Source organism: Microbacterium invictum (assembly GCF_034421375.1).
GTDB classification, from domain to species: domain Bacteria; phylum Actinomycetota; class Actinomycetes; order Actinomycetales; family Microbacteriaceae; genus Microbacterium; species Microbacterium invictum_A.
The window spans coordinates 2835891-3063610 of record NZ_CP139779.1; the positions used below are offsets into that span (position 1 = coordinate 2835891).

A 227720-nucleotide genomic window follows, 5' to 3' on the forward strand; every position below is an offset into this window, starting at 1 on the left:
CCCGAGGCCACGACGGCCTCCTGGCCGAAGAACTGGTTGACGTCGCCACCGGCGTTGATGGCCTGGTTCGCCGACTGGTCGACGACCGTGGTGCGGTTGTCGATGGCGAAGGTGCCACCGGCAGCAGCGGCCGCGGCGCCACCGGCACCGGCGCCGTGGAAGGCGTAGTCGTTGCCGACGTTGGTGTTGTACTGGCGCACACCGACCGTGATCGACTCGTCCGTCAGGGTGTAGTCGTTGTAAGAGTCGGTGTTGCCCGAGTCTTCCCAGCTGTTGTTGGAGTCGTTGACCGAGTTGTCGGAGTTGTCCGAGTTGTCCGAGTTGTCCGAGTTGTCGGAGTTGTCGGAGTTGTCCGAGTTGTCGGAAGCGTCGATGTCGACGTCAACGTCGACGTCCGTCTCGTTGAACGAGTCGCTCGCGGTGTTGCCCGAGTCGTCGATGTCGACGGCGGTGTTGCCCGAGTCGTTCGTGGAGTTGTCGGAGTTGTCGGAGTTGTCCGAGTTGTCCTCGTTGCCGGAGCCGATGGCGACGTTGTTGTCCGAAAGGACCTCGTTGCCGACGGTGCCGATGTTGTTGTCGTCGTTTCCGAACACGTTGTCGTCATCTGCGATGACGTTGTCCTCGATGTTAGGCATGTGCCCATCCCTTTCGCTGGAAGCCTTGTGGCGTTGCTCCATCAGTGTCAGCCTCAGGTGCCATCCCCGGCATCCGGGATGACCCCGGAGCCTTTCGGGTTTCCCCTAGGGGTCCGGTGGGGGGTTTCGGGGTTCGGGGTCGATGAGGGGTCCGGGGTGCCGCGTACCTCCCCGCCTAGGCTTGCCGGGTGGATACCGCCGAACTCGCCGCGCTCCTGACCCCCGCGGGACTGCGGCTCCTCGACGAGCTGCCCCCCGTGAAGACCGCGGCCGATGTCGCCGCCACCGTGTCGCGGCTCCGAAAAGCCGGCCACTCCCCCGACCTGGTGTCGGCGGTCGTGGGCCAGGCGCGCCTGCGCGACCGCGCGACGGCGAAGTTCGACGACTTCGCGCGGGGCATGCTCTTCACCCGCGCGGGACTCGAGCAGGCCACACGCCTGTCGGTCGCCGCGCACCACGCGCACCGATTCCGCGTGGCCGGCATGACCTCTGTCGCCGACCTCGGCTGTGGGATCGGCGGCGATGCGATGGGGTTCGCCGCTCTGGGCCTCCGGGTCACCGCGGTCGACGCCGACGAGGTCACCGCCGCCATCGCCGCCTACAACCTCGCCACCTTCGGCGACCTGGTGAGGGTGCGTCATGCGACCGCGGAGGACGCGGCATCCGATCTCCCTGCCCTGGGAAGCCCGGATGCCTTCTGGCTCGACCCCGCACGCCGCACCGCCGGACACGGAGACACGACGCGCACGTCCGCCGGAGAGTGGTCGCCCCCGCTCGACTGGGTCTTCGCGCTCGCCTCCCGCCACCCCGCCGGCGTGAAGCTCGGGCCGGGGATGGATCGCGACCTCATCCCCGACGACGTCGAAGCGCAGTGGGTGAGCGCCGACGGGTCGACGATCGAGCTCGTGCTCTGGTCGGGCGCGCTCGCGCGAGAGGGGGTGCGGCGGGCGGCGCTTGTGCTCCGCGGCACCTCGGCGGTCGAGCTCACGGCGCCCGCCGATGCCCCCGACGAGCCGGTGCGGCCCCTCGGCGCGTTCATCCACGAGCCCGACGGCGCCGTCATCCGTGCCCGTCTCATCGGCGAGGTGGCGCGCGCGCTCGGCGCCGGCATGCTCGCCGACCGCGTCGCCTACCTCACGTCCGACGCGGGGCTGACCAGTCCGTTCGCCCAGACGTTCCGCGTGCGCGAGACGCTCCCCACCGACATCCGCAAGCTCGGCGCCGCCCTGCGCGAGCGCGGGATCGGGCGCCTCGAGATCAAGAAGAGGGGGGTGGATGTCGATCCCGCGACGCTCCGCACGAAGCTGAAGCTTCGAGGGGACGGCGAGGCGACCCTCATCCTCACTCGCGCTGCCGGCGCCCGCGTCGCGATCCTCGCCGATCGGGTGCCTGCGGGCTGACCCCGGGCCGCTGAGTCAGGCGAAGATCTCGGCCTGGGTCGCCGCGAACCACAGCCATCCCGCGCTGTAGACGAGCGAGAGGATGCCGAGCGCGATCGCCCACCCGGCCATGCGGCGGCTCTCGAGAGGGCGGAAGAGGGCCACGATCCCCGTCACCACGCCGACGAGCCCGAGCAGGAATCCCCACCCGACGAAGAGTGAGACGACGAGTCCGACGATCGAGAAGAACAGCGCCCACGCGGCGAGCGCCGCGCGCGGCGGCGGGTCTTCGCGGGGCGCCCACATCACGAGCGGCTCGGGATCGGGGCTCGGACCCGTCGCCGTCACCGCGACGTCGACCGGGGCGGTCGGCGGGCGGTGGAATCCGCCCCGGTGATGGCCGGGGAGCACCGACTCCTCCCCCACGGGCGCGACATCATCCGTGGGGGGCTCGATGCGCGGCCCGCCGCCCTCGGGTGTCGTCATGACCGCACCTGGATCTCGGTGACCGGCAACGTCGAATCGGCTCCGAACGCCAGCGTCGAGGGATCCGCGCCCGAGGCGATCAGCTCGGCGGCGAGCGCGGCGATCATCGCCCCGTTGTCGGTGCAGAGCGAGAACGGCGGGATGCGCACGGCGACACCGGCCGCGGCGGCGCGTTCGAGCGCGACCTCGCGGAGGCGCCGGTTCGCGATCACCCCACCGCCGAGCAGCAGGCGTGGCACGCCGTGATCCCGGCAGGCGTTCAGGGCCTTCGTCACGAGCACGTCGACCACGGCCTCGCGGAACGACGCGGCGATGTCGGCGCGTCCGGCGTCATCCGCCCGCATCTCGGGATTTGCCTCGACGAAGCGGGCCACCGCGGTCTTCAGGCCCGAGAACGAGAAGTCGTAGCGGTGCTCCGCCATGTCGGACGCCCGCGACAGCCCGCGGGGGAACGCGACGGCGCCGGGGTCTCCTGATGCCGCGGCCCGATCGATCTCGGGGCCGCCGGGGTAGGGCAGTCCCAGCACCCGGGCGACCTTGTCGAAGGCCTCGCCCGCGGCGTCGTCGACGGTCTCACCCAGCAGCTCGACGTCGTGGGTGAGGTCGCGCACGAGGAGGAGGGAGGTGTGGCCGCCGCTCACGAGCAGCGCGACGGTCGGGTACTCGAGGGGGCCGGCGTCCTGATCGAGGATGTCCGCGGCGATGTGCCCGACGAGGTGGTTGACCGCGTAAAGGGGCTTTCCGAGCGAGACGGCCAGCCCCTTGGCTGCCCCGATCCCGACCATGAGCGCTCCGGCGAGCCCCGGGCCCGAGGTCACCGCGACCGCGTCGAGGTCGTCGAGGGTCACCTGCGCTTCGGCGAGCGCCGCCTCGATGGCGGGCTGCAGCGCCTCGAGGTGCGCGCGGGCGGCGACCTCGGGCACGACGCCGCCGTACCGGGCGTGCTCGTCCATGCTGCTGGCGATGGTGTTCGACAGCAGGGTGCGGCCCCGGACGATCCCGATCCCGGTCTCGTCGCAGCTCGTCTCGATGCCGAGCACCAGGGGCTCGTGCCGGTTCACGCCGTGCCCCCTTCGTGGGCGTCGAGCCGCCGACGCATCACGATGGCGTCGACCCCCTCGCCCGGGTAGTAGTTGGGCCGGCGGCCGATCGCCTCGAACCCCTCCGAGGCGTACAGGCGCTGCGCGGGGGTGTTGTCGGCGCGTACGTCGAGAAAGACCTCGCTCACCCCACGGCGGCGGGCCTCGTCGAGAAGGGCCCGGAAGATCTCGCGCCCGAGCCCGCGCCCGCGCACCGTCTCGTCGAGTGCGATCGTCTGCACGTCGGCATCCCTCGATCCCGCCGGGGCGCGGAGCCCCGCGTAGCCGACCAGGCGCCCATCCTCCTCGGTGACGACGTACCAGGTGTGGGGGGAGGCGAGCTCGGCGCGCATGACGTCGTCCGACCAGGCGTCGCCGCCAAAGGCGGCGCGCTCGAGCACCATGATCGCGCCGAGGTCGTCGACGCCTGCGGGGCGGAGGGTCATGCGGTCACCCGCTTCGGCGCGCCGGGCAGGGTCACGTCGGGCGAGCGCAGGTAGAGGGGCTCGGATGTCGCCAGGGTGCGCCCCGCCGCCAGAGCCCGGGATGCCGCGAGCGCGACCATCGCTGCGGGAACGGCGGCCACGTCGCGACGCGTCGCGCCGAGCGCGGTGAGGCGGCCGTCGAGCTCGTCGCGGGGGGCCAGCGAGGGTCCGGCGGCGCGGATCGGCAGGCCGTCGTCATCCGTCCCCTCGAAGACCGAGTAGGCGAACTCCCGGCGACGGGCGTCGGTGACCACGGCGAACGGTCCGGTCTCGTCCGGCCCGGCGACCGCATCGGCCAGCATCAGCCCGAGGGCGGCGGCGTCGTGGCTCGGCACCGGGACCAGCGGGATGCCGCGACCGAGCGCGAACGCGCGGGCGGCGGCGACGCCGACGCGCAGCCCCGTGAAGGGCCCCGGGCCCATGCCGACGGCGACGTGCGTGATCGGCTCTCCTCCGGCGAGCACCTGCTCGAGCAGGCCGCCGATCGCCTCGGCGTGCCCGAGCGGATTCGGGCTGTCGGCGACGGCGACCACGACGCCATCGGATTCGATCACCGCGACCGCGGTTCCGAGGGACGTGTCGATGCCGAGGATCACCCTTCCAGGGTAGTCGCGCAGACGATGGCGCCCGCGGGGGCGGCGCGCTACGGTGTGGGCAGCACCGGTTCATCGAACTGCGCGATCTGCGAAGGAGGCCGCCATGGCCGCGTCTCGTCCCGTCGGCGTCACGATCGTTGCGGTCCTGGCATGGATCTCGGGGTTCTTCAACATCCTCGGCGGCGCGCTGATCCTCATCGGCGGGGCGCTGGGTCAGGGGCCGCTGCTGCACCTCGTGCTGATCGCGATCCTGACGATCCTGCTGGGGGTCATCGTCATCGCGGTGAGCCTCGGCCTCCTGCGGGGGAGCCCCGGAGCGCGCCTCGTCGTGACGATCGTGTTCGTGCTGAACATCGTCAGCGCCGTGCTGCTCATCGTCGGCGGCGCCGAGACGTTCTGGACCGGATTCTTCTCCGCCCTCCCGGCGATCATCGGCCTCATCCTGCTCTACACCCGCCGCGCGAACGCGTTCTTCGGCAGCTGAGGCGCACGGGCGCGGCGGGGCGGCCCGGCCTTCGCGCCAACCTCGGCGATCTCCCCTGACACGGTCCCGTGCGCGGCATCCCCCCGAGGATGCGAAGATCTCCGCGGCACCGAGGACGGATGCGACCGCGCAGCGTCGGACGCGCGCGGCCGCCGCGGGTCACACCCGCGCGGCCTCGGCCTCGCTCCAACCTCGGCGATCTCCCCTGACACGGTCCCGTGCGCGGCATCCCCCCGAGGATGCGAAGATCTCCGCGGCACGGTGGACGGATGCGACCGCGGCGCCGCCCGAACGCGATCGGCCGCCGCGCAGGGGTCACGCGGCGGGGCCCGGCCTTCCCGCCAACCTCGGCAATCTCCCCCCGCACGGTCGCATGCGCGGCATCCCCCCGAGATTGGGAAGATCTCCGCGGCACGGAGGACGGATGCGACCGCGGCGCCGGAACGCAAGCGGCCGCCGCCCCGCGCACCGCGCCCGCAGGGCCACGCCCGCGCGGCCACGCGCGCGCCAGGCCACCCCCCGCGGGGTCACGCCCGCGCGGTCAGGGCCGCCGCGTGATCGTGACGACGCGGGGGGCTTCGGCGTCGAGCTCTTCCTGCACCCTCGACGGACCGCCGCACATCGTGTCGGCGCCGCGACCGCCGAGCTCGCGATCGAGCTCGACCTCCCACCACGCGTCGCGCAGGCCGTCGACCATGTCCCGGCCCCACTCCACGACGATCACCGAGCGCTCGACGTCCAGATCGAGATCGTCCAGCTCCAGCGCCGAGCCGAGCCGGTAGGCGTCGACGTGCACGAGCGGGGCGCCGCCCACGAGCGAGGGATGCGTCCGCGCCAGGACGAACGTCGGGCTCTGCACCGGCCCGCGCACGCCGAGACCTCGGCCGATCCCCCGGGTGAGCGTGGTCTTCCCGGCTCCGAGCTCACCGGTGAGCACGACGAGGTCGCCGGGGCGCAGCATCCGCCCCATCTCTTCGCCGAGCGCCTCCATCTCGGCCGACGAGGCGACCTCACGCCGGCCGACGAGGGGGTCGAGTCCTGTCATCCGTCCACCTGCCGGCGCGGTACGCGCGCACCGATGCGCGTGACGATCTCGTAGTTGATGGTGCCGGCGGCAGCGGCCCACTCGTCGGCGGCGGGTGCGCCGAGGGTCGGGTCGCCGAAGAGCACGACCTCGTCCCCGATCGCGACGGGGGCGTCGCCGACGTCGACGACGAACTGGTCCATCGCGATGCGTCCCGCCACCGCGAACCGGCGGCCGCCGATCGTCACGGGCCCGACCCCCGACGCCTGTCGCGGCACGCCGTCGGCGTACCCGAGGGGCACGAGGGCGAGGGTCGCCTCGCGGGGAGTGCGGTAGTCGTAGCCGTACGACACGCCGGTGTCGGCGGGCACGCGGCGGACATTGGCGACCGTGGCCCGGAGGGTCATGGCGGGGCGGAGGCCCAGCTCGGCCGATCCGCGGTCGGCGAAGGGCGACAGCCCGTAGATGCCGATGCCGATGCGCACGCAGTTCATGCGTGTCTCGGGGAGCGCGATGGCCGCGTGGGTGGCCGCCAGATGACGAAGCGGCGGGGCAAGACCCACGGATGCCGCGGCACCGAGCGCCTCGTCGAATCGCCCGAGCGCGGCGCGGTCGTCGTCGGACGAGGCATTGGACAGGTGGCTGAAGATGCCGATGACCCGCAGCTTGCCGATGCGCTCGAGGCGCGCGGCCTCGGCGAAGGCGATGCGGGCGTCACTTGGGGTGAGGCCGTTGCGCGACAGCCCCGTGTCGACCTTCAGGTGCACCGCGACCGAGCGCTCGCCCGACGCGGCGGCGGCCGCGGCCTGGAGCTGGTCGAGGGTGGAGATGCCGAGCTCGATGCCGTGCGCCGCCGCTTCGGCGAACGAGGCGCCGGGCGCGTGGAGCCACGCCAGGATCGGGGCGCGGATGCCTGCGCGGCGGAGGGCGAGGGCCTCGGTCAAGTCGGCGACGCCGAGCCGGGTCGCACCGCCGTCGAGCGCCGCGGTGGCGGCGCGGACCGCGCCGTGCCCGTACCCGTCCGCCTTGACCACGGCGATGACCTCCGAGCCGGTGAGGCGGCGGAAGTGGCGGACGTTGTCGGCGATCGCGCCGACGTCGATGACGGCCTCGCGCATGGCGCCGGCGGGGAGCCTGGTCATCCCGGATTCCCTTCGTTCTGCTCGAGGATGACGTACGCGACGGCGAAGCCGGCGTCGTGCGACATGGACAGGTGCACGGCGGTGATCCCGCGGGCGACGATGACGTCGGCGGTGCTGCCCGACAGGGTGAACTGGGGGCGACCCGAGGACTCGTTCCACACCTCGATGTCGGTCCAGTACACCCCGTCCGACCCGCCGAGCGCCTTGATCAGCGCCTCCTTGGCGGCGTAGCGGGCGGCGAGCGATCGGGGCTTCAGCGCCCGCTCGGCCGGCGAGAAGAGGCGCTCGAGCAGGCGCGGCGTGCGGTCGAGGGTGGATTCGAAGCGGGAGATGTCGACCAGGTCGACGCCGATGCCGGCGATCATCCGCTCTCCTCTCCCGCGGCTGTCACCCTATCGCGGGTGCCACGGGGTGGTCGCGCGGGAGGTTGCGCCCGACGCGCGTGTCCCCAACTCCTGCAAATCAGCGCGCTACGGGCGCGGGGGCCCGGAATCGGGCCCGCCGGTGGCGGTTCTGCAGGAGTTGGGGACGGACGACAGCCGGCGCAACGGGGTCGAGGGGCCGGCGGTGTTCGAGGCGGCGCCGCATCCGATAGAAAAGATGGGCCGTGTCGTCCGAGCGGCGCCCCCTCACCTCGTGGAGTCCTCGTGCGCGCACTCACCACCCGCCCCGCCCTCGTCGGCGCCGTCCTTCTCGTCGGGCTCGGGCTGACCGGGTGCTCGGCCCTCGGCAACATCCTCGGCGGCGAGACCGTCACCCGCGACGAGTCGTCGCAGGAGGTGACCGAGGGCGGTACCGCCGACGTCTTCTCGCTGCGGGTCGGCGACTGCTTCGACGACGAGGACACCACCAGCGAGGAGGTCTCGCAGGTGCCGGCCGTGCCGTGCTCCGACCCGCACGACAACGAGATCTACCACGAGTTCGAGCTGTCGGGGGATGAGTGGCCGGGCCAGGACGCGATCGATGCCGAGGCCGAGGCCGAGTGCCTGCCGGCGTTCGACCAGTTCGTCGGGATGGCCTACGCCGACTCGATGTACGAGTGGTTCCCGCTGACCCCCACCGAGGCCGGGTGGGACCAGCTCGGCGACCGGGTCGTGCAGTGCGTGATCTACGACCCCTCGCTGGCGAAGATCGAGGGAAGCCTCGAGGGCGTCGCGAGCTGAACCCTCGCGGATCGCGTCACGAGCCGGCGAACCCCTCACCCGGGAACCCGCCGGCGTACGCCAGGATCCGCGAGAGGACGAAGGCCCCCGAGTACTGCGCGATCGCCTGGAACTTGTCGGCGACGTCGCCCTCACGGGCGACCCCCGCCTGTTCGTACGCCCCCGCGATGAGCACCGGCGGCGTCCCCTCAGCGGTGAGGATGCCGGCGCCCCGGGCGGTCTGCGTGCGACCGAGGTCGAGGGCCGAGGTCAGGATCGTCTCGGACGACACCCCCACCACCTGCAGGTTCTCGTCGAGGATGCCGTTGTTGTAGTACTTCTCGATGAGCACCGCGTTGCGGGCGTAGTTGACGTAGCCGTAGCCCATCGCGGCGTACGGCGCGTTGCTCCCCTCGCCGAGGTACTGCTCGATCGAGGCGACCGACTGCTGCGCCGTGTACGACAGTGCGACGTCGGTGTCGACGGCCGCCAGGGCCGTGCGGAAGACGTCGTTCGACTGTCCGCGCGACTCGGCGATGGGTTGGATGACCCCCGATTCGAAGGCTGCCCAGTCGGCGTCGGCGGCGCGACGGAAGAACGACGCGATCGCCTCGAGGTCGGCGTCCTCGGCGATCGGCGCACCGCCGTTGTCGCGGCCGATGTCGAACACGGCCTGGGCGAACGCGAGGTTGCCACGGGCGAGGTCGTAGTAGATGAGGGGCGTCAGGACGTCGGTGAGCAGCTGCTCGATGCTCGTATAACCCGCTGCGGCGATCGTGTCGGCGATCCGCTGCAGACTCGCCGTGGCGTACTGCAGCAGGGTGTACGAATCGAAGGCGTTGCCGTAGGCGGTGACGAGCGCCTCGGCGTCGGCGAGCGTCTCGGGCTGGTACGTGCTGAGCTGATCGAGGAAGGCGGTGAACTCGCCCTCGGCGCTGGCCGCGCCGTCGAGCCGCGCCCCGATCGCGTTGCCGCCCGAGGTGAGGAGGTCCTGCACCGTGCGGAACGTCGAGGCCGTCGCCTGCATGACCGCGGCGGCCTGCGACGCCTCGAAGAATGCCCCGCCCTGAAGCGCCTGCACCTGAAGCTGACGGGCACGATCGGCGTACGCCGCCGCTTCGGCGGGGATCGTCCCCGCCGCCTGCTGCACGACCGGGTCGAGGGCGGAGAACTCGGCCAGGGCCCGGTCGTACGTCGCAAGCATCGCGTCGCCCGCGCTTTGGAACTTCGTGTACGCCGCATCCGAGATGGCCGGCGCCGCGTCATCCGCGGGCCTCGGCAGCTCCTCGCCGGTCAGCAGCGGATAGGCGTCGTACACGTCGGCGACCTCGACGACCTCCACGCCGCCGCTTCGGCCGAGCGAGACGACGTCGACGAGGTTCCCGGCCGCGTCGGGGACGTTGCGCTGACCGGCCGGGATGAGCACGGTCGTGATCTCGCCCGCGTCGATGACGCCCTGGACCTTCTCGGGGATCCCCCCGACGGTGCCGACCGTTCCCATCGGGTTGATGGTGCCGGTCATCGTCACGTCGTTGGCGATGGCGTCGCCGTAGTAGAGCGAGAGGATGCCGACGGTCGTCAGCGCCCCCGCGCTCGGCCCGTCGATCCGGCCGTCGAACGCGAAGCGGTACGAGACGTCCAGGGGCGCCCCGGTGAGGAGGGTCGCGACCGACACGGCGTTCCACGACGCCGCCTGGGTCATGTCGCCGACCCCCGACACCTCGTCCTCGGAGATGTCGATGCTGAGCTCGCCGTCATCCGACGGCGCGACCGAGATGCGCTGGGTCGCCACCCCGCCGGTGTCGCCGGCTGCGTAGAGCACCTGCAGCTCGGTCTCGGATGACGCGAAGCCACCCGCTCCCCCACCGCCGCCGGTCGCGCTGTCGACGATGGCGTCGGAGATGAAGGTGCAACCGGATGCCGCGAGCACGGCGGTCAGCACGACGGTGGCCAGGATGCCGCGCGCCAGGCGCGGCCGGGAGCGGTCGATCACCCGGTCGAGCGTACCTATATACCGGTTTAGGCCCGAGGGGCTCGAGATTAATGTTCCGTGAAAGTTCGGCGCGCACGGATGGCCGGGTGTTGTCGCCGGGCGTCCCCAACTCCTGCAGGACTGCACCTCGCGCGACGCCGAGCCCCGGAGTCAGACCCGCCCGGCCGATTCTGCAGGAGTTACGGACAGCGGCAGGACACGAGCCTCCCGCGCGTGGCGACCCGCTACTCGACCGTGACCGACTTGGCGAGGTTGCGCGGCTGGTCGACGTCGAGGCCCTTCGCCGTGGCGAGGCCCATCGCGAAGATGTGCAGCGGCACGACGGCGAGAAGCGGCTCGAAGAGCGGCCCCGCGAGCGGAATGCGCAGCACCTCGTCGGCGGAGGGCAGCACCGCGACATCCCCCTCTTCGGCGATCGCGATCACGCGGGCTCCGCGCGCCTTGATCTCCTCGATGTTCGAGACGACCTTGGGGTGCAGCACCGCCGACCCGCGGGGCGACGGCACGATGACGAACACCGGCTGACCGGGCTCGATGAGCGCGATGGGGCCGTGCTTGAGCTCGCCGGCGGCGAAGCCCTCGGCGTGGATGTACGAGATCTCCTTGAGCTTGAGCGCCCCCTCGAGGGCGATGGGGTAGCCCACGTGCCGGCCGAGGAAGAGCACCGAACGGGTGTCGCCCATCCAGTGCGCGAGCTGCTCGATGCGCTCCTGCTCGGTGGCGAGGATGTGCGCGATCTTCTCCGGCACCGCCTCGAGCTCGTGAGCCTGCACCGCGATCTCGTCCGCGCTGAGCGTGCCGCGCAGCCCCGCGATGTGGAGCGCCAGCAGGTAGAGCGCGGTGATCTGCGCGACGAACGCCTTCGTCGAGGCGACAGCGACCTCGGGGCCGGCGTGGGTGTAGACGATCGCGTCGGATTCGCGCGGGATCGTCGCCCCCTGCGTGTTGCAGATCGACACGGTCTTCGCGCCCTGCTCGCGGGCGTACTTCACCGCCATCAGGGTGTCCATGGTCTCGCCCGACTGGCTGATCGAGACCACGAGGGTGTCGGGGGTGAGCACCGGGTCGCGGTAGCGGAACTCGTGCGCGAGCTCGACGTCGACGGGCACCCGGGCCCACTGCTCGAGGGCGTACTTCCCGGTCATTCCGGCGTAGGCGGCGGTGCCGCACGCGATGACGATGATGCGCGAGATGCCGGTGAAGAGGTCGTCGAGTCCGTCAAGTTCGGGGATGGTGACCGCGCCGTCACGGATGCGACCGCGCAGCGTGTTCGCGACGGCCTCGGGCTCTTCCGAGACCTCCTTGGCCATGAACGACGACCAGCCGCCCTTGTCAGCGGCCGAGGCGTCCCAGGTCACTTCGAAGCGCTCGACCTCGACCGGGTTGCCGTCGAAGTCGGTGACCTCGACGCCCTCGGGCGTGATGGCCACGATCTCGTCCTGCCCGATCGCGAGGGCATCGCGGGTGTGCTCGACGAAGGCGGCGACATCGGAGGCGAGGAAGTTCTCGCCCTCGCCGAGCCCGATGACGAGCGGCGAGTTGCGGCGGGCGCCGACGACGAGACCCGGCTGGTCGCGGTGCATCGCCAGGAGGGTGAAGGCTCCCTCGAGGCGCGCGGCGACGTCGCGGAACGCCGCGACGAGGTCGCCGCCGCGCGCGCGGTACGCGCGACCGAGGAGCACGGCCGCGACCTCGGTGTCGGTCTCGCTCTGGAACGTGAACCCCTCGGCGAGCAGCTCGGCCTTCAGATCGGCGTAGTTCTCGATGATGCCGTTGTGGATGACCGCGAGCCTGTCGTCGTCGGCGAGGTGCGGGTGGGCGTTGGTATCGGTGGGTCCGCCGTGCGTGGCCCAGCGGGTGTGGCCGATCCCGGTCGTGCCGTCGGCGAGGGGGTGGGTCTTCAGGTCGTCGCGGAGGATGCCGAGCTTGCCGGCGCGCTTGCGCATGCCGAGCGAGCCGCCGCCGTCGATGACGGCGATGCCGGCGGAGTCGTAACCGCGGTACTCCAGGCGCGAGAGCCCGGCGAGGAGGATGCCCTGGCTCTGACGGGGGCCCACGTATCCGACGATTCCGCACATGGATTCCATCGTAGGCGGGCGAGGCTGGACGCCCGCCCCGCGCCGGGCGCCCGGGATGACGGGCGGGTGAGCGCGGGTGAGCCGAGGGTGAAAACGAGGGTGAAAAGGGCGGATGCGAGGGCTTTTCCCTTGAGCCTGCGGTCGCGGCCTGCATACGCTTCACCCGACTGCGCGGAACCCGAAACCGCGTGATCGACGGGCTACGCGCCGAGGCGCGTGGGAATTGGCGACTGGGGAGTCAGCACCCGTACTGCGTGGCGACGACGGAGTGATGCGGAACCCGAATCCGTGTTGCTCTCGAGCCGACCCTGCTCGCTGCACCGTGTCCGACAGCAGAACGGAAGAGAGCGATCTCGTGCAGCCCGAGCGCACCATCACCGTGGTGATACCGACCCTCAACGAAGCCCGCAACATCGAGCACGTCCTGGGACGTCTCCCCGACTCGATCACCGAGGTGATCCTCGTCGACGGCGGCTCCACCGACGCCACCGTCGACCTGGCGACCCTCGCCTGGCCGGGCGTCCGCATCCTGACCCAGGCCCGTACGGGGAAGGGCAACGCCCTCGTCACCGGCATCCACGCCGCCACCGGCGACGTCATCGTCACGATCGACGCCGACGGGTCGATGGACCCCGCCGAGATCGACCGGTTCGTCGGGCCGCTGTACGCCGGCGCCGACTACGTGCGCGGCAGCCGCAACGTCTCGGGCGGTGGGAGCGCCGACATCACCTGGTTCCGGGGGCTCGGCAACCGGATGCTGAACGCCCTCGCCAACGGGCTGTTCGGCACCGCCCACACCGACCTCTGCTACGGGTACAACGCCATGACGGCCCGCGCCGCCCGCGCTCTCGCCCTTCCCGAGCCGACCGACGCCACGGCCGGCGCGCAGTGGGGCGACGGGTTCGAGATCGAGACGCTCATGCACGTGCGGGCGGTGAAGGCCGACCTCGTCACCGTCGAGGTGCCGAGCTTCGAGGCCCCGCGCCGCTTCGGCGAGAGCAACCTCAGCGCGATCCGCGACGGCTTCCGGTGCCTGCGGACGCTGCTGTACGAGCGGTTCTCCCCCGCCGTCCTCCGGGCGACCAGCCTGCCGCGCACCCGGCGACTCGTCGACGTCGCCGACGCCGAATGACCGGGGAGGCCCGCCGCGACCTCACGATCACCGTCGTCATCTGCTGCTTCACGCTCGATCGGTGGGACGACCTGGTGACGGCCCGGATGTCGCTGGCGAGCCAGACGCGCGCCCCCGACCGTGTGGTGGTGGTGGTGGATCACGACGCGGCGCTCCTCGCCGCGGCGCGCTCGCGCTTCGCCGACACCGTGGTGGTCGCCAACACCGGCACCCGCGGACTGTCGGACGCGCGGAACACCGGCGTCAACGCCGCCGGCGACGCCGACGTCGTGCTCTTCCTCGATGACGACGCCGCCGCCGAGCCGGAGTGGGTGGAACGGATGACCGCACCGTTCGCCGATCCGGCGGTGGCAGGCGTGAGCGGATTCGCCGTTCCCCGATGGGATGCCCCGGGGCGACCGTCGTGGTTCCCCGAGGAGTTCCTCTGGGTCATCGGCTGCAGCCACCGCGGGCTCCCTGCCGACGGCGGACTGCTGCGCAACCCGATCGGCAGTGCGATGGCCTTCCGCCGGACGGCGCTCCGGGATGCCGGCGGATTCGCCGTCTCGCTCGGGCGCGTGGGGCGGTCGGCGGGAGGATGCGAGGAGACCGAGCTGTCGCTGCGCGTCCTCGAGGCCGACCCGTCGGCCACGATCCGCCTGGCCGCGGGCGCCCGGGTGCATCACCGCGTCCGCGCCGACCGCCAGACGATCCGCTACTTCGTGCGCCGGTGCGTCGGCGAGGGCATCAGCAAGGCCGGCGTGGAACGCCGCCACCGCGGCGGAGACGTCCTGCGGACCGAGCGCGCCTTCGCGCGCACCACGCTTCTCACCGCCTGGTGGCGTGCGCTGCGTCGCGGCGTCGTGCGCCTGGACCGCGCGTCGCTGGCGCGCGCCGCGGTGATCGCGATGGGGCTCGCCGCCACGGGCGCGGGTTTCGTGCTCGGGCGGTTCCGTGCCGAGGACGACGTCGCGCCGCCGTCCGTCCCGCTCGCGTCCGCGGGGGTGCCGTCATGACGCTCCTCGACCGTCGCGCGCAGCTGAGCCGGGAGTGGACGGATCCGACGCTCCGGGTGAACCACCTGATGGCCCTGAACACCGCCGGCGCGGCGGGTCTCGGTTTCGTCTTCTGGGTCGTCGTCGCCCGGCTCCTCCCCGTCGACGCGGTCGGTGCGGCGACGGCGACGATCGCCGCGGTGATCACGGTGGCGAACATCGGCCAGCTGAACCTCTACCAGTCGGCGGGGGTGCTCCTCGCGCGCACGCCGCAGCACCGCCGCCGCCGCGCCCTCGGGCTCTGGGGGCTCGCCGTCCTCGCCACCGGGGTGGTCGCGGCCGCCGCCGCGCTCCTCGGCGCGGCCACCGGATGGGCGAGCTCTCTCGCCATCCCGCTGTGGTTCGCCCCGCTCTGCGCCGTGGTCTGGTCGGCCTTCGCGGTGAAGGACGCGCTGCTCCTGGCCCTCGGCCGCGACATCGCGGTGCCGCTGGTCACCCTCGGGTACGGCCTGGCGAAGATCGGCGTGCTGCTGCTCCTCGCCGCGCAGGGTGCGACGAGCGCTCCGACGATGGTGGTCGCGACCTTCCTGCCCGCCCTCGCCCTCCTTCCGGTCGCCGCGCTGCTGCTCTTCCTCCGCCCCGCGCGGACCGCTCCCGGCGTGGCCCTCGCGCCGGAGTCGTCACCGCGGCCCGTCGGCCGCCGCGCGGACGCCCGCTTCGTCGCCGCCGACCACGCCGGCTCGATCGCCCTGCAGGCGTGCACCACGCTCCTCCCCTTCGTCGTCTTCCTGGCGGGGGGAGCCCAGGCGGCGGCCGTGTTCGCCGCCGCCTGGACGATCGTCGTCACCCTCGACACCCTCGCCCACAACGCCGGGGTACCCCTGGCCGCCGAGATCGCGCGCTCGCCCGAGCGGGCGGGCGATCTCGCACCCCGACTCGTGCGGCGCACGATGATCCTCGTCGTGGGCGGCGCCGTCGCGATCGCTCTCCTGGCGCACCCGCTGCTGACCCTGTTCGGCCCCGTCTACGCCGACGCCGGCACCCCCGTGCTGTGGGTGCTGGCCGCGGCATCCGTCATCCGGGCCCTGCTGATCCTGCGCCTGGCGCTCCTGCGCGCCGCCCGGCGCGCAGCCCTGGTGCTCGCCGGCGAAGCGCTCCACGCCGCCGTCGTGCTCGGGCTCGCCGCCCTCCTCGTCCCGATGTGGGGCGCGATGGGGATGGCGCTGGCGTGGCTCGCCGCGCAGATCGTGACGCTCGCGGTGGTCCACCTGCTCACGCGCAGAAAGGGGGCGTCGCATGGTGCTTGAACGCGTCGACCGGCCCCGCACCGCCGGGCGTCCCGCCTTCCACCGCCCGCCCGCCCGGGTGCTCGCCGTCATCGCGGGCGCCCTCGCCGTGACCGCGGCGCACTTCGCACTCGCCCCCTGGTGGACCGGCCTCACCATCGTCGCGGCGGGCTGCCTCGCGATCGCGTTCGCCCTCGTGCTGCGGCTGCCGCAGCAGCATCCGATTCTCCTCGGCAGCCTCGTCGCCGTGTTCGCCGTCGTCCTGCACGCCACCGTGATCGTCAACGAGGGCTACGCGCGCTTTCCCACCGCGTGGCTGCACTCGGGATACACCGCCCACGTCATGGCGCACCACGACGTGCTGCCGAGCCTCGGCGCACGCTTCAGCTGGCCGGCGTTCTTCGTCGTCACCGCCGCCGCGCTCTCGCCCATGGGGGTGGGGGTGCCCGAGGAGGTGCTGCGGTGGGCTCCGGTGTTCTTCGTGCTCGCCTGCCTGCCCCCCGTGCTCGTGATCGCGCGGCGGTGCCTGGGCGGTGTCGATCTCTCCCCCCACCCGCGGCGACGGCGCCGCGTCCCGCGGCCGGGAGCCTGGCGCACCCCGTGGCTCGCGGTGTGGCTCTTCCCCGCCGTCAACTGGCTCGGGCAGGACTACTTCGCGCCGCAGTCGCTGGCGTTCCTCCTGGGCCTCAGCATCCTCGCCCTCGTCCTGGTGCTCGCCGACCGGCCGCCGTCGTACTGGCGCCCGCGCGACGGTGTCGTCGGGCGCGGGAGCCTGCTGTGGCCGCGCCGCCCGCGCCTTCCCGAGCGAGAGATCGCGACGGGCCGCGCCGGCCAGGCGCTGATGCTCGTCGGGGTCTTCGTCGTGCTCTGCGCAGCCGTCGCGATGGGGCACCAGCTGACGCCCTTCGTCGTGGCGCTGCAGCTGGGCGTCCTCTGGTACGCCGGGCGCCTGCCGTGGATGCTCCCGGTCTGGATCGTCGGCGTCACCGCCCTCATCTGGGTGTCGTGGGGCGCGTCGGATTTCTGGATCCCGTTCCTGAACGACGTGTTCGGCGGGGTCGGGAACCCCGTCGGCAACGTCGCGGCGGGCATCTCGGCGCGGACGGGCGGCTCGCCCGACCACCAGCTCGTCGTGGCCGTCCGCATGGGCCTCGCCGCGGCGATCGTCGTCGCGGCCGCTGCCGGCATCGTCGTGGAGTTCGTCCGCGAACGTCGCGTCGAGCTGTCGCTGCCGCTCCTGGCCGCCGCTCCCGGCATCCTCGTGTTCGCCCAGAGCTACGGCGGCGAGGGCGTCCTCCGGGTGTTCCTCTACGCCTCGCCGTTCCTGGCGATGCTCATCGCGAAGCTGCTCCCGGTCGGCAGGCGGATGCCGCGGCGCGCAGTCTCTCTGATCGTCATCGCGACGCTCGCGATGGTGCCGCCGTTCCTCGTGGCCCGTTACGGCAATGCGCCCTTCGAACGGGTCACCCCCGACGAGGTGGCGCTGGCGTCCTGCATGTACGACACCGCACCCGAGGGCTCGACCCTGCTGTCGGTCAGCCCGCACCTGGCGTGGCAGTTCCGCGATCTCGCCGACCACCGCCACCTGTCGGCGAACGAGACCGCCTTCGACGCCGAGACCGTCGCCGACCTCGAGCGCCGGGTCGAAGACACACCCGAGCCGCGCTTCCTCATCGTCACCGAGCCGCAGCTGCAGTTCGTCGTCCGGTCGCTCGGCGCACCGGCGTCGTGGCCGAGCGACCTGCGCGCCGAGCTCGCGAGCGATCCCGATCTGACGCCGGTGTGCGAGAACCCGGCCGGTGTCGTCTACCGGATGGCAGGAGACCGATGACCGATCTGCCCGCACCCGCGACCCGCACCCGTCGTCGCACGCTCGGCCTCGTCGTGTTCGGCTGGGCCCTCGCCGCCGCGTTCCTGGCCGCAGTGGGCGCGAGCGGTCCGCTCGCCCTCGCCGTGGTCGGCCCGTTCTGCCTCTTCGGCGTCGGCGTCGCCGTCGCCGCCGACGGCCGACGCTCGTTCCGCGCCGCCGAGACGCTCGCCCTCGTGGTCGCGCTCGGCCTCGGGACGGCGACCGTGGTGTCGCAGACTCTCCTGCTCGCAGGGCTGTTCGACCCGGCGACCGTCATCGGCGCGCTCGCGCTGATCACCGGAGCGATCGTCGGCATCCGCGAAGCGGTGAGCCGATGACCGAGCTCCTGGCCTCTCCGATCCTGCTGTTCGTCAGTCTCGGCGCCCTCGGGCTCGCGATCGTCACGTGGGTGATCAGCGCGTTCGGCATCTCCTCCGTCGGGGCACGGCGTCGCCTGCGGGCGGTCACCGCCGTCGCGATCGCCGTCGCCCTGGCGATCATCGTCGCCCGCTTCGTCGTGCTGGGGGGCTGAATGCGCATCGCCCACCTCGACCTCACCGCGTCGGCCTCGCCGGTCGACGGGATCGGCGCCGTCATCGCGACGCTCGCGCGCGCGCAGCGCGCGGGCGGCGGGGAAGGCGCTCGGGCCGGCGGCACGGACGAGGTCGACGTCCTCGGTCCGCGGTGGCGGGCCGGCGCCTCCCTCCCCGCGACGGCCGTCCGCCTGGTCCGCGCGCTCGCGCGCGGACGCTACGACGTCGTGCACCTGCACTCGGTGTACCGGCCGCTCCACGCCCTCGCCGCCGCGGTGTGCGTCCTCTCCGGCACCCCTTACGCGGTCTCGCCGCACTCCGGCCTCTCGCCGATCGGGCGGCGCCGAGCACGCGTGCGGAAGGCCGTGTGGATCGCCGTCGTCGAACGCGCGGTCCTCCGCCGGGCGACCGCGGTGGTGTGCCTGTCGGCGCAGGAGCGGGGCGACGTCCGGGCCCTCGTCCCGTCGGCGCGGTGCGCGATCGTGCGGAACCCCCTCGAGCCGCGCGCCGCCGTCCCCCGCGACCCCGCGACCCCGCCTGTCGCGGTGACCCTCGCCCGGTTCGACGTGTACCAGAAGGGCCTCGACCGACTGGCGGCGCTCGCCGCGGCGGCCCCCGAGATCCGCTTCGACGTCCACGGTGACCTCGACGCCAACGACCCCGGCGCCGCGCGCCGCCTCATGGCGACAGCCCCCGAGAACCTCCGCTTCCTCCCGCCGGTGCGCGGCGCCGATAAGGACGCGGCGCTCGCGGCATCCGCTCTGTATCTGCAGCTCTCCCGCTGGGAGGGGCAGTCGATCGCCCTCCTCGAGGCGCTCGCCGCCGGGGTGCCGTGCGTGGTGAGCGCGGCCGTCGCCGAGAGCCTCGCACCCGACGGCGGGCACACCGTCGTCACGGTGCCCGATGACCCGGATGCCGCGGCGCGCCGCATCCGCGCCCTGCTGGCCGATCCCGCCGAGCGCGCCCGGCTGTCCCGCGAGGGCGCCGCCTGGGTGCGCGATACCACCGATCCCGCCCGGATCGCCGCCCAGCTGCGCGCGGTGTATCGCTCCGGGACCCCTTCACCTCTCCGCCGAGCCACCTTCCAGGAAGTGTCATGACCGAGAACCTCCGCCCCCGCACCCGCTCCCGTCAGCGCCCCGCCCGGCAGGGCCTTTTCCGGCAGGGCCCCGCCCGGCGTCGCCTGGCGATGATCGCGACCGCCGCCGTGGCCGCCGTGGTCGCCTCGACCCTGGCTCTGACCACCACGCCGGAGCCGGCGTCGGCGGCGCTGAGCGATCTGCCGCCGGGCTTCGTCGACGAGGCCGTCGTCTCGGGCCTGCCGTACGCCTCGGCGATCGCCTTCACCCCGCAGAGCGACATGTTCATCGCCCTGAAGGGCGGCGTGGTGCGCGCCGCCGACGACGAGGGTCTTCGTGACGAGCCGTTCATCGACATCTCGGAGCGGGTGCACGACAACGACGATCGCGGGCTCCTGGGGCTGGCGATCCATCCCGACTTCCCCGCCGAGCCGTACGTGTACCTGCTCTACACCTACGACCCGCCGGGAACGGTCGCCGATCAGGGCTCGCCGATTGCGGGGCGCGTCAGTCGCCTGGAGCGCTTCACCGCCGATCCCGCCGCGGACTACCTCCGCGCCCTCCCCGACTCGGGCGTGGTGCTGCTGGGCACCGAGAGCACGCGCGAGAACATCGGCGACGAGGAGGACGGGCGCAACATCGACCGCGTCTCGTGCATGACCGGCGGAACCCTCGAGGGCACCCCGATCCGCGACTGCCTCGGCTCGGACGAGAACTCCCACACGATCGGTACGGTCGCCTTCGCGCCCGACGGGTCGCTCTTCGTCACCAACGGCGACGGCGCCAACTACAACAGCCCCGATCCGCGGGCGCTGCTGGCCCAGAACCTCGATTCGCTGGCGGGCAAAGTGCTGCGGATCGACCCCGACACCGGCGCGGGCCTTCCCGACAACCCCTTCTTCGACACCGCCGATCCCGGCGCGAACCGCTCGAAGGTGTGGGCGTCGGGGCTCCGCAACCCCTTCCGCATGGCGATCCACCCGCAGACCGGCGCACCCTGGGTCGGCGACGTCGGCTGGGGCACGTGGGAGGAGATCAACCACGGCAAGGGCGCCAACTTCGGGTGGCCCTGCTACGAGGGCGGGCTCACCGAGGGTTCCGAGGGCTTCGCCACCGTGAGCCAGCAGCAGTCGACCTACGCGGTGAGCGCCCGCACCGCCGAGGGCTGCGCCGAGGTCTACGCGCAGGGTCTCGATGCGGTCACGGCGCCCGTCTACACCTACGACCACTCCGAGGGCGGCGCGTCCGCCAACGGCGGCGCCTTCTACGTCGGCGACCGCTACCCCGAGGAGTACCGCGGGGCGCTCTTCATCGCCGACTACAACCGGCGGTGGATCCGCGCGCTGCAGGTCGACGAGTCCGGCGCGGTGACCGGTGCCATCCCGTTCGGTGTCGACACCGGCGACGGCTCGGGTCCGGTGCAGGTGGTCTCGGGTCCCGACACGAACATCTACTGGGTCAAGTACGACAGCGCGGGCGGCGAGGTGCGCCGCATCCGGTACCTGGATGCCGCGGCACCGCCGGTTGCGATCGCGACCGCGACGCCGACGTCGGGTGTCGCCCCCCTCGAGGTGACGTTCTCGGCCCGCTCGTCGTACGACGCCGGCGGCGCGGCGCTGCGCTACGAATGGGACTTCGGCGACGGCTCGCCCGTCTCCACGGAGGCCGAGCCGACCCACGTCTTCACCGAGACCGGGCCTTACGACGTGCGGCTGACCGTCACCCAGGACGTCCCCGATGGGATGTCGTCGTTCACCGTGGTGAGGGTCACCGCGGGCACCGATCCGCCCTTCGCCGAGGTCGATCCGCTCGAGCCGTCGCCGTACGCGATCGGCGACCAGCTGGTCTTCCGGGGCCGCGCCTCCACGCCCGACGGCACGGTGCCCACGAGCGGTCACCGGTGGGAGATCCGCCAGTGGCACAACCAGCACAGCCACTTCGCCACGCCGACGTGGACGGTCGACCCGGACGATCCGGATGCCACGACCGGCGTCATCACCGTCGACGAGCACGGTGACGACACCTACTACGAGGCGTGCCTGACCGCGACCTCCCCGTCGGGGCTCACCGACGTCCAGTGCGCCGAGGCGCGGCCCGACCGCATCGACTACACCGTCGAGACCGAGCCGGCGGGGCTGTCGGTCAGCTACGAGGACGAGGGGCTCCGGGTCGAGGGACCCGCGGTCATCCGTCCCGTCCGCGGGTCGAGCCAGACCCTGACCGCCACTCCGATCCAGGCGCGGCGCACCTTCGTCGGCTGGTCGGACGGGGTCACCGACCTGTCGCGGACGTTCGTGGCGGGCGAGGGCCCGACGAGCTTCCGCGCGGTGTACGAGAACCGCGCGCCGGAGGTGTCGGTGTCGCTGGGCAGTCCCGCCGCCGGCGCCGCACCCCTCGGGGTGCGCGCGAGCGCGTCGGCGAGCGATCCCGAGAACGACACCCTCACCTACGCCTGGACCATCGACGGCGAGCCGGCGGGCGATACGCGCGACCTGACCGGATCGGTGTCGACCGTCGGCGACCACCTGGTGGCGGTGACGGTCACCGATTCGCTCGGGGCGACCGCGACGGCCGAGACCACGGTCACCGTGACCGAGGAGGCACCTCCGGGAGAGGATGTCTGGCTGTCGGATCTGCCGCTCCGCGACGTGTCGAACGGGTTCGGCCCGGTCGAGCTCGACACGACGAACGGCGAGGACGCCGCCGGCGACGGCGCGCCGATCACCCTCGACGGGGCCTCGTACGCCCGTGGGCTGGGCGTGCACGCCGCCTCATCGGTGACCGTCGACGTCCCCGACGACTGCGTGCGGTTCACCAGCGCGATCGGCGTCGACGACTCGGTGGGCCGCAACGGCTCGGTGGTGTTCTCGGTGACGGGATCGAGCGGCGAGCTGTTCGCCTCCGACGTGCGGCGCGGCGGCGACCCCGCCGAGGCCGTCGACCTCGACGTGAGCGGGGAGGAGTCGCTGACCCTCGCCGTCGGCGACGGCGGGGACGACAACTTCTGGGACCACGCGGTCTGGGCCGACGCCCGCTTCACCTGCGGTGTCGAACCGGAGCCCGAGCCGACCGACGTGTGGGTGTCGCAGCTGGCGCTCACCGACGTCTCCAACGGCTTCGGTCCCGTGGAGATCGACAGCGTCAACGGTGATGACGCTGCCGGCGACGGCGGGCCCATCGTGCTCGACGGCGCCACGTTCGAGCGCGGGCTCGGCGTGCACGCGGCCTCGTCGGTGACCGTCGCGGTGCCCGACGGCTGCACGCGGTTCGTCGGTCGCGTCGGCGTGGACGACACCGTCGGCCGGAACGGCTCGGTGGTGTTCGCCCTCGCCGTAGGCTCCGACGCGCTCTGGACGTCGGATGTGCTCACGGGTGGAGGCGGAGGCGCCGATGTCGACGTGGCCGTCGCCCCCGGGTCATCCCTCGTCCTGCGGGTGAGCGACGCCGGCGACAACCCGTGGTGGGACCACGCGGTCTGGGCGGGCGCGCGCTTCGTCTGCGGTGCCGAGGCACCCGAGCCCGAGCCCGAGCCCGAGCCGGAGCCGGTCTCGGGCGAGGTGGCGCTGTCGACGCTGCCGCTTCGCGAGGTGGCCAACGGCTGGGGACCGGTCGAGCTCGACCGGTCCAACGGCGAGGACGCCGCCGGCGACGGCGCACCGCTCTCCCTCGCGGGGACGCCGTACGACCGGGGCCTCGGTGTGCACGCGGCGTCGTCGATCACCGTCGACGTGCCGGAGGGGTGCGGGAGGTTCCTCGCGACCGTCGGCGTCGACGACAGCGTGGGCGCGAACGGCTCGGTGGTCTTCACCGTGCGCGAGGGAACCGATGCGCTGTTCGCGTCCGACGTGCTCGTGGGAGGCGGCGAGCCCGCCGAGGTTGACGTGCCGGTGACCGCGGGCGGGGCCATCACGCTCGAGGTGGCCGACGCCGGCGACAACAACTGGTGGGATCACGCCGACTGGGCCGGCGCCCGGTTCGTCTGCGGCGAGGATGCCGGGGGTGGGCCGGAGCCCGAGCCGACGCCGGAGCCCGAGCCGACGCCGGAGCCGGAGCCGACGCCGGCTGGTGACTGGGAGACGCTCGCCCCGGTCTCGACCGGATCGCGCACCCATTCGGTGAGCACGGCGGATGTGAACGCCGACGGCGCGCTCGACGTGCTCGCGGCCGTCGCCGGGGAGGACGCGATCGTGGTCGCCTTCGGCGCCGGAGACGGCACGTTCGGGCCGGCGACCTCGTACGACACGGGCGCGGGGAGCTTCCCCAAGCACGTCGAGGTGGCCGATCTGAACGGCGACGGCGTGCTCGACATGGTCAGCGCGAACCAGGACACCCCGATCGATGCGGACGTCAGCGTCTTCCTCGGCAACGGCGACGGCACGTTCAGCCCGGTCGGAGCGTTCGCCGCGTGCGAGCGGGCGCACGAGAGCGAGGCGGCCGACCTCACCGGCGACGGGATCGTCGACCTGGCGGTGGCGTGCTGGGGCGGCGACGATGTGGCGGTGCTCGCCGGCGACGGCACGGGCGCGTTCGCTCCGCCGGTGCTCTTCCCTGCCGGGAACGCCGGGCACTCGCTGTCGACGGGAGACGTCGACGGCGACGGCGACGCCGACCTGTCGGTCGCGGCATACGGCTCGAACCGGGTGACGGTGCTGGCCAACGACGGCGTCGGCGGGTTCTCGGCCCCGACGGAGTACTGGTCGGGGCTCGGACCGCACAACCTGCAGTGGGGCGATGTCACCGGCGACGGGGTGGCCGACCTCGTCGTCACGGCCGAGCTGTCCGACGCGGTCGGGGTGCTCCCCGGCCGGGGCGACGGCACGTTCGGCGACACGGTGTTCCATGCGGTCGGGCCGCGTCCGAAGGCCTCCGCGCTTGCGGACGTCGACGGCGACGGCGTGATCGACATCGTCACCGCGAACACGCACGGCAACTATCCGAACGGCTCGACGCCGACGAGCCTCACCGTGCTGTACGGCACAGGCGCCGGGGCGTTCGAGCCCGCGGTCTCGGTGCCGGTGTCTCTCACCCCCTTCGCGGTGGCGGTGGGCGATCTCGACGGCGACGGGATCCTCGAACTGCTGACGGCGAACTGGCATTCGGGCGACGTCGCCGTCCTGCGGCGGGTGCAGGGCGGGTGAGCGCGGCGCGGGTCAAGTGAGGGCGGCGCGGGTCGGGTGAGGGCGGCGCGGGCGCGATAGAGTGACGGCCGACGTCCGAGACGGGCGTCCCCACCCGACCGGGGGCCGGATGCGAGAACTCAAGCGTGCTCTGCGCCAGCTCGAACGTGCGCACCGCCGGTCGCTGACGTTCGCCGACCGGGTGCAGCGGCGCGACCCCGCCCTTGCCGAGCGCGCGCGGGCCGAGGCGGCCGATGTGGCCCGGGTGATCGGCGAGTACCGGGTGCTGCTCGCGCACGCCCGGGGGTCTCTCGGCGCCGAGACGCCGCTGCCGGCGTCATCCGTTCCCGCCTCCGAGAGCGGCGGACACGTTCCCGCTCCAAATGCCGGGCCGCTTCTGCCCCGCAGAGATGGTCCGTAGGCTCGGTCCGTGAGCCTCGGAGGAATGGCGCGACTGGCCCTGAGGGGGCTGTCGAACCTCGCCCTCGGGGCCTGGCTGCACCGCGACGCGCGGTGGCTGTCCGAGCGAATCGCCTTCGCGGTCGGCGCCGTCGGGATGGGTCTTCTGCTCGCGCGGACCTTCGGCCAGAACCCCCGGCTCGCCGCGCGGAGGCGCTGACGGCGGATGTCGGAGGGTGTCGTCAGACTCGCAGGATGAGCATCGAACTGTTCCAGCCCGCAGGGCTCGTCGTCAGTCCCGCGTTCAGTCACACCGCCGTCATCCCGCCGGATGCCACGACGATCCTCGTCGGCGGGCAGAACGGCGTCGACGAGTCCGGCGCCATCGTCTCCGACGATGTCGCCGCCCAGGCGCGGCGGGCCGTCGGCAACGTGGAGACCGCCCTCGCCGCCGCCGGCGCCGATCTCACCGACGTGGTGTCGTGGCTCGTGCTGATCGACGAGCACGCCGACCTGGCGTCCGCCTACGGCGCCATCGCCCCACTGCTCACCCGAGCCGCCGCGCCGCCCCTCGTCACCGCTGCGCGCGTCGCGGGTCTCGCCGTCCCCGGCGCGCTCATCGAGGTCAGCGTCACCGCGGCCGTTCTGCGCTGATACCCGGGGGTTCCGGCGCGGGCGCGAAGCATCCTCGTCCTCCTCGACCCGATCGCGTTGACGCGGGAACTGATCGGGATCGGGTCAGAGCTTCCGCAGCAGAACGCTCTCCACGGCGTGCGAGGCGGCTTTGCGCAGCACGAGCGTCGCGCGATGCCGGGTGGGCAGCACGTTCTCTTCGAGGTTCGGCAGGTTGATGTCGTTCCAATAGCCGAGGGCCTTTCTCACCGCCTCGTCGTCGCTCAGCTCGGCGAACACGCGGAAGAAAGAGTTCGGGTCGCTGAACGCCGCGTGCCGGAGGGCGAGGAAGCGGGCCACGAACCACGACTCGATGTCGGCGGAGTCCGCGTCGACGTAGATGGAGAAGTCGAACAGGTCGCTTACCGCGACGTCGTTCGGTGCCGGGGGCGGCTGCAGCACGTTCAATCCCTCGACGATCACGACGTCGGGGCGACGGACCGTCACGTGCGCGTCGGGCACGATGTCGTACTTCACGTGGGAGTAGAACGGCGCGCGCGCCTCGACCGCGCCGCTCTTGACGTCGGTGAGGAACTCCACCAGGGCGCGGCGGTCGTACGACTCGGGGAAGCCCTTGCGGGCCATGAGCCCGCGCCGCTCGAGCTCGGCGTTGGGGTGGAGGAATCCGTCGGTGGTGACGAGCTCCACCCGCGGCGTGCCCGGCCACCGGCTGACGAGCTCGCGCAGCAGGCGGGCGATCGTCGACTTGCCGACGGCGACCGACCCCGCGACGCCGATGACGAACGGGGTGGTGGTGTCGGCTTCGCCGAGGAACGCGCTCGTCTCGGCGCCGAGGCGCTTGGTGGCCTGGGCGTACAGCGACAGCAGCCGCGACAGCGGCAGGTACACCTCGGCGACCTCGGCGATGTCGAGGCGGTCGCCGAGCCCGCGCAGCTGCACGACCTCGGTCTCGGTGAGCGGCTGCGGGATCCCCGCAGCCATGCGCGCCCAGTCGTCGCGGGCGATCTCCCGGTACAGCGAGAGGGCCAGCGCGGTGGTCGCTTCATCCACGGACATGGCGCTCATCGTAACCACTCGGGCGCGGGCGCCCGGGCCGCCGCGGGCGCGGCGTCGACACAACTCCTCCGATCCGAGTGCCGAACCCGCCGATTCGGCCGATATCGGGCGGCACGCGCCCGTTTGTGAGGAGTTACGCCGCGCTCCTTGTCCCGAACTCCTGCAGAATCGGCCTCCCCCGCCCCGGAGGGCCGTTTTCGGCCCCGCCACCCCCGAAATGCAGGAGTTCGGCGCACCGACCCTCGCGAACCGCCCGACCTGGCGCCCGCTAGCCTGAACCCGTGCGCCTCGGAGTCCTCGACATCGGCTCGAACACCGTCCACCTGCTGGTCGCCGACGTCCAGCCCGGGGGCCGGCCGCTCGGCACGACCAGCCGGCGCACGGTGCTGCGCCTCATGCGCTACCTCGCCCCCGACGGCTCGATCACCGAGGAGGGCGTGACGGCGCTCGTCGACGCCGTGGCCGAGGCGCGTCGGGTCGCCGCCGACGAGAACGTCGAGGAGCTCCTGGCCACCGCGACCTCCGCCGTCCGCGAGGCGGCCAACGGCCCCGAGGTCATCGCCCGCCTCGAAGCCGCGCTCGGCGAACCCCTCCAGGTCCTCGGCGGCGAGGCCGAGGCCCGCTACACCTTCCTCGCCGTCCGCCGGTGGTTCGGATGGTCGGCCGGTCAGATCCTGCTGTTCGACATCGGCGGCGGTTCGCTCGAGATCGCGGCCGGGTCCGACGAGCTGCCCGAAGCCGCGGCATCCGTCCCCCTGGGCGCCGGACGGATGACGGTGAGGTTCCTGCCCGACGACCCGCCCGGCGAGGACGCGGTCGAACAGTTGCGCGCGCACGCGCGCGACACCCTCCATCCCGTCGTCGGCCGCTTCCGCGCGCTCGACAAGCCCGACCACGTCGTGGGGTCGTCCAAGGCGATCCGGTCGCTGGCGAAGCTGGCGGGCTACCCCGCTCCCGGCTGGACGGGGAGCGAACGAATGCTGCTCCCCCGCGCCGCGTTGGCGTCGTGGATCCCGCGGCTCGCCCGCATCCCCGCCGCGGCGCGGCAGGAGCTCCCCGGCATCACCGCCGATCGCACCTTCCAGATCGTCGCCGCGGCCGTGGTGCTCGACACCGCGATGTCGATGCTGAAGATCGACGAGCTCGAGATCTCGCCGTGGGCGCTCCGCGAGGGCGTGCTGCTGCGCTATATCGAGTCGCTGTCGTGGAGCGCCGCGCCCGCCGACCCCGGCGTCTGAGGCTCGCGTGGGGGCTCAGCCGCAGTTGGCCAGGTCGGTGTCGGCGAGCGGCTCACCCTCGGGGATCACATAGGTCACCCACAGCACGACCGGGATGTCGCCCTCGTTGACGCCCTGATGCACGTACTCGGCGCCCTCGATGATCGCTTCGCCGGCCTCGTAGACGCGCACGCCGTCGGGATGGGTCGGGGCGTAATGGGTCAGCGCGCCCTCCTTCACCACCGCGATCAGCTGCCCGGCGTGGCAGTGCTCTCCCGTGCCCGCGCCGGGCTGCAGGGTGATCTCGCGGAAGGTCACACCCACCCCGTCGGTGCCCGGGGCCACGGCGACCTCGACGGGTTCGTCGATCTCTCCGGCGGCGATGTCGACGGCCGAGACGGAGGGCACGACGGATGCCTCGGGCGAGGCCTGCACCGACAGGGTCGGCGCCTCGGCGGTGGTCGAGGTGGTGGTTGCAGCGGTCATGCCGTCGGGGGCGCAGCCGCTCAGGACGAGGGCGAGGGCGGCGAGGGTCGCGAACACGAGGGCGTTCGCTCCGCGCCGACGCGGGGTGTGTCGGGTCACTCCTCGACCGTAGCGCGCGCCCCGACAGCCCGCATCACCGCGTACAGCACGAGCCCGATCGCCAGCGCGATGGCACCGAAGAGCCACACCCGCGGGCTCTGCTGGGTGAGCAGCAGGATGCACGAGAGCACCCCCGCGACGGGGACCCACGTCCACACGCGGAAGTGCTGATGCTCCACACGGTCGCGCCGCAGCACCAGCACGGCGACGTTCGTCGAGATGAACACGATGAGCAGCAGCAGCACCACCGTCTCGGCGAGGGTGGCGAGGTCGCCGAGGAGGGTGAGCGCGGCGGCGACCGCTGCCGTGACGACGATCGCGACCCACGGGGTCTTCCGTCCGGGCAGCACGCGCGCGAGCGCGCGGGGAAGCAGGCCGTGATCGGCCATGCCGTACGCGAGTCGGCTCGACATGATCGAGGTCAGGAGTGCGCCGTTGGCAATCGCGATGAGCGCGATGATGCTGAAGATCACCGTCGGCAACGGCACGCCCGTCGCCTCGAACACCGCGAGGAGGGGACCGGATGACCCGGCCAGCTCGTCCGCGGGAAGCGCGGCGGCACTCGCCATCGCCACGAGCACATAGACGATGCCGGCGACGGCGAGCGAGCCGAGCAGGGCGATCGGGTACGACCGGGAGGGGTTCTTCAGCTCCTCGGCGACGTTGGCCGAGGTCTCGAATCCGACGAAGGAGTAGTAGGCGATGATGGCCGCAGCGAGGGTCGCGAGCGCCGGGTTCACGCCGGCGGGGAACTCTCCGATGCGCGATAGGTCGCCGCCCCCGCCGCCGAGCATGAGGCCGACGGCGACGACGATGAGCACGAGCCCCGACACCTCGATGATTGTCATCACGATGTTCCCGGTCATCGACTCGCGGATGCCCCACATGTTCAGTAGCGCGAGCACCGCGATGAGCCCGATCGCCGCGACCGGCGGCGCGATCGGCACGAACGCCGACAGGTAGTCGCCGGCGAAGGCGAGTGACAGGCCTGCGACGCTCACGACGCCGGCGGCCAGCATGCTGAAACCGACGAGGAATGACACCACGGGCTTCTTGTAGGCCTTCTCGGCGAAGTAGGCCGACCCACCCGCGCGCGGGTACTTGGTGACGAGCTCGGCGTACGAGCCCGCGGTGAGGAGGGCGAGTCCCAGCGCGACGGCCAGCGGAATCCACGTGGCGCCGCCCACCTCGGCGGCGAGCACGCCCATGAGCGCGTAGACTCCCGCGCCCAGCACATCGCCGAGCACGAAGAGGAACAGCATTGGGCCGGTGATGGCGCGGCGCAGCTTCGTGGCATCGGGTGCGGGCTCGGTCGTGGCGGTGGGCGAGGCGGGAACGTCGTGAGGCATCCGCACACCGTATGCAAGAGCGGATGCCGCGCGCCCGCCCCTTGACAAGTGCCCCATTCCTCCCCGGCCGCGCGCTCCCGCGGCGCGCAGCGCACGGATCGCGCGCAGGGCGAGCAGCGCGGAGCGACGGATCGCGCTGCGGAGAGCGACGGATTGCGCGCATACCGAAGGAGATCGACGCAGCGGAGGACTCTCCGCCGCATCCCCGCCTCCGGCGTGCGGATCTCGTACCTTGCGCCGGTCGCGCGTGCGCCGGTCGCGCGTGGGCCGGTCGCGCAAGGCGCGCGCGACGCGCTACAGCGCCAGGCGCTCCCGCACGACGTCGGCGAGCCGCTCGGCGGACCGGCGCGCCGTCGCCTCGTCGGCGGCCTCCACCATCACGCGCACGAGCTGCTCGGTGCCGCTCGGGCGGAGGAGCACCCTTCCCGAGTCGCCGAGTTCGGCGCTGGCCTCAGCGACAGCCGCCTGGACGGCCTCGTCGTCCGCCGCGCGCGAGCGGTCGACATCCTTCACGTTCACGAGCACCTGCGGGTACACGGTCATGATCGACGCGAGCTCGGCCAGCGTCTTGCCGGTGCGGGCCATCTCCGACACCAGCTGCAGGCCGGTGAGAAGGCCGTCGCCGGTGGTGGCGTACCGGCTCATGATGACGTGGCCCGACTGCTCGCCACCCAGCGAATAGCCGCCCTCGTTCATGGCCTCGAGCACGTAGCGGTCGCCGACCGCGGTCTGGAGCACCCGGATGCCGTGGTCGGCCATGGCGCGGTGCAGGCCGAGGTTGCTCATCACCGTGGCCACAAGGGTGTCGTGCGCGAGCGCGCCGCGCTGCTTCATCGCCACGGCGAGGATCGCCATGATCTGGTCGCCGTCGATGACGTTGCCGTCGGCGTCGACGGCGAGGCAGCGGTCGGCGTCGCCGTCGTGGGCGATGCCGAGGTCCGCCCCGGCGTCGCGGACGGCCGCGGCGAGCTGGGACAGATGGGTCGAGCCCACCCCGTCGTTGATGTTCAGTCCGTCAGGGTCGGCCCCGATGACGGTGACCCGCGCTCCGGCGTCGCGGAACGTCTCGGGCGAGACCCCCGATGCCGCGCCGTGCGCGCAGTCGAGGACGACGTGGATCCCGTCGAGCCGGTGCTCGAGCGCGCCGAGAAGATGCACGACGTAGCGGTCCTCGGCGTCGGCGAACCTGCGGATGCGGCCGACCCCGGCGCCGGTGGGCTGGAGCTTCTCCCACGCCATCGCCGACTCGATCCGCTGCTCGACGACGTCGGGCAGCTTCACGCCGCCGCGGGCGAAGATCTTGATGCCGTTGTCGGGCGCGGGGTTGTGCGACGCCGAGACCATCACGCCGAAGTCGGCGTCGATGTCGGCGATGAGGAACGCCGCGGCAGGGGTGGGCAGCACACCGGCATCGAAGACGTCGACCCCGGATGACGCGAGCCCCGCCTGTACGGCCGCAGAGAGGAATTCGCCCGAAACGCGCGGGTCGCGCGCGACGACAGCCGTGAGGCGCTTGCCGGCGGCGCGGCGCGCCTCGGCGGTACGGCCCTGGCCCAGGACGACCGCGGTCGCCTGGGCCAGGGTGAGTGCGAGATCGGCGGTGAGGGGGCCGTTGGCCAGCCCCCGCACCCCATCCGTGCCAAAAAGCGGCATCCGGGTGGAGCTTTCCGCGATCAGCGCTTGGAGTACTGAGGGGCCTTGCGAGCCTTCTTCAGACCCGCCTTCTTGCGCTCGATGACGCGGGCGTCGCGCGAGAGGAAGCCGGCCTTCTTCAGGGTCGGGCGGTTGTTCTCGGCGTCGATCTCGTTGAGGGCACGAGCGATGCCGAGGCGCAGCGCGCCGGCCTGACCCGAGGGGCCGCCGCCGGAGATGCGGACGATGACGTCGTACGCGCCGGTGAGGTTCAGCACGGTGAAGGGGTCGGTGATCAGCTGCTGGTGGAGCTTGTTCGGGAAGTAGTCCTCGAACGTGCGGCCGTTGACGGTGATGGTGCCCGAGCCGGGGATGAGGCGCACACGGGCGATGGCCTGCTTGCGGCGGCCCACGGCAGCGCCGGGAACCGAGAGCACGGGGCGCTCGACGGCCGCGGCAGCGGTGTCGACCGGGGTCTCGGTCGAGAAGGTCGAGTCGGTGTCGGTGTTGATGGGATCGATGGAGTCGGAGATCTTCGCCACGAGTCTGTCCTTAATGTGTGCGGCGCTTACTGGGCGACCTGGTCGAAGGTGTACGTCTTGGGCTGCTGCGCGGCGTGCGGGTGCTCGGCACCGGTGTACACCTTGAGCTTGGACAGCTGGGCACGGCCGAGGCTGTTCTTGGGGAGCATGCCGCGAACGGCCTTCTCCACGGCGCGAACCGGGTTCTTCTCGAGAAGCTCGGTGTAGGAGACGGCCTTCAGACCACCCGGGTAACCCGAGTGACGGTAGGCCATCTTCTGCTCGCGCTTGTTGCCGGTGAGGGCGACCTTGTCGGCGTTGACGATGATGACGAAGTCGCCGGAGTCGAGGTGGTTGGCGAAGCTCGCCTTGTGCTTGCCGCGAAGCAGTGCGGCAGCGTGCGAGGCCAGACGGCCGAGAACGACGTCGGTGGCGTCGATGACCAGCCAGTCGCGCTGGATCTCGCCAGCCTTGGGAGTGAAAGTACGCGTCACAGTAGTGCTGCTTTCTTGATCGAACGGAGTGGTTCGTGAATCCCGCTCCGGTGGTCGTTCACCCGGACGGATGCCAGGGGAACAGGCCGGTGGAGGGCTCACGTTCGCGGTGGTTGCCGGCAGGCGACGCACCAAAGGGTTAGCTTACGTCATCCGCCCGCCACACCCAAACCCGCGAGGGTGCACCCCCACGCGCGAGGGTGCACGCCCCCACGCGCAAGGGCGAGCACCCCCGCTCGGTCGGACCTTCAGCCCTCTCGCTCGACGGCGAGCCAGAGCTCGGCTCGGCCGGCGTCACCGTCGGCCGAGCGCTCGTGCACCGCGAGGATCTCGGGCGCCGCCACCGTTCGATACGGATGCGAGGGGAACCACTCGCCGTAGGCGTCGGCCCACACCTGCTGCAGGGCATCGAAGAACCCGGTATCGGCGGTGACCTCGAAGGCCACCCAGGTGTGGGCGGGCACCTCGATCACGTCGAAGGAATCCGGGATGCCGCCTGCCGGCCGCCGGGTCGCGACGCCGTAGACGTAGTGGAACTCGCTGCCGTCGGCGCGGTCGGGGGCGAAATCGGTGGATGCCGAGAACGGCCCGGCCGGCTCGGCCATATCGCTGAGCTTTGCCAGATCGTCGGCGGTGGACGCCGGGAGCGACCGGTGGAAGGCGATCATGTCGGGATTCGGCCCGCGGTACACGAGCGGGATACGGGTGCCCGGCCCGACGATGCGGAACGGTTCGAGGTCGTTGATGCGGTGGCGCATGGGGGCGCTCCCTTCAATGGTGAGGCGCAGCGTCAGGCGCGCCTGGGACGTGAGGATGGCACCGGGCCGGCGAGCGTCGTCGGGGGTGATGCCGTGCACCGCGACGAACGCCCGGCGGAAGGCGTCGGCGGAGCCGTAGCCGTACCGGACGGCGATGTCGATGAGGGGCTCGCCGGCCACGACGGCCGCGGCGGCCACGCTCATCCGGCGACGCCGGATGTATTCCGACAGCGGCATGCCGGCGAGCACCGAGAAGACGCGGCGGAAGTGGTACTCCGACGTCACCGCCGCGCGCGCGAGCGCGGCGACGTCGACCTCACCGTCGAGGTTCTCCTCGATGAGGTCGATCGCGGTGTTCCAGCGCTCGAGCATGCCGCCCGCCCTTCCCGTGTCATCCTGCCGACCGGATGGCCGACGTGTCGATGCTAGGAAGGGCAAACGGAGTTATGCCCGACAATCGGTGCCCGGCTCGGTTGGGAGCGAGCGGACCCTCGGCGGGAGCGAGCGGACCCGCGGCGGGAGGGGTGGGCCGGCGCCGCGGGGCGCGTACGATCGGTCGAGACGCGGACATTCCGCAGCGAAACGTACGCGTCTCGACCGAATCTTCGCGCGCCAGCGGCGCGGCCTCGCGCGCGGCGCGGGGGCGCGCGGCGGGCGCGGGTGCGGCGGGCGCGGCGGGCGCGGGCTCGGCGGGCGCTACGCGCGCGGCGCGCCGGCGACCAGCCGGTCGCCGGACCACGCCACCGGCAGCGGGTCGATCACACCCCCGACGAAGCGCCCCTCCTCGTCGACGTGGCGGAACGCGAACAGCAGCCACTGCCCGTCCTCGCGCCGTCGCAACAGCCGGCCGACGTACAGCCGCTCGTCGGTCACGGGGTACGCGGCATCGATGTCGAACGGCCCGAGAACGCTGTCGGCGTTGATCGCCCAAGTGCCTCCCCCGCCGGGCTCCCCCGCTCGCGACGGCATCGCGTGCTCGCTGCCGCACGAGAAGATCAGCACCGGGCGCCCGTCGACGACCTCGACCTGGGTCACCTCGAGCTGCCCGAATCCATGCTCGCTCGGCGCGCTCAGCGGCGGACGCATCTCCCACGAGCGCAGGTCCTGCGACCAGGCGTGACCGATCACCCCGCGTCCGAACGCCGGGCCCTCGGGCGCGCGCGCCGTGATGTACATGTGCCACCCGTCACCATTCGGGTCGGGGAACACCCACGGGTCGCGGAACGCCTCGTCGTGCCACTCCCCCGACTCGAGCGTCTCGTACCAGGGCGCCGAGGCCGACGCCACCGGCCCGGGCGCCTTGGTCCAGGTGAGCAGATCCGGCGAGGTCGCGTATCCGATCCGCTGCACGTTCTTGCCCCCGGCATCCAGCGACGCCCCCGTATAGAAGAGGTACCAGGTGCCATCCGGATGCCGCACCACCGAGCCCGTCCACGTCGCCAGGTCGTCGAACGCCGGCGCGTCGGAGCGCACGAGCGCGTCGGCGACCTGCGTCCACGACGTCAGGTCGGTCGAGACCGCGTGCCCGATCGACGCGCGGTAGTGCCGCGCGTCGGGGTCGTGCAGCGCCCGCGAGGCGTAGAGGAAGAACAGGTGGTACTGCTCGCCGTCGTCGGCGAACCAGTAGTCCCAGACCCAGGAGCCGGGCAGATCGAACACAGCAGACCTTTCAGGTACGTCGACGGCAACGTCGAGAGAAGAAGCGACGGCGACCCGCGTCATCCCTTCACCCCGCTCGCGGCGATCGACGAGACGAACGCGCGCTGGAAGACCAGGAACACGATGAGGACGGGCAGGGTGATGAGCGAGGTGTAGGCCATGACCTCACCCCAGGCGGTGTTGAGCTGGAAGAAGTACTGCATGCCGACCATCACCGGTCGCAGCTCCTCGCGCTGGACCACCATGAGTGGCCAGAGGTACTGGTTCCATGCCGGCAGGAACGTGAGGATCGCCACGGTGGCGAACGCCGGGCCCGAAAGGGGCACGATGATGCGCCGGTAGATCGTGAACCAGCCCGCCCCGTCGATGCGCGCCGCCTCGTCGAGCGACTTCGGGATCGTGGAGAAGTACTGCGTGAACAGGAAGATCGAGAAGGCGTTGGCGATGAACGGCACGATCTGCACCTCGTAGGTGTTGAGCCATCCGAAGTCGTACTTCAGCACCCCGCCCTCGATCACCAGCGTCGGCAGCTGCGCGACCCAGTAGACCATCGGCACCGCGATCGTCTCGAAGGGCACGATGAGGGTGGCGATGATGATCGCGAGCACGACGAACCGGCCCCGCCACGCCAGGCGCGACAGCGCGAAACCGGCCATCGAGTTGACGATCAGCCCCAGCCCCACCGTCAGGACGGTGACGAGCACCGAGTTGAAGAGGAACTGCGCCACCGGCACCCGGTCGAACACCCCGAAGTAGTTGTCGAGGCTGATGTCGCCGACGGGAAGGAAGGCCATCGGCGAGTCGATGTCCTGCAGGATCTGCGCGTCGGGCTTCAGGCTCGAGACGAACATGAAGATCAGCGGGAAGAGGAAGATCACCGCGAACACCGACATGGCGGCGTAGAGGAAGATCTTCCCGGTGCGCCGGCGTCGCTTCTCGCTGGCGTCGGTGGCGATGCGAGCGGATGCCGCGGCGCGGCCCTTCGCCCGGGTGTCCGGGCGGCTGCGGGTGTCGGTCATGTCAGTCCTTGTCCCTCGTCAGGCGCCGCTGGACGAGCGCGATGATGAGCACCGCGACGAAGAAGATCAGCGAGATGGCGGCGGCGTAGCCGATCTCCTGCTGCTCGTAGCCCTTCCGCACGGCGTAGAAGACGATCGTGGAGGTGCTGCCGGTCGGCCCGCCCTGGGTCATCACGTCGATTTGGACGAACAGCGCGAGGGCGGAGATCGTGATCGTCACCAGGACGAACACCATCGTCGGGCGAAGGCCCGGCCAGGTGACGCTGACGAACTGGCGCCAGGGGCCGGCGCCGTCCATCTTCGCCGCCTCGTAGAGCTCTTCGGGGATGGTCTGCAGCCCCGCGAGCCAGATGATCATGTGGAACCCCACCGCCTGCCAGATCGACAGCACGATGATCGCGCCGAGCGCGGTCTGCGGGTTGTTGAGCCAGTCCATGCCCGACCACGCCCCGAAGGTGATCGTGTCGATCATGGAGTTGATGAGGCCGTTGGGCTGGTAGAGGAAGCGCCACAGGATCGACACGACGACGATCGAGGTGACCACGGGGATGAAGAAGATCACCCGGAAGGCGGTGACACCTCGCATCCGTCTGTTGACGAGGACCGCCAGCAGGAGCCCGAGCCCCGCCTGCACTGGTACGACCACGAGGGCGAACAGGAAGGTGTTCCACGCCGACTGGAGGAAGACCGGGTCGTTGGTGAAGGCCCGGACGAAGTTGTCGAATCCGACGAAGCGCGGCGGGTTCGGCGAGATGAGACGGGCGTTGGTGAAGGAGAGCGTGAAGGCGAGGATGACGGGGATGATGAGGAACAGCACCAGCAGGATGCCGGCGGGTGCCATCATCGCCAGGCCCGCCCAGGTCTCGCGACCCTTGGTGGTGCGGAAGCGGCGGGTCGCGCGCTGAGGCGTCTCGGCCGCGACCGTCGGAGGCGTGACAGTCATGAGAAGTCTTTCCCGGATCGTGCGGGCGGGAAGCAGTGGCTCCCGCCCGCACGGTCAGTGATCAGAAGCCGTAGCCGTCGTTGGATTCGATGTTGGCGTCGATCTCGTCCACGGCCCGGTCGAGGGTCCGCTGCACGTCGGCGCCGTTCATGATGTCCTTCGCCGCGGTCTCGAACGTGGTGGAGATCACCGCGTACGCCGGGGTTTCGGGGCGGAGCACCGCGTACTCCTGCGACAGCTCGACGAAGGGCCGGAGCACCCCGTCGGGTCCGAAGTACTCGGAGGCCTCCGCGGCCCCCTCGGTCGCGGGGATGACGATCTGCTTGTCGGCGAACTCGGTGATGTACTCGTCCTGGAAGCTGAACTCCAGGTACTCACGGGCCCCCTCGACCTCTTCGCAGGTCGACGAGATGGCCCACTGCCACGAGCCGCCGCCGATCTTCGGACCAGTGCCGAGGTCCGGCGGCGGGAGGATCACGAGGTCGTCGCCGATCGCCTCGACCGACGCGAGGGCGTTCCAGACGCCGGTGTAGCTGAGCGCCACCTCGTCGTCGACGAACTCCTGGTTGCCGACGGTGCCGCTGGTGGAGGCCAGTCCGTCGGCGAAGAGGCCCTGGAACCACTCGCCCCAGGCGACCGCCTCGGGTCCGTTGAGCGCGCCGTCGGCGCTCAGCATCGTGTCGCGGTCGATGAGGTCGCCGCCGAAGCTCTGCAGGAACGGCGAGTAGGCGTAGGGCCACCACTCGCCGGTGTCTTCGGCGCCGATGTCGATGGGCGTCTCGTAGCCGGCATCCTTTAGGGTCTGGAGGGCGGTGGTGAACTCCTCGGCCGTCCATGGCTCCTCGATCGTCGGGATGCGGATGCCGTTCTCGGTGAGCACCGACTCCCGCGCGAAGATCGACAGCGCGGCATCCCAGTAGCCGGCGGAGTAGATCTCGTCGTTCCACACTCCCACCGCGGTCGGCAGCAGCGAGTCGGTGATCTCGGTGGAGATCCCGAGCGGCTGGATGTACTCGGCCCAGGCCCAGTTGGGCATGATCGGGCCGTCGAGATCGAGCAGGCAGGGAAGATCTCCGGATGCCGCGGCGGCGACGATCGCGTCGTTGTAGGCGCCCTGCGGGAAGGACTCCTCGACGACCTCGTACTGGTCCTGCGAGGCGTTGAAGTCGGAGATGATCCGCTCGTAGACCTCGAGTTCGGCGGGGTTTCCCGCGGAGTGGGTCCACATCGTGATCTGGGTGCGGCCGTCTTCGGAGGTGGTGCTCCCCTGACCGGCCTGTCCGCAACCGGTGAGGGCGAGCGCGCCAATGGCGCCGGCCGCAACAAAAGCCGGGACTGTTCTGCGCATCTGTGATTTCCTGTTCTGGTGACCGACCGCTACGTCGGTCACCGGTCGGGGACCGCTTCGGCGGTCGTTCGGTATCTCAAGTGGTCCGTCGTCGGCTCTGTTTGGCGACGTGCGCCGGCGGCGGGCCCACGGAGTCTCGTCGGATGACGGGACACTCCATGCGGTGCGTGGCGTCGCTGTCCCCATCCGCGCGGACGCCGAGCGCGACCTCCATCGCCCAGCGACCCATCTCGTAGTGGGGCAGGGCGACGGTGGTGAGGGGTGGGTCTTGTTCTGCGGCGACCAGCAGCTGGTCGTCGTATCCCACGACGGACAGATCGTCGGGGATGCGCAGCCCGCGGCGGTGTGCGGCGTTGTAGACGCCGACGGCCATGCGGTCGTTGAAGGCGAAGATGCCGGTCGGCCGCTGGGCCTCCGGCAGATCGAGGAGGCGTTCGGCGGCCTCACGGGCGCCCTGCGCCGTCGACTCGCCGCCGCGGATGTGCAGGGCCGGGTCGATCGGGATGCCGGCCTCGGTGAGCGCCTCGTGGTACCCCTCGAGGCGGAGGAACGAGGCGATCGGGCCGTCGGAGGTGTCGAGGTACGCGATGCGGCGGTGGCCAGCCTCGATGAGCACGCGGGTCGCGGCGTAGCCGCCCTCGCGGTCGGCGGGCACCACGCTCGGGAAGCCGCCGTGCTCGGGGCGGCAGTCGAGGAATACGGTGCCGGCCGGAAGCGACGCGGGCACCTCGACGACGCGGTGCCACATGCTGGCGTAGATCATCGCGTCGACCTGTTGGGCCCGCAGGGCCGCGATGGCGTCGCGTTCGACCTCGTCGTCGCCGCCGGTGTCCACGAAGATCACGAGGTGGTCGTTCTCGCGGGCGGCGTCCTGCGCCCCGGCGAGCATGCGCCCGGCGAAGGGCGTGGTGGCAATGCGGTCGGAGATGAGGCCGACGGTGCGGGTCTGGCGGGTGCGGAGACTGCGTGCGACAGAGCTCGGGGCGTAGCCGACGGCATCCGCGGCCTCGCGCACCCGGCGGCGCGTGCTCTCGGAGATGCGGGACTCGACGTCGTTCAGAACCAGGGACACCGTCGTCACCGACACGCCGGCGGCGGCGGCGACGTCGGAGATGCGGGGCCGGCTCATGTCACTCCATCGTGAGGTGATAAATCGATTTATCAGATTATGCACGGCGGTGCCGCCGGCGTCAACCCTCCGTCCCGCGCCCCGGAGCGACGGGCGCGGAGCGCGGCGCCCCTCCCGCGAGGGTGCACTCCTTGCGCACGAGGGTGCACTTTGTCCCTCGGAGGTGAACTCCCTGCACGCCCGCGGGGATCACGTGAGCCCTCCGCCGCGCGTACGATCAGCCGAAGCGCGTACAGTTCGGCGCGAAACGTACGCGTCTCGACCGAATCTCCGCGCGCCGGTATATCAGAATCCCGGATGACGCGAGCCGGCCGAACCCCTATGCCCGAAACGTCGAGCGCCCAAACCCGAAGGTTCCGACTCTTGCGCGACGGCCCGCCGTACAGTCATCCCAGGAGGTCCCCGCCTCTCGCGCGCGCCGTGCCCAGAAATGGTCGCGCCGCCGCCGCCCGTCCGCCCCGTCGGGCAACCCCGCCGATGATCCGAGAGGGATCCGTGTCGACGATCGCCACACCCACCACCCGGTGGATCGATGGTGTCGCGACACCCTCCGGCAGGCCCGGTCGTCGCAGCTTTCCCCCGCTGCCGACCGTATAAGCGCAGGCGCCGGGACTGCGACGCCCCCCGCCCTCGGTCCCGGCGCCTGCTCTTCCCTTCACCGTCCGCCACGTCGCGCCTCGCGCGGTCGCAGAACCGTACGAGCTTCGCAGAATTCGCGCAATTTGCTGCGACGCTCGGGATCTTCTGCGACCGCCGGCACCTGCTGTCGCCCTGGCGATCCTTTCAGGCGCCGCCCGCGCACTCCCCGTCCCTGATTGCCGCCCGCGCACTCCCCGTCCCTGATTGCCGCCCGCGCGCACATCCGTCACCAAGCGCCGCGCCCAGCCGCAGCACGCCCGCAGCCTTCTACACACCGGCCGCGGTCCGCGCCGAGCGGCGCCGCAGCGCTGCATAGACTCGAAGGATGACTCGGTCCATCGACCTTGTGACCGACCAGGTCGTCTCCGCGCTTCTCTGACGCGCGCGCGGCTCGCGGGCGGGCGCCGCGCTCTCTGGCATCCGCCCCGCGGGCGGGCGCCGCGGTCCCCAACCCGGTACCGCGGGAGGACCCCATCCCGCCTCGGTTCATGCTGCGGACGGATGTGGCGGCGCGACGTCGTCCGTAGCGTGAAGCGCATGATCAGAGCAGAAGGCCTCACGAAGAGATACGGCGCCAAGACCGCCGTCGACACGATAGATTTCACCGTCCACGCCGGCCAGGTCACGGGGTTCCTCGGTCCGAACGGCGCCGGCAAGTCCACCACGATGCGCATGATCGTCGGCCTCGATCGCCCGACCGCCGGATCGGTCACGGTCAACGGTCGCCCGTACGCGGGGCACCGCGCCCCGCTCCGCGAGGTCGGAGCCCTCCTCGACGCCAAGGCCGTGCACACCGGCCGCACCGCGGAGAACCACCTCCTCGCCATGGCCGCCACGCACCGGCTCGGCAAGAAGCGGGTCCGTGAGGTGATCGAGCTGACTGGGCTCGAATCCGTCGCCCGCCGCCGCGTCGGAGGTTTCTCCCTCGGCATGGGACAGCGCCTCGGCATCGCGGCGGCACTCCTCGGCGACCCCGCGACGATCATCCTCGATGAGCCGGTGAACGGCCTCGATCCCGAGGGCGTCCTCTGGGTGCGCCGGCTCGTGAAGCACCTCGCCGCCGAAGGGCGGACGGTGTTCCTCTCCTCCCACCTGATGAGCGAGATGGCGCTGACCGCCGACCACCTCATCGTGCTCGGCAAGGGCAAGATCATCGCCGACGCACCGGTCGCCGACATCATCGCCGGCGGCACCGGCCCGCGGGTGCGAGTCCGTTCGCCCCAGGCGAGCCGCCTCGCGGAGCTCGTGGCAGCTCCCGACGTCACAATCACCGGGGCCGAGGCCGGACTGCTCGAGATCACCGGAGTGGAAGCCCCCGCCCTGGGCGATCTGGCCGCTCAGCATGGCCTGGTCATCCACGAACTGACCCCCCTCAGCGCGTCGCTCGAGGAGGCATACATGGACCTCACCGCGGATGCGGTGGAATACCGAACGGAGGCGGTCCGATGACCACCACGACACTTCTCGACGCCCGAACCGACGACCTCGGCGACGCGCGCCTCACTTTCCCCGGCACTCTTCGCGCCGAATGGATCAAGCTGCGCAGCCTGCGCTCGACCATCTGGTCGTACGCACTTCTCATCGCGATCTCGGTGGGGCTCTCCGCCCTCGTCGCCATCGCCCTGCTCAACATCCCTGAGGGCGTGGCAGCCGAAGCGCCCGGGGCCGACCCGCTGCAGACCATCGTCGGGGCCTCCGTCGCGGGCGTCGCGTTCGGTCAGCTCATCGCAGGCATCCTCGGGGTCCTGGTGATCAGTGGCGAGTACACCACCGGCATGGTCCGATCGACGTTCTTGGCGGTGCCCGACCGGATCTCGGCGCTCGCGGCGAAGGGCATCGTGCTGTTCACCCTCACGTTCGTCGTGGGGCTCGTGGCGAACGTCGCCGGGTACCTCGTGGCATCGCTCCTCCTCTCGCAGGACGACATCGCCGCACCGATCACCGACCCGGGCATCTTCTGGCCGCTTCTCGGCGCCGCGCTCTACCTCGCGATGGTCTCGCTGTTCGCCCTCGCGGTCGGCACGCTCATCCGCAGCAGCGCCGGCGGGATCGCGGTCGTCGTGGGGGTTCTGCTGATCCTTCCCACGATCCTCGGCCTCGTGCCTGCGGACTGGGCGCGCGACGCCGTCCCGTACCTCCTCTCCTCCGCCGGCGCGGGGATCTACACCTCCGCCGCCCTCGCACCGGAGGGCGAGGCACTCGGGATGTGGCTGAACCTGCTGGTCACCGGCCTCTGGGTCGCGGTCCCCACCGCAGCGGCGGCCATCCTGCTGCGCACCCGCGACGCGTAACGTCGACACCATGGCGTCCGCTCCGCTCTCCCCCGACCGTCCGGTTACGGCGGCCGGGGGAGAGCTGCGTCTGCCCCGGCCACCGGGCGTCATCCGACGGTTCTGGGCGCGGCATCCGCGACTGGTCGACGCGCTCGTCGCCGTGGTCTACCTCATCCCAGTCCTCGGGTCGCTGGTGCTCGCCGCGCCCATCGGCCCGGTGCCGCTGTGGGTGACGGTCGCGCGGGTCCTTCTCGTCGCTGCGACCGCGGCCATCATGGTCGTCTGGCGGCGGAGCAAGCCTTGGGTGCTCGTCGCTGCGGCGTGGGTGACCACCCTGCTGGTCTACCCGCTGGAAGCGGTAAACGTCTTCGCGATCGCCATCGGCCTGTACGCACTCGCCGTCTACCGCTCGAGCCGCTCCGCCTGGATCGGGTTCGCCATCTCGGCCGTGGTCGGCGGGGCGGCCGCGTTCGTGGCATCCCTCCTCCAACCGAGTCCGCTCTTCGGTGAATCGGCGTTCTTCCCCTTCGCCATGGCCGAAGCCGTCGTCACCGCTCTCCTCGGCACCCTGATCGGCATCACCGTGGGCAACCGTCGCCGCTACCTCGAGGCGCTCATCGCCCGGGTGGGCGACCTCGCCCGCGAGCGCGACCGGCAGGCGCAATTGGCGACAGCCGTCGAACGCGCGCGGATCGCCCGCGAGATGCACGACGTCGTCTCGCACAGCCTCACGGTGATGGTCACCCTCGCCGAGGGGAGCGCGGCTACGGCCGGCCGCGATCCGGGTCGTGCCGCCGAAGGGATGCGACTGGTCGCCGACGCCGGACGCGACGCGCTCCTCGAGATGCGCCGCATGCTCGGTGTGCTCACCGAGCCGGGCACCGAAACCGTCGATGGGCGAGCACCGCAGCCGGGAACATCGGCGATGCCCGAGCTGCTCGAGGGGTTCCGCGCAGCGGGATTGCCAGTGACGCTCAGGACCGCGGGCGCGGCGATCGCCGACCCGAATCTCCAGCTGACCGTGTACCGGATCGTGCAGGAGGCCCTCACCAACGTCCTCCGCCATGCGCCGTCGGCGCGACACGTGGATGTCACGATCGAGCACGCCGACGGTGAGGTGAGGGTCGAGGTGGTCGACGACGGCGACGCCTCTCGCCCGGCGGACACCGCCTCCCGCCCGGCGGACACCGCCTCCCGCCCGGCCGACACCGCGACAGGGGCGAGCGACACCGGCGGTCGCGGCTTGATCGGCATGCGCGAGCGGGTCGCGGTGTACGGCGGCACCCTCGACGCGGGGCCCCGCGGTTTCAGCGGCTGGCGCGTCCGCGTCGCCCTCCCCTCGCCCGAGCGACCGAACGGAACCTGACGGTGAACGAGATGACCGGCACCACCCTGATCACCGCGGATCGCGAACCCATCCGGGTCGCGATCGCCGACGACCAGGCGCTCGTGCGTGCGGGGCTGCGCATGGTGCTCGAAGCCGAACCCGACATCGACGTGGTCGGCGAGGCATCCGATGGTCACGAGGCGATCGAGCTGGTGCGGGGGCGGAGAGTGGACGTCGTCCTCATGGATGTGCGGATGCCGCGGGTGGACGGCATCGCCGCAACCGCGTCGATCGTGTCGGGCCCCCAGGCCCCGCGCGTGCTGATCCTCACCACGTTCGATCTCGACGAGCACGCCTTCGCCGCGATCCGGGCAGGAGCGAGCGGTTTCATGCTGAAGGACGCCCGCCCCGCCGATCTCCTCGCGGCGATCCGCGCGGTCCACGCTGGGGATGCGGCGCTGGCCCCCCGCATCACGCGCCGAATGCTCGAGCTGTTCGGCCAGGAGGTTCCGGCGCGGGCGCCCGAGCCGTCGGAGGACGCACTGTCGCTGACCCCGCGGGAACGCGAGGTGCTGACCGCCATCGGCGAAGGACTGAGCAACGCCGAGATCGCCGCGCGGCAGTTCGTCGCGGAGTCGACGGTGAAGACCCACGTGGGCCGGCTGCTGACCAAGCTCGACGCCCGTGATCGGGTACATCTCGTGATCTACGCCTACGAGCACGGTCTGCTCGCTCGGAAGGGTCGCCCGGACGCCGACTGACGGGCGCGGGTGCGCGGGTGCGCGGGTGCGCGGGTCGCCGGGTTGCCGCCGCCGGACCGCATCCATCGGCGGATCGCGGACGAACCGCGCCCGAGGACGGGTCGGCCTGCGGGCCCTATCGTCCGAGCGTCGGCGACCCGTCACAAAACGTCGCTCACGCCGCCTTCGGACCGCATCCATTGACGGATCGCGCGGCGATCCTGGCCGACCGTAGCCGCGTCAGGCCTTCACGAGCCGCGCGATCGCGTCCGACGCCTCCTTGAGCTTCAGCGCCGCCTCGTCTCCCCCGCGGGTCGCCGCGTCGACGACGCAGTGCTTCAGGTGATCGTCGAGGAGGCCCAGCGCGACGTTCTCGAGCGCCGAGCTCAGCGCCGAGATCTGGGTGAGGATGTCGATGCAGTACTGCTCCTCCTCGACCATCCGCTGGATGCCCCGCACCTGCCCCTCGACCCGCCGCAGGCGGGTGAGGTAGCGATGCTTGTCGCTGATGTATCCGTGGGGGCCGGCGTGCGTGGCATCCGTCCCCTCCGTCCCGTGGTCGTGCAGCGCCGTCGTGTCCGTCATGATGTGATCCTCTCGGAACGATTCTCTTCAGAAACAGGGATGCCGCGAAGCAGCGCCTCCGCGCTCGCCTCCGGTCGAAGGTCGAGCCGGCGCAGCAGCTGAGCGTTGAGCGCAACGACGATCGTCGACAGCGACATCAGTATCGCCCCGACCGACATCGGCAGCACGAACCCGATCGGCGCGAGCACGCCCGCGGCGAGAGGCACCGAGATGAGGTTGTAGCCCGCGGCCCACCACAGGTTCTGCCTCATCTTGCGGTAGCTCGCGCGCGAGAGCTGGATCACCGAGAGCACCGAGCGCGGGTCGTCGGAGGCGAGGATGACGCCCGCCGACGCGATCGCGACATCCGTCCCGGCACCGATCGCGATGCCGACATCGGCCTGCGCGAGCGCGGGGGCGTCGTTCACGCCGTCGCCGACCATCGCGACCTTCCGGCCCTCGCGCTGCAGCTCCTGCACCTTGGCGCTCTTGTCCTCGGGGCGGACGCCCGCGAACACCCGGTCGATGCCGAGCTCGTCGGCGACCGAGCGGGCGACCGCTTCGGCGTCACCGGTGATCATGACGACCTGCACGTTCAGCCGGCGCAGCGCCTCGACGGTTTCGCGCGACTCGTGGCGTACGGCGTCGGCGAGTTTGAGCGCGCCGGCGACCTGGCCGTCGGCGAGGACGTGGAGGATGATCGCGCCGTCGGCACGCCACCGGTCGCCGACGTCGAGCTCGGCGGCATCCTCCTCCTTCAGCAGCGCCGGCCCGCCCACGCGCACACGCGTGCCGTCGACCGTGGCGGTGACGCCGACGGCGGGCGAGGAGTCGAAGTCGGATGCCGCGGGCACCTCGATTCCGCGATCGGCGGCGGCCTGCACGATGGCCTTCGCGAGCGGGTGTTCCGAGTCGGCCTCGGCCGCCGCGGCGAGCGCGAGGACGCGGGTCTCGTCGTAGCCGGCGGCCGGCTCGACCGCGGTGACCGCCGGGCGGCCCTCGGTGAGGGTGCCGGTCTTGTCGAAGAGCACGGTGTCGACCGTGCGCATCTGCTCGAGCGCGAGGCGGTCCTTCACCAGTACGCCGCCGCGCGCAGCACGCTCGGTCGCGATCGAGACGACCAGCGGGATCGCGAGGCCGAGGGCGTGGGGGCAGGCGATGACGAGCACGGTGATCGTGAGGATCACGCCCTCGTCGACGTTGCCGACGAGGGTCCAGACGAGCATCGTCAGCGCCGCCGCGCCGAGCGCGAACCAGAACAGCAGGGCGGCGGCGCGGTCGGCGATGCGCTGCGCGCGCGAGGAGGAGTTCTGCGCGTCGGTGACGAGGCGTTGGATGCCGGCGAGCGCGGTGTCGTCGCCGACGGCGGTGATCTCGACGCGGATGCCGGAGTCGGTCGCGACCGTGCCCGCGACGACCGCGTCGCCGACCTCGCGGCGCACGGGCTTCGACTCGCCGGTGATCATCGACTCGTCGATGCTCGCCGAGCCCGCGACGACGCGCCCGTCGGCGGGGACGCGTCCGCCGGGCCGCACGACGACGACATCGCCGACACGCAGATCGCTCGGCGCGACGGTGACGGTCTGGTCGCCCTCGACGCGCTCGGCCTCGTCGGGCAGCAGCGCCGCGAGCGAGTCGAGCGCCGAGGTGGTCTGCGCGAGCGAGCGCATCTCGATCCAGTGGCCGAGCAGCATGATCACGATGAGGAGCGCGAGCTCCCACCAGAAGTCGAGTTCGTGATCGAGGATGCCGAGACTCGAACCCCAGGATGCCGCGAACGCGACGGTGATCGCCAGGGCGATGAGGAGCATCATCCCGGGCTGGCGCGAGCGCAGTTCGCTCACCGCGCCGGTGAGGAAGGGGCGGCCGCCCAAGACGTACATGACCGTGCCGAGGATCGGCGAGACCCACGGGACCCACGGCTGGTCGGGCAGAGAGTATCCGAGGAGCATCGCGAACATGCCCGAGAAGACGATGACCGGGACGGCGAGGACGAGGTTCCACCAGAACAGGCGCCGGAACTGCCCGACGTGGTCGCCGTGCCCCCCGTGCCCCGCGTGGCCCGCGTGGGAGTTGTGACCCGCGTGGTCGCCGTGCTCGGCGTGCGAGTCGCGTCCGGTGTGCGACTCACGCCCGGCGTGCGAGTCGGGGTCGGCGTGCGCGTCGTGCGCCCCGTCATGCGTCGCAACGGCCTCTGGCGCGGCGTGTCCGCCATGCCGGCCGGAGCGGCGATCGGCTCCGTGATCCATGCTTCTCTCCTCTCGGGTACCCCTAGGGGGTATCAGGAAGAACTCCGCGACGCCGCCGCATATTCCGCCGATCTGCGGAACGCCGACCGGAATCCGCGCAGCCGAAGGCTGTTGCTCACGACGAAGACGCTCGAGAACGCCATCGCCGCACCGGCGAGCATCGGGTTCAGCAGCCCGAGCGCCGCGAGCGGGATCGCGGCGACGTTGTACGCGAACGCCCAGAAGAGACTGCCCTTGATGACCCCGAGGGTCCGCCGCGACAGGCGGATCGCATCCGCCGCCGTCCGCAGGTCCCCCGAGACGAGCGTGAGGTCGGAGGCCTCGATCGCGACATCCGTCCCCGTCCCCATCGCCAGGCCGAGGTCCGCCTTCGCGAGCGCAGCAGCGTCGTTCACACCGTCGCCGACCATCGCGACGACCCGCCCCTCGCTCTGCAGGCGCTTTACGACCTCGACCTTGCCGGCGGGCAGCACCTCGGCGATGACATCGTCGATGCCCACCTCGGCCGCCACACGCCGCGCCACCGTGTCGTTGTCACCTGTGAGCAGCACCGGCGTGAGCCCGAGCCGTCGGAAGGCCGCGACCGCCTCGGCGCTCGTCGGCTTCACCTGGTCCGAGACGGTGAGGATGCCGCGGGCAGCACCATCCCACCCGACGATCACCGCGGTCGCACCCTCGCCCTCCGACAGGAGCTTGGCCTGAGCCAGGTCGGCGGGCAGCTCGACGGCCCACTCGGCGAGAAGGGCATCGCGACCGACGAAGACGAGGCGTCCCTCGACGACCCCCTGGACGCCGCGTCCCTCGAGGTTCTGGAACGACTCGACGACGGGCAACTCACCGAACCGCTCGCGAACCGCAACCGAGATCGCCCGAGCGATCGGATGCTCCGACGCATCCTCGACCGCACCCGCGAGACGCAGCACATCGTCCTCCGAGACTCCCGCTGCGGCGACGACGCCGGTCAGCGTCATCCGTCCGCTCGTCACCGTGCCGGTCTTGTCGAGCACGATCGTGTCGACGCGGCGGGTCTGCTCGAGCACCTCGGGGCCTTTGATCAGGATCCCGAGCTGCGCGCCGCGTCCGGTTCCGACGAGCAACGCGGTGGGCGTGGCGAGCCCGAGCGCGCACGGGCAGGCGATGATCAGCACGGCGACGGCCGCGGTGAACGCCGCCTCGGCCCCGAAGCCCGCGCCGAGCCACGCGCCCAGCACGCCGACCGCGATCGCGATGACAACGGGCACGAAGACGCCCGAGATCCGATCGGCGAGGCGCTGCACCTCGGCCTTGCCCGACTGCGCCTCTTCGACGAGGCGCGCCATCTGAGCGAGCTGCGTGTCGGCGCCGATGCGGGTGGCGCGCACGATGAGTCGCCCACCGGCGTTGACGGTCGCGCCGACGACCCCGTCGCCGACCGACACCTCCACCGGAACGGATTCGCCGGTGAGCATCGAGGCGTCGACGGCGCTCCGACCCTCGACGATCACGCCGTCCGTGGCGATCTTCTCCCCCGGGCGCACGACGAACTCGTCGCCGACGCGCAGGTCGCCGATCGAGATCCTCACCTCGTCACCGGAGCGGCGCACCGCGACATCTTTCGCCCCCATGTCGAGGAGAGCGCGCATCGCGTCGCCCGCTCGGCGCTTCGCGCGCTTTTCGAAGTAGCGGCCCGCCAGCACGAACATCGTCACGCCCGCGGCGACCTCGAGGTAGATGTTCGCCGACCCGTCGCTCGGCGCGATGGCGAGGGTGAAGGGGTGGATCATGCCCGGCTCGCCGGCGGTGCCGAAGAACAGGGCCCAGAGCGACCACAGGAACGCGGCCGAGACGCCGACCGAGATGAGGGTGTCCATCGTCGCGGCGCCGTGGCGCAGGTTCAGCCCCGCCGCCCGGTGGAACGGCCACGCCGCCCACACCACGACGGGCGCGGCGAGCGCGAGCGCCGCCCACTGCCAGTACGTGAACTGCAGGGCGGGGATCATCGAGAGCAGGATGACGGGAACCCCGAGGATGACGCTGCCGATCAGCCGCTGCCGCAGCGACCGCAGTTCCGGATCGTCGCGGCCGTCGGACGACCCGGCCGCGGCGTCGGGCAGCTCGGGCGGCGCCGGAAGCGCCGCGGTGTAGCCGGTCTTCTCGACCTCGGCGATGAGGGCGGCGGGGTCGGTGCCCGCGGGCACCTCGACGTGAGCCTTCTCTGTGGCGTAGTTGACGCTCGCCGTCACTCCGTCGAGCTTGTTGAGCTTCCGCTCGATGCGGTTGGCGCACGACGCACACGTCATGCCGCCGATCTCGAGCTCGACGCGGTCTGTCGGGCCGGGCTGCACGGTGGTCACGATGCCTCCACTCGGAAGGTGGCGGTGTGCACCTCTCCGTCGATCTTGACGTCGAGGTAGAGCAGGTACGCGCCGGCGCTCGGCACCTCGGCGGCGAACGACACGGTGCCCGGCTCGTGGTCGTCGGCGTGCTCGGGGTGCACGTGCAGGTAGGCGAGATCGGCTTCGCGGAGCGCCACGAGGTGGCCGTCGGCGCCGAGATAGGGCTCGAGCTGGACGGGCCGGCCGTCGCGAGACACCGTGAATCCGAGGGTGGATTCGCCGCCCGCGTCGAGGTCGCCGGTTAGCGTCACCTCGAAGGGCCCCGCCGCCGACGCCGTTCCGAAGACCGGAGCGGATGCCTCGACGGCACCCTCCACCAGCACAGAACGGGTCAGAGTGAGGCCTTCGCCGAGCTCGCTCGGCACGATGTCGGCGTAGACGCGGTAGCCGCCCGCGGCGTCCCAGGTCCAGGGGATCGTCCACCGACCATCCGAGCCCAGCGTCGGGTGCTCGTGTCGGAACGCGGCGCCGTCGGTGCGGACGACGATGAGGTGGAGGTCCTTCTCGTGGGCGTCGTCGTACTCGGTGACGGCGTCACCGCCTGGCCCGGTGATCTCGAACGACAGGATGCCGGCTTCGCCGACCTCGCTGGGAGCATCGACCTCGGACAGGGTGTACCCCCGGTCGCTCGCGGTGACGCCGGTGACGGCACCCCCGCCGCTCCCCGTGAGGTCAGCGCTCCCAGACGCTTCGTGCGCCGACCCACCGTCATCGTGACCACCCACCGCGCCTGACGGGGCGGGTGGTGCCGAATGCGGTGTCTCGGCGTGCGCGCCCGCGCGCTCCACCTGTTCCGACGCGGCCGACGACGGCGCGTCGGGGGCGACGAGCGACGCCACGCCGAACGACGCGCCGAACATCAGCGCGAGCGCTCCCGCGTACAGGCCGAGCCGAACCGGTGCGTTCACGTCAGGCGCGGGCAGCCTTGTAGCCGGCCTCTTCGACGGCGGCGATGACGGCGGCGTCGTCGACGGGAGTGTCCGCCGACACGACGAGCGTGCCGGTCTGCGCCGAGACATCCACGACGGTCAGGCCCGCGATCTCGCTGACCTCTTCGCGGACCGACATCTCGCAGTGGCCGCACGTCATTCCGGTGACGGCGTATTCAGCAGTGGTGCTCATAGCTTCTCCTCGATACGTCTAGGGGGTATCCCTCACGTGAAGCATACCCCCTTGCCGTATCTCAGCGGGCCGCCCCATCGTCCGGCTTCGGGCGACCCTCCGGGTTCGCGACGAGCCACCGTTCATCGCAGGGTGGCTCGTCGAAAGACGGGCGGCTCGGGACGTGGACGTGCCAGGCTGAGCCTATGCGGGTGGTCATCGTCGGAGCAGGGCTCGGCGGTCTCGTGCTGGCCCACGCGCTGCGCGACCACGCCGACGTCGTCGTCCTCGACCGCGATGCCGAAGCGGCAGACACCGGCGGATACCGGATCGCCCTGACCCCCGAAGCGGTCGCCGTCGTCGAGCAGCACGTGCCTGCATCCGTGGTCGAGCGAATCCGCGAGGTGTCGGACGGCCCAGAGACCTTCGCTCAATTCACGATCGCCGACGCGCAGCTCCGCCCGATCGTCGTGGCGCCTGAGCCCGAAGGTCAAGACCGGATGCTCTGTCAGCGCCGCGCACTGCGCCTGATCCTCGCCGATGACCTCGGCGAGCGCATCCGGTTCGCATCCACGGTGGTCGCCGCCCGCTCGCGCGCCGACGGCGCGTCGGTCGCGCTGTCCGATGGCACCGAGATCGATGCCGACCTGGTCGTGGCCGCCGACGGCGCGCGTTCCTCCGTCGTCGAAGCGGTGACCGAGCGCCCGACGAGCGACGACGCGGGCCTCATCGGCATCGCCGGGTCGAGCCCCATGACCGCCGGCGCGACCTTTCCGCGATACCTCGCCCAAGGCCCCGCGCTCGCCCTCGACCATCGCGGCGTGGGGATGTTCCTGTCCCTCGCCTCTCGACGCACGGCCCGCCTCGACGCAGCGTGGGCCGGGCTCTCGCCCGAACTCCGCAGCGCGGTGGGGCCTCCTGCCCTGGTCTGGGGCCTCATCGCTCGCCGCGAGATGGTCGCCGACATCCTCGGCGCACCACCCGGCACCCTGATCGCTCGCGCCCACGAACTGGCCGCTGCGTGGCACCCCTGGATGACTGAGCAGATCGAAACGTCCGATCCGGCGCGCACCGCCGCATTCTCGTTCCGCGCCGCGCGCCCGCATCCACCCCGATTCCCGTGGTCGCCGTCACGCGTCACCGCGATCGGAGACGCGGTCCACGCCATGCCGCCGACCGGCGGGCGAGCCGGGTCGACGGCGATCCGGTCTGCGGGGGCCTTGGCCGAGGCACTGATTCGAGAATCCCGAATCGACGACGCCGTTCGTTCGTACCAGAGCCGTGTCGACGAATGGGCGGTGCCGGCGATACGCGAATCGCTCGGCCCGGTTCGCGTGATCCGCGCGCTGCGCGCACCCCTCGTTCAGGCGGTCGCTCGTCCGGCACTGGCGGTCGCGGGCGTTGTCGGCGCGGCGAGGTATCGCCGCAGCATCCACCCGTGAGCTACGCCGGAACCGATCTCGCTCTGATACCTGCCTCAACCACACCTCCGGACCGGACTGTGGTTTCCCAGCGGACACTGCGGGCTCCACCGACCCCCCTACGTCGGCCTCGTCGCGCGAGCCCCAGGAATGCCATGACGCTGCGCTTCACGTCGGCGAGCTGCTCCGCCGTCATGCGGCCCACGCGGGTAACGACGTTGGACCGCCGTACCGTTGTCGCTTTGTCCACCATCACGTCGCCGTCGCGGTCAAGACCCGACAGTCCGCCCGCTGAGATGCGAATGCGCAACAGCGGAGCATCCACCAACCGGCTCGTCAGTGGGAGTACCGTCACAGAATCCGTCGCCGCGTACGCGTCGTCTTGCACAATCAGTGCGGGCGTTGGCTTCGAGGCATACACACCACCAGCGACGGTCCAGATTTCACCGCGGATCACTCGTCATCCCAGGGCGCCGCGACTGCTTCGACAAACGCTTGGTCGTCGGATTCGCGATCGGCGTGAGCAACGAGGGACGCTTGCCGTGCCGCCTCCGCCGCAAGAGTGGGCGTGCGCACGTCGGGCACCCACACCTGAACCGGGCGGAATCCGCGCTCCCGCACACGTCGCCGGTATTCGCTCACCCGCTCTCTCACTGCCATACATCCAGCGTTACATGTAACGCGTGGGCAGACAACGGCAGATGCTGCGGCAGGCCGGGAACCGCAGCGGCCCCCTCGGCGCACAGCGCGCCGCCAAGAAGCCGGCTTCGCGCCGATACCGCAGCTTCGAGCATGGGGTCGCGCGCGATTGCCTTTTCTTGGCGACGGAGGCGACGACGGCAGCGGGGGCGACGGGGCGGCGCACCCCGGCCCACCTCCGTCGCTGACATATCCCGCGCCGCTTCGCAACCGCCTCCCCCGGCCGTGCACCCCCACGCAGAATGAGGCAATGGCTTCATCACTGGCCCCCGATCCCATGCGCGGCACCGACGCCGCGACATCCCCCTCCTACGGCGTGCTGTGGTCGCGCGTCGAAGACGGCTTCTACGTCGCCAATCGCGACGGCGTCTTCCTCGGCTACCTCGACCGCGAAGCCGACGGCACCTACCGCGTCTTCAACGGCCGCTCCCGCCAGGTCGGCGCGGCGCCCGATCGTCGGCAGGCGATGCGGACGCTCCTCGCCCACCACGACGAGGAGGCGACGGCATGAGCATCACCGCCGGCGACCAGCTCGTCTCCGTTGTCTATGTGAGCCGAGCGAAGGCGGATGTCGGCGACGACACCCTCCGCGACATCCTCACCGAGAGCCGCGAGAACAACGCCCAGTCGGGCGTGACCGGCGTGCTGCTGTACCGCGAGGGGCAGTTCGTGCAGGTGCTCGAGGGCCCGCGCGACACCGTCGAGTCGCTCGTGCGCACGATCACCGACGATCCGCGTCACACCGACATCCGCGTCGTGCTCGACGAGCCGATCGATGAGCGGCAGTTCGGCGAGTGGACGATGGAGTTCCGCCCCGTCGCGCCTCCGACGGCAGCCCTTCCCGAGGGCTTCCGTGACACGTTCGATGATCTGGATGCCGCGGAGAGCCCCGCCGGCGCCGCGCGCGCCATCCACGACATCGGCCTGTGGGTGAAGGCGCGGACGGCTCGCGGCTAGCCCCGTCGACCGTCGCGGAGTGGGGGCTTCCGCGACACTGAAACTGCGCATGACCGGGTCTTCTTCACCTCGACGTCCCACCCGCAAGCCGCGCAATCGACAGTAATCCTCCTTTCACCCCGGTGAAACCGCCTCGGTGTCTACTTCACAGTGGAAGGAGGCGCCATGATCGTCACCGTTGTCGCCGGAAACCCCAAGCCCGCGTCACGCACCCTGGATGCCGCGCACATCGTCGCCCGTGCGCTCACCGACCGGGACGCCGATCACGCCATTGACGTCATCGCACTCGGCCCGGGCCTTCTCGGGTGGGGCGACCCTGCCGTCGCCGACGCCGTCGCGATCGCGGCGGCGAGCGACCTGCTGATCGTGGCCTCTCCGACGTTCAAGGCTACCTACACCGGCATCCTGAAACTCTTCCTCGACCAGTTCGACACCGGTACGGGTCTGGCGGGCGTGACTGCCGTTCCGCTCATGCTCGGCGCCGGACCCGCCCACGCCCTGGCGCCCGACCTCCTCCTCAAGCCCGTGCTCGTCGAGCTCGGAGCGGTCTGCCCCGCGCAGGGCCTCTACCTGGGCGACAAGGTCTATGACCAGCCCGGCGTGCTCGATCCGTGGCTGGCCCGCTGGGCCTCGGCCGTCCTCTCCTCCGCCGACTCGACCTCCGCCGCCGACACCGCCACCACCGCCACCCCTGCCACCGGCGACCCTGCCCCCTTCGACAGGAGCGCCTCGTGACCGCCGCCACCCTCACCTCACCTGCTTCGCACGAAAGGACACTGATGCTCAATCCGTATTCCGCCGAGTCCGCCGACCCGGCACTGCTGCGCCAGGCCTTCTCGGGATTCCCGTGCGGCGTGGCGGCCCTGGCCGCCGTCGTCGACGATGAGCCGACCGTCCTCGTCGCCTCCTCGTTCTCGGTCGGTGTCTCGCAGGACCCGCCGCTGGTCATGTTCGCGGTGCAGAAGTCCTCGACCACCTGGCCGGTTCTCGCGACCGCCGACACCCTGGGCATCTCCATCCTCGGCGAGGCTCATGCCCCGGTCACACGCCAGCTCGCGTCGAAGGACAAGGCGCAGCGCTTCGCCGGCGTCGAGACGCACGTCTCCGAGCGCGGCTCCATCTTCCTCGACCAGGCGCCGATCTGGCTCGACTGCTCCGTCGAGCACGTCTACCCGGCTGGCGACCACGACATCATCGTGCTGCGCGTCCTCGGCCTCATGAGCGATTTCTCTCACACCCCGCTGGTGTGGCATCGCTCGCAGTTCACCACCCTCGCCGCCTGACGTCACCGCGACCACCACACCGGGGAAGAGTTCGTAGCTCTTCCCCGGCTTGGCGTTACACCGGCGAAACGCTACAGAGCGGTGCGGAAACGGAGTCTCGTTAGCCTCGCATCACCCACCCGAGGAGAGGTCGATGCCCGAAGCGATCGCTCACCCCCGCGCACACGGCGGCTCAGCCCGCGGCGCGCAGATCTCCGCTCGTCGCGTCCGAGACCTGCTTCTCGCCGCGATCCGCGCCGGCCGGATCACCCCCGGCTCCACTCTCAACGAAGAGAACCTCATGCAGACGTATTCCGCCAGCCGCGGAGCCGTGCGCAGCGCCCTGTCGCAGCTGACCAGCATCGGCATCCTCGAGCGACGCACCCGCGTCGGCACCCGACTGGTCAACGCGGGGGTGCGCATCGGGGTGACCGACTTCGCCTTCGGCGAGCGCGGGGGCGTGTCCATCGAAGTCCTCGAGCAGCGCCTGGTCCCGTCGACTCCGCTCCTGCGCGAACGCCTCCAGCTCGACGATGACGACGTGCGGATGGTGGAGAACTCCTTCACCCTCAAAGGCGAGACGATCGGCATCCGCACGGCCTACTTCTCGCAGGCCGTCACGAGCGACCCGACCGCTATCCGCCAACCGGCGACGATGTCGACGGTCATGCGCGACTTCTTCGGCAAAGAGCCGGGGCTCGTCTACGCGTGGATCGGCGCGGAGCTGTCGGATGCCAGGACGAGCCGCATCCTCGGAATCGACGAGGGCGCTCCTCTGCTCCGGCGGGAGTTGATGTACCTCGACGTCGACGACACCCCGATCCAGGTGGTGTTCGATGCCTTCCGTGCCGACCGCGTGAGCTTCGACCGGGGTCCGATCTCCTTCTCCTGAGAGCGACCCGCAGACGGATGACGCCCGCCGACCACGAAGGGCCGGCGGGCGTCATCCGGTGCCATCAGAACTCCCGCAGGTGATCCCGCAGCGTCGACCCGGCGTATCCGTCGCGGATGAGTCCGCGGCGGCGGAGCACCGGCGCGAGCCCGTCGGCCATGAGCGCGAAGTTCATCCGTGTGGTCGGCATGTAGATGAGGAAGCCGTCACCGCCGATCTCATCCATCAGCTCCTCCATCTTGCTCGCGACGGTCTCGGGCGAGCCGATGAGCCCCATGTCGCTGGTCTGGTGGGATGTCGCGACGACCTCGCGGAGCGTCTTGCCCTCGGAGTTCTCGAAGAGATTCGAGATCGACGTGTGCTCGCCGTTCTGCTTCGACAGATCGATCTCCGACACGGGCGTGTCGGGGTCGATGCCGCCGAAGTCGATGCGCCCGCCCGAGGTGTAGGACATGTTCCAGAGGTTGTACTCCACGCCCTTGTCGGTGGCCTTCCACCGGTTGTAGGCCTCGAATTGATCCTGCGCCTCGGAGTCGGTCGCCGCGATCCACGGGGTGGCGAGGAAGAGGAACTTCACATCGTCGGGGTTGCGTCCGTAGGACGCCACCCGCGCCCGCATGTCGTCGCGGTAGGCACGACCGGCCGCGCCGCTCTTGACCATCGAGATCATCGTGTCGTCGTAGCGTGCGGCGAGTTCGCGCCCGGCGGGTGAGCTTCCCGCCGAACAGATCGGGGGCGTCCGCTGCGGGCCGGGGATGGTGTTGAGCGGCCCGCGCGAGGAGAAGAAGCGGCCCTTGTGGTCGATGGGACGCACCTTCGTGTGGTCGGCGTAGATCCCCGCGACGGGATCGGCGACCACCGCGCCCTCCTCCCAGCTCTGCTGCAGCGCGAGCACCACGTCGACCCACTCCATCGCCATCGCATACCGCTCGTCATGGTCGAGATGCTGGTCGTAGCCGAAGTTCTGGGCGACCCGGTCGGTGACGCTCGTGACCACGTTCATCCCGACACGGCCCTCGGTGAGGTGGTCGAGGGTGGTGTAGAGACGCGCGGCGAGGTAGGGCGGGTACTGGATCGTCGAGACGGTCGGGATGATGCCGATGTGCTTGGTCGCCCGGGTGAGGAGCGGCACGAGCGGCATCGGATCGTTCTTCGGCGCCATGAAGCCGCGACGCAGGCTGGTGTCCGCCGTGCCGTTGTAGCTGTCTTCGACCATCGCGGTGTCTTCGAACAGGATGTAGTCGAATCCGGCGCGCTCGAGGCTCGTCGCCATGTCGATGTAGATCTGCGGATCCATCCAGTCGTTGACGTTGTTGCCGACCCAGGGGCCGTCGCCGTTGGTGGTGCTCCAGGGGTGAATGCCGAAGCCGTCGCCGAGGAACCATGCGAGGTGGAACATCTGTCTCCTATTCAGTGGTGCGGGCGTCAGGCGCCGGAGCGCGCCGACTCCATTTCTCGGTACGCGCCGACGAGGGCGCGGGTGTAGGGATCCGTGGGGCGACCGAGCACCTGGGTGGTACGGCCGGCTTCGGCGATCTCGCCGCGGTACATCACGATGAGCTCGTCGGTGATGAACGCCGTCGCAGGCAGGCCGTGCGAGACGAACAGCAGCGCGGCGTCGTGGTCGGTGCTGTACCGCTTCAGCAGGTTCAGCACCGCGCCTTGCACCGAGACGTCCAACGCGCTGACGGCCTCGTCGCAGACGAGGTAGCGCGGCCGCACGAGGAGCGCCCGCGCGATGGCCATGCGCTGCCGCTGCCCGCCGGACAGCTGGGCGGGGCGCCGCTCGAGCAGCGACACGTCGATCGACAGCTCCTCGGCGATCTCCTCGATCGCGGTGTCGCATTCGGCGCGCGTCCAGCCGCCCAGCCGCTGGCCGGGAACCCGCAGCGACTGCCGGATGGTGAAGCGCGGGTCGAAGGTGGACGTCGTGTCCTGGGCGATCAGCTGCACGCGGCGCCGGTACTCGCGGCGACCCCGCGCGGTCGAGAGGGCCGACCGGAGATCCTGACCGTCCACGTGCACCGTGCCGCGTGTGGGGCGGTCGAGCCCTGCGATGATGCGGGCCACCGTCGACTTTCCCGACCCGCTCTCGCCCACGATCCCGACCCGGCGACCGGGGGCCACGGCGAAGGTGACGGAGCGCACCGCCTGCACGCGGTGGAAGTCGCGTCCGAGATCGGTGACCCGGATGCCGGCGTCGTCGACGCTTCGCACGGTCATGCGGCGGCCGTCCGCTCGGCCGCGGCGATCGACTGCAGCGTGGGGAGCTCTGCGAGCGTCGCGGTCTCCAGCGTGGGCACGCAGGCGAGAAGCCCCCGGGTATAGGGGTCGCGGGCGTGATCGAGGCGATCGGAGGCGATCGTCTCGACCACCCGCCCCTGGTGCATGACCACCGTGGTGTCGGTGAAGCGGCGACAGAGCTCGATGTCGTGCGTGATCATCAGAAGCGCCGTCCCCTCCTGGTCGGCGAGGTCGAACATGAGCTGCATGGTCGACACCGCGAGGGTCGCATCCAGGGCACTGGTCGGCTCATCGGCGATGAGGAGGGCGGGATGCGACGCCATCGCGATCGCGATCATGACGCGCTGTCGCATGCCTCCCGAGAGCTCGGTCGGACGCGCCCGCATGACGCGACCGGGGTCGGCGATGCCGACGGCGGCGAGTCGCTTCACAGCTGCCGCGCGCGCAGCGCGTGCGGTCATCCGCTCCGCCCCCCGCAGCACCGCGACCAGCTGGCTCCCGATCGTCCACACCGGGTCGAGCGAGTGCATCGCGTCTTGGAAAACCATCGACATCCCGGGGGTCCGGACCGGGATGCGCGGCTGCCGGCGCGGATCGATGGACCGGTTCAGCGGCGCGTACCGGAAGTCGAGCCGGTCAGCGCGCACCGAGCCGACCAGGGGGTCGAGGAAGCCCGCGATCGCGTTCGCAAGACTGGTCTTCCCCGATCCCGATTCGCCGACCACCGCCATCTTCTCGCCCTCGCGGAGGGTGAGGTACGCGCCGGTGACAGCGGGGGCGTCGCCGTAGTGGATGCTGAGGTTCTGGACGTCCAGGACGATGTTGCGCGTGTCGGAGGTCATTCCGTCTCCCGGGTCAGCTGCGAGTAGTCGATGACGTTGTCGGTGCGGAAGACGTAGCCGCCGACGTCGTTGCCGAAGGCGTTCAGCGGCTGCACGTATCCGACGTAGATCGTGGGGAGGTCGGTCTGCAGGATCCGCTGCGCCTCGTTCCACCACGCGCCGGCCTCGGGGGTCAGCGGGTCGCCGACGGCGTTCCCCTCGGCGAGCGCGGCGCTGAATTCGGGGGTCTCGTAGTTGGGCCAGTTCAGCGGCGAGCCCGGCGTGTAGAACAGCGCCAGCACGTAGGGCGGTGACTGCACGATCGCGTAGTCCCGGCCCATCGAGGCCTGGAAGGTCTTGGCGGCGAGGCCCTCCTGGAAGACGGCGGAGTTGACCGAGTCGACGGTCACGTCGAATCCGGCGTCGGCGGCGGCCGACTGGATCAGCACCGCCGTCTCCTCGAGGTCGGGGACGGCGGAGTTGACCGTCAGCGTGAACTCGACCGGCTCGGTGTACCCGGCCGCCTCGAGGATTTCCTGCGCCTGGGCGGGGTCGTGTTCGGGGGCGGCGAGACCTTCGCCGTCGAATCCGGGGGCGTCCTCGGAGAGGATGGAGCCGACGGGATCGAGACGCCCGCGGTAGACGTCGTCGATGATGTCGTCGTACGGGATCGCCATCGAGAACGCGCGGCGCACCTCGGGGTCATCGAACGGCTCTGCGGTCGTCAGCAGCGGGATGTAGACGTAGGCGTTGGTGGGCACGGTGAAGATCTGCGCCGCCCCGCTGTCGGCGAGGTCCACCTGGTCCGCGGGACGCAGCTGCGTGGCGATCTGGGCGTCGCCGCTGCGGACGAGATTTGCCCGCTGACCGGCGTCGGGCACGACCCGCTGCACGATCGTGGTGATCTCGGGTTCGCCGAGCACGTAGCCGGGGTTGGCGGTGTAGACCATCTGCTCGCCGGGGGTGTAGTCGGTCAGCTCGTAGGCACCGAACCCGTAGGAGGCGTTGGTCTCGGACCACTCCACGGCGTACGGGTCGTCGTCGGTGGCGTGCTCGAGCAGAACCGTGGAGTCGTAGATGTTGTACGGCTGGTTGGCGAGCATCGACAGCAGCGTGAAGCCGTAGCCGGGGTCGCTGATCGTGATCGACACGGTCGACTCGTCGATCACCGTGACCTGGGTGTCGGGGTCGGTCAGTGCCGGCGCCGAGACGAAGGGCACCACGCTCGTGGGGGTTTCGAACTTGCGCTTGATGGAGAACAGCACGTCGTCGGCCGTGATGGTGTTGCCGGCGACGCTCTTGGCGTCGGGGTCGAGGTGGAAGGTATAGGTCAGGCGGTCTTCGCTGACCTCGTAGCTCTCGGCGAGGAGCGGCTCGAAGCCGAACAGATCCTGGGATGCCGACAGGTCGCCCTCTCCCTCGACGTACGGGTTGCGGATCAGCGTCGCGCCGGTGTTGGCCCAGAACTCACCGGCCTCGTACCCGGTGGCGCTGGTCTCGTAGCTGAAGCTGGGCGGCTGCGCGGCGGTCACGATGACGAAGGCCGAGGATTCCTCCGAGGATGCAGCAGAGCCGCAGCCGGCGAGGACGAGGGCGGTGGCGCTGAGGGCGACGCCGACGACGGCCAGTCGGCGAGGGGTTCGGGTGTTCATGGGTGGGGATCTCCTTGGGCGGGGGCGGGGCGGAGCGATGCGGCGGGATGGTGCGGAAGGAAACGCGGTGTGGGCGCCGGTGAGGGCGACGCTGTTCAGGAGCGGGATCGGGTGACTCCCGCGACGAAGACCGATGCCGCCCAGACGGAGAGGCCGAGGGCGACGGCGGGGAAGAGGAAGGGCCACCAGCGACCGACCACGGCGTCGGTGGCGCCGTTGGCGAGCATGCTTCCCCACTCGGGCGCGGGAACGGGCACTCCGACGCCGAGGAAGCCGAGGGCAGCGCAGAAGATGATGCCCATCGCGAAGATCGCCGAGGTGTTCTCGATGGTCGAACGCGACGAGTTCGGCAGGACGTGGCGGAAGACGATCTCGGCTTCGCTCTCGCCGGCGAGCCGTGCGGCATCGACGTAGGCGTCCGAGCGCGTCTTCAGCACTTCGGTGCGCATGAGGCGCGCTTGGAAGGGCACCAGCACCAGAGCGAGCGAGAGCACGATGACCACGGGGTTGCGGCCGAAGAACGACACCAGGACCAACCCGGCGATCATCACCGGGATCGCCTGAACGAGATCGACGGCGCGGGTGAGGATGCGGGCGACGAGGCCGATCGGGCCACCGCGCGACTCGTACATCCCCGCGATCAGGCCGATGATCATCCCCAGCCCCGTGGCGATGACGGTGATGGCGAGCGCCATCGGGATGTTCAGTGCGAAGGCCGCGACGACCCGCGAGAAGACGTCGAGGCCCATCGAGTCGGTGCCGAACCACCACTCCGCCGACGGCGGCTGCGAACTGGTCCCCACCACTCGCGTCGGGTCGAAGGGGGCGAGGAGCGGACCGATGAAGGTCAGGACGAGCACGATCCCGAGCGGTACGCAGTGCAGCACCAGCGACGCCCGAGGCGAGAGTCGGCGGGTGCGCCGCCTCGGGATGACGGTGTCGAGGTCGGCTCCGGCGATGGCGGCGGCCATCATGCCCCCTTTCCGGTCTCGACCCTGCGGCGCGGGTCGAGGGTCATGGTGAGGATGTCGACGATGAGATAGATCGCCAGGCACATCGCGGCGACCACGAGAAGAAAGGAGCGGAGCGCGAAGACGTCGGAGGCGTTGACGGCATCCACCGCGTACTGACCGAGCCCTCCGAGCGCGAAGAGCGATTCGAGCACGACCGCGCCACCCAGGAGCAGGCCGAACATCATCCCGAGCATGGCCACCACCGACGGAAGCGCGCGCCGGTAGATGCTCAGCAGGATGGTGCGCCGCGGCGCTCCCGAGGCGATGCGGAATCGCGTGGACGGCTCGTCGATGGCGTGGTCGAGGTTGATGATGAGGGTCTTCATCAGAAGCGGCGCGTGGGCGACCATCATCACGATGACCGGGAGGGCCAGTCGGGAGGCGTAGGAGGCTGCGGCGGCCGTGTCCCCGGCGATCACGGCGTCGAAGAGGGGAAACCCGGTGACCTGAGGCGGGGCCAGGAGCATCGGGTCGAGGCGACCCGATGGCGCCGGAGCCCACCCGAGCACGGCGAAGAACAGGTAGATGAAGGCGATCCCGATGACGTACTCCGGCAGCGCGCCTGCGGACCGGGCGTAGCTGAGCAGGACGCGCGAGACCCGATTGGCGCGGTGCGTGACCACGTAGTGCGAGAGCAGCAGAGCGACGATCGACGCGGCCAGCAGGCCGGTGAACACCAGCTCGAGTGTGGCCGGGATCCGCGTGGCGAGGTCTTCCGCGATGGGTCGGCCCGTCGCGATCGAGGTCCCGAGGTCGAGGCGGGCGAGCGACCCGAGGTAGCTGAGGAGCTGCTCCCCCACCGAACCGTCCAGCCCGTAGGAGGCGCGCGCCTCCTCGAGATCGGCTCCAGTCAGTCGTCCGCCGGTGGCGGTGACGACCGGGTCACCGGGGATGAGCTTGACGAGGAAGAACGAGACGAAGACGAAGACCAGGAGGTTGACGGCAGCCAGGAGGATGGTGCGCAGCAGCCACCAGTGACGGCGGATGGCGCCGAGCCCGGCCGATGCGGGCGCCTCGTCCGCATCCGTCGCGGCCGGGGGCGCAGTGTGTTCGACGACGCTCATGGATCACCTCCCGTGTCGGGCGCAGGGCCCAACGTCGGGACGGTCTCAGGACCGGTGGGAACCTGCGAATGATGCCACGATCGCAACACCGTGTTTCGCCGGCCCTCGCGGGAGGCAACAGTTTGATTGCGCGACCCCTCGCGTCATAGGTATCGGGATTTCCCCCGGTCAGGGGCCATTAGCGCGGGATTGCGCCGTTCTCCGCGCCCCGCTGAAGCCCGAAGATTCGCCCCACACTCACCCTCATTTCACCCTGAGATCACCCGGGGGGTCGCGCGTAAAGTAGCGTCAGCAGTGAAGACCCGGCGATGCCGTGCCTTCTCCTCTGAACCGCAGGTCACCCGAACACCTGCGACAGAAAACTCGTCAGGCTCGGCGGACACGCATTTCACCCTGGACGGCGTGAGCGCTGAGCCGACCCCCGAATCGCAGGTGCCGTGACCCGTCCCACAGCGGGTCACGGCACCTGTTCTGCCCCATGATGGAGGAACGGGCGGCGGGTCACTGTGCGCCACGCCCTGTCCCACGAGCGATCGCGGATGAAGACCAGGTCCAGCGCGATCATCGCCAGCGAGAACGGCCAGAGCCCGAGCAGCAGCCCGATCGACAGGTGCATGCCCATGAGGACAACCAGCGCGGCGTAGCGTGTGGGTCGCCAGAGCAGCAGTACGGGGAAGGCGATCTGCGCCACGACCGACACCCACGAGCCGACGACGACGAACGGCACGACCGCTCCGGCGAGGTCGCTCAGCGCCGGGAAGACCCGGAACACGTCGAGGTGGAACGCGTAGTACAGCGCGCTGCCCTCGCGCCACTCCGAACCCATCAGCTTGAGGATCCCCGAGTTCACGTAGACGAGGATCACCTGATAGGCGCACAGCACCACCACGGTGTTGTGCGCGACGGTCCCCAGCCACGGGGGCATCCGCGCCGGCGACCGCCGCGCCGCCACCGGCCCGCGCATCCGCCGCAGCCACGCGTCCACCGACCAGTGCTGCGAGAGGTCGGCGAAGACGCAGAAAAGCAGCACGAGCCGGATGACCACGTCTCCGCCGTTGGTCAGATAGACGCTGTTGGTCGACAGCGCCACCCAGAACACCAGCAGCAGCGGGGTGACGACGCGCGTCCCGATCCCGACGATGAAGAACGTCGTCAGCGCGACCAGGGTGGCGTAGCTGAGATCGAAGAGCGCGGCGTCATCCTTCGGGAAGAACACGCGCAGGATGTCGGGGTACCCGCGCCTGTCGACGGCGGGGTCGACCCACACCGATCCCGCGCCCCACAGGTAGTGGCGGTCGGCGGCGCTGGTGAGGAGGAGCCACAGGATCGCGATCCCGAACAGAATGCGCAGGGCCGACATGCTGCGCACCGCGTGCTTCGTCCCTGTCACCCACTGCACGGTGCGGTTCCAGACAGAGGTTAGGGAGAGGGATGCCGCGCGCGGCGCGGGCGCGGTGGTCACGACCCGTCGCCGTATCGCGCGATGACCTCTTCGAAGGCGGCGAGCGCCTCGGGACGCACGGCATCGTCGGCCTGCCGCCAGCCGAAGCGGAGCGTCGTGGGAGCGTGCTGCGCGACGGAGTCGAACTGCCGCTCGAAGTCATTCGGCCGCTCGCGATAGACCTCCCACCGCACCCGTTCGATCTGCTGCCCGAACGACGCGGTGGCGAAGTAGGTCAGGTATTCCTTGAGGGCGAAGTCGGCGCGAAGAAGGCCGATCGCGGCGCCGCGATCGTCGCCGAGCTCGCTCAGGCTGTCGACCAGTTCTTCCGGTGGGATGCCGCGGAACCCGGCGCCGCTTCGTTCGATGAACGTGTCTTGCACCATCAGCCGCTGCGCGGGGGCGAGGTCGTCGAAGCGGGACAGATAGGACGACAGGGCGTTCCACGACAGTTTCTGCACGCGCGAGGGAAGCGGGTGGCCCTCGACGGCGGCGAACTCGATCTCGGTGACGTTCACCCAGCGGCTCTTGACCAGCTCGCCTCTGGCATCGCGCCACTGCGCCTGGACGCGCAGCTGCGGGTTCGAGCGCGCGATATCAGGGGCAAAGACGTTCCACTCCTGCGCGAAGTAGGGGGTCGACGCAGACTTCACGGCCGAGAACGCGCCGGTCACCGGATTGGGTGGGTTGACGAAGAGCAGGGTCACCCCGACGTAAGCGGCCACGACGAACAGAGACACCGCCGTGGCGATGCCTCTGAATCGGGGAGCGGGTGCCATGGCGACAGCTCGGGAGTGTGGAATGCGCGGGCCCGCCTCGTGGACGGCGAACCCGCGCAGTCTGTGGGGCCTACCGGCCGAACCGATGACGACGTGCCGCGATCATGAGGGCGCCGGTGATCAGCAGCGCCGCGCCGACCGGCACGAGCCAGAGCCCGTCGAACCCGGTGGCCGGGAGCGCTCGCGTTCCCGTCGCTGTCGGCGTCACCCTCGGAGTGACGGTCGGTGTGGCGGTGGGCGTGATCGTGGGCATCGGGGTGACGATGACCGGGCCGGCGCCGTCGGTGTCGCCATCGGCTGCGCCGTCCGAACCGGTGGAGCCATCGACGTCGACCTCGCCATCGACGTCGACAGCCCCATCGGCGTCCCCAGCGCCGGCCGCATCGACCGCGCCATCCGTGTCGACAGCGCCGTCCGCGTCGACCGCGCCGCCCCCATCTACGGCGCCATCGGCGTCTACGGCACCGTCGACATCCACGGCACCGTCCGCGTCGACCGCTCCGTCGACATCCACGGCACCATCCGCATCGACCGCACCATCCGCGTCAACCGCTCCGTCGACATCCACGGCACCGTCCGCGTCAACCGCACCGTCGACATCCACGGCATCGTCCGCGTCGACCGCTCCGTCGACATCCACGGCACCATCCGCATCGACCGCACCATCCGCGTCCACCGCTCCGTCGACATCCACGGCACCATCCGCGTCCACCGCACCATCGACATCCACGGCACCATCTCCGTCGACCGCACCGTCAGCGTCCACGGCACCATCTCCGTCGACCGCACCGTCCACGGCACCATCTCCATCGACTCCGCCATCCGCGTCTACGGCACCATCGACATCGACCGCGCCGTCGGCATCCACCGCGCCATCCACGGCACCGTCGACATCCGCATCGACCGCGCCATCCGCATCGACCGCACCATCTGCATCGACGACGCCGTCGACATCGACCGCACCGTCCGCGTCGGTCGGCCCGGTCTCACAACCGGGGAGCACGAAGGTGTTGGTGTCGAGGGTGACCGCGCCTGTTCGGGCGAGGGCTCGTCCCTCGACCGTGGTTCCGTTGACGACGGTGACCGAGACCTGCGCGAGGATCGTGCCGACGAAGTCGGTGCTCGAACCGAGCGTCGCCGAGCTGCCGACCTGCCAGAAGACGTTGCACGCCTGCGCACCGTTGATCGGCACGACCGAGCTCGAGGTGCCCGTGATGAGCGTCTCGCCGATCTGGAAGATCCAGACCGCTCCCGGGTCGCCCTGCGCATCGAGCGTCACCGCACCGGTGACACCCGCCGCACCGGCCGTGGTGTACACGCCCGGGGTGAAGGTCTGCCCGCCGAGCTCTGTTCCCAGCGCCCCGTCCGAGGCCTGCCCGGCGGCGTTGTTGTACGCCACGGTAAGATCGCCCTGCGCCTGGAGGGCGACGGCATCGCCGGCGTGCAATTCACCACCTGTGACTACGGCGGGCGGAAACCCGGTGATCGCGGTTCCGGGTGCGACGCCGACGTCTCCGCCGAGTTCACTCGGACCGGTGTTGGTCACCGTCGAGGCGCCGAGCACCACGAACGATCCTGCCGTTCCGAGGCCGACGGCCGTCGCCGCGGTCGCGGGTGATCCGCCGATGGCGAAGCCCGCGAGGACCAGTCCGATCGCGCCGATCGCGGCCGCAGGAGCGCGGAAGCGACGGAGGGAATGTCGAGCGCGAGGCTCCGGAGACGCGTGACCGCTCATCAGGACCGCCAGATCTTCCCCGAATGCGGGGGCAGCATAGCCCTAGGTGAGCCTTCTCACCCTGACAGCGCACCGACCGTTCCACCAGGCCCTTATGCGCCGACGGTTCGGGGTCTACCGTTGGTCAGCTCCGCGACGCGACCGCATGCACCGGCTCGACTGCCGTCGCCGCCCGCTCCTCCACCCGAGACTTCAGTGCTCGGTTGAACGCGGCGTACCAGCCTTCGCCGTGGTTCTTCGCGAAGAACCCCTCGAAGGGCTTGGTCAGGGCCCCCGAGAAGGTCTCGGTGTTGTTCACAGTCGTGGTGCCGTCGTCGTTGCCGACGAGGGTGAACGTGTGCTCGCCGAGGAAGAGGCCGGTCGAGATGATCTTCGCCGACCACTGCAGCTCACGGCTCGGCGTGGCCGCGGTGACGGTCGAGGGGAACGACATCCCCGGCATCCGCATCTTCAGCTTGCTGCCCAGTTCTGGCGAACCGACGATCTCGGAGAAGTTGCTCCAGTCGCCGTACTCGGCGAAATCGGAGAGCACCTCCCAGACCTGGTGGCGTCCGCCAGCCGTCGCTGTACAAGCACATCCACTCCCTCGCGGGGCTGCACCGCGACATCGCCGTGAACGCCAAGCGCGACCTCGGCGACGTGCTCGCCCGTGCGTCGGTGGGCCGATCCGGTGCCGACGCGATCTCCGCGATGTCGCACGCCTACCGCGAATGGGCTCTGGCACACCCTGCCCGCTACGCGGCGTCGAACCTCATGCCCGCACCGGGCGACGTGGAAGACGAGGCGGTCTCTCTCGCCGCCATCCAGGTCATCGCCGATGTCCTCACCGCCTACCGCCTCGAGGGCGACGACGCGGTGGACGCGATCCGCGCCTTCCGGTCGACCCTGCACGGCTTCGTCTCCTACGAGACGGCGGGTGCGTTCCGCTGGAGCGCCGAGGTCGATCGCAGCTTCGGCCGTCTCGTCGCCGGATTCATCCTCGCTCTCGATCGCTGGGCCGACACCGTCGCGCCCGCCTCCGCCCCACCGACCGCCCGTCACAAACGAACGACATCGACATCGAACCAGGAGAAGAAGTCATGACCGAGCAGAACATCACGACCGCATCCGACAGAGACGCCGCCTCACAGCTCGTGAAGTCGTGGGTTGCCCTGTGGAACGGAGACCTCGATATCGCCGACGCGATCATCTCCGAATCGAATCGCGTCCACGCCGCGATGTTCGACGGCGGCGACGGGAGCGCCGTCGGCGGAGCCTCGGGCATGAAGGACTTCGTCGCACAGATGAGGTCTCTGATGTCCGACCTGGTCTTCTCGATCGATGTCGGCCCCCTCGTCGATGGCGACCACGTGGTCGTCCGCTGGGTCGCCACCGGCCACTACGGCGGCGGTCTTCCCGGTGCCGGCGCCCCCGTCGGCGCCGAGGTGACTTTCCACGGCACCGACATCCTTCGGCTCTCGGACGGCAAGGTCGTGGAGTACTGGCTCAACGCCGACACCCTCGACCTCATGACGCAGCTGCAGGTCGGGGCGGGATAGCGCAGAAGAACCGCCCCGCGCCGGTCACACCGTCTCGAGCAGCTCCTGCATCTCGGTGATCTCGGCGGTCTGGCTGGCGATGATCGACTCGGCAAGGGCGACCATCTCGGCGTCCTCGCCGTCGGCCACCTGATCCTCAGCCATCTCGATCGCACCCTCGTGGTGCTCGATCATCTGCTCGAGGAAGAGCCGAGATGCCTCGGCGCCCTCGGATGCTTCGAGGGCATCCATGTCTTCCTCGGACATCATGCCCGAGTGGTCCATGCCGCCCATGTCCATGTCATCCATGTCGCCCATCGAGATGCCCTGAGCGTCGAGCCACTCCCGCATCTGCTCGATCTCGGGGCCCTGGGCGGCCCTGATGCGCTCGGCGAGCGCCGCGACATCCTCATCGATCCCGTCCTTCTCGAGCAGCATGTCGCTCATCTCCACCGCCTGCTCGTGGTGGGGGATCATCATCATCGCGAACTGCGCGTCGGCGCTCATCATCTCGCCGGCCTCGGCACTCGCTGACCCGTGACCGCCGTGCTCGCCCATCTCGGTGCCCGGCGAGGTCGACCCGCACCCGACCAGGGCGATACTCAACGCCGCGGCCGCAGCCAGACCCGCCAGGGGTCGCATTCGTGAAGCGTTCATCGTGTCCTCCCTTTCTCCTCCTGAGGATACCCCACCCCGGTATCTTCCGGGTCGCCGGACGGCGCCGGGACCGCGCGAGACCCGAAGAGGATGGCTGCGCCCGCGAGACTGATCCCGAGCAGGACCAAGGTCGACATCCCCACGCTCCACACCCCCACCCATCCCGCCACGGGATAGGTGATCAGGTAGCAGGCGTGCGACAGCGCGAACTGGGCGGCGAAGACAAGCGACCGGCGCGAAGGATCGGATGCTGCGGCGAGAACTCGTCCGGTCGGTGTGGCGATGAGCGACGTACCCACTCCGATCGTCGCCCACGCAGCGAAGAGACCGCCCCACATCCCAAACGAACCGGCAGGCGCGAAGGCGGCCAGGGCCGCCACGGCCAATCCGCCCACAACGACGCCGGCACCGACCCGCATGACCGTGAACACCGACCACCGCCCCACCGCCCGGGGCACGATCAGGGCGGCGACGACCGACCCGGCGCCGAAGACGGCGAGCGCAACAGCAACCACAGCGTCATCCGCCCCGGCTCGATCCTTGACCAGCACCACCGTGTCGACGAGCACCAGGGCCACTCCGCACGCGACGACGACGTTGGCGACGAGGACGAACCGCAGGGACGGGGTTCTGGCGAACAGTCGCAGGCCGCCGGTGAGGCGATCCCCGAACGAGGACGACTCCCCTGCCGGCACCGGCGGCAGTGTCGCCGCGAAGACCAGCGCGGCGGAGGCGGCGAACCCGACCGCCGTGCCCGCGAAGAGGGCGGTGAACGGGATGACGGTGAGAAGCACCGCCGCGAGGACGGGACTGAGGATCGCCTCGAGGTCGTAGGCGATCCTCGAGAGCGACAGAGCGCGGGTGTACTCCTCGCGCCGGGGAAGGACGGCCGGGATCACTGACTGGAAGGTCGGGGTGAACGTCGCCGAGGCGGCCTGCAGCACGAAGATGAGGGCGTAGATCTGCCAGATCTCGCTCACGAACGGCAGCGACGCGGCCATGGCGAGGCGCACGAGGTCGGCCCCGACGAGCACGGATTTCGCGGGAAGCCGGTGCACGAGGGCCGCGACGACGGGCGCGACCCCGACGTAGGCGACCATCTTGATCGCCAGCGCCGTGCCGAGGACGGCTCCGGCGGCTGCACCCGCGAGCTCGAACGCGAGAAGACCGAGGGCGACGGTGAGAAGCCCGGTGCCGACGAGAGCGACCACCTGTGCGATGAAGAGCAGCCGGTAGGTCCGATTGCCGAGCACGCTCGCAATACCTTCACGCATGCGAAGATTCTAAGGCAATGGGATGCGAGACTGTGCCTGTGAGCCACGATGCCACGGCACCTCTCGACCCGCAGGACGCCTATGTCGACGTCGCCGCCGAGATCTTCCGAATGCTGTCCGACCCGACGCGCGTTCGCATCATCCTGGCACTGCAGGACGGCGAACGCTCGGTGAGCCAACTCGCCGAGGTGGTGGCGAAGTCACCCACGGTGGTGTCGCAGCACCTGTCGAAGATGCGCCTCGGCCGGCTCGTCCGGGCCCGCCGCGAGGGCACGACGATGCACTACAGCCTCATCGACGAGCATGTTCGGAGGCTGGTGACCGAGGCCGTCTTCCAGGCCGAGCACTCCGTCGACGACCAGCCGCCCCATCACCGCGGTTAGGTCGCCGCGCGACCAGCATCTCTAATTGAGGCATCGAGGGGATTCACCCTCCTTTCACCCGCATTCACCCCTGTCAAATCCGGGTGCGTCGCGTATCGTTTCCGAAAGTTCACGAGCGAGGGAACGCCCGAACCCCATCCGTTGACGAGTCACCCGAGGCTCGCGCGGAGACTGATCGGCTCTGCGCGCGCGAGTTCGCCTAAGGGGCGGTCCGCTCCGGCGCGGTAGCCCCCGAGACGCAGGTGCCGTGACCCGTCCCACAGCGGGTCACGGCACCTGCTTGCATCCTGGCGGGCGGAAAGCGTGACGCCGACGCGACACGCCCGGCGCTCTCACCACGACAGTTACCAGAGCAGCAGCGCCAACCCCGACGCGTTGTACAGCACGTGCGCCGCGATCGCCGCCCAGAGCCGGCCTGTCACCACGGTCAGCACCCCGCATCCGACACCGACCACGAGTGACCCGATGATGAGTCCGACCGGCACGAGCGCCCCCGCGGCCACGACGTGCAACAGCACGAACGCCGCCGTAGATGTCGCGACGGCGACGATCGATGCCCCGACGCGCCCGGCATCGGCGAGCGCGTCGCCCAGGGCCCGCACCATCAGTCCCCGAAAGTAGAGCTCTTCGACGATCGGTGAGACGATCACCGCGGCCGACGCCGCGATCACCAGGGCGATGGTGGCATCCCCCGAGAGCGCTCCACCCAGCGGCCCACCGAAGCCGCCGAGCGTCGGTGCGAAGAGCTCGACGACCGCGCGAGCGATGAGCCCGACGAAGAGTCCATATAAGAGGTCGGTCCAGACCCACTGACGGATGCCGGTGGCTCGGGCGAATCCGACGAGCGAGGTGAAGGCCGCGGCGGCCACGACAGCGATGATGAGGGGGGCGTTGGCGGCGAAGATCGATGCCGCGGCGGCAAGCCATCCCGGCATGCCCGCCCACATCGGCCCGGTCGCATCGACGACGAAGAGCAGAAGCGCCGCTGCCCCGAACCCTCCGGCGGCGACGAGAAGTGCTCGCCAAGGCTCGTGATACGAGCGGACGAAGAGATAGGGCCGCCCCGGGGTGACGCCCGGAGCCGAAGTCATGGAGAAAATGCTATCCGCAATGCTCGCCGGATCACGACCGAAACGACATCGACCCCGGGCAGGTGCCCGGGGTCGATGTCATGAATCTGTTGCTGCGGAGCCTTACTCGGCGTTGGCAGCAGCGCGGCGGCGAGCCACGGCGGCGGTGATGGCGATGCCACCGAGGCCGACCGCTCCGGCACCGAGCCAGATGGCTGCGGCCGGAACGGCGTCGCCACCGGTCGCGGGCAGCGAGCCGCCCGTACCACCGGCCGCACCGGTGCTGGCAGCAGCAACGGTGACGGTGACGCTCTGGCTGTCGCCGTCGGCGTCGGTGATGGCGATCGTGTAAGTACCGCCGGCGGTCGGCGCCGTGAAGGTCGCCTCGGCCGTGCGGTCGTCGCCCGCTTCCTTGACCGCCGTGTCAGCCGCGACCGCGGCGAACGAGATCGAGGTCAGCGTGTTCTCGGTGACACCGGGGCCGGAAGTCGCGAACGTCGTGGTGCCGTCGACGTTGGTCGCGGTGATGACGGTCGCCTGGCCGGGAACCAGCGTCGGGTCACCGACGGTGGTTTCGACGTCGGAGTTGTAGTCGGCGTTGGCCGCCGACGCTCCGGCGAGGACGATGAAGCCGGCAATGCCGACTGCGGTCAGAGTTTTCTTGATCATGCGCTGGTACCCCCCACAAGGTCCTAGGCGTGGATTCGGTATTTAGATGAGAGCGACATGAACGTTAGCTGAGTGCCAGCTGAGTCGCCGCTGATGTCATCGTAGCCACACGGCAATCGGATTCCATAACTCAGGAAGTTTCCAGAAAGTAACATTTCCGCTCGGCGTGTCCTCCCTTTGGGGGACAAATTGGGTCGCCACGTCCGGAATTCCGCGGCTCTGGGAACCGAAGAAGATTTTCCTGCCGTTCACCCCAGCGAAGCCCCGATGAGGCCGATCGCGACAGCGGCGGTGTTGAACACGGCGTGAAGCAGGATGGCGCCCCAGATTCGCCCGGTGAGCAACACGATCCCTGCGGCGATGAACCCGAGCATCGCCAAAGACGTGATGTCCGTCGGGTCGGTTCCCGCCGTGACGGCATGGAGCAGGATGAACAGCCCGGTCGACACCAGCGCCGCCACTGCACCCGCGGCCACGTACCCCACAGGTCGACGGAGGAGGGTGAACACCGACACGAGCAGGATGCCGCGGAAGAACAGCTCCTCGACGACGGGTGCGACGAAGATCCCACCGAAGGCGTCGACGATCCACCACTCCGCCGGCGGCAACCCGCCGAGGGTCGTGAATGAAGGGAACTCGCCCCCGGTGATGACGCCCCTCACGAGGCAGAGGGCGACACCAAGCCCCACCCCCCAGAGCAGATCCGTAGGACGAAACCGCAGCAGGCCCGCTGGTCGAGATCGGGTGAATCCCCACACGATCGGCGCCATCATCCCGCCGACGACGACCACGGTCGCGAAGACGGATGCCGCCGGACCCGGCCAGGCAGCGCTGACCGCGGCCCCGAGAAGGACACCGAGCCCCAACGCGACCAGCGAGACGGCGAGAAGCCACTCACGCCACGCCCGCACAGTGCGCCCTCCGAGGCGCCAGTCGGTGCGCGCGCGACGGCCCGACGAGCGGCGTGATTCGGTGATGTTCACGTCGCTAGAGTGATCGAGCACGCGCTCACGTTACTCCGAGGGAAAAGGTCGGCCGGTGTTCGAGATCCTCACGGTGTGCACGGGAAACATCTGCCGATCGCCGCTCGCCGCATCCCTGCTCACCACTCGGCTGGCCCCGCTCGACGTCGTCGTCGGGTCTGCCGGCACACGAGGCCTGAGCGACGCGCCGATGACACCCGAGACCGTGGAACTCGCTCACGCTCTGGGTGTCGCCCCGGACGAGACCGCACGTCACCGCGCGAGATTCCTGCGGGAAACGCATCTCGACTCCCCCGACGTCATCTTCGCGATGACGCGCGATCACCGCCGGGAGATTGTCGAGCTCGCCCCGTCGCGCATGAGGTCGACGTTCACCATTCGCGAGTTCGCGCGTCTTGCCGACTCGTTGACCGACGACCAGCTGCGGGCGTCTGCGGATGCTGGCGGCTCAAGCGCCTCTGCACGCGTGCGGGCGCTGTCCGCCGCGGTTGCATCGCAAAGAGGCCTCGTCCTCCCGCCGGCCGACCCGGCCGACGACGATGTCGTCGACCCCTACGGCCGTTCGTGGCAGACGTACCAGTTGTCGGCCTCGCAGCTCGAGCCCGCGGTGAATTCAACCGTCCGAGCCCTGAAGCTCGCGATTTCGGTGGTCGAGTAGCCGGCGAAGCCGCTCCCCCGGTGGTCGAGTAGGCGCCGCAGGCGCCGTAGCGAGACCCCCGACACCCCCACGAAACACCCCCATGGCAGTATGGTCCGCAAGTTCGGGACACGAGAGGCACCATGGAGCTCATCGACTACATCCGCATTCTGCGGAAAAACTGGCTGATCATCGTGGTCGCGACGCTTCTGGGCATCGGCGCAGCTGCGGTCTTCTCGTTGACGCGCACACCGCTCTACGAAACTCAGAGCACAGTCTTCGTGTCGAGCCAAACCGGCGGCACGATCCAGGAACTGCAGCAGGGATCGACCTTCACGCAGGCACGTGTGACGACCTACACGAACCTCGTCTCCACGCCGATCGTGATGAATCCCGTGATCGCTGAACTGGATCTCGGGATCACCGCGGCGCAGCTGGACGCCCAGGTCGAGGCATCGTCCGCCCTGAACACGACCCTGATCACCATCTCTGTCACCGATGCCGATGCAATCCAGGCAGCCGACATCGCGAACGCTCTGGCATCGAGCCTCACCTCCGCCGTCGAGACGATCGAGACTCCGAACGGGTCGGAGACCAGCCCTGTGCGGCTCACGCGGGTGAAAGACGCTCTGCCACCGCTCGCTCCCTCGAGCCCCAACGTCATGCTGAACCTCGCCCTGGGCGGGCTCGTCGGTCTGGCTCTCGGCATCGGCGCCGCAGTCCTGCGCACCATCCTCGACACGCGGGTGCGCTCGGCTCGCGACGTGGAGCAGGTGACAGACCGACCGTTGATCGGCGCCATTCCGTTCGACGGGCGGGTCAAGGAGCGTCCGCTCATCGTGCACGCCGACCCGCTCAGCCCACGCTCAGAGTCGTTTCGCGCCCTCCGCACGAACCTCCAGTTCCTCGACATGGATGGCCGCTCGAGCTTCGTCATCACCTCGAGCGTGCCGAGCGAAGGAAAGTCGACCACGACGATCAATCTCGCGATCGCGCTGGCTGACGCGGGTAAACGCGTTGCGCTCTTGGACACCGACCTCCGCAAGCCGAAAGTCGCGGAGTACCTCGGCATCGAAGGCGGCGCGGGCTTGACAGACGTTCTGATCAACCGGGTGCGGGTGGGCGATGTGATGCTGCCCTGGGGTGGCCGCAGCCTCTACGTGCTCCCTGCAGGCAAGGTTCCGCCTAACCCGAGTGAACTTCTCGGGTCGGCTCAGATGCACACACTCCTCGAGGTCTTGGAGCGCGACTTCGACGTCGTTCTCTGCGACGCGCCGCCTCTCCTCCCCGTGACGGATGCCGCCATCCTTGCGAAGGCGACGAGCGGCGCCATCCTCATCGTCGCCTCGGGACAGACCAACCGTCACCAACTGAGCGGAGCAGTTGAAGCTCTTCAGACCGTGGGGGCGAAGATCGCGGGTCTCGTGATGACCATGGTGCCCACGCGGGGCCCCGACGCGTACTACTCCTACGGCGCAGGCTACGGCTATGGATACGGCTACTTCCAGGAGCAGCCCACGAAGGGCCGACAGCGAGGCAAGACGACCGGAAAGCGTCGAAGCGGGACGCCAGTCGCCAGTGCCCCGGTACCTGCGAGCCCGATGCGGACCGGTGACCGTCCGGTACCGGCAGATCCCTCCATGAGGCGTCCGGCCGACGCAGGTCGTCCAGCCCAGCGCTGAGCTCGATGGCCCATCGACCTCCGAAGCTGTTCGCTGCGCGCTGGACGGCGGTCGCCCTCGTGGGTGTTCTCGCCGTCGGCGTAGCAATCGTTTCCGCTCTAGCGCTCGCGCAGTCGCGAGGACCGGCGACCGCCGAGTCCAACCCGATCCCGTCATTCTCGCTCGGTGTGCAGACGGCCACTCCGACGCCCAGCCCAGAACCCTCGTCCGAGCGCGCTGAACCCTTGCCCAGCGAAGAGCGCTTCCTCGCGGCCGGCAGCGGCGCCTGGTGGCGGGGAACGGCGGGCCGGTGCGGTGAAGCGGAGCCGCTCGTCGAGCGATCCGTGGATGGCGGGCAGACCTGGATCGACGTGACTCCGCGATATCTCGGGATGAGCGAGCTGATGTCGCTGGGCGCTTTCACCTCGACGGAAGCCGAGATGGTCGTCAAGGTGGGGCCAAGCTGCGAAGTGCAAGCCCTGAGGACCTTTACGCAGGGTCAGTTCTGGGAGCCCTATCCCGACGTTCTCGCAGCGTCGCGCTACGTCGACTCTGCCAACTCGGGTGTCGTCGATCTCGGCGACGATTCCATCGCAGCTCCCTGCGAGGAGGCGAGTGGGCTCCGCACCGCAGGCGAAACCATCGCACTTCTCTGCGACGACAGCGCATGGCAGCTTGCGTCATCCACGTGGATCGAGATCCCCAGCGCCGAGCGCGCGACGGCGCTGTGGGTCGAGGGCGAGACGGTGTGGATCGCAGGTGCCGGCTCGGCGTGCGACGGACTATCGGTTTCGCAAGTCGACACCGCCACGCAGGAAGAGACGGTTCTCGCCGCCTGTGTCGCGAGCGCTCTCGATTCGCCGGCTGCGATCACGGTCGTCGACGATCGCCCCGTGCTGTGGGTCGGCGACGACGTCAGCGTCGTCGGCTGACGCCCGACTCAAGTGCTGACACAGCCGTAACCAGCCGTTCACACGTGTCTTGCTATGGTCCTTTCGGGGATAACGCTTTTTCTGGGGAGAGAGGGATCAGTGACGTGCCGCGTCGTCGGGCACACGGCCGACCACGTCACTCCATATGAACGCGACGCACACACCCATCAGAAGTGTCGGTCTCTCCACGACCGAAGCCGGTTCGTCGGGTCGAACCGCACCCCCGCAGGCCTCGTGGCGAAAGCAGTATGCGCGACGCCTCTGGTTCAGCGACCTCTTCGTCCTGGTCTGGTCCGTCTACGGGACGCAATTGCTGTGGTTCGGTTTCAGCGGCGAAACCGTTGCCGCTCCCGATGACTTCCAAGCCGTTCAGATCTCCTATTGGACGGCCTCCGCTGTCCTCGTGGTCGTGTGGATGTGGGTGCTGTCCCTGATGGATTCTCGCGATCACCGCATCGTCGGCACCGGTAGTGGTGAGTACATTCGCATCATCGATGGCAGCCTGCGTCTTTTCGGCGGGGTGGCGATCGTGGCGTTCCTCCTTCGAGTCGACATCGCGCGCGGCTACCTGCTGATCGCCCTTCCTTTGGGAATCGCCATGCTCGTCGTAGAACGGGCCCTTTGGCGCCAGTGGCTCGTTGCGAATCGCTCGATGGGCCGATACTCCGCGCGTGTGCTTCTCGTCGGCTCAGAGCAATCGGTCTCGCACATCGCCCGCGAGCTCACGCGCGCACCAAGGGCGGGGTACTTCGTCGTCGGCGCTTGCGTTCCAACAGGCCTGGTGGGCGCGTCAATCCCAGGCACCGGAGTCCCGATTATGGGGAACGTCGATGCGGTGAAGAGAGCGATCGAGGTCACAGGCGCTGACACCGTCGCGATCACTAGCACGGACGAGCTCCCGCCGGACAAGGTCAAAGAGATCTCGTGGGGGCTCGAGGCGGGGCGTCAACACCTCATTCTCACGCCGAGCATCGTGGACATCGCAGGCCCGCGCATTCATATCCGCCCGGTGTCAGGCCTGCCCCTCATCCACGTCGAAACTCCCCGGTTCACGCGTGGTCAGCGATATGTGAAGCGAACCTTCGACCTGATTGTCGCCGGGGTTATCGTCGTCCTGCTGTCGCCCGTTCTCCTCGCAGTCGCAGTAGCAGTGGCAAGCACAAGTCCCGGCCCGCTCCTCTATCGCCAGCAGCGCATCGGGCTGAACGGAGAACCGTTCTGGATGCTCAAGTTCCGCTCGATGCGGGTGGGAGCCGACCAAGAGCTGAGAGCTCTCCTCGAGTCGCAGGGAACGAGCGAAAAGCCCTTGTTCAAAATTAAGGACGATCCCCGAATTACGCCGGTTGGTCGGTTCATCCGCAAATACTCTCTGGACGAGCTACCTCAGCTCTTCAACGTGCTCGGTGGGTCCATGAGTCTCGTTGGCCCCCGCCCCCAGATCGCCGCCGAGGTTGCGCTCTATAGCGATGCAGCCAAAAGGCGACTTCTCGCTCGACCGGGGCTAAGCGGGCTTTGGCAGGTGAGTGGGAGGTCAACTCTCGATTGGGAAGATGCCGTTCGGCTCGACCTCTACTACGTGGAAAACTGGAGCCTGATAGGAGATCTTACAATTCTTGTCAAGACCGTTCGGGCGGTAACTTCTCCCGGCCAGACGGCATCCTGAAACGGAAAAGTTATGCCACCCACTCCATTTACGTTGCTGACCGTCACGTACAACAGCGCCAAACCTCTTCGTCATCACTGGGCAGCGGGAGTTCCCCGGGGCCAGCGATGGATTGTGGTGGACAATGCTTCCAGCGACAACTCCGTCAGCGTCGCCAAGGATCTTGGGGCAGAAGTGATCCCCCTTGACCGCAACGTCGGCTTTGGACGCGCAAACAACATTGGCGCCCGACGCATCGATACAGAATTTGTAAGCATCGTAAATCCTGACGTCACAGTGGATTTCTCGACGATGCCGTATCTGGCTGATCAACTCAGAAACAATGAGCTTTTGCTGGCACCACAACTCGCATACCCCGACGGCACGCCTCAACCAAATGGTCGAGGACGCCCCTCGTTGACCAACAAGGTTCGACACAGAATTTCGCCGCGGCAATCTGAATCAGACGGCTACCGTATCGTGGCTGGGCCGGACGAACAGGTCGAGGTTGATTGGCTGATGGGAGCTGCGATAAGCATGCGCATGGAATCCTGGGAAAAGTTGGGTGGGTTTGATGAGAGATTCTTCGTGTACTACGAAGATATAGATCTTGGTTTACGCGCCGCCGAGCTGGGTATCCGACGGGTAGTTGATGGGGCGATTCGGTGGACGCATGGCTGGGCACGAGAGGCAAGTGGCTTCAACCTCAGAGGTTGGAAACTCGAGGCTGCGAGTGCTTCAAAGTTTTATCGAAAGTATCCGAGTCTTCTCGTTGGAACCAAGAATGTCTGACTCGGTTAGTGTTGTCATTACTGTTCTCAATGAGGGCGCCAGTGTTTCTGAATGGCTGGACTCACTCGCAAGGCAGACCCTCTTGCCAGATGAGCTAGTTGTTTGCGATGGCGGGTCAACAGACGCGACTCTGAACAAAATTCGAGGCCTTGCGGACTCCCTGCCGTTCTCGGTGACATTGATCGAAGAGCCAGGCGCGAATATCAGCCGCGGCAGAAACATTGCGATTGATCACGCATCATCTCAGTGGATCGCTGTCAGCGACGCCGGCACTCATCTTCAGCGAGACTGGCTCGAGAATCTGACTGCGCAACGATCCGGCGCTGACGTTGTCGCGGGGTTCTTCAAGCCGACGGGATCGACACCGTTTCGGCACATTTTGTCGGCGGCGATCACCCCGCTTCTCCGAGAGATCGATCCCGCCAAGTTCTTGCCTTCGTCGCGGTCCGTACTCTTCAGGAAGGACTGCTGGGCCTCCGTGGGGGGGTATCCGGAATGGCTAGACTACTGTGAGGATCTCGTCTTTGATGTTGCCCTGCTCAAGCACGAATTTGTGTTTAGATTTGCACCACACGCGATAGTGACATGGGACGGTCGCGACAATCTTCGCGCATTCTTCATGCAGTACTATCGGTATGCCAGAGGGGACGGCAAAGCTGGCCTATGGTTCGGGCGCCATCTTGCGCGTTATTCCTCGTACGCCCTCGGGATTCTGATGCTTGTGGCGAGCGCCCGACGACCACTCCTAGTCGCTCCGCTTATTGTGGGATCCGCCTTACACTTCAGTAAGCCTGCTAAGAGACTGATAAGCCACGCAGGATTGCCCCTTATGCGACGAATTCTAGGACTAGTGCTAGTCCCGGTGATTGTACTCACGGGAGACGTGGCGAAAATGATCGGATACCCCGTCGGCGTAGCCTGGCGGAGACGCCAATGACGAGCGGGCTGGATAGGACCGCGGCAATAGTTGTTCACCACAAGAATTTTCCTCAGGTGACCCTTACGGTTGACGACCTGTTGTCGACCGGAATACCGGCCAACAATGTCGTGGTAGTTGATAACTCCGAGGATGAAGGTACGGAAGATAAGTTGCGCCACTACCTTCACCCGCAAATCAAGCTTTTGACTGCGCCGAACTACGGATACGGGATGGCGGCTAACGCTGGATTGGACGAGATCTTCGGGCGCGATGCGCCCGTGGAAAGCATTCTCATCTCTTCCCACGAGACTCGCTTTCCGCCGAAAACCTTGGGTGTTCTAGTCGCTCAGCTCGACCGAGACTCCTCGATCGGCGCTGCGGGCCCAGTGCTATTCATGAAGGATGAGCCGGACCAGCTTTGGTCGGCTGGCGGTTCGCTGTCGAAGTACCTCAAGCGTCCCGTCCATCGGATGCAGATTCCGTCGGATCCCGTGTCTGCTACGTGGCTGGATGGTGCATTCGTTCTCTACCGCGCGGAAGCCATACGAAGCGCGCGATTTGATCCCGTCTATCGAATGTATTACGAAGAGACGGACTTGCATCTTCGGCTCGGAGCAGCGGGATGGAGAGTATCCGTTGTGCCACAGGCGATCGTGTACCAAGCCACCGCGGGAGCACCGCCCTTCTACGTGGGGCGCAACGGCTACCTCTTTGGCAAGAGGTACACCACGATCGTTCAACGATGGGCGGCTCTCGGCCGAGAGGCTTTGAGATTTGCCGTCCGCGGCCACGGGCGGACGAGTAGACGGGCGGCCGTCCGGGCATACGTCCAAGGAATGATCGATGGCATCAAGACCTGAGCCTCACGCCACGTTTTGGCGGCGACGTTTGATGTTCATCTTGGGTGGCGTCTTCTCGGCTTGCGCCTTCTTCCCCGCTGTAGTCTCATCGTTCGCGAATGTTCGCGTCACGATAGTCATTGTTGCGTTTCTTGTCGTCGCCATGACTGTTTACGGCCGTACCTCTTCAGCTACCTACGTGCTGATGTTGCTCACATTGTTTCTGGTGATCCTTATCGGAAGCCTTATATCGACTCAACTCGCAGACGCAACGGGGGACCCTCTCGTTGCCACCAACGCGCAGCGACTTTTTGTAGTAACTCCTCTACTTTTCGTTGCTGGAGTAGGCACCGGGCTTAGACTTGATTGGGCTCGCCCATTAGGCTTGGCATACCTATTCCTGGCTTTTGCCGCTAGTGGTCTCGCAATCGTGGAAGCGTCGGTCGGCCGATCGCTTCTTGGGCGCGATCTAGAGCTTGCAGAAATGTCGCGCGAAGGTGACATTCGTGCCATTGTCGCATCAGAGCACTCCCTTGTGCTCGGCACCCTGCTCGCACTCGCCATCCCAATTTGTTTGATTCTCCCAAAAGGTCTGAGACTTCCCGCTGCGACGCTTTTGGTTCTCGGCGTTGCGGCAACAGGTAGCCGCGGACCTTTGTTGGTGGGGTTAGTCTTTGCGATCGTCTCGCTTTTCCGCTCCGTCACGGCCAGCGTCGCTCGGCACAGCAGAATCCTGACTCTCACTGCGGTAGTTGGTCTTGGAGTCCTTGCGTATCTGTCTAGTTTTGTTTGGACCAACGTAGTCGAAGGCTCGACGGGAAGCGAATACAGCGCGAACTACAGGTGGGCAATTTACGCGACTGTCCCGGATCTCCTCATTTCGCAGCCGTTGGGATATGGTTTGGGCACTTTCCCTCAGGGCGTGTGGCTCGTCGAGTCTCGAGCGTTCGGCGTCAAAGATATCGTCTTGACCCTAGACTCCGAACTCGTGTATTCCGCATTCACTCTAGGTTGGATCGGCCTTGGCCTTGTCTCAGGCGCCCTAATCGTAAGCATTCTTGCTGTTCGACACAGCCCGATAGTTGGACTGACCGCAACGATGTGCTCGGTGCTCGGCCTATCTATCGCACTTCACGCATGGGACGGGCTGGGCGCGATGTGGGTCCTTCTTGTGGGCATGTCATCGGCAATCCTCCTGAAGGGGCGACAAATGAATGAACCACACATGCGTAGCGAAACCCTTGACGCGCTTAGGCCGTCGTCGTGACTCTTGCGAGGGTCCGCGTCTATCGCACTCTCCGCAGCGCACATCTCGAGCGGCTTGCTCAGTCGCCGTCCAGTCAATGCTTGTACCTCGAGGCAAGCTACGATCTTGATGGCGAACTGCTTGAAGCGACGGGGCGTTCGGCCACTCGCGTTTCATACTGGTCCTTAGTGCCCGCGCTGCGCGAGCGAAGGCCGAAGGTGCTCGAACTGAATGAGGCTTTCCAAGTGAACGCGTGGCCAATCATGGCCTTGGTCTCCATCTGGTTGGCGTTCACGCAGCGGCGGACGCGACCACGGATAGTCTTCTATGCAATTGAAAATCTCGATCCCATCGAGTCTTTGCGGTCGCGCCTCCGATCGACACAGCGGGTTGCGATTCTCATCCTTTCGCTGGCACTACGCTTCGTTGTGCCAACTCCGGACCGTGTCTGTTTTGGTTCACAAGCCGCGGAAGAGAATTACAGGCGACGCGCACCAAATCTAGTAGCTCGCGCAGAAACTCGCCTTATTGAAGCGCTCCCAGCGCCCACATCTTCGGTTCAGACCGCGCCCGAGATGGCAGCCATTTTCGTCGGCTCATTTGAAGACCGGAAATCCGTTCTCCAAACCAGCGAAGCATTCACTCTCTTGGCCCGCAAGCACCCGGACTGGTGTTTCACCGTCGCAGGGAAGGGCCCCTTGCAACGTGAAGTTCAGTCAATCTTAAATGGCGGAACCGTCGAGTTACGAATCGACCCACCCCGGGCTGTGGTAAGGGACCTCATTCGCCGATCCTCGGTTCTTGTGCTCGCCTCGCGACCAACCCCTCGGTGGAAAGAGCAGATTGGACTGCCAATTCTCGAAGCGTTGGCGGAGGGTCTCACTGTGGTCACCACGCCCGACACGGGGCTTGCGAGTTGGTTGTCCGCGAATGGGCACTACCTGACCCAGTCAAGCCCATCCGGGTCACAAATAGCCAAAGAAGTCGAGAAAGCGATCATCTCCCCACTTCCGCGTGCAGTTGTCGTCTCGACTTTACCCGCTGTTGATGCGCGCATAGCCGCCGACACATGGATGAATGGTTGGGATGATGCTTAAGGTCTGGCCCCGGCTTTTCCGGGACATCGCACTAGGTGCTATCCCGTTCTCCGCCCTATTTCCGCAACCTCTGCGGCCGTACTATCTTCGGCTGTTCGGGCTCGATATACACTCTTCTGCCAAACTCGCATCAAGGGTCCGCATTTCCGATCGGAGAGTGCAAATCGGACGGAACGTGTTTGTCAACACTGAGTGTTTCCTTGACGCGTCGGATTGGATCAGGATTGGTGATAACGTTGCATTCGGAATGCGCGTAGTTCTCCTGACGAGCACACACGGTATCGGGCCAGAAGAACGGCGCGCAGGGGAGGCGGACTCGAGCGGAATTGAGATTGGCGACGGTTGCTGGGTTGGGGCCAATGTCACAATTCTTCCGGGCGTTAAAGTGGGGTCTGGATGCATTCTCGCAGCCGGGAGCGTTGTCATACACGACTGTCTACCCAATCGGCTCTACGCGGGTGTTCCCGCTAGGGAAGTCCGACTGTTGAGTACGCTCAGTCCTGTGGGATGAAGAAGTACGTAACGGTCATCGCGACCAATCTGTTCTCGCAGGCCGCACTCGCGGGATTTCTGTTCTTGGTAGCCCTGCGGTTCGAACCCGCGGTTGCAGACCAATTTTCTCTTCTGCTTCAGACTGGTCTGATGGCTTTATCCGGCATCGTCATGGGCGTCGTCTACGGCCTGGCGCTTGGGCGGCCAGACTTTGACCTGTGGTCACAGTTCGCTATCTCTGCTGCCGTATTTAGCCTTTTGGTGGGTTTGGTCTCGTCCCTCGTCTGGGTCAGCCTTGGAAATCCCAATGGCCTGCTGTTCATAATCTCTGGCGCGGCTGGAGCACTTTATGCATGGGCAGGAACCCTGGCCGTGCGCCTCGCACTGCTTGGACGTCCCCTTTCCATACCGGCTGTGTCGGGGTCCTCCTCTGCATCACTCTTGGCTGGCCTCTTGCTGTCGTTGGTCTTGCCTTCGTCCATCGCGGTCTACTGCATCAGCGTCAGTTGGGTGCTTGGAGGCATGATCGCGGTTGGGCTAGTTCGTCGGGTCGCCAGAGACTCAATTGCGTCGACTGCAGGGCTGGCGAGTGGGCCTTCGGGGCGCGGGAGGATGCTTGAACACACGGCCGCTTTAGTAGCATCGGCTGCAACCGCGACGATATTGCCCGTGTTGGCGTCTACCGCACTGCTAGCTCTCCCGGCGGGCACACTTGCGCTCGCCTATTTCGTTGGAAGGTTCATCGGCGCGGGAGTCAATCTACTTGTCAACTCCGTGCTATCAGTGCGGTATCACTGGGCAAACTCCCCGATCCTGAACCGCGGCGTCATCCTTTTTGCGGTTCTTACGGCTCTCGTAGGCGCGGTCTGGATGCTTTGGCTGGCACTCCTAGGGAGCGATCAAACCGTGTGGGTGACCGTTTTGCCCTGGCTAATCATGGTCGCCACGTCGGCAATCCTGCTGCGAGAAGCTAACGCACAACTCAGGGTCAGGACGTTGTCGATCAAATCAACTATCGACCTACTTGGAGCATCAGTGGTCGTTGCTGCCCTCTTCGTCAATCCATCTGTCGTCGGCTATTTTTGTCTGTTCACCGTTTCCGGTTCTATCACTTGCTCAGTCACGCTCGCGTCGCAGCGCAGATGGTGGGAGATGTGTTTCGCAGCGGTCACCGGAGCGCTCGCAATGGCCGCGTCTTTTGCGGCTTGATCACAACCCGTGCTGTCTCGTCGCCAGAGACTCGTGTCGACGACGCTCGAAGAGTAGGCCATTGCGACGTCCTTGTATTCCAGCAGTCATCGCAACGAGGGGTGACTTCCGGAGGCTAGCAGGGTCGCGAAGAGGTCGGTTGGGGTTTGATCGCCGAGGGTGATTCGTGGTCGCCGGTTGAGCTCATTGTCGACACGGGCGAGGGCCGGTGCGCTGTGAACGGAGAGGTCCGTCGATTTCGGGAAGTACTGCCTGAAGAGTCCATTCGTGTTCTCGTTGGACCCTCGTTGCCAGGGGCTGACCGAGTCGCAGAAGTAGATCCTCGTTCCGGTCGCCTGGGTGATCTCGAGGTGTCGGGCCATCTCGGTGCCTTGGTCCCATGTCACCGTCCGTCGCAAGGGCCGGGGGGGTGGTCGTTCAGTGGCACGAGTGCGTGGAGCAGTTCCGTCGAGTTGTGCGAGGGCAGGTGAAGAAGCTTCACGAAACGAGTCTGGCGTTCGACGAGCGTGCCGATCGCGGACGGTTGTGCGGTCCGACGATGAGGTCCCCTTCCCAATGACCGGCGATCGATCTGTCAGTTGGGTCGAAGCCGCGGTCGTGGACGGAGAGCATCGGCTGCGCGAACCGACGCCTTGTGCGGACCTGACGGCTCTGCCCGCGCCGGTGATCGCGCCCGGTGCGTAGTGGAGAGAGTTCCGGCTTGCGGATGATCCCTGATCCAGGGCGGTAGATCTCCTGATAGATCGTCTCCGTCGTCACCCGGGCGCTCGGTCGTGCGGGTGGGCGAGTCTGAGCGCCCGTGAGATCTGCTGGGCACTCCATCGCTCCCGGAGCTTGCCGCTGCGAACGTACGCAGCTTCGCATCCGTGGACAGCTTCAGCGGGCGACTGCGGCGCCGCCGCGTTGCTGCGGCAGCGTGCGCGTGGAATGGTCGATACTGGCCGGATTCGTGCAGGTTGCGACGCAGTTCTCGGCTGATCGTCGACGGCGCCCGCCTGAGCGCCCGCCCGATGGCGGTCGGGCGATCGCCCCGGCTGGCGAGGTCGGCGATCTGAGTGCGCTCAGTCTCGGACAGGAACCGGGACGAGATCGTGCGGGCGGCGAGCGGATCGAGCGGTGGCGCGAACTTGACCGTGCCATCCTTTTGTCGCTTCGACCAACCGTTCTTCCAGAGATTACCTGACGACCGCGAAATCCCGAGCTTCTTGCATGCGCTGCGAACGGACTGGCCCTGCCCGAGCAACTCCAAGAACTGTCGGCGCTTGTCCGTCATCGGCCGGCGGCCCGGCCCCTTTCGAATACGACGAGACGACTTACGAGAACCCCTTTCGAATGGTCCTCGTTGCGATGGTCACTAGAAACCACCACGTCGCAATGGGCTACTCTTCGAGCGTCGTCGACATGATACCCGGGCGGTTCAAAATACGCCTACAACCTCTGTCTCTGGTTTCTAGTCAAACGGGGATTTTCGGACCATTGTTCCTGATCGTGGTCGTCGTCGACGCCGTGTTTTGGAAGGTCCGGTGTGCAACGCCCGCTCGTGTCGGCTCTGCATCGACGGCGATAGGACTGCGGGCGACTTCGTTCGTCGCGCCGCTTCCGATCGGACTGTCCGATTGCCTGCTCGGTGGCCTTCTGGGCGTCGCGATCGGTCACCGGCGGACGCCAAGGGGAGCGCGGGTCACGTCAGTGTTCGCGGACCTCGCTGCCGTCCCCTGAGGCCGGTGCCCGCCGCAGAGACTGATTCTTGTAACGGAGCACTGGCTTCTCGATTAAGAACCAGCTTGCGGCCGCGACGGGGACCGTGATGGCAAGTGCGAGTGATGCAAATCCCGGTACACCGAGAGTCCACACGCCTGCGAGGGCAAGGACTTGCTGGATTGGGAAGGCGTATATGTAGACGCCGTACGAGATGTCGTTCCGAAGCCGAAGGCGCGGTGTCTTGATGACGGCGCCGATCACGAGCATCAGGTAAGCCAGCGGGAGCGACGCCAGCAGCCGATAATCCGGCAACCAGAGCGAGCCGACAACTAGCAAGATTGAGAGCATCACAAAGTTTCGGTTACAGCGGATCCGGTCTTGAAGTTGCCAGATCAGAGCTCCAGCTAGGAACATGCTGCCGAATCGCGCCGCCGTCTCCACAAGCCAGATCTCGACCGGGGCGAGCGATGTGAATGCGATCCCCAGCACACAAATGATGAAAAGAACGGGGACGACTGGAGGATGTCGCAGCGCTCCCGTGACGCCGAGCGCAAGGATGAGCAGGTAACAGAGGAACTCCCACGCGAGGGTCCAGATGGACCCGTTCCACACGCCTGGGAAGGGAACTCCCGCGGGGGTGCCGTCGATGCCGTATTGGAACACCCACAGAACGGCATTCTTCACGACGTAGGTGAGGTTTCCCATGCCGAAAGTCATCGTTGCGAGCGGCGCGACGATGAATGCGGTTACGAGAAGGCAAACCCAGAACGCGGGAAGGATCCGCAGGATTCTGGCGCGCAGGTAACGCCCCGCGTGCGGGTCTCGCATCCACGATCCGAGGATGAGGAATCCGGATATGGCGAAGAAGCCGTCGACCCACACCTCGGCGAGGAGTTGGCGGAGCGGTAGAAGATCGATCTCGGCCCCCGTAAGCGGGAACGAGTGCCAGAGGATGACGCCCGCCGCGAGAAACAACCGCACGAAGTTGAGTCCGTTCGCACGCGGGTCAAAGACGCTGCTGAATGAGTCTGGGTTCCGCGGCATGGCCCCACAGTATTCAACCCCTGACGATTGGTCCGAATCAGAAACGTGACCGTCACATCGGACTGGATCACATCCTCTCCGCCGGCGCAACCGTGCCCACCATCCGCATCAACGGCGTAACCGTCGATCCATAGGAGTGCTAATGCCCGCAACCCGTAAAGTGACCCCGAAAGCGACACGGCTTCTGTCGTACCTAGAGAAGGTCAACGGCGACTCGGCGCGCGTTCATCCTCGTGGAGCGCTTCGCCAAGACCGTGACCTTCTTGTGGCTTTTTCATGCCTACGATTCGTCGCATGACGCGCTCCTTGGCGGTTACGCAGGCACCGGTGCCGCGCTAATCGACGCGCGACATGTTGTGGTGTGCCTTAACCCGGCCGGGTCGCTCTATTCGTCCACGAAGGCGCTGAAGCACCTCACCGTCGCGCACACCGCGCACGAGGTCGAGTTGCGGCGGATGGGGGAGACGATCGAGTAACGTCCTCTTCGGCGCGTTGCACGGTGTATGCCTCCCCACTTCCGCCACCGGCGAAGCTCTCCTGCCGATTATCCGCGGCCTGCACGTCGTCAACGGCGTTGACGACACGGAGGCGCTGACGTGAGCCTGATGGGGTTCGGGATGCGCCTGTCCGGTTTTTCGCGAACGGCGGCAACACGTCGTATATGCGGTCCACGAACCCGGCACGCATTCCCGCAACCGTGTTCAGCGTCCCGGTCCGGCTCGTCTACACCGGGCCCGACAACTCCGACACCCCCTCCCTGCGCGGCACACGAAATTGTTCGCACGCAACCTCAGGGGTGCGGGTTGGCCGTTTACGGTGCGGGAGCCGTCGACGCGCGCACAAGAGTTCGCGACGGGTCTTGCCCACCGCCGCGAACAGGACTGACCATTGCGGGGCGCGTACGCTCACCAGTCTGATCCTGGCCGGCCGTGGAAAGGGACACAGGCTGCGAGACGCACCTGACGGTGTCAGGGGCACCGCTTGCGCGAGAGTCCAAAGCTGTGTTGGCGGCGATATATCAGCGTGCTCTAGTCTCGAAACGCCAGCATCGCGACGCGCCACCGGAAGTCCTGGATGCCGGATGAACGGAGGCCAGGCCATGCGCGACACACCAAAATCACCCCCTCTCGTTACGCGACGCGTCCTGCTCGCCGGGTCGCTGTTGGGTGCGGCCGGTGCCCTCGCTTCCGCCGCAGGACCGTCAGCGGCTGCATCGTACGCAGCCATCCCGCGGTTGCCGGGTGAGACTGCGCGCACGGCCACCGTCACATCACGCACCGGGCGAAGCCGGTACGAGGTGATCGACGTCATGGTCAGCGGCGACCCGGTGCGGCTTTTCGTACCGCACACCGCAGTACCGTCTGCCACTGGCCGCCAGGGTGTGGTTTGGTTCTTCCATGCAAACGGGAGCAATCACACATCGCTCTCCACCGCTTTCGGCTACGTTGCCGACCAGCTGGCGGACGACGGGCTCGTAAGCATCTGCCCCAATTTCGGCGGCACGACCTGGACCGGTCCGCGCGCGCTCGAGCTGTTGAGGGCCGTCGTCGATTGGGCCAACGGGCTGTGGAACATCACCGCGAGCCTGCTGCGTGCCACCTCGGCCGGTGGCGCGCTCTTGACGTGGGCCTACGGCAACCGCCTCATTCCGGCAGTGATCGGCGGGTATACCGTGAACGGCGTCTACGACATGGAGGAGCGGGCACGGCGACTGCCGGACGACACGATCGACGACTACAACGGCGACTGGGGGCTCCTCGCGGCCTCAAACCCGGCACGGATGCCCCGCTCGGTGTGGCAGGGCACGCGGTTGCGCATCACGGGCACCCCTGCTGACACCGTTGTACCCTTCGCCTCTCACGGCCGCGCTCTGTACGCCGCCGCGTCGCCCTTCGCGGCGAATGCGTCCCTGTTCGAGACACCGGCGACCGGCACCGGCGGTCATGGGGTGCCGTCAGCGACCAACAAGGACATGCTCGACACGTTCCGCCAGTGGCTCGTCGATGCGAAGGATGACACCCCAGCCCCGCCCGCGCTGCCTGGGGCGGGCACATACGAGAACGGATCGGGCCAGATCGCCCTGACAGGCACGTGGGCGGTGCTCACCTCCTCGAAGGACAGCGGCGGTAGCATCGCCCACTCCAGCAGCTCCGGCGCATCGGTAACCCTCGCCTTCACCGGCACGGGTGTGAGCTGGATCAGCCGCACCTCGCCGGCATCCGGCATCAACGAGGTCGTGCTCGATGGGATCGTCGTCGCCACCGTCGATCGTTACAGTCCAGCCTCGCGGTACTCGCAGACCGTCTGGACGAGCCCCGCCCTCGCACGCGGCGAGCACACGATCACGATTCGCCGCACGGGACGCAAGAACCGGTCCTCGACCGGGTCGAACATCGTCCTCGACGCCCTCGTCGTCGTCGACTCCGGCACGACACCACCCGGTGGGGAGCAGGTCGCCCTCCCGTAGCCGGTTGCGACGGGCCTTCGATCAGACCGCCCCACCATTCGCCTCGGCGCCGGGTGGGCCCGGCAGCATCCGACAGCCCCCGAGTGGCGAGTGACGTTCGGCGTCGACGTCGCAAAGCAGAAGTGAGCTTTTCACGCCAGTATCTTGACTTCATGGACACGATTTTCAGCAAGATGCGCGAGGGGTCGGGGGGCGGCCGGCGGAGTCGAGACCGCGTGCAGGCGAAGCGAGTTTTCGGCTTCGTCGTGGCACCGGAAGACGAACACCTGGTGGCTCAGATGCAGGCCATCGCCGATCAACGGCATTCCGATGTCGAAGCCGAACTGCGGCTTGCGGTCAGCAATTACGTGGCGTTGAACCAGGACCAACTGAATCAGCCCTGAAAGCGAAGGAGTGATCGCACACCGGCTCGAGACCCCGGATGCATATCGATGTTGTCGACGACGCTCGAGGAGTAGACGACCGCGCCGTGTGACAACAAGGCCTGCGACACGCGGACAGTGTCCCCTGGCGACGCACGATCCCGCTATCGTTCGAAGTACCTCGCCAGATGCACCACCGGACTCGAAGGAGAGTCTCATGGTTACTTCCCTGATCGCCCTGTCGATTTGGTTCCTCCTCTCACTCGTCGCCGGACTCATCCTGGGCCGCACCATCTCCATCGCGGACGCCCGCAGGCGCGGAGAGGCGTCGCTGTTCTCCACACTGACCCGCTCTACCGGCAGCTAGACACTTCAGCGCGCTGCGAGGCGGGAGTTAACGGCAGAGAAACGTCCAAGTGGGAGGATGCCTCTCATGACGTCGTCCGGCCCGAACAGCGCGCGCCTGCTTCGCCTCGACTCGCTCACCGGCGTGCGCTTCTTCGCGGCCTTGCTCGTCTTCGGCTTCCACGCCCTCCACTACGTGAGCGGTCTCGAGGTCTTCTCCGCCGGCATGGTGGGCGTGTCGCTGTTCTACATCCTCAGCGGATTCGTCATGGCGTGGACCGCGCGCGAGGACGACAGGCCATCGTTGTTCTACCGACGACGGTTCGCGCGGATCTATCCCGCGTTCATCGCCGCCTGGCTGGTGTCGCTCGCCCTGCTTCTCGTCTCAGGCAATCTCATGGCGTGGGATGCTCTACCGCCGACGCTTCTTCAGGCCTGGATACCGATCGAGGATGCCTACTTCGCAGGAAGCGCCGTCTTCTGGAGCCTCTCGTGCGAGGCCTTCTTCTACCTGATGTTCCCGCTCATCCATCGGGCCATGCGTCGGCTGCAGACACGAGGCGTTGTCTTGGTGGCTGCCGGTGCGGCGTCGATCAGCCTCGGGGTTGCCCTTGCGGCCCTGAACGTGACAGAGTCGCCGTTCGCCCGCTGGTTCCTCATCATCTTCCCGCCGCTGAGGTTGATGGAGTTCATCATCGGTGTGGCGCTCGGAATGCTGTTCCGCCGCGGATTCCGTCTGCCCGTGCCGCTCTGGGCAGCGGTCGTCCTCTCCCTCGCCGCGGTGGCGCTGGCATCCATCGCGCCCTACTCGCTGTCGCGATACGCTGTGACCCTCATCCCCTTCGTGCTTCTCGTCGGAGCGATCGCCACGGCTGACCTCGGCGAGCGCCCGAGTCTGTTCCGGTGGAAGCCGCTGGTCGAGCTCGGTGTGTGGTCGTACTGCTTCTACCTCCTCCACGCCATGGTGCTCTCGGTGACCTTCCGAGCTCCGCGCGCCCTCGGCATCGACGCCCCGTACCTCTGGCTCGGCGTCGCGCTCATCCTCTCGATCGCCGCCGCATGGCTGCTCCACGTCGTCGTCGAGCGGCCCTTCGAGAAGCGGCTGCGCCCGGCGAAGACGCCTCGCCTCGACGACGACACGAGGGTCGCCCCCTCTCGCCGGTGAGACTCACCGGGCCTTGGTCTGGCTGTACTTTCGCGGCTCAGTAGGCCCCATCGGTCTTCAGCACAGCCCGAACGGTCTTGAAGAGAATCGCGAAGTCGCCGGTCAGGGTCCAGTTCTCCACGTAGAACAGATCCAGCCTGACCGTGTCTTCCCAGTTCAGGTCGCTGCGTCCGCTGACCTGCCAGAGGCCGGTGATACCGGGCTTGACCAGGAACCGCCGATGAACGGTGTCGGAATACAGCTCCACCTCGCGAACCAGCGGGGGACGGGGCCCGACGAGCGACATCGATCCGCGCAGCACATTGAGCAGCTGGGGCAGTTCGTCGAGGCTGTAGCGGCGCAGGAACCGCCCGACAGTGGTCACCCTCGGGTCATCCTTCATCTTGAACATCACGTCGTTTCCGCGATCGCCCGCGACGGCCTGGAGCTCCGCAAGCCGTTCTTCGGCGTCGATGAACATCGAGCGGAACTTGAGCATCGGAAATGTCTCGCCGCCGAGCCCGACGCGTTCCTGCCGGAAGAGGATGCCACCGGGCGTCGTCGCGCCGACCAACACGGCGACGATGACGAGCAGAGGCGAGAGGATCAGCAACAGCATCCCCGACGCGGCGATATCGAACGCCCGCTTGGCATAGAGCTTTCCCCCGCCGTACCTCGGCGTCTCGACATGCACCAACGGCAGGCCCGCGACCGGTCTCGTGTGAAGTCGAGGCCCCCCGATATCCGTGAGGCTGGGGGCGACGATGAGGTGGTGCCGACCGGGTTCGAGCTTCCAGCTGAGGCTCCGAACCGTGCCGGCATCGAGTTCGTTCGAGCTGCTGATGAGGACGGTGTCGGCGCCGACACGCTCCATCGTCTCGATGACGTTCGTGACAGACCCCGATACAGCGATGTTGGTGCCCGGGATGTAGTCGGCGATGCGACCACTCGGAGTGCACGCACCGACCACGTGGAGTCCCGCTGCCGGTGTGCGTGCGAGATCTGCGGCGGTCTTCGCGATCGATTGCTCCGACCCGACGATGAGCACCCGGTCCGACCACTCGCCTCTGCGGCGCCTTCTGACCAGCCACTTGCGGAAGAGCCAGCGCGACAGGACGAGAGCGCCTCCTGCCGAGAGCAATCCGAAGAACAGAACGAAGTGAATACCTGCGACGCTCGCGAGATACGCCACGAGCGCAACGCCTGCGAAGGACAGGAACACCGCATGCACGACGGCGCGATACTCCTCGGTCCCAGTCCCGACCACACGGCTGTTTCGGCTGCCGAGCATCGAGAGGAGCAGAAGGATGACCCCGGCGATCGTCGCTGCCACGAAGATCACCGACACCTCGGTCCGCCCGTGCAATGCGGGAAGCATGTACGGCTGCGAACCGAGGATGGTTGCGAGGGTCAGCGAGGTGAGAACGATGAGGGTGTCACTGAGGACGAGCCACCCCGCGTAGCGCTTGGCCCAACGGGATCCCCCGCCCCCCCGGCGCGGGGGCGCCAGGAGGGGAGTCGTCTGTACGACGACGTTCCAGCGTCATACGCCCGCTCGACATCTTCGGCTGAGCGCTTTCACTCGGCGCGAGAGTGACCATCGAACTCCCCAGTTCGGGCGGAAGCCGATGCCGCGTTCGACAAGAGGCGAGTCCCCGCTCGCCAGGCCCCCGACATCGGAATCAACCATTCTCACTATGACCGCTGTATGAGCGCCTGAGGTTACTCACGTGTTACAGGCACGTGAGTACTCGAGGAGACGAAGACGGGCCCCCTGTGATCCGCCGGCTCCGGCCAACGATTCAGAGTACGGAAACAGACCCGTCATGTACAGCCGTTACGGTGGGGACGGTGAAACACCGCGCGTCATTCATCCGTCGATCGGGGCGGCTCGTCGCCGACCCATCCGAAGACCAGGTGGGGCGGTCCCGACGGACGCGGCGGTGGGCTTTCATCGGATCGGGCATCATCCTCGCGCTGGCAACCGTCGGGGGCTTTCTGACGGTGACCGCAACCACTCCACGACCGATCCCCGCAGCGACCCTGTCGCCCGTCGCGGTACCGGAGTACACCCCTCCCCCGCCGCCGACTGAGCCTGCTGTCCCGGCGAACCTCGTCACGGACACGGTGTCGGGCCAGCGAGTCTTTCTGCGTCCCGCGACCTCCGGCACGATAGGGATCGCATATCTCCTCCCCGATGCCGGTGATGACGCCTCGACACTTCTCGTCGGCGCCTTGGCGGACGCGCTGAACGACGCGGGCCTCGCGATCGCGACCGGTGACCTGGGCGGAACATCGTGGGGATCCCCGACATCGACGACGAGCCTGTCGGAGTTGCGGGCTTGGGCGGAGCCCCAGGTGGGTGACGTTCCCGTCCTCTACTTCGGCGTGGGGATGGGAGCGACGACCGCAGTGACCGCCCTGAGTCGAGAGCCCGACGTGCCCGTCGCGTGCACGTATGCGGTCGCTCCGGTCACCGACCTCGCAACCCTCGCTACCGCCGATCCTCGGGTCCGCCAGCAGATCGCGACGGGATGGGGACGCATCCCCGATGCGGCAGAGAATCCCAGCCTCCTGATCCCGGGGCTGCCGACCGACACGGTCTATCGCGTCATCGTCCCCGCTGCACCCGAAGCACGCGTCACGGACGCCAACGCATTCGTGTCCGGTCTGCAGGAGTCGGGCCACACGGTGACCTCACTGACGGCGTCTGCGGACGCGAGCATCGCGTCGCTGTCGCGCGACATCCTGGTCTTCGGCCAGGAGTGCCTGTCGTGACCGGTCGCATCCGCGTCCTGCATTCTCTGGCACCGCCTGATGGCACGACGAAGTACGTCGACCAGATGACCGATGGTGCGCCCGATGACGTCGAGGTCACCTACTTCTCGTGGAAGCGAGCCCTCCGCGGCGACTACGACGTGCTGCATCTCCATTGGCCCGAGCTTCTCCTGCGTGCCCGTTCACGCCCGAAGAGGTTCGCGAAGCGACAGGCGATGAGGGCAACGCTCTTCCTCGCACGACGTCGGGGCACGCCGATCGTGCGGACGGTGCACAATCTGCAGCCGCACGAGAGCGGCGGCCGCGCCGAGCGGCGCATCCTCGCCGCCGTCGACCGGCAGACGGCACTCTTCATCCGCCTGAATCCCACCACCGATCTGCCGACGCGCTATTCGGCGGTGACGATTCTGCACGGTCACTACCGCGACCGCTTCGCAGACCACCGACGTTCTCTCAGAGAGAGCGGCCGTATCCTCTACTTCGGAATCATCCGGCCGTACAAGAACGTGGAGAAACTGATCGAGGTCTATACCGCCGAAGCACGACCGGGCACCCACCTGCGCATCGTCGGCTCACCGAGCCCCGAACTGCGTGGCCGCATCGAGCGCGCCGCTGCGTCACACCCCGACGTGACGACGCGCCTCGCCTTCGTCGAGGACTCCGAACTGGTATCCGAGATCACCGCAGCCACGCTCGTCGTGCTCCCCTATGCAGAGATGCACAATTCAGGAGCGGCCCTCGTCGCGCTGTCCCTCGACCGGCCCATCCTCGTTCCTCGCACGCCGTCGAACGAGGCGCTGGCGACAGAAGTCGGCGCCCCGTGGGTGCAGCTGTACGACGGCGACCTCGACGGTGAGGTCCTCGACGGCGCCCTCGCCGCCGCCGAGGTGCTCGGCGCGGACGAACGGCCCCGTCTCGAAGGCAGGGACTGGGATGAGGTGGGCCGGCGCCACCGGGACGTCTACCGATCAGTGCTCTCACGTGGAGGAGATGAATGAACAGGGTCACTCGCGCGACGGTCGCGATCGCTGCAGCGGTGCTGCTTCTGGCCGGGTGCGCGCCCAGCCCCGCCCCGTCACCGACAGCATCCGCAACCGCCGACATCGACGTGGGCAAGTCGATCCCGTTCGCGACGGTGGACGGCGAGGAGCTCGCGCTCGACGCGTGCATCCCCGGCGACCGCTCGGCCGGCCCCTTCCCGTCGGTCGTGCTGATTCATGGCGGCGCGTTCCAAGAGGGTGACCGTTCGAACATGCTGGATCTGTGCGAGCGCCTCGCCGGCCAGGGGTTCGCCGCGTTCCCGATCGACTACCGCCTGCTTCCGGCCACCTATCCCTCTCAGATCGATGACACCCTCAGCGCGGTCTCGTGGCTCCGACAGCCCGAGCAGGTCGACCGCTTCGACATCGATCCCGACCAGTTGTCACTGCTGGGAAGCTCGGCAGGCGGGATCATCGCGCTGAGCGCGGCGGACCGGCTGGGCTTGAACGGCACTCCTGCTGCATCGGTCGTAACGCTGTCTGCCGGCGGGGACCTGACGGCGGACGCGTTGCAACTCGGCGATCCCGATCCCAACCTCGAGACCGTCGTCCTCGGATACCTCGGCTGCACGGACATCACCGACTGCGCCGTGGCCGCGGAGGCATCCCCGGTCTTCAACGTGTCGGGTCTGCCGCCCACCCTGCTCGTGCATGGATCCGAGGAGCTGATTCCCGTCGATCAGGCTGAGCTCCTCGAGTCGGCGATCGGCGCCGCGGGCGTGCCCGTCGAACTCGAGATCGTCGACGGCGATCGCCACGGCCTCTCACTTCTCGACCCGGCGACGGCGGCGGACGTCCTGGGCTTCCTGTCCGCCAATGCGTCACGCTAACTTCATCTGACCCTCACGCACCGCAACACAGATGCAACAATCTTCCGATAGCGTTTCGACAGTTCACAGCTTGCGACGGGGGCGGCGTGTCCCCGTTTCGGGCTGGGCATCCCTGTTGCATCGCGAACACCGCGCAACAGACGAACGGATAACTCGATGAGCCCCACAACCCTTGTCCGTGCTCTAAAAAAGTGGTGGTGGGCCCTCGTGGCTCTCACCGTTCTCGGCGGGGCCGCCGGGGCTGGCGCCAGCCTCATCATGACCCCGCAGTACAGCGCCACGAGCCAGGTCTTTGTCGCCTTCGACTCGCCTGCCGGCGCGAACTCGTCCGAGCTCGTCCAGGCGAACAACTTCGCGATTCAGAAGGTCTACTCGTACATCGAAGTAGCGAACTCGCCGCGTGTTCTCAACGCCGTCATCGAAGAGCTCGGGTTGACCGACACCACGGACGAACTCGCCCTCCGCCTGAACATCACCGTTCCGCCGAGCAGTGCCGTGATGACGATCGAGGCGCTCGCGCCGAATCCCGACGATGCGGTCGCTCTCGCGAACGCGGTGACGGCCACCTTCACCGAAACGGTGCTCGAGCTCGAGACTCCTACGGCGGGTGGCACTCCCCCGTTGCGGATCGCCTCCCTGGCGGATCCGGTGCCGGACGACGAGCCAGCCACTCCCAACCTGCTGATCAACATCGCCATCGGCACCTTCGCCGGCTTCGCCGTCGGCATCATCTGGATCGCCATCGCCGCCATGACCGATCGCAAGGTGTACAACGCGGGCGACATCGCCTCGTACAGCCATGATCTGAAGACACTCGGAAGCATCCCGCACGCGCGCGGGGCTGACTCGTTCACCACGGTCGCCGACCGCCCGCTCAGCGAGGTGTCCGAGTCCTACCGCACGATCGCAGCGACTCTCGGTCACATGCCGGGAGCAAGCCTCGGGGTGATCGCCATCGCCGCGGCGACACCGCGGGATTCGTCGGCTGCCCTGACCAGCAACCTTGCCCTCACCTTCCGAGAGTTCGGTGCCAACGTCGCCGTCATCGATGCAAATCTCCGGTCGCGGTCGATCTCCACGGCTTTCAAGCTCGACGGCCCGGGTCTCGCGGAATGCCTGAACGGATCCTCGACCCCGGCTGAGGTCATCCAGTCGGTGAACGGGGTGGCGATCCTTCCCTCGGGGAACACCAACGAGAGCCCGGCAGAACTCATCGCGAGTTCGCGGTTCGACCAGGTCGTGAAGACACTGTCCAGCCTGTACGACGTCGTTCTGATCGACTCCGCGCCCGTTCTGCCGCTCAGCGACTCGCTCTTCGCGGCGACGAACGCCGCGACCACGGTTCTGGCGGTCTCGTCGGGATCGGTGAGCGCGGAGCAGTTGCGTGCGGCACGGACGTCTCTCGCCACCGTCAACGCGAAGGTTCTCGGCGTGGTGCTGATGGACGCGCCGCGCAGCGGAGCGGATGCAGACGTCGCTGCCGCGGCATACCGCGACCTCCGTCCCTCGCGAGCGTGACCGTGGCGCCGACCCCGATGAGGGTTTTGGTGGTCACGACGTCGTTCCGCGGCGGCGGCGCGGAGTTCGTCGCACTGACGTGGGCTGGGTGGCTCGCGAGTCAAGGGCACACCGTCGGTCTTGCGACCACGACGGTCCACGATGACGGCGTCGCTCCCGATCGTGTCACGCACATTCCCCTCGAAGGCGACTCCACCCTCGCGACGGTGCGTGCGCTGCGCGCCGCAGTGAAGGGCCGCTTCGACGTCATCCTGTCGCTGCAGTCCCTTCCGAACCTCGTGAGTCTCGCCGCAGCGCGCGGGCTGCGGCACGTGGCCGTTGTCATCTCGGAGCGCAACATCACGTCACGCGAGAACGAGCCCCTTCGGTTGCCGGAGCGCGTACGCCGGGCCGTGGCGCTGCGCTGGTATCGTCGCGCCGATATGGCCATCGCCGTCTCGCATGCCGTGGGCGCAGAGCTCGTGAGCGCGTACCGTGTTCCCGCGGACCGGGTCGTGGTGGTTCCGAACCCGGCGGGCCAACGCGCCGAGGCGCGCGGCACGCGTGAGACGTCGGCACAACCTGACGGTGTCCTGCGGCTGGCACTGCCGATGAGGCTCGTGCCACAGAAGCGGGTCAATCTAGCTGTCGACGCGGCCGCCGTCCTCCGCGCGCGAGGGATCGATGCCCGTCTGCTGTGCTTCACCACGGAGTCGGGCATGGCCGATCTCGCAGCGCACGCAGAGGCTTCGGGCGTGCCGGTCGAGTCGCCGGGGTGGGTCGATGATTGGGCAGCCGCCACCCCCGCGGGCTCCGTCGTCGTCCTGCCCTCTTACCGAGAAGGCTTCGGCAACATCCTCGTCGAGGCGGCACAGGCAGGGTTCCCGAGCGTGGCGGTGTCGAACTCCTTCGGCGTCGGAGACGCTCTCGTGCCCGGTCTGAGCGGACAGTTCGCCCTTGTCGGAACCGCTGATGCCCTGGCCGACGCGGTCGAGTCCGCCGCGCGCGTGGACATGACGCGTGCACGGGACTGGGGCAGAAGATTTTCTACGAATGAGAGCGGACGGCTTCTGACGGATGCCCTGAGCTCTGCCATCCATCGCATGGACGCCCCGCACTTCGGGCTGCGAGAGAGAGATTTCGCGTGAGGATTCTCGCATCGGCCGTGGGCCAGTACGACAACGTCGGCGACACCGTTCTGCGCCGAGGCTTCCTCGACCATCTCCGTACCCTGGCTCCCCTGCGAGTCTTCGTCGGCGACAAGTCGGATGGATACATCTCGGGTCTCGGGCTTCAGGCCGAGGACGAGATCGAGCGCGATCCCCAAGCCTGGCGGAGCGCCGTCGCGAGCAGCCTGCTCGGTCGAGGCGGCATCTACGCGTTCGACACCGGAGAGATCGAGGTGGAGCGGCGCTTCGCGCTCCGCTATCTCAAGCTCGCCCCGCTCCTCGCGGTCAATCGTCTTAGAGGCGGCGCCGCGGTGCAACTCGGTGTCGGCGTGCGGCGCCCTACACCGTGGCGACGCCCGATCGCCGGCGTCCTGCGTCTGTGCGATGCCGTCTCGTGGCGCGATGAGCAGAGCCGCCGGATGATGGGTCTGGGCTCCGTCACCCCTGACTGGGCGTTCGCGTTGGGCGCGCCAGCAGAGGTCATCCTCGATGATGAACTCGCTCGTCCCCGGTTGGCGATTGCCGTCCGACAGGGCTTGAGCCACATGGCCCGTGATCGGCCGACGGACGCGTGGGTGCACACGGTGTCCGCGATGGCGGAAAGACTCGATCTCGAGCCCGTCGTCGTGGCTCAGATCAAACGCGACGGACCCCTCGCCGAGGACTTGGCCGACCGTCTCGGCTGTGACGCCCTCACGTGGCTCGACGACGACCACGCCACTCAGGAGGCTCGACTGCGGGAGGTGTATCGGCAGAGCCGGCTCGTGCTCAGCGACCGGCTTCACGCACTCGTCATCGCCGCAACCGAGGGAGCGGTGCCTCTCGCGCTCAGCACCGGCAGCAGCGACAAGGTGACCCGGACCCTGGAGGGCGCGGGGATTCCGCGAACCAGCGTGACACGTGACCTCGAAGACGTCGCGGCCGTGGACCGAACGGTCAATGACGCGCTCACGCGTCGCGAACCCATCATGCGGGCCGTCGTCGACTCGCGCTCCCGACTCGGCGAGGTGACGGAGGCTCTCCGCACCCGGCTGATCCGCAAGGGGATCTTGACATGACCCCCGCGGTGTCGATCGTCGTGCCGGCGTTCCGGTCCGCGCGACACCTTCGCACCGCCATCCCCCGATTGCTCGAGCAGGAGCACGCCGACTTCGAGATCGTGATCGTCGATGACGGATCCGGCGACGACACCGGCTCGACGGCCGAAGCTCTGGCGGCGGACGACTCCCGGGTTCGCGCGCTCCTCCTCCCCCACAACGTGGGCGTCGCGCATGCTCGCCGCGAAGGCGTCCGAGCCAGCCGTGCAGAGTACATCTGGTTCGTCGATTCAGACGACGATTGGCCGGACGACGCCCTGATGATCCTCCTCGGCGCGGCGCGCAGCTCTGACGCCGATGTCGTCATCGCGCAAGCGGAGTTCGTCTACCGTGGTGGATCGCGGCGCACTCTCGCCATCCCGGCAGTCATCCCCGACGCCGACTCCGGCTTCCGGATGCTTCTCCGCGGCGAGATCACCGGTCACCTGTGGAACAAGCTGTTCCGCCGTTCGATCATCGATGCGGTGAGCTTCACCCCGGCTCGGGTCCAGTCGGACATGATCATGGTCGCAGAGGCCCTCGCTCGTTCTGCGCGGGTGTCTCTCGCGCCGCAGGTGGTCTACCGGTACCAGCTGCGCGACGACTCGATCATCACCTCCGTGTCTCAACGCGCCTCGTCCCTGAAGTTGATCGACGCCGTCGTCACCGATACGGCGAAGCACCTCAGCCTCAGTGGACACCCGGATCTGCGGTACTTCCGGGCCCGGTACGTGCAGCTCTCGGGGATCAAGGATGCGCTCCTGGCCGCGTACTCTCCGTCGGAGCGCCGGGCTCATCTGCGCGATCGGCGGCAGCAGCTTCGATGGTCTGACATCGCTCTGTTAGCGCGCCGTCGAGACGCTCGGCGTTTCGCGCTCGCGGTCACGGCGAAGACGTCGCTCAGGGCGCACCGTGCCCTGCTGAAGATTGCCGACAGGTGACATTTTCCTGAAAATCTGCAAACTGTGACTTCCCTGAAAGAGGCGTGTCGCTCTACGATGAGCCTCACACCAGTCACATCAGCAACTTTGGTGACGTTGCGTAACCGTAATTGAACAGCTTCATCCGAGCGGGGCTCAGCGAGCCTCGGTCATCCCCCGTCGGCGTTTGTGGGAACGCCGGCGAGTAGAGAGGACCACTGATGAAAATCTCCACGCCCCGCTCGGTACTGCTCCTTCTACTCGCGACCGCACTCGCCGTCGCGCTGACGCCTTTCGGTGTCGCGACCCCGGCTCTCGCCGCGGTCGGCAGTGGAACCTACGAGGAGCGCTCCTCGTCCATCGAGTACACCGGGAACTGGACCGCCTTGACGTCGATGGGCTCGAGCGGATGGGCGATTCGTTACGCGAGTGGGTCCGCTTCGGCCTCGCTGACGTTCAGCGGCGACACCGTCACCTGGCTGACATGGCGATCCCCCAGTGCAGGCAAGGTGAAGGTGCTCATCGACGGCGTCGAGAAGGCGATCGTGGACAACTACTCGTCCCGAACCGAGAATCAGGTCGTCGGCTACACCGAGTCGGGCCTTCAGGACGGCACGCACACGATCCAGATCGTCTCGACAGGGACGAAGAACCCGGCGTCCAGCGGCACACTCATCCATCTCGACGCCTTCGTCGTCTCCGGCAACACCGCGCAGCCGCAGCCGGCCGTCGAGGAACCGGCGCCCGTCGAGGAGCCCTCGGCCGAACCGACCGCAACCCCGACTCCGACTCCAGAGCCGGAGCCGGAGGCAGAACCGGAGCCCGAGCCTGCCGCCGAAGAGATCTCAGGCCCCCAAGCCGTCGGGGCAGGGACCTATGAAGAATCATCCGCCGCCATCGTCTACACGGGCAATTGGACGACGCTGTCGTCGCGGGGGTCCAGCGGCGGCGCCATCCGTTACGCCACGAGCACCGCCTCGGCGTCCTTCACCTTCGTCGGCGATGAGATCACATGGCACACGTGGAAGTCCCCCAATGCCGGCCGGGTGCAGATCACGGTCGACGGCGTAGACAAGGGCGTCATCGACAACTATTCACCCACGACCACGACCGGGGTGGTCTATACGGCGTCCGGTCTCGGCGACGGCGTCCACACGATAAAGATCGCCTCGACCACGACAGCAAACCCCGCGTCGAGCGGCCGGATCGTCCATCTGGATGCATTCGTCGTCCGGGGAGACACGACAACGGCGCCGCCGCCGGCGTCGGAGCCTGAACCCGAGCCGGAGCCGGAGCCGGAGCCTGAGCCTGAGCCGGAGCTCGGGGTTGCCGCCGGCACCTATGAGGAGTCATCCAGCGCGATCACGTTCACCGGTTCGTGGACGCGGCTGACGTCCGCGGGCTCCAGCGGTGGGGCGATCCGCTACGCGACGGGCTCTGCATCGGCCTCGCTGACGTTCTCCGGCCCGACGATCACCTGGTACACCTGGAAGTCGCCGAACGCGGGAAAGATCCAGGTCTATCTGGACGGGGTCCTGAAGGCCACAGTAGACAACTACTCGGCGTCGAGCACGACGAAGGTGCGCGGTTTCACCGCTCGCAACCTGCCCGACGGGCCGCACACCATCATGATCAAGTCGAGCGGGACGGCGAACAGTGCGTCGGGCGGGAAGATGACCCACTTCGACTCATTCGTGGTCGGTGAGCCCGTGGTCGAAGCGGCGATCGTCCCGCCCGTGCTCGCCAGCAATTGTCCCGCCGCGACGGTAACGGTCTCCAACTCGTTGGAGCTCACGGCAGCGTTGGCCGGCGCAGGGCCGGGGACCTCGATCCACCTCGCACCGGGCACCTATACGCGTGGATTCCTCCTGGCGGCATCCGGCACGGCAGACGCCCCAATCTGGATCTGCGGGCCGCGGTCTGCCGTCGTCCAAGGAATCTCGACGACATCCGGAACCGCCCTCCGCATCGAGAACTCCCAACACGTCCGACTCGCGGGCTTCACAGTCAACAAGGCGCTTCAGGGCGTGATGGTGAAGTACAGCTCTCACATCTCCATCGCCGAACTGAACGTGAAGGATGTCGGTTACGAGGCGATCCACCTCTATGCCTTCACCACGGACAGCACGGTGATCGGCAACCTGGTCGAACGCCCTGGCGCCGCCGACATCGCCTACGGCGAAGGGATCTACATCGGCACGTCGCAGCGGCGTTGGGCTGAAGTGACAGGCGGCCAGCCTGACAGGTCGGACAGGAACGTCATCGCGGGCAACACCATCCTCCAGGCAGGCGCCGAGCCGATCGAAGCGAAGGAGGGAACCAGCGGGGGGATCATCCGAGACAACGTCATCAAGAGCCACCGCTCCGGTTCGCGCGCGTCTGCGTGGATCCTTGTGACGGGAAACGATTATCTCGTCACGCGCAACACCGGAACGGATGCGGTGGAACACGGCTACTCATCGATGGTGTGGGGGAGCTGGGGCCTGCGGAATGTCTTCCGTGGCAACGCCGGCTCTGTCGACGCGAATGCGTTCGGAGTGTGGATCCAAGATGCCGGCTCGGGCAGTCGCGCCGCATGCGACAACTGGGTGACCGGTGCGACGAAGGGCCAGACGAACGTCTTCTGCTCCCCCTGACCTGGCTCGTTTCCCGGCGGTAACAATCGCATGATGTCTCGGGGAACCCACCGTTTGACGACGGTGGGTTCCCCTAGGCTCGTCCGGGGAGGTCTGGTGCTCGCAGTAACGAAGAAGCGCGTCGCCGTCGTCATCGCTCGGGCGCACGGCCGCGGAACAGGCGACGTCGGCGTGGGATGGATGAACTGGTTGTCCCGCGCGGGGTACGAGGTCGACGCGGTATCCCTGATCGCGATCGCTCGACCGAAGGACCTCGATCCGACGGTGCGTTTCCTGAGCCCGACGTCACCCCGCGGTCTTCGCTCACAGATCGCAGCGGTCCGCCGGCTCATTTCGGATCGACGCATCGAGACGATCCTCGCGTCGGGAACACGCGCGAATCTGGTCGCGATCGCCGCAGCGCGAAGCTTCTCCGGCGCTGAAAGGCCCCTCGTGGCGATCTCAGAGAACGCAGTGCTATCCATTCCAGGGCGACGCCTCACGCTCCGGGAGCGTGGACTTCTCGCCCTTGCCCGGCAGTGGTACCGGCACGCGGACGTGGCGCTTTCGGCCACTCACCCCGGGGCCGCGGAGCTGACCGCAGCGTTCGGCGTACCTGCCAGTCGGAGTCTCGTCGTGCCGCGCGCAGTGACAGATCCCTCGACCGTTGACGTGAGCCGCCCCTACCTCCCCGCGTCGGACGGAGCCGTGAGCCTGGTGGTCCCAGAGCCGGTCGGTGATGCGCGAGACTCACATCTGGCCGTTCTCGCTGCCGAGGTGCTTACTCGACGGGGGACGCCGACGAGCGTGCTGGCTCCCGCCGACGGAGACGGACTCCCCCAGCTTCACGCGCTCGCCGATCTTCGCGGAGTCTCTCTCGAGACGTACGACTCTGCAGGTGGCTGGCGACGTCACATCACGAAGAGGACGGTTGTCTTCCTTCCCTCCGATCGAGAGGGTTTCGGCCGTCCGCTCATCGAAGCCGCGTCGCTGCACGTGCCATCCGTCGCCATCTCCAGCACGCTCGGAGTCGCTGATGCGATCGTCCCGGGAGTGACGGGGGAGCTTGCGCTCGACACGCAGCCGAACTCCATCGCGGACGCCGTGGAGCGGGCAGCGCGGCTCGACGTCGACGGCGTCGATGCCTGGCTGGATCGATTCTCCGCCGACACGAGCGGCCACCTGCTCGAGCACGCCCTGCGCTACGCGGAATCTCGACGTGCGGCCTGAGCGAAGGCGGTCCATCGGTCGGTTCCTGATCGTCGCCGGGATCATTGCTGCGATGACGGTCGGTTGCACCGACCCGCGAGCCCCACGCGCAACGAGCACGGACCCTTCGAGCGGGAATGAGCCGATGGCGCCCCCTCCGGTTTCGGAGAAATCGTTCGGCGACGGGTCATACCTCAACGGCGCTGAGTATCTCCGTGGCGTGAACATCTACAGCCTCATCTTCCCCGGGTTCCAAGAAGACCTGAGCGTCGTGGGCGAGCCCGAGTCCAGTTACGCCTTCCTCGCCAGCCGCGGCATCGACATCGTGCGTCTTGCCGTTCCTTGGCAACGCCTGCAAGAGATCCCGCCGGGCGGCGATGCCGCGGACGGTCTTGCGCAACCCATCGACATGGCCTATCTCGACAAGGTGTCAGAAGAGGTCGCGGAGGCGGGGAGGCATGGGATCCGGACGGTCATAGACCTCCACAACGGCTGCACCTATCCGTGGGGAGGTGGCGACTATGTGGAGGGCAGCCTCCGCTGCGGCGACGGCATCACCGAGGAGCACGTCACCGTGCTCTGGCGCACCATCGCCGAGCGCTTCACAGGCGATCAACGCGTGGCGGCGCTGAACATCTTCAACGAACCGCGGTGGTCGGTGGGTGTGGACAACTACAAGCGCTTCGCCCAGGTGGCGGTCGACGCCATCCGCTCGACCGGGAACGATCACACCATCTGGGTCGAGGGAATGCTGAGCGATACCCGCGGCCGGCTGTCGACCATCGCGCCTGACGGCCCGTGGATCGTCGACCCCCTCGATCGGGTGATGTACTCCGAGCATTTCTACGTGGAGAACAGCCGGGCGAACTACGACCCCGACGCCGACTACGGCCGCGTGCTGGAGCAGTTGACCACATTCGCGGAGTGGTGCCGGATCTGGGCCGTGCGATGCTCCGTCGGCGAAGTGGGCTGGCCTTCGGGGGGTGACGGTGGCTTCCAATCCGCCGCATCCGCGGAGGGTTGGAACGCGGTCTTCGAGGAGTTCTACAACATCGCCGACCAGTACAAGCTCGATGTCACCTATTTCGCGGCGAGCTCGACCACTCGAGAGGGCCCGCTGCTGGCTTACGTGGCGAGTTCACCGGGTCTGCCGTCGAGCTCGGGGATCGATACCGCCCTCTCACAGAGCGCCGTGATCGAGCGACACCTGTCCCGACGCGCAGACAGCCTCAGTTCTTCACAGTCACCCGAATAGGCGCACTGACACCGACGTTCCCTGCGGCGTCCGTCGCACGAGCGGTCACCGTATAGATGCCGTTGGGGGTCTTCGAGGATTTCGTATAGATCCTCGCTCCCCACGTGGTCGAGTTCTGCTTCGTGAGGGTGGCCATGCGCGTCGAACCGATGAAGACACCCACGTCCACCACACCGACGTTGTCAGACGCCGTTGCCGTGACGTTCACGTAGCCGGCAACTGTTGCTCCGTCGGCCGGCGAGGTGAGTGCGACCGTGGGCTTGACGGTGTCGGCCGTGGAGCGACTGCCCCACCGCTCAGCAGTGGCGACGAAGTCAGAGAGGGCGAAGCCGGGGGTCGAGTGGCCGTTGCCGTGTGTACGAACGGTGGCTTCCGCTGCCGTGGGCTGTGCACGCGAGATGAGGGCGAGTCCGTTCGTGTCGGGCGGCACGATCTGGTCCGTCTCGCTGGGAGCAGCCACGACGATCCTCATCTTCGTGCCCGCCCACGCGCTCGCAGGGTGCCGCGCTGGATTTGCGGCGTCGATCGCGGCGGGATCATCGCCGAATGCCGCGACGATGGTGTTGCGACGATCTCCGCCCGCGTTGTACGCGTCACGGATGTCGTACGTTCCGTTCACCACGTACATGCCGACGATAGACGGGATGAGGCGCGTCGCGTACGTTTCGATCGCCAGTGCTCCGCCGCCCGACGTAGCCCGCAGAACGTTCCCCGATACCTTGAAAAGACCCGCGATATAGGACCATCCCGCCGCCTGGAGTCCCACCGCTGTCGGATGCGAGTAGAGCGTTCCACCGGCTGTCTGGCAGATGGCGATGGCCCCACGATCGACCATGGCCGCCGCGTGCGACTTGAATCCACCATCGAGGGCGTTGTGGTCGCTTCCGGAGCCGTGATAAAACCAGACGACCGGGACCGGGACGCCGGAGTTCGGCTTCACCGTCTGAGGAACATGAAGTCGCATCGTGTCACCGTTGATACGGACGCAGATGTTATCGAACACCGTGCCGCCCGCGGTGACCTGATTGGCCTTTCGGAAGTACTCTCCCGGCAGCTTCGGCGTCGGAGTCGTCGCTGCAAGCGCCGACTGACCCGTCGCCGAGACCAGCAGCGCTCCCCCGACCCCTCCCATGACCGCCATGAAGCCGCGACGGCTGAGGGCGGGGGCGAGCGGACCGCTACGTGGGGCGCTGTCGTTCATGCGCAAACCTTTCAGGGGTGGTCACGCCCCGGATCGAGGTCGCGAAGACGATTATGCCTGGTAATCGCTCTCCACGTGTGAACGCGGGATGACGACTCGTTACGAGCGGATTAAGGCATCAGGGTCAGCCTGCGAGACGTACCGGCGACACCCGTAGAATAAGGCATATCCGGTCCAGCCGATGACGTGTCGCGACCACCATGAGCGGGGAGAGGTCGCAACCCGCGGACGCACAAGGAGTTACACGTGTCTGCCCCACCGCTGTGCGCTCCCGGATCCAAGGCTCTTCTCGTCGCGTCGACGGGTGGTCACCTCGCCGAGTTGATACGACTCGAAGAGCGCACGGGCCTGGCCCCCGACAGTCTCTGGGTGACCTTCGATACGCCGCAGAGCCGCGAGTCCCTCAGCGGTCGGCGTGTGGTGACCCTCCCCTATATCGGCCCTCGAGACCTCAAGGGCACCGTCGCGGCACTGCCCACCCTGCGATCGCTCCTCGCGAAGGAGAAATTCGACGTCGCGATCAGCACGGGGGCGGCGGTAGCAACGGCCGCGCTCCCCCTGGCCGTGCTGCACGGGATCCGCTCCCTCTATGTCGAGAGCGTCTGCCGGCTGGATGGTCCGTCCACGACCGGGCGACTCCTCCGATTCGTGCCCAAGGTGGAGCTACACACCCCGGCCCCAGGCTGGGCAGGGGGGCGATGGAAACGTACCGACAGCATCCTCGACGACTTCCGCAGCGTTCCCCGCGAAAACTCGCAGCGGCCGAGGAAGGTCTTCGTGACGCTCGGAACCATTCGCGGCTACCGCTTCGATTCGGTCGTGGACGCCATGCTGGCGAGCGGGTACGCCAACGATGAGACGGTGTGGCAACTCGGAGACACCCGAAGGACCGATGATCTTCCCGGCACGGTCGTGGACTATCTCGGTCCCCAGGAGTTTCGCCGCGCGGCGGCTGACGCGGACGTGGTGGTGACGCACGCCGGCGTGGGGACGATGATGGAGCTCCTCACGATGGGCATCTACCCCGTGCAGGCCATCCGCCGAGCGTCACGCGGAGAACATGTCGATGACCATCAGACAGAGATCGCCGACCTGGTGAACCGGCAAGACCTCGGGCGCGCCGTTGAAGGGCCAGGCCTGACGGGCGAGGTCATCGAATGGGCGGCAACACGGCGCATCGTGGACGACCTGCACACGTCGACGACGAATGAACCCTCTGAGAAAGCGGACAATGCCAACTCCTGACATCTTCGCCGTCGGACGCGGCCAGTACGAGAACATCGGCGACATCATCCTGAGACGCCCTCTTCTGCGGTGGGCTCGCGAGTGCGGCACCCTGCACGTGTACGTCGGCAACTCTCCCGACGGGTATGACGAAGGTCTCGGAATCACAGGCGCCGACCGTGTGTATCGCTCCTTCGGGCGGTGGTACGCAGCGCTCGTCCGGTCTGCGGCGAAGGGGACGGCTCACTCCCTGTACAAACCGGGCGAGATCCAGCTGACTCTTGTGGGGATGAAGGAGCACGTCGCGATGCTCCCCGCGGCGACCTTGGTCCGGGTCCGCGGCGGAGCCGTTGGCCGCGTCGGCGTCGGTGCGCGCAATTTCGCGGCTGTGCCGCGGGCGATCATGAAACCGTCAAACGCGCTGAGCAGCTACACCCGCTGGCGAGACGACAAGACTGCGGCGTATCTCGGGGTGGGTGCGGCGATGCCCGACCTCGGATTCGCCGAGGGCTCGCCCGTGGAGGCCCTCCGAGACGCCGCAACAGGCGAGAAGCGAGACCTTCTCGTGGTGTCGCTTCGCGACGACACGGAAGTTGCGCCCCGTCCTTACCCGGATCGTGCATGGCTGGATGGCATTCGTCTCGCCGCCGACGACCTCGGGCTCCGCATCGCCGTCGTGACCCAGGTGTCGGTCGACGATGCCAGAACCAACCTGCTGGCTCGGGACGTGGGTGCCGAGATCATCGTCGCGTGGCCCGAAGCGTCAGATCATCTGGCACAGGAACAGCGCCTGCGAGCGGTGTACCGGAGGACGGCGGTGGCAGCGAGCGATCGTCTGCATGTCATCGTGGCGGCCATGACCGAGGGAGCCGCCCCGGTGGGCTTGCAGCTGGACGATGCCGACAAGATCTCGCGACACTTCGACACGATCGGGCTGAAGGGCGTCGCTGTGAACAGCCGGGGCCTGTCCGCGCGAGAGCTGGCGGACGAGATCATCGCACGCGCGCAGCGCAGAGATGAAGCCCTCGACGCTCTCGCCGGGGCACGTGAGCGCCTCGAGAACGTCCGCGCAGAGCTTCATGAACTCCTCGCCCCGCGATCGGTGCAAACGGTATCAGCGTGACCCGCCGTCCCGAGATCGTGCACGTGGGCAGGGCCGGTGACATCCCGGGCGGAATGACACAGGTCATCAACGCCTACGTCCGGTGGCCGTTCCGCAGAACGAGGGTGTCCGTCCTGGAGTCTCGAGGTGATCCCGGAGACCATCTGACAGCACTCCGTCTGTGGGTTGGGGCGCTCTGGCGTGTGAGCCGGCTTCCACGACGAGACCTCGCCCTCGTCGTCCATCTTTCCGAGAGGGGTTCCTTCATCCGAGAGGGGTCGCTGGCGCGGCTTGCTGCCGCCCGCGGCATCCCTGTGATCGCGCACCTGCACGGAAGCGAGTTCGTCGAGTTCGCGACCGCGCACCCGCGACTCGTGGGCGGCGTGTTGCGCGCGTCCACGAAGGTGATCACGCTCTCTGAGGAAACCAGCTCGGTGTGCGAACGGTTCATCGACGCCTCCCGGATCGAGCTGGTACCGAATGCGATCCCCGCCGGATCCGGAGAAGACAAGGCTTCGACCATCGTGTTCGGGGGTGTCGTGTCAGAGCGGAAAGGGATAGACGTCCTGCAGGAGGCGTGGCGCCCCATCGCCGCCGCTCACCCCGATTGGAGCCTCACCATCGCCGGCCCGATTCGCGACCATCACCTCGTGGATCGCGACATCCCCGGCGTCACCTTCATGGGGAGCGTGCCGCACGCAAAGCTGATGGGTCTACTCGAGTCGGCCGCCATAGCCGTCCTTCCCTCTCGCGATGAGGCCATGCCGATGTTCCTCTTGGAGGCGATGGCGCGCCGCTGCTGTTGCGTGTCGACGACGGTGGGTGGCATCCCCCCTCTCCTCTCGGACGGATCGGGCATGCTCGTGCCGCCTGGTGATGCAGACGCGCTGCGCCGAGCGCTCGAAGAACTCATGGACGATGACGCAGCTCGCGGCCGCATCGCCGAGGCCGGTCATCGGCGATTCATGTCGGGGTACTCCGCCGAGGCGATCTATCCCCGGGTCGAGCAGATCTGGTTGGATGCCGTCAACGGAACCGCCGCGCCGTCTTCGCAACCGTAACCGACGCCTCGAGGCGCCGCTGCAGACCCCGCGGCAGGGTGAAGACACCACTGCGATCGCCTACCGCGCGTCGAATGAGGAGCGGAATCAGAACGCCGACCGCGGTGAATCCGACGGCGGCCGCGGCCGGCGGGACGACGTCGGGGGGAACCAGCGGCACCAGCGCCGCCAGAAGCATGGCATGGGTGACGTAGATGGCAATCGTTCGTTCACCAACGTACCGAAGCGGCGTGGCAATCCATCGCCAACGGGAAACGAGGGAGGCCACGGCCAGGGCAGCGGCGACGCAGACCACCGACAACACGACACGACCCACCCCTTCCAGAGCATCGGGGAGAACACTGAACACGAGGATGCAACCGGGCACGACGACCAGTGCGAGTGCAGCGACCGCGGGATTGCTCCGGTCAGCGAGGGTGGACCAAACCTTCGGCAGACGCGCGCCGAGGAGGAAGAAGAACAGGTAGAGGGCGATCGACGTCCACACCGAGTTGCCCCCGGTGGGGATCACATCGTAGGCCGCAGCCAGCGAAATCGCGCAGCCGCCGGCGAGGGGTATCCACGCGCGCAAGGCAGCGGTCAGTTTGGCGAGCACGATGTAGACGATGAGTGCGTACAGGAACCACAGCCCGTTCGTCGGCCATATCGGCGCCACTGCCAGGGCGAGCCACGGGTGCTCTTCGTTCAACGGCCATGGCACGAACGTGAACCACACCGCCCTGACGATCATCCACAACAGGTACATGTAGATGAGGAGGGCGAGCCTGGATGCGAACAGCGCCCTCCAGGACCGTCGTATCGCCCGTGCGGCGAAGATGCCGGAGATCAGGAAGAACAGCGGCATCCGGACAGCGGTCAGGTAGAGGTTGACCGTGTCGAGCCATCCGTTCTCCCACCCGTAGGCGCCCATCAATTGGATCGCGTGCGCAAGCACGACCAGGATCATGGCTGCGCCGCGCGCGACGTCCGGCCATGCCAGGCGCATCAGTCACCCGCTGCAGCTGGGGTGCGTTCAGCGCTGTTGCGGCGCCGACGACCGAACGGATAGACGAAGAGCCACGAGACGCGTGTGAGGTACCGGGTGATGAGGATCGAGAGCGCGACGACGACCGCCGTCAGCACGAAAGTCAAGATCAGGCCCCGGCCGGGCAACTCGTTCAGAGCCGGCAGAAGCGCCAAGGGCGCGACGACCAACGCGATGACGAAGGTATGGACGAGGTAGATGTTCAGAGTCCGAACGCCGACGTACGTCAGCCATCGCAACGCGACCAGACGAACCGCGTAAAACGCGATCGCGAAACCCGTGGCGACGGCCAGGAACTGTCCGACGAGTGCCACCCCGGGAACGCGAGCCAGTGCAGGCACGACGGTCACCAGAACCGCGAAGGCGCCGAAACCGACGGTGATGAGCACAGCCTTCCACGGCGTGACGGTGTCGACAGCCTGGTAGATGCGCCTGTGGAAATGAGCGCCAATCACGAAGAAAACGAGGTACTCCGTCATCCGGTCGATGCCGACGTTCTGCGCGTCGAGGATCCCGGAGGACGACAGGGCGGACAGGATCGCGCTCGCCGCGATCAGCACCCAGGCGGGCACGCGCCGGAAGAGCCAGTACACCGCGGTGAAGACGAACAGCGCGTAGATGAACCAGTACGAGCTGATGGGCCAGATGAGGATTCCGAGCAGTGCGAGCGGATCGGATGCCGTCTGCCCTGCCCCATCGGACCGGATGTTGGGTGCGATCAGGTAGAACAGAAAGCGGATGACCGACCACAGCACGTAGAGATAGAGATACTGTCGCAGCCGGCGGCGCCACAGGTCACCGAAGGACCAGGAAGTGACCCGGGAGTGGAACGTTCCCGTGATCAGGAAGAACGCCGCCATCGGGAACAGTTCGAGGACGACCTTGACTCGCCCGATACCCGCAACGTCCAACCCCGAGGACGCCAGGAAGAGCGTCGTGTGGTACGCCACGATCATGATGATCGCGACGCCCTTCACAAGATCGACCCATTCCCTGCGGCCGACATCCGATCTGATCAGTCGGTTTGCTGCGCCCATCTTCGTCCCCCAGATTCCGCGACACCGGCCGTTCGGCCCGTGTCGCCCCCGATGCGACTCACGTTCGCTTTCGCGAGATCGCGAGCCTTCTCCGCCCCCCGGCGGATTCTCGTTGCCGTATCGGCCGCATCCAACGCGACGTCCACGACTCGGATGATGTCTTCCGCCATGCCCGGCGCCGGTGCAACGCACAGCTCCGGCCAGTCGAACAGACTCATCAGTCCTTCCACTTTGCCCTGAGTCGCCAGGGTGACCGCGGGTGTCCCCTGCGCGAGCGACATGATCGCGAGGTGCATCCGTCCTGTGATCGTCACCTGAGCGACCGCGGCGAGAGCTCGAATAGTCGACGGGCTGAGCGGCTCGTCGACGAGACGCACGCCGTCCTGGTCGACGACGTCGAATATCGCGCGACATGCCGAGCGGTCATCCGCGGTCTCGCGCAGCACATGGGGCAGGAGGATGACGGACAGCCCGCGCCCGCGCAGATGGCGGATGACGGCGGCGTACTCGGGAACCTGGTCGACCGAGCGCGCGATCAGTCCGCTCGCGTTCACTAGAGCGACCGGTCCATCGATCCCCTGAAGGATCGCTTCGGCGGCGGCATCGTCCCGCCTGTCGTCCGTGAAGACGATATCCGCGGTCTCGACGACGCCCGCCACACCGAGGCTTCTGACTCGGCCCGCCGAAGCGGGGTCACGCAACAGGAGGCGGGCGCCCGCCGCGCCGGCCCGCCGCAGAGCACGCCGAGCCTGCGGGGTCGCCTTGCTGCTCCAGCTGAATCCGATCACCGACGTGTCGATTCCTGCCCGCGCGCACGCCGCAGCGATCGCCGACCGCCGAAGCGAGGGCCTTTGCACATAGACGCCGTCCATGATGTCGGCACCGATGATCGAGACGGTCGCCGCACCGTCGACGAGAATCGCCAAGCGTCGCAGGTCTGCCCGGTGATTCGTCCCCTGACCGTAGAACAGCCCAGGGAGCGCGTGAAGTGACGCCTTCTCGACCATCGCCGCAGGGATCACGAAATCCTGCTGCCCACGGCTCACAACGATGACCTCGCGATCGGCCGCGGCCACGAAGGCCTCCACCATGGCCTGGTCGCCGATGTTGCCTGCCCCCGGTGGGGCGATGAGAACATGGCGCGATGTTCCGGAGCGGACCGACCGCAGAGCGCGGTCCACGGCTATTTCGGTCCAACCGGTCCGGTCGACGATGCCGCGCGATATCGCGATCAGGCGGGAACGAATGTGGCGAATCTTCACGGTGTCTCCTCCTGGGCCACAGCCGGCTTTCGTGCGCTGCGGAAGAATCGTCGCGCCGATGCCATGGAGAGAACGTCACGACGGAACGGGGGGAACACTGCGGCGATGAGGGCCAACGCCAGCAGGAACCCCGTCAGCCCTACCGCCATACGGGCGATCGGAAAGAGATCCGGAAACAGCAGCGTCGAGGCCCACGAGGCCGTCGCCGCCACGGCATAGATCGAGATGGTCCTCAGCGCGGTCAGGAACAGCTTGAGAAGCGGTGCCGTCGCGCGGCCGACGAGGAAGAGCGTGCCGATCGGCCAGAGGAGTGCGGCCGTCACCGCGTAGGCGACCGTCACACCCTCCACGCCCCACACCGCGCCCAGGCAGATGATCGCGATGACGAAGGGGCGCGTGATGGCGATGTACACGAGATAGCGCGTGGTGAGGCCCTGCGAGAGGTAGATCCAGTAGGACGAGTACGCGGCGGCCTGGAACAGCCCCGCGATCGCGAGCACCTGGAACAGCGGCACGGTCGGGCCCCACTGCGGGCCGAGCGCCACGAACACCAGGTCCGGAGCGACCGCGACCGTGAATGCGAGGACGAAGCACACCAGATTGAGCAAGATCGTCTGGCCGAAGGAGATGAAGTCCGCGTATCTCCTGGGCTGGTCCTGCAGGCGTGAAAGCGTCGGAAGCGCAACTCGCGAGGATGGCGCATTGATCTGATTCAGCGGCAGCACCATGAGCTGGTAAGCCCGGTTGAAGTAGCCGAGTTCCTGCGCACCGAACTGGCGGCCGATCACCACGGACGCCACGTTCCGACTGGCGTAGTTCAGCAGCTGAGCGCCGACCAGGCCGCCTCCGAAAGTGAGGAACGCCTTCATCTGCTCCCCCCGGCGAGGAAGGGAGGGCCACCAGCCCGCGACGAAGGGGAGCACCACCGCCTGGAGCAGGACCTGCAGCACCTGCTGGGCCACGAGGGCCCAATAGCCCCACCCGAACGCCGCCAGGCTGAGTGCGATGGTCAGCGCGATGATCTGCGCACCGATCTCGGCTGATGCCAACCACCCGAACCGGAAGTTCCGGTTCAGGTCCGCGCGGAACTGGGTGGAGAAGCCGTTGAGCAGGAAAGTGACCGAGAGCGCCAGCGTGATGAGGACCAGTCGATCGTCGCCGTAGAAGGACGCGAGGGGCACCGCCAGGCCTGCGACGATCGCCGTGAGGCCGGCACCGATACCCAGGTTGATCCAGAAGAGGTTGGAACGCTGTCCCCGGGTGAGTGTGCGCGCCTGGATGGCAGCGCTCGACAAACCGAAATCGCGAAGGATCTCGCCTACACCGATGATCGCGAGGACCATCGCTGTGAGTCCGTAGTCGCTCGGAGAGAGCAGGCGTGCCAGCAGGACGATTCCGAGCAGCTGGACCACGATGCGCGTCAGCTGCCCGGCAAAGGTGACCGCGGCGCCTCGACCTGCCTTTGCGGCCAGGCTGGGGGCGGTCCGTGAGGGAGAAGTCATCTGGTGCTCGGAATCTCAGTGCGGTCCGACCGGATCGGTCAGCCTGCCGTGACGGATGTCGGCGTGGGGAACGAGTCGCGGACGTCTGTTGCGGGTCGGGCCATCTCGCGCGCGTCATTGACGGCGAGCAAAGCCAGAATGCCGATCAGGATGTGCATGCTTCGTACGGCGTCGAGCGAATTGAATCCTGTGATCGCGACGACGTATGCGATCACCGCCATGCCGACGCCCAAGTCTCGGTGCGACCAGGCCGCGAGGACGAGGCATCCCATGAACCCGAGGAAGAACAGGAGGCCCGGAACGCCGACACTGATCAGGAGCTGGAGCAGGGAGTTCTCTATGACGATCGAATCGAAGAGACGCCCGGTCTCTCCCGATGTTCCCGGACCCGTCCCGAACCACCCGCCATACTGCGCTGCGTCGATGGCCACGGTGAGAGCCCTGTCGCGCACATCAGCGGAGAGTCGAGACTCGATCGAGTCCGCACGATCGAGAAGTGGACCGAAGTTCAGGACCGCGAGACCCCCGACTGCTGCCAGCGCCAGAAGCGCGAACCATCGCGTGATGCGCTGCCAACCGAGGAAGAACGGTGTAACGACCAGCGCGATCGCCACAGCGACGGCGACCGCGGCGATGGACCCCCGCGACACCGTTCCGAGAATGCCCGCTCCGGCCAGGGCCCCGCACAGGAGCATCCACTTCTTGCCCGTGGTGATCCATCCCCCGATGGCGAGACACACCGGGATGGTGAGGAATGCCCCCGCGAAAAGCGGGTGGCTGAAGGCACCACGCGCGCGGTACACCGAGAACTCGAACTCGCGCGATGCACCCAGCACCACGTCGACGATCCCGTAGACGGGAGAGAAGCCGAGCAGCATCTCGATGAAGATGTTCAGACCGACCAGCGCACCCACGATGATCAGCACGGGGCGCAGCAGCGCGACCTCTTCTCGTGCGTCGAAGACGAGCAGAGGGACGAGGGCGCTGAGCACGAACGCGATGCTCCAGCCGAGCTCGGTCTCCCCACCGCCGGCGAGGAACGCCGCGATGAAAAGCCACGCGGCGAACAGGATCGCCAGTGTGTACACCGCAAGCCGCGGTCCCACCCTGGTCACAGGACCGAAACGCTCGAGCCTCGGACTGCGCTGATCGAGCACGAGACGGCGGAACACCCAGACGGCGAGAAGCAGAGCCATCGGAGGCAGCGCGTTGAACGGGCCACCACTCGGGATGAGGCGAGTGGGAAAGACCGCGAGGATGACCACGACGATGGCCGGAAGCATGTGCACGGGAACCGCGAACATCCCGATGGCGAGGGCGGCGAGGAAGGGGATGGCCAAGCCCACCCACACCTCTGGCTCGTCGAGCAGACGAAGGATCGCGGCGGTGACCAACCCTGCGAACCCGACCGCGACCACGAATGTGACCCAGAACCGGAGAATCGCTCGCCGATCCCAGCGGGGAACGGTCAAAAATCCACGCTTCACGGTCCTCCTCTGCCGTCTTCCCATGGCAGCCGAACCGCCCACACTGCGAGCCAGCCTTGCTAGAGAGTACCGAGGAAAGATGAAGGTTCTGTTTCCCCGTCGTAAATGAGGCGCGGCGTGCACGCCCAGCCATCGTTACGTCCGCGTAAATCTCGTGTGACGGCTGACTGGCCGCCCCTATGCGCACGCTATGGTTACTGCTGAGGTTCACGCCGACGACGACCCGTGCTCCGCCTGCTTCGGCAGCACTACTTCTCCGTCAACGATCGGCACCACTATGCGCGCTTTTCTCTTCGGCGCAAGCCCGTTCCTGGAGGGCGGCCGATGACCGCCGTGGCTTCTGCATCATCGCGGGCGGGTCTTCGTTCCCATCGGCTCGGCTGGGCAGACGTGGCGCGTGGCGTCGCGATCATCGCGGTCGTGTACTTCCACGCGACGCTCTTCCTCGAGGTGGTCGGGGTCGATCGGACTCTGGGGCGGGCGAAAGCGCTACTGGAGCTCGTGCCCCTTCCCGCCTTCTTCCTCATCGCCGGCCTCTTCAGTTCTCGGCTGGTGAAAGAGGGCTCATTCCGCGAGCTCACGAAGAAGCGGGTCGTGCCGCTTCTGTACGTTTACGTCCTCTGGTCGCTGTTCCGTTTCGCGATGTTCGCGCTGTTCCCGTCGCTCCCGTCGCGCGCGACGGACATCGCCGCCGGGGATCCGCTTTCGCTGCTCCTCCTCCCGGTGCTGCCGGCGAGTCTCTACTGGTTCCTCTACGCGCTCGCACTCTCCACCCTCCTCACCTGGATTCTCCGCCGAGCACCACGATGGCTGCTCGGGGCCGCGGCGGCGGCCGCGTCCATGTTGTTCACCAGCGGAGTGGTCAACACCGGCACGATCGCATGGAACCGGATCGGTACACTCTTCGTCTTCTTCGTCGTGGGCGTGCTCTTCCGGTCGGAGATCATCCGCTTGATGACACGTGCACGTCACTGGCACGCGGGCGTCGCCGTCGGGATCTATCTCGCCATCGCTCTGGCCCTCGCACTCGCCCGGCCTCTGTTGACCATTCCCGGGACGGTCTTCCTCGGGCAGGTCGCAGGAGTCGCCGCCCTGCTGCTCGTCGCCAAGTCCGTGCAAGACCTGCGAGCCGCCCGAACGCTCGTTCGGTGCGGGCGTGCGTCGCTCGCCATCTATCTCAGCCACATCCTCGTCATACCGCCTCTTGCGTGGCTGATCGGACTGTTCAGTCCGTCCTGGCCGACCGTCGTGAACATCCTCATCGCGGTGGCCGTGACAGCGGTCGCCGTTGCCGTCGGCCTCGGACTCGCTGCGGTCGCCCCCCGCATACCCTGGCTGTTCTCGCCCCCGTGGACCACCGCTCGGCGTCGCAGCCGTTCTGTGCCGATCACGTCCCCTACCCAGCCGGCACCCACGTCGAGTCGAAGAGCTGCTTCGAACATGAGACGTTGATGGTCCACGGCTCACGACAAGAAGGAGAATGATGCGTTTATCGGTCATCGGATGCGGCTACCTCGGCGCCGTTCACGCGGCTGCCATGGCGTCGATCGGTCACGAGGTGGTCGGGATCGATGTCGACCAGCGGAAGATCGCGTCGCTGTCGAAGGGCGAAGCGCCCTTCTTCGAGCCCGGGCTGCAGGAGATCCTCACCGAGGGCATCGCGTCGGGGAACCTGCGGTTCACGACCGACATGTCCGAGGCGGCGGGCGCGAAGGTGCACTTCGTCGGCGTGGGGACCCCGCAGGTCAAGGACGGCTACGCCGCCGACCTGACGTACGTCAACGCCGCGGTCGACGGGCTGCTGCCCTACCTCTCTGAGGGCGACATCGTCGCCGGCAAGTCGACGGTGCCGGTCGGGACTGCGGCGGGCCTCGCCCCGCGGGTGACCGAGACCGGTGCGACGCTGGTGTGGAATCCCGAGTTCCTCCGCGAGGGATGGGCCGTGCAGGACACGATCGACCCGGATCGGCTCGTCGCGGGGGTTCCCGCGGGCGCAGAGGGCGAGACCGCGGCATCCGTCCTCCGCGAGGTGTACCACCCGTCCGTGGCCAAGGGCACCCCGTTCATCGTGACCGACTACGCCACCGCCGAGCTGGTCAAGGTGTCGGCCAACGCGTTCCTGGCGACGAAGATCTCGTTCATCAACGCCATGGCCGAGATCGCCGAAGTCACAGGTGCGGATGTCACACAGCTGGCCGACGCGATCGGGCACGACGCCCGGATCGGGCGCCGGTTCCTCGGCGCCGGGATCGGGTTCGGCGGCGGGTGCCTGCCGAAGGACATCCGCGCGTTCTCGGCTCGCGCGGAAGAGCTCGGCCGTGGGGAGTCGGTGGCGTTCCTGCGTCAGGTGGACGAGATCAACCTGCGTCGCCGCGACCGCGCCGCTCAGCTCGTCGTCGAAGCTCTCGGCGGATCGGTGTTCAAGAAGAACGTCACCGTTCTGGGTGCGGCGTTCAAGCCCCACAGCGACGACATCCGCGACTCCCCCGCGCTGGATGTCGCGGTGAAGCTGCATGGGCTCGGGGCGTGGGTGACGGTCACCGACCCGGCCGCGATCGAGAATGCACAGCGCATCCACCCGCAGCTGAACTACGTCGAGGACCGCGACGAGGCTCTGCGAGAGGCGGACGCCGTCATCGTCGTCACCGAATGGGACGAGTACCGCCGCGAACTCGACCCCGCGCATGCGGGATCGCTGGTGCGCGGGAAGGTCGTCGTCGACGGGCGCAACTGCCTGGACGCGGGAGCGTGGCGCGCGGCGGGGTGGGAGTACTTCGGGATGGGGCGGCCCTGACCGCCCGACAGCGATACGGGCGTGTTACGAGTGCGATAACTCCATTCGTAGGGCCGCATCGAGAGACCTTCGCCTCGCTATTCTGACGACGGAACCTACCTGGCGACTGCTCCGCAGACGGCAGGAAGCGGCCTCCCCAATGGTCGTGAACTGCGTGGGGTCCGGGCTCCCTCGAGATATCGGCACCCCCGGATCCCCGCCGCTCGAGGGAGCCGCTCCGTGCCTAGGGGAACTGGCTCGGTTGCGTTCGCGGGGTAGTGAATCGCGCATCCCGGAACACCAATCAGCCCTGAAGCGCACCGATGATGATGCCCATGAGCGTGAATGCCACCGTGTTGTAGCCCGCGTTGATCGCCCACAGCGTGGCGGACCGGCGCTCGAAGAGATAGTTGACGCCGAACGCCGCGGCGACGAACGTGAGTCCGGCCGCGAAGCCCGCGAAGGCGCCGAACGCGAGGCCCGCGCCACCGATGAAGGCCGCCAGGCTCGTTGCCATCACGAGAGCGAAGAGGGCCGACCCGATGAAGACACGGGGCGCCCCGGTCGCGAGCTGCTCGTCCGTGACCGCTGCGGCACGCTGCCACGGTTTGGCGAACAGCAGCGAGTACCAGAGACCACCGAGCAGGAAGGTGGATGCCGCGGCTGCGGCGATCGCCAACGGGTTGAGAACGATGTCCATCGCCGAAGTCTCGCCGAGACCGGATATCACGGGCTTGGAGAAAATGCACCGTCTTCGTCGAACGGGAGAAACGAAGGCTCGCCGTGGCCGTAGCGCCGCCGGTGCTCGAGGTACGCGGTGGGAGTCATCCCGGTGAGACGGCGGAACTCGTGGATGAAATGCGGCTGGTCGTAGTAGCCGCCGGTGCGCATGAGCTCACTCCACTTCGGCAGGTCGCCCTCGTCCGGCAGCTCCGCGAGGAAGGCCTGATGCCGCAGCACCGCCGAGAAACGTTTCGGGGTGACGCCGGTGGCGCGGCGGAAGGCCTCGGCGAAACCCTTCGGCGACATCCGCGCACGCCCAGCGAGCTCGCGGATCGGCACCCCGGGATCGGCATCCATTCCCCCGATCGCTGCCACAACACGATGGTCGGGTGTCCACTGCGGATCGCGGAGATCGGTGAGAAATGACGCGTACCTCGCAATCGCCTCCGCCGGATCGACCTGGGCCAGTGAGGTCCGAAGCACGTCGATCCCGGTGAGGAATGTCGCAGCAGGCTGCACTCGATCGACGACGGCGGCCGGATCGATGCCGAAGGCGCCGGCTGCCCACGGATGGATAGCCGCTCCCACGTGGTGCACGACCGGCGGGTTCTCATTGAGGAGGTACTCCAGCTGCATTCCGGAGAGGAACGCAGCCTCGAGGGTCTGATCGACCGAGGTCCGTCCACGCGCGATCACGCGGTACGGTTCGGGAGCCAGGTTCACGATGAGGTGCATCGCGGGGATCGGCACGATCCGTTCGAATCGCTGTGGCGACTGCATTCGCAACCACCACAGCCGCGACACCGATGCGCGCAACGGGGCAGGCGGTTCGCGTTCCAGGTACCCCATCTCCACCCCTTCAGCATGCACGCACCGCCTGCCGGTGAGCAGGCTTCTCCTTCGCGCTCGGCAGTGTAGTATCGACTACACATTGTGTAGCTCGCACTACAGGAGGCGCTCATGACGACGACCCTGCACAAGAACTGGCTGATCGTCACCGCGATCGTCGTCGGCGCATTCGGGCCGGTGTTCGCGCTCGGCACGACGCTCGCGACATCCGGCCCGGCGCAGTTCACGCTCGACGTGCTCGCATGGCCCGTCGACGGCGCGCAGGACTACCAGTCGGCGACCACGAGGTTCCTCACCGCGCTGACCGGGGGATTTCTCCTCGGCTGGGGCGTCACGATCCTCTGCCTTCGCCAGTGGGTGTTCGACTCGGCCCCCGAGGGGGTACGTCGGTCCGTGCTCGTCGGCCTGATCGCATGGTTCGTGCTCGACAGCGCGGGGTCGATCGCATCGGGGAACCCCATCAACGCGGTGTTGAACGTCATCGTGCTCGCCCTGGCATCCGGTCCCCTCTGGGTCCCCGCACGCGACTCGGCACCGCCCGCGCGCGACAGGGCGGTGAAAGCAGGCCAGTAACGTTGACCGATGTGGGAAGCCGACACTCGCGGGAGGAGATCCTCGACGGCGCCGTGCGGGTGCTCCTCGAACGAGGCGTGTCGGGACTGTCGTTCGCGAGCGTCGGGGACGCCCTCGGCATCGCCGACCGCACGGTCGTCTACTACTTCCCCACCAAAGCCCACCTTCTCCAGGCCGCGGTCGAGGCCGGCTCGGTGTCGCTCCGCGACCTGCTGGGCGCTGCGTTCGGCACCGACGCCCTGCCGCCGGCAGACCTGATCGAACGCGCGTGGCCGGTGATCAGCTCGGCTGAGGCACACCCCTGGATGCGGGTCTACCTCGAGCTGATCGGTGCGAGCGCCCGCGGCGACGAGCCCCACCGCTCCCTCGCCCGAAGCATCACCGAGTCATGGATCGCCTGGGTCGCCGAGCGGGTCGCGGCCGCGACCCCGGCGGATCGCCTGAGGGAAGCGCAGCAGGTCGTCGCCGCGATCGACGGTCGGCTCGTGATCCATACGCTCGGGATCGAGGCGTAGCGATTCTTGGCGCCGCTGTGAAGCGCTGACTCTCCGCTCTGCTGACCCCCTGATGCGGCGGTGATCAGCCGATGCGAATGGCGATGTCGGTCACCGTCACGCCACGCGGGAACTTGCCCGTCGCATCCGCCTCACCCGTCAGCAGCGACACGCTGTACAGCCTGCTCTCGCCGTTCACCGCCAGCACGGCGAAGCCGGCGTTGTCGGCGGTGATGTCGAAACCGGCGTCGGCCCCGGCGTCCACGCCGAGTTTGCCGGTCGACGCCAGCAGCCCGGCGTTGGCCGGCGACTGCAGCACGACCTGGTTGAGCGTCGTGTCGATGTCGAACAGGGTTGTGGCGGTGGCAGGGTCGAGGTCGTTGTTGGTGTACGCCGCTGCGGTCACCCCCACGGCCGTCGCAGCGGGCGCGGTCGGAGTCGCGGGGTAGGTGAGAGGGCCGTCGGCGACGGTGGTCCCCCCGACGACGTCGTGCCGAAGGTTCTGGCCGGTGTCGCTGATCACCCGCAGCCGGTCGGCGGCGGGGTTGAAGTCGACGCCGAAGTGCGTGCCGGACGGGGCGATCGTCAGCTGCGACACCTTGGTCGCGGTGGCACCCGCGAGGGTGTAGACACCACCGAGGTCTCCCACCCCATAGAGGAGCCCGTCCTGCACCCGGTAATCGATGCCGATCAGTCGCGAGTCACCGCTCAATCCCGTGACGGCGCCGACCGATCGTGCAACGGCAGGCGTCAGGGTGTTGAACGACACGAGCTTGCCGTCGGCGGTGAGACCGATCGCGGGTTTGGCGGTGACGAACGCCTGCGGCGCCGGGCTCCCCCCGATGCCGGCGGCGACGGATGCGGCGAGGACCCCGACGGTCACTCCGGACGCGACCCACTTCATGCGCTTCATTGCGTACTCCTTGCAAGGGTTCAGTGATGACGATTGCCAGTGCTTCGGAGCGCTCCGCGAATCGGATGCTTCGGAAGGCGATGATGCCCCGTGCGGCGTGGGGTTTCGGATCGCTCGGTGAGGGGAGCGCGAGGAGGACTTGACGAATTCTTGGGGGTGTGGAAACGTTTACGACGAAAGCCGTAAACGTTTCCACCATTGTCGTTGGGAGTCGGATGCCTCGTCCCACCATCACGCAGGTCGCTGCGCTTGCGGGTGTATCCATCGCATCCGCATCACGCGCGCTGAACGATCAGATCGCAAGCGCCGAGACGATCGAGAAGGTTCGCAAGGCCGCCGCCGAGCTCGGATACATCCCTGACTCTCGCGCCCGCTCACTCAAACTGGGCCGAACGCAGCAGCTGGCCTACGCGGTCGCCGATATCGGCAACCCGGTGTACGTCGAGATGATGAGCGCGGTACAGCACGTCGTCGCCGCGTCGGGTTACCGTCTGGTGATCTCGTCGACCGGGACGACGTCGACCTCGCTCGAGGTCGTGGATGAGCTTCGGCGCGGCCACGTCGACGGACTCATCCTGTCTCCGCTGCGGGTCACGGACGAGCTGATCCAGGCGCTCGAGCTGGCCCCCGTCCCCGTCGTGGTTCTCGGACGCGCACCCGAAGAGTCGACGATCGATTCGGTGCGGGCGGACTCGCCCCGCGGGATGCGGATGGTGGTTGATCATCTCGTCGCCACCGGACGGCGCCGGCTGGTCTTCCTCAATGGCCCGCGCGACACCACCCCTGGACGCCTGCGCGAGGAAGGCTTCCTCGCGGCAATGGCCGCCCACCCCGATGCCGAGGGACGAACATTCGCCGCACCCGACTTCACCATCGCCTCCGGATACGCCGCCGCCCAGAAGGTCCTGGATGACGCCGACGACGCACCGCTCGACGCCATCGTCGCGGCGAACGACCTCATCGGGATCGGCGCCCTGCACGCCGCGGACGACCTCGGATGGAGCGTGCCCGGTGATCTGTCGATCACGGGCATGGACAACACGGAGTTGGCAGAGGTCACCCGTCCGGGGTTGACGAGCGTCGATCTCGGCGCAGCCGAACGAGGCCGCCTCGCCGCGGAGTTGCTGCTCGCGCGCATCGCCGAGCCCACCCGTGCCGTGCACACCGTGACGGTCGCGCCGTCACTGACGATCCGTGCGTCGTCGATGGCCAAGCCCCTCGCACAGGCGACCGCCGAGCGGGGCGTCGGATGACGACGACGGCCCCCCGCTCCACCACCTCGACGGCAACGCCGGCTGTGCGTCGCCTCGGTCCCCGCGCGCGGGCCGAGCGGCGCGAGGCGGTCGCGCTCGTCGGACCAGCGCTGCTGCCGATCATCATCTTCTCGGTGATTCCACTCGCCGCCGGTGTCGCTCTCGGCTTCACCAACGCGACTCTCCGAAGGAACGCCGAGATCGAATTCATCGGCTTCGGCAACTTCATCGAGCTTCTCGGCGATCAGCGCTTCTGGGGGTCATTCGGCATCGGCATCGTCTGGGCGGGGTCGGTGGCACTGCTCACGCTCCTGTCGGCTACGGGCCTCGCACTCCTCCTCAACAGCGACCTTCGACTCAAGCCCCTCACCCGGGTGCTCGCCCTCATTCCCTGGGCGATGCCACCCGTCGTCATCGCGATCGTCTGGCGGATGATCTACAACCCCAACTCCGGGCCCCTCAACGGATTCCTCGAGTCGATCGGTCTGCAGGGCGTGAACTGGCTGGGCAACTTCGAGACGGCTCTGCCCGCCGTCATCCTCGTGGGCGTGTGGTCGGGCATCCCGCAGACCACTGTGCTGCTCCTCGCGGGCATGCAGTCCATAGCCCCCGAACTGCACGAGGCCGCCGCCGTCGACGGCGCCGGCGCGCTGCGCCGCTTCTGGCACGTGACGCTTCCGGCCCTCCGCCCCGTGATCATCGCCGTGACCACCCTCGATTTCATCTGGCAGTTCAACTCCTTCGGTCTGGTGTACGTCCTCACCGAGGGCGGCCCCGGTGGCCGAACGATGATTCCGCCGCTGTTCACGTACCTGGAGGCTTTCCGAAACCGCGAGATCGGCTACGCCTCGGCGATGGGCGATGTGCTCGTCATCGCGATTCTGCTGATCCTGTCCGTCTATCTCATCGCGCGCTTCCGCCAGGCGAAGGGACAGTCAGCATGAACCGCCGCCCCTGGTACGGCACGGGCTTGATGTACGTCGCGCTCGCGGCGTACCTCTTCTTCCTCGGCTTCCCCCTGGTATGGCTGCTCTCCGCATCGTTCAAGACGTCGGGCGAGCTGAATTCGCTCGAGAGCGGATTGATCCCGCGTGTGTGGGAGTGGGGCAACTACGTCACCGCTCTCGAACGGCAGAACCTCCTGACCGCCGCGGGCAACTCCCTGCTCGTGGCAGTGGCGACGATGGTCATCACCGTCATCCTCTCGATGCCGATGGCCTACGCCCTCGCGCGTCTGCAGGGGCGTTTGCGAGCGGCCGGAACGGTGTGGATTCTGACGAGCCAGGTCTTCCCCACCATCCTCATCATCATCCCGCTCTTCCTCGTGCTGCGAACGATCCAGCTCAACGACACTCTTCTGGGCCTGATCCTCGTCTACGTCACGTTCACGATGCCGTTCACGCTGTGGATGCTGCAGGGCTACGTCGCCGCGATCCCGCGTGAACTCGAAGAAGCCGCCGAGGTCGACGGCGCGGGGCGGCTGGCCATCCTCCGCCGCGTCGTCCTGCCACTCCTCGCGCCGGGCCTCGTCGCCACCGCGATGTTCACCTTCGTCGCCGCGTGGAACGAGTTCTTCCTCGCTCTAGTGCTGATCCAGAGCCCTGAGCTCTACACCCTCCCGATCGCGCTGCGCTCGTTCCTCGGCGCCGAGGGGCAGACCGAGCTGGGTCCGCTCGCCGCGGGCGCGATCCTCGCCACCATCCCCTCGCTCATCATCTTCGCGATCCTGCAGAAGAAGCTCACCGGCGGCATGCTCGCCGGTGCCGTCAAGGGCTGAGTCCCACCCCCAGAAAGGCAGTCACATGAGAAGCACACGAGGCATCGCGGCTTTGGCGCTGATCAGCGCCGGGGCCCTGGCGCTGACCGCATGTCAGCAGGGAAGCGCGAGCCGCGACGACAGCAGCGACGGCGACGGAGTCACGCTGCAGTTCCAATCGCTGTCAGACCAGCCGGCCACCCAAGAGGCGGTCTCCGGCATCGTCGACGCATGGAACGCCGACAACCCGGACGTCCAGGTGGAGATCATCCAGGCCGGATGGGACGGGATCTACGACAAACTGATCACGCAGTTCACCGGGGGCACCGCCCCCGACATCATCCAGTACGAGGCCGCGTCGATCGGATCCTTCGCCCGCGACGGGTACCTCGCCGACCTCGGCGATCTCGTGGACGCCGATCTGCAGAGCGACATCTCCGAGGGCATCTGGGAGTCGGTGACCGTCGATGATCAGATCGTCGCCTACCCGTCGACCCTGCAGTCGTACATGGTGTTCGCCAACACCGATCTGCTCGAGCAGGCGGGAGTCGAGATCCCGACGGGCGAGACGATGTCATGGGAACAGCTGCAGGAGATCGCTCGCGCCACGACGGCCGACGGCCGCTTCGGGCTGGGCTGGGGTCTCGGCTCGCCGACCGCGGCACTCATGACCCTCGGCGTCGGATTCGACGGCGCGTACTTCACCGGTGAAGGCGCCGACGCCGCCATCGAGGTGGGCGAGAACGAGCTCGCTCTGCCTGAGCTGGTCCACGAGATGGCTTACACCGATCGTTCGCTCGACCCGACGTCCCTCACTCAGTCCGGCTCGGAGGTGCTCGCCTCGTTCTACGGCGGAACGGTCGCGATGACCGTGCAGGGCTCCTTCCAGGCGGCGAACATCGCCGCGGATGCTCCAGAGGGCTTCAACTGGACGGTGCTGCCCCCGCTCGAAGGCACAGCCGGTGCCCTGCAGGCGGCCAACCCGCAGACCTACTCGGTGAATGTCGACTCCGAGTACGTCGACGAGTCCGCCGAGTTCCTCAATTACTTCCTGCAGGCCGACAATCTCGCGCAGATCGCCTACGCCGACGCTCTCATCCCGTCGTCCGGCACCGCACGCGAGCAGGTCGCGGAGCTCGCGGGCGACGCCATCGGATGGGAACAGATCCTCGCATCGGGCGACGGCCTGACGGGCGCACCCTTCCTGAAGGTCGACGGCTACGCGGAGTGGAAGGACACGATCGCGACGCCGGCCTTCCAGCAGTACTTCGCGGACCAGATCACACTCGAAGAGCTCTCGTCGCAGCTGACGCAGGGCTGGGACGACATCGCGGGTTGAGATCCGGAGGTGGGGCGGGCCTCACCGCCCGCCCTGCCCCGCACGAGGAAGGACGAAGGAAGCGATGGATACGCGCGAACACGCGGGCTCGGTCGAGAGCCGCTCGATGGAGATCCGCCCGCTCGAAGACACGGTGGCCGGGGTTCTCGCCGGAGCGGCGGTGGGCGATGCCCTCGGCGGTGCGACGGAGGGCCTCACCCCCGAGCAGATCGAGGAACGTCACGGCGGCCGGGTCACCGGCATCGTCGGGCCCTACTCCCCCGATTGGCGGACCGCGCGACCCCTCGCGCCGTACCACAAGGGGGACGGGCACGTGACGGACGACACCCTCATGACGCACGCTCTCGTGCAGGTGTATGCCAAGCGGCGCTCTCACCTCGACGCGTTCCACATCGCCGAAGACCTCGTGCCGCTCATGATCGGCGAGCGGACGTGGATTCCGGAGTTCGAGGACGACGCGCTGATCCTGCAGCGGGTCTTCCTCGCCGAGAAATGGATCGTCGCCCGTCTCCACTACGGGCACGTCGACCCGCGCGAGGCCGGCGTCGGCAACATCGTCAACTGCGGGGCTGCGATGTACATGGCACCCGTCGGTCTGGTGAACATCGGCGACCCCGATGGGGCCTACGCCGAAGCGATCGAATTGGCCGCGACCCATCAGTCCTCTTACGGACGTGAGGCGGCCGGCGTGTTCGCCGCGGCCGTCGCGGCGGCGTCCGCGCCCGGGGCGCGCGTGAGCGACATCCGCTCCGCAGTGATGCGGGTGGCGCACGACGGCACCCGCGCCGCGCTCGTCGCCGTCTTCGACCTGATCGACGCCGACGGCTGGGGCGGCGACGACCCCCGCACCCTCAACCGCCTGCTCCGCGAAGCGGTTGCGCCGTTCGACACCGTCGGCGACCACTACCGTGCCCCCGCAATGGACGCTCGGCGGCCCTCACGCACCAAGTCCATCGAAGAACTGCCCGTCGCGCTCGGCCTCGTTCTCGCTCATCAGGGCGATTATCGCGGCGCCGTCCTGGATGCCGTCAACTACGGGCGTGATGCAGACTCGATCGCCACGATGGCAGGCGCGATCTGTGGCGCGCTCCACGGCCGATCGGCTGTCCCCGAGGAGTGGGTGACGGACATCTCGGCGGCGAGCCGGCTCGACCTCGACCGCGTCGTCGAAACAATGACCTCGGCGGTGAAGGAGATCGCCGCGCGTGACGTCGCCCGTGCCCAAGCGCGGCTGATCACGCTCGAGGCGGTGCTGGCGGGGTCTCGCACATCCGAGGTCGCCGCGTGAGACTGACCTGGGCTCAACCCGCGGACCTGGTGCCTGCGGAGGTCGCGACGCTACGCGAGCAGGGCGTGCCCGAGGAGTCGTTGCGGCCCGTGATCCTCCGCTGGCAAGAGGCCGGCGGGTCGATCGTGCCCTCCCCGAGCGGAGCGGCACCGCTGCCCGCCCCGCCCGAGCTGGTGATGCTCGCGCGGGAGCTCCTCGACGAGCTGAGCGACCTGCAACGGCCGGACCGCCACGAACCGGACGACTGGGATGCGATCGAGGCGCTCTTGCCGCCGGCCCGGCCGAGCGCCGGGACCGGCGCGACGTTCGAGCGGGTGCACGGAGCGTGGCTCGGCCGCGCCGCCGGTTGCCTGGTGGGGAAGCCCGTGGAGAAAATTCCCCGCGAAGGCATCGAGGAGATCGCGCGCGCGACGGGAAACTGGCCAGTATCCGGCTACTTCACCGCCCGCGGCCTCCCGACCGAGATCGGTGACCGCTGGCCCTGGAACCGGCGATCCGCGCCGACGTCGCTCGTGGAGAACATCGAAGGGATGCCCGAGGACGACGACCTCAACTTTCCGATCCTCGCCCTGCAGCTGCTCGAACGTCACGGCCCCGCGCTGCAGACCGACGACGTCGCCGAGGCGTGGCTCGCCTCTTTGCCTGCCGGCCGCGTCTTCACCGCCGAGCGCGCGGCCTACCGCAATCTCCTCGACGCGCGGCCGGTGCCCGAGACCGCGACACACCTGAACCCGTTCCGCGAATGGATCGGTGCCCTGATCCGGGCCGACGTACACGGCTGGGCGCATCCCGGAGATCCGCGGGCCGCGGCGCGGTCCGCCTGGGTGGACGCCCGGCTCAGTCATGTGCGAAACGGTCTCTACGGCGCGATGTGGGCGGGCGCTCTGTGTGCGAGCGCGCTCGTCGCGGAGACCGCGGCTGAGGTTCTCGACGCAGGCGAGAGCGTCGTTCCGCCCTCGTCGCGGCTGGCAGCTGCCATCGCCCTCGGGCGAGAGGTGGGGACCGACCTCGCCGGCGGGCGACTGACCCCACCCGCCGCGCTGGACGTCCTCCACGAGCGGTACGGCTCGCTGCACTGGGTTCACACGCTGAACAACGCCGCGCTCATCGCGTGCTCGATCGCCGCCGCGGACGGATCCTTCAGCCGCGGCGTCTCGCTTGCCGTGACCGGCGGGTGGGACACCGACTCCGCCGGGGCGACCGTCGGCTCGGTATTGGGCGCCATCGGCGGTGCGGCGTCGATCGGGGAGGAGTGGATCGATCCTCTTCGCAACCGCATCGCCACCTCCCTTCCCGGACCGGGAGATCTGTCGATTCGCGAGCTCGCCGAACGCACGATCGCGCTCGGTCGACGGAGGAGCGCATGAGCGTCGTCGTCGTGGGAAGCCTCAACCGCGACGTCGTGACGAGGGTCGCCCATGTCCCCGGTCCCGGTGAGACGGTGCTCGCCACCGACCTCGTCCGCACGGCCGGCGGCAAGGGGGGCAATCAGGCCGTCGCCGCGAAGCGCGCGGGAGGTGCGCGCGTGGCGTTCATCGGGGCGATCGGCGCCGACGCCGACGGGCGTGTGCTCCGCGACGCCCTCGCCGCCGACGACATCGACGTCAGCGGCATCGAAGTCGTCGATGCGCCGACCGGGACGGCGCTGATCTCGGTCGCCGACGACGGCGAGAACGCGATCGTGGTGGCCCCGGGCGCCAACGCCCAGCGAACCGCACTGACGGAGCATCAGCGCACCCTCGTCGCCGATGCGCGCGTTCTCGTGACCCAGCTCGAGATTCCGGCCGCACTCGTGCTCGATGCGGCGAGCGCCCGAGGCTCGGCGATCCACGTGCTCAATGCGGCGCCGTCCCAGCCCGTGGCCGACGGGGGCGCAGAGCTCCTGGCGACGGTCGACGTTCTCATCGTCAACGAGCACGAGATGCGGGATCTCTCCGGCCGCACCGATATCGAGGCGGGGGTCGACGACCTGCTCGGGCGCGTTCCGGTGATCGTCGTCACCCTCGGAAGCGCTGGATGCCTCGTGGCGACACCGGAAGGTCGGCGTCGGGTCGCGGCGTTCCCTGTTGACGCCGTCGATACGACCGGCGCCGGTGACACCTTCTGCGGCGTCTTCGCGGCGCGTCTGGCCGCGGGTGGCACAGCCGTCCCCCACCTCGACCTCCTCGTCGATGCGGCGCGGGCGGGAGCTGCAGCGGCATCACTGTCGGTGCAGCGACCGGGCGCTCAGGACTCCGTGCCCACAGCACGCGAAGTCGACGTTCTGCTGGAAGCGGGAGGACGCCGATGAGCGGTGGCTTCGACCCACTGGTACCGAGGGAGATCGACCTGCCGACCCACGTACCGCTCGACATCGATGTCCGGGAGGGCGAAGCGGCCGAGCGGTTGGACGACGCGAAGATCTTCGCCGCCCCGGACGACCCCGCCGATGTGCCGCGCTGGCGGGAGCAACTGTCGGCGTGGCGCGAGGGAGCCCGTCTGCGGCACGGGGCTCCGACTCGATACGACGATCCTCGCTCGGCCTGGTCGAGTCGCTGCTTCACGATCGCCCAGGTGTGGCTCTGGGACGAGCAGTTCTTCGATTTCGATGAGCAGCGGTTCACTCCCGAACGGTTCCTCGAGGACGCCCGGGTGCGGTTCGGCGGGCTCGACGGGGTCGTGCTGTGGCATGCGTACCCCGTGATCGGGATAGATGACCGGAATCAGTGGGACTACTACCGCGCGCCCGGTCTGCGAGAGGCGGCCGAAACACTCCGGTCGGCGGGAATCGCGGTGTTCGTCGACTACAACCCGTGGGACACCGGCACACGGCGCGGCGGCGACGATGCTAGCGAGCTCGCGGCCGTGGTGCGCGAACTCGGCGCGGACGGAGTATTCCTGGACACCCTCAAGAAGGCCGAACCCGACCTGATCGCCACGCTCGACGCGGCACGGCCGGGCATCGGTCTCGAGGGCGAATCGAAGCTGGCGACCGAGCGCATCGCCGACCACACGCTGTCCTGGGCCCAGTGGTTCGCCGACACCGACCCCCCGGGGGTGTTGCGGGCGCGCTGGTTCGAGCGCCGCCACATGCAGCACCACATCCGACGCTGGCACCGCGATCACAGCGCCGAACTGCGCTCAGCGTGGATCAACGGCGTCGGCATGATGGTGTGGGAGGTCGTCTTCGGGGTGTGGGTGGGGTGGAACCCGCGGGACGCGGGAACCCTGCGTCGGATGCTGCCTGTGCAACGTACCTTCCACCGCTGGCTCACCGACGGGCACTGGATGCCGCTGGCCGTCACTCAGGGGTCCGTCACGGCGTCTTCGTTCACTCTGGATGGCGTCGCGCTGTACACCTTCGCCAACTCGGGCGACGAGGATGTGTCATACCGGCCCGCGAAGGCGGGGACATGGATCGGTCTGCATGACGATGCGGCCGACGCTGCCCCGCCCACCTCGTTCGTCGTCCCCGCCCACGGAATCGCCGCAGCTGTGCTGGTCACCGACGGAGCCCAGCAGCCTGCCGAGGTCGACATCGCCCGGCGCATGCTGTCGGGCGTGAGTCATGAACGAGACGCCTCCTTCGCGCATCGCCGCCCCGAGCGGCTGACGCCGCCTCGTTGGGGCGGACCGACGGCCGACGCGACCGAAAGAGAGCGGGCTCGCCGCGACACGGTCGTCGCCGCGGCCGGGCAGCACTCACTGACCGTCCGCTATCGTGCCCGCGAGACCGGTATGTACGACGGCGCGCCGTATGTGGACGAGTGGAAGCCCCTTCCGCCTCGCCTCCACGACCTCCGCACGATGGAGCGGCTCGTCGAACTCCGCAGGCCGGTGCGCGTGGCTACTCGAGAAGTCTCGGAGAAGGACTATGACCTGTTCCTGCACGCTCTCGGCGAAGCATCCGATTTCGACGCGCCATCGGACGAGCGGCCCGCCACCCGGGTCACCCTCGCGAAGGCCCGAGCCTATGCGGCGTGGCTGGGAGGACGACTTCCGAGTGAGGACGAGTGGCAGCTCGCCGCTGCGCTCCCCGGTTTCGAGCGTCGCAGGCCGCAGGTGTGGAACTGGACGGAGTCGGAGCACAGCGACGGTCGATCGCGCTTCGTGATGCTGAAGGGCGGAAGCGTGCACCGATCGGAAGGCTCGGACTGGTATTTCGATGGCGGGGTGAAGGGCGCCGATTTCGCGGCGAAGCTTCTGCTGCCTGGGCTCGGGGTCGACGCTTCGACGTCTATCGGATTCCGCGTGTGCTGGGATGAGGACCTGTGACGCCGCTTCAGGGACTCCGTGTCATCGATATCTCCACCCTGTTCGCGGGTCCCATGGCCGCGATGCACCTCGGCGACATGGGTGCCGAGGTGATCAAGGTCGAGCACCCGCGGCGTCCGGATCCGGCGCGCGGGCACGGGCCGAGCCGTGATGGGCACAATCTGTGGTGGAAGACCCTGGGGCGCAACAAGCGCACGATCACCCTCGACCTCCACACCGACGGCGGGCGCGAGATCATGGCGAAACTGGCGACGCGATCAGACGTCGTCATCGAGAATTTCCGACCGGGCACGCTCGAGCGCTGGGGCTTGGGGTACGGCGAGTTGTCATCAGCCAACCCCGGGCTCGTGCTCGCCCGCGTCAGCGGCTTCGGGCAGGTCGGTCCGTATCGGGATCGCCCAGGGTTCGGAACACTCGCTGAGGCGATGAGCGGCTTCGCGGCCGCTACGGGAGAACCGGATGGGCCGCCGACGCTGCCGCCGTTCGGGCTGGCGGACGGGATCGCGTCACTCGCCACCGCGTACGCCATCATGGTCGCACTGCGATCGCGCGACCGTGACGGGCAGGGGCAGGAGATCGACGTGGCCATCATCGAACCGATTCTGGCGATGCTCGGCCCGCAGATCACCCGCTGGGATCAGCTGAGGTCCGTGCAACCGCGCACCGGGAACAGGTCGGCGAACAACGCACCGCGCAACGTCTACCGCACCGCGGACGGGGCGTGGGTCGCGGTGTCGACGAGCGCGCAGTCCATCGCCGAACGCGTGATGCACCTCGTAGGCCGTCCCGACCTCACGCGGGAGCCGTGGTTCCGCAGTGGCGCCGAACGAGCGGAGCACGCCGACGAGCTCGACGACGCTGTCGGCGGTTGGATCGCCCGCCACGATCGCGCCACCGTCATCCGCGCCTTCGAGGAGGCCCAGGCGGCCGTAGCACCGGTGTACGACGCGAGCGACATCATGAGCGACCCGCAGTACGCCGCGATCGGCACCGTCCGCCGGCTCCCCGACCCCGACCTCGGCGACGTCGCCGTCCAGGGGCCGCTCTTCCGGCTGTCGAAGGATGGGGACGGCATCGCATTCACGGGGCGCGCGCACGGTGCCGACACCGAGGAAGTGCTTCGAGAGCTCGGATACTCCCACGAAGCGGTCCGGTCGCTGCGCACCGAGGGGACGATCGCGTGACCGCGCTGGCGACGCTCGCCCTTCTCTATGCACCCGGCGACCGGCCCGATCTCGTCGTGAAGGCCCTCTCGTCGCCTCTCGCCGACGGTGTGATCATCGACCTCGAGGACGCGGTGGCGCCGACGGCGAAGACCGCGGCGCGCGCAGCGCTCCGCGACCTGCCCCTCAGGGAAGCGGAGGCCTCCGGGATGCGGGTGCAGGTGCGCATCAACCCCGCGGGAACCCCCTGGCACGCTGATGATCTCGCCGCGATAGCCCGCCTGGCGCCATCCGTTGCTGTTCGCGTGCCGAAGGTCGACACGCCGGACGAGCTGCGAGCGGTGTCGGCGGCGGCCGGCCGGCGGGAGGTCCACGCGCTGCTCGAAACCGCTCTCGGAGTGGAGCGCGCCTTCGAGATCGCGAGCGCCGGCGTCGCGTCGATCGGACTCGGGGAAGCCGACCTGCGCTCCGAACTCGGAGTACCGGCCGAGGATCTCGACGCAGGCATGGCATGGGCGCGCAGTCGCATCGTGAATGCATCGGCAGCGGCCGGAATCGCGCAGCCGCTCATGAGCGCATTCACGAACGTCTCCGACCTCGACGGTCTGGAGCGAAGCTGCCGACGCGGGCGTGCGCTCGGGCTCGCCGGGCGCGCCGCCATCCACCCCCGTCAGCTCCCCGTCATCAGGTCGGTGTTCGCTCCCACCGAGGATGAGATCGACGGTGCGCGTGCCGTGCTGGACCGTGTGAAGGCCGCTCAAATGATGGGAGCGGGGACGGTTGTGCTGGAGGACGGCACCTTTCTGGATGCCGCCATGATCAGAGCCGCACAGCGAGTGGTGGCACTCGGGGAACGGCTGCGATGACGCGGGTCCGGGGGCGATCAGCCTGATCGGAGAGTAGCTGAGTTCGTACATAGATTCTATGTGTGAACTACGTTTCGGCAGTCGATGTCGGAACCCCCTGCGATGATGTGGGTAGGTCATCGGGACGGGGTTTTCAGTGGACGCGGACGAGAAGCGGCGGCGGGCGGAGGACAAGCGCGCCGGGGTGTTCGCGGACGAGCTCGCTCGGTTGCATCGGCGTCGGGCGGCGTTGGAGGCGAAGGAGACCCGGCTGCTCGCCGACGCGTACGCGCTCACCCTGGAGCAGCGGTCACGAATCGGGTCGGTGTCCTCGCGGGAGCGGGACATCCCGCTGCGATCCATAGCGCTCGAGCTGGGGATGGCGGTCAGGGTGAATGACCGATCGATGCAGTCCCAGATGCACGACGCCTACGAACTGATCGAGTTGTTCCCCCAGACGATGGCGGCGCTGGTGGAGGGGCGGGTGACCAGGGCGCATGCGCAGGTGATCCAGGACGCCGGGCGGGTGATCGAGGACCCCGACGATCGGGCTAGTTTCGAGCAGATCGTATTGGTGGAGGCGGAGCGGCAGACGGTGCCGCGGACGAAGAAGTACGCCATCCAGCGCGCCGCGGTGTTGGACCCGAGGCCCCTGCAGGAACGACACGACACCGCGATCCGGGAACGGCGGGTGTGGGTCACCGACCTCGACGACACCCTGTCGACCCTGACAATCCTGGGCGGGAACGTGTACATCCACGGGGTGTACCACCGGCTCACCGGGCAGGGCACCACGATCAAGGACGTCGACCGCGCCAAACGACGCGAGTATGCCGTTGCGCAGGGTGACGCCGACGCGAACGACGGGAGCGGCGGCCCAGGATCCGGGTCGGGATCGGGGTTCGGGCTCGGTGAGACCGGGACAGACGACAACGTGATCGGGAGCGGAGAGACCGCGGAGCCGTGGTTCGACGACCGGTCGCTGGATGAGATCCGCTGCGACCTCGCCCTCGACATGCTCCTCACCGGGTCCCCCACCATCGACCCCACCGACGGGGCGAAGGGCGGGCTCGGGAAGATCCGGGCCGAGGTGCAGATCACCATCCCGATCACCACCCTCACCGGGGTAACGAACTCCGGGGCCGAGTTGAACGGGGTGACTCCAGTGGACCCCGAGACCGCGAGACGGATGGCGGGAACCGCGAGAGTGTCGGAGCGGGTGATGACCGACCCCATCACCGGCGTCGTCACCGCAGTCGACCGATACGTGCCCCATCCGTCGCAGACGAGGTTCCTCAACGCCCGAGACGTCACCTGCCGAACACCCGGATGCCGCAGACCCGCACGACACTGCGACAAAGACCACTCCACAGACTTCGCGCTAGGTGGACCGACCTCCAACGACAACCTGTGCAACGAATGCGCCCGACACCACACGCTCAAACACGCCACGAATTGGCATGTGGAACAGCTCCGCGGCGGAGTGCTGAAGTTCACCAGCCCGGGCGGGAAGAACTACGACAGCCATCCACCCTCACGGGTCGCATTCGTCCCCGCCGACGACGGCGGATACGGCGTCGCCCCCTTCTGACGCATGGCCTCACTCAACTATCGCGGGGTGGGTGACGGCCCTTGCGACGTCACCCGCCCCGGCGCGGGATCAACGGAACGAGGGTCAGTACTTCGCCGACTGCCCGCCGTCGATAGGGATGACGGCCGCGTTGACGTACGACGAGTCGTCGGAGAGGAGGAATGCGACGACCGAGGCGATCTCGGGGGCCTCGCCGTAGCGCTTGGTGGGGTTCGCCTGAATGAACTGCTCTGCCGCCTGGCGGGGGTTCTCGGGGTCGATCTGCTTCATCGAGTTCTCGACCATCGGGGTCCAGATCGCTCCGGGAGCGACGGCGTTGATGCGCACACCGAACTCGCCGTACTCGACGCCCGAGTTGCGGGTGAGGCCGACCACGCCGTGCTTGGCGGCGGCATAGCCCGACTGACGCCCCACACCGCGGATGCCACCGACGCTCGCCGTGTTCACGACGGCGCCGCTCCCCTGCTCGCGCATGACCTTGAGCACCTTCTCGAGGCCGAGGAAGACCCCGCGCAGGTTGATCGACACCACACGGTCGAACTCTGCGGCCGAGAAGTCCTCGGTGAGGTTCTGCTTGCCCTCGATGCCGGCGTTGTTGAAGAAGCCGTCGATGCGGCCGAAAGCCGCGAGGGTCTCGTCGACGTAGCGCTGGGTGTCGTCCTCGCTCGAAACGTCGGCGGTGACAGTGACGAGCTTGGCGTCGGAGGCGACATCGCGAACGGCCTGAACCGTGGCATCCAGCCCGTCCTTCGACACGTCGACGAGCGAGAGGTTCGCACCCTCCGAGGCCAGTCGCACCGCGGTCGCGCGGCCGAGGCCTGAGCCGGCTCCGGTGATGAGGACGGTGCGGTCGGTGAATCGTTCGGTCATGTCTCTCGCCTTTCGTCTCGAGACATCCGGCCCTTGCTTTCTGAGCAGCCGACCGGATGCCTCATCTGTGCGCTTCTCTTGGTCCAACCAGCACCACCCTGGTCTATTCCGATGCATAGGTATCGGTTGCGCACAATTTAGTTGCGTGCAATGCTTCTGCCATGACCGCCGTTGCGCTCGACGATTTCGTCTGCTTCGCGATGTACACCGCCTCACATGCGACCACTCAGGCATACCGCGAGGTGCTGAAGCCGTGGTCGCTGACCTATCCGCAGTACCTCGCCATGGTCGTGCTCGCCACCGGCGAGCGCACCGTCCGTTCGCTCGGCGAAGAGCTGCACCTCGACTCGGGGACCCTCTCCCCACTCCTCCGCCGTCTCGAAGCGCGCGGCCTCGTCGACCGTCGCCGGGACGACATCGACGAGCGGCTGGTCCGGGTCAGCCTCACCGAGGAGGGACGGTCGGTCTACGCCGACCTCGTGGCGGCGGCGGGATGCCTCGTGCCGGCGTTTCTCGACAGTGGCCGCAGCGTGCCCGAGCTCCTCGCGCAGCTGAACGCGATCACCGCGAACATGCGGGCGCTCGCGGGCGAGCTTCGCGCCGCCTCCTGACGCGCGTCGCCGCAGCATCCGTCATCTCTTCATCCCCCACGAAAGGACACTCATGGACGCCCTCTACACCGCAGAAGCCCTTGCCACCGGCGGAGGCCGCGACGGCCACGTGCGCACCGCCGACGGGATTCTCGACACCGACGTGCGCGTGCCGAAGGAGATGGGCGGCGCGGGCGGCGCACCGAACCCCGAGCTGCTGTTCGCCGCGGGGTACGCGGCGTGCTTCCACAGCGCGCTGCAGAGCGTCGCGCGGGCGCAGAAAGTGAAGATCGACGGCTCGAGCGTCGGGTCGCGCGTGTCGCTCGGGTCGAACGGCAACGGCGGGTTCGAGCTCGCGGTGCTGCTCGAGGTCGTGGTCCCGGGCGTGGAGGCCGAGGTCGCCCAGCAGCTCGCCGACGCCGCCCACCAGGTGTGCCCCTACTCGAACGCGACGCGCGGCAACATCGAGGTCACGGTCTCGGTCGTCGACGACTGATCGGCGGCGGCTCTGTTTTCACACGCTGAGCGGCACCCTCCGGACGAATCGGCGCTGCCAGGGCGTCTCGACCGCTCCGGGTCGGTAGGTCGCCCGGACCCACGCGACCGCCTCGCCGGCCGGCACACCGTCGAATCGGGCGAGGAGGGCGAGAGCGGTTCCGGTGCGACCGGTGCCGCCGTCGCACGCGATCTCGACCCGGTCCGTCGCGGCCCGGTCGTAGGCCTCGCGAAGCGCATCGATCGCGTCTGACGGCGTGCGGGGCAGACGGAAGTCGGGCCACGCGACCCACCGAGAGGGCCAGCGCTCCTCGTGGAGGCGCGCGGTGAGGTAGACGCCGAAGTCCGGCAAAGGCCCAACGTCCGTCGAGCCGCCCCGCAGACCGCGCCCGCGGATCTGCCGCCCACTCGGCAACGTCACCACGCCCGTGAGATCGGGCCACCACGGTGTCATCCGTGGGCTCATCGGGGTCATCCGTGCGCTTATCGGGCCGGGGCCGCGATGAGGGTGATCGCGGCCGGGCGAGGGGATGCCCGAGGCGTCGTCGCCCGACGTGGTGGTCATGGTGCGGTTCTACCACCCGACGGGAGCGTCGTCGACGGATTCACGGTGTGATCCGTCCCGCACCCGGTGGATCGTCGCGGCGACTCGGCGCCCCCACGGTGACGGGTGTCTCCACCGAGGAGCACACTGAGCACATGACACCCACGCCGCGGCGCGTGCAGGGCACCTACTACACGCTCATGCTCGGCAACACCCTTGCCGCCTCGTTCATCTGGGGCATCAACACGCTCTTCCTCCTCGACGCCGGACTGACCAACCTCGAGGCGTTCGCCGCCAACGCGTTCTTCACCGCGGGCATGTTGATCTTCGAGATCCCGACCGGCGTCGTCGCCGACACGCTGGGACGCCGGGTGTCGTACCTGCTCGGCACCCTGACGCTCGCCATCACGACGGCGCTCTACTGGTGGCTGTGGGTGATGGAGTCGCCGTTCTGGGCGTGGGCCGTGGTGTCCGTGCTGCTGGGGCTGGGGTTCACCTTCTTCTCCGGAGCGGTGGATGCCTGGCTCGTCGACGCGCTGCGCGCGACCGGCTACACCGGGAGCCTCGAGACCGTGTTCGGGCGAGCGCAGATCGTCGGCGGAGTGGCGATGCTGGCGGGATCGGTGCTGGGCGGCGTCATCGCTCAGCTGACCAACCTCGGGGTGCCCTTCCTCGTGCGCGGCGGCATCCTTCTCGTGATGCTCGTCGTCGCCGCCCTGCTCATGCGTGATCTCGGCTTCACACCCGACCGCAGCGAGGGGCCGCTGCGGGCGACCCGCACGGTGTTCCGGGCGTCGGTGACCTACGGGCTCGGAAACAGACCGGTGCGATGGCTGATGCTCGCGAGTCCCTTCACCGCCGGTGTCGGCGTCTACGTCTTCTATGCGCTCCAGCCCTACCTGCTCGAACTGTGGGGTGACGAGGAGGCCTACGCGATCGCCGGACTCGCGGCGGCCCTGCTCGCGGGCTCGTCGATCGTCGGAGGTGCGCTCGCGCCCTGGGTGCGGAAACTCTTCCAGCGCCGCACCACCGTCATCCTCATCGCGACCGTGGGGAGCATCTTCGTCCTCGTCGTGCTCGGACTCGTTCAGAACTTCTGGGTCGCGGTCGTCCTGCTCGCCGCCTGGGGCATCGTCTCGGCCATCGACGACCCCGTGCGCCGCGCGTACCTCAACGACATGATCCCGTCTCAGCAGCGGGCCACGGTGCTGTCGTTCGACTCGCTGCTCGGCTCAGGCGGCGGGGTGGTGTGGCAGCCGGTGCTCGGGCGTGCCGCCGACATCGGCGGATACGGGCAGTCACTGCTGTGGAGCGGGGTGATCAGCGCCGTCGCCGTCCCGTTCGTGCTGCTCAGCCGGGCGGAGAAGAACCCGGCAGACGAGGTGACGTCGGTGAGTCCCAGCGCCGAAGTGGTGACGGATGCCGGGCCCGACCCGTCGCTGGATGTGACGTGAGGGCTGGCGCTATCGCGCGACGGTCAGGATCTCGGCGTCATCGTCGGTGATGGCGATGGTGTGCTCGGTGTGCGCGGTGCGGCATCCGGTGGCGCTTCGCAGGGTCCAGCCGTCGGGATCGGTGATCAGAACGTCGGTGTCCGCCATCACCCAGGGTTCCAGAGCGAGGAGGAGGCCCGGCCGCAGCGTGTAGCCCCGCCCCGGGCGGCCGATGTTCGCCACGTGCGGGTCGCCGTGCATGGTGGTGCCGATGCCGTGGCCGCCGAACTCCGTGTTCACGAGGTACCCGGCATCGGTGAGCACGGCGCCGATCGCGAAAGAGATGTCGCCGATGCGATTGCCCGCACGGGCGACCTCGATGCCGGCGGCGAGCGCGCGCTGGGTGACGGCGATGAGCGCGGCGTCTTCGGCGCTTCCGCCGCTAACGGTGGTGTCGGAGTCATCCGCCCCGACGATGAAACTGATGGCGGCGTCGGCGGCGATGCCGTTCTTCAGCACCGCGAGGTCGAGGGTGAGGAGGTCTCCCGACTGGAGGGCGTAGTCATGCGGCATCCCATGCAGAACCGCATCGTTCATGGCCGTGCAGATGTAGTGACCGAAGGGACCGTTGCCGAAGGATGGTGCGTAGTCGACGTAGCAGGATTGTGCGCCCGCCTTCTCGATGAGCTGCCGCGCCCACTCATCGATCTCGAGCAGGTTCACGCCGACGGTGACGCGCTCGCGCAGCTCCTGCAGCGTCGCCCCCACGATCGCACCTGCGGAACGAGCATGGTGGAGTTGGCGGGCGTTCAGGATCTCGATCATGGGGCGCTTTCGGGGTGGGGTGGGGCCAGGCTGGGCGGTATAAGAATACCGGGCAGATAATACCGCTAGGCTACTCGCCATGATGGTGCGCCTGCCTCACACGCCCGAGACCCTCGCGCGGGGCCGACGCGTCGGCGCCTTCCTCCGCGAGGCCCGGGGTGACCGGTCGATCGTCGAGGTCGCCGCGTGTGCGGGGATCTCCGGAGAGACCCTGCGCAAGATCGAGACGGGTCGCCTCCCCACCCCGTCGTTCGAGACGGTGGCCGCCGTCGCCGCTGCGCTGCACCTGTCGCTGGATGACATCGCCCAGCGCGCTCGCGGGGAAGACGTCGCGCTTTCGGCGTGAGGCGAAACGCGCGGGAAAGGCGACGGTCATCATCCGCAATGCCCGCTTCGACGCGCCTACCTCAGGGCGATCGTGGTGACCGTCACGCTGTTGACGATCATCGCCATGACGGTCCGCTCGACCGCTTCACCGGCGCCGGCAGCACCCCAGTCGCCGCGCTCCAGCTCCTCTGCCCGCGTGATCACCGCCGATTTCCAGGGAATGGCGGGATGGAACTGAGGCAGGGTTCCGCTCGCTGAGAGCAGCCCCGTCAGGGCGGCAGTGCGGGCGGAAGGCGACGCACCGTCGACCAGGACGCCTCGGATCTCGGCGAGCAGATCGTTACGACGACCCGTTCCGCCATCCTTCAGCACGGTGGTGGAAAAGATCCCGAGCGTCTTCTTCGCCTCCGTCCGCAGCTCTCCCCGCGCGACGAGGCGATCGATGAGGGGCTGCCGGAGCGTCGGACCGATCGCCGGCAGGACCGTCTGCACTCCCCGCGGCTTGTCTTGGACGGAGGTCCACGCGGCGCGAAGGATCTCGTCGGACGGTGCGCGGTCGGGCACGGCCGCCATGTTCACGGTGCCGCTCCAGGTCTTCTTTGTCGTGACGCGCTGCTCGAGGCCGAGCTGGGCGAGAACAGCCCCGCCCAGCACGTAGAAGAGCGTGTTCTCGCCGGCGATGGTTCCCGAGTCGGGTTGGAAGAGGAGGAGAAGCAGGTCCTCCGCGATCGTCGGCGAATCCTGTGGGCGAGAGTCGTTCATCCTTCGTCCTCCTTGTTCGCGAGGGCGCGTTCGAACGCGCCCAGCTGCCCGAATTGACCGGTGGCGATCAGGTTCGCCCGGTGCAGCACCTCGAGCTGGGCGAGGTTGTACAGCTCTCCCACCGCCCGACCGACCGTCGCTTCGGCGTCCGCCGCGTCGTGGCGGGCATATGCACCCGGGTCACGCAGCCACGGGTAGGCTTCCCGCGCCTCCGCCAGATCCGGTGCCAACTCCTCGCCGAGGCGGCGCCGCGTGTCACGGTCGGCGTCGGCCGGCAACGCCACGAGCTCAGCCTCCGCCGCGGACACGGGATTGTCACGGATCATCCGCTCCAGCTCGCCGATCGCCTCGTCGTCGAAGACACGCGAGTAGATCATCACCAGCGACTGATCCGGCTCGGTGAGCCGGTCGGCGAGAGGCGCGAAGCGAGCGGGAAGCGCTGCGGGAGAACGATGCTGCAGGATGACGGCGAGCTCCTCGCGAACCCGCTGCAGCCGCGCGATGGTCGCCGCCAGCTCGGCATCGAGCACCGCGATGGCGTCGTCGGGGCGCTCTTCGGATCGGTCCAGCGTCGCGATCTGCGAGAGCGGGACGCCGAGCTCGGCCAGCCGCACGATCTGCAGCAGCCGGATGAGGTGCGGCACCTGGTATTGCTTGTACCCGTTCGACAGCCGCTCGGGCTCCTCGAGCAGACCGACCTTGTGATAGTGACGCACGGCCTTGACCGTGGTGCCGGCCAGGTCGGCGAGCTGACGCGTGCTCCAAGCCATGGTCGAGCTCCTCGTGGTTCGTTGTGCGCAGCATCCATTCCAAACCATGCCCCAGGGGCACGGTCAACATCCGGCCCGGACTTGACCCTGCCCCGAGGGCACGGTCTGAGGTGGGAGTCGTGCATACGTCCTCTCCGCTTCGCCGCCGTCCCCTCGCCCTGACCCTCGCCCTCGGGGCGATCATCCCCCTCGCGATCGGCCTCGCAGCCTGCACCGAAGCCCCCGCGGCGACGGTCGCCGGCGACACCGAGGCCGTCACCCACGACGAGAACGACCGCGTCCCCGAGGGCGCAGCCTGGACCCAGCACTACTTCTCGTCGGCACCGGGCCTCGACGGTGAGGAGGTCGAGCTGCACGCCGACGTCCTGCTTCCCGACGACCTCGACGAGGGCGAGCAGGTTCCGGTCATCCTTTCGGTGGGATCGTACTTCGGCCACTCCGGCGAGATCACCGACGAGGACTGGACCCATCCCGGCCCTTCGGACCGGTTCGCCGACCTCATCGAGGGCGGCGATCTGTTCGACGAGCGCTACGCATTCGTCATGGTCGACCTGCGCGGCTTCGGTGGATCGACCGGATGCCTGGACTTCATGGGCGACGGCGAGCAGGCCGACGTCGCCGCGGCGATCGAGTGGGCGGCGTCACAGCCCTGGTCGACGGGCGACGTGGGCATGTACGGCAAGTCATACGACGCCATCACCGGGATCGTCGGCACCGTGCTCGAGCCGGAAAGCCTCCGGGCGGTCGTGGCGCAGGCGCCCATATGGGACATGTACCGGAACAATCGGTCGGGCGGCGTCCCCCGGCTGCCGCTCACCGTCGCCGTGCAGACCTACAACGAGATCGCGGCCCTGGAGCAGCTGCCGGCTGACACCGAGCGCTACCGCGAGAACGCTGCGTACGAGCAGTCGCATCCCGAATGTGTCGCGATCAACACGCTCAGTGCGCAGACCGCGGATCCGGCATCGCCGTATTGGACGAGCCGAGACTTCGCCGCGCGCGTCGACGGGTCGACGACCCCGCTGCTGTTCACGCAGGGGTGGGCGGAGTGGAACACCGAGTCGGAGGCGATGGAGGAGTTCCTCGCGAACCACGAGGGCCCGGTTCGGGGCTGGTTCGGGCCCTGGGATCACATCCGAGGCAACGAGGTGGATGAAGACGGCACCGTGGAGACCGGCCGCGAGGGGTGGTTCGACGAGGTGATGGCGTTCTACGACGAGCACCTCAAGGGTGTCGAGCCGACCGAGGAACACCCCGCCTTCGTGATCCAGGACAACATGGGGTCGTGGCGGGCGCAGGACGACTGGCCCCTGGTGGACGCCGCCGTGGACCTCAGCCTGGAGGGAGGCTCGTACCTCGACGACGGGGCCGAGGGCGACCCGACCGTCGACACCGGCAACCGCTTCGTGCAGACCTCGGCGCCCGTGTCCGCAGACACCAGGTTCACGGGCACCCCCTCGATGTCGCTCACGTCGGAGGGCCACGGCAACCTGATGGTGAAGCTGTACGACGTCGCCCCCGACGGCACCGCCGTGCTGATCAACGAGCAGGTCGCCGCCGTGACTCCGGGAGAGGTGACGCTGGAGATGAAGGCCGGCGACTGGTGGTTGGCTGCCGGGCACGCGCTGGCCGTACAGATCGGTACCATCGAAGCCGGTCCGCTGAGCGACTGGATCGACACTCCGTCGAACGAGCGCGTCGCGGTCTCGGACGTGCAACTGCAGCTCGCGCTGCAGGACCCCGCCGCCGATGTCGACATCCCCGGCGAGCGGGCACTGTACCTCGACAGCTACCTCGCCATCTCGACCGCCACGCTCCCTGAGGCGCCAACGACCTTCACGATCGACGGCGCGGAGGGCGGCACATCTTCAGGAGGGGAATGAACACCATCCCGTGGATCAGAGCCCTCGCGGGGGCGCTCGTTGCGGCATCCGTCCTTCTGATCGCGCCGGCCTGCGCGCCGTCGACGGAACTTCCGGATGCCGCGACACCGGCGCCGACGCCGACGCCAACGCCGACGCCCACGTCCACGTCCACCTCGAGCGCGATCGATCTGAGGGCCGAGCTCGGCGCACTCGAGGCGACGTACGACGCCCGCGTCGGGGTCTACGCCCTCGACACCTTGACGGGCCAGACGGTGGCGCATCGCGCCGACGAGCGGTTCGCCTACGCCTCGACCTTCAAGGCGCTGTTGGCCGGCGTGGTCCTGTACGAGATCGACGACCTCGACCGCGTCGTGGCCTACGGCGGCGATGCGCTCGTGAGCTACTCCCCCGTCACCGAGCGGTATGTGGCGACCGGCTTGAGCGTCGGCGAGCTGGCCGAAGCGGCCGTTCGCGCGAGCGACAACACCGCCGCCAACCTGCTGCTCGACCAGCTGGGCGGGCCGGAGGGATTCGCCGCCGCACTCGCGCGATCGGGCGACGAGATCACCCAGCCCGAGCGCCGCGAGCCCGAGCTGAACTCGGCCGTGCCGGGCGATCCGCGCGACACCAGCACGCCTCGCGCGCTCGTGGATACGCTGCGGCAGTACGCCCTCGGAGACCTCCTGGCCGACGCCGAGAAGCAGACGCTGATCGACTGGATGAGCGGCAACAGTACGGGCGACACCCTCATCCGCGCCGGAGCTCCCGCGGGATGGACCGTCGCCGACAAGTCGGGCACGGGCGGTCACGGCACGCGCAACGACATCGGCATCGTCTGGCCTCCGGACGGCGAGCCGATCGTCATCGCCGTCCTCACGACGCGGGGTGTCGCCGACGCCGCCACCGACGACGCGCTGGTCGCCGAGGCGGCTGCCGTCGCGCTGGCGGGCCTCACGGAGGAGTAGCTCACCGACTGTCGATCCGGCCGATCCCCCCGCCGGCGCGCGCGAAGGTCTCACGAGCCTGGTGCCAGACCTGCGGGTCCCCACCGGCCGCCGCGCGCAGATAGGCCGCAGAAAGTCGGGCGAGAACGGCGACGCGCTCGGGATTCTCGTCGGTGGTCTCCGCCGCTTCCCAGCTCGGAATGCCCCCGAGCGAATGCTCGGCGCCGAACAGCGTGAGAAGGTCGGTCGCGCCGGCGCTGTGGACATACGCGTCGGTGAACCAGTCCGGCCCCCGACTCGACATCTTCGACTGATCCTGATCGCCCGCCACGACGAGAGTCGGGGTCGTCAGTTCGGCGAAGGACGGGTTCATGAAGGGGAAGTGCGCCTTCGCGAACGGATGCAGCTGCTCTCCCCCGAGCCCGGTCGCCGCGAGCAGGACGCCGGCGATGACGCGATCGTCGCCGTGGTCACCACCGACCACGCCGTCGGCGCCGACGGTGCGCGCGCCGAGGAGCAGCTGCACGGTCTGCGCACCCCAGGAGTGCCCCGCCGCGACGACAGCGGCGCGGTCGATACGGCCCGCCAGCCCCGGCATCGATCGATCGATCACGTCGAGCTGGTCGAGCACGGCCACGAGGTCATCCCGCCGCTGCAGCCAGATCGAACCGAACCGGTCGTCGTCGACGCCGATGCCGTGGCGGCGGGAGTCGAGGTGCGTGGGCTGGACCACGACGAAGCCCTGCGACGCCCAGAAGGTCGTGAGGGGAGCGTAACCGTCGAGCGACCAGCCGTTTCCGTGGGAGAACAGCAGAACCGGCAGGTCGCGACCGTGCACGGGAGCCGAGACCCGCACCTCGAGCGGGAACGGTCGCGCCGGCGCTGCGAGGGTGACGGGAGCGACGGACACGACGGGCGCCGACGCGCCCAGCACGGTGTCGAGGGCGGCCACGATGGTCGAGTCGCGAAGCGGGGTGGGTGTATGCACGAGGTCTCATTTCCGGGATGTCGGCGACTCCGCGATACTGAAGCGGAGCATCGTTCCGCAACGATACGGAGCAGTGCTCCGTTTTGCAAGGAGGGCTGATGGCTGAGGTCGAGACGCGGGGCAGACGACGCGACGCGCGACGCAACGAGGAAGCGATCCTCGAGGCCGCGGCGGCGGTGTTCGTCGAGGCAGGCATCCAGGCGCCCGTCCGGGCGGTCGCGGAGAGGGCAGGGGTGGGGATGGGCACGCTCTACCGCCACTTCCCCACTCGCGCCGACCTGGTCGTGGCGCTCTACCAGCATCAAATGGATGCCGCGGCAGCAGCCGGGCCGGCATTGCTACGCGAGAGCCCGACTCCGGCGGCGGCGCTGCACGCCTGGGTGACGCTCTTCGTGGAATTCCTCATCACGAAACATGGCCTGGCCGATGCCCTGCAGGGCGACACGGAGCGCTTCGGAGCGCTCCACCAGTCCCTCACCGACCGGCTGGTGCCCGTCTGCGCCGACCTGCTGCACGCCGCCGCGCCGCACGGCGCCCCCGTCGAGGCGTACGCCTTCCTGCGGGGAATCGGCAACCTCTGCATCGGCGGCACGGCGCCCGGGTACGACCCGGAGCGCCTCGCGCACCTTCTCGTGGACGGCGCGTTGGTGTCATCCGGTTCCTGATTCAGGGCGCGTGACGCTCAGACCCCGTGCGGACGCATCAGCCCCCCGGGGCGGAGAACTCGATCCGCGAAGCGCGCACCGATGAGTGCGTGCGCCTCGGGACCGGGGTGGAGGGCGTCGAGGAGCGGCAGGTCTTCAGCATCCTCGAGGCCGTAGAGGTCGAGGCCGTCGAGATAGTGCAGGTGGGGGTCGTCGGCCCGCGCCGCGACCACCCGCTTGAGCGCCTCACGGATGACCTCGAGGGTCAACCGTCCGGCGGAGGTGTCTCCCGGCGTGCCCGTGGCGATGAAGCGGGTCTCGCCCGACGCCGCGGCGACGGGATCGACGGCCCCGGGACCGGGGGTGTTCTCATGGATGCCGCAGAAGATCGGCGACACCAGCAGCAGCGGGGTCTCGGGATGACCGTCGCGGATGGTGTCGAGGAAGCCGTGGACCGCCGGCACGAAGCTGCGGACGCGCATCGCGTCGAGATTCACCACGTTGATCCCGAGCTTGACGCTGATCAGGTCGGCAGGCGTGTCGCGCATCACCCGCGCCAGGAAGGGGTCGACCAGCGCACTGCCGCCCAAACCGAGGTTCTGCAGATTCACACCGGCACGGCGCGCGGCCACGACAGGCCAGATGCCCGTGGGCGTCGAGGCGTTGGAGCCGTGACTGATCGAGCTGCCGTGGTGGAGCCACACGGGATCGGTCGACGGCGCTGGCCGCACGGGGGCGTCGGCACGGAGCGAGACGATCTCGACCTGCTCGTTGTGCGGCAGCCACAGCTCGACGGTCTTTTCTCCCTGCCCCGGTAACGACACCTCGACCGTGTCGGGCCCTCCGGTGACCAGAGTCGTGGCCCCGGTCTGCATGTCCAGTTCGAGGGCGTCGCCGCCTGACAGCACCTGGGTGCCGGCCGAGGTGCCGTCGATGACGACATCCACCGCGCCGCGCGGCCGCGCGAAGCCGCGATAGGCCACCCGGGTGGTGTGCAGCTCGAGCGCCGCGACGGTCGCCGAGGTTGCGAACCGGAGGCGGACCCCCGACGGCTGGGCCTCCATCAGGGTCAGCTGAGGGTCCGCGTCACGCACACGGACACGGCGCGGCAGGCGGTGGGGACGCAGGCCCCGCTCGGTCGGTTCGATCTCTACAGCGCCGAGAACCAGGTCGGGGACGAGGGTGGCGGTGATCATGGTCGGAGTCCTTCGATGTCAGTTGGCGAGCTCGTCGAGCCACGACGAGCGCAGGCGGAGGGCGCGCTCGGTGCTGGCGATGACGACGGCGACGGTGACGATCACGTTCAGAACGGGCGAGAGACGGATCGGCGACGCGAACGTCCCGATGCTGTCGGCGATCGCCGGCACCTGCGAGATCGTCTCGATGATCTGCGGCACGGTGATGCAGACGCCCACCAGCACGAACAGCGTCGCCACCGCGCCGATGACCCGACTCAGAACCGGATGACGGTGGTGGAGCCGGGCGCGCAAGCCCTCCGCCGAGCGAGGGTGAGGGGTCAGTTGACGCTCCTCTCCGGCATCCGGAACGAAATGGCAGCGACGGAGGCCCGACGCGCGCGCGGCGACCTCGATGTGCCCGCCGGGGACGGCGAACCGGGCCGGCAGCCGCGAGACCGCGACCTGGAGCCCGTCGCGGTAGAGGCGGGCACGGACCTCACCGTCGTCGCGGTCTCCGAGCTGGCGGACGTCGACGGCGAAGGTGGTCGTCGCGCCGCCCGGCGCCGGGAGGTCGAGCAGGAACAGCGATCGGCTCAGGACCTGCCACCAGCGGAACGGTGGCAGCGGGCGGCCGTCGCCGGGCTTCACGCGACGCTCGGCGAGGCGGGCGCGCCAGGAGGGGGTGGGGCGTGAGGGCGTCGGCATGTCAGAGCAGCACCTGACTCAGCGGGTGGACGAGGTACAGCAGCGAGTAGGACTCCCAGATCGCGCCGATGACGAGCAGCACCAGCGCGGGAAGAGCGAGGAGGCCGAGGGAGCCGAGACCGCGAACGTATCCGCGACGACGGGTGGGCGCGCCGACACGGTGCGGGAAGAGCCAGTTGCGTCCGATGAGATACGCCCCGAGGAGGATCAGTATGTACGCCTGCAGCTCGATGATCACCGTGAGAACGTGCGGGATGAGCGCGACCCAGCCGATGGGAGTCGTCTGCACGAGCGTGACGCCCGTCACGACCGCCCACCCGCCGAAGATCGCCAGCCCTGCGAACGGGATGATGAGCGACGGAACGACGATCGTGGCGAGGCTCAGCTGCAGGACGTTCACCGCGAAGATCAGCAGCGCGAAGAGCGGGGCGGAGTTCACGACGGAGCGGACGGCGTCGCCCGTGCCGTCGGTTTCGAGCGCTTCAGCCCGCATGGCGGGGAGCTCGGGGAAGGTCAGACCGATGACGAAGCCGATCGCGACGAGGCCGTAGGCGGCGAGATTGAGGAGCAGATAGACGCGGAGGTTCTCGCGGATGACGCGGAAGGGCCGCAGCAGGAAGGGGACCTTCGCCGGGCTGGTGTCGGTGGGCAGGGATTGCGTTGTGGGCATGGTTCCATCGCACCGGATGCCGGGGCGCAGCGGCAGTGCCGGGGTGTCACCTTCTGGCGTGACATTGGTCAGGGGTGGAGAACAGATGTATTACATGAGTGGTGAATTCTGCGGATTCAGTGTCGGAACCCTCTGCGATGATGTGGGTAGGTCATCGAGACGGGGATTGCAGTGGACGCGGACGAGAAGCGACGGCGGGTGGAAGACAGGCGCGCCGGGGTGTTCGCGGATGAGCTGGCTCGGTTGCAGCGGGCGGAGGCGAAGCTCGCCGCGAAGAAGACCCGGCTGCTCGCCGACGCGTACACGCTCACTCTGGAGCAGCGGTCTCGGATCGGGTCGGTGTCGTCTCGGGAGCGGGACATCCCGCTGCGTTCCATGGCGCTCGAGCTCGGGATGGCGGTCAGGGTGAATGACCGATCGATGCAGTCCCAGATGCACGACGCCTACGAACTGATCGAGTTGTTCCCCCAGACGATGGCGGCGCTGGTGGAGGGGCGGGTGACCAGGGCGCATGCGCAGGTGATCCAGGACGCCGGGCGGGTGATCGAGGACCCCGACGATCGGGCTAGTTTCGAGCAGATCGTATTGGTGGAGGCGGAGCGGCAGACGGTGCCGCGGACGAAGAAGTACGCCATCCAGCGCGCCGCGGTGTTGGACCCGAGGCCCCTGCAGGAACGACACGACACCGCGATCCGGGAACGGCGGGTGTGGGTCACCGACCTCGACGACACCCTGTCGACCCTGACAATCCTGGGCGGGAACGTGTACATCCACGGGGTGTACCACCGGCTCACCGGGCAGGGCACCACGATCAAGGACGTCGACCGCGCCAAACGACGCGAGTATGCCGTTGCGCAGGGTGACGCCGACGCGAACGACGGGAGCGGCGGCCCAGGATCCGGGTCGGGATCGGGGTTCGGGCTCGGTGAGACCGGGACAGACGACAACGTGATCGGGAGCGGAGAGACGGCGGAGCCGTGGTTCGATGACCGGTCACTGGATGAGATCCGCTGCGACCTCGCCCTGGACATGCTCCTCACCGGGTCCCCCACGATCGACCCCACCGACGGGGCGAAGGGCGGACTCGGCGCCATCACCGCCGAAGTGCAGATCACCATCCCGATCACCACATTGACCGGAGTCACCAACTCCGGCGCCGAATTGAACGGGATCACCCCAGTGGACCCCGAGACCGCGAGGCGGATGGCGGGGACGGCGAGGGTCTGGGATCGGGTGATGACCGACCCCATCACCGGCGTGGTCACCGCGGTCGATCGTTACGTGCCCCATCCGTCGCAGACGAGGTTCCTCAACGCCCGCGACGTCACCTGCCGCACCCCGGGATGCCGGAGACCCGCGAAACTCTGCGATAAAGACCACTCCACAGACTTCGCGTTAGGCGGTCCAACGTCCAACGACAACCTCTGCAACGAATGCGCCCGACACCACACGCTCAAACACGCCACGAACTGGCACGTGGAACAGCTCCCAGGCGGCATCCTGAAGTTCACCAGCCCGGGCGGGAAGAACTACGAAAGCCATCCACCCTCACGCGTCGCATTCGTCCCCACCGACGACGGCGGACTCGCCGTCGCACCCTTCTGACGCATGGCCTCGCTCGACCAACGTGGGGTGGGCGCTCTCAGGCACCGGTGGGCTGGGACTCGGTGACGCGTCGCTTTTCGCGGATGTAGACCTCTCGCCGACAGCGGGCGACGACCTCGCCGCTCGCATCCGTGATCCCGGTCTCGAACCACTCGCGAACTTTGGCTCCACCGGCGGCACGCGCACGCAGGTCGGCCACCTGTTCGGACGACACGTGGAAGCGTGCCGTGAGCACGCCGCGGCCGGGCTTGAGGAACTCGATCTCGCCCCGGGTGTCCCACACGATGTAGTCGCGTCCCAGCTGATGCATGATCAGCATGAAGAAGTAGGGGTCGGTCATCGCCGACATCGACCCGCCGAACGCCGTGCCGACATAGTTGCGGGTGAGGCGATTGACGTGCAGCTCGACGACCGCTTCGGTCCAGTCGTCGGCGAAGTGCTTCACCCGGATTCCGCTGAACAGGTTCGGCAGCCAGAGGCTCATACCGCGAGCGAGGCGGCGAGGTGTGACGCGCATCCCCCGATTGTCGAAGCGAGCCCTCGACGCGACAAGCGGATTGTCGCTGAGCGCTCACGAATCGATCGTCACGGTGAGATCTTGCTCAACGTTTCCACAGGACTGGCGCAATGAGCGCCGCATACACCCGCCGCGCCCCTATCGTGGGGAACAACCCGTCCGGAAGCACCACCGAGGCTCGAAGGAGAGTCTTATGGTCACCACCCTTCTTTTCATCGCGATCGTCGCCATCGTCGCCTGGATCGCCCTGTCCATCACCGCAGGACTTCTTGTCGGCCGCAGCATCTCGGTCGCTGACCAGCACGAACGACCCGCTGCCCCGCCGCGAGCGATGTCGGCCCACGTGCCGACGCACTAGGGGGCCGCCGCGCACAGCGGATCACCGTCGCCAGGCCGTCACGCGGCATCCGATTGTTACGAATACGAGAACAGCACCGCGCGTCCCTGCACGCTGTCAGGCTGCACCTCTACGCTGGGCGAGGACTCTCCCGTCGGGCATCGCCCGTACGCACTCCCCCGGCGTGCGGTGACGCGCGAACTCCCCCCGTTTCGCCGCCCGGTCCGTGGAGTCCTGGTCCCCTCGAGCGCCCCTCGCCAGACGTGCGCTCGAGGGGGCCGATTCCGCACCGGGGTCAGGTGGCGGTGGACGGCGTCGCGGCCTCGAGATGCGGGCGAGCGGCGTCCATGAACCTCGTCGGATCGTCGGCCCAGAAGCGGATCTCATCGATGCGCACCACGCCGCGCGGCATCGCCACCTCGATCGGCCGCTCGAGTTCGACGACCAGATTCGTCTCATCCTGCATCGGAAGGTGCAGAACCCAGGCGTCCTCCACCCGGCCGGGAGTGAACTTCGGCCCCTTGTGACGGATTTCGCGCCGTCGCGCAACGGACAGGACGTCGTCCCAGCCGAGCACGACCTCCAGATCGGTGCTCTGCCGGACGCGGATGCCCTCCGGGCCCACGGCGTGCGGGCGCGTGAGGTAGCCCGCGAGCATCCCGAGCATGAAGACGACACCCCAGATCCCGAGGATGAGCAGCGGGACGCGTACGAACGGCCAGGGGTGGACGATCAGATCGATGATCGGCACCTCGAGCGCCGAGAGCACGATGAAGATGGTCAGGATGCCGACGATGGGGCGGTGATACGGCACCGCCACCGCCCCGGCCGGCACCCGGGGCCGGAAGAAGACGAGTCGGGCGAGGCTGACCCATCCCGCCGCCTCCATTCGAGTGGCACGCCCCACCAGGCGCTTCGTACGCTCGGACCGCGTCTCGGCGGGGAAGGACGGCGACGGGGTCTCGGGCTCCGGTGCGGACAGAGGTACGGTCGGGGGCGCCGCTGTGGGTGCCGCGGGGACCGGCGATGACGTGGTGGAGCCGGAGGTGGATGTCACGGCGCATCCTCGCTCTCACGGGCGGCCGCGAGCATGGTCTCGTAACGATTCGCCAGCGCCTCCAGGCCGGAAGCGAGGGCCTCCTTCTCAGCGGCGCCGAGTTCGGCGACGAGTTCGCCGGCCATCTGCTCACGCTGCGCGACCATCTGCTGCATGACGTCCTGTCCGAGGTCGGTGAGCGCGACGAGCGTCGCGCGGCGGTCTGTCGGGTGGGGTGACCGCGTGACGTGCCCGCTGACCTCGAGGGCATCGACGAGACCGGTGATGTTCCGGGGGCTGACCTCGAGCGCCGTTGCGAGCGAATGCTGCGTCGACGGCCCGGCCGACTGCAGCACCCACAGCACCGCGGCGCGCGACATCGTGAGCGACGTGCCGGCGAAGGGCTCGGCCATGTCGCGCTGAACCAGATCAGCCAGGCGCATCACGCCGTCGAGAATGCGAAGTGCGTCGGTCATCGCGGGTCCCCGTGAGACGGGGCGGCCGGTTCGACGGGCTCGGCGGTGAGCTGGCCCATCAACGAGGCGATGTCGGAGGCGATCCATTCTTCGGCGATCAGGCCGTCTTCCACCCGATAGTGCTCGAGACTCTGCCACGACACCGTGCGGCCCGTGGCCGGAATGCCGAGGAAGTCACCGGTGTGGCGCGCGGTGTAGGTGATGTTGAACGCGACGAGATCCCCGGCGGCGAGCTCGTGCTGGATGTCGAACGTCAGATCCGAGAAGGCGGCATTCATGATCGCGACATTCCCCAGCCACGCCTCCCGGCCGATCAGCATCTCGGGAGCACCGTGCACGGTGATGCGGAAGTCATCCGTCAGGAGCGGCGCGACCTCATCGGGTCGACCGGCGGCGACGAGGTCAAGCCCCGTCCGCAGCAGGGCGATGTGGGTGTCGGTCGTCGCGCTCATGGCATCCCCGTTCGTGAAGTTACTTCACAATGTATCACGATCACGGATTGTTCTTCCGTCGGCGTGGAAAGCCCCCGCTAGGCTCGCCGGATGGCTGAGGAGCGAAAGAGGACACGGAACGGCGTCGGCATCGGGATCGCGCTCGGCCTCCCCTTCGGCGCGGTCATCGGGATGCTGCTGTTCGACAACATCGCGATCGGGACGGCCCTCGGATTGGTGTTCGGTCTCACGATCGGCGCGGCCGTCGACGCGCGCACAGCTGCGACGTCCGACGACGAGACGGAAGAACGACCCTAGGACCGCTCCGGATCAGCGACGCACGGCGCGATCGTGCCGCACGCGAGCCACGACGGTCGCCACGACGATCAGCACGACCGCGATGACAGCCGCGACTCCGGTCGGCGGGGAGTACGGCTCGTCGGTGAACCGGGCCACCGCGACCCACACGACACCCCAGCTGAGGGAGAGTGCCGGCGCGATGCGCCCGCCACCCCAGAACGCCAGCGCGATGCCGACCGCCGCCGCGACGGCGAGCACGAACGACGACCACACCTCGGGTGCGATGCCGAAGCCCTCGAAGCCGACCGCGTAGAAGATCGCCGTCGCGTTCGCCGCGGTCGCGATGATGACCCAGCCGAGATAGAGGCCGATCGCGCCGTCGGCCACGACGACCTCGACCCTGTTCTTCGGTCGGGTCTGGCGAAGGATCACGAAGCTCCGGCACAGCACGACCAGCAGCAGGGCGATGACAGGGAGGCTCAGGAAGAGGAGGTTCAGCTGGACGACGCCGATCCAGACCGCGTTGAGGATGAGGGAGGCGGCGACCCACCAGCCGATCCGCTGCTGACGCTCATCGAAACGCTGGCCGGGAAGGGCCTGCCAGATGGCGTAGGCGAGCATGCCGGTGTAGATGACGCTCCAGATGCGGAACGCCCCGGTGCCGGGGGCGATGAGCGTGGAGTCGGAGTTGAGGAAGCCGCCCGCGGCCTCTTGGATCGGGGTGCCGAAGAACACCCCCGAGCCGATGAAGGCCGCCACGATCGCAAGGATCGAGCTGACGAGGATGATCACCTGGCGCGCGATCGCCCGGGTGCGGGTGCTCGGCTCGGTGTTCGTGTCGGTCTTGGTGTTGGACGAGGCCCTGGTGGACATCCTGACTCCCTTGCTCGAGGCGTCGAACGCTCCGCACGATGAAAGCGCTCACCACGTGATTCTCACGGTAGGCCCGGCGCGGATGCACCGCCAGGTGTTGCTGTTCAGCGGTCGGTGTGCGGGTGTACGGTTCGACTCAGGCCGCCGTGGCCGCGAGAGTGAGCCGAACCGTGACCTCCAGCCCCGCCATCCGCCCTCGCCTGCGCCTCTTCCTCGCCGTTCTCGTCGGAGCAGGTGTCATGCTGCTCGGACTCGGAGCGGCGTCGACGGCCCACGCATCGAGCACCCCCGAGGTGACGACCGCCGAGACCTCCATCGCGGTGGGCGGCACCACCGTGGTCACCGCGACAGGTCTGGGCGGACTCGAGCAGGCCTTCTTCGGCCTCGGCGACCCGTCGGCGGGAGTCTTCACCGAGAACAACGACAGCAGCTACCAGGCGCCCGTGTCGAACGGCGAGGCGACCGCGACCTTCAGTGCGCTGGCCGAGGGCACCGCCACCATCTCGGTCGGCGACGGTGAGAACGTGCTCGCGACCGTCGAGGTCACCGTCAACGCGGGCGGGGGCGGTGGAGGCGGCGCCACCATCACCGCCAGCCCGACCTCGATCGAGACCGGGGAGAGCACCACCGTGACGGCGACGGGCCTCGGCGGACTCGAGCAGGCATCCTTCGGACTGGGGGGCAGCGGGAGTGGCACCTTCGACGGCGGGGGAACGTCGGCCCAGGTGCCCGTCACGAACGGCGAGGCGACCACCACGTTCACCGCCACCGAGGCCGGAGACCTGGTGATCGCCGTCGGTGACGGCGAGACCCCGCTCGCGTCCGTGGACGTGACGGTGACGGCCGCGCCCACCCCGACGCCGACACCCACTCCGACGACCGCGACCCCCACTCCGACGCCAGCGCCGGCGGGCGGAGACTCCGGCCTGCTGATCGGCATCATCATCGCTCTCGTCGTGCTGATCCTCGCGATCGCGGTCACCTGGATCGTGCTGGCGCGGCGGAGCAGGAGCGCCGGGGCTGGGTCGGGAACGAGCGGACCCGGCGGGGACAGCATGCGGATGGACGGGTCTTCGACCTAGACGGGCTGCCACTCCAGGCCGCCTCCGCGCACGCGCGCCGACGTCGATACCGCTCCGTGGGCGTGTCCCGCCGCGACGATCTGATCCGCACGCACCAGGAACCACTCGAAGCCCACCCCCACCGAGACGTGGATGCGCGGCATCCGGATGCGGCGCGCCACCGTCATCTGGGTGGTCTCGGCTGTCCCGTCGCCGATGACGAGCACGGCGGTCGCTGCCGTCAGTCCTTCGAGCGCGAGTGCGACGGCGAGGGGCGGGCGACCGTCCGCGCCCGGGGTCGTGATGCGTGCCGAGAAGGCGAGGAGCTGGTCAGCCAGAGACCCCGCGCGAGCGTCCACGCCGACGAGCGCCGAGCGGAGGGACTCGAGCCTGGCACGCTCATCGGGCTCGCCGGCCTGGGTGTCAGCGCGTGGCGTGTCGCCGTCCGCTTCCGCCGCGGAGCCGGTCACCCGGGACGTGAGCTGGGCGATCAGGACGGGCACCTGCGCGCGCTCGGCGGCGAGAGTGGCGAGGATGCCGCGGAGGGCGCCGAGGTGGGCCACGATCTCGGATGCCTCGGACGGCAAGGCCATGGATTCATGACGGACCTTCGGCATGACACTGGTGATTGATGTGACGCCGTCGGTTCGCGTGACGCCGTCGGAGGGTTCGGCGTTGTCGTCGGGCGCGAGGATCGCTGCAATCACCGACCCGTGCACCACGAGAGCAGGGACCGTGCTGGTGGCGAGCCGCGCCGACACCTCGACCTCAGCGAGGCGGGCAAGCTGATCGACCGTCGCTCCGGCCGCCGCCGCGACGACGAGAGCGCCGTCCAGCGGCGTCAGAGACCTCGTGTCGATGGGCATGTCACGCGTGGTCGCGAGGGCATCGGCGACCTCATTGAGAGCCACGGTGAGCTCTGCCGTCACGGCGGGCAGCTCCGCGGCGAAGTAAGAGGTCTCCGCCGCGATCTGGTCGCGAAGCGCGATGTCGGCGATGAGCGACCTGGTCGAGGTGACGAGAACGGTCGGCTCGGCAACGCCCGTGAGCGCAGTCCGAATTGCGGATGCCGCGTGCGCGGCCGCACGCGCCAGAGCCGCATGCGTGAACTCCGCCCCACGGATCGCGGCGCCGTCGGCATAGGTGACCGTGTTCTTCGCGACGGCGGAGAGGTCGGGGACGGCTCCCGTGACCGAGGCGGTGAGCTTCTCGCGCTCGAGGATCCGCTGATCGCTCGCTGCCTTATCGTTCGCCAGCCGTTGCGCGTCGGTCTCGAGACGGGTCTTCTCGAGCGTCGTCGCCGCGGCGGCGCGTGCCGCTTCGTTCTGCAGCAGAACCGTCTGCGCGTCCGCGAGCGTCTTCTGCGTCGTCGCGAGCGTCGCCGCCGCATCCGCCCGGGTCTTCTCGGCGGTGGCCAGAGTACTCAGCGCCGCAGCGATCGCCTCGAGCTGCGCGCCGGCGTCGTCTGGTGTCGTCATGCGCCTACCCCCAGCATCCGCCCTATCACGACCGGCTCCGTCACGACCGATGCGAGGACTCTAGTGCCGACGCCCGGCGGGGCGCCATCATGGGGATCGTGGCGGGTGGCGACGATGACGAGACGAGCGGAGCGGAGCGGTGGCTCGTCATCGACGGCCGGCGCTGGCGGCGCACCGACCCGGCACTGCCGCCCGACGTCGTCAGCGCGCTGACCTCGCACCTCGGCCGCGCGCGTTCGGCCGTGCGCACGGCGCGACGCCCAGGCGCTGACCCCGACGCCCTTGCCGATGCGCGCGCCCGGGTCGATCTCGCCAAACACGGACTCGGCGAGCGCGGCCCGTACTGGTGGGACCGCCCCGTAGGGGAACGCCGCGACGCAGCGCTCAGCGCCCTGGCTGAGCTCGAGGCGCTGACGAACCACCGGTGACCGGCGTGAGCGCGGGCACGACGCGCAGGAACACGACCAACCCGACGAGCTCGACGAGCGTCTGGGTGACCACGGCCAGGGGGGCGATCGCGAACGCCGGCGGCAGCGCGAGCGCGAGGGGCAGCACCACGAGCGAGTTGCGCGTGGCGCCGCTGAACACGAGCGCGCGCGTCTCGGGGACCGGCAGCCGCGCGAGGCGCCCGGCGCCGAGTCCGACGACGAGCATGACCGCGAGGAACGCGACGTAGATCGGCACGACCCGCGCGAGCGCGGCGGCTTGGCCGCCGACATCCGCGATCTGCGACGCAACCACGACGGCGAGCGTCGCCATCATCAGCGGCACCATCGCGGCCGCGAAGAGGCGCTCGATCCGCCTGCCGATGCGATGCCGGCGCGCCAGGGCTTGCACGAGCGCCGCCGCGCCGAGCGGCAGGACGATGAGCCAGAGGAGGGCCTCGGCGAACGGGGCGAGGTCGATCTCGGCGACCACCGTGCCGCCGGCGAACAGCCACAGGTAGGCGGGGAGCAGCACGATCTGCGCGAGCATCAGCAGCGGCGTCGCGGCGAGGAGGCGCGCGCGGGCGCCGCCGGCGAGTCCGGTGAAGACGATGACGTAGTCGACGCAGGGCGTGAGGAGCACGAGCAGCACGCCGAGGAGGAGGCCGGGGTCGTCGGACACGAGCCGCGACAGACCGAACGCGACGGCCGGGACGACGAGGAAGTTGACGGCGAGCACCGTGCCGAGGAACCGGATGTCGCGGAACGCCCGCCCCACCTCGATCAACGGGATGCCGAGGAACGTCGCGAACAGCAGCAGAGCGAGCACCGGCGTCGTGGCGAACCTCAGCGCTGCGCCCGCGCCAGGGATCGCGACCCCGACGACGACCCCGAACGCGATCGCGGCGACGTACAGCCAGACCCCATGCCGGTCCCACCACGCGGCTGCCGACGTCACGGGCCCAGCCTAGGGACCCGGGCGCTCCCGGAACTCAGGTGCCGCAGTAGGTGACGTAGGGGCCGAAGGCCTCGGGCGCTGGTTGCTCGTAGCGGGTCAGCCCGGGTCGAGCGGTGAAAGGGGCACGGATGACGCCGACGAGCTCGTCCAGCGGGGCCAGGTCACCGTCATCGGATGCCGCGGCGAGCGCCTCTTCGACGAGGTGGTTGCGCGGGATGTACAGCGGATTGACCCGGTCCATAAGGTCGGGGTCGGGATCGAGCGCCAGCCATCGCGCGACCCAGAGGTCGAAGGGCGCCGGGTCGGCGAAGAGCGCCCGCGCGGGGTCGCGATCACCGCGCGCCGCTGTCGCGAGGCGCCGGAAGAACGACGTGTAGTCGACCCGCGCCATCGCCAGCATGTCGAACATGTCGTTCACGAGCGCGGCGGTCTGCTCGTCGTCGGGCGTGCCGCCGAGTTTGGCGTGCATGCCCTCGGCCCAGGCGGCGTTGTAGGTCTCGCGGTAGGCGGCGAGCGACTGCTGCGCGGCCGCGACAGCGTCATCCATGTTCGCGGGATCCGCGCCCTCGGCCAGCAGCGGCAGGAGGGCCTCGGCGAACCGCGCGAGGTTCCACTCGCCGATCGCGGGCTGCGCCCCGTAGGCATAGCGGCCCTGCTGATCGATGGAGCTGAAGACGGCGCCGACGTCGAAGGTGTCGAGAAAGGCGCAGGGGCCGTAGTCGATCGTCTCGCCCGAGATGGTCGCGTTGTCGGTGTTCATCACGCCGTGGACGAACCCGACGAGCATCCACCGGGCGATGAGGCGAGCCTGGGCGTCGATGACCGCGTCGAGGAGCGCGAGCGCGCGGTTCTCGGCGCCGGCGGCGTGCGGATAGTGGCGCGCGATGGCGTGGTCGACGAGGCGCTCGAGGAGGGCGATGTCGCCGGAGGCACGGGCGAGCACGAACGTGCCGACCCGCAGGTGGCTCGCGGCGACGCGGGCGAGCACCGCACCCGGCAGGTCGCTCTCGCGCCGCACGATGCGTCCGGTCGCGACGACGGCGAGCGCGCGTGTCGTCGGGATGCCGAGGGCGTGCATGGCCTCGCTGACGACGTATTCGCGGAGCATCGGGCCCACCGCGGCGAGCCCGTCGCCGCCTCGGGAGAAGGGCGTGGGACCCGAGCCCTTGAGATGGATGTCGCGAAGCGCGCCCTCTCGGTCGGCGACCTCGCCGAGCAGGAGGGCCCGGCCGTCGCCGAGCCGCGGGTTGAATGCGCCGAACTGGTGACCCGCGTACGCCTGGGCGACCGGGCGGGCGCCGCCGGGAACGGCGGTGCCGGCGAGGAACGCGACCCCTTCGGGGGTGCGGAGAAAGGCGGGGTCGAGGCCGAGGTCGGCGGCGAGCGCGTCGTTCAGCGCGAGGAGGCGCGGCGCCGGCGGCTCGACCGCGCGCCACTCGACGGCGAGCTCGGGCAGCTCGTCGGCGAAGCGGTGCGAGAGAGTGATCTCTGCGGCGGCCGTGGGAGTCATGAGGCGAGGGTACGTCGGATCGCGGGCCCGTGGGGCCGCGTCGCGCCGGCGCCGGTGTCACGAGCGTCACGAGCGTCACGAGCGTCACGAGCGTCACGAGCGTCACGAGCGTCACGAGCGTCACAGAATCGCGCCGAACTCACATCGACGCGTCGCGACTCTGCGAAGACGCGGGGATTCTGTGACGGAGACGAGCGTGGGTGCTGCTCACGCTCCTGGGGTCGGGGTGAAGTCGGGCGAGAAGCCCTCGGCCTCGCACGCCTCGACAGGCCGGTGCACGGCGACCGCCCGCTCGGAGACGACCCGGAACGGGATCTCGATCCCGTAGACGTCGAAGCTGATCATGCCCGAGGTGCAGTCCAGCAGGGTGTCGATCACCAGCCCGTCGTTGCGGAAGCCCTCTTCCGTGACGCCGCCTGCCGTCCAATCGATGGGGGTACCGGTCCAGCCGGTGTACGGCGCTTCGTAGCCGCCGCTGGTTCGGTCGAAGTTCGTGAAGTCGATGATGCCGCCGGTGATGACCGCGCCGGTCGCGACCACACCGATCACGGCGAAGCCGCTGACGAACGCGCGGCCGACGCGGCGGATGCGGGAGCGGCGGCGGGGAACGGCGCCGGACGCGACAAAGGCTGCGTCGTCCGCGGTCGCGGCCGAGGAGGTCGTGGGCAAGGGGGTCATGACGTTCATGTCGGCATCCTTTCGAGGGTGATTTTATTTGCAGTCCGCAATGTTTGCGTACCAGAAGTGTGTCATATGTGTTTGCAACTTGCAATAGTCTCGAATCAGAAATAGATTGGTGGCGTGACGCGAACCACCCGAGCCCAGGAGGATGTCGTGACCCAGTGGGGCGAGGTGGTCGAAGGATTCAGCCGCGTGTTCCAGCTCCTGACCGACGATGTCGAAGCCGAGATCGGGGTACCGGTACGACAGTGGGAAGTGCTCGTCCGGCTCGACCAGAACGAGACCGGCACCCTGTCGACGGGCGAACTAGGCACGCTGCTGAGCTACCCGCCGAGCCGGATCACTCGGCTGGTCGACGCGATGGTCACCCGAGGGCTCGTCGAACGCACCGTCGCGCAGCACGATCGTCGCGTCGTGATGGTGACCGCGACCGACACCGGGCGCGACGCGCTGCAGCGGGGGCTCGCCGTGCACCGCCGCGGTCTGGATGAGTACGTCATCCGCGCTCTCGGCGCGGATGGGCTGCGCCGCCTCGCGCGCGACGCGCGCACCCTCGGCGACGCCAATCGCAGCTAGGGGTCACCCCGGCGGGCGGGCCGAGGCGATGAGCATCGTCAGGCCCATCTCGAAAGCGCGCGTGGCAATCGGGTCATCCGGGTCCTCGTCGTCGAGGGTCGCGAACGCGGCCGCGAAGGTGGGGAACCGCTCCTCCTGACCACGGGGATCGAACACCACCGTCGGGCCCGACATGTCCAGCACGCTGCCGAGGATGAACGACTCGAACGCGGTGAGGAGGGGCAGGATGTCGCGGTCGACCCACCCCACCGCGCGTGCCGCCACCGCGAAGTCCTCATACTCGGCCAGCAGCACCGGTGCGGACGCGGGATGGGTCATCAGGAGCGGTACCGCGCGGGGATGATCCGCGAACGCCCGCCGGTAGGAGCGCGCCCACTCGCGCAACCCGTCCTCCCACTCCAGGGTGCGCAGCGGCTCGGAGTCGATCCGGGCGGACACCAGAGAGCGGACGTCCTCGATCATCGCCGCGAGGTTCGGCACGTGGTTGTAGAGCGAGGTGGGGTTCACCCCGAGCTTCGTCGCCACCCGCCGGATGCTTGCACCCTCGGCGCCGTACCGATCCACGAGGGCGAGCGCCGTCGTCGCGATGAGCTCGCGACTGAGCAGGGGCCGGGGCGGTCGGGCGATGACGGACTCCTCGAGGTCTGTGCTGAGCCTACGCGGCAGGTGTCGGACGAAGGGGTGGCGCAAAGAAAAACATACGGTGTATGTTTACGCCATGATCGCCCCTCCGTCCACCCCTCTCGCCACCGTGGTCGAAGCCGACATCGCCGAGCTCGCAGCCGCACTCGGCGAGGGCCGGGTCACGAGCGTCGAGCTCGTCGCCCGCTATCTCAATCGCATCGCCTTCTACGACCGCGCGGGCATCGCCCTGAACTCGGTGATCGTGCTGAACCCGTCGGCCTTCTCCGAAGCGCGCGCCGCCGACGAACGCCGCGCGCGCGGCGAGAACCGCGGCGTGCTCGACGGCATCCCGTTCACCGCGAAGGACAGCTACTGCGTCACGGGCCTCCCCGTGGCATCCGGATCCCCCGCCTTCGCCGACCTCATCGCCGGCCACGACGCATTCGCCGTCGCACGCCTGCGCGAGGCAGGAGCGGTGTTCCTGGGCCTGACGAACATGCCGCCGATGGCGGCGGGCGGCATGCAGCGCGGCCTCTACGGCCGGGCCGAATCGCCCTACAACGCCGACTACCTCACCTCGGCGTTCGGCTCGGGGTCGTCGAACGGCTCGGGAACGGCGACCGCGGCGAGCTTCGCGGCCTTCGGCCTGGGCGAGGAGACCTGGTCGTCCGGCCGCGCCCCGGCATCCCACAACGCCCTCTGCGCCTACACCCCTTCGCGCGGAGTGATCTCCGTGCGCGGCAACTGGCCGTTGGTGCCGACGATGGACGTGGTCGTCCCCCACACGCGCACGATGGACGACCTCGCCCACGTGCTCGACGCCGTCGTCGTCGACGACCCCGAGACCGACGGCGACCTGTGGCGCAGCCAGCCGTGGATTGCGCTCCCCGCTCCCTCCGAGGTGCGGCCCGAGTCGTTCGCCGCCCTCGCACCGGCCGACCTCGCGGGGCTGCGGTTCGCCGTCCCGCGCATCTATGTCGGCGCCGACCACGACAGCGCCTACCCGATCGACCCGCGCCCGTCGGTGATGAAGCTGTGGCGCGCACTGCGTGCCGACCTCGAATCCGCCGGGGCGGAGGCGGTCGAAGTCGATTTCCCCGTGGTGAACAACTACGAGAAGCTCCACGCCGGCGATGAGGACTTCGTCGACCGCGGGTTCGTTCCCCGCGAGTTCCTCACCGACGAGGTCGGCGACCTGGCGGTCTGGGGCTTCGACACCTTCCTGCGCCTCAATGGCGACGCGCAACTGAACCGACTCGCCGATGTCGACGGCGGCCGCATCTTTCCGCACCCGACCGGCGCCCTGCCCGACCGCTACGGCATCTACCCGTTCGACATCGCGTACGACATCGCCGAGTACGTCGACGCCGCACGCGCCGGGGTGCGCTCCCCCACCGACATCCCGAGTGTGGAGCAGGGGATGCGAGGACTCGAGCACACTCGAAAAGTCGACGTCGAGGACTGGCTGGCCGCCGAGGGGTTCGACGCCGTCATCTTCCCCACGCACTCCGACGTCGGACCCGCCGACGCCGACGTGAACGAGGCCTCGGCCGACATCGCGTGGCGGAACGGCGTGTGGGTCTCCCACGGCAACCTCGTCCCCCGACACCTCGGGATACCGACCGTGACCGTGCCGATGGGGACGATGGATGACACGGGCATGCCCGTCGGTGTCACGATCGCCGGTGCGGGCTACGCCGACGTCCGGCTCGTCCAGCTCGGCGCCGCGATCGAGGCCCTCGGGCGAAGACGGACGATGCCGCCGCGCACGCCGGCGCTGCCTGACGAGGTGCTGTTCGACACCCCGCGCCCCGCGGCAGCAGGACCCCTCGAGGTGCGGATCGACGAGGTGCGCAGCGACCCGGATCACGACCACACCACCGTCTCCTTCACCGCGACCGTCGAGGGCGGGCCGATCGATGAGGTCGTCGCCTTCGTCGACGGCGCGCGCGCGACTCTCACTGTGAGCGGCTCGCGGGTCGACGGTCGGCTGCATCTCGACGCCGACGCGCACACGACGCCCGTCAGCGAGTGGCTGCCGCCGTTCGGGCCGCTCGTCGTCGTCGTCGCGCGCAGCTTCACCGGCGCCGTTGCCGGCGCCCTCGGCACCACGGAAGGATCTCCCCTGTGACCAGCACTCCCACCCCGACCCGCCGCTGGCGGATGCCCGCCGAGACCGCCCCGCACGAGCGGACGTGGATGGCCTTCCCCCGCGAGGGGTTCACGCTCGGCGACGAGGCGTCGGAGCGCGAAGAGGGCTACGCCGTCTGGACCGCCGTCGCCCAGGCGATCGCAGAGTTCGAGCCGGTCACGATGGTGGTCGACCCCACGGAGATGACCCGGGCCCGGCGGATGCTCGGCGCCGAGATCGAGATCGTCGAAGCGCCGATCGACGAGTTCTGGATGCGCGACATGGGTCCGACCTTCGTCGTCGACGACGCCCGACCCGGCACGCTCGCCGCGGTCGACTGGGTGTTCAACGGCTGGGGTGCCCCCGACTGGGCGGAGTGGCAGAAGTCCGCCCTCATCGGGCGTTTCGTCGGAGAGCTGCTCGGCGTGGAAGTCGTCAGCTCGCTGCTGGTGAACGAGGGGGGCGGGCTGCACGTCGACGGGACGGGCACGGTGCTGCTCACCGACACGGTGCAGCTCGACCCGCGCCGCAACCCCTTCGCCGACAAGGCGCGCGTGGAGGCCGAGATGGCCCGCACGATCGGCGCGACCGATGCGATCTGGCTGTCACGGGGACTCACCCGCGACTACGACGACCTCGGCACCAACGGTCACATCGACATCGTGGCGACCTTCGCGTCACCGGACCGGGTGCTGCTGCACGAGCAGCAGAACCCCGACCACCCCGACTATGCGGTGTCGCGCCGGCTTCGCGGCGAGCTCGAGGACGCCTTCGCCGCGCGCGGGCGCGACGTCACCATCACAGGGTTGCCGGCGCCGGCGACGCTGCGCGACGACACCGGCATCGTCGACTGGAGCTACGTCAACCACCTCGTCGTCAACGACGGGGTGATCGCCTGCGGCTTCGGCGAAGACGTGGCCGACGCGCGGGCCCGCGAGATCCTGGCCGACGCCTACCCCGGCCGTCGCGTGGTGACGGTCGACGCGCGTCCGCTGTTCGACCGCGGCGGCGGCATCCACTGCATCACCCAGCAGCAGCCCGCCGTGTGAGCCGCGCCCGTCAGGGCGTCAGGGGCGTGATCGTCAGGTCGACGCTCGCGAACGGGAAGGGGAACACGAAGAAGTACCCGGCCTGCGGATCCCAGTCCGTGACCGGCAGCAGCGCGAACCACACCTGCGCGATGACCACCGACACACCCGTGACGATCATGATCGCGAGGGCGGCGCGGCGCAGCATCCGTGTTGCGGACTCGAGATCCGTCGCCACCCGGATGACGCGACCGAGCGTCAGGAGGACGATTGCCGCGATCGCAGCGAAGACGAGGGGGCTTGGCATCAGCTCGACCGACAGGCACTGAGGCACGATGTCGGTGGGCTGTCCGCTGCCGTCGATGAAGCCCCCGTCTGCCCCGAATCCGCCGGCGCAGGAAGCGCTCGACGCCCGCGTGAGGCCCGGGTAGATCACGCACGCCACGAGTGTGACGACGAGCAGACGCCGGATCTGGATGACCAGCTCGCGGCCGGCGATCGCCGGCGTGGCGATCGCGGGCGAGGCGTCGATCTGGGTCACGCGGCTACGCTAGCGCGGCCGCCGGTCGCGGGAAAGGCTCTTCCCGGGCTGGCGGCCACCGAGAGTTGCACTGATCTATCGTTTTTCGATAGATTCCTCTTGACCAACAGGAGGAATGATGGGAAAGAAGACAATCCTGGCGCTGCGCGTGATCATCGCGCTGTCGCTGGTCGGGTCACTGGTCGTGCAGACGGTGATCGTGCCGCTGCTGTGGATCGATCTCGACAGCGCACCGCTGTGGGCGCGGGTGAGCATCGCGGTCCTCATCGTGCTGGGGGTCCTCACCCTCCAGATCTTCGCCGTGTGCGTCTGGCTGCTCCTGACGATGGTGCGCCGCGGCGCGGTGTTCACCCCCGCCGCGTTCCGCTACGTCGACGTGATCATCGGCGCCGTGGTCGCGGCATCCCTCGTCACCTTCGCGTTCGCCGTCGTGCTCCGCTTCGGCGAGGCGGCGCCGGGAGTCGTCGGACTCATCTCGGGCTTCGCGCTCGTCCTCGCCGGCATGGCGCTGCTGGTGGTGGTGATGCGGATGCTGCTGACCCAGGCGATCGCCCGCGAGGTCGAGGCGGGGCGGCTGCGCGCCGAGCTCGACGAGGTGATCTGATGCCGATCATCGTCGACATCGACGTGATGCTCGCGCGGCGCAAGATGGCCGTCGGCACCCTCGCCGACCTCATCGGCATCACCCCGGCGAACCTCGCCGTCCTGAAGAACGGCCGGGCCAAAGCGGTGCGCTTCTCGACCCTCGATGCACTCTGCCGAGTGCTGGATTGCCAGCCCGGCGACATCCTGCGGTTCGAACCCGACGGGGCACAGCGCGATGACACCGCCCGCACCAAGGAGACGGAGACATGATCGAGGTGCGCAGCCTGACGAAGAAGTACGGAGCGACGCTCGCCGTCGATCACGTGGACTTCGACGTCTCGCCTGGCGAGGTCACCGGCTTTCTCGGGCCGAACGGGGCCGGAAAATCCACGACTCTCCGCATGATCCTGGGCCTTGACCGGCCGACCGCCGGATCCGCTCTGGTCGATGGGAGCCCTTATCGCACACTCACGGAACCGCTACGAAGGGTCGGCGCCCTGCTGGACGCACAGGCGCTGCATCCCGGACGAACGGGACGCGACCACCTTCGAATCGCGGCCCTGACGAACGGGCTTGGTCGCGACCGGGTAGAGCTGGCTCTGCATCGCACAGGCTTGACGGATGCCGCGGGCAAGCGTATTCGGTCTTACTCGCTTGGTATGCGTCAACGCCTCGGTATTGCCGGGGCGCTGCTCGGAGATCCGGCCATTCTTATTTTCGATGAGCCGGTGAACGGGCTCGACGTGGACGGGGTGCGGTGGATCCGCGAGCTCCTTCGGGGGCTCGCCGACGAAGGACGAACCGTGTTCGTCTCGAGCCACCTCATGAGCGAGCTCCAGCTCATCGCCGATCGTGTCGTCATCATCGGAAAGGGTCGGCTCGTGGCAGACGCACCTCTTGCCGATGTCGTCACAGACGGCGAGTCGCTGGAGGACGCCTACGTCCGGCTCACCTCGTGGGCACAGCAGTACCGCGGCGATGCAGATCTCGAGGAGAAGTCATGACCGCACCGGCGATCATGCGCAACGTGCGCGCCGAGTGGCATCGCGCCTGGACGGTGCGTTCGACGGTGATTCTCGTCGGGCTGACGGGCCTGGGCGTCATCGGGCTCGCCGCGCTCGGCGCTTCGCAGTCAGCCAGCACCGCTCCCGTCGGCGGGTCGCCCTGGCAGCTGGCTGGATTCCTCTCTCTGCCGGCGCTCCTGGGAACGCTCGTGCTCGTGAGCGTTCTCGCGACCGCCGATCACTCCACAGGAGCCATTGGCCCGACACTGCAATGGACGCCTCGACGCGGCATCCTCCTCCTCAGCCGCGTGGTGACGATCGTCGTCGCGGCGACCGGCATCGGCGTGATACTCCTCACCGCTTCCTCGGCCGTCGTCTGGCTCTTCGCTCCGCAACTCACGTTCTTCGCCTCTGACGCACTTTCGCGCATCGCCGGCGTCGCATTCGTCTTCGCAGCGACCTCGCTCCTGGGAGTCGGCACCGGCCTGGCAGTGCGCAACACCGCTGCCACCCTGGCGGTCGTCTTCGCGCTGGTACTGGTCCTTCCCCTCCTCCTGCAGGTCGTTCCCTTCGTCTGGGCCACCCGGATCATCGAAGGACTGCCGGGCGCGGGGGTGCTCTTCTTCCTGCTCGGAGAGGGGCCCGGGAACACGCTGATGAACACCGCGAGCGCGGCGACGACTCTGCTGGTGTGGGGGACGACGGCGCTCGCCCTCGGCAGCGTGCGGCTGATGCGCTCCGATGCCGATCGGTGAGCGGCACAGACAGGTGTCGTGACAGGGTGGACGGTGAGCCCGAACGAAAGAGCGCCATGCCCGAGTCATCCTTCTCCTTCCGCCCCGAGGGTCTCGAGATGCGGTTCCGCCGCGTCCGTCTGCAGAGCCGCGAGTGGCTCACCCCGGGGTACGTGCGCGTGCGCCTCGTCGGAGACGAGCTCGCCGGCTTCGTCTCCCTCGGCGCCGACGACCACCTTCGCATCTTCTTCCCGGAGGGCGAGCCCGAGTCGGTCGAGGAGTTCCGCGCCGCGCCGAGCCGCGAGTACACCCCGGCCCGCTTCGACGCCGACGGGCTCGAACTTGAGTTCGCCATCCATGGTGACCCCGCTGCCGGGACGGCGGGCGTGGCTGCTGCGTGGGCCGCGACGGCGCCGATCGGAGCCCTCGCCGGGATCGGCGGCCCGCGCGGCTCGAAGGTCGTCGACGGGCGACCCGACTACTGGATGCTCGCGGGCGACGAGACCGCGGTGCCGGCGATGCGCCGCTTCGCCGAGCTCATGGACGACCAGGCGCGCGGGCGCATCTTGGTCGAGGTCGCCGACGCCGCCCACGAGCTGCCGATCGACGCGCCCGCGGGCGTCGTGGTCGAGCAGGTGCACCGCGGCACCACGGCGCCCGGCTCGGCGCTGGCCGCGCGACTGGATGCGCTCGGCGACGAAGAGCGGCCGGAAGGCAGCATCCTGGGCTTCGTCGCGGCGGAGCAGTCGATCGTCAAGCCCGGGCGGGAACTCCTGCTCGAGCGGTGGGCGGTGCCCGCCGATCAGACGATCATCAAGGGGTACTGGAAGCGCGGCGAGACCTCGGAGAAGAAACCGCGCTGAGCGGGGCTCGCCGCGGAATCTACTCAGCCTGGGGCGACGACGTCGATGCCGAGTAGAGCGGCGGCATCGGCGAGTCTCGTGTCATAGGCCACGAGTCCTTCCAGATCGTCGCCGACCTCGAGGGCGGCGGCGAGATGAACGGCGTCGAGCGAACGAAGCACAGACGGGTCGAGGAGTGCGGCGCGCTCAAGGATCGCCGTCGACAGCTGCAGCAGGATGATGCTGTCGAGAACGGTCTTCGCCCGCACGGTGAGACCCGGGTCGACACGTCGGACGGAGCGCACCAGCTCGGTGCGGGCGAGATCGCTCGACACCACGGTCTTCTCACCGTCGAGCAGCCACCGACGCAGAGCGTCGGACTCCGGCTCGGCAACGACCAGCTTCGTCAGGGCTGAGGTGTCGAGGTACCAGGCCACGGCGTCACAGAACCCGGGATCAGAAGCGCTCGGCGTCGCGCATCGCCGCCAGCTCTTCCGACACGGAGGGCGCGGCGACAGCGGGAGGGAGGTCGGCCAGGCGCCGACGAGCCGGACGAGCCCGACCTGACTCCAGCAGGCGGGAGAGGCCGGTGGAGGGGAGGGCGCTCAGCTGCGCGACCGGGCGACCCCGATCGGTGATCACCACGACGTCACCGCCCGCGGCCGCCGCGACAACGGCCGAAGCGTTCTGCTTCAGCGCTCGAATACCCACTTCGCTCATGTGCTACATCGTAGCTCAACACCCGGCTATGAGGACAGATCAGCGCTCCCAGGTGTGCACCGGTTCGTTGGTGTGCATGCCGGCGGTGTAGTCGAGCAGGGTCGCGCGCAGGGCGTCGAAGCGCTCCATGCTGCGGCGCTGGTGCATGCGCCCGATGAACCACTCCGCGCCGGTGACACCCGTGAGGCACCGCTGCTCGATGATGCCGAGCAGGCGCTCGCGCTCGGCGGTCTCGACGCCCCACGCCTCGAGGCCCCGGTGGGCGAGGGGCAGCAGGCGCCGGAGCACGAGCTCGGTCGCCGCAACCTGGCCGACCCCGGGCCAGTAGACGCGGGCATCGATGCCGTCGCGGGCGCCGGCGTGGAAGTTCTCCTCCGCGGCACTGAACGACATCTGCGACCACAGCGGCCGCTCGTCCTCGGCGAGCGCGCGCACCAGCCCGAAGTAGAACGCGGCGTTCGCCATGATGTCGGCGACGGTGGGGCCGGCGGCGAGCAGCCGGTTCTCCACCCGCAGGTGCGGCATCTCGTCGGCGATGTCGTAGACCGGGCGGTTCCATCGGTACACGGTGCCGTTGTGGAGCTTGAGCTCGGCCAGCGACGGCACACGCCCGGCCTCGAGCGCGGTCGCGGGATCCTCGTCGTCGACCACGGGCAGGAGCGCGGGGAAGTACCGGACGTTCTCTTCGAACAGGTCGAACACCGAGGTGATCCACCGCTCGCCGAACCACACGCGCGGGCGGACGCCCTGCGCCTTGAGCTCCTCGCTCCGGGTGTCGGTGGCCTGCTCGAACAGCGGGATGCGGGTCTCGCGCCAGAGCTCCTTGCCGAGGAGGTAGGGCGAGTTCGCCGACACCGCCAGCTGCACCCCCGCGATCACCTGCGAGGCGTTCCAGTAGGCGGCGAAGTCGTCGGGCGATGTCTGCACGTGGAACTGCGTGCTCGTGCATGCCGCTTCGGGAATGATCGAGTCGGCCGTGGTGCGGAGCTTCTCGGCACCGGTGATCGACAGGGCGATGTCTTCCCCGCGGGCGTCGAGGATCTGCTCGCTGAGGAGGGCGTACCGGGGGTTCGCGCTGAGGGTCTCGCGGGTGAGGTGGCCTTCGGCGAGGGTCGGCAGGATGCCGATCATCACCAGGTGCGCGCCCACGCTCGCCGAACGCTCCTCGGCGCGATTGAGGCTGCGTCGAAGGCCCTCCTCGAACGTCGTCAGCCCTCCCCCGCGCAGGCGCGCCGGCGGCACGTTCATCTCGATGTTGAACTGGCCGAGCTCGGTCTGGAACGCCGGGTCGGCGATCGCGTCGAGCGCCTCAGCGTTGCGGAGCGCGGGGTCGCCGACCTCGTCGATGAGGTTGAACTCGACCTCGAGACCCGTGAGCGGGTCGTCGGTGTCGAACCGCGACTCGCGCAGCATCTGCGCGAAGACGTCGAGGTTCTGCCGCACCTTCTCGCGGTGGCGTGTGCGGTCGGCGCGGGTGAACTCCTGCGGTGCGACATCCTCTCCCATGGGGGCACTCTAGGGGCGCCGTCCGCCGGGGGCGAGGGGTTGCGGGCCCGGGCCGCGCCGGTCAGTCGCCCTCGACCGCGCGCGCGTCGAGCTCGCGCACCAGCGTCTTCGGCGCGGTCACGCGATACGAGGCGTCGATGAGCTCGGCGACCTCGGACCAGTCCGCGTCGGGAACGTCACCGGCAGGGACGTCGAACCCCAGCCACCCCGCCGGCCACAGGTAGGCGGGCTCGAAGAACCGCGGGTCCTGCCGCAGCGCCGGCTCGTCGACGGGATCGGGCCGGATGAGGATGGCGCGATCGTGGCGCGCCCCCACATGGTCGCCGCGCTCCGAACCGCCGAAGTAGCAGAAGGTCTTCGTGGTGAAGAAGTTCGGCCGCCCGTGCGAGATGCGTTCGGCCGCGCCGGGGAAGGCGAGGGCGATCTCGCGGATGCGCTGCAGCGCAGCATCCGCCTCATCGAACATGATCGGATGACTCACGCGCGAACGGTACCGCCCTCGCCCCGGATCGGCAATGATGGCGCCATGTCGACGCCGGTGACCGTGCGCTTCGCCGCCGAGGAGGATGCCGCGACGGTGGGCGCGCTCCTCGACGACTTCAACACCGAGTTCGAGTCGGCGACCCCGGGGGCGGCGTTCTTCGCCGAGCGGTTCACCGAGCTGCTCCGGCGAGACGACGTCCTGGTCGTCCTCGCCGAGACCGCCGCGGGCGACGTGGTCGCGTTCGCGTTCCTCACGCTGCGACCGACGCCCTACTATCGGGGCCCCCTCGCCCAGCTCGAGGAGCTCTACGTGCGTCCGGCGCTCCGCGACGCCGGAATCGGCACCCGGGTCCTCACCGCGGCGATCGACGAGGTGCGCGGCCGCGGAGCCGGCGAGATGCACATCAACGTCGACGAGATCGACCATGACACCCGTCGGTTCTACGAACGCCACGGTTTCGTGAACATCGAACCCGGCGAGGACTACCGCATGCTCTGCTACCTCCGGGAGCTCTGACCCGCGCCCGCCCGCTCCAGGATCGGGGCGAGCTCGCGGGCGAGCGGCGGCGCGAGCTTGGCGCTGAAGGTCGCGGTGAGATGGTGGGCGTCGCGGTAGACGACGGTGTCGCCGATGATCGGCTCGCAGGTGTCCTGGCAGAAGAAGCGCGCCAGGTCGACCACCTCCGCCCCCTCGGCGGCGGCGACATCGCGCTCGATCGCGCGCACCTCCGGCCGGAGCGCCTCGTCGGCCGGCGCTCCGCACTGCGCGGTGTCGCGGAGGTGCGCCGACAGGCACACGGCCGGGGCGGAGCGCAGATCGGGGCTGTCGGCGAGGACGACCACGGGAGCATCGATCGCGCCGAGCGTGCCGCTCAGTCCCTCGCCCCAGGCGTCCGCGCCGACGTTGTCGGCCGCCGCAGCGTAGTTGGCGAGGATCACCAGCTCCGGCGGATCGTCGCGAAGGGTCTCGAGCACCTTCGCCCGCCACCGGTCGCAGGAGACGTACGGCACGCCATCGCGCTCCTGCGCCATCTCGAGCGATCGGCAGGAGGCCTTGGTGAAGACCTGGACGGCGTATCCCTTCGCCTCGGCCGCACCGGCGACCGCCGGGAACCAGCTCGCCGCATGCGAGTCGCCGTAGAGCACGATGCGGGGGGCGTCGGCGTCGCCGTAGACGCACCCCTTCGCCTCGGCCGAGTGGTAGTCGTCGACGCAGTCATCGGCGTAGATCACCGGTTCGTCCTCGCCCACCTCGCGCAGGTCGGGGGTGACGTTGGCAGGGACGAAGGACGTCGCCGCGGGCGGGGCGGTGACGGCGGATGACGCCCGCTCGGCCGTCCGCAGGGGCTCGGCGGCCGCCGCGACGCCCGCTGCGGAGGCCACGAGGATGCACGCCGCCGACCCGGCGAGCGCCGCGAGGAGCGTGCGCCGCGGTCGCGCGGCGACCAGCCACGGGGCACGTCGCACCGGGTCTTCGACGAGACGGTGCAGCACCCACGCCACCGGCACGCAGAGTGCCACGATCCCGAGAGCCACCCCGAGCGGGAGCGGCGAGGTGAACCCCGACGCCGCCTGCGGCACCACGAGCGCCGGCCAGTGCACGAGGTACAGCGAGTACGAGATCGCCCCGATGAAGAGCATGCCGCGGGTCGAGAGGGCGGCTGTCGGCGCCCACCGCGCGCGCGTGGAGCCGGCGACGATCACCAGCATCGTCGCCGCCACGGGGAGCGCCGCCGCGACCCCGGGGAACACCGTGTCACCGTCGAAGAGCACGATCGCGGCGACGATCCCCGCGAGCCCGACCCATCCGGCGACCGGGGCGAGGCGGGCCGGCAGCCGGATGCCACGGCTCACCGCGACGGCGAGGAGCCCGCCCGCACCGAGCTCCCACGCCCGGGTGGGAAGGGAGAAGAACGCCCACGGCTGATCGGTGAAGGTCACAAGCGCGCCCGCGACGAACGACGCCGCGACGAGGCCGCCGAGGAGGACGATCAGCGCGCGCCGCGTGCGGGCGAACCCGGCCGCGACGGCGAAGACGAGCGGCCACACGAGGTAGAACTGCTCCTCGATGCCGAGCGACCAGTAGTGCTGGAACAGCGAGGGCGTCTGCTCGGCGAGGTAGTCGGTGCCCTCCACCGCGAAGAGGTAGTTCGGGACGTACAGGGCGGTGGCCACCGCATCCTTCCACACCTCCGCCACAAGAAGCGGCGGGTACCAGATCAGCGCCGCGACGACGGAGGCGGCGAGGACCACGAAGGCCGCCGGCAGGATGCGCCGCGCGCGCCGGGCGTAGAAGCGGGCGAACTTCACCCGGCCCTCGCGGTCGAGCTCTGCCAGCAGATGGGTGGTGATGAGGAAGCCGGAGATGACGAAGAACACGTCGACCCCGACGAAACCGCCCGGCAGAAAGGGCACCCCCGCGTGGTACAGCACCACCGCGCCGACGGCGACGGCGCGCAGGCCCTGGATGTCGCCGCGGAAGCCCGCGGGCGGCGCCGCGTCGGGGGCTGTCACGCGGCGCAGTCTAGGTGGTCGAGGAGAACGGGCGGCGAACAGGACCACCCCGGGGGTGGGACTCAGGAACGGGTGCCACCATGTGCGGGTGCGCTCCTCTGCGGCATCCCGGATCCAGACCGTGCTCGCCGGTCTCGTGACGATCGCCGTGGTCGGGGTGATCGCCGTCGTGGTGCTGTTCTCGCCCCGCGAGAGCGCGCCCGAGTGCCGCACCTGGACGGCCGAGCAGCGCGAGAACGCCGCCACGATCATCCGCGCCGGCCAGGATCTCGGCCTCTCGGAGCGCGACCAGACCATCGCCGTGATGACCGCGATGGGCGAGTCGTCGCTGCGGAACCTCGACTACGGCGACTGGGAGACGAGCGGGGTGCGAAACCCCGACGGGAGCCCGACGACCTCGATCGGCCTCTTCCAGCAGCAGGACGAGTGGGGCACGCGCGAGGCGCGCATGGACCCGTACACCGCCGCGACGATGTTCTACCGCGCGATGCTCGCCGAGGTGCCCGAGCCCGAGCGGCTCAGCATGGAGCCGACGCTCGTCGCGCACCGGACGCAGATCAACGCCCAGCCCGATCACTACGCCCCCTTCTGGCCGGCGGCGGAGGCCCTGGTCGCGGATCCGAGCGGCTCAGGAGGCTGCTGACGGCGCCGTCGCGGCGGGGTCGCTCACGCCCAGGCCGGCGAGCGCTCGCGCGAAGATTCCGGTGAGGGCGTCGTGCCCCGCGGGCGAGAAGTGACGGTCGTCGACGAGGAACTGCTGCAGGCGGGATGACGCGACCCAGCCGGTCGTGTCGACGAAAGCGACGTGGCGCGCGGCGGCGACGTCGGCGAGCGTCTCGCTCACCGCGCGCCGCTGCGGCGCCCAGGCGTCGACCTGCACCAGCGGCCCCACGACGACGAGGGTGGCATCGGGGTAGGCGGCGCCGAGCTGGTCGAGCGAGGCCTCGGCGGCGGCACGCACGTGGTCGATCGGGAAGGTCTGATCGTTGCCGCCTGACTGGACGATGATGAGTGCGGGGTCGGCGGGCGGCTGCCACAGCCCCGCGGCGAGGGCATCTCGGATGCCCGGGTGAGCAGGCGTCGTCCCCGAGGCGGGCGGCGCTGCGACGAATCCGATCCCGCCACGGGCGGAGAGGGTCACGTCGTAGCCGAGTTCGGCGGGGGCACGCGCGACCCAGGACGCGTCGGCAGCGGCCTGCGAGTCGCCGATCACCCAGGCGGCGGGCGGCGGGGGCGGTGGGGCTGGTGCGGGGACGGCGGGTCCGTCAGGGAAGACCGGTGTGGGCAGGAGGGGCGTCGCGGCGGGGGCCGGAGCGGCCTCGGCGGTGGCGGCCTCGGCGTTGTCTGATGCGGGCGGGGCTGCGGCCCGCGCCACGCCGTTCAAGGGCCCGAGGGTGAGGGCGAGCCATCCGAACGTCAGCGCCGCGATGAACAGGATGCCGCCGAGCACCGTCCCCACACGGCGCAGGCGAGCGCGCCGTCGACGTCGTGCCCGCTCCCCCACCCGGCCAGGCTAGGCAAACGCACCAGATCCGCGGAGGAGACATGCAGGAGCGGCTGGTTTTGTGTTCCCTATGGATTCACGCGTCGCCTTGGTCACCGGAGCATCCTCGGGAATCGGAGAGGCCACCGTCCTCGAACTGATCCGCCGCGGTTTCGTCGTCTACGCGGGGGCGCGGCGGGTGGAGCGGATGGCGCACCTCGCCGACCGCGGTGCCCGGGTCATCCACCTCGACGTCACCGACGACGCGTCGATGGCGGCCGCCGTCACCGGCATCCTGAATGATCAGGGTCGTATCGACGTGCTCGTCAACAACGCCGGATACGGGTCGTACGGCGCTGTCGAAGACGTGCCGATCGACGAGGCACGCCGCCAGTTCGAGGTGAACATCTTCGGGCTCGCCCGGCTCACCCAGCTGGTGCTGCCGACGATGCGACGGCAGCGGCGCGGCACGATCGTCAACATCTCCTCGATCGGCGGCCGCATCTACGAGCCGCTAGGGGCCTGGTACCACGCCACGAAGTACGCCGTCGAGGGGCTCAGCAACTCGCTGCGCGTCGAGCTCGCGCCCCACGGGGTGCGGGTGGTGCTCATCCGGCCCGGCGCGATCCGTACCGAGTGGAACGAGATCTCGCGGCGGAGCGCTCTGGAGGTCTCGGGCGAGACCGCGTACGGCGCGCAGGCACATGCACTCGTGCGGGCGCTGACCGCAGCCGACACCGAGTCGGCGGCGCCCGGACCGCAGGTGGTCGCGGATGCGATCGGACAGGCCGTGGATGCTGCGAAGCCGCGGATCCGCTACACCGTGCCGCTCGCGGCGAAGGCGATCGTGTTCGCCCGGTGGCTGCTGCCCGACCGGGTGTTCGACGCCGCGGTGCAGCGCGTGTTCGGCGTCACCGCCGCCGATCGGCTGGCCGCGGAGGAGTCGGCCGCCGGCGCGCGGGTGGAAAGCGTGGGTTGACGCGGGCCCGCGTCATTCCGATATTTGGAAACTGGTATCGGAGAATGGAATAGCCCTACACTCGAGCCATGAAGCTCGCGCGACTCGGTCCCGTCGGTTCGGAGAGGCCGGTCGTCTTCGTCCGCGACGAGGAGTACGTCGATGTCTCCGATGTGACGGCGGATGTCGACGAGCGCTTCTTCGCGGGCGACGGCATCGCCCGCCTGCGGCCCGTCGTGGCGGATCGTGTCTCGCGCGGCGCGGTGCACCGTCTCGCGGGTGAGCGCATCGGCGCACCGTTCGCGCGGCCCCACCAGATCATCTGCGTCGGACTGAACTTCTCCGACCACGCCGCCGAGACCGGCCAGGCGGTTCCCGCCGAGCCCATCCTCTTCACCAAGTCGCCGAACACCCTCGTCGGACCGAACGACGACGTGCGGATGCCGCGGGGCGGCGAGAAGCTCGACTGGGAGGTCGAGCTCGGCATCGTCATCGGCACCCGTGCCAGCTACCTCGCCAGCCCCGAGGACGCACGCCGGCACATCGCCGGGTTCACCGTCGTCAACGACGTCAGCGAGCGGGCGTTCCAGATGGAGCGCGGCGGCCAGTGGCTGAAGGGCAAATCGGCCGAGACCTTCAACCCCGCCGGTCCGTGGCTCGTCACGCCGGACGAGATCCCCGACGTCCGGAGCCTCGGCATGCGCCTGGACGTCAACGGCACGCGTCGTCAGGACGGGTCGACCGCGACGATGATCTTCGATCCGTTCTTCCTCGTGCACTACATCAGCCAGTTCCTCGTGCTCGAGCCCGGCGACCTCATCAACACCGGCACCCCGCCCGGGGTGGGCATGGGCCACACGCCACCGGTGTGGCTGCGCCCGGGAGACGTGATGGACGTCGCGATCGACCGGCTCGGCGCGCAGCGCCAGACCGTGGTGGGTCCGCGATGAGACGCGCCGTGGTCACCGGCGCGGCGCAGGGTCTGGGAGCCGCGACCGCGGAGAGGCTGAGCGGCGACGGCGTCGAGGTCATCCGGGTCGACCGCGCCGGCGACGTCGACGAGCGCGTGGATGTCACCGACGAGGCCGCCGTCGCCGACCTCGCGCGACGGATCGGCGCCGTCGACATCCTCATCAATTCCGCCGGGATCGTGGGACCGAACCTCCCCCTCGTGGAGACGGCACTCGGCGCGTGGCGGGCGACCTTCGAGGTCAACGTCCTCGGGGTCGTGTCGATGATGCGCGCCTTCGTCCCCGGCATGGTGTCGGGCGGCTGGGGCCGCGTGGTGAACTTCGCGAGCATGGCGGGGAAGGACGGCAACCCGAATCTCGCCGCGTACTCGGCATCCAAGGCCGCTGTGATCGCCCTGACGAAGTCGGCGGGGAAGGAGCTCGCGACCACCGGCGTCCTCGTCAATGCCATCGCCCCCGCGGTCATCGCCACGCCGATGAACGCCACGACCGCCCCCGACGTCCTCGCCCACATCACCAGCCTCATCCCGATGAAGCGCGTCGGCGAGCCGCAGGAGGTCGCCGAACTCGTGGCGTGGCTCGCATCCGACCGGGTGAGCTTCTCGACCGGCGCCGTCTACGACATCAGCGGCGGCCGTGCCGTCTACTGACCGGACTCGCCCTCGCCGCCGCGCGGGCCGCTGCCGCCGGCGACGATGGCCTGGATCCTCGGCACGGCCGAGACGAGGTCTGCCAGCGACATGCGGAACGCCAGGGCGCTGACGCTCACGGCGCCCACCGGTGCCGCCCCGTCGACCGAGGGGAGAGCCACCGCGACGCAGGTGATGCCGAGCTCGTTCTCCTGATCGTCGACGGCGTAGCCCCGCTCCCGGGTGAGCTCCAGTTCTCGCCACAGAGCTCCGACATCGGTGATGGTGCGGGGTGTCCGGGCGTCCAGGGGGCCGTCCCCGACGATCGCGCGGAGGTCGGCTTCGCTCTGCACCCGGCCGGTCAGCAAGAGCTTTCCGACCGCCGTGCGCGAGGCGGGGTTCCGTCCGCCGACGACCGAGGTGAGGCGCACCGCCCCGGCGGGCGGGTCGGTCTTGGCCCGGTAGACGACCTCCGCCCCATCGAGGACGGCATAGTGGGCCGTCTCACCGAAGGTCGCCGTCAGCTCGTCGAGCACGGGACGGACCCTGGCGACATCCGGTCGCTCCGCGGCGGTCTGGAACGCGATGCGGAGGAACTCATCGCCGATCGCGTAGACGCCGCGCTCGATCTGCTCGACGAATCCCGCGCGGCGGAGCGCCGCGAGCGCCCGGTGGACGGTCGGCTTGGGGCTGGACACCTCGTGACTCAGCTGGTCCAGGGTGGCGCCACGGGGGTGGGAGCCCAGGGCCGAGAGCACGGCCAGAACGCGGTCGCTGCCGACGAGTCGCGGCTCGTCACCCGCGACCTCGGTCATGCGCTCCCCCTCCGTCCGCTAGGGGCATCGTAGCCGTGCGCGCCGAAGCGGCCGTCGCCGGTCACGTCTCTCGGACGAACTCCACCGCGAAGTCGCACACGTAGTCCGCGTCGGTGTCGGTGATGTCCTTCACGAACAGGCGGGCCTCGCGGCCGAGCCGCACCGAGGTGCGCCGCGCCGAACGATCCTCCTCGCTGTCGGTCGGCTGCAGCGCGGGGTACCACAGGGTGTGCCCCGGGCGACGCAGCACTTCGACCGGCGGCGACCAGTCCTGGGCGTTCCGCCCCTCGCCGAGATCGGCGTGCGGATTGATCGACACGAAGATGCTGTCGCCCACCCAGAAGGCGCCGTCGACCCGGCCCATCAGCATCACCCAGACGCCGAGGTGCTCGTTCCAGCTGACCGACGGGCCCCAGTAGTAGCGCTCGTCGCCCTGCGACACCGCGCCGCCACCTGACTCCCGGTCGATCTGGAGGGCGCGGATGGGCTGACCCGCCGCATCCCAGGGTGCCGCGAACGCCTCGCCGTCCCAGCGGCGCGCGGCTCCGGCCGGGTCGTCCAGGTCGGCCAGCGCCACGCGCGCGACGCTCACGCACTGGCCGGATGCCTCGACCTCGGCGCTCCAGGTCGCCGCGTCGAACGGCGCGGGGTAGGCGTACTCGCCGAAGAAGACGTAGAGGTGGTCGCCGCTGGCCACGGCGCTCGGGTCCCCCACCCCGCCGGGGAAGCAGTAGTTGCGATTGACGGGCAGCCGGATCATCCGCTCGTCGCGGTCCTCCAGCAGGATGCCGCGGTCGTCCCAGCTCTCGCCGCCGTCGACGGATCGCATGATGCCGATGCGGGGGGCGGCCTGGATGGAGTCGTCCCCCTTGAGTCCCGGCGGCCAGTCCCGATCGCTCATCCCCTCGCCCGTCGCGGGATCGTACGGCAGGGTCTCGGGGTAGTTCTCGTTGTGGTACAGCGCGTAGAGGGTCTTCCCGGAAGCGTCCCGGGGGTCCTGGTAGACCGTCTCGAACCAGATCGCGCCGTGGAGGCCGGGCGTGCCGGGCGGTGCGTTGGGCGGGAGGACCGGAGTGCGGAAGGCCTCGGGCTCACTGGCGAAGGCATCGCCGACGCCGGCGCCCTCGCCGATCTTCAGGTCGCGGGCTTCGCCCCAGACCGGGTCTTCGCCGTACTTGCCGGGGAAGATCCGGAACCGGTCCCCCACCCATGCCGCCGCCATGTTGCAATCGACGAACGACCGGAACGTCACCCGCTCGATCGGCGACAGCCGCAGGACGATGCCGTCGACACCGGTGCGGATGTCGCGGGGTTCGCGATCGCCGACGGGATCCGCCGCGGCCGGGGAGGGATCGGGCTCAGTCATGACGGTCTCCGTTCGCATCGGATGCATCGGGGGTGAAGAACACGAGGGACCCGCGCACGGGCTGCGCTTCGAGCCGGTAGGCGGGGAGGACACCCGGACCGCACCGCGCCGTGCCCACCCCCGCGCGCACGAGGTCGAGCACGACATGGGTGCGCCCGTCGGGGATCAGCTCGTCGTCGTGCGCCGCCGCCCAGAGCGCGGCCTCGGACCACGGGCGCACGGTGATCGCGGGATCGTTCACCGGCCCGCGCGGCGACGCGGTGTCGAGTCCGACCTCGAGCGTCTGCCCACCCGCCGCCACACGCACCCACGAGGCCGCCCGCGCGCCCGCCTCCTGCGGCCGCACGGTGCGCTCCTGCAGCTCGGCGACCGCGCCGGCGAACCATCCCGCCGTCGCCGCCTGTCCGAGGTCGGGGTACGCGGGACCCGGTCCCCGCCCGCACCACTCCAGCCGGCCCTCGCCGGGGAGCGAGAACCCCACGCCCACGCGCGCCCAGTGCGCCGTCCACGCCGGCCAGTGCCCCTCCGGGTCGACGGCGAGATCGAGACGGATGCCCCCGTCGACGGCCCGCCACCGCCAGCGGCACGACACCCGCGCGTCGACCGCCGGCCCTCCCACGACGGTGCGGACACGGATCTCGCCGTCCGGGCCGTCGACCGATACGCGCTCGATCGAGACCAGGCGCGAGCGCAGGTCGTGGAGTCCGAGAAGCCGCCACCGTTCCGCGTACGAGAACTCGAGGATCTCGTCCCACCCTGCGTGCCGGTCGTTGTCGGTGGGCACGCGGTCGAGCATCACCCGCCAGTCGGTCACCTCCAGGTCGCCGAGGCGCCGCAACGCACCCGTCGCGGGGTCGAGATCGACGTCGGCGAGGGTGAGACGGCGCACCGGCGCCGCCCCGCGGCGCTGCGCCGCGATGCCCGCGGGGACGGCGGTCGACACGCGCGAGACGACCCACCCGCCGGGCGCCCAGGCCGTCTCCCCCACCTGGACGACCTCGACGGTGAGCACCGCCAAGGGCGGGACCTGGGGCAGATCGAGCGTCGTCCGGCCCCGCGGCGGAAGCGGCGGCGCGGTGATCGGACCGCTGTCGCGCACCCCCGCAGCATCCTCGATCCGGTAGCGGAGGGCGTATCGCGAGGAGTCCGTGTGGTCCAGGCGCGAGACCACGTGAAGCCGCGCGCCGTCGATCGTCACCCGCAGCGGCGCGAACACCTGGGCGAGGTCGGTCAGCTGTGCGCGTGGGCGGCGCTCGGCCGACACCAGACCGTCGATCACGTCGTTGCTGTCGTGGAGCGGTTCGCCGAAGTCGCCGCCGTACCGGGTCACCGGGCCCTGGTCGGTGTCGACCTGCACGCCGTGTTCGAGCCACTCCCAGATGAATCCGCCCATGAGGCGCGGATGAGCGTCGAACAGGTCCTGGTACTCGGTGAGTCCCCCGGGACCCGTGCCCATCGCATGCGCGTACTCGCAGAGGACGAACGGCATCGCCCGGCGCCGCGCGTCGAGCGCGTCGTCGGCGAGCGCCGGCTCGACCCCGATGGCGATCTCGGCGACCTCGTCGGGATGGGCGTACATCCGCGACCACACATCGACGTGGGCGCTGGACTGATCGCCCTCGTAGTGGAGCGGGCGGCTGTCGTCGCGGGAGCGGAACTCGTCCGCCATCGCGGCGACGTTGCCTCCCTCGCCCGCTTCGTTGCCGAGCGACCACAGGATGACGCAGGGATGGTTCTTGTCCCTCTCGACCATGCGGGCCACGCGATCGCGCAGCGCCGGCTCCCAGCGCGGGTCGTCCATCGGGTTGCCGCGCCAGTCGATCTCGCCGAATCCGTGCGTCTCGACGTCGCACTCGTCGACCACCCAGAACCCGAGGCGGTCGGCGAGGTCAAGGAAGAGCGGATCGGGCGGATAGTGAGAGGTGCGGACGGCGTTGATGTTGTGCCTCTTCATCATCAGCAGCTCTGCGGTCACCACCTCGGGCGGGACGTGCCGACCCAGGCGCGGATGGTGTTCGTGCCGGTTGACCCCCCGCAGCGACACCGGCACGCCGTTGACCTGGAACACCCCGTCGACGATGCCCACCGTGCGGAAGCCGATCCGGTGCGTCACCGTCTCGGCGGGCGTGCGCACACGCAGGGTGTAGAGCACCGGGTCCTCGGCCGACCAGGGGAGCGCGTCGCGCACGGGCGTGGGGTGGCCCGCCCGCACCGTCGTTCCCAGCTCGGCGATCTCGATCGCGACCTCGGCCCCGGGCTCGAGGGCGGAGTCGAGCTCGGGCATGACCGTGAGCATCCCTCCGGAGGGTGTCCATTCGGCGCGCACCCGCACGTCGCGGACGCCGCCCACGGGTCTGGCGCGCAGGACCACCGACCGGATGATGCCCGGCAGCCACCAGGCATCCTGGTCTTCGAGGTAGGTTGCGGCGCTGAACTGATGCACACGCACCTCGAGGAGGTTCTCGCCCTCCAGCAGACCCGACACGTCGAAGGCCATCGGCAGACGACTCCCCCGCGTCGAGCCGAGGAGCACGCCGTTCAGCCGCACCTCGCCCGCACCCTCGATACCGCCGAAGCGCAGCTCGGCGCGCGGCGGCGGATCGGCGAGGGGGAAGCGCCGGCGATACTCCCCGACCGGATTCTCGTCCGGCGGACGCGGAGGATCGATGGGGAACGGGTACCACTTGTTCGTATAGGCCGGACGACCGTGGTCGCCCGCGGGAGCGGCGTCGCGGTCGAGGGAGGGCATGACGAAACTCGCCGGGACGGGGATCGATCCCCATCCCCCCTCCCGCTGATGCGCCGAGGACGGCGACCATCGGAACTCCCACGTGCCGTCGAGGTTCCACTCCGCGGCATCCGTGGTCCAGCTCGCCACCGTGGGAGCGGTGCCGATCGGCGGACCCGGGTCGTCTCGTGCCTGCGGCTGCTCCGGTCGGACGATCATGCGCCCACCCCCGAGAAGCGGAGCGTGCGGAACTGGAACGGCCGGAAGTCGAGGTCGATCGCGCACCCGTCGTCGGTGGCGCTCACCGAGCCCATGTCGCCGTCGAGTTCGCGCTCGAGGAGGTCGGTGAGGTGCACCGAGGCGGATCGCGCATGGAAGCCGATCCGCGTGCGGGCGCGCCTCCCGCCCGCCTCGTACACGCGGACGATGACATCGCCGCTGCCGTCCTCGGCCTGCTTGACCGTCTCGACGAGTACCGAGGGCGCGGTCGACGAGACCAGCGGCGCGAGGGGGCGACGCGCCTCGCGGAGCGGGAAGGCGAGGGCGTACCCGAGGGCCACCGCATCCATCACCTCGGCGCCCGGGCGCACCCGGAAGCGCAGCACATGCCGGCCCTGGTCGGCGTCGGGGTCGGGGAAGACCGCGGCGCGCAGAAGCGAGAAGCGGACGGATGTCGTCGTCCCGCCGTCGTCGCGGGTCTGGCGCTCGACGTCGTACCCGTAAGTGGAGTCGTTTGCCACCGCGACGCCCCAGCCGGGCTCCGCGAGATGGACGAAGCGGTGCTGGCAGGCCTCGAAGCGCGCGTCGTCCCAGCTGGTGTTGGTGTGGGTGGGGCGGAAGACGTGCCCGAACTGGGTCTCGGCGGCGACCCTGTCGGCGTGGACGTCGAACGGCATGGCGAGCTTGAGGATCTTCTCGCGCTCGTGCCAGTCGATCTCGAACGCGAGCTCGAGATCGGCCGCGCCCGGCCGCAGCACGATGCGCTCGCTGACCGACGATGCGCCGAAGCGGCGCACCACGACGACCGCCGCGCCGCCGTCCGCGTCGCCCTCGACGGTGCCATCGACGGTGCTCTCGATCGTGCGCTCGACCGTGCGCTCGTCGAGCGCGGTCAGCTCGGTGACGGTCCGGCGGTAGTGGGCGTCGAGGTCCCACGCGTCCCAGAGGTTGGGCAGGTCGCGGTGCAGCCGCAGCACACCGAACGCCACACCGGGCGGCACCGCGTCGCGACCGTCCGCGTGCGAGGCGAGGGAGCGGATGTGTCCGGCCGCGTCGACCACGACCCGCACGAGGCCGTTGTCGAGCACGATGTCGTCATCGGCCCGGGTGGGTCCGGTCACCTCGACCTCGCGGACCGGCTCCGACGTGACGGCGGCTCCCAGAGCCGGGGTGCCTGCGCGCGGGAACGGGCTGGCGTTCACGCGTACCCTGCCGCGATCGTGCGCGCTCGATTCGTCGGCACGCAGGGCGTCGAGGGCGTCGAGGGGATCGAGCGCGTCGAGGGCGTCGGCGATGATCTCCGCGAGCTCGGCCGACACCGCGGCGTGCCGCTCCTCGGCCTCTCGGTGCACCCACGCGATCGCGGAACCCGGGAGGATGTCGTGGAACTGCAGGAGCATGACCGTCTCCCAGGCTCGCCGCAGCCGCTCCGCGGGGTAGGGGTGCCCCCGCCGGACGGCGGCCGTGGTCGCCCACAGCTCGGCCTCCCGCAGCAGCGCCTCGTTGCGGCGGTTCCCCTGCTTGGTGCGCAACTGCGAGGTGAAGACGCCGCGGTGGAGTTCGAGGTACATCTCCCCGGCCCACACCGGCGCATCGGGGTACTCCTCCTCGGCCGCGGCGAAGAAGTCGCGCGGCGCACCGACCGTGACGCGCGGCGACCCCTCCAGGTCGGCGGTGCGCTGGGCGGCGGCCAGCATCTCCCGCGTCGGACCCCCGCCGCCGTCGCCCCACCCGAACGGGACGAGCGACATCGTCGCGCGGCCCTTCTCGCTGAAGTTCCGCTCCGCATGGGCGAGCTCGGCGCCCGAGAGCTCGCTGATGTAGGTGTCGACCGGCGGGAAGTGGGTGAAGACGCGGGTGCCGTCGATGCCCTCCCAGCGGAACGTGTGGTGGGGGAAGCGGTTGGTCTGATTCCACGAGATCTTCTGCGTGAGGAACCATCGCTCCCCGGCGGCGGCGACGATCTGGGGCAGGGCGGCGGAGTAGCCGAAGGAGTCGGGGAGCCAGGCCTCCTCGCACTCGATGCCGAACTCCTCCACGAAGAAGCGCTTGCCGGCGACGAACTGCCGGGCGAGGGCCTCGGACCCGGGCATGTTCGTGTCGGACTCCACCCACATGCCGCCGACCGGGACGAACGTGCCGGCGGAGACCTTCTCGCGGATGCGCGCATAGACGCGGGGATGGTGCTCCTTGAGCCAGGCGTACTGCTGGGCGGACGAGCACGAGAAGACGAAGTCGGGATCGTCGTCCATGAGGGCGGCGACATTGGTGAAGGTGCGCGCGCACTTGCGCACGGTCTCTCGGATGGGCCACAGCCAGGCCGAGTCGATGTGGGCGTGGCCGGTCGCCAGGATGCGGTGAGCCGACGCGCTCGCGGGCGCCGAGAGCACCCCGCGGAGCATGTGCCGGCCGTTCTCGGCGGTCGCCGCGACGTCGTCGGGGTCGACGGCATCCATCATCGTCTCGAGCGCTCGGAGGATCTCGTGGCGCCGCGAGGACGACTCGGGAAGCTCCTGCATCAGCCCGGTGAGGGTCCAGACGTCCTGGACCAGCTCCCAGACGGTCTCATCCCGCAGTGCCACCTCGAGCTGGCGGAGTTCGTACAGGGGCTCGTCGCCCGCGGCATCCCACTCTCCCAGCGGTGTCGGCTCGAAGGTGTACTCGCCCGCGACGTCGGGGTTGGCCGCCGCTTCGATGAGAAGGTCGACGTCGCCGTCGGCGGGGTTCCACGAGACCCAGGAGTTCAACGGCGCGATGGCCTTGATCGGCGTGCCGTCCGGCCGGTAGACCAGACCCTCGGCCTGGAAGCCGGAGCGCGAGCGGTTGTAGCCGAAGTCGACGAGGACCTCGACTTTCGTCCCCGCCGGGGCGCCGTCCCGCCACGACGCGGGGAGTGCGCCGGTGACCCGGAACCAGACGGTGGACCAGGCGCGCCCCCACCGCCAGCCGAGCGGAACGGGCTCGAACGGCTGCCCGACGGCCTCATCGAACGGCACCGGCTCCCGGGGGACGCTCCAGGCCGCGGCGCGGAGCGGGTGCGCGTCGCGGTAGACGGCGGGGGTCAGGTGATCGGCGGTGAAGCGGCGCAGCCGGGCTTCGACGAGGGCGTGATCGCTGTGCACGGTGACTTCCTGGGGGGTGCGGGGCTTTCGGGGTGGGAGGGGGATCAGGATGCCGGTGCGACGGCGAGGAGCCACGAGGTCGCGTCGCCGGACGCAGGGAGGGCGACTCCGACATCGACGAGTTCGCGACCGTCGGCCGACGACGTCTCGCCCGTGGCGAGATCGGTCACGCGGTAGCGCGTCTCAGGGTCGAGGGCGCGAAGGCGCACGCGCGCGGGCGGCCGCCCGCCCGAGAGCACGAAGGCGGCGACGATGTGACGGTCCTCCTGGTCGGAGGAGAGCTGGAACGCCGGTGCCCGCTCACCGAGGCCGCCGCGTTCGGGCGTCGGCGAGAGCGGGCGGAGCACCCCGTCGCGCACGAGCGGCGCGATCTCGGTGCGGAACAGACGCACGTGCTCATCCAGCACATCGCGCAGCGCCGGGGCGAGCTCGGTCAGTCGGAGACTGACACCGAAGCGGTGCAGCATCGCGGCCCGCAGCATCGTGCGGAACTCCGCCGGCTCGACCTCCGCCCATGCCCGCTGCTGCGGCGGGTAGGCCCCACGCCACTGCGACTGCGACCAGTGCAGGATGGCGAGCGGCGGCAGCATGCGCGACGCACCGTGCAGCACCTCGAGGTGATGCTCGGTGTAGTCGGGATCGCTCAGGAAGAACGCGTGCACGTGACGGGCGAGTCCGAGGTCGATGCGCAGACCTCCCGACGAGCAGGCCTCCAGGAAGACGTCGGGGTACCTCCCGCGCACCTCGTCGAGAACCCGGTAGAGCCCCTCGTAGTGGCGGAACAGCCCGTCGCCGGCACCGTGCCCGTGATCGGTGCGGGTGCATCCGGAATCGGGATCGACGTTGAAGTCCAGCTTGATCCACCGCGCACCGACCCGCTCGATGAGATCGCCGAGCGACGACCGGAGGTGCGCCCGCCCCGCGGGGGAGCCGAGACAGACGTAGCCCAGGAATCCCGGATCCTCGGGATCGAGCGACACCGTCATCCGACGGTACGAAGGATCGGGCTGCGCGTTCCCGTCGGCAGCGGCGAGGAGATCGGGGTGCTCCGCCCGCACCCGCGCGCTGCGGCCCACCGCCTCGGCCTCGATCCAGATGCCCGGGAGCACGCCCGCCGCCCGGATCGCGTCGCCGAGCGCGGGCAGCCCCGAGGGGAAGCGCTCGGTGTTGACATCCGTCCAGTCCCCGCGCTGCTCCTGCCAGTCGCTGGCGGCGTCGGACGCGCCGAACCATCCCGCGTCGACGGTCGCGACCTCCAGTCCGAGCGCGGCCGCCTCGACCGCGTTGCGGGAGATGACCTCCTCGGTCACCTCGGCGTCCTCGTAGGGCCACCAGTGGTTCCACTCGGTGGGCACGGTGTCGGCGAAGGTCGACCGGGCGAGCCAGTGATCGCGCACCGCGCGCTGCAGCTCGACGGCGGCGGCGTCCAGATCCGCTGCGGCCGCGATGACGACCGACGGGGCGGTGACCTGTTCGCCAGGGCGGAGCGTCACCGAGAAGCGCCACGGCGAGATGCCGGCGGTGACAGACCCTCCCGAGAGGGCGGCGATGTGCCAGTTCCCGCTCCACGCCGGGCAGATGATCACCGCGGCGCGGTCATCCTCCCGCTCGATGCCGAGCCACGGCGCCGAGCCATGCGAGGATCGTCCTGACCGGACATCGAGGAAAAGGTCGTGACGCGTGGTGCCGTGGCGGGGTCGGAACTCATCCCCCCACGCCGAGCGATACCAGTTCGTCCGCCAGTGGGTGGGGTCCGCGCCCATGTCGAGGGCGAGGGCGCAGGAATCCATGCGCGTCACGGTGACCGGCGCGTCGCCGTCGTTGCGGAGCTCGAGGCGCACCTCCCAGACCCCGCCCGACCCGACGCGCACGAGCGACCAGTCCCGCGTGAGACCGTCGCGATCGGCGACCACCAGCCCGCGCTCCAGCCGGGCGATCACCTGCCCGTGCAGGCGGAGCTCGGCGCCGTCGCCGACGAGTTCGGCAGCTGCCGGTGAATCTGGGGTCATCATCGTCCTCAGGGTGGCGGGGGTTCTTAGATCATATCTAATGCGACACACCGCGCGTCAAGAGAGACCTCGAGGCGGGAAGAACCTGCTTTGGTACGATCAATCCAACTCACGGACGGAGCACCTGTGACCTCTTCTCCCCTGTCCCCCGCACCTCTTCGCGTCGGGATCGTCGGCACCGGATACGCCGGGACCACCGCCGGCGAGGCCTATCGCGCGATCCCCGGCGTGGAGGTCGTCGCCGTCGCCGGCAAGGAGGCCGACCGCCTGGCAGCCCTCGCCGCCGCCTGGGACGTCGCCGACGTCTATCCCGACTGGGAGGCGATCGTCGCCCGGGACGACATCGACATCGTCAGCGTCGCAACCCCCAACGCGCTGCACGACGTGATCTCGATCGCCGCGCTGCGCTCGGGCAAGCACGTGTTCTGCGAGAAGCCGCTGGCGATCACATCCGAGGCCGCGCGGGCGATGGTCGCTGCCGCGACGGAGAACGACCGGGTGCTCGAGGTGGCGTTCAACCACCGCCGCCGGGCCGACGTGCAGTGGGCCCATCGCTACCTGGAGGAGACGGGTGTGGGGCGCATCTACCACGCCCGGGCATCCTGGAAGCGGCGTTCGGGCATCCCCGGCCTGACATCGTGGTTCACCTCGCGGGATCTGGCTGGGGGCGGCGCCCTGATCGACCTCGGCCCGCACGTCATCGACTCCCTGCTGTATCTCATGGGCGAGCCCCGGGTGGTCGCCGTGAGCGCGGTCGCGCACGGCGAGCTGGGACGCGCCGGTTACGGGGCGATGGACAACCGCGAGCAGATGGCCGGATCGGGCCGCTTCGAGGTCGAGGACCTCGTGTCGGCGCTGCTGCGGCTGGAGAACGGCGCCAGCGTCGCGCTGGAGATCAGCTGGGCCGGCCACACGGCCGACGACGAGGACATCTCGATCGAGCTCCTCGGCGTCGACGGCGGTCTTCGCCTCTTCGTCCCGCGTTACAAGCCCCAGGACACGCTCTGGGTCTACCGGCAGGACGCCGGCGCCCCGGTCACGATGCGCCCCGCGGTGACCGTCCCCGGGGGCGAGCACGGCCTGGTCATCACGGAGTTCATCGACGTGGTCCGCTCCGGCGACTGGACCGGGCACCACGGCGAGTTCGCCCTCCACCGCACCGAGATCATCGATGCCTGCTACCGATCCGCCGCCGAAGGGAAAGAGGTGACGCTGTGACGATCCGCGTGACGGTGTGGAACGAGAACCGGCACGAGCGCCGAGAAGGCACCCGGCCGGCCGAGCTGTACCCCGAGGGCATCCACGGCGCGATCGCCGCGGGTCTTCGCACCCATCTCGGCACCGACGTCGAGGTCACCACCGCGACGATGGAGCAGCCCGAGCACGGCCTCCCCGCCGAGGTGGTCGAAGCCACCGACGTGATGCTCTGGTGGGGCCACGAGGATCACCCGGGCGTGGACGACGCCGTGGTCGATCGGGTCCATCAGGCGGTGCTCGGGGGAATGGGACTCCTCGTCCTGCACTCGGGTCACTACTCGAAGATCTTCCGGCGTCTGATGGGGACGACCTGCTCTCTGCGGTGGCGCAACGACGGCGAGCGCGAGGTCGTGTGGACGGTCGCTCCGCGGCATCCGATCGCCGACGGAATCCCCGACCCCCTCGTCATCGACGAGCAGGAGATGTACGGCGAGTTCTTCGACATCCCCGTCCCCGAGGAGCTGATCTTCCTCTCCACCTTCTCCGGCGGCGAGGTGTTCCGCTCGGGAGCGACCTGGACCCGCGGCGCGGGCCGGGTCTTCTACTTCTCCCCCGGCGACCAGGAGTACCCGGTCTACCATCACCCCGACATCCAGCGGGTGCTGGCCAACGGCGTGCGGTGGGCGGCGCCGGCCGGGCGAGGCCTGCCCCTGGACGCCACCCACCGCCCGCTGGGCTGGTTCAGCGGCTGACACCCACCTGCAGGCCCTGCATGATGTAGCGCGAGGCGAAGGCCAGCAGGAGCAGGGGCACGGACGCCGTGACGAACAGCCCCGCAGACACCAGCGGCTGATCGGTGACGAATCTCTCGCCGATCGTCGCCAGAGTCGGGGTGAGCAGCCACATCGACTGGTCCCGGATGAGGATGATCGCGAAGATCAGCTCGTTCCAGACCCCCAGGAACTGCAGCACCGCGAGGGTGGCGATGCCGCTGGAGCCCATCGGCAGCACGATCGACCACAGGGTCCGGAAGAGCCCTGCGCCGTCGATGCGCGCCGCCTCCATGACCTCGTCGGGGATGCCGCGGAAGGTCAGCGTCAGGAAGAACGTCGCGAACGGCAGCCCCGTGGCGACGTAGACGAGGATCAGCCCCGCGTAGCCGCCGAGACCCAGACGGGCGAGCAGCAGGTAGATCGGGATGATCAGCACCGGGCCGGGGATGAGCATCACCGACACGAAGGTCGCGGTGATGTACTTCGCTCCCGGCACCGGCAGCTTCGCCAGGGCATGCCCGGCGATCGTGGCAAGGATGAGCACGATCACCACCGACACCGTCGTGACGAACATGCTGTTGAGGAACGCCTGGCCGAGGCCGTAGGAATTGGCCAGGGTGAGGTAGTTCGACAGTGTCCACTCGCCGGGGAGGCCGAACGGATCACGCAGGTAGTCGGCGTTCGGCCGGAGCGAGGTGATCACCACGAACCACAGCGGGTAGAGGATCGACACCGCCACCAGGCACAGGGCGATGAAGATCGGCCACCTGGTGCGCCTGCTGCTGAGGCGCGAGCTCACCACATCCGTCATCAGTCCTCCTCCTGCAGTCGGAACACGCGGTTCTGGATCAGCGTGAGGATGCCGATGAACAGGAACAGCACCACCGCGAGCGCCGCACCCGAGCCGAGATTGCTGCTGGAGAAGGCGCGGAGGTAGACGAGGTAGTCGATCGTGGTGGTCTCGAAGCCCGGCCCCCCCGCGGTCATGACGAAGACGAAGCCGAACAACGACGTGAAGGTGTAGAGCACGTTGATGATGAAGACGAAGCCGAGGACCCGGCGGATGTTGGGAAGGGTGATGTACCACAGCCGCTTCCACCACCCCGCGCCGTCGATGGCGGCCGCCTCGAACACCGCCGGATTGATCGATGTGAGCCCCGCCAGCAGCAGGAGCGACTGGTAGCCGAAGCCCGACCACACGAGGGCCAGGATGATCACGGAGATCGCCAGGGTGCCGTCGGTGAAGAACTGCACCGGCTCGACGCCGAACAGTGCCAGCGCCTGGTTGACGCCGCCGTAGTACCCGAAGGCGTTGCGGAACATGATGCCGATGACCGCCACCGACAGCACGTTCGGCAGGAAGAAGATCAGCCGGAAGAACCGCCACCCCCGCACGCGTTCGAACAGCAGCACCGAGACGATCAGCGCGACGAAGATGACCAGCGGCACCGAGATGAGGAACTTCAGGTTGTTCAGGAACACCTGGTGGACGACGGGGTCGGTGAGGAGCGCCGTGTAGTTGGCGAACCAGTTCCACTCGAAGGTGAGCCCGTTGGTCCGGGTGAACGAGATGAAGACCGCGAACGCGACGGGGAAGGCCATGAACCCGACCACGACGAGGAAGGCGGGGAGCACCGACGCGAGCCCCACGAGGCGGTCGCGGCGGCGCAGACCCCCGGGCTTGCGGTGCTTCTGGGCGGTGGCCTCGATGATGGGCGCCTCGTCCGAGGCGCCCATCAGCGAGCCTTCGAAGGCGGAGGTCACTGGTTGGCGATCTCCGTGGCGTACGAATCCGCCAGCTGGCGCACCGCGTCCTCCGGGGTGATGGTGCCGAGGAAGACACCGGCGTTCACGCGGTAGAACAGGTCGATCGTCGCCTGCGGCATCACCGAGTCGAAGGCGAAGACGACGCCGTCGGTGGCCTCCTGGAGCTGCGCGAACTCCTGCTGCAGCAACGGGTTCTCGATGAGCGACGGGTCGGCGTCACTGTGGTTGGACGCCTGGGTCTGGTACAGCTCCACGAACCGGTCCTGGTTCTCGGGTTCGGCGAGGAACTGCAGGAACTCGCCCGCGAGCTCCTTCTGGTCGGAGTAGTTCGTGATCGAGATCGAGATCTCTGGCCCGCCCGCGGCCATGTTCGGGTACTCCGCATCCTCGAACATGGGGATGAAGAACACGCTCACGTCGTCGCCGAAGGCCTCGTACATGCCGTTGTTCTCCCAGCTTCCGACGATGTAGTACGCACCGTCGCCCCCGACGAAGCCCGCCGTGGACTCGCCGTTGGACACCTGGCCGGCGTCGGGGTTGGCGAGCCCCGACGCGCCGAGCTCGGCGAACGCCTCGTAGGCCTTGACCATCGCCGGGTCGTCGACGGGGATCTCACCGGCGTACATCTGGGTGAAGGCCGACTCGCCCAGTTCGCCGCCCACGAGGGCGCTGATGATCCACGCGCCGACGTAGCCTTCGAGGTTGGCCATCCAGAACGCGTTGTAGTCGGTGTTCTCGACGATCTGCTCGCCGTTGGCCATGAGCTCCTCCCACGACGTGGGCGGATCGGCGGGGTCGAGCCCGGCCTCTTCGAGCATCTCGTTGTTCGCGAACACCGTGAAGAGGTTCCCGGCGCCGTACGGCATGCCGAGGATGGCCCCCTCGGGGTCGAAGTCCTCGCGGTTGACGTTGAACCCCGCCATGGAGTCGATGATCTCGGGAGTCAGATACGGCTCGAGGTCTTCGAAGAACTCCGCGAACGAGATGGTCGGGCCGCCGGCGTACTGGATCCGGATGTCCGGTCCGTCGCCCGCGATCGAGGCGGCCTGGAACTGCGCCCCGTTCGAGGAGATGTCGCCGCCCTGCTGCACCACGGTGACGGTCAGCCCCGGGTTCTGCTCTTCGAACTCGGCGGCCATCTGATCGATGAACGAGTTCTCCATGTCGGCCTCACCGCTCTCGAGGGTGCGGCCGAGGATTCCGGTGTCCCAGATGACCAGCTCCTGGTCACCGGACTCACCGCCCCCCGCGGGGGCGCACGCCGCCAGCGAGACGACGAGCCCTGAGGCGAGAACGAGCCCGCCGAGCGCGCGTGTGTTCATTGCTGTGTCCTTCCTTGGATGCAACGCGTGAGCGGCAGACGCCGCTCACGGGAGGAGCGCGCGGAAGAGGGCGACGGCGAACATGCAGCGGCGGCACGGGCCCCACTGCTCGGGCGTTGCGACATCATCGTCCCATCCACATCGATCGTCCGCGGGCCGTTGGCGCCGCGTGACAGGATTACATCATACGTGAACGGTGAAATCCACGAATTGTTGCGGGGAAGTTATCTGATTGCTTGCGTTGGTACCGGCTTTACATATGATGTAACTCTGAGGCGGCAGACCGCAGTGAGGCTGTGTGCGCGCGAGGCCTCCGGTCACTCGTCCCCGAGATGCGAAGGCGGCATCACCCTCATGAACATCACCCTCGCGAACGCGGACACGCGATGAACATCGACGCCGTGGACTTCTTCTACGCCGCCATGCCCGAGGTCACCCTCGAGGCCGATGGCAGCCAGGATGCGCTCCTAGTCCGCGTGCGTGCCGGCGACCACGAGGGCTGGGGTGAGTGCGAGGCCTCCCCGCTGACCTCCATCGCCGCCTTCGTCACCCCTCGCTCGCACGGTGTCTGCCAGCCTGTCGCTGCCAGCGTGATCGGCGAGCGCCTCGACGGCCCCGCCGACATCCGGCGCATCGCCGCACTGGTCGAGCGCAACAGCATGGATCTCCTCCAGGCCGCACACACCTGGTCGGGCATCGAGATCGCGCTGTGGGATCTGCTCGGACGTGCGCGGGACGAACCGGTGTGGCGGATGCTCGGTTACGCCACGACGGAGGGGAAACTCCCCTATGCCTCCCTCCTTTTCGGTGCCGATCCTCAGGCGACGAGGGAACGTGCGAGGGATCAGGTGGCCGCCGGGTACCGCGCGGTCAAGTTCGGCTGGGGCTCCTTCGGCACCGGCGACCCCCGAATCGATGCCGATCACCTCGTGGCGGCGCGGGAGGGGCTCGGGGACGACGGCATCCTGCTCGTCGACGCCGGCCAGATCTGGGGCGACGATGCCGCGCGGGCATCCCGGCGTCTCGCCGCCCTGCAGGAGGCACGGGCCACATGGCTCGAGGAGCCATTCGTTCCCCACGCCTTCGCGGCGTACGCCGAGCTCGCCGCGGCGGCCGGCAGCGTCGGGATCGCGGGGGGCGAAGGTGCGCACACCGTCCACATGGCCACGAACCTCATCGATTACGGCCGGGTCCGCTTCGTCCAGATCGATGCGGCCCGCATCGGCGGGATCGGCCCGGCGTGGGATGTCGCTCAGCACGCGGTGGCGAAGGGGGTCACCTTCGTCAACCACACCTTCACCTCCCACCTCGCCCTCTCCGCCTCGCTCCAGCCCTTCGCAGGACTGGCCGACCATCGGATCGCCGAGTTCCCGGTCGAGCCGAAGGCGGTCGCGCTGGCGATCTCGACGACGCGGCTGCATCCCGATCACAACGGCGAGATCCGCGCCCCCGACGCGCCGGGTCTCGGCGTTGACGTGGACCTGGCGGCGCTGACCCCCTACCTGCGAGACGTCGAGATCCTCATCGACGGCGAACGCGCCTTCCGAAGCCCCACGGCCGAAGGCACCACACCTAAAGTGAAGGCAACGACGAAGGCGTGAGGAGATGACGGTGGCCGAGACCCGCGACCCCGAGCACGGCTCGGGGTACACGATGCGCGGGCTGCAGGGCCGCGTGATCGAGGGGATCGGTCGCGCCATCATCCGAGGCGACTACGCCCCCGGCGAGCTCGTTCCCAAAGAGGCGGAGCTCACCGAGGCGTACGGCGTCAGCAGGACCTCGGTCCGCGAGGCGATGCGGGTGCTCGCGGCCAAGGGGCTGGTCGACATCCGGCAGAAGATCGGCACGCGCGTGCGGCGGACCGAGCAGTGGAACGTCTTCGACGCCGACATCCTGCGCTGGCACAGCGACGAGGGGCGCGGCGAGAGCATCCTCCGCGACCTCGTCGAGGTGCGCCAGATCATGGAACCCCAGGCCGCGCGGCTCGCGGCGGGGCGCGCGAGCATGGAGGATCTGCGCAAGCTCGAGACGGCCTTGAGCGCGATGCGCGCCGCCACCACCGATCGCGAGAGCTACGCGCACGCCGACGTCGATTTCCACGTCGCCGTCTACGGCGCCTCGCACAACGTCCTGCTGAGGCAGTTCGGAGCGGTCATCGCCGACTTCATGTACCTCAGCTTCAGCGTCCAGCAGCAGACGGCGTCGGGCGAGGAGGTGTTCGCCGGCGACGTGGAGCAGCATGCGGCGGTGTTGCACGCGATCCACCGGGGACGCGGCGAACAGGCGGCCGAGGCGATGCTCGACGTCGTGCTCGACGGGAAGACCGCTCTGATCCAGGCCCTCAGCGGATCGCGCGGCGACGGATCGCACGGCGACACCGTCACGTGAATCGCCTCACCCTCGCCGTGGGCGGCACCCGCGCCCTCGTGCTGCCCGATCACGGCGGTGCGGCCGCCGAACTGACGGTGGACGGCACGTCGGTGCTGGCGCGGACCCCCTGGGCGGCCGAGGTGCTCGCCGGTCGTGAACCGGCCTCCGATGAGGCGACGTGGGTCGGTCGCTGGACGGGCGGATGGCAGCTGTGCTTCCCGAACGCCGGCGCCCCCGACCCCGATGCGCGGCCGGCACAGGGCTTCCACGGCGTCGCGTCGCAGGACCGGTGGAGTGTCGGCGACACCGGTGACGCGCACGTCGACCTGCACTGGGCCGACGAAGCAGGTCTGTCGATCCGGCGCCGGTGGGTCGTGTCCGAGAACACGCTGGCCGCCGTCACCACCGCCCGCAACGGCGGCGAGGCCTCCCGCCCGATCGGGATCGCCGAGCATCTGATCCTGGGCGGCGAGGTCCTCGCCCCGGTCGTGGACGCCGACGGGATGCTGCGGATCGACGCCTCGGGATTGCTCGTCGAACTCGACTACGCGGGCACCCCGACGGGACGGCGGACCGCGTGGCCGGGCGAGGAAGCGTGGCCGGGCGGAAACTGGGCGCGCGTGGACCGGCGCACACCGGCGCGGGTGGCCGCCCTGCGGCATCCGTCCCCCGGCATCGTCACGGTGACCGGCCCGAGGCTTCGGGCGACCGTGTCATGGGAGGGCCTCGCGCACGCCCTGCTCTGGGAGGAGATCGGCGCGAGCACGGACGCGCCCTGGAACGGAGCGGTGCACGCCCTCGGCGTCGAACCGACCTCGACGCCGCACGGCGCGGGCACCGCCTATCCGGACGGCGCGATCGATCTCGCGCCCGGGCAGAGCATGACGTGGACCACGCGTCTGGAGATCGGGATCACCGACATGGGGGCCGCCACGCCCGCCGACGAAGGAGGACGAGCATGACCGCAGCACCCGCGGCGAGACCACCGCTCCGCTGCATCGTGACGGGAGCGCGCCACGGGATCGGTGCCGCGATCGCGGAACGGCTGGCCAGCGGCGGCGACACCGTCGTCGGCATCGACATCGAACCCGGATCCGGCCCGACGAGGATCGTCGCCGCCGACCTCGCCGATCCCGCCTCGCGTGCGTCGGGCTTCGAGCGAGGGCTGGCCGCCCTCGGCGGGGTGGATGTGCTGGTCAACGCCGCGGGGGTCTTCCGTGAGGGAGGCGTGCTCACCTCGACACCCGCCGACTGGGCCCCCGTCTGGGCGGTGGATCTCGAGGCGCCCCTCGACCTCATGCGCCTGGCCGCCGCGGTCATGGCACCCGCCGGTTTCGGCCGCATCGTCAACATCACGAGTGTGCACGCCCGCGTCGGCAGCCGCGAGAGCATCGCCTACGACGTGGCGAAGGCGGGTCTGGAGGCCGCCACGCGCTCGGCCGCGCTCGACCTCGCCGGGCACGGAGTGCTGGTCAACGCGGTGGCGCCGGGGTTCGTCCGCACCCGCATGAGCATGCTGCCCGACGGACGCGACGAGACCGAGACCGACGCGTTCCTCGCCACCTACGTCGAGGGTGGCCGCCTCCCCCTCGGGCGACCGGCCTCGCCCGCCGAGATCGCCGAGTCCGTGGTCTTCCTCACCGGACGCGGGAACACCTACATCACCGGTCAGGTCCTGACGATCGACGGCGGCCTGACGGCGACGTTCTGACACGCTCCGCTCACGTGATCGGCGGCCAGCTGCCCGGACGCGCGAGGGGAGCGTCACGCACCTCGACATGGTCATCGTCGACCGACGCCGACACCAGCACCAGCGAGTACGAGCGGACGCCCTCGAAACTGTCCTTTCGGATGATCGCCGCCGGATCGGCCGCGCCGACGGCGGCGGAACGGTCGAGGACCGTCATCCAGTCGTCCGGCGAGGCGGCGCGGAAATCGTCCAACCACCGCGAGATCCGCGGCGAACGCTCGTCGTCGACCTCGTCATGCGCCACCATGTGCGTGCCCGGCCCCAGCTCGGTCTCGGTGAGGGCCAGGCCGTCCCACGACACGACGCGAGCACGGCGTCCCTCGATCTCGACGAGATTGAAGCCCCGCGTCGCGGGAGCACCCTCGGGCGGGCGGCCCGCGACGGAGTTCAGGGCGATCGAGCCGCGAGTGCTCATCGCGCTGTCTGGCCGGTCGGAGAGATCGTGCCGGTTGAGCAGCACCGCGACGCGACGAGCGCTCGCATCCGCCGCCATCCAGGCGCCACCCGCACGGGCGTCCCGAATGCCGACCACCCCCGGGAAGTCGCCGTCCCACCACGCCCCCAAGCGGTTCCACGGCCGATCGGGATCCTCATCGCGCACGGCGAGAAGGCGCACCGGATGAAGGGCGCCGACCTCGGGGACCGAGACGATCACGGTGCACATGCGGCGCCTCCGTCCGGGCGTGCCAGACTCGAGCCATGTTCGTCGTCGTGGGGGTCACGGGCGGCATCGCCGCATACAAGACGGTCCATCTGGTTCGTGCGCTCGTGCTCGACGGTCACGAGGTACACGTCATCCCGACCGAAGACGCCCTCCGCTTCGTCGGTCGCCCCACGTGGGAAGCCATCAGCCGTCACCCCGTCACCACCTCCGTGCACGACGACGTCGCTCAGGTGCGGCACGTCGCGCTCGGCCAGAAGGCCGATCTCGTCGTCGTGGCCCCCGCCACGGCGAACTTCCTCGCGAAGTTCGCCGCTGGCCTGGCCGACGACCTGCTGGGAACGAGCCTACTGGCCACCAGCGCGCCGGTCGTCGTCGCGCCGGCCATGCACACCGAGATGTGGCGACACCCCGCCACGACCCGCAACATCGCCGTGCTGCAGCAACGCGGCGTGCACATCGTCGGCCCGGAAAGCGGGGCCCTCACCGGGGGCGACGTGGGGCCGGGACGGATGTCGGAGCCCGACGCCATCCATGCATTCGTCGCCGGGCTGCTCGTCGGCGACGACGTCCTCAGGCAACCAGCGGGTCGGCTCTCGGGGCTTCGGGTTCTCGTCACCGCCGGCGGCACCCGGGAGGCGATCGACCCGGTGCGCTACATCGGCAACCGATCGAGCGGGCGCCAGGGCGTGGCGGTCGCGGTGGCCGCAGCCGAGCGCGGCGCGGACGTGGCGCTCGTCGTCGCCCACGTCGATTCGGGGGTGCTCGACGAGGCCGACGCCCACCCGTCGATCACCGTCGAGCATGCCGGGACCGCCGCTCAGCTCGCCGACGCCGTGGCGCGCTTGGCGCCGACAGCCGACGTGGTCGTGATGGCGGCGGCCGTCGCCGACTACCGGGTCGCCGACCCCTCTCAGATCAAGCTCTCGAAGGAGGGCGGTGGCGGCACACTGCAGCTCACGCTCGAGGAGACCTCCGACATCCTCGCGGCCACGACAGCCGCTCGCCGTGACGGTCAGACCATCGTCGGCTTCGCCGCGGAGACCGAGCCCGACCACGACGCACGGCTGGAGAGGGCGCGACGAAAGCGCGCGCGGAAGGGCGTCGACATCCTCGCTGTGAACGAAGTCGGCTGGACCAAGGGCTTCGAGACGGTCGACAACGCACTCACCCTGATCGGAGCGGACGATTCCGTGCTCGCGAGCGTCGCGGGGACCAAGCGCGAGGCGGCCGAGGCGCTCTGGGACGCGGTGAGCGCCCTCCGCGACGGCAGGTGATCAGGCGGTGGCCCGCATGAGGCACGCCTCGGCGGCGACCCAGCCGAGCATCGCGCACTTCACGCGCATGACGTAGCGGGCGACCCCCTGGAACGCGGCGGCGTCCTCGAGGCGTTCGGGCGGCTCGACGCCGGGCGAGCGGAGCATGGTGCGGAAGTCCCCGATGAGGTTCCGCGCGGCGTCGACCTCGGCCCCCGTCAGCAGTCCCGACATCACCGACGCCGACGCCATGGAGATGCTGCAGCCCTGCCCCTCCCACGCCAGTTCGCGCACGACGCCGTCCTCGACAACGAGGCCGAGGGTGATCTCGTCCCCGCACGAGGGGTTCAGCTCGTGGTGGGTCAGGGCGAACCCCGAGACATCGCCGCGCCCCTCCGGGTGGCGCGAATGGTCGAGGATGACCTCGCGGTACAGGCTCTCGAGATCACTCATCGGTCGGCTCCGAAGAAGGGGCGCACCTCGGCGAGCGCGGCGGAGAACCGCGCCACATCGGCGGCATCGGTGTAGACGTAGGCGCTGGCGCGGGTGGTCGCCGCCACCCCGAGCCGGCGGTGCAGGGGCTGCGCGCAGTGGTGCCCGGTGCGCACGGTGATACCCCGGTCATCGAGGAACTGCCCCACGTCGTGCGCGTGCACACCGTCGACGATGAAACTCACGAGCGGTCCGCGCTCCGACCCGGCGGGCACGCCGACCAGGCGGACGCCAGGGGTCGCCGCGACTGCGTCGACCAGCAGACCGGTCATCTCGTGCTCGTGCGCCGCCACCGCCGGCATCCCGATCTCCCGGAGATAATCGGATGCCGCGGCGAACCCGACCGCCTGACTCACTGGCTGGGTACCCGCCTCGAACCGGTTCGGCGCGGGGAGGAACTCGGCCGACTCCATCGTCACCGTGGTGATCGTCGATCCCCCGGTGCGGGCAGGGGGCAGCAGGTCGAGCAGCTCCTTCCGGCCCCAGAGCGCGCCGATGCCGGTCGGCCCGAGCATCTTGTGCGCCGAGAACGCGGCGAAATCGACGCCGAGCGCGGTGAGGTCGACCGGATGATGCGGCACCGACTGGCATGCATCGAGCAGGGTGAGCGCCCCGACGCCCCGCGCCAGCGCGACGACATCACCGACGGGGGCGACGTAGCCCGTGACGTTCGAGACGTGCGCGAAGGCGACCACCCGCGTGCGGGCGGTGATCACCGCGGCGAGGTCGTCGATGCTCCAGAGGCCCGCGTCGTCGACCGCGACCCACCGGAGGGTCGCACCGGTACGCGCCGCCAGGCGCTGCCAGGGGAGGAGATTGGCGTGGTGCTCGGCTTCGGTGACGACGATCTCGTCGCCGGGGCCCAACCCGAAGCGGGCGCGCGCGTCGGCGCCGCCGAGCCCGAGCGCGGCATCCGACATCCCGAGGGCGACCATGTTGATGGCGTCCGTGGCGTTCTCGGTCCAGACGATCTCGTCGTGCGCCGCACCTACGAAGGCAGCCACGCGGGCGCGGGCGTTTTCGAAAGCCAGGGTCGCCGCTCCGGTCGCCATGCTCGACCCGCGATGCACCGCCGCATAGTCGGTAGCGACAAAGGCCGCCTCGGCGTCGATCACCTGCCGCGGGCGTTGCGAGGTCGCCGCGGAGTCGAGGTAGGCCCGGTCGGGATGCGCGTCACGGAAGGGGAAGTCTTCGCGGACGCGGGAGGTGACGGTGTTCATCACCCTCCAGTCTCTCGCGGATCGCGCGGGAGCAGGACGTCAGGAACGCATCGCCTTCATCGCCGCGAGCACGTCGACCGCGGAAGCGATCGTCCGGCGCTCGAGCGGCTGGTCGTGGCCGAGGTCGGCGAGCGACTGGTACGCCATGTCGCGACGGCCGATGACGAACCAGATTCCGCGGGCGGGTTGATCCGTCTCGTTGACGTAGAGGTGCGGGCGCCCCGAATCGAAGCAGAATGAGTCGCCGGGCTCGAGTTCGTAGGTGTCGAAGTCGATCTTGAGGGTGAGTCGTCCCTCTTGAAGAACGCCGTACTCGAGGCCGGCGTGCCGCATCATCTTGCCCTCCATCGAGCTGGAGGCCCGCGGCGCGTACGTCACGACGAGCGGATCAGCGACAGCGCTCTCGCCGACGGCCAGACGCTCCCAGGTGACACCGTTCTCCATCTCGATGACCGGGTTGTCGCGGCGGCGCTGAACGACGCCGCCCTCCGGCGCGATCGTCCCCCCGTCGCGGGCCGGGGCCGCGACCGCCGGCGACGCGGGTTCGCGATGGGCGGTACCCATGAGGCCGTCCAGCGACACCCCGAGGTAGGTGACCAGCCCGTACAGGGTGCTGACGGAGGGCTGCGTCTTCCCCGTCTCGACCTGCGACAGCAGGCTTGCCGACACCCCCACTGCCGAGGCGACGTCTCGCAGGCTCAGCTTGCGGGACTCCCGCGCTCGGCGGAGTTCGGAGCCGACGTCCAGCTGCATGTCCTCACCTCCGGCGGTGTCTGCGGAGCCTTTCACCGGCACTGAACGAACTCCGTACGCACATCGTAGTCGGCGCGGACTCGCCGAGCCGGACCGCCACCGCCCCCGTCCTCGTTCATCGCCACTACACGCCTGCCAGCCGGCCCGGGTGAGCGTCCGGGAGGGCTGCCGCGAGCAGCCCCGAGTTGGCCGGGGACGGCAGCAGCTCCCCCGCCTCGATCCGCTCCGCGAGCCGCAGGATCGCGGTGTTCACCGGTGCCGGTACACCGACCGCCTCCGACTGCCGCACGATGTACCCGCTGAAGGCGTCGAGCTCGGCGCGGCGGCCCTTGTCCCAGTCCTGCAGCACCGCCACGCGGGTGTCGGGGAGCGAGTAGCTCTCCAGCACGGCGTCGAGCAGATCCAGTGCGTATCGGTCGGAATCCGGCACCTCGTCAGCGGTCTTCCCGAAGATGGGGCGCATCGGGATCTGCAGGGCCCGGGCGACGGCGTACGCCTCGCGCGCGGCAGCATCCATCACCGCTCTCATGCCCGGCACTCCGACGGCGGTCAACAGCGGCACGCCGAGGATCGCCGAGGGGAGCATCTCCGGGATGTTGGCGAGCAGCTTCATCCACTTCGACGCCCGGATGTCGTCGGTGAGCTCGACCGTTCCGGCATGCCGCAGGATCGCGGCCACCTGCTCGACGCGCGGGGTGCGCTCGCCGCTCATCGCGCCCACCGTGAACCAGGTGCCGGCCGGCGGGATCTGCCGCACGACGACTCCTGGAGCCGGCATGTTGGCCGCGATGCCCAGGACGGCCCCGACCGACCGCGCGGGTCCGAGGATGTCGGCCACCGCGTCGATCGTCATGCCGTTCTGCAGCCCGACCATCACCGAGCTCGCCCCCATGAGGGGCGCCATCAGCTCGCAGACCCACCTGGTGTCGTACGTCTTCACCGACGTGAAGACGATGTCGAACGGATGCCGGAGCTCTGCCACCTGGCAGAGGTGGTAGACCTCGACCGGGGTCACCTGCGTCGCGGTCGGGAGGTGGACGGTCAGCCCGTCGGCGCGCATCGCCTCGACGTGGGCCGGCCACTGCTCGATGAAGGTCACGTCGAGCCCGGCGCGGATCAGGTCGGCTCCGATGGAGGCGCCGTTCGCGCCGGTCCCCACGACCGCGATGCGCACGCCGTCGAGGTCCGCAGGCCCGGCCGCGAAGGGCGGGGAGCCGGTCACTTCCGCACCGCGGCTCGGCGGCGGCGCGGAGAACGGCTCAACGCGTACAGGATCGCGGCGGCCAGGATGAGCACGCCCTGCAGGACGTACTGCCACATCTGGTCGAGCCGCAGGAACACCGTGGCATTGAGCACCTGCACCAGGAGCATCGAGCCGAAGAGGGTGCCGACGAAGGTCCCACGCCCGCCGAGCAGGCTCGTCCCGCCCAGGACGACCGCGGTGATGCTCGACAGCGTGTACGCGACTCCCTGCGACGGGTCACCGACCCCGATCTGCGTCATCAGCATGATGGCGCCGAGGAAGGTGAGCATCGACGTCGCGACGTACGCCAGCACGATGGTCCGGTTGACGTTGACCCCCACCCGCCTGGCCGATTCCTCGTCGGATCCAGCGGCGCGCAGGCGCCATCCCCAGCGCGTGCGCCGGAGGGCGAACTCGAGGCCCACGACCACCGCGACGAGAACGATGAAGGCGAGCGGGATCGGCCCGATCTTCGTCGTGATCAGCCGCGACACCTCGGCGTTGATGTAGCCGTCGGCGGTCGGACGGAGGATGAAGCTCATGCCCTGGAGGGCGATGTACACCGTCAGCGTGGCCGCGATCGCGGTGAACCGGACGAAGCGGATCAGCGAACCGTTCACGAGGCCGACGACGATCGACGTGCCGAGCATCGCGGCGAAGCCGAGGAGGATCGACGCTCCGGGCGACTCGTCGAGGATGAAGAACGAGCCGACCACCACGAGGAACCCCACGAGGGGCCCCACGGACAGATCGATCCCGCCGGTCAGCAGCGCGATGGTCTGGCCGAGGGCGATGAATCCGAGCGCCGAGACGAGTAGCAGCATGGCGGAGATGTTGAACTCGCCCAGGTAGCGGTCGTTCTGGGCGAAGATGAACGCCCCGAGCACGACCATCACCGCGACCAGGAGCACGGCGGGGGCGTAGTCGCCCTGGATGAAGCGCCGGATGCGGGCACGCCAGTCGCCGGCTGCACCGCGGGATGCGAGGATCGAGGAGTCGTCGATACGCACCGTCTGCGTGGTCGAGCTGACGGCCGCGCTGATCATCCGCTCCTCGGTGAGGGTGTCGTCTCTCAGCACGTCGACGACGTGTCCGCGGGACATGACGATGACCGTGTCGCAGAGGCCCTCGAGCTCTTTGGCGTCGGACGACGCGACCACCACGGGAATCCCCGCAGCGGAGACATCCCGGAGGATCTGGTAGATCTCGGCCCGCGCTCCGACATCCACGCCCTGGGTGGGTTCGTCGGCGAGCACGAGCTCCGGCTCCGACAGCAGCGCGCGGCCGACCATGACCTTCTGCTGATTTCCGCCCGACAGCGAGGCGACGGGTGCTTCGAGCGACGCCGCCTTGACCGACAGCGAGCCGAGCGTGTCGGCGACCATTCCGATCTCGCGCTTCCGGTTGAGCAGGAAGCCGGAGCGGAAGCGCGTGAGCGCGGACACCGCAGCATTCTCACGGACCGTCAGACGGGTGATGAGTCCCTCCGTGAGCCGGTCGGCCGGCAGGTAGGCGGCCTCGCGGAGAAGGTGCCTGGCCGACACCTCGCCGCCGTTGATGGACACCTGCCCGTCGAAGGAGGTCAGACCAGCGAGTGCGCGGAGGAGATCGCTCTGCCCGTTGCCCACGACCCCTGCGACGCCGATGATCTCCCCACGACGAGCCGTCACCGACACGTCCTTGAATCCCGGTCCCGACAGGCGCTCGAGGACGAAATTTGGCGCCTCGTCCTGGACGGCCCGGAACTTCGGCGGGAAGGTCGAGTCGAGCTTGCGGCCGACGATGAGGGAGAGGAGCTCCTGGTCGGAGATCTCGTGGACGACGGCCGTGGCTCGGAGCCGCCCGTCCCGCAGCACGGTGACGCGGTCGGCGAGTTCGCGCACCTCCGCGAGACGGTGCGTGATGTAGACGACCGATGTGCCGCCGGAGACGAAGTCCCGCACGAGATCGAAGAGCAACCTCACCGACTCCTCCCCGAGGGGAGCGGTCGGCTCGTCGAGCACCAGGAGGACCGGCTTGACGGCGATGGCCTTCGCGATCTCCAGCAGGTGCTTCTGCGCGACGGACAGCGTCTCCACGCGGTCGGCCAGGTGCACCCGCAGGTTCACCTTCGCCAGCAGCGAGCGCGCGAAGTCCTCCTTGGAGGGGGCGTCGGCGAAGACGGCGGGCGGCAGGGCGACGAGCAGATTCTCCAGAACGGTCAGGTCGGCGAGGACCGCGGGATGCTGATGGACGAAGGCGATTCCGCGGCGGGACGCCTCCCGGGGATCGATGTTGTCCAGTTCCTCCCCCGCGAGCACCATCGACCCCGTGTCCGGACGGATCGTCCCGGTCGCGATGTTCATCAGCGTCGATTTGCCGGCGCCGTTCTCACCCAGGAGCGCATGGATCTCCCCCGGACGCACGTCCAGTGAGACATCGGTCAACGCGGCGACGCCGCCGAAACTCTTCGAGATTCCGGACATGACCAACGTGTCGACGGTGGTCTGCGCTTCGGATGCTTGGATGTTCACGGGATGCTCCTCGCTGGGTTCTCGCGGCGTTCTCAGGGCGGCTCCCGGAGCCTCCCGGTCCGCGGGTGGGCGGACCGGGAGGATCGGATACCGGCGGGTCCTCGGCTATTCGAGGAGAGCCGCTTGCTCGTCGGCGTTCATCTCGGCCGAGAGGTAGATGTCGCCGGGCAGGTCGTCGCGGCACTGCACCTCACTGGGGTCGCTGTCCACGGAGTCCTCGAAGGGCGGGGCGGAGAAGACCGTCTCGTCGGGGATCTCCCCGCCGGTCGCGCGGGCGACCGCGTGCTGGACGGCGAGACGGACGTTGTCGTTCCCAGTGGCCACAGTGAAGAGCTGGAAGTCGGGGTTCGTCGGGGACTTCTCCTGCCAGAAGCACGCCAGGACGTTGCCGTCGGAGGTGACGAGCGCCGGGATGGAGCGTCCGCTCTTCTCGAACTCGGGGAGAGCGCCGACCAGCGACGGGCCGAAGTCCGACACGATCACATCGATCTGGTCGTATTTGGCGATGGCCGCCGTCAGGACCTGCTGGGTGAGAGCCGGATCCCAGTTGGTGACCTCGTAGGGCTGCTCGCCGATGAACTGGTACTTCGGGTCGGTGAGCACCGACTCGAAACCCTCCCGCTCGTCGAGACCCTGGCTGTTGCCGGCCGGGCCGCTGAGGAACAGGATGTTCGCACCATCCGGGAAGTTCTCCTGGATCCACTCACCCCACGCGACGCCGTCGGCGACGAAGTCCGCCCCGACCCAGACGTCGTAGTCGGTCCCGTCCTCGCCGCCCGGGTCCACGCGGTAAGGCACCGTGACGACCCCCGCCTGATAGGCGCTTCGCAGTGCCGGCAGCATCGCTTCACCGGCGTCGGGGAAGACGACGATCGCGTCGGCGCCCGAGGCCACCATCCCCTGGATGTCGGAGATGGCCTTCTGCGTGTCGCCCTGGCCGTCGGCGTAGAGGTACTCCACGACGCTCGGGCACTTCTCCACCTCGGCCTGACCGGCGGCCGTGGTCACCAGCCGCCAGCTGTTGCCGCCGAAGCCGTCCAGAAGCCCCACGACCGCCTCATCGGGTCCGCACCACGAGGGGACGTCGCCGGCGGGGGCGTCGGCCCCGGCGTTTCCTCCCGCGTCGCTGCCGCCGCCGGAGGCACAGGCGACGAGGGCGAGGGCTGAGACGCCCGCGATGGCGAGCGAAGCAGCGATTCTGCGTGTGATCATGTTGTTCTCCCTATCCGCGCGACCGCCTCGTCGCGCCTTTCTCGGTGCACCTCGCTCGTGACAGCGAAGGGTCAGGTGGTGGCCGGGGCCAGCGGTTCCGATCGCGACGCGAACCGGCGTCGGAGGGCGGCCCAGTCCACCGTGTAGATGGCTACGCCGATGGCGAGCGCCGCCGCCTGCACGAGGGTGCGAACGGCGAAGGGGACCCCCAGCGCGAGGACGAACTGGTCGAGCTGGCTGAGGAAGAGCGCCGCAGCCACCGTCGCGACGGGATACCCCCGGCCGCCGAGGAGCGAGGTCCCGCCGAGGACCACGACGGCGACGGAGGTGAGCAGGTAGGTGTTCCCCTGGAAGGCCGTCGGCTGATTGGTGATGCCGGCGAGGAGGATCCCGGCGGTCGCGAACAGCAGCTGGGCCCAGAGGTAGGCCGCGCCGCGGTGCGTCCGGTAGCGGAGCCCGGTCGCCCGTGCGGCGGCGGGATTGGAGCCGACGGCCTCGAAACGTCGGCCGGCGACCGTCCGCTTGACGAGGAGCGCGACGACGACGAGCACGACCGCGGCGATGAGGACGGCGTGTGGGATCCCCGCGGTACGACCTCCGGCGATCGAGCTGAGCAGTCGCGTGGTCGTCCGTGGAATGCCGCCCGAGATGCCGAGCACGGCACCGAAGAGGAGCGCGTTGGTCCCCAGGGTGGCGATGATCGGATTCAAGCCCAGACGGCCCACCATGAAGCCGTTCAGCAGTCCGGCGCCGACGGCCCAGGCGTATACCGCGAGGATGGCGGGGACGAGCAGCGCGTCGTTCTCGTTCGGGATGTGCGTGGAGAGCACGACGGCCAGCGAGACGGCGCCCGGCACGGACAGATCGATGCCGCCCTGTTGCACGACGAGCATTTGGCCGAGGCCGACGATCGCCAGGACCGACGCGAAGGGGAGCATTCCAAGCACCGCTCCCGGGGCAACACTGCTGGGTGCGAGAGCGAATCCGAGGACGACGAGCACGACCGTCGATGCGGCCATCGTCATCAGGCCCTTCGACACGCCTCGACCGGTGCTGGTGAGGCGTCGCGGTGTCGCGGCTTCGGTCATGCTCTCTCCCTCGATAGCAACCGCCGTCCGTCTTCGGCGAACAGAACGTTGAGCCACACTTTATGGATCCAGGACCGTGTTCACAAGAGGCCACGGTAACGATTCGGTGTAGTGACCCGAAATTCCGCGCCTCAGCGCCAGAATCCAGGGCTCGTCATACGATCTGCGATGCGCTACCGTTTCACTTGCACTGAACGAAGATGTTCTAGAGAGGTAGACATGAGCAGCATCCACCGCCGAGCTCTCGTCGTCGGAGCGTCGGGGATCGCCGGCCAGACGGTGTCGCGACAGCTGATCGACCAGGGATGGGAGGTCCACGGCCTGGCCCGGCGCCCCGGCAGGCGCCCGGACGGCGTCCGGCCCATCACCGTGGACCTGCTGGATCCGGACGCGACCGCGACCGCACTGGCGGGGATCCGGCCGGAAATCGTCATCGTCACGGCGTGGATCCGGAAAGACACCGAGGCGCAGAACATCGAGGTCAACACCGCGACGCTACGGAATCTATTCGCGGCACTGGAACCCGACGGCGGTGTGCGGCACGTGGCTCTCCTCACAGGGCTGAAGCACTACCTCGGTCCTTTCGAGGACTACGCCACCGGCGTCAAGGCGGAGACGCCTTTCCACGAGTCGGAGCCGAGGCTTCCCAGCCCGAACTTCTACTACGCCCAGGAAGACGTCCTCTTCGAGGCCGCCGAGAAGCTGGGATTCACCTGGAGCGTCCACCGTTCGCACACGGTCTTCGGCTTCGCCGTCGACAACGCGATGAACATGGTGCTCACGCTCTCGGTCTACGCCACGCTCTGCCGGGAGCTCGACCGCCCGTTCGTCTTCCCCGGGTCGATCGCCCAGTGGAACTTCGTCACCGACGTCACCGACGCCGACCTCCTGGGTGAGCAGCTGGTCTGGGCGGCCACCCACCCCGAGGGCGAGAACGAGGCGTTCAACATCGCCAACGGCGACCAATTCCGGTGGCGCTGGCTGTGGCCGCAGATCGCCGACCACTTCAACGTCGCGTGGGCCGGGCCCTCCGAGACGCCCCTCACCCTGGAAGAGCAGATGACCGCGCTCGCACCGGGAGTCTGGACGCAGATCGCCGAGCGCGAAGGCCTTGCCGAGCCGGATGTCACCAAGCTCGCGTCGTGGTGGCACAGCGACAGCGACCTCGGGCGCGAGGTCGAATGCCTCACCGACATGACGAAGAGCCGCGAGGCCGGCTTCCTGAACTTCCGGTCCACCCCGAAGAGCTTCTTCGACAAGGTCGACCGCTACCGGGAGGCTCGCCTCATCCCCTGACCGGGTCCGCGAGGCTCACCGAGAGCCGCGGAGTTCGATGTGCGCCTTGATCGTCTCGCCCGGTCGCTGTGCCGCAGCGAGGGCGTCCGTCGCCTCGTCGATGCCGAACCGCTGAGTGACCAGCGACGACAGATCGATGCCGGTCTGTGCCATGAAGCGCAGCGTCTCGGGCCAGACGCCCGGTGACCCGATCGACCCTGTGATGGTGAGTTCCTTCGACTGGATGAGACCGAGCTTCGCCGGCGCCTCCCTGCCCACGTCGATCCCGATGTATCCGACGCGGCCCTTGAAGGCAGCGATCTCCAGAGCACGGGCCATCACCTCGGGCCGTCCGCTTGCCTCGATCACCACATCGGCACCCCGGCCTCCGCTCTCCTGCGCCAGCACGTCGTCGAGCTCGCCGGGGTCGACGGCGCGGTGGGCGCCGAGTTCGAGGGCACGCTCCCGCCGTGGGGCGCTCGGCTCGGCGACGATGGTCTTCGCCCCGAGTGCCGCGGCGGCCGCCGTCACGCAGAGGCCGATCGGTCCGGCGCCCAGCACGACCAGGACGTCGCTGGCGTTCACGTTGCCGACGCGCATGAGCGCGTAGTAGGCGACGCTGAACGGCTCGACCAGCGCACCGTTCGTCCACGAGACGGTCTCGGGGAGCCGGTGCAGCCAGCTCTCCTTGGCGACGAAGAACTCCGCCGCGGCGCCACTGATGGAGAAACCGAAGTGGTCGTCCCCGATGACGCACTCGCCGACCACGCGGTCGCCCACGGCGAGCCCCTTCACCTGCGAACCGGTCGCCACGACCTCTCCCGACCACTCATGGCCGGGGATGATCGGGTAACGGAAGGGGATGATGTAGCGCCCCTCGAGCAGTTCGATGTCGGAGTGGCAGACGCCGACCGAGCGGGCGGCGACGAGCACCTCGTCGTCGCCGATCGCAGGGACCGGCAGCTCCTTCAACGACGGCGTGCCGGGAGCCAGGTATTGCAGGGCTTTCATCTTGTGAACCTCTCCGGTCACTCGGCTCGTACGAGCACCTTGATCTGGTCGCCGGTGGGAGACAGGAGCGTCTCGAATCCCTTCTCGACGATGTCGGTCATGTCGATCCGTGCGCTGACCACCTTCTCGACGTCGAGCCGGCCCCGCCCGATCAGGTCGATGATCCGGGGCCAGTCGGTGACCGGGTAGCACCAGGTGCCCCGCAGGGTGATGTCGCGCTCGGAGAGCACCATCGGGTCGATCGCCGCAGGCTTGGTGTGCAGACCGGTCTGAGCGACGGTCCCCGCCGCACGGACGGATGCCAGCGCCGTCTGCAGCGCGATCTCATTCCCCGAGCACTCGATCACGGCATCCACGCCTATGCCGCCGGTCCGGTCTCGGATCTCGGCGACGACGTCGGTGCTGCGCGGGTCGAGCAGCTCACCGACATCCAGAGAGCGGGCCAGTTCCTGACGCCGGGGGTTGATCTCCGACATGAAGACGGTGGCACCCAGCGCCGAGGCGTACAGCGAGGCGAGCGCGCCGATCGGACCGAGTCCCGTGACCAGCACCGTGTCACCGGGTCGCACACCCGCACTGTCGACGCCGTACGCGGCGACCGCCGTCGGTTCGACCAGCGCCCCCTGGATGTCGCTCATGGTGTCGGGGAGCTTGGCGACCTTCGACTCGGGAACCACGCACTGAGCGGCGATCCCGCCCCACGCGTCGCTCAAGCCGACGCACGCCATCGACGTGCACAGGTGATTCAGTCCGCGGCGGCAGAAGTAGCAGACCCCGCAGAACAGCAGCGGCATGACCGACACCCGGTCTCCCACGCGGACGGTGGTGACCTCGGCGCCCACCTCCAGAACCTCGCCCGAGAATTCGTGGCCGAGGATCTGGGGTGCGGCCGACCCGTTGAGCGGGTGGGGCCGCGTCGGGATGACGATCGGGCCGACTGCGTACTCATGCAGATCCGTGCCGCAGATGCCGCACCAGAACGGCTTGAGCCGGACCTCCCGGGCGCCGACGGCGGTCGGCTCTGCGACATCCTCGACGCGGACGTCCTTCGCATCATGGAAGACGGCTGCTCGCATGGCGATCCTTCACCTTTCTTGATCTACCGCTCGGCGGGTGGGGTCGAAGAGGACCTTTCCGTGTATCTCGCCCCGGGCGAGCCGTGCCAGCTGTGCCGGCACCTCGGAGAGCGGATACACCGCCTCGACGAGTGCGTCGCCGAGTTCCGTCTCCGCCAGAATCTCCAAGGCCGGTGCGAGGTCTTCGCCGCAGACATGGGCGACGGTGGTGGCCAGTGTCACCTCGTTGAGCACGAGGCGATGCATGTCCAGCTCCTGCGGGGTGGATGGAAGCCCGACGCAGAGGATTGTGCCGCCCGGCCGGACGAGCCCAAGGGCATGGGTCAGCTGACCCGGCGCGCCGGTCGCCTCGATCACCACATCTGCGCCGCGAGGACCCACTGCCTCGCGGAGCACCTCGGTGGTGCCGTCTCCCACAGGCACCACGCGGGCCGCTCCCACACGCAACGCACGGTCGAGTCGCGGCCCCGCGAAGTCCACGACCGTGATGTCGGCGTCGACGAGAGAGGCCAGGCCGGCGAGGATGAACGTTCCGATCGCGCCCGCTCCATAGAGGATGACGCGGTCGCCGTCGCGGACTCCGGCTCGTCGTGCAGCATGCAGACCCACGGCGAGCGGCTGCGCGACGCCGGCGACATCGAGCGAGCATCCCGCGGGGATCGGAACCAGCGTGGACGTGTCGACCGCAACGTACTCCGCGAGACCGCCGTCGACATTCAGACCGTACGTGACGTATTCCTCGCAGAGGTTGGTCCGCCCCTCTCGACATCGGTCGCACCGGCCACAGGAGACGCCTGCGCCTGAGGCGACGTGATCACCGACATGGAATCCCTCAGAGCCCTCCGGGGACAGCTCGACGATCTCGCCGACGAACTCGTGGCCGAGGATGAGCGGCCCGCGATGACCGCTCACAGGATGCGCGCGATCGACGGGGAAAATGAGTGGCCCGGACTTCCACTCGGTGGCGTCGGTGCCGCAGATGCCGCTGCGGAGCACCCTCAGGAGAGCCTGCCCCTCTCCGAGTCGGGGGCGGGCGCGCTCCTCGACGCGGACATCTCCGCGCCCGTAGTACACGGCTACCTTCATAGACGTGCTACTGGAACCGGTCATCGTGCTCACGCTTCGCCGCGCCCCCAGACGGTGTTGAGGTGGGATTGGGCGTCGCGGTTGAGGTTGAGGGGCCCGTCGATGGTGTAGTAGCGGCGGCCGGCGACGATGAGCTCTTCGGCGGGGAACTTGGTGATGACTTCGCAGCCGTCGGCGGTGACGACGACTTCCTCCTCGATGCGGGCGGCGCCCCAGCCGTCGGCGGCGGGCCAGTAGGTCTCGAGGGCGAACACCATGCCCTCTTCGAGGGTCTCGGGGTGGTCGAACGAGGTCAGGCGGGAGAAGATCGGCTTCTCCCAGATCGACAGGCCGACACCGTGGCCGTACTGCAGGGCGAACGCGGCCATCTCGTCGGGGAAGCCGAACTCCTCCGCCTTCGGCCACACCGCGACGATGTCGGCGGTGGTGGCGCCGGGCCTGACGAGGGCGATGGCGCGGTCCATGTACTCGCGGGCCCGGGTGTAGGCGTCCTTCTGCGCGGGGCTCGCCGACCCGACGGCGAAGGTGCGGTAGTAGCAGGTGCGGTAGCCGTTGTAGCTGTGCAGGATGTCGAAGAACGCGGGGTCCCCCGGCCGGATCAGCCGGTCGGAGAACACGTGCGGGTGGGGGGAGCAGCGTTCCCCGGAGATCGCATTGACCCCTTCGACGTACTCCGACCCGAGGTCGTACAGCGTCTTCGCGACAAGACCCACCGCCTCGTTCTCGCGCACGCCCGGGCGAAGGAACCGGTACAGCTCCTCGTAGGCGGCGTCGACCATCGATGCCGCCTGGGTGAGCAGGCGGATCTCGTCGTGCGTCTTGACACGGCGCGCCTCCATGAACACCTGCTGGCCGTCGACGACCTCGATCCCCTCCCGCTGCAGCGCTAGGAGCACGGGCATCTCGACCACGTCGACACCGAGCGGCTCGTTCGCGAGCCCGAACCTCTCCAGCTCCCGCTTGATCTTTCGGGCCACATCCCCGGCCAGGTCCGCGTCGGGCGGGAACGCCCCCCGCAGCGTCGAGATCCCCGCCCGCGCGCCGCTCTCCAGCCGAGGCCGCTTGGCGCCCTCGTGCGGGGCATGGGGATTCGCGTCGGCCTCGGCGGTGGTGACATCCAGCCACGGGTTGTACAGCGCGTGGTGCTTGGCCGCCGAACCGAAATCCCACACGATCGGATCGGTCTTCCGGGTCAGCAGCGCGAACCGGATCAGCTTGTCCATCGCCCACGTGCCGATGTGGGTGCCGCTCATGTACCGGATGTTGGAGAAATCGAACGCCAGCACCGCCCCGAGACTCGACCGGTCCAACTCGGCGTGAAGCCTGGCAAGCCGCGCATCGCGCAGCCGCTCCATGTCGACCCGCTCTTCCCAATCGACCGCCGCAGGACCCGTCGTACCGGTGCTCTTCATCAGGTTCGCTCTCTCTTCCTCAGACGACCTCGATCAGACGAGGATCATCCCGCCTTCAATGGGGATCACCTGGCCGGTGATGTAGTCGGAGTCCGAGCTCGCAAGGAATAGACCGGTGGGGACGATGTCCGCAGGATCGGCCGGTCGCCCCAGGAGGATGCCGCTCGCCATCGAATCGAAGCCGTTCTGTCCCTCGCCGATCTCCTCGAGCTCCCTGTCCAGCTTCGTCCAGAGCGGCGTGGCGACGACGCCCGGCGCGAAGGCGTTGACGGTGACGTGGTGCTCTGCCAACGCACGTGCTGCCGCCTGCGTCAACGAGATCACGGCGGCCTTTGCCGCGCTGTACGGCGCGAAGCTCGAGAACCCCTGGCGCCCCGCGATGGATGCCGTATTCACCACTTTCCCGCCGGCCCCTTGTGCGAGGAACTGGCGGGCCGCCTCTTGCGTGCCGATGAGGACGCTCAGCGCGTTGACGCGCATCACCGCTTCGAAGTTCGACTCACTGACATCGAGGAACTTCATCGGCGCATTCATGCCTGCGTTGTTGAAGTACGCATCCAGACGCCCGTATCGTTCGACGGCCGTCGCGATACCGCTTCGCACAGTCTCCCGGTCCGTGACATCCACCTTCACCGCGATCGCGTGGCCGCCGGCCGCCGCGATGTCTGCGGTGAGGGCCTGGGCAGCGTCTTCGTTCAGGTCGGCGACGACGACGTTCGCGCCCTCGTCTGCGAAGCCGCGCGCCAGCGCGGCGCCGATGCCCGAGGCGCCGCCGGTCACGATGATCGTCCGGCCCGCCACACGTCCGCTCATCAGGATGCTCCTTCGCCTCCGCCGTGCTCTCGCGAGCAGCGCCACACCAACGTGTTCACTGATACTGAACTTAGACGCATCCCGTGGGCGGACGCAACTACTCTTCCTAGGGCATCTTGCGGCGCGGCGGCGTCCTGTGTTGAGTGGTAGTGGATTAGTTCAGTGGAGCGAACGCTCGAGGACGAGCGCTCGCAAGGAGGGAGCCGACATGGCTTTTCAGGTGAGCGGCGTGCATCACGTCGGGGTCACGGTCCGTGACATGAGGCGGTCGTTTGAGTGGTATTCGAGGATGTTCGGATTCGAACCGGGCCCGGTCCACCACGGTGCCGGCCCTGAGCTCGAGCGCGGCGTGCAGGTGACGGGCGCCGAACTGTCGTTCTCGATGATCAGGGTGGGCGACGTCAACATCGAGTTCCTTGAGTACCACCGGCCGGAGGGGAAGGAGTGGGATCGCACGAACGGCGACGTCGGGTCGACCCACATCTGCTTCGTCGTCGACGACATGCAGGCCGCCTACGACGATCTGTCCTCCCGCGGAGCCGTCTTCAACGGCCCGCCGGTGACCCTCACCGACGGCGATCTCGCCGGCTCGCAGTGGGCGTATCTTCGGGACCCGGACGGCATTCAGCTGGAGATCTGGCAGTACCCGAAGGCGTGACCCACGGTCGGAGCACAAACGCGAAGGGGCCTGATAACACGCCGCCTGCCTGAGGGAAGGCCCGGCGCGTCGCGCGCAAGGCCGCCGTTGTGATAGCCGCGTCAGCGGTGGTCGGCGAACCAGGCGATAGCGGCGCTGGAGACCACTGCCGGCGACTCCAGCTGAGGGAAGTGACCGACACCCGGAAGGATACGGCGTTCATAGGGCGCCGCGAACTCGCGTTCCCGCCCGTCGGCCATCGCCGATAGCGAGCATCCATCGGCGGCACCCGTCAGGAAGAGGGTCGGCACCCTGATGGGGACGCCGATCTCCCCGAACCCGCCGCCGCGGTACATCTCGATCGGCGCGGGCATGCTGGCGGCGATCGTGGCTTTGACACGGCCTCGATGCGCGCTCGGCACCCGCCCCGGCGGCGACCAGCGATCCCACAGCCGGTCGAGGTAGGCGTAGTTCTTCCCGCTCACGCGGCGCTCCGCCCACCCCCGGACCTGGAACTCCACGATGTAGCGGCTCAACCACAGCTGACGCGGATGCCGGACGGTGTTCCGCGAGATGGCACGGGGGTGCGCCCCCGACATCAGCACCGCGGAACGGAAGGCCCCGGGCTCTGCCGCCATCGCCGCGAAGGACAGCTGGGCGCCGTAGTCGTGCGCGAGAAGATGCACAGGCCCGCCGCCGTCGGCGGCTCGCGCCTGCGCGAGGAGGTCGTCGCGGAGCGAGGCGAAACCCAGGTCGCCACCGAGGGGCGACGGCGCGTAGCCGCGAAGGTAGGGCGCGACGACCCGATATCCCTCCGCAGCGAGCGCGGCCGCGACGGCATCGAACGTCGACGCGTCGTCGGGGAACCCGTGCAGGGCGAGGACGACGCCGGATGAGACCGCGGTGCTGTCCCGAGCCGGCTCGGTGATGCGTGCCGCGAACTCACCGCGCGCCGTGGCGAGTCGGGTCTCCCACGCTGTCATCGCGCGACCCGCTGCGCCGCGTCGATGGCCGCCGGCGCGGCCGCGGCGCGCCGCGGCGGCACGAGGGCGATGCAGACGACGGCGGTGACGGCGAGGACCGCCGCCGCCACCCAGGATGCCGACCCGAGGCCGATCGCGAACGCATCGCGCGCCGCCTTGGCGATCGCCTCCCCCGCGGGGCCGAAGGCCTCGGACGCGCCGATCGCCGCGCCGGCCCCCGACTCGATCACCTCCCGCGCCGGCTCGGGCACGCCGTCCAGGACGCCGGCGATCTCGTCGCGGTAGCTCGAGAGCAGGACGCTCGAGAGCACCGCGATGCCGAGCACCCCGCCGACCTCGCGGGTGATGTCGTTGACGGCGCTCGCGATGGAGCGGCGCTCGGCCGGGAGCCCCTCGATGATCAGCTCGGTGCCCGGGGTGATCCCCATCCCGAATCCGACGCCGAAGACCGCCAGCGCGGCGGCGAGCATCCAGATGGAAGCCCCCGCCCCCTCGCCGAGCGTCACCGCCGCCCCGGCGAACCCGCCCGCCATGAGCACGAGCCCGAGCGCCCCCGGGGTGCCCTGACCGAAGCGCCGTGCCAGGGCCACCGAGCCGCCGATCCCCGCCCCGACTCCGAGCGGAATGACCAGGAGCGACAGGGCGGCCCCCAGCGGGGTGAACTCCTCCACCAGCTGCAGGTACTGGGGCGCGAGGACGAACAGGCCGAGCGAGGCGAAGAACTGCGCGGTGACGATGAGCGACCCGGCCGACAGGCCGCGGCTGCGGAAGAGACGCACGTCCAGCGACGGCTCCTTCGCCCGCAGCTGGTGCACGATGAACGCCGCGACCCCGACGATGCCGACGGCGAGCGCGGCGAGCACGAGCGGGTCGTCCCAGCCGAGCTTCGGGCCCTCGATGACGGCGAAGACGATGCCGGTGAGGGCGAGCACCGACCAGAGGGCCGCGAGCGGGTCGGCCGACAGCCGGGGGTTGCGGTTCTGGGCGACGAGGATCAGCGACGGGATGACCAGGAGCAGCGCCACCCCGCCGAAGAGGAGCTGCACACTCCCCCACCAGAACCACTCCAGCAGGACGCCGGCGACGATGGTGCCTGCGACCGCCCCGGCCGAACTCACTCCCGACCACACCGCGATGGCGAAGGTGCGCCGCTCGGGCGGATAGGCGTCGACGAGCGCCGAGAGGGTCACCGGGAAGATCGCGGCCGCGCCCGCCCCCGAGATGGCCCGGAGGGCGATGAACCAGGCGGGATCGGGGGCGAACGCCGAAGCGACGGATGCCGCGCCGAAGACGCTCAGGCCCACGACGATGATGGTCCGCCGCCCGATCTTGTCAGCCAGGAGCCCCGCCGTGAGAAGGAACGCGGCGAAGGTGAGGGCATAGGCGTCGATGATCCAGGTCAGCTCCGACTGGTCGGCCTCGAGGTCGGTCGCGATGTCGGGCAGCGCGATGGCGAGGGCCGAGTTGCCGGCGACGACGAGCGCAAGACCCACGCACAGGCTGATCAGCAGCCCCCTCAGTCGCGCATCGGACGGGGCGCGGGTCGAGGACGCGCGGGTGGTGGACATGGCAGTTCCCTTCGGATTCGGAATGATTCGGAATCCATACTCTTCCGTTTCCCGAGGGCTGTCAATAGACTTCTCGCATGAGTCCCGAGCGCACACCCTCCGAAGAACTCGAACGCAGCCGCACCGAGGCATCCGAGGTCAGCTGGGCGCTCCGCGATCTGAATCGCGCCACCGCCGACCTCGATCGGGCCCTGGCGGATCACATGCGCCTCCGGCCCATGGACTACGACGCCATCGGCCACGTCATGGACGCCGAGCGCGACCCGCTCGGCACGCTCGAGCTCGCCGCACGACTGCGGATCAGCCCGGGGTCGGCGACCGAGCTCGTCGACCGGCTCGAGAAGGCCGGGCACGTCCGGCGGGAGCGCAGCCGGACCGATCGGCGCCGCGTGCAGGTGAGCGTCACTCCGCACGCGATCGCTCAGGTCCTCGGCGACCTCGGGCCGCTCTTCCGCCTGCTCGACGACCTCGCCGCAGGGTACCCGCCCGCCGAGCAGGAGGTCATCGCCGGATTCCTCCGCGGCGCCGCGGAGCGCACGCGCACGTTCATGGCGACCCTGGATGCTGATACCCTCCCTACGTGACCCTGACGTGTCGTTGTTGTGAGTGAGCGCCGCTCGGCGCGCCTTCGACGACCACTCACCTCCGGCTGCCACGAGCGGCCCCGACTCAGGAACACACCGTGCGCTACGCCTCCCACGTCGCCGATCTCGTCGGCCACACCCCCCTCGTCCGCCTGAACCGCGTCGTCGCCGACGTGAAGCCCACCGTCCTGGCGAAGGTCGAGTACTTCAACCCCGGCGGCTCGGTGAAGGACCGCATCGCCCGCCGCATGATCGACGCCGCCGAAGAGAGCGGCCAGCTGAAGCCCGGCGGCACCATCGTCGAGGGCACGAGCGGAAACACCGGCGTGGGCCTGGCCTTGGTCGCCCTCCAGCGCGGCTACCGCATGATCTTCGTCGTGCCCGAGAAGTTCTCCGGCGAGAAGACGGCGGTCCTCCGCGCCTACGGCGCCGAGATCGTCACCGTTCCGACGAACGTGCCGCCGGATCATCCGGACTCCTACTACTCGGTCAGCGATCGCCTCGCCGCCGAGATCCCGGGCGCATTCAAGCCCAACCAGTTCGCCAACATCAACGGTCCGCTCTCGCACTACGAGACCACCGGCCCCGAGATCTGGGATGACACCGAGGGCCGCGTCACCCACTTCGTCGCGGGTATCGGCACGGGCGGCACGATCACCGGTACGGGGAAGTATCTGAAGGATGTCTCCGACGGCCGCGTCACGGTCATCGGCGCCGACCCCGAGGGGTCGATCTACTCCGGCGGTCCCGTGCACGGCTACCTCGTCGAGGGGGTCGGCGAGGACTTCTGGCCCACCACGTTCGACCCGAGCGTCGTCGACCGCTACGAGCGGGTCGACGACCGCGAGTCGTTCGAGATGACCCGCCGGCTGGCGCGCGAGGAGGGCCTCCTCGTCGGCGGATCGTGCGGCATGGCGGTCGTCGCGGCCCTGCGCACCGCCCGCGAGCTCAGTGAGGACGATGTCGTCGTCGTCATCCTCCCCGATTCGGGCCGCGGCTATGTCAGCAAGATCTTCGATGACGAGTGGATGACGAGGAACCTGCCGTGAGCGTCGACAACAGCACCCCCGATGCGCAGACCCGCCGCTTCGACAGTCTCGCCGTCCACGCCGGGCAGGAGTTCGATGCCACCACCGGCGCGGTGATCCCGCCCGTTCACTTCTCCACCACGTTCGCGCAGGACGGCATCGGCGGGCTCCGCCAGGGCTACGAGTACGGCCGCAGCGGCAACCCGACCCGCACGGCGCTGCAGCGGCAGCTCGCGGCGCTCGAGGGCGGCGCCCACGCGTTCTCGTTCTCGTCGGGCCTCGCCGCCGAAGACGCGCTCCTGCGCGCAACGCTGAAGCCCGGCGACAGCGTGCTGCTCGGCAACGACGTCTACGGCGGCACCCACCGGCTGCTCGCCCGGGTGCTCGCCCCCTGGGGTGTCGAGATGCGCACGGTGGAGATGTCCGACCCCGAAGCCGTGCGTGCGTCGCTCGCCGAGCGCCCCGCGCGGCTGGTGTGGGTCGAGACGCCGTCGAACCCCCTGCTGAAGATCACCGACATCGCCGAGCTCGTCGCGATCGGGCACGAGGCCGGAGCCCTCGTCGTCGTCGACAACACCTTCGCCACGCCCGCCCTGCAGCGCCCGCTCACCCTCGGCGCCGACGTCGTGGTGCACTCGGTGACGAAGTACCTCGGCGGGCACTCGGATGTCGTCGGCGGGGCGCTCGTGCTCGATGACGACGAACTGGCCGAGAAGATCGGGTTCCTGCAGTTCGCCGTCGGTGCGGTCTCGGGCCCGATGGACGCGTGGCTGGCATCGCGGGGCATCAAGACGCTCGGAATCCGGATGGCGCGCCACAGCGCCAATGCCGCCGCGATCGCCGCCTTCCTCCGAGATCACTCCCACGTTGCGCGCGTGTACTACCCGGGGCTGGAGGACCATCCCGGTCACGCGATCGCCTCGCGCCAGATGTCGGACTTCGGCGGGATCGTCTCGGTCGCCTTCGAGTCGGGCGAGCTCGCCCGCCGGTTCGCGGAGTCGACGACGCTCTTCCAGCTCGCCGAGTCTCTCGGCGGCGTGGAGTCGCTGGTGAACTACCCCGACGCGATGACCCACGCCTCGGTGCGCGGCACCGATGCGGCGGTGCCGGTCGAGGTCGTGCGCCTGTCGGTGGGGATCGAGGACCCCGCCGACCTCATCGCCGACATCGAGCAGTCACTGCGCCTCGCCACGCGCTGAGCGGGCCGCCGAGCGGATCCGGAGATCAGACCATCGCCCCGCGGGCGAGCCGGATCTCCCGGCGCCCGGCTGTGCTGGCGGCCCACCCGGAACGGATGACGCGCAGCGCGTCGCGCACGAGCTCGATCCCGTCGTCGTAGGGCGTGCGCCAGATCGCCAGCATGTCGGCGACGGGTTCGGCCAGGATCGTCCGCGAGAAGGCCTCGACGCCGAACCTCCCCCGATATCCGTCGTCGAGGGCCTGCGTGACGAGCCGCGGGATGTCGACCGCCCCGCCCGAGAGCGCGCCGCGCCCCGACTGACCCAGCTCCAGATAGGCCAAGCGCGGCAGTGCGAGACGGATCGCTCCCGCGAGGTCCGACTCCTCGACGGCCATATGGAAGGTGTCGAGGTGGATGCGGAGGTTCTCCGACCCGCTCTCCTCGGCGAACCGCATCGCCTGCGCAGCGGTGTTCACCGCCGAGGTCTCGTAGCGGTTCAGCACCTCGAAGGTCATCGCGATGCCGAGATCCGCCGCCTCGTCGGCGACCGCGCCGACGAGGCGCGCGGCCTCCTCGAGGCGGCGCCGGGGCACGGGGGCTCCGGGCGAGCCGAAGATCCCGTACGGCACGCCGTTCATCTGATCGCCGCCGAGCTCGGCGGTCAGGCGCAGCGACTGCCGCAGCGCGGCGACGCCCGCCGCCCGCTCGTCCGGATCATCGGAGGAGACATCGGCACCGGGGGCCTGCCCGGCGATGGTGATGGGTGAGACGTGCCAGCGCTCGAGGCTGTCCCGCAGCCCGCGAGCATCCGTGGCGGCCGGATCGAGTGGCGGGAGGACGATCCGGTGGATGCCGAGATCGGCGAGCGCGGGGAGCGCCCGATCCAGGCTCTCGGGCGAGGCGTCGGCGACGAGCACATTGAGGTGGCACGCCACATCGAGGCTCATCGGGATTTCGGTGGAGCCGGTCATCAGAACACCGGGAGGTCCAGCCGCTGCTTGAACACCGAGTAGCCGTCGTCGACGTGCACCACCGTGCCGTTGATGACGTTCGCCTCGTCCGAGGCGAGGAAGGCCACCACGTCGGCGATCTCGGACGGCTGGGTCATGGTGTTGCGCAGCTGCTCCGAGGCGAACACCGTCTTCAGCTCGTCGCTGAACTGATTGATGATCGCCGTCCCGACCCGCCCTGGCGTGATCGCCACCACCCGGATGCCGTGCTCGGCCAGCTCGTACGCGGCAGAGCGGGTGAAGGAGATGACCGCCGCCTTGGCGGCGCTGTAGCTGAAGGCGAGTTCCGCTGCCTGCTCGCCGTAGATCGAGGAGGTGTTGATGATCACCCCGGGAGTCCCCTGGTCGCGGAACTGTCTCGCCGCGGCGAGGATGCCGTAGTACACGCCATCCTGATCCACGCGGATCATCGGCACGTAGTCCTTCGCCGGGTCGTGATCCAGGAGCGGCGTGCCGCCGGCGATGCCGGCGTTGTTGAAGATGACGTCGAGCTTGCCGAAGGTCGACACGGCGGTCGCGACCATCTGCTCCACCTCGGCGAAATCCGACACGTCGACCCGGCACGCCGCGGTCATGCCGGCATGGCCGGCGGCGTCCACCTCGGCGACGGCGCGCTCGGCCGCCTCGAGGGAGATGTCGGCGATGAGCACCTTCGCGCCCTCGCGGACGAACTTGTCGACGGTGGCGCGGCCGATACCGCTCGCGCCGCCGGTGATGACGGCGACCTTGCCTTCCAGGCGCATGGGGATTCCTTTCACTGGTGACCTCTCGCTGGTGGCGCTCGGGGGCGGGCCCCGAGAGAAGAGCCCGCCCCCGAGGATCTGCGTCAGCCGAGCTGGTCGGACGGGGTGATGTCGTCGGCGTTCTCGGTGGTGACCAGCGTCGTGGCCTCCTCCTCGAAGTTCGATGGCGCCGAGCCCGACGAGCGCCACTGGGCGATCGCCTCCAGGACGGCATCGTTGATCAGCGGCCACGGCTGCTCGACCGTGGCGAGCATCGTGCCGGCCTTCACCGCCGCGATGGCCTCGCTCGTGGCATCCACGCCCGTGACGGCGACGTCGGCGCCGGCTTCGGTGACGGCCTGCACGGCACCCAGAGCCGCGTCATCCCAGCCGACCCAGACGGCGTCGAGGCCGTCGGGGTTCGCCGACAGGTAGTCGGCGACGAGGGCCAGCGCCTCGGTGCGACCGGTGGCCGGCGACACGACCTGCTGGATCTCGCCACCGGCGAGCGTGGCGCCGCCGGCCTCGACCGCTTCGGCGGCGAGCGCGGCACGGGTGCGGATGCCGGCGTGCGGGTCGTGCCCGATCACCATGATGTTCTTGCCCTCGAGACCGCCGATGGCGTCGGAGATCGCGCCCATGGTCTGGTCGACGATGCCCTGCTGATCGGTGGTGATGTTCAGCGCGTAGGCGTCGGTGGGCTCGACGCCGGCGTCGATGGCGAACATCGGGATGCCGGCATCCTTCACCGCGGTCACGATCGAACCGATCGAGGCGACGTCGGTGTAGCCGTTGTACACGAGGTCGGCGCCCTGTCCGATCGCGCTCTCGACGGCGGGGTTCATCTTCTGGAAGTCGAAGTCGCCCTGCACCATGGTGAGCTCCCAGCCGAGCTCATCGGCCTGCTCCTCCACCGCCTTGACCCACCAGGCGCCGATGGGCGTCTGGTTGCCGGAGGTGAAGGCCACGACGCGCAGCGGCTCGTCGCCGCCGCCTCCGGCGTCACCTCCGCCTCCGCCCGAGCCGGATCCCCCGGCGCATCCGGCGAGCGCGAGGGCGCCGGCCACGGTGAGGACTGCGAATGCCCTGATTCTGTTACGCACTTCTCTACTCCTTTGTGATGGTTGCGTTTTTTCTCGGTGCCCCGGCGCGGGTGTCGCCGGGTGAGTGAGAACGCCTAGCGTTCTCGGTTCTTGAACGAGCTGAGGGTGACCGCGGCGATGATGATGATGCCGGTGACGACCTGCTGGACGTACGCGTTGACGCCCAGGATGTTCAGGCCGTTGCTCATGACGCCGATGATCGCGACGCCGACCATCGTTCCGACGATGTTGGCGGCGCCCGAGCGGACGATCGTCATGCCGAGGAAGACGGCGGCGACCGAGAACATGAGGTTGTCCTCGCCCTGGATGGCGCTGGCGCTTCCGAGCCGCGCAGCCAGGAGCACTCCGCCGATGGCGGCGACGAGGCCCGCCGCCGAGAAGGCCAGGAATCGTGCCCGCTTGACGTTCACGCCCGACAGCCGCGAGACCTCGGCGTTGCCGCCGATCGCGTACCAGCGACGACCGAGCGTGGTGTAGCGCAGGATGAACCACAGCACCGCCGAGATCGCGATGGCGATGAAGACCGGCAGGGGGATCTCGAGGAACCGTCCCTGGCCGAGGGCGTTGAACTCCGGAGGCAGGTTGAACAGCGTCGTGCCCTGGGTCACGAGGAAGGCGAGCCCGATGACGGAGGTCATCGTCGCCAGTGTCGCCACGAACGCCGAGAGGTTCAGGAACGCCACCAGCGCCCCGTTGATCATGCCGATGAGCAGGCCCACGAAGAGCGCGATCGCGATGGCCGGCATGACCGGCACACCCTGGAGCATGAGGGATGCCGCGACGGCGCCCGCGAGCGCCGAGGTCGCCGCGACCGAGAGGTCGAAGTCGCCGACGACCATGACGAGGGTCTGCGCTCCGGCGATGATCGCCAGGATCGACACCTGGTAGAGGATGTTGCGGACGTTGGTGAAGGTCAGGAAGACGTCGGGCCGCATGGCGAAGAAGAAGACGACCAGGAGCACGAGGGCGACGACGGTGCCGCCCTGCATGAGCCGGGTGCCGACGTTGCGGGCGTGACCGGCCACCATCACCGCGCCGGTGCGTTCCTTTTCCGTGGTGGTCATGTCAGACCGCCTTTCCGTAGCAGTAGGACAGGAGGATCTCGTCGTCGGCGCCCTCGGCGGGGACCTCGCACGAGACGCGACCTTCGTGGAGGATGAGGATGCGGTCGCTCATGCCGATGAGTTCCGGGAGCTCGGAGCTCACGGCGATGACAGCGGTGCCCTGCGCGGCGAGCTGGCGGATCAGCCGGTAGATCTCCGCCTTGGTCCCCACGTCGATACCGCGGGTGGGTTCGTCCATCAGGAGCACCCGGGGGTTCCGGGCGAGCATCTTGGCGAGCACGACCTTCTGCTGGTTGCCGCCCGAGAGCTCGCCGACGGGCTGGCGCGGGCTTCGTGCCTTGATGCGGAGGTCGGCCATACCGCGCTTGGCGATGTCGGAGACGCGGTTGCCGGCGACGTAGCCGGCGGAGCTGACGGTGCCGAGATTGGCGAGGGTGATGTTGTCCTGGATCGAGGCGCCGAGGATGACACCCTGGCTCCGGCGCTCTTCGGGGACGAGCGCGATGCCCGCCTCGAGAGCGCGCCCGACCCCGCCCCGCCGGGGCAGGGTCTTCTCGCCGACGGCGATCTCGCCGGCGGTGTGGCGCTGCGCGCCGGCCATGAGGCGCAGCAGCTCGCTGCGGCCCGAGCCGGCGAGCCCGCCGATCCCGAGCACCTCGCCGGCGTGGACGGTGAGGGAGACGTCCGACACCCGCCGGCCGCTGAGCCCCGTCACCGTCATGACGGGCGTCGCCGTCGTCGTCCCCCGGTCGGGGTAGAGGGCGTCGGGGGAACGCCCCACCATGAGGGAGATGACCTCGTCGATATGGGACTCGGCGACGGGCTTGGTGATGATCGTCTCGCCGTTGCGCATGATCGTCAGCCGGTCGCAGAGCTCGAAGACCTCTTCGAGGCGGTGGGAGACGTAGACGATCGACACCCCCTCGTCGCGCAGCGACCGCAGGACGGCGAACAGGTCGCGGATCTCGGTGTCGGTCAGCGACGCGGTCGGCTCGTCGAGGATCAGCACCCGCGCATCGGTGGCCAGGGCCCGGGCGAAGGCGACCATGGTCTGCTGCACGGGAGAGAGCTCGCCGGCGAGCCTGCCGAGCGGGATCTTCTGGTTGATGCGCTGGAGCTGCTCCTTCGCGCGGCGGCGCAGCTGCGCCCAGCGCACCACGCCGGCCATGCTCGGGGTCTCCTCCCCGAGCAGGATGTTCTCGGCGACGCTGATCGAGGGGACGATCGACAGCTCCTGGTACAGGGCGACGATGCCGGCTCGGTTCGCGGCGCGGACGCTGGCGAAGTGCACGTCCTCGTCGTTCAACCGGATCGACCCCGCATCGGGCTCGTGGATGCCGGTGATGATCTTGATGAGGGTCGATTTGCCGGCACCGTTCTCGCCGAGGAGGGCGTGGATCTCGCCGGGCCGCACCTCGAGCCGCGCGCCGCTGAGGGCGTGCACGCCCTCGAAGCGCTTCACGATCCCCTCCACCTGGAGGGTCGGCGTGGGGGTTCCCACTGTCTGCGGACGTTCTTCCACGGTCGTCATGCTCCTCAGCTCCCGTCGGGGATGTCGTTGCACCGGATGAGGACCTTCGGGTGACGTCCACTCAGGTGTTCTGCGAAGGCGGCGACGGCGTCGTCGAGGTCGTAGACCGCCCGAGTGAAATCGTCGAGCCGCAGGTGCGGCAGCAGCTGCACGGCGCGCGGGAAGGCGTAGGGAGAGACGAACACGCCGGTGAGGGTGAGCTCCTTGAGGTAGAGGAAGGACGAGAGGTTGAGGGGCAGCTCGTAGTCGGCCGGGTACATCGCGCCGTAGATCACCGTGGCCCCGTGGGCGGCGAGGTCGAGCAGGCCGGGAACCGCGCGGGTCGAGCCCGACGCGTCGATGACGACGTCGAAGCCTCGTCCGCCCGTGATCTCCTCGGCCCGGGCGCCCTGATCCTCGGCGAGAGGGTCGATGACGTGGTCGGCGCCGCCACGGAGGGCCATCTCTCGTCGCTCAGCGATCGGCT

Annotated in this window: 217 protein-coding genes and 4 pseudogenes (2 of these 221 cut by a window edge); 109 read left to right on the plus strand and 112 right to left on the minus strand. The window is 69.0% G+C overall.

Annotation, left to right across the window (positions count from 1 at the left end; genetic code table 11):
• Positions 1–635, minus strand: partial view of a hypothetical protein gene (locus T9R20_RS13620; protein WP_322409845.1) — the 5' portion only. The gene continues 328 nt to the left of window position 1, outside the view; only the first 635 of its 963 coding nucleotides appear in the window; its start codon is at positions 633–635; its stop codon lies beyond the left edge, outside the window.
• A 188-nt stretch (positions 636–823) separates the two neighbouring features.
• Here T9R20_RS13620 and T9R20_RS13625 point away from each other — a divergent pair, with 188 nt between their 5' ends.
• On the plus strand, positions 824–2035 hold the full coding sequence (locus tag T9R20_RS13625) for a class I SAM-dependent methyltransferase (RefSeq protein ID WP_322409846.1): 1212 nt from the start codon (positions 824–826) through the stop codon (positions 2033–2035).
• A gap of 15 nt (positions 2036–2050) precedes the next feature.
• On the opposite strand, the gene T9R20_RS13630 is transcribed toward T9R20_RS13625, so the two are convergent.
• From T9R20_RS13630 to tsaB, 4 genes are read right to left on the minus strand one after another with little or no spacing between them, the layout of a single operon-like run.
• Positions 2051–2500: a hypothetical protein gene (locus T9R20_RS13630; RefSeq protein ID WP_322409847.1), complete on the minus strand. Its 450-nt coding sequence runs from the start codon at positions 2498–2500 to the stop codon at positions 2051–2053.
• Positions 2497–3561: a tRNA (adenosine(37)-N6)-threonylcarbamoyltransferase complex transferase subunit TsaD gene (gene tsaD / locus T9R20_RS13635; protein ID WP_322409848.1), complete on the minus strand. Its 1065-nt coding sequence runs from the start codon at positions 3559–3561 to the stop codon at positions 2497–2499. Before tsaD ends, T9R20_RS13630 begins: the two co-directional genes overlap by 4 nt.
• The gene (gene rimI, locus T9R20_RS13640) at positions 3558–4025 is read right to left on the minus strand and encodes a ribosomal protein S18-alanine N-acetyltransferase (protein WP_322409849.1); all 468 of its coding nucleotides are present in this window, start codon (positions 4023–4025) and stop codon (positions 3558–3560) included. The genes tsaD and rimI overlap by 4 nt, the downstream gene beginning before the upstream one ends.
• A complete protein-coding gene (gene tsaB, locus T9R20_RS13645; protein WP_322409850.1) occupies positions 4022–4660 on the minus strand; it encodes a tRNA (adenosine(37)-N6)-threonylcarbamoyltransferase complex dimerization subunit type 1 TsaB in 639 nt (212 codons plus the stop codon). The genes rimI and tsaB overlap by 4 nt, the downstream gene beginning before the upstream one ends.
• A gap of 103 nt (positions 4661–4763) precedes the next feature.
• Between tsaB and T9R20_RS13650 the strand changes: the two genes are divergently transcribed.
• On the plus strand, positions 4764–5144 hold the full coding sequence (locus T9R20_RS13650) for a hypothetical protein (protein WP_322409851.1): 381 nt from the start codon (positions 4764–4766) through the stop codon (positions 5142–5144).
• Between the two features lie 541 nt (positions 5145–5685).
• On the opposite strand, the gene tsaE is transcribed toward T9R20_RS13650, so the two are convergent.
• Genes tsaE through T9R20_RS13665 form a run of 3 tightly spaced genes read right to left on the minus strand, consistent with a single transcriptional unit; the run spans position 5686 to position 7675 of the window.
• Positions 5686–6189, minus strand: coding sequence for a tRNA (adenosine(37)-N6)-threonylcarbamoyltransferase complex ATPase subunit type 1 TsaE (tsaE, locus tag T9R20_RS13655; protein WP_322409852.1), 504 nt, complete (start codon positions 6187–6189; stop codon positions 5686–5688).
• Positions 6186–7310, minus strand: a complete 1125-nt coding sequence (gene alr / locus T9R20_RS13660) for an alanine racemase (protein WP_322409853.1) — start codon at positions 7308–7310, stop codon at positions 6186–6188. The genes tsaE and alr overlap by 4 nt, the downstream gene beginning before the upstream one ends.
• Positions 7307–7675 carry a holo-ACP synthase gene (locus tag T9R20_RS13665; RefSeq protein WP_322409854.1) on the minus strand — a complete coding sequence of 123 codons (369 nt, stop codon included), beginning with the start codon at positions 7673–7675 and terminating at the stop codon, positions 7307–7309. The genes alr and T9R20_RS13665 overlap by 4 nt, the downstream gene beginning before the upstream one ends.
• A gap of 282 nt (positions 7676–7957) precedes the next feature.
• Between T9R20_RS13665 and T9R20_RS13670 the strand changes: the two genes are divergently transcribed.
• A complete protein-coding gene (locus T9R20_RS13670) occupies positions 7958–8473 on the plus strand; it encodes a septum formation family protein (protein WP_322409855.1) in 516 nt (171 codons plus the stop codon).
• A 16-nt stretch (positions 8474–8489) separates the two neighbouring features.
• On the opposite strand, the gene T9R20_RS13675 is transcribed toward T9R20_RS13670, so the two are convergent.
• Together T9R20_RS13675 and glmS are read right to left on the minus strand one after the other, a co-directional pair.
• On the minus strand, positions 8490–10445 hold the full coding sequence (locus T9R20_RS13675; protein ID WP_322409856.1) for a S16 family serine protease: 1956 nt from the start codon (positions 10443–10445) through the stop codon (positions 8490–8492).
• A 224-nt stretch (positions 10446–10669) separates the two neighbouring features.
• Positions 10670–12523 (minus strand): glutamine--fructose-6-phosphate transaminase (isomerizing), encoded by a 1854-nt coding sequence (gene glmS, locus T9R20_RS13680; RefSeq protein WP_322409857.1) that lies wholly within the window; start codon positions 12521–12523, stop codon positions 10670–10672.
• A gap of 322 nt (positions 12524–12845) precedes the next feature.
• On the opposite strand from glmS, the gene T9R20_RS13685 reads away from it, so the two are divergent.
• The 11 genes from T9R20_RS13685 (at position 12846) to T9R20_RS13735 (ending at position 25546) form a co-directional block, all read left to right on the plus strand.
• Positions 12846–13655 (plus strand): glycosyltransferase family 2 protein, encoded by an 810-nt coding sequence (locus T9R20_RS13685; protein ID WP_322409858.1) that lies wholly within the window; start codon positions 12846–12848, stop codon positions 13653–13655.
• Positions 13652–14650: a glycosyltransferase family 2 protein gene (locus tag T9R20_RS13690; protein ID WP_322409859.1), complete on the plus strand. Its 999-nt coding sequence runs from the start codon at positions 13652–13654 to the stop codon at positions 14648–14650. Before T9R20_RS13685 ends, T9R20_RS13690 begins: the two co-directional genes overlap by 4 nt.
• Positions 14647–15936, plus strand: a complete 1290-nt coding sequence (locus T9R20_RS13695; RefSeq protein WP_322409860.1) for a hypothetical protein — start codon at positions 14647–14649, stop codon at positions 15934–15936. Before T9R20_RS13690 ends, T9R20_RS13695 begins: the two co-directional genes overlap by 4 nt.
• Positions 15926–17746, plus strand: a complete 1821-nt coding sequence (locus T9R20_RS13700) for a hypothetical protein (protein ID WP_322409861.1) — start codon at positions 15926–15928, stop codon at positions 17744–17746. The genes T9R20_RS13695 and T9R20_RS13700 overlap by 11 nt, the downstream gene beginning before the upstream one ends.
• Positions 17743–18102, plus strand: coding sequence for a hypothetical protein (locus tag T9R20_RS13705; protein WP_322409862.1), 360 nt, complete (start codon positions 17743–17745; stop codon positions 18100–18102). Before T9R20_RS13700 ends, T9R20_RS13705 begins: the two co-directional genes overlap by 4 nt.
• Positions 18099–18296 (plus strand): hypothetical protein, encoded by a 198-nt coding sequence (locus tag T9R20_RS13710; protein WP_322409863.1) that lies wholly within the window; start codon positions 18099–18101, stop codon positions 18294–18296. The genes T9R20_RS13705 and T9R20_RS13710 overlap by 4 nt, the downstream gene beginning before the upstream one ends.
• The gene (locus T9R20_RS13715) at positions 18297–19397 is read left to right on the plus strand and encodes a glycosyltransferase family 4 protein (RefSeq protein WP_322409864.1); all 1101 of its coding nucleotides are present in this window, start codon (positions 18297–18299) and stop codon (positions 19395–19397) included.
• Positions 19394–24514, plus strand: coding sequence for an NPCBM/NEW2 domain-containing protein (locus T9R20_RS13720; protein ID WP_322409865.1), 5121 nt, complete (start codon positions 19394–19396; stop codon positions 24512–24514). Before T9R20_RS13715 ends, T9R20_RS13720 begins: the two co-directional genes overlap by 4 nt.
• A gap of 109 nt (positions 24515–24623) precedes the next feature.
• Entirely contained in the window at positions 24624–24914 is a 291-nt protein-coding gene (locus T9R20_RS13725) for a hypothetical protein (protein WP_322409866.1), read from the plus strand.
• Positions 24915–24923: 9 nt separating this feature from the next.
• On the plus strand, positions 24924–25112 hold the full coding sequence (locus T9R20_RS13730) for a hypothetical protein (RefSeq protein WP_322409867.1): 189 nt from the start codon (positions 24924–24926) through the stop codon (positions 25110–25112).
• 35 nt (positions 25113–25147) lie between these two features.
• Positions 25148–25546, plus strand: coding sequence for a RidA family protein (locus tag T9R20_RS13735; RefSeq protein WP_322409868.1), 399 nt, complete (start codon positions 25148–25150; stop codon positions 25544–25546).
• A gap of 84 nt (positions 25547–25630) precedes the next feature.
• On the opposite strand, the gene coaA is transcribed toward T9R20_RS13735, so the two are convergent.
• Entirely contained in the window at positions 25631–26581 is a 951-nt protein-coding gene (gene coaA / locus T9R20_RS13740; RefSeq protein WP_322409869.1) for a type I pantothenate kinase, read from the minus strand.
• A gap of 281 nt (positions 26582–26862) precedes the next feature.
• Here coaA and T9R20_RS13745 point away from each other — a divergent pair, with 281 nt between their 5' ends.
• A complete protein-coding gene (locus T9R20_RS13745) occupies positions 26863–27819 on the plus strand; it encodes a Ppx/GppA phosphatase family protein (RefSeq protein WP_322409870.1) in 957 nt (318 codons plus the stop codon).
• Between the two features lie 15 nt (positions 27820–27834).
• On the opposite strand, the gene T9R20_RS13750 is transcribed toward T9R20_RS13745, so the two are convergent.
• The 11 genes from T9R20_RS13750 to T9R20_RS13800 form a co-directional block, all read right to left on the minus strand.
• Positions 27835–28383, minus strand: a complete 549-nt coding sequence (locus T9R20_RS13750; protein WP_322409871.1) for a cupin domain-containing protein — start codon at positions 28381–28383, stop codon at positions 27835–27837.
• Complete coding sequence (locus T9R20_RS13755; protein WP_322409872.1) at positions 28380–29732, minus strand: APC family permease; 1353 nt, start codon at positions 29730–29732, stop codon at positions 28380–28382. The genes T9R20_RS13750 and T9R20_RS13755 overlap by 4 nt, the downstream gene beginning before the upstream one ends.
• 294 nt (positions 29733–30026) lie before the next feature.
• Positions 30027–31385, minus strand: a complete 1359-nt coding sequence (gene glmM, locus T9R20_RS13760) for a phosphoglucosamine mutase (RefSeq protein WP_322409873.1) — start codon at positions 31383–31385, stop codon at positions 30027–30029.
• Between the two features lie 20 nt (positions 31386–31405).
• Entirely contained in the window at positions 31406–31906 is a 501-nt protein-coding gene (gene rpsI / locus T9R20_RS13765) for a 30S ribosomal protein S9 (protein WP_322409874.1), read from the minus strand.
• A 26-nt stretch (positions 31907–31932) separates the two neighbouring features.
• Positions 31933–32379: a 50S ribosomal protein L13 gene (gene rplM, locus T9R20_RS13770; RefSeq protein ID WP_322409875.1), complete on the minus strand. Its 447-nt coding sequence runs from the start codon at positions 32377–32379 to the stop codon at positions 31933–31935.
• A gap of 248 nt (positions 32380–32627) precedes the next feature.
• On the minus strand, positions 32628–33509 hold the full coding sequence (locus tag T9R20_RS13775; protein WP_322409876.1) for an AraC family transcriptional regulator: 882 nt from the start codon (positions 33507–33509) through the stop codon (positions 32628–32630).
• Positions 33510–33833: 324 nt separating this feature from the next.
• Complete coding sequence (locus T9R20_RS13780; RefSeq protein WP_322412188.1) at positions 33834–34796, minus strand: glycosyl hydrolase family 32; 963 nt, start codon at positions 34794–34796, stop codon at positions 33834–33836.
• 59 nt (positions 34797–34855) lie between these two features.
• Positions 34856–35815, minus strand: coding sequence for a carbohydrate ABC transporter permease (locus T9R20_RS13785; protein WP_416182912.1), 960 nt, complete (start codon positions 35813–35815; stop codon positions 34856–34858).
• A 1-nt stretch (position 35816) separates the two neighbouring features.
• Entirely contained in the window at positions 35817–36758 is a 942-nt protein-coding gene (locus T9R20_RS13790) for a sugar ABC transporter permease (protein WP_322409877.1), read from the minus strand.
• A 61-nt stretch (positions 36759–36819) separates the two neighbouring features.
• Complete coding sequence (locus T9R20_RS13795) at positions 36820–38106, minus strand: sugar ABC transporter substrate-binding protein (RefSeq protein ID WP_322409878.1); 1287 nt, start codon at positions 38104–38106, stop codon at positions 36820–36822.
• A gap of 76 nt (positions 38107–38182) precedes the next feature.
• Positions 38183–39235, minus strand: coding sequence for a LacI family DNA-binding transcriptional regulator (locus T9R20_RS13800; RefSeq protein ID WP_322409879.1), 1053 nt, complete (start codon positions 39233–39235; stop codon positions 38183–38185).
• Between the two features lie 1176 nt (positions 39236–40411).
• Between T9R20_RS13800 and T9R20_RS13805 the strand changes: the two genes are divergently transcribed.
• The 4 genes from T9R20_RS13805 to T9R20_RS13820 are packed head-to-tail and all read left to right on the plus strand — an operon-like array spanning position 40412 to position 44235.
• Positions 40412–41323 (plus strand): ABC transporter ATP-binding protein, encoded by a 912-nt coding sequence (locus T9R20_RS13805; RefSeq protein ID WP_322409880.1) that lies wholly within the window; start codon positions 40412–40414, stop codon positions 41321–41323.
• Positions 41320–42165, plus strand: coding sequence for an ABC transporter permease (locus tag T9R20_RS13810; protein ID WP_322409881.1), 846 nt, complete (start codon positions 41320–41322; stop codon positions 42163–42165). The genes T9R20_RS13805 and T9R20_RS13810 overlap by 4 nt, the downstream gene beginning before the upstream one ends.
• A gap of 10 nt (positions 42166–42175) precedes the next feature.
• Positions 42176–43513, plus strand: coding sequence for a histidine kinase (locus T9R20_RS13815; RefSeq protein WP_322409882.1), 1338 nt, complete (start codon positions 42176–42178; stop codon positions 43511–43513).
• Between the two features lie 11 nt (positions 43514–43524).
• Complete coding sequence (locus T9R20_RS13820) at positions 43525–44235, plus strand: response regulator transcription factor (RefSeq protein WP_322409883.1); 711 nt, start codon at positions 43525–43527, stop codon at positions 44233–44235.
• Between the two features lie 219 nt (positions 44236–44454).
• Here the strand turns inward: T9R20_RS13820 and T9R20_RS13825 are convergent, their stop codons facing one another.
• The 5 genes from T9R20_RS13825 to T9R20_RS13845 are packed head-to-tail and all read right to left on the minus strand — an operon-like array spanning position 44455 to position 50524.
• A complete protein-coding gene (locus T9R20_RS13825; protein ID WP_322409884.1) occupies positions 44455–44799 on the minus strand; it encodes a metal-sensitive transcriptional regulator in 345 nt (114 codons plus the stop codon).
• Positions 44796–47027 carry a heavy metal translocating P-type ATPase gene (locus T9R20_RS13830; protein WP_322409885.1) on the minus strand — a complete coding sequence of 744 codons (2232 nt, stop codon included), beginning with the start codon at positions 47025–47027 and terminating at the stop codon, positions 44796–44798. Before T9R20_RS13830 ends, T9R20_RS13825 begins: the two co-directional genes overlap by 4 nt.
• 32 nt (positions 47028–47059) lie before the next feature.
• A complete protein-coding gene (locus T9R20_RS13835; protein ID WP_416182913.1) occupies positions 47060–49360 on the minus strand; it encodes a heavy metal translocating P-type ATPase in 2301 nt (766 codons plus the stop codon).
• The gene (locus tag T9R20_RS13840; protein WP_322409886.1) at positions 49357–50310 is read right to left on the minus strand and encodes a heavy-metal-associated domain-containing protein; all 954 of its coding nucleotides are present in this window, start codon (positions 50308–50310) and stop codon (positions 49357–49359) included. The genes T9R20_RS13835 and T9R20_RS13840 overlap by 4 nt, the downstream gene beginning before the upstream one ends.
• A gap of 1 nt (position 50311) precedes the next feature.
• Positions 50312–50524: a heavy-metal-associated domain-containing protein gene (locus T9R20_RS13845; protein ID WP_322409887.1), complete on the minus strand. Its 213-nt coding sequence runs from the start codon at positions 50522–50524 to the stop codon at positions 50312–50314.
• Between the two features lie 185 nt (positions 50525–50709).
• Between T9R20_RS13845 and T9R20_RS13850 the strand changes: the two genes are divergently transcribed.
• Positions 50710–51945: an NAD(P)/FAD-dependent oxidoreductase gene (locus T9R20_RS13850; protein WP_322409888.1), complete on the plus strand. Its 1236-nt coding sequence runs from the start codon at positions 50710–50712 to the stop codon at positions 51943–51945.
• Between the two features lies 1 nt (position 51946).
• Here T9R20_RS13850 and T9R20_RS13855 read toward each other — a convergent pair whose 3' ends face one another.
• Positions 51947–52381, minus strand: a complete 435-nt coding sequence (locus T9R20_RS13855) for a type II toxin-antitoxin system PemK/MazF family toxin (RefSeq protein ID WP_322409889.1) — start codon at positions 52379–52381, stop codon at positions 51947–51949.
• Complete coding sequence (locus tag T9R20_RS13860; protein ID WP_322409890.1) at positions 52378–52584, minus strand: antitoxin MazE-like protein; 207 nt, start codon at positions 52582–52584, stop codon at positions 52378–52380. The genes T9R20_RS13855 and T9R20_RS13860 overlap by 4 nt, the downstream gene beginning before the upstream one ends.
• 289 nt (positions 52585–52873) lie before the next feature.
• Between T9R20_RS13860 and T9R20_RS13865 the strand changes: the two genes are divergently transcribed.
• The 5 genes from T9R20_RS13865 (at position 52874) to T9R20_RS13885 (ending at position 55734) form a co-directional block, all read left to right on the plus strand.
• Positions 52874–53134, plus strand: coding sequence for a hypothetical protein (locus T9R20_RS13865; RefSeq protein WP_322409891.1), 261 nt, complete (start codon positions 52874–52876; stop codon positions 53132–53134).
• Positions 53131–53580 (plus strand): BLUF domain-containing protein, encoded by a 450-nt coding sequence (locus T9R20_RS13870; protein ID WP_322409892.1) that lies wholly within the window; start codon positions 53131–53133, stop codon positions 53578–53580. The genes T9R20_RS13865 and T9R20_RS13870 overlap by 4 nt, the downstream gene beginning before the upstream one ends.
• Before the next feature lie 165 nt (positions 53581–53745).
• Entirely contained in the window at positions 53746–54315 is a 570-nt protein-coding gene (locus tag T9R20_RS13875; RefSeq protein ID WP_322409893.1) for an NADPH-dependent FMN reductase, read from the plus strand.
• Positions 54316–54359: 44 nt separating this feature from the next.
• Positions 54360–54863 (plus strand): flavin reductase family protein, encoded by a 504-nt coding sequence (locus T9R20_RS13880; RefSeq protein ID WP_322409894.1) that lies wholly within the window; start codon positions 54360–54362, stop codon positions 54861–54863.
• 133 nt (positions 54864–54996) lie between these two features.
• Positions 54997–55734 (plus strand): GntR family transcriptional regulator, encoded by a 738-nt coding sequence (locus tag T9R20_RS13885; protein ID WP_322409895.1) that lies wholly within the window; start codon positions 54997–54999, stop codon positions 55732–55734.
• A gap of 64 nt (positions 55735–55798) precedes the next feature.
• Here the strand turns inward: T9R20_RS13885 and T9R20_RS13890 are convergent, their stop codons facing one another.
• The 10 genes from T9R20_RS13890 to T9R20_RS13935 all read right to left on the minus strand — a co-directional run bounded on the left by T9R20_RS13890 (position 55799) and on the right by T9R20_RS13935 (position 67207).
• The gene (locus tag T9R20_RS13890) at positions 55799–57133 is read right to left on the minus strand and encodes an NtaA/DmoA family FMN-dependent monooxygenase (protein ID WP_322409896.1); all 1335 of its coding nucleotides are present in this window, start codon (positions 57131–57133) and stop codon (positions 55799–55801) included.
• 26 nt (positions 57134–57159) lie between these two features.
• Positions 57160–57957 carry an ABC transporter ATP-binding protein gene (locus T9R20_RS13895; protein ID WP_322409897.1) on the minus strand — a complete coding sequence of 266 codons (798 nt, stop codon included), beginning with the start codon at positions 57955–57957 and terminating at the stop codon, positions 57160–57162.
• Positions 57954–58820, minus strand: a complete 867-nt coding sequence (locus T9R20_RS13900; RefSeq protein WP_322409898.1) for an ABC transporter ATP-binding protein — start codon at positions 58818–58820, stop codon at positions 57954–57956. Before T9R20_RS13900 ends, T9R20_RS13895 begins: the two co-directional genes overlap by 4 nt.
• The gene (locus tag T9R20_RS13905; protein ID WP_322409899.1) at positions 58817–60451 is read right to left on the minus strand and encodes an ABC transporter substrate-binding protein; all 1635 of its coding nucleotides are present in this window, start codon (positions 60449–60451) and stop codon (positions 58817–58819) included. The genes T9R20_RS13900 and T9R20_RS13905 overlap by 4 nt, the downstream gene beginning before the upstream one ends.
• Positions 60452–60546: 95 nt before the next feature.
• Complete coding sequence (locus tag T9R20_RS13910) at positions 60547–61422, minus strand: ABC transporter permease (protein WP_322409901.1); 876 nt, start codon at positions 61420–61422, stop codon at positions 60547–60549.
• On the minus strand, positions 61422–62528 hold the full coding sequence (locus T9R20_RS13915) for an ABC transporter permease (protein ID WP_322409902.1): 1107 nt from the start codon (positions 62526–62528) through the stop codon (positions 61422–61424). The genes T9R20_RS13910 and T9R20_RS13915 overlap by 1 nt, the downstream gene beginning before the upstream one ends.
• 457 nt (positions 62529–62985) lie before the next feature.
• Complete coding sequence (locus T9R20_RS13920) at positions 62986–63990, minus strand: HTTM domain-containing protein (protein ID WP_322409903.1); 1005 nt, start codon at positions 63988–63990, stop codon at positions 62986–62988.
• Entirely contained in the window at positions 63987–64748 is a 762-nt protein-coding gene (locus T9R20_RS13925; RefSeq protein WP_322409904.1) for a DUF5819 family protein, read from the minus strand. The genes T9R20_RS13920 and T9R20_RS13925 overlap by 4 nt, the downstream gene beginning before the upstream one ends.
• 70 nt (positions 64749–64818) lie before the next feature.
• Positions 64819–66483, minus strand: a complete 1665-nt coding sequence (locus tag T9R20_RS13930; protein ID WP_322409905.1) for an ice-binding family protein — start codon at positions 66481–66483, stop codon at positions 64819–64821.
• A 124-nt stretch (positions 66484–66607) separates the two neighbouring features.
• Positions 66608–67207, minus strand: coding sequence for an SRPBCC domain-containing protein (locus T9R20_RS13935; protein ID WP_322409906.1), 600 nt, complete (start codon positions 67205–67207; stop codon positions 66608–66610).
• On the opposite strand from T9R20_RS13935, the gene T9R20_RS13940 reads away from it, so the two are divergent.
• Complete coding sequence (locus T9R20_RS13940; RefSeq protein WP_322409907.1) at positions 67096–67566, plus strand: TetR-like C-terminal domain-containing protein; 471 nt, start codon at positions 67096–67098, stop codon at positions 67564–67566. The two genes, T9R20_RS13935 and T9R20_RS13940, sit on opposite strands and share 112 nt — an antisense overlap.
• The gene (locus T9R20_RS13945) at positions 67563–68021 is read left to right on the plus strand and encodes an ester cyclase (RefSeq protein ID WP_322409909.1); all 459 of its coding nucleotides are present in this window, start codon (positions 67563–67565) and stop codon (positions 68019–68021) included. The genes T9R20_RS13940 and T9R20_RS13945 overlap by 4 nt, the downstream gene beginning before the upstream one ends.
• A 24-nt stretch (positions 68022–68045) precedes the next feature.
• On the opposite strand, the gene T9R20_RS13950 is transcribed toward T9R20_RS13945, so the two are convergent.
• Both T9R20_RS13950 and T9R20_RS13955 read right to left on the minus strand, forming a co-directional pair.
• The gene (locus T9R20_RS13950) at positions 68046–68657 is read right to left on the minus strand and encodes a DUF305 domain-containing protein (RefSeq protein ID WP_322409910.1); all 612 of its coding nucleotides are present in this window, start codon (positions 68655–68657) and stop codon (positions 68046–68048) included.
• Positions 68654–69931: an MFS transporter gene (locus T9R20_RS13955; RefSeq protein WP_322409911.1), complete on the minus strand. Its 1278-nt coding sequence runs from the start codon at positions 69929–69931 to the stop codon at positions 68654–68656. Before T9R20_RS13955 ends, T9R20_RS13950 begins: the two co-directional genes overlap by 4 nt.
• A gap of 38 nt (positions 69932–69969) precedes the next feature.
• Between T9R20_RS13955 and T9R20_RS13960 the strand changes: the two genes are divergently transcribed.
• On the plus strand, positions 69970–70314 hold the full coding sequence (locus T9R20_RS13960) for a metalloregulator ArsR/SmtB family transcription factor (RefSeq protein ID WP_322409913.1): 345 nt from the start codon (positions 69970–69972) through the stop codon (positions 70312–70314).
• A gap of 344 nt (positions 70315–70658) precedes the next feature.
• Here T9R20_RS13960 and T9R20_RS13965 read toward each other — a convergent pair whose 3' ends face one another.
• The 3 genes from T9R20_RS13965 to T9R20_RS13975 form a co-directional block, all read right to left on the minus strand.
• Positions 70659–71405 (minus strand): CPBP family intramembrane glutamic endopeptidase, encoded by a 747-nt coding sequence (locus T9R20_RS13965; protein ID WP_322409914.1) that lies wholly within the window; start codon positions 71403–71405, stop codon positions 70659–70661.
• Positions 71406–71507: 102 nt separating this feature from the next.
• Entirely contained in the window at positions 71508–72053 is a 546-nt protein-coding gene (locus T9R20_RS13970) for a hypothetical protein (RefSeq protein ID WP_322409915.1), read from the minus strand.
• 248 nt (positions 72054–72301) lie between these two features.
• Positions 72302–73057 carry a CPBP family intramembrane glutamic endopeptidase gene (locus tag T9R20_RS13975; RefSeq protein ID WP_322409916.1) on the minus strand — a complete coding sequence of 252 codons (756 nt, stop codon included), beginning with the start codon at positions 73055–73057 and terminating at the stop codon, positions 72302–72304.
• Positions 73058–73091: 34 nt separating this feature from the next.
• Between T9R20_RS13975 and T9R20_RS13980 the strand changes: the two genes are divergently transcribed.
• The 11 genes and pseudogenes from T9R20_RS13980 to T9R20_RS14020 all read left to right on the plus strand — a co-directional run bounded on the left by T9R20_RS13980 (position 73092) and on the right by T9R20_RS14020 (position 84502).
• Complete coding sequence (locus T9R20_RS13980; RefSeq protein ID WP_322409917.1) at positions 73092–73694, plus strand: low molecular weight phosphatase family protein; 603 nt, start codon at positions 73092–73094, stop codon at positions 73692–73694.
• Between the two features lie 122 nt (positions 73695–73816).
• The gene (locus T9R20_RS13985) at positions 73817–75355 is read left to right on the plus strand and encodes a polysaccharide biosynthesis tyrosine autokinase (protein ID WP_322409918.1); all 1539 of its coding nucleotides are present in this window, start codon (positions 73817–73819) and stop codon (positions 75353–75355) included.
• A 5-nt stretch (positions 75356–75360) separates the two neighbouring features.
• Complete coding sequence (locus T9R20_RS13990) at positions 75361–76266, plus strand: hypothetical protein (RefSeq protein WP_322409919.1); 906 nt, start codon at positions 75361–75363, stop codon at positions 76264–76266.
• A gap of 145 nt (positions 76267–76411) precedes the next feature.
• A complete protein-coding gene (locus tag T9R20_RS13995) occupies positions 76412–77929 on the plus strand; it encodes a sugar transferase (RefSeq protein WP_322409920.1) in 1518 nt (505 codons plus the stop codon).
• 12 nt (positions 77930–77941) lie between these two features.
• On the plus strand, positions 77942–78700 hold the full coding sequence (locus tag T9R20_RS14000) for a glycosyltransferase (protein ID WP_322409921.1): 759 nt from the start codon (positions 77942–77944) through the stop codon (positions 78698–78700).
• Entirely contained in the window at positions 78693–79637 is a 945-nt protein-coding gene (locus T9R20_RS17085) for a glycosyltransferase (protein ID WP_416182914.1), read from the plus strand. Before T9R20_RS14000 ends, T9R20_RS17085 begins: the two co-directional genes overlap by 8 nt.
• Entirely contained in the window at positions 79634–80479 is an 846-nt protein-coding gene (locus tag T9R20_RS14005; protein ID WP_322409922.1) for a glycosyltransferase family 2 protein, read from the plus strand. The genes T9R20_RS17085 and T9R20_RS14005 overlap by 4 nt, the downstream gene beginning before the upstream one ends.
• Before the next feature lie 31 nt (positions 80480–80510).
• Complete coding sequence (locus T9R20_RS14010; protein ID WP_322409923.1) at positions 80511–81725, plus strand: hypothetical protein; 1215 nt, start codon at positions 80511–80513, stop codon at positions 81723–81725.
• 80 nt (positions 81726–81805) lie between these two features.
• Complete coding sequence (locus T9R20_RS14015) at positions 81806–82801, plus strand: glycosyltransferase (RefSeq protein WP_322409924.1); 996 nt, start codon at positions 81806–81808, stop codon at positions 82799–82801.
• Between the two features lie 325 nt (positions 82802–83126).
• Positions 83127–83226 (plus strand): annotated as a pseudogene (locus T9R20_RS17090) (DapH/DapD/GlmU-related protein); the annotation flags it as partial.
• An 82-nt stretch (positions 83227–83308) separates the two neighbouring features.
• Positions 83309–84502 carry a hypothetical protein gene (locus T9R20_RS14020; RefSeq protein WP_322409925.1) on the plus strand — a complete coding sequence of 398 codons (1194 nt, stop codon included), beginning with the start codon at positions 83309–83311 and terminating at the stop codon, positions 84500–84502.
• Between the two features lie 86 nt (positions 84503–84588).
• Here T9R20_RS14020 and T9R20_RS17095 read toward each other — a convergent pair.
• The 3 genes and pseudogenes from T9R20_RS17095 to T9R20_RS14035 form a co-directional block, all read right to left on the minus strand.
• Positions 84589–85643, minus strand: a pseudogene (locus T9R20_RS17095) (IS30 family transposase); the annotation flags it as partial.
• A 21-nt stretch (positions 85644–85664) separates the two neighbouring features.
• Positions 85665–85775: pseudogene (locus tag T9R20_RS17100) on the minus strand (helix-turn-helix domain-containing protein); the annotation flags it as partial.
• 413 nt (positions 85776–86188) lie between these two features.
• Positions 86189–87247: an acyltransferase gene (locus T9R20_RS14035; RefSeq protein WP_322409928.1), complete on the minus strand. Its 1059-nt coding sequence runs from the start codon at positions 87245–87247 to the stop codon at positions 86189–86191.
• Between the two features lie 233 nt (positions 87248–87480).
• Between T9R20_RS14035 and T9R20_RS14040 the strand changes: the two genes are divergently transcribed.
• The 5 genes from T9R20_RS14040 (at position 87481) to T9R20_RS14060 (ending at position 91586) form a co-directional block, all read left to right on the plus strand.
• The gene (locus T9R20_RS14040; RefSeq protein ID WP_322409929.1) at positions 87481–87723 is read left to right on the plus strand and encodes a hypothetical protein; all 243 of its coding nucleotides are present in this window, start codon (positions 87481–87483) and stop codon (positions 87721–87723) included.
• A gap of 821 nt (positions 87724–88544) precedes the next feature.
• Positions 88545–89714 (plus strand): hypothetical protein, encoded by a 1170-nt coding sequence (locus T9R20_RS14045; RefSeq protein ID WP_322409930.1) that lies wholly within the window; start codon positions 88545–88547, stop codon positions 89712–89714.
• Positions 89715–89866: 152 nt separating this feature from the next.
• Positions 89867–90097, plus strand: coding sequence for a hypothetical protein (locus T9R20_RS14050; RefSeq protein ID WP_322409931.1), 231 nt, complete (start codon positions 89867–89869; stop codon positions 90095–90097).
• A gap of 196 nt (positions 90098–90293) precedes the next feature.
• The gene (locus T9R20_RS14055) at positions 90294–90443 is read left to right on the plus strand and encodes a hypothetical protein (RefSeq protein WP_322409932.1); all 150 of its coding nucleotides are present in this window, start codon (positions 90294–90296) and stop codon (positions 90441–90443) included.
• 66 nt (positions 90444–90509) lie between these two features.
• On the plus strand, positions 90510–91586 hold the full coding sequence (locus T9R20_RS14060) for an acyltransferase (RefSeq protein ID WP_322409933.1): 1077 nt from the start codon (positions 90510–90512) through the stop codon (positions 91584–91586).
• 37 nt (positions 91587–91623) lie between these two features.
• Here T9R20_RS14060 and T9R20_RS14065 read toward each other — a convergent pair whose 3' ends face one another.
• Positions 91624–93075, minus strand: a complete 1452-nt coding sequence (locus tag T9R20_RS14065) for a sugar transferase (protein WP_322412191.1) — start codon at positions 93073–93075, stop codon at positions 91624–91626.
• Between the two features lie 341 nt (positions 93076–93416).
• On the opposite strand from T9R20_RS14065, the gene T9R20_RS14070 reads away from it, so the two are divergent.
• The 10 genes from T9R20_RS14070 (at position 93417) to T9R20_RS14115 (ending at position 105954) form a co-directional block, all read left to right on the plus strand.
• Positions 93417–94343 carry a hypothetical protein gene (locus T9R20_RS14070; protein ID WP_322409934.1) on the plus strand — a complete coding sequence of 309 codons (927 nt, stop codon included), beginning with the start codon at positions 93417–93419 and terminating at the stop codon, positions 94341–94343.
• Entirely contained in the window at positions 94340–95341 is a 1002-nt protein-coding gene (locus T9R20_RS14075; RefSeq protein WP_322409935.1) for a glycosyl transferase, read from the plus strand. Before T9R20_RS14070 ends, T9R20_RS14075 begins: the two co-directional genes overlap by 4 nt.
• Complete coding sequence (locus tag T9R20_RS14080) at positions 95338–96213, plus strand: alpha/beta hydrolase (protein WP_322409937.1); 876 nt, start codon at positions 95338–95340, stop codon at positions 96211–96213. Before T9R20_RS14075 ends, T9R20_RS14080 begins: the two co-directional genes overlap by 4 nt.
• Before the next feature lie 156 nt (positions 96214–96369).
• A complete protein-coding gene (locus T9R20_RS14085) occupies positions 96370–97731 on the plus strand; it encodes a Wzz/FepE/Etk N-terminal domain-containing protein (protein ID WP_322409938.1) in 1362 nt (453 codons plus the stop codon).
• Between the two features lie 29 nt (positions 97732–97760).
• Positions 97761–98858 (plus strand): glycosyltransferase family 4 protein, encoded by a 1098-nt coding sequence (locus T9R20_RS14090; protein ID WP_322409939.1) that lies wholly within the window; start codon positions 97761–97763, stop codon positions 98856–98858.
• A complete protein-coding gene (locus T9R20_RS14095; RefSeq protein WP_322409940.1) occupies positions 98855–99937 on the plus strand; it encodes a polysaccharide pyruvyl transferase family protein in 1083 nt (360 codons plus the stop codon). Before T9R20_RS14090 ends, T9R20_RS14095 begins: the two co-directional genes overlap by 4 nt.
• On the plus strand, positions 99934–100896 hold the full coding sequence (locus tag T9R20_RS14100; RefSeq protein WP_322409941.1) for a glycosyltransferase family 2 protein: 963 nt from the start codon (positions 99934–99936) through the stop codon (positions 100894–100896). The genes T9R20_RS14095 and T9R20_RS14100 overlap by 4 nt, the downstream gene beginning before the upstream one ends.
• A gap of 200 nt (positions 100897–101096) precedes the next feature.
• Complete coding sequence (locus tag T9R20_RS14105) at positions 101097–103511, plus strand: right-handed parallel beta-helix repeat-containing protein (RefSeq protein ID WP_322409942.1); 2415 nt, start codon at positions 101097–101099, stop codon at positions 103509–103511.
• Positions 103512–103607: 96 nt separating this feature from the next.
• Positions 103608–104720, plus strand: a complete 1113-nt coding sequence (locus T9R20_RS14110; RefSeq protein ID WP_322409943.1) for a glycosyltransferase — start codon at positions 103608–103610, stop codon at positions 104718–104720.
• Between the two features lie 199 nt (positions 104721–104919).
• Positions 104920–105954 carry a glycoside hydrolase family 5 protein gene (locus T9R20_RS14115; protein WP_322409944.1) on the plus strand — a complete coding sequence of 345 codons (1035 nt, stop codon included), beginning with the start codon at positions 104920–104922 and terminating at the stop codon, positions 105952–105954.
• Here the strand turns inward: T9R20_RS14115 and T9R20_RS14120 are convergent.
• Positions 105929–107155 (minus strand): Ig-like domain-containing protein, encoded by a 1227-nt coding sequence (locus T9R20_RS14120; protein ID WP_322409945.1) that lies wholly within the window; start codon positions 107153–107155, stop codon positions 105929–105931. The genes T9R20_RS14115 and T9R20_RS14120 overlap by 26 nt on opposite strands.
• A gap of 417 nt (positions 107156–107572) precedes the next feature.
• Here T9R20_RS14120 and T9R20_RS14125 point away from each other — a divergent pair, with 417 nt between their 5' ends.
• From T9R20_RS14125 to T9R20_RS14135, 3 genes are read left to right on the plus strand one after another with little or no spacing between them, the layout of a single operon-like run.
• Positions 107573–108400, plus strand: a complete 828-nt coding sequence (locus T9R20_RS14125; RefSeq protein WP_322409946.1) for a glycosyltransferase — start codon at positions 107573–107575, stop codon at positions 108398–108400.
• A complete protein-coding gene (locus T9R20_RS14130) occupies positions 108387–109502 on the plus strand; it encodes a hypothetical protein (protein WP_322409947.1) in 1116 nt (371 codons plus the stop codon). The genes T9R20_RS14125 and T9R20_RS14130 overlap by 14 nt, the downstream gene beginning before the upstream one ends.
• The gene (locus T9R20_RS14135; RefSeq protein ID WP_322409948.1) at positions 109499–110542 is read left to right on the plus strand and encodes a glycosyltransferase family 4 protein; all 1044 of its coding nucleotides are present in this window, start codon (positions 109499–109501) and stop codon (positions 110540–110542) included. The genes T9R20_RS14130 and T9R20_RS14135 overlap by 4 nt, the downstream gene beginning before the upstream one ends.
• On the opposite strand, the gene T9R20_RS14140 is transcribed toward T9R20_RS14135, so the two are convergent.
• The 5 genes from T9R20_RS14140 to T9R20_RS14160 are packed head-to-tail and all read right to left on the minus strand — an operon-like array spanning position 110508 to position 116854.
• A complete protein-coding gene (locus T9R20_RS14140) occupies positions 110508–111527 on the minus strand; it encodes an acyltransferase family protein (protein WP_322409949.1) in 1020 nt (339 codons plus the stop codon). The two genes, T9R20_RS14135 and T9R20_RS14140, sit on opposite strands and share 35 nt — an antisense overlap.
• Complete coding sequence (locus tag T9R20_RS14145) at positions 111527–112603, minus strand: acyltransferase family protein (protein ID WP_322409950.1); 1077 nt, start codon at positions 112601–112603, stop codon at positions 111527–111529. The genes T9R20_RS14140 and T9R20_RS14145 overlap by 1 nt, the downstream gene beginning before the upstream one ends.
• Positions 112582–113865, minus strand: a complete 1284-nt coding sequence (locus T9R20_RS14150; RefSeq protein ID WP_322409951.1) for a polysaccharide pyruvyl transferase family protein — start codon at positions 113863–113865, stop codon at positions 112582–112584. The genes T9R20_RS14145 and T9R20_RS14150 overlap by 22 nt, the downstream gene beginning before the upstream one ends.
• Positions 113862–115367, minus strand: coding sequence for a lipopolysaccharide biosynthesis protein (locus T9R20_RS14155; RefSeq protein WP_322409952.1), 1506 nt, complete (start codon positions 115365–115367; stop codon positions 113862–113864). The genes T9R20_RS14150 and T9R20_RS14155 overlap by 4 nt, the downstream gene beginning before the upstream one ends.
• A 38-nt stretch (positions 115368–115405) precedes the next feature.
• A complete protein-coding gene (locus T9R20_RS14160) occupies positions 115406–116854 on the minus strand; it encodes a hypothetical protein (protein ID WP_322409953.1) in 1449 nt (482 codons plus the stop codon).
• 390 nt (positions 116855–117244) lie between these two features.
• Here T9R20_RS14160 and T9R20_RS14165 point away from each other — a divergent pair, with 390 nt between their 5' ends.
• The gene (locus T9R20_RS14165) at positions 117245–118306 is read left to right on the plus strand and encodes an acyltransferase family protein (protein ID WP_416182915.1); all 1062 of its coding nucleotides are present in this window, start codon (positions 117245–117247) and stop codon (positions 118304–118306) included.
• Between the two features lie 31 nt (positions 118307–118337).
• Positions 118338–119648 carry a UDP-glucose/GDP-mannose dehydrogenase family protein gene (locus tag T9R20_RS14170; protein ID WP_322412192.1) on the plus strand — a complete coding sequence of 437 codons (1311 nt, stop codon included), beginning with the start codon at positions 118338–118340 and terminating at the stop codon, positions 119646–119648.
• Between the two features lie 283 nt (positions 119649–119931).
• On the opposite strand, the gene T9R20_RS14175 is transcribed toward T9R20_RS14170, so the two are convergent.
• Both T9R20_RS14175 and T9R20_RS14180 read right to left on the minus strand, forming a co-directional pair.
• Positions 119932–120327: a DUF1761 domain-containing protein gene (locus T9R20_RS14175; RefSeq protein WP_322409955.1), complete on the minus strand. Its 396-nt coding sequence runs from the start codon at positions 120325–120327 to the stop codon at positions 119932–119934.
• 26 nt (positions 120328–120353) lie between these two features.
• Entirely contained in the window at positions 120354–121199 is an 846-nt protein-coding gene (locus tag T9R20_RS14180) for a helix-turn-helix domain-containing protein (protein WP_322412193.1), read from the minus strand.
• Between the two features lie 111 nt (positions 121200–121310).
• Between T9R20_RS14180 and T9R20_RS14185 the strand changes: the two genes are divergently transcribed.
• Positions 121311–121772: a hypothetical protein gene (locus T9R20_RS14185; RefSeq protein WP_322409956.1), complete on the plus strand. Its 462-nt coding sequence runs from the start codon at positions 121311–121313 to the stop codon at positions 121770–121772.
• Between the two features lie 11 nt (positions 121773–121783).
• Positions 121784–122287, plus strand: a complete 504-nt coding sequence (locus T9R20_RS14190; RefSeq protein WP_322409957.1) for a TetR/AcrR family transcriptional regulator — start codon at positions 121784–121786, stop codon at positions 122285–122287.
• Positions 122288–122351: 64 nt separating this feature from the next.
• Here T9R20_RS14190 and T9R20_RS14195 read toward each other — a convergent pair whose 3' ends face one another.
• The gene (locus T9R20_RS14195; RefSeq protein WP_322409958.1) at positions 122352–123179 is read right to left on the minus strand and encodes a DUF4394 domain-containing protein; all 828 of its coding nucleotides are present in this window, start codon (positions 123177–123179) and stop codon (positions 122352–122354) included.
• A 215-nt stretch (positions 123180–123394) separates the two neighbouring features.
• On the opposite strand from T9R20_RS14195, the gene T9R20_RS14200 reads away from it, so the two are divergent.
• From T9R20_RS14200 to T9R20_RS14250, 11 genes are all read left to right on the plus strand, one after another.
• Positions 123395–124432, plus strand: a complete 1038-nt coding sequence (locus T9R20_RS14200; RefSeq protein WP_322409959.1) for a LacI family DNA-binding transcriptional regulator — start codon at positions 123395–123397, stop codon at positions 124430–124432.
• A complete protein-coding gene (locus T9R20_RS14205; RefSeq protein ID WP_322409960.1) occupies positions 124429–125376 on the plus strand; it encodes a sugar ABC transporter permease in 948 nt (315 codons plus the stop codon). The genes T9R20_RS14200 and T9R20_RS14205 overlap by 4 nt, the downstream gene beginning before the upstream one ends.
• Positions 125373–126209, plus strand: coding sequence for a carbohydrate ABC transporter permease (locus tag T9R20_RS14210; protein WP_322409961.1), 837 nt, complete (start codon positions 125373–125375; stop codon positions 126207–126209). Before T9R20_RS14205 ends, T9R20_RS14210 begins: the two co-directional genes overlap by 4 nt.
• A 25-nt stretch (positions 126210–126234) precedes the next feature.
• Positions 126235–127527: an ABC transporter substrate-binding protein gene (locus T9R20_RS14215; protein WP_322409962.1), complete on the plus strand. Its 1293-nt coding sequence runs from the start codon at positions 126235–126237 to the stop codon at positions 127525–127527.
• Positions 127528–127591: 64 nt separating this feature from the next.
• Entirely contained in the window at positions 127592–128815 is a 1224-nt protein-coding gene (locus tag T9R20_RS14220) for an ADP-ribosylglycohydrolase family protein (protein WP_322409963.1), read from the plus strand.
• Positions 128812–130182, plus strand: a complete 1371-nt coding sequence (locus T9R20_RS14225; protein WP_322409964.1) for an ADP-ribosylglycohydrolase family protein — start codon at positions 128812–128814, stop codon at positions 130180–130182. The genes T9R20_RS14220 and T9R20_RS14225 overlap by 4 nt, the downstream gene beginning before the upstream one ends.
• Complete coding sequence (locus T9R20_RS14230) at positions 130179–131105, plus strand: ribokinase (RefSeq protein ID WP_322409965.1); 927 nt, start codon at positions 130179–130181, stop codon at positions 131103–131105. Before T9R20_RS14225 ends, T9R20_RS14230 begins: the two co-directional genes overlap by 4 nt.
• A complete protein-coding gene (locus tag T9R20_RS14235; RefSeq protein ID WP_322409966.1) occupies positions 131102–133069 on the plus strand; it encodes an SUMF1/EgtB/PvdO family nonheme iron enzyme in 1968 nt (655 codons plus the stop codon). The genes T9R20_RS14230 and T9R20_RS14235 overlap by 4 nt, the downstream gene beginning before the upstream one ends.
• Positions 133066–134253 carry a CoA transferase gene (locus T9R20_RS14240; protein WP_322409967.1) on the plus strand — a complete coding sequence of 396 codons (1188 nt, stop codon included), beginning with the start codon at positions 133066–133068 and terminating at the stop codon, positions 134251–134253. Before T9R20_RS14235 ends, T9R20_RS14240 begins: the two co-directional genes overlap by 4 nt.
• Positions 134250–135098 carry a CoA ester lyase gene (locus T9R20_RS14245; protein WP_322409968.1) on the plus strand — a complete coding sequence of 283 codons (849 nt, stop codon included), beginning with the start codon at positions 134250–134252 and terminating at the stop codon, positions 135096–135098. The genes T9R20_RS14240 and T9R20_RS14245 overlap by 4 nt, the downstream gene beginning before the upstream one ends.
• 136 nt (positions 135099–135234) lie before the next feature.
• On the plus strand, positions 135235–136668 hold the full coding sequence (locus tag T9R20_RS14250) for an HNH endonuclease signature motif containing protein (protein WP_322409969.1): 1434 nt from the start codon (positions 135235–135237) through the stop codon (positions 136666–136668).
• Positions 136669–136752: 84 nt separating this feature from the next.
• On the opposite strand, the gene T9R20_RS14255 is transcribed toward T9R20_RS14250, so the two are convergent.
• Positions 136753–137538, minus strand: coding sequence for a glucose 1-dehydrogenase (locus T9R20_RS14255; protein ID WP_322409970.1), 786 nt, complete (start codon positions 137536–137538; stop codon positions 136753–136755).
• A 161-nt stretch (positions 137539–137699) separates the two neighbouring features.
• Here T9R20_RS14255 and T9R20_RS14260 point away from each other — a divergent pair, with 161 nt between their 5' ends.
• Positions 137700–138149 (plus strand): MarR family winged helix-turn-helix transcriptional regulator, encoded by a 450-nt coding sequence (locus tag T9R20_RS14260; protein ID WP_322409971.1) that lies wholly within the window; start codon positions 137700–137702, stop codon positions 138147–138149.
• Positions 138150–138201: 52 nt separating this feature from the next.
• Complete coding sequence (locus tag T9R20_RS14265; RefSeq protein WP_322409972.1) at positions 138202–138624, plus strand: organic hydroperoxide resistance protein; 423 nt, start codon at positions 138202–138204, stop codon at positions 138622–138624.
• A gap of 18 nt (positions 138625–138642) precedes the next feature.
• Here the strand turns inward: T9R20_RS14265 and T9R20_RS14270 are convergent, their stop codons facing one another.
• On the minus strand, positions 138643–139188 hold the full coding sequence (locus T9R20_RS14270) for a protein-tyrosine phosphatase family protein (RefSeq protein WP_322409974.1): 546 nt from the start codon (positions 139186–139188) through the stop codon (positions 138643–138645).
• Positions 139189–139322: 134 nt separating this feature from the next.
• Here T9R20_RS14270 and T9R20_RS14275 point away from each other — a divergent pair, with 134 nt between their 5' ends.
• Positions 139323–140621, plus strand: a complete 1299-nt coding sequence (locus T9R20_RS14275; RefSeq protein WP_322409975.1) for an MFS transporter — start codon at positions 139323–139325, stop codon at positions 140619–140621.
• 9 nt (positions 140622–140630) lie between these two features.
• Here T9R20_RS14275 and map read toward each other — a convergent pair whose 3' ends face one another.
• The gene (gene map, locus T9R20_RS14280; protein WP_322409976.1) at positions 140631–141425 is read right to left on the minus strand and encodes a type I methionyl aminopeptidase; all 795 of its coding nucleotides are present in this window, start codon (positions 141423–141425) and stop codon (positions 140631–140633) included.
• An 82-nt stretch (positions 141426–141507) separates the two neighbouring features.
• Between map and T9R20_RS14285 the strand changes: the two genes are divergently transcribed.
• Positions 141508–141771, plus strand: coding sequence for a helix-turn-helix transcriptional regulator (locus T9R20_RS14285; protein ID WP_322412194.1), 264 nt, complete (start codon positions 141508–141510; stop codon positions 141769–141771).
• Between the two features lie 56 nt (positions 141772–141827).
• Here the strand turns inward: T9R20_RS14285 and T9R20_RS14290 are convergent, their stop codons facing one another.
• Positions 141828–142514, minus strand: a complete 687-nt coding sequence (locus tag T9R20_RS14290) for a GOLPH3/VPS74 family protein (protein WP_322409977.1) — start codon at positions 142512–142514, stop codon at positions 141828–141830.
• Positions 142511–143284: a MerR family DNA-binding transcriptional regulator gene (locus tag T9R20_RS14295; RefSeq protein ID WP_322409978.1), complete on the minus strand. Its 774-nt coding sequence runs from the start codon at positions 143282–143284 to the stop codon at positions 142511–142513. The genes T9R20_RS14290 and T9R20_RS14295 overlap by 4 nt, the downstream gene beginning before the upstream one ends.
• Before the next feature lie 119 nt (positions 143285–143403).
• On the opposite strand from T9R20_RS14295, the gene T9R20_RS14300 reads away from it, so the two are divergent.
• Positions 143404–145167, plus strand: a complete 1764-nt coding sequence (locus tag T9R20_RS14300; RefSeq protein WP_322409979.1) for a CocE/NonD family hydrolase — start codon at positions 143404–143406, stop codon at positions 145165–145167.
• Positions 145164–146114, plus strand: coding sequence for a class A beta-lactamase (bla, locus tag T9R20_RS14305; RefSeq protein WP_322409980.1), 951 nt, complete (start codon positions 145164–145166; stop codon positions 146112–146114). The genes T9R20_RS14300 and bla overlap by 4 nt, the downstream gene beginning before the upstream one ends.
• 1 nt (position 146115) lies before the next feature.
• Here the strand turns inward: bla and T9R20_RS14310 are convergent, their stop codons facing one another.
• On the minus strand, positions 146116–147081 hold the full coding sequence (locus tag T9R20_RS14310; protein WP_322409981.1) for a chlorophyllase: 966 nt from the start codon (positions 147079–147081) through the stop codon (positions 146116–146118).
• A gap of 98 nt (positions 147082–147179) precedes the next feature.
• On the opposite strand from T9R20_RS14310, the gene T9R20_RS14315 reads away from it, so the two are divergent.
• A complete protein-coding gene (locus tag T9R20_RS14315; RefSeq protein ID WP_322409982.1) occupies positions 147180–147746 on the plus strand; it encodes a TetR/AcrR family transcriptional regulator in 567 nt (188 codons plus the stop codon).
• 17 nt (positions 147747–147763) lie between these two features.
• Here the strand turns inward: T9R20_RS14315 and T9R20_RS14320 are convergent, their stop codons facing one another.
• The 3 genes from T9R20_RS14320 to T9R20_RS14330 are packed head-to-tail and all read right to left on the minus strand — an operon-like array spanning position 147764 to position 150278.
• Positions 147764–148921: a GDSL-type esterase/lipase family protein gene (locus T9R20_RS14320; protein WP_322409983.1), complete on the minus strand. Its 1158-nt coding sequence runs from the start codon at positions 148919–148921 to the stop codon at positions 147764–147766.
• Positions 148922–148939: 18 nt separating this feature from the next.
• A complete protein-coding gene (locus T9R20_RS14325; RefSeq protein ID WP_322409984.1) occupies positions 148940–149608 on the minus strand; it encodes a hypothetical protein in 669 nt (222 codons plus the stop codon).
• Between the two features lies 1 nt (position 149609).
• Positions 149610–150278, minus strand: a complete 669-nt coding sequence (locus T9R20_RS14330) for a hypothetical protein (protein ID WP_322409985.1) — start codon at positions 150276–150278, stop codon at positions 149610–149612.
• A gap of 171 nt (positions 150279–150449) precedes the next feature.
• On the opposite strand from T9R20_RS14330, the gene T9R20_RS14335 reads away from it, so the two are divergent.
• Positions 150450–151883 (plus strand): HNH endonuclease signature motif containing protein, encoded by a 1434-nt coding sequence (locus T9R20_RS14335; protein ID WP_322409986.1) that lies wholly within the window; start codon positions 150450–150452, stop codon positions 151881–151883.
• A 37-nt stretch (positions 151884–151920) separates the two neighbouring features.
• On the opposite strand, the gene T9R20_RS14340 is transcribed toward T9R20_RS14335, so the two are convergent.
• Positions 151921–152400 carry a DUF4442 domain-containing protein gene (locus T9R20_RS14340; RefSeq protein ID WP_322409987.1) on the minus strand — a complete coding sequence of 160 codons (480 nt, stop codon included), beginning with the start codon at positions 152398–152400 and terminating at the stop codon, positions 151921–151923.
• Between the two features lie 193 nt (positions 152401–152593).
• Between T9R20_RS14340 and T9R20_RS14345 the strand changes: the two genes are divergently transcribed.
• A complete protein-coding gene (locus T9R20_RS14345) occupies positions 152594–152758 on the plus strand; it encodes a hypothetical protein (protein ID WP_322409988.1) in 165 nt (54 codons plus the stop codon).
• 274 nt (positions 152759–153032) lie between these two features.
• On the opposite strand, the gene T9R20_RS14350 is transcribed toward T9R20_RS14345, so the two are convergent.
• From T9R20_RS14350 to T9R20_RS14360, 3 genes are read right to left on the minus strand one after another with little or no spacing between them, the layout of a single operon-like run.
• Positions 153033–153794, minus strand: a complete 762-nt coding sequence (locus tag T9R20_RS14350) for a hypothetical protein (RefSeq protein ID WP_322409989.1) — start codon at positions 153792–153794, stop codon at positions 153033–153035.
• The gene (locus T9R20_RS14355) at positions 153791–154249 is read right to left on the minus strand and encodes a MarR family transcriptional regulator (RefSeq protein ID WP_322409990.1); all 459 of its coding nucleotides are present in this window, start codon (positions 154247–154249) and stop codon (positions 153791–153793) included. The genes T9R20_RS14350 and T9R20_RS14355 overlap by 4 nt, the downstream gene beginning before the upstream one ends.
• The gene (locus tag T9R20_RS14360) at positions 154246–154701 is read right to left on the minus strand and encodes an ester cyclase (protein WP_322409991.1); all 456 of its coding nucleotides are present in this window, start codon (positions 154699–154701) and stop codon (positions 154246–154248) included. Before T9R20_RS14360 ends, T9R20_RS14355 begins: the two co-directional genes overlap by 4 nt.
• Before the next feature lie 90 nt (positions 154702–154791).
• Here T9R20_RS14360 and T9R20_RS14365 point away from each other — a divergent pair, with 90 nt between their 5' ends.
• Positions 154792–154998, plus strand: a complete 207-nt coding sequence (locus T9R20_RS14365; protein WP_322409992.1) for a hypothetical protein — start codon at positions 154792–154794, stop codon at positions 154996–154998.
• A 12-nt stretch (positions 154999–155010) separates the two neighbouring features.
• Here the strand turns inward: T9R20_RS14365 and T9R20_RS14370 are convergent, their stop codons facing one another.
• Positions 155011–155853, minus strand: coding sequence for a tryptophan-rich sensory protein (locus T9R20_RS14370; RefSeq protein WP_322409993.1), 843 nt, complete (start codon positions 155851–155853; stop codon positions 155011–155013).
• A 170-nt stretch (positions 155854–156023) separates the two neighbouring features.
• On the opposite strand from T9R20_RS14370, the gene T9R20_RS14375 reads away from it, so the two are divergent.
• The gene (locus tag T9R20_RS14375; RefSeq protein ID WP_322409994.1) at positions 156024–156935 is read left to right on the plus strand and encodes a hypothetical protein; all 912 of its coding nucleotides are present in this window, start codon (positions 156024–156026) and stop codon (positions 156933–156935) included.
• On the opposite strand, the gene T9R20_RS14380 is transcribed toward T9R20_RS14375, so the two are convergent.
• Entirely contained in the window at positions 156932–158392 is a 1461-nt protein-coding gene (locus tag T9R20_RS14380) for a hypothetical protein (RefSeq protein ID WP_322409995.1), read from the minus strand. The genes T9R20_RS14375 and T9R20_RS14380 overlap by 4 nt on opposite strands.
• An 89-nt stretch (positions 158393–158481) precedes the next feature.
• Here T9R20_RS14380 and T9R20_RS14385 point away from each other — a divergent pair, with 89 nt between their 5' ends.
• Positions 158482–158820 (plus strand): biopolymer transporter Tol, encoded by a 339-nt coding sequence (locus tag T9R20_RS14385; protein WP_322409996.1) that lies wholly within the window; start codon positions 158482–158484, stop codon positions 158818–158820.
• Here T9R20_RS14385 and T9R20_RS14390 read toward each other — a convergent pair.
• From T9R20_RS14390 to T9R20_RS14400, 3 genes are all read right to left on the minus strand, one after another.
• The gene (locus T9R20_RS14390) at positions 158777–159775 is read right to left on the minus strand and encodes an arsenic resistance protein (protein ID WP_322409997.1); all 999 of its coding nucleotides are present in this window, start codon (positions 159773–159775) and stop codon (positions 158777–158779) included. The two genes, T9R20_RS14385 and T9R20_RS14390, sit on opposite strands and share 44 nt — an antisense overlap.
• 34 nt (positions 159776–159809) lie before the next feature.
• Complete coding sequence (locus T9R20_RS14395) at positions 159810–161285, minus strand: protein adenylyltransferase SelO (protein ID WP_322409998.1); 1476 nt, start codon at positions 161283–161285, stop codon at positions 159810–159812.
• A gap of 207 nt (positions 161286–161492) precedes the next feature.
• Complete coding sequence (locus tag T9R20_RS14400; RefSeq protein ID WP_322409999.1) at positions 161493–161972, minus strand: hypothetical protein; 480 nt, start codon at positions 161970–161972, stop codon at positions 161493–161495.
• A 114-nt stretch (positions 161973–162086) separates the two neighbouring features.
• Between T9R20_RS14400 and T9R20_RS14405 the strand changes: the two genes are divergently transcribed.
• On the plus strand, positions 162087–162542 hold the full coding sequence (locus tag T9R20_RS14405; RefSeq protein ID WP_322410001.1) for a MarR family winged helix-turn-helix transcriptional regulator: 456 nt from the start codon (positions 162087–162089) through the stop codon (positions 162540–162542).
• Between the two features lie 3 nt (positions 162543–162545).
• On the opposite strand, the gene T9R20_RS14410 is transcribed toward T9R20_RS14405, so the two are convergent.
• Positions 162546–163232, minus strand: coding sequence for a TetR/AcrR family transcriptional regulator (locus T9R20_RS14410; protein WP_322410002.1), 687 nt, complete (start codon positions 163230–163232; stop codon positions 162546–162548).
• Positions 163233–163260: 28 nt separating this feature from the next.
• Between T9R20_RS14410 and T9R20_RS14415 the strand changes: the two are divergent.
• Together T9R20_RS14415 and T9R20_RS14420 are read left to right on the plus strand one after the other, a co-directional pair.
• Positions 163261–164946 (plus strand): annotated as a pseudogene (locus T9R20_RS14415) (amidase); the annotation flags it as partial.
• A gap of 383 nt (positions 164947–165329) precedes the next feature.
• Positions 165330–166346, plus strand: coding sequence for an agmatine deiminase family protein (locus T9R20_RS14420; RefSeq protein WP_322412195.1), 1017 nt, complete (start codon positions 165330–165332; stop codon positions 166344–166346).
• A 10-nt stretch (positions 166347–166356) separates the two neighbouring features.
• Here T9R20_RS14420 and T9R20_RS14425 read toward each other — a convergent pair whose 3' ends face one another.
• Entirely contained in the window at positions 166357–166866 is a 510-nt protein-coding gene (locus T9R20_RS14425; protein ID WP_322410003.1) for a hypothetical protein, read from the minus strand.
• A 118-nt stretch (positions 166867–166984) separates the two neighbouring features.
• On the opposite strand from T9R20_RS14425, the gene T9R20_RS14430 reads away from it, so the two are divergent.
• From T9R20_RS14430 to T9R20_RS14450, 5 genes are read left to right on the plus strand one after another with little or no spacing between them, the layout of a single operon-like run.
• Positions 166985–167470 carry a DUF2975 domain-containing protein gene (locus tag T9R20_RS14430; protein WP_322410004.1) on the plus strand — a complete coding sequence of 162 codons (486 nt, stop codon included), beginning with the start codon at positions 166985–166987 and terminating at the stop codon, positions 167468–167470.
• Positions 167470–167721, plus strand: coding sequence for a helix-turn-helix transcriptional regulator (locus T9R20_RS14435; protein WP_322410005.1), 252 nt, complete (start codon positions 167470–167472; stop codon positions 167719–167721). Before T9R20_RS14430 ends, T9R20_RS14435 begins: the two co-directional genes overlap by 1 nt.
• Positions 167718–168455, plus strand: coding sequence for an ABC transporter ATP-binding protein (locus tag T9R20_RS14440; protein WP_322410006.1), 738 nt, complete (start codon positions 167718–167720; stop codon positions 168453–168455). Before T9R20_RS14435 ends, T9R20_RS14440 begins: the two co-directional genes overlap by 4 nt.
• Positions 168452–169210: a hypothetical protein gene (locus tag T9R20_RS14445; protein ID WP_322410007.1), complete on the plus strand. Its 759-nt coding sequence runs from the start codon at positions 168452–168454 to the stop codon at positions 169208–169210. Before T9R20_RS14440 ends, T9R20_RS14445 begins: the two co-directional genes overlap by 4 nt.
• 56 nt (positions 169211–169266) lie before the next feature.
• On the plus strand, positions 169267–170052 hold the full coding sequence (locus tag T9R20_RS14450; protein ID WP_322410008.1) for a siderophore-interacting protein: 786 nt from the start codon (positions 169267–169269) through the stop codon (positions 170050–170052).
• Positions 170053–170075: 23 nt separating this feature from the next.
• Here the strand turns inward: T9R20_RS14450 and T9R20_RS14455 are convergent, their stop codons facing one another.
• The 4 genes from T9R20_RS14455 to T9R20_RS14470 all read right to left on the minus strand — a co-directional run bounded on the left by T9R20_RS14455 (position 170076) and on the right by T9R20_RS14470 (position 172738).
• Positions 170076–170468 carry a type II toxin-antitoxin system VapC family toxin gene (locus T9R20_RS14455; RefSeq protein WP_322410009.1) on the minus strand — a complete coding sequence of 131 codons (393 nt, stop codon included), beginning with the start codon at positions 170466–170468 and terminating at the stop codon, positions 170076–170078.
• Positions 170469–170487: 19 nt separating this feature from the next.
• Positions 170488–170751, minus strand: coding sequence for a type II toxin-antitoxin system prevent-host-death family antitoxin (locus T9R20_RS14460; protein WP_322410010.1), 264 nt, complete (start codon positions 170749–170751; stop codon positions 170488–170490).
• A 39-nt stretch (positions 170752–170790) separates the two neighbouring features.
• Complete coding sequence (locus tag T9R20_RS14465) at positions 170791–172257, minus strand: glutamate--cysteine ligase (protein ID WP_322410011.1); 1467 nt, start codon at positions 172255–172257, stop codon at positions 170791–170793.
• Positions 172258–172318: 61 nt separating this feature from the next.
• On the minus strand, positions 172319–172738 hold the full coding sequence (locus T9R20_RS14470; protein WP_322410012.1) for an MmcQ/YjbR family DNA-binding protein: 420 nt from the start codon (positions 172736–172738) through the stop codon (positions 172319–172321).
• Between the two features lie 45 nt (positions 172739–172783).
• Between T9R20_RS14470 and T9R20_RS14475 the strand changes: the two genes are divergently transcribed.
• A complete protein-coding gene (locus T9R20_RS14475; protein ID WP_322410013.1) occupies positions 172784–173257 on the plus strand; it encodes a GNAT family N-acetyltransferase in 474 nt (157 codons plus the stop codon).
• Here T9R20_RS14475 and T9R20_RS14480 read toward each other — a convergent pair.
• Positions 173239–175254 carry an acyltransferase family protein gene (locus T9R20_RS14480; protein WP_322410014.1) on the minus strand — a complete coding sequence of 672 codons (2016 nt, stop codon included), beginning with the start codon at positions 175252–175254 and terminating at the stop codon, positions 173239–173241. The genes T9R20_RS14475 and T9R20_RS14480 overlap by 19 nt on opposite strands.
• An 88-nt stretch (positions 175255–175342) precedes the next feature.
• Here T9R20_RS14480 and T9R20_RS14485 point away from each other — a divergent pair, with 88 nt between their 5' ends.
• Positions 175343–175897 (plus strand): peptidase M23, encoded by a 555-nt coding sequence (locus tag T9R20_RS14485; protein WP_322410015.1) that lies wholly within the window; start codon positions 175343–175345, stop codon positions 175895–175897.
• Here T9R20_RS14485 and T9R20_RS14490 read toward each other — a convergent pair.
• Positions 175883–176758, minus strand: a complete 876-nt coding sequence (locus T9R20_RS14490; RefSeq protein WP_322410016.1) for an SGNH/GDSL hydrolase family protein — start codon at positions 176756–176758, stop codon at positions 175883–175885. The genes T9R20_RS14485 and T9R20_RS14490 overlap by 15 nt on opposite strands.
• 70 nt (positions 176759–176828) lie before the next feature.
• Here T9R20_RS14490 and T9R20_RS14495 point away from each other — a divergent pair, with 70 nt between their 5' ends.
• From T9R20_RS14495 to T9R20_RS14505, 3 genes are all read left to right on the plus strand, one after another.
• Positions 176829–177716, plus strand: coding sequence for an oxidoreductase (locus T9R20_RS14495; RefSeq protein WP_322410017.1), 888 nt, complete (start codon positions 176829–176831; stop codon positions 177714–177716).
• A 68-nt stretch (positions 177717–177784) separates the two neighbouring features.
• Positions 177785–178645 (plus strand): fumarylacetoacetate hydrolase family protein, encoded by an 861-nt coding sequence (locus T9R20_RS14500; RefSeq protein ID WP_322410018.1) that lies wholly within the window; start codon positions 177785–177787, stop codon positions 178643–178645.
• Complete coding sequence (locus T9R20_RS14505; RefSeq protein WP_322410019.1) at positions 178642–179316, plus strand: SDR family NAD(P)-dependent oxidoreductase; 675 nt, start codon at positions 178642–178644, stop codon at positions 179314–179316. The genes T9R20_RS14500 and T9R20_RS14505 overlap by 4 nt, the downstream gene beginning before the upstream one ends.
• On the opposite strand, the gene T9R20_RS14510 is transcribed toward T9R20_RS14505, so the two are convergent.
• The 5 genes from T9R20_RS14510 to T9R20_RS14530 all read right to left on the minus strand — a co-directional run bounded on the left by T9R20_RS14510 (position 179310) and on the right by T9R20_RS14530 (position 189557).
• Entirely contained in the window at positions 179310–180110 is an 801-nt protein-coding gene (locus T9R20_RS14510; protein WP_322410020.1) for an IclR family transcriptional regulator, read from the minus strand. The two genes, T9R20_RS14505 and T9R20_RS14510, sit on opposite strands and share 7 nt — an antisense overlap.
• Positions 180111–180171: 61 nt before the next feature.
• Positions 180172–181476, minus strand: coding sequence for a hypothetical protein (locus T9R20_RS14515; RefSeq protein WP_322410021.1), 1305 nt, complete (start codon positions 181474–181476; stop codon positions 180172–180174).
• Complete coding sequence (locus T9R20_RS14520; RefSeq protein ID WP_322410022.1) at positions 181469–184423, minus strand: glycoside hydrolase family 2 TIM barrel-domain containing protein; 2955 nt, start codon at positions 184421–184423, stop codon at positions 181469–181471. The genes T9R20_RS14515 and T9R20_RS14520 overlap by 8 nt, the downstream gene beginning before the upstream one ends.
• The gene (locus T9R20_RS14525) at positions 184420–187545 is read right to left on the minus strand and encodes an alpha-mannosidase (protein WP_322410023.1); all 3126 of its coding nucleotides are present in this window, start codon (positions 187543–187545) and stop codon (positions 184420–184422) included. The genes T9R20_RS14520 and T9R20_RS14525 overlap by 4 nt, the downstream gene beginning before the upstream one ends.
• A gap of 44 nt (positions 187546–187589) precedes the next feature.
• On the minus strand, positions 187590–189557 hold the full coding sequence (locus T9R20_RS14530; protein WP_322410024.1) for an alpha-galactosidase: 1968 nt from the start codon (positions 189555–189557) through the stop codon (positions 187590–187592).
• A gap of 123 nt (positions 189558–189680) precedes the next feature.
• On the opposite strand from T9R20_RS14530, the gene T9R20_RS14535 reads away from it, so the two are divergent.
• Together T9R20_RS14535 and T9R20_RS14540 are read left to right on the plus strand one after the other, a co-directional pair.
• Positions 189681–190772, plus strand: a complete 1092-nt coding sequence (locus tag T9R20_RS14535; protein WP_322410025.1) for a Gfo/Idh/MocA family oxidoreductase — start codon at positions 189681–189683, stop codon at positions 190770–190772.
• Positions 190773–190774: 2 nt separating this feature from the next.
• Positions 190775–191503, plus strand: a complete 729-nt coding sequence (locus T9R20_RS14540; protein ID WP_322412196.1) for a ThuA domain-containing protein — start codon at positions 190775–190777, stop codon at positions 191501–191503.
• On the opposite strand, the gene T9R20_RS14545 is transcribed toward T9R20_RS14540, so the two are convergent.
• Genes T9R20_RS14545 through T9R20_RS14555 form a run of 3 tightly spaced genes read right to left on the minus strand, consistent with a single transcriptional unit; the run spans position 191493 to position 194613 of the window.
• Complete coding sequence (locus T9R20_RS14545) at positions 191493–192335, minus strand: carbohydrate ABC transporter permease (protein ID WP_322410026.1); 843 nt, start codon at positions 192333–192335, stop codon at positions 191493–191495. The genes T9R20_RS14540 and T9R20_RS14545 overlap by 11 nt on opposite strands.
• A complete protein-coding gene (locus T9R20_RS14550) occupies positions 192335–193288 on the minus strand; it encodes a sugar ABC transporter permease (RefSeq protein ID WP_322410027.1) in 954 nt (317 codons plus the stop codon). The genes T9R20_RS14545 and T9R20_RS14550 overlap by 1 nt, the downstream gene beginning before the upstream one ends.
• Positions 193285–194613, minus strand: coding sequence for an ABC transporter substrate-binding protein (locus T9R20_RS14555; RefSeq protein ID WP_322410028.1), 1329 nt, complete (start codon positions 194611–194613; stop codon positions 193285–193287). Before T9R20_RS14555 ends, T9R20_RS14550 begins: the two co-directional genes overlap by 4 nt.
• 386 nt (positions 194614–194999) lie before the next feature.
• Here T9R20_RS14555 and T9R20_RS14560 point away from each other — a divergent pair, with 386 nt between their 5' ends.
• From T9R20_RS14560 to T9R20_RS14575, 4 genes are read left to right on the plus strand one after another with little or no spacing between them, the layout of a single operon-like run.
• On the plus strand, positions 195000–196214 hold the full coding sequence (locus tag T9R20_RS14560; protein ID WP_322410029.1) for an enolase C-terminal domain-like protein: 1215 nt from the start codon (positions 195000–195002) through the stop codon (positions 196212–196214).
• Positions 196215–196224: 10 nt separating this feature from the next.
• Positions 196225–197001, plus strand: coding sequence for a FadR/GntR family transcriptional regulator (locus T9R20_RS14565; RefSeq protein WP_322410030.1), 777 nt, complete (start codon positions 196225–196227; stop codon positions 196999–197001).
• Positions 196998–197945 (plus strand): hypothetical protein, encoded by a 948-nt coding sequence (locus tag T9R20_RS14570; protein WP_322410031.1) that lies wholly within the window; start codon positions 196998–197000, stop codon positions 197943–197945. The genes T9R20_RS14565 and T9R20_RS14570 overlap by 4 nt, the downstream gene beginning before the upstream one ends.
• A complete protein-coding gene (locus tag T9R20_RS14575; RefSeq protein WP_322410032.1) occupies positions 197942–198694 on the plus strand; it encodes an SDR family oxidoreductase in 753 nt (250 codons plus the stop codon). Before T9R20_RS14570 ends, T9R20_RS14575 begins: the two co-directional genes overlap by 4 nt.
• Before the next feature lie 10 nt (positions 198695–198704).
• Here T9R20_RS14575 and T9R20_RS14580 read toward each other — a convergent pair whose 3' ends face one another.
• The gene (locus tag T9R20_RS14580; protein WP_322410033.1) at positions 198705–199397 is read right to left on the minus strand and encodes an NRDE family protein; all 693 of its coding nucleotides are present in this window, start codon (positions 199395–199397) and stop codon (positions 198705–198707) included.
• Positions 199398–199432: 35 nt separating this feature from the next.
• Here T9R20_RS14580 and coaBC point away from each other — a divergent pair, with 35 nt between their 5' ends.
• Positions 199433–200671, plus strand: a complete 1239-nt coding sequence (coaBC, locus tag T9R20_RS14585; protein ID WP_322410034.1) for a bifunctional phosphopantothenoylcysteine decarboxylase/phosphopantothenate--cysteine ligase CoaBC — start codon at positions 199433–199435, stop codon at positions 200669–200671.
• On the opposite strand, the gene sufU is transcribed toward coaBC, so the two are convergent.
• The 7 genes from sufU to T9R20_RS14620 form a co-directional block, all read right to left on the minus strand.
• Positions 200672–201103 (minus strand): Fe-S cluster assembly sulfur transfer protein SufU, encoded by a 432-nt coding sequence (gene sufU, locus T9R20_RS14590; protein ID WP_322410035.1) that lies wholly within the window; start codon positions 201101–201103, stop codon positions 200672–200674.
• Complete coding sequence (locus T9R20_RS14595) at positions 201100–202362, minus strand: SufS family cysteine desulfurase (RefSeq protein WP_322410036.1); 1263 nt, start codon at positions 202360–202362, stop codon at positions 201100–201102. Before T9R20_RS14595 ends, sufU begins: the two co-directional genes overlap by 4 nt.
• Positions 202363–202401: 39 nt before the next feature.
• Complete coding sequence (locus T9R20_RS14600; protein ID WP_322410037.1) at positions 202402–203115, minus strand: cupin domain-containing protein; 714 nt, start codon at positions 203113–203115, stop codon at positions 202402–202404.
• Positions 203116–203239: 124 nt separating this feature from the next.
• Complete coding sequence (locus T9R20_RS14605; RefSeq protein WP_322410038.1) at positions 203240–204337, minus strand: 2-dehydropantoate 2-reductase; 1098 nt, start codon at positions 204335–204337, stop codon at positions 203240–203242.
• Complete coding sequence (locus T9R20_RS14610) at positions 204334–206871, minus strand: ATP-binding cassette domain-containing protein (protein WP_322410039.1); 2538 nt, start codon at positions 206869–206871, stop codon at positions 204334–204336. The genes T9R20_RS14605 and T9R20_RS14610 overlap by 4 nt, the downstream gene beginning before the upstream one ends.
• Before the next feature lie 105 nt (positions 206872–206976).
• Complete coding sequence (locus T9R20_RS14615; RefSeq protein WP_322410040.1) at positions 206977–208083, minus strand: substrate-binding domain-containing protein; 1107 nt, start codon at positions 208081–208083, stop codon at positions 206977–206979.
• Between the two features lie 71 nt (positions 208084–208154).
• A complete protein-coding gene (locus T9R20_RS14620) occupies positions 208155–209171 on the minus strand; it encodes an ABC transporter permease (RefSeq protein WP_322410041.1) in 1017 nt (338 codons plus the stop codon).
• Positions 209172–209390: 219 nt separating this feature from the next.
• On the opposite strand from T9R20_RS14620, the gene T9R20_RS14625 reads away from it, so the two are divergent.
• Positions 209391–210467, plus strand: coding sequence for an SDR family oxidoreductase (locus T9R20_RS14625; protein WP_322410042.1), 1077 nt, complete (start codon positions 209391–209393; stop codon positions 210465–210467).
• A gap of 15 nt (positions 210468–210482) precedes the next feature.
• Here the strand turns inward: T9R20_RS14625 and T9R20_RS14630 are convergent, their stop codons facing one another.
• The 5 genes from T9R20_RS14630 to T9R20_RS14650 are packed head-to-tail and all read right to left on the minus strand — an operon-like array spanning position 210483 to position 215844.
• Entirely contained in the window at positions 210483–211457 is a 975-nt protein-coding gene (locus tag T9R20_RS14630) for a zinc-dependent alcohol dehydrogenase (protein WP_322410043.1), read from the minus strand.
• A gap of 17 nt (positions 211458–211474) precedes the next feature.
• Complete coding sequence (locus T9R20_RS14635; protein ID WP_322410044.1) at positions 211475–212533, minus strand: 2,3-butanediol dehydrogenase; 1059 nt, start codon at positions 212531–212533, stop codon at positions 211475–211477.
• A gap of 9 nt (positions 212534–212542) precedes the next feature.
• Positions 212543–213643, minus strand: coding sequence for a zinc-dependent alcohol dehydrogenase (locus T9R20_RS14640; protein ID WP_322410045.1), 1101 nt, complete (start codon positions 213641–213643; stop codon positions 212543–212545).
• A gap of 5 nt (positions 213644–213648) precedes the next feature.
• Positions 213649–215031 (minus strand): Xaa-Pro peptidase family protein, encoded by a 1383-nt coding sequence (locus T9R20_RS14645; RefSeq protein WP_322410046.1) that lies wholly within the window; start codon positions 215029–215031, stop codon positions 213649–213651.
• Positions 215032–215064: 33 nt separating this feature from the next.
• Entirely contained in the window at positions 215065–215844 is a 780-nt protein-coding gene (locus tag T9R20_RS14650) for a glucose 1-dehydrogenase (protein WP_322410047.1), read from the minus strand.
• Positions 215845–216052: 208 nt separating this feature from the next.
• Between T9R20_RS14650 and T9R20_RS14655 the strand changes: the two genes are divergently transcribed.
• Complete coding sequence (locus tag T9R20_RS14655; RefSeq protein WP_322410048.1) at positions 216053–216502, plus strand: VOC family protein; 450 nt, start codon at positions 216053–216055, stop codon at positions 216500–216502.
• A gap of 101 nt (positions 216503–216603) precedes the next feature.
• On the opposite strand, the gene T9R20_RS14660 is transcribed toward T9R20_RS14655, so the two are convergent.
• Together T9R20_RS14660 and T9R20_RS14665 are read right to left on the minus strand one after the other, a co-directional pair.
• Positions 216604–217464, minus strand: coding sequence for an alpha/beta hydrolase (locus tag T9R20_RS14660; protein ID WP_322410049.1), 861 nt, complete (start codon positions 217462–217464; stop codon positions 216604–216606).
• Positions 217461–219032, minus strand: a complete 1572-nt coding sequence (locus T9R20_RS14665; protein ID WP_322410050.1) for an MFS transporter — start codon at positions 219030–219032, stop codon at positions 217461–217463. The genes T9R20_RS14660 and T9R20_RS14665 overlap by 4 nt, the downstream gene beginning before the upstream one ends.
• A gap of 77 nt (positions 219033–219109) precedes the next feature.
• Between T9R20_RS14665 and T9R20_RS14670 the strand changes: the two genes are divergently transcribed.
• From T9R20_RS14670 to T9R20_RS14680, 3 genes are all read left to right on the plus strand, one after another.
• Positions 219110–219616 (plus strand): MarR family transcriptional regulator, encoded by a 507-nt coding sequence (locus T9R20_RS14670; protein WP_322410051.1) that lies wholly within the window; start codon positions 219110–219112, stop codon positions 219614–219616.
• 98 nt (positions 219617–219714) lie between these two features.
• On the plus strand, positions 219715–220665 hold the full coding sequence (locus T9R20_RS14675; RefSeq protein WP_322410052.1) for a cystathionine beta-synthase: 951 nt from the start codon (positions 219715–219717) through the stop codon (positions 220663–220665).
• Positions 220662–221843: a cystathionine gamma-synthase gene (locus T9R20_RS14680; protein ID WP_322410053.1), complete on the plus strand. Its 1182-nt coding sequence runs from the start codon at positions 220662–220664 to the stop codon at positions 221841–221843. The genes T9R20_RS14675 and T9R20_RS14680 overlap by 4 nt, the downstream gene beginning before the upstream one ends.
• A 25-nt stretch (positions 221844–221868) precedes the next feature.
• Here the strand turns inward: T9R20_RS14680 and T9R20_RS14685 are convergent, their stop codons facing one another.
• The 6 genes from T9R20_RS14685 to T9R20_RS14710 form a co-directional block, all read right to left on the minus strand.
• Complete coding sequence (locus tag T9R20_RS14685; protein WP_322410054.1) at positions 221869–222795, minus strand: sugar phosphate isomerase/epimerase family protein; 927 nt, start codon at positions 222793–222795, stop codon at positions 221869–221871.
• Entirely contained in the window at positions 222795–223577 is a 783-nt protein-coding gene (locus T9R20_RS14690; protein WP_322410055.1) for an SDR family NAD(P)-dependent oxidoreductase, read from the minus strand. The genes T9R20_RS14685 and T9R20_RS14690 overlap by 1 nt, the downstream gene beginning before the upstream one ends.
• An 83-nt stretch (positions 223578–223660) precedes the next feature.
• On the minus strand, positions 223661–224659 hold the full coding sequence (locus T9R20_RS14695) for a sugar ABC transporter substrate-binding protein (protein ID WP_322410056.1): 999 nt from the start codon (positions 224657–224659) through the stop codon (positions 223661–223663).
• A 74-nt stretch (positions 224660–224733) separates the two neighbouring features.
• Positions 224734–225723, minus strand: a complete 990-nt coding sequence (locus T9R20_RS14700; protein WP_322410057.1) for an ABC transporter permease — start codon at positions 225721–225723, stop codon at positions 224734–224736.
• A 1-nt stretch (position 225724) separates the two neighbouring features.
• On the minus strand, positions 225725–227254 hold the full coding sequence (locus T9R20_RS14705; protein ID WP_322410058.1) for a sugar ABC transporter ATP-binding protein: 1530 nt from the start codon (positions 227252–227254) through the stop codon (positions 225725–225727).
• A gap of 5 nt (positions 227255–227259) precedes the next feature.
• A protein-coding gene (locus T9R20_RS14710; protein WP_322410059.1) for a zinc-dependent alcohol dehydrogenase crosses the window boundary here: on the minus strand, positions 227260–227720 show its end. It continues 601 nt past the right edge of the window; the window shows 461 of its 1062 coding nt (coding positions 602–1062); its start codon lies off the right edge, out of view; it ends in the stop codon at positions 227260–227262.

Excerpts from the sequence above, each read along its gene's own strand:
- T9R20_RS13630 (WP_322409847.1), bottom strand. The coding sequence starts at position 2,500 with ATGACGACACCCGAGGGCGGCGGGCCGCGCATCGAGCCCCCCACGGAT.
- rimI (WP_322409849.1), bottom strand. The coding sequence starts at position 4,025 with ATGACCCTCCGCCCCGCAGGCGTCGACGACCTCGGCGCGATCATGGTG.
- T9R20_RS13650 (WP_322409851.1), top strand. The coding sequence starts at position 4,764 with ATGGCCGCGTCTCGTCCCGTCGGCGTCACGATCGTTGCGGTCCTGGCA.
- tsaE (WP_322409852.1), bottom strand. The coding sequence starts at position 6,189 with ATGACAGGACTCGACCCCCTCGTCGGCCGGCGTGAGGTCGCCTCGTCG.
- alr (WP_322409853.1), bottom strand. The coding sequence starts at position 7,310 with ATGACCAGGCTCCCCGCCGGCGCCATGCGCGAGGCCGTCATCGACGTC.
- T9R20_RS13665 (WP_322409854.1), bottom strand. The coding sequence starts at position 7,675 with ATGATCGCCGGCATCGGCGTCGACCTGGTCGACATCTCCCGCTTCGAA.
- glmS (WP_322409857.1), bottom strand. The coding sequence starts at position 12,523 with ATGTGCGGAATCGTCGGATACGTGGGCCCCCGTCAGAGCCAGGGCATC.
- T9R20_RS13690 (WP_322409859.1), top strand. The coding sequence starts at position 13,652 with ATGACCGGGGAGGCCCGCCGCGACCTCACGATCACCGTCGTCATCTGC.
- T9R20_RS13695 (WP_322409860.1), top strand. The coding sequence starts at position 14,647 with ATGACGCTCCTCGACCGTCGCGCGCAGCTGAGCCGGGAGTGGACGGAT.
- T9R20_RS13700 (WP_322409861.1), top strand. The coding sequence starts at position 15,926 with ATGGTGCTTGAACGCGTCGACCGGCCCCGCACCGCCGGGCGTCCCGCC.
- T9R20_RS13705 (WP_322409862.1), top strand. The coding sequence starts at position 17,743 with ATGACCGATCTGCCCGCACCCGCGACCCGCACCCGTCGTCGCACGCTC.
- T9R20_RS13710 (WP_322409863.1), top strand. The coding sequence starts at position 18,099 with ATGACCGAGCTCCTGGCCTCTCCGATCCTGCTGTTCGTCAGTCTCGGC.
- T9R20_RS13715 (WP_322409864.1), top strand. The coding sequence starts at position 18,297 with ATGCGCATCGCCCACCTCGACCTCACCGCGTCGGCCTCGCCGGTCGAC.
- T9R20_RS13720 (WP_322409865.1), top strand. The coding sequence starts at position 19,394 with ATGACCGAGAACCTCCGCCCCCGCACCCGCTCCCGTCAGCGCCCCGCC.
- T9R20_RS13725 (WP_322409866.1), top strand. The coding sequence starts at position 24,624 with ATGCGAGAACTCAAGCGTGCTCTGCGCCAGCTCGAACGTGCGCACCGC.
- T9R20_RS13735 (WP_322409868.1), top strand. The coding sequence starts at position 25,148 with ATGAGCATCGAACTGTTCCAGCCCGCAGGGCTCGTCGTCAGTCCCGCG.
- coaA (WP_322409869.1), bottom strand. The coding sequence starts at position 26,581 with ATGTCCGTGGATGAAGCGACCACCGCGCTGGCCCTCTCGCTGTACCGG.
- T9R20_RS13755 (WP_322409872.1), bottom strand. The coding sequence starts at position 29,732 with ATGCCTCACGACGTTCCCGCCTCGCCCACCGCCACGACCGAGCCCGCA.
- glmM (WP_322409873.1), bottom strand. The coding sequence starts at position 31,385 with ATGCCGCTTTTTGGCACGGATGGGGTGCGGGGGCTGGCCAACGGCCCC.
- T9R20_RS13775 (WP_322409876.1), bottom strand. The coding sequence starts at position 33,509 with ATGCTCGAGCGCTGGAACACCGCGATCGACCTCATCGAGGAGAACCTC.
- T9R20_RS13785 (WP_416182912.1), bottom strand. The coding sequence starts at position 35,815 with ATGACCGACACCCGCAGCCGCCCGGACACCCGGGCGAAGGGCCGCGCC.
- T9R20_RS13790 (WP_322409877.1), bottom strand. The coding sequence starts at position 36,758 with ATGACTGTCACGCCTCCGACGGTCGCGGCCGAGACGCCTCAGCGCGCG.
- T9R20_RS13795 (WP_322409878.1), bottom strand. The coding sequence starts at position 38,106 with ATGCGCAGAACAGTCCCGGCTTTTGTTGCGGCCGGCGCCATTGGCGCG.
- T9R20_RS13800 (WP_322409879.1), bottom strand. The coding sequence starts at position 39,235 with ATGAGCCGGCCCCGCATCTCCGACGTCGCCGCCGCCGCCGGCGTGTCG.
- T9R20_RS13805 (WP_322409880.1), top strand. The coding sequence starts at position 40,412 with ATGATCAGAGCAGAAGGCCTCACGAAGAGATACGGCGCCAAGACCGCC.
- T9R20_RS13810 (WP_322409881.1), top strand. The coding sequence starts at position 41,320 with ATGACCACCACGACACTTCTCGACGCCCGAACCGACGACCTCGGCGAC.
- T9R20_RS13815 (WP_322409882.1), top strand. The coding sequence starts at position 42,176 with ATGGCGTCCGCTCCGCTCTCCCCCGACCGTCCGGTTACGGCGGCCGGG.
- T9R20_RS13820 (WP_322409883.1), top strand. The coding sequence starts at position 43,525 with ATGACCGGCACCACCCTGATCACCGCGGATCGCGAACCCATCCGGGTC.
- T9R20_RS13825 (WP_322409884.1), bottom strand. The coding sequence starts at position 44,799 with ATGACGGACACGACGGCGCTGCACGACCACGGGACGGAGGGGACGGAT.
- T9R20_RS13830 (WP_322409885.1), bottom strand. The coding sequence starts at position 47,027 with ATGGATCACGGAGCCGATCGCCGCTCCGGCCGGCATGGCGGACACGCC.
- T9R20_RS13845 (WP_322409887.1), bottom strand. The coding sequence starts at position 50,524 with ATGAGCACCACTGCTGAATACGCCGTCACCGGAATGACGTGCGGCCAC.
- T9R20_RS13850 (WP_322409888.1), top strand. The coding sequence starts at position 50,710 with ATGCGGGTGGTCATCGTCGGAGCAGGGCTCGGCGGTCTCGTGCTGGCC.
- T9R20_RS13860 (WP_322409890.1), bottom strand. The coding sequence starts at position 52,584 with ATGGCAGTGAGAGAGCGGGTGAGCGAATACCGGCGACGTGTGCGGGAG.
- T9R20_RS13865 (WP_322409891.1), top strand. The coding sequence starts at position 52,874 with ATGGCTTCATCACTGGCCCCCGATCCCATGCGCGGCACCGACGCCGCG.
- T9R20_RS13870 (WP_322409892.1), top strand. The coding sequence starts at position 53,131 with ATGAGCATCACCGCCGGCGACCAGCTCGTCTCCGTTGTCTATGTGAGC.
- T9R20_RS13875 (WP_322409893.1), top strand. The coding sequence starts at position 53,746 with ATGATCGTCACCGTTGTCGCCGGAAACCCCAAGCCCGCGTCACGCACC.
- T9R20_RS13880 (WP_322409894.1), top strand. The coding sequence starts at position 54,360 with ATGCTCAATCCGTATTCCGCCGAGTCCGCCGACCCGGCACTGCTGCGC.
- T9R20_RS13885 (WP_322409895.1), top strand. The coding sequence starts at position 54,997 with ATGCCCGAAGCGATCGCTCACCCCCGCGCACACGGCGGCTCAGCCCGC.
- T9R20_RS13890 (WP_322409896.1), bottom strand. The coding sequence starts at position 57,133 with ATGTTCCACCTCGCATGGTTCCTCGGCGACGGCTTCGGCATTCACCCC.
- T9R20_RS13895 (WP_322409897.1), bottom strand. The coding sequence starts at position 57,957 with ATGACCGTGCGAAGCGTCGACGACGCCGGCATCCGGGTCACCGATCTC.
- T9R20_RS13900 (WP_322409898.1), bottom strand. The coding sequence starts at position 58,820 with ATGACCTCCGACACGCGCAACATCGTCCTGGACGTCCAGAACCTCAGC.
- T9R20_RS13905 (WP_322409899.1), bottom strand. The coding sequence starts at position 60,451 with ATGAACACCCGAACCCCTCGCCGACTGGCCGTCGTCGGCGTCGCCCTC.
- T9R20_RS13910 (WP_322409901.1), bottom strand. The coding sequence starts at position 61,422 with ATGGCCGCCGCCATCGCCGGAGCCGACCTCGACACCGTCATCCCGAGG.
- T9R20_RS13915 (WP_322409902.1), bottom strand. The coding sequence starts at position 62,528 with ATGAGCGTCGTCGAACACACTGCGCCCCCGGCCGCGACGGATGCGGAC.
- T9R20_RS13925 (WP_322409904.1), bottom strand. The coding sequence starts at position 64,748 with ATGGCACCCGCTCCCCGATTCAGAGGCATCGCCACGGCGGTGTCTCTG.
- T9R20_RS13930 (WP_322409905.1), bottom strand. The coding sequence starts at position 66,483 with ATGAGCGGTCACGCGTCTCCGGAGCCTCGCGCTCGACATTCCCTCCGT.
- T9R20_RS13945 (WP_322409909.1), top strand. The coding sequence starts at position 67,563 with ATGACCGAGCAGAACATCACGACCGCATCCGACAGAGACGCCGCCTCA.
- T9R20_RS13950 (WP_322409910.1), bottom strand. The coding sequence starts at position 68,657 with ATGAACGCTTCACGAATGCGACCCCTGGCGGGTCTGGCTGCGGCCGCG.
- T9R20_RS13955 (WP_322409911.1), bottom strand. The coding sequence starts at position 69,931 with ATGCGTGAAGGTATTGCGAGCGTGCTCGGCAATCGGACCTACCGGCTG.
- T9R20_RS13965 (WP_322409914.1), bottom strand. The coding sequence starts at position 71,405 with ATGACTTCGGCTCCGGGCGTCACCCCGGGGCGGCCCTATCTCTTCGTC.
- T9R20_RS13970 (WP_322409915.1), bottom strand. The coding sequence starts at position 72,053 with ATGATCAAGAAAACTCTGACCGCAGTCGGCATTGCCGGCTTCATCGTC.
- T9R20_RS13985 (WP_322409918.1), top strand. The coding sequence starts at position 73,817 with ATGGAGCTCATCGACTACATCCGCATTCTGCGGAAAAACTGGCTGATC.
- T9R20_RS13990 (WP_322409919.1), top strand. The coding sequence starts at position 75,361 with ATGGCCCATCGACCTCCGAAGCTGTTCGCTGCGCGCTGGACGGCGGTC.
- T9R20_RS13995 (WP_322409920.1), top strand. The coding sequence starts at position 76,412 with ATGAACGCGACGCACACACCCATCAGAAGTGTCGGTCTCTCCACGACC.
- T9R20_RS14000 (WP_322409921.1), top strand. The coding sequence starts at position 77,942 with ATGCCACCCACTCCATTTACGTTGCTGACCGTCACGTACAACAGCGCC.
- T9R20_RS17085 (WP_416182914.1), top strand. The coding sequence starts at position 78,693 with ATGTCTGACTCGGTTAGTGTTGTCATTACTGTTCTCAATGAGGGCGCC.
- T9R20_RS14005 (WP_322409922.1), top strand. The coding sequence starts at position 79,634 with ATGACGAGCGGGCTGGATAGGACCGCGGCAATAGTTGTTCACCACAAG.
- T9R20_RS14010 (WP_322409923.1), top strand. The coding sequence starts at position 80,511 with ATGTTCATCTTGGGTGGCGTCTTCTCGGCTTGCGCCTTCTTCCCCGCT.
- T9R20_RS14020 (WP_322409925.1), top strand. The coding sequence starts at position 83,309 with ATGAAGAAGTACGTAACGGTCATCGCGACCAATCTGTTCTCGCAGGCC.
- T9R20_RS14035 (WP_322409928.1), bottom strand. The coding sequence starts at position 87,247 with ATGCCGCGGAACCCAGACTCATTCAGCAGCGTCTTTGACCCGCGTGCG.
- T9R20_RS14050 (WP_322409931.1), top strand. The coding sequence starts at position 89,867 with ATGGACACGATTTTCAGCAAGATGCGCGAGGGGTCGGGGGGCGGCCGG.
- T9R20_RS14055 (WP_322409932.1), top strand. The coding sequence starts at position 90,294 with ATGGTTACTTCCCTGATCGCCCTGTCGATTTGGTTCCTCCTCTCACTC.
- T9R20_RS14060 (WP_322409933.1), top strand. The coding sequence starts at position 90,510 with ATGACGTCGTCCGGCCCGAACAGCGCGCGCCTGCTTCGCCTCGACTCG.
- T9R20_RS14080 (WP_322409937.1), top strand. The coding sequence starts at position 95,338 with ATGAACAGGGTCACTCGCGCGACGGTCGCGATCGCTGCAGCGGTGCTG.
- T9R20_RS14085 (WP_322409938.1), top strand. The coding sequence starts at position 96,370 with ATGAGCCCCACAACCCTTGTCCGTGCTCTAAAAAAGTGGTGGTGGGCC.
- T9R20_RS14100 (WP_322409941.1), top strand. The coding sequence starts at position 99,934 with ATGACCCCCGCGGTGTCGATCGTCGTGCCGGCGTTCCGGTCCGCGCGA.
- T9R20_RS14105 (WP_322409942.1), top strand. The coding sequence starts at position 101,097 with ATGAAAATCTCCACGCCCCGCTCGGTACTGCTCCTTCTACTCGCGACC.
- T9R20_RS14120 (WP_322409945.1), bottom strand. The coding sequence starts at position 107,155 with ATGAACGACAGCGCCCCACGTAGCGGTCCGCTCGCCCCCGCCCTCAGC.
- T9R20_RS14130 (WP_322409947.1), top strand. The coding sequence starts at position 108,387 with ATGCCAACTCCTGACATCTTCGCCGTCGGACGCGGCCAGTACGAGAAC.
- T9R20_RS14140 (WP_322409949.1), bottom strand. The coding sequence starts at position 111,527 with ATGCGCCTGGCATGGCCGGACGTCGCGCGCGGCGCAGCCATGATCCTG.
- T9R20_RS14145 (WP_322409950.1), bottom strand. The coding sequence starts at position 112,603 with ATGGGCGCAGCAAACCGACTGATCAGATCGGATGTCGGCCGCAGGGAA.
- T9R20_RS14155 (WP_322409952.1), bottom strand. The coding sequence starts at position 115,367 with ATGACTTCTCCCTCACGGACCGCCCCCAGCCTGGCCGCAAAGGCAGGT.
- T9R20_RS14170 (WP_322412192.1), top strand. The coding sequence starts at position 118,338 with ATGCGTTTATCGGTCATCGGATGCGGCTACCTCGGCGCCGTTCACGCG.
- T9R20_RS14175 (WP_322409955.1), bottom strand. The coding sequence starts at position 120,327 with ATGGACATCGTTCTCAACCCGTTGGCGATCGCCGCAGCCGCGGCATCC.
- T9R20_RS14180 (WP_322412193.1), bottom strand. The coding sequence starts at position 121,199 with ATGGGGTACCTGGAACGCGAACCGCCTGCCCCGTTGCGCGCATCGGTG.
- T9R20_RS14185 (WP_322409956.1), top strand. The coding sequence starts at position 121,311 with ATGACGACGACCCTGCACAAGAACTGGCTGATCGTCACCGCGATCGTC.
- T9R20_RS14195 (WP_322409958.1), bottom strand. The coding sequence starts at position 123,179 with ATGAAGCGCATGAAGTGGGTCGCGTCCGGAGTGACCGTCGGGGTCCTC.
- T9R20_RS14200 (WP_322409959.1), top strand. The coding sequence starts at position 123,395 with ATGCCTCGTCCCACCATCACGCAGGTCGCTGCGCTTGCGGGTGTATCC.
- T9R20_RS14205 (WP_322409960.1), top strand. The coding sequence starts at position 124,429 with ATGACGACGACGGCCCCCCGCTCCACCACCTCGACGGCAACGCCGGCT.
- T9R20_RS14210 (WP_322409961.1), top strand. The coding sequence starts at position 125,373 with ATGAACCGCCGCCCCTGGTACGGCACGGGCTTGATGTACGTCGCGCTC.
- T9R20_RS14215 (WP_322409962.1), top strand. The coding sequence starts at position 126,235 with ATGAGAAGCACACGAGGCATCGCGGCTTTGGCGCTGATCAGCGCCGGG.
- T9R20_RS14220 (WP_322409963.1), top strand. The coding sequence starts at position 127,592 with ATGGATACGCGCGAACACGCGGGCTCGGTCGAGAGCCGCTCGATGGAG.
- T9R20_RS14230 (WP_322409965.1), top strand. The coding sequence starts at position 130,179 with ATGAGCGTCGTCGTCGTGGGAAGCCTCAACCGCGACGTCGTGACGAGG.
- T9R20_RS14235 (WP_322409966.1), top strand. The coding sequence starts at position 131,102 with ATGAGCGGTGGCTTCGACCCACTGGTACCGAGGGAGATCGACCTGCCG.
- T9R20_RS14255 (WP_322409970.1), bottom strand. The coding sequence starts at position 137,538 with ATGACCGAACGATTCACCGACCGCACCGTCCTCATCACCGGAGCCGGC.
- T9R20_RS14260 (WP_322409971.1), top strand. The coding sequence starts at position 137,700 with ATGACCGCCGTTGCGCTCGACGATTTCGTCTGCTTCGCGATGTACACC.
- T9R20_RS14265 (WP_322409972.1), top strand. The coding sequence starts at position 138,202 with ATGGACGCCCTCTACACCGCAGAAGCCCTTGCCACCGGCGGAGGCCGC.
- T9R20_RS14270 (WP_322409974.1), bottom strand. The coding sequence starts at position 139,188 with ATGACCACCACGTCGGGCGACGACGCCTCGGGCATCCCCTCGCCCGGC.
- T9R20_RS14275 (WP_322409975.1), top strand. The coding sequence starts at position 139,323 with ATGACACCCACGCCGCGGCGCGTGCAGGGCACCTACTACACGCTCATG.
- map (WP_322409976.1), bottom strand. The coding sequence starts at position 141,425 with ATGATCGAGATCCTGAACGCCCGCCAACTCCACCATGCTCGTTCCGCA.
- T9R20_RS14285 (WP_322412194.1), top strand. The coding sequence starts at position 141,508 with ATGGTGCGCCTGCCTCACACGCCCGAGACCCTCGCGCGGGGCCGACGC.
- T9R20_RS14290 (WP_322409977.1), bottom strand. The coding sequence starts at position 142,514 with ATGAACGACTCTCGCCCACAGGATTCGCCGACGATCGCGGAGGACCTG.
- T9R20_RS14295 (WP_322409978.1), bottom strand. The coding sequence starts at position 143,284 with ATGGCTTGGAGCACGCGTCAGCTCGCCGACCTGGCCGGCACCACGGTC.
- bla (WP_322409980.1), top strand. The coding sequence starts at position 145,164 with ATGAACACCATCCCGTGGATCAGAGCCCTCGCGGGGGCGCTCGTTGCG.
- T9R20_RS14315 (WP_322409982.1), top strand. The coding sequence starts at position 147,180 with ATGGCTGAGGTCGAGACGCGGGGCAGACGACGCGACGCGCGACGCAAC.
- T9R20_RS14320 (WP_322409983.1), bottom strand. The coding sequence starts at position 148,921 with ATGATCACCGCCACCCTCGTCCCCGACCTGGTTCTCGGCGCTGTAGAG.
- T9R20_RS14325 (WP_322409984.1), bottom strand. The coding sequence starts at position 149,608 with ATGCCGACGCCCTCACGCCCCACCCCCTCCTGGCGCGCCCGCCTCGCC.
- T9R20_RS14330 (WP_322409985.1), bottom strand. The coding sequence starts at position 150,278 with ATGCCCACAACGCAATCCCTGCCCACCGACACCAGCCCGGCGAAGGTC.
- T9R20_RS14340 (WP_322409987.1), bottom strand. The coding sequence starts at position 152,400 with ATGCGCGTCACACCTCGCCGCCTCGCTCGCGGTATGAGCCTCTGGCTG.
- T9R20_RS14345 (WP_322409988.1), top strand. The coding sequence starts at position 152,594 with ATGGTCACCACCCTTCTTTTCATCGCGATCGTCGCCATCGTCGCCTGG.
- T9R20_RS14355 (WP_322409990.1), bottom strand. The coding sequence starts at position 154,249 with ATGACCGACGCACTTCGCATTCTCGACGGCGTGATGCGCCTGGCTGAT.
- T9R20_RS14360 (WP_322409991.1), bottom strand. The coding sequence starts at position 154,701 with ATGAGCGCGACGACCGACACCCACATCGCCCTGCTGCGGACGGGGCTT.
- T9R20_RS14365 (WP_322409992.1), top strand. The coding sequence starts at position 154,792 with ATGGCTGAGGAGCGAAAGAGGACACGGAACGGCGTCGGCATCGGGATC.
- T9R20_RS14370 (WP_322409993.1), bottom strand. The coding sequence starts at position 155,853 with ATGTCCACCAGGGCCTCGTCCAACACCAAGACCGACACGAACACCGAG.
- T9R20_RS14380 (WP_322409995.1), bottom strand. The coding sequence starts at position 158,392 with ATGACGACACCAGACGACGCCGGCGCGCAGCTCGAGGCGATCGCTGCG.
- T9R20_RS14385 (WP_322409996.1), top strand. The coding sequence starts at position 158,482 with ATGGGGATCGTGGCGGGTGGCGACGATGACGAGACGAGCGGAGCGGAG.
- T9R20_RS14395 (WP_322409998.1), bottom strand. The coding sequence starts at position 161,285 with ATGACTCCCACGGCCGCCGCAGAGATCACTCTCTCGCACCGCTTCGCC.
- T9R20_RS14400 (WP_322409999.1), bottom strand. The coding sequence starts at position 161,972 with ATGAACGTCATGACCCCCTTGCCCACGACCTCCTCGGCCGCGACCGCG.
- T9R20_RS14420 (WP_322412195.1), top strand. The coding sequence starts at position 165,330 with ATGCCCGCCGAGACCGCCCCGCACGAGCGGACGTGGATGGCCTTCCCC.
- T9R20_RS14430 (WP_322410004.1), top strand. The coding sequence starts at position 166,985 with ATGGGAAAGAAGACAATCCTGGCGCTGCGCGTGATCATCGCGCTGTCG.
- T9R20_RS14435 (WP_322410005.1), top strand. The coding sequence starts at position 167,470 with ATGCCGATCATCGTCGACATCGACGTGATGCTCGCGCGGCGCAAGATG.
- T9R20_RS14440 (WP_322410006.1), top strand. The coding sequence starts at position 167,718 with ATGATCGAGGTGCGCAGCCTGACGAAGAAGTACGGAGCGACGCTCGCC.
- T9R20_RS14445 (WP_322410007.1), top strand. The coding sequence starts at position 168,452 with ATGACCGCACCGGCGATCATGCGCAACGTGCGCGCCGAGTGGCATCGC.
- T9R20_RS14450 (WP_322410008.1), top strand. The coding sequence starts at position 169,267 with ATGCCCGAGTCATCCTTCTCCTTCCGCCCCGAGGGTCTCGAGATGCGG.
- T9R20_RS14460 (WP_322410010.1), bottom strand. The coding sequence starts at position 170,751 with ATGAGCGAAGTGGGTATTCGAGCGCTGAAGCAGAACGCTTCGGCCGTT.
- T9R20_RS14465 (WP_322410011.1), bottom strand. The coding sequence starts at position 172,257 with ATGGGAGAGGATGTCGCACCGCAGGAGTTCACCCGCGCCGACCGCACA.
- T9R20_RS14475 (WP_322410013.1), top strand. The coding sequence starts at position 172,784 with ATGTCGACGCCGGTGACCGTGCGCTTCGCCGCCGAGGAGGATGCCGCG.
- T9R20_RS14495 (WP_322410017.1), top strand. The coding sequence starts at position 176,829 with ATGGATTCACGCGTCGCCTTGGTCACCGGAGCATCCTCGGGAATCGGA.
- T9R20_RS14500 (WP_322410018.1), top strand. The coding sequence starts at position 177,785 with ATGAAGCTCGCGCGACTCGGTCCCGTCGGTTCGGAGAGGCCGGTCGTC.
- T9R20_RS14505 (WP_322410019.1), top strand. The coding sequence starts at position 178,642 with ATGAGACGCGCCGTGGTCACCGGCGCGGCGCAGGGTCTGGGAGCCGCG.
- T9R20_RS14510 (WP_322410020.1), bottom strand. The coding sequence starts at position 180,110 with ATGACCGAGGTCGCGGGTGACGAGCCGCGACTCGTCGGCAGCGACCGC.
- T9R20_RS14515 (WP_322410021.1), bottom strand. The coding sequence starts at position 181,476 with ATGACTGAGCCCGATCCCTCCCCGGCCGCGGCGGATCCCGTCGGCGAT.
- T9R20_RS14520 (WP_322410022.1), bottom strand. The coding sequence starts at position 184,423 with ATGATCGTCCGACCGGAGCAGCCGCAGGCACGAGACGACCCGGGTCCG.
- T9R20_RS14530 (WP_322410024.1), bottom strand. The coding sequence starts at position 189,557 with ATGATGACCCCAGATTCACCGGCAGCTGCCGAACTCGTCGGCGACGGC.
- T9R20_RS14545 (WP_322410026.1), bottom strand. The coding sequence starts at position 192,335 with ATGACGGATGTGGTGAGCTCGCGCCTCAGCAGCAGGCGCACCAGGTGG.
- T9R20_RS14555 (WP_322410028.1), bottom strand. The coding sequence starts at position 194,613 with ATGAACACACGCGCGCTCGGCGGGCTCGTTCTCGCCTCAGGGCTCGTC.
- T9R20_RS14560 (WP_322410029.1), top strand. The coding sequence starts at position 195,000 with ATGAACATCGACGCCGTGGACTTCTTCTACGCCGCCATGCCCGAGGTC.
- T9R20_RS14575 (WP_322410032.1), top strand. The coding sequence starts at position 197,942 with ATGACCGCAGCACCCGCGGCGAGACCACCGCTCCGCTGCATCGTGACG.
- T9R20_RS14580 (WP_322410033.1), bottom strand. The coding sequence starts at position 199,397 with ATGTGCACCGTGATCGTCTCGGTCCCCGAGGTCGGCGCCCTTCATCCG.
- coaBC (WP_322410034.1), top strand. The coding sequence starts at position 199,433 with ATGTTCGTCGTCGTGGGGGTCACGGGCGGCATCGCCGCATACAAGACG.
- sufU (WP_322410035.1), bottom strand. The coding sequence starts at position 201,103 with ATGAGTGATCTCGAGAGCCTGTACCGCGAGGTCATCCTCGACCATTCG.
- T9R20_RS14595 (WP_322410036.1), bottom strand. The coding sequence starts at position 202,362 with ATGAACACCGTCACCTCCCGCGTCCGCGAAGACTTCCCCTTCCGTGAC.
- T9R20_RS14600 (WP_322410037.1), bottom strand. The coding sequence starts at position 203,115 with ATGCAGCTGGACGTCGGCTCCGAACTCCGCCGAGCGCGGGAGTCCCGC.
- T9R20_RS14615 (WP_322410040.1), bottom strand. The coding sequence starts at position 208,083 with ATGATCACACGCAGAATCGCTGCTTCGCTCGCCATCGCGGGCGTCTCA.
- T9R20_RS14620 (WP_322410041.1), bottom strand. The coding sequence starts at position 209,171 with ATGACCGAAGCCGCGACACCGCGACGCCTCACCAGCACCGGTCGAGGC.
- T9R20_RS14625 (WP_322410042.1), top strand. The coding sequence starts at position 209,391 with ATGAGCAGCATCCACCGCCGAGCTCTCGTCGTCGGAGCGTCGGGGATC.
- T9R20_RS14630 (WP_322410043.1), bottom strand. The coding sequence starts at position 211,457 with ATGAAAGCCCTGCAATACCTGGCTCCCGGCACGCCGTCGTTGAAGGAG.
- T9R20_RS14635 (WP_322410044.1), bottom strand. The coding sequence starts at position 212,533 with ATGCGAGCAGCCGTCTTCCATGATGCGAAGGACGTCCGCGTCGAGGAT.
- T9R20_RS14640 (WP_322410045.1), bottom strand. The coding sequence starts at position 213,643 with ATGACCGGTTCCAGTAGCACGTCTATGAAGGTAGCCGTGTACTACGGG.
- T9R20_RS14645 (WP_322410046.1), bottom strand. The coding sequence starts at position 215,031 with ATGAAGAGCACCGGTACGACGGGTCCTGCGGCGGTCGATTGGGAAGAG.
- T9R20_RS14650 (WP_322410047.1), bottom strand. The coding sequence starts at position 215,844 with ATGAGCGGACGTGTGGCGGGCCGGACGATCATCGTGACCGGCGGCGCC.
- T9R20_RS14655 (WP_322410048.1), top strand. The coding sequence starts at position 216,053 with ATGGCTTTTCAGGTGAGCGGCGTGCATCACGTCGGGGTCACGGTCCGT.
- T9R20_RS14660 (WP_322410049.1), bottom strand. The coding sequence starts at position 217,464 with ATGACAGCGTGGGAGACCCGACTCGCCACGGCGCGCGGTGAGTTCGCG.
- T9R20_RS14665 (WP_322410050.1), bottom strand. The coding sequence starts at position 219,032 with ATGTCCACCACCCGCGCGTCCTCGACCCGCGCCCCGTCCGATGCGCGA.
- T9R20_RS14670 (WP_322410051.1), top strand. The coding sequence starts at position 219,110 with ATGAGTCCCGAGCGCACACCCTCCGAAGAACTCGAACGCAGCCGCACC.
- T9R20_RS14685 (WP_322410054.1), bottom strand. The coding sequence starts at position 222,795 with ATGACCGGCTCCACCGAAATCCCGATGAGCCTCGATGTGGCGTGCCAC.
- T9R20_RS14690 (WP_322410055.1), bottom strand. The coding sequence starts at position 223,577 with ATGCGCCTGGAAGGCAAGGTCGCCGTCATCACCGGCGGCGCGAGCGGT.
- T9R20_RS14700 (WP_322410057.1), bottom strand. The coding sequence starts at position 225,723 with ATGACCACCACGGAAAAGGAACGCACCGGCGCGGTGATGGTGGCCGGT.
- T9R20_RS14705 (WP_322410058.1), bottom strand. The coding sequence starts at position 227,254 with ATGACGACCGTGGAAGAACGTCCGCAGACAGTGGGAACCCCCACGCCG.